At 48.3% G+C, this 205037-nt stretch carries 185 protein-coding genes, 11 tRNA genes, 4 pseudogenes and 3 riboswitches; of the genes and pseudogenes, 33 read left to right on the top strand and 167 right to left on the bottom strand.

Annotation, left to right across the window (positions count from 1 at the left end):
- A partial coding sequence (locus tag I2G42_RS16965; RefSeq protein ID WP_243277154.1) for a hypothetical protein occupies positions 1–240 on the top strand: 240 nt, incomplete at its 5' end.
- Between the two features lie 284 nt (positions 241–524).
- Here I2G42_RS16965 and rpsI read toward each other — a convergent pair.
- The 12 genes from rpsI to I2G42_RS06290 all read right to left on the bottom strand — a co-directional run bounded on the left by rpsI (position 525) and on the right by I2G42_RS06290 (position 11854).
- Positions 525–917 carry a 30S ribosomal protein S9 gene (rpsI, locus tag I2G42_RS06345; RefSeq protein ID WP_055219853.1) on the bottom strand — a complete coding sequence of 131 codons (393 nt, stop codon included), beginning with the start codon at positions 915–917 and terminating at the stop codon, positions 525–527.
- 17 nt (positions 918–934) lie between these two features.
- A complete protein-coding gene (gene rplM, locus I2G42_RS06340) occupies positions 935–1363 on the bottom strand; it encodes a 50S ribosomal protein L13 (RefSeq protein WP_055219851.1) in 429 nt (142 codons plus the stop codon).
- Positions 1364–1576: 213 nt separating this feature from the next.
- A complete protein-coding gene (truA, locus tag I2G42_RS06335; RefSeq protein WP_195530864.1) occupies positions 1577–2329 on the bottom strand; it encodes a tRNA pseudouridine(38-40) synthase TruA in 753 nt (250 codons plus the stop codon).
- 24 nt (positions 2330–2353) lie between these two features.
- Complete coding sequence (locus I2G42_RS06330) at positions 2354–3154, bottom strand: energy-coupling factor transporter transmembrane component T family protein (RefSeq protein WP_173816420.1); 801 nt, start codon at positions 3152–3154, stop codon at positions 2354–2356.
- Positions 3148–4032 carry an energy-coupling factor transporter ATPase gene (locus I2G42_RS06325; RefSeq protein WP_195530863.1) on the bottom strand — a complete coding sequence of 295 codons (885 nt, stop codon included), beginning with the start codon at positions 4030–4032 and terminating at the stop codon, positions 3148–3150. The genes I2G42_RS06330 and I2G42_RS06325 overlap by 7 nt, the downstream gene beginning before the upstream one ends.
- Entirely contained in the window at positions 4023–4868 is an 846-nt protein-coding gene (locus I2G42_RS06320; protein WP_055219895.1) for an energy-coupling factor transporter ATPase, read from the bottom strand. The genes I2G42_RS06325 and I2G42_RS06320 overlap by 10 nt, the downstream gene beginning before the upstream one ends.
- A gap of 4 nt (positions 4869–4872) precedes the next feature.
- The gene (yihA, locus tag I2G42_RS06315; protein WP_055226925.1) at positions 4873–5478 is read right to left on the bottom strand and encodes a ribosome biogenesis GTP-binding protein YihA/YsxC; all 606 of its coding nucleotides are present in this window, start codon (positions 5476–5478) and stop codon (positions 4873–4875) included.
- Positions 5479–5512: 34 nt separating this feature from the next.
- Positions 5513–7840, bottom strand: coding sequence for an endopeptidase La (lon, locus tag I2G42_RS06310; protein WP_195530862.1), 2328 nt, complete (start codon positions 7838–7840; stop codon positions 5513–5515).
- Between the two features lie 21 nt (positions 7841–7861).
- The gene (gene clpX / locus I2G42_RS06305; RefSeq protein WP_117509624.1) at positions 7862–9157 is read right to left on the bottom strand and encodes an ATP-dependent Clp protease ATP-binding subunit ClpX; all 1296 of its coding nucleotides are present in this window, start codon (positions 9155–9157) and stop codon (positions 7862–7864) included.
- A gap of 108 nt (positions 9158–9265) precedes the next feature.
- Positions 9266–9847, bottom strand: a complete 582-nt coding sequence (clpP, locus tag I2G42_RS06300; RefSeq protein ID WP_195530861.1) for an ATP-dependent Clp endopeptidase proteolytic subunit ClpP — start codon at positions 9845–9847, stop codon at positions 9266–9268.
- A gap of 24 nt (positions 9848–9871) precedes the next feature.
- Entirely contained in the window at positions 9872–11158 is a 1287-nt protein-coding gene (gene tig, locus I2G42_RS06295; RefSeq protein ID WP_022461348.1) for a trigger factor, read from the bottom strand.
- A 144-nt stretch (positions 11159–11302) separates the two neighbouring features.
- Positions 11303–11854 carry a DJ-1 family glyoxalase III gene (locus I2G42_RS06290; protein ID WP_055219893.1) on the bottom strand — a complete coding sequence of 184 codons (552 nt, stop codon included), beginning with the start codon at positions 11852–11854 and terminating at the stop codon, positions 11303–11305.
- 235 nt (positions 11855–12089) lie between these two features.
- On the opposite strand from I2G42_RS06290, the gene I2G42_RS06285 reads away from it, so the two are divergent.
- Positions 12090–12545: a CYTH domain-containing protein gene (locus I2G42_RS06285; protein ID WP_022461346.1), complete on the top strand. Its 456-nt coding sequence runs from the start codon at positions 12090–12092 to the stop codon at positions 12543–12545.
- 181 nt (positions 12546–12726) lie between these two features.
- On the opposite strand, the gene proC is transcribed toward I2G42_RS06285, so the two are convergent.
- From proC to I2G42_RS16575, 3 genes are all read right to left on the bottom strand, one after another.
- Positions 12727–13524, bottom strand: coding sequence for a pyrroline-5-carboxylate reductase (proC, locus tag I2G42_RS06280; protein WP_195530860.1), 798 nt, complete (start codon positions 13522–13524; stop codon positions 12727–12729).
- A 211-nt stretch (positions 13525–13735) separates the two neighbouring features.
- Positions 13736–14743: an ABC transporter substrate-binding protein gene (locus I2G42_RS06275; RefSeq protein ID WP_117760473.1), complete on the bottom strand. Its 1008-nt coding sequence runs from the start codon at positions 14741–14743 to the stop codon at positions 13736–13738.
- Between the two features lie 108 nt (positions 14744–14851).
- Complete coding sequence (locus tag I2G42_RS16575) at positions 14852–14977, bottom strand: hypothetical protein (RefSeq protein WP_276511268.1); 126 nt, start codon at positions 14975–14977, stop codon at positions 14852–14854.
- A gap of 167 nt (positions 14978–15144) precedes the next feature.
- Here I2G42_RS16575 and I2G42_RS06270 point away from each other — a divergent pair, with 167 nt between their 5' ends.
- Together I2G42_RS06270 and I2G42_RS06265 are read left to right on the top strand one after the other, a co-directional pair.
- Positions 15145–16101, top strand: a complete 957-nt coding sequence (locus I2G42_RS06270) for a ketopantoate reductase family protein (protein ID WP_195530859.1) — start codon at positions 15145–15147, stop codon at positions 16099–16101.
- A 21-nt stretch (positions 16102–16122) separates the two neighbouring features.
- A complete protein-coding gene (locus tag I2G42_RS06265; RefSeq protein WP_119188959.1) occupies positions 16123–17100 on the top strand; it encodes a Gfo/Idh/MocA family protein in 978 nt (325 codons plus the stop codon).
- A gap of 61 nt (positions 17101–17161) precedes the next feature.
- Here I2G42_RS06265 and I2G42_RS06260 read toward each other — a convergent pair.
- Positions 17162–17317, bottom strand: a pseudogene (locus I2G42_RS06260) (response regulator); the annotation flags it as partial.
- 174 nt (positions 17318–17491) lie between these two features.
- Positions 17492–17603, top strand: a riboswitch (TPP riboswitch).
- Positions 17604–17729: 126 nt separating this feature from the next.
- On the opposite strand from I2G42_RS06260, the gene thiM reads away from it, so the two are divergent.
- From thiM to thiC, 4 genes are all read left to right on the top strand, one after another.
- Positions 17730–18551 carry a hydroxyethylthiazole kinase gene (thiM, locus tag I2G42_RS06255; RefSeq protein WP_055265749.1) on the top strand — a complete coding sequence of 274 codons (822 nt, stop codon included), beginning with the start codon at positions 17730–17732 and terminating at the stop codon, positions 18549–18551.
- The gene (gene thiE / locus I2G42_RS06250; protein ID WP_055226936.1) at positions 18538–19182 is read left to right on the top strand and encodes a thiamine phosphate synthase; all 645 of its coding nucleotides are present in this window, start codon (positions 18538–18540) and stop codon (positions 19180–19182) included. The genes thiM and thiE overlap by 14 nt, the downstream gene beginning before the upstream one ends.
- Before the next feature lie 115 nt (positions 19183–19297).
- Positions 19298–20077: a bifunctional hydroxymethylpyrimidine kinase/phosphomethylpyrimidine kinase gene (gene thiD / locus I2G42_RS06245; protein WP_055219891.1), complete on the top strand. Its 780-nt coding sequence runs from the start codon at positions 19298–19300 to the stop codon at positions 20075–20077.
- Positions 20078–20102: 25 nt separating this feature from the next.
- Positions 20103–21410 carry a phosphomethylpyrimidine synthase ThiC gene (gene thiC / locus I2G42_RS06240; RefSeq protein WP_022461338.1) on the top strand — a complete coding sequence of 436 codons (1308 nt, stop codon included), beginning with the start codon at positions 20103–20105 and terminating at the stop codon, positions 21408–21410.
- A gap of 86 nt (positions 21411–21496) precedes the next feature.
- Here thiC and glpK read toward each other — a convergent pair whose 3' ends face one another.
- The 4 genes from glpK to I2G42_RS06220 all read right to left on the bottom strand — a co-directional run bounded on the left by glpK (position 21497) and on the right by I2G42_RS06220 (position 28454).
- Positions 21497–22987 (bottom strand): glycerol kinase GlpK, encoded by a 1491-nt coding sequence (gene glpK, locus I2G42_RS06235; protein WP_055219824.1) that lies wholly within the window; start codon positions 22985–22987, stop codon positions 21497–21499.
- A gap of 137 nt (positions 22988–23124) precedes the next feature.
- On the bottom strand, positions 23125–25512 hold the full coding sequence (locus tag I2G42_RS06230) for a glycoside hydrolase family 31 protein (protein ID WP_195530858.1): 2388 nt from the start codon (positions 25510–25512) through the stop codon (positions 23125–23127).
- Positions 25513–25612: 100 nt separating this feature from the next.
- Positions 25613–27283 carry a glycoside hydrolase family 13 protein gene (locus I2G42_RS06225; protein ID WP_022462607.1) on the bottom strand — a complete coding sequence of 557 codons (1671 nt, stop codon included), beginning with the start codon at positions 27281–27283 and terminating at the stop codon, positions 25613–25615.
- A 154-nt stretch (positions 27284–27437) separates the two neighbouring features.
- A complete protein-coding gene (locus tag I2G42_RS06220; RefSeq protein WP_055226940.1) occupies positions 27438–28454 on the bottom strand; it encodes a LacI family DNA-binding transcriptional regulator in 1017 nt (338 codons plus the stop codon).
- Positions 28455–28695: 241 nt separating this feature from the next.
- Between I2G42_RS06220 and I2G42_RS06215 the strand changes: the two genes are divergently transcribed.
- Positions 28696–30336: an InlB B-repeat-containing protein gene (locus tag I2G42_RS06215; RefSeq protein ID WP_195530857.1), complete on the top strand. Its 1641-nt coding sequence runs from the start codon at positions 28696–28698 to the stop codon at positions 30334–30336.
- A gap of 25 nt (positions 30337–30361) precedes the next feature.
- A pseudogene (locus I2G42_RS16805) lies at positions 30362–30550 on the top strand (DUF6783 domain-containing protein); the annotation flags it as partial.
- Here I2G42_RS16805 and I2G42_RS16800 read toward each other — a convergent pair.
- The 3 genes and pseudogenes from I2G42_RS16800 to I2G42_RS06205 all read right to left on the bottom strand — a co-directional run.
- Positions 30494–30712: pseudogene (locus tag I2G42_RS16800) on the bottom strand (DUF6783 domain-containing protein); the annotation flags it as partial. The pseudogenes I2G42_RS16805 and I2G42_RS16800 sit on opposite strands and share 57 nt — an antisense overlap.
- Complete coding sequence (locus I2G42_RS06210; RefSeq protein ID WP_022462610.1) at positions 30622–30924, bottom strand: Dabb family protein; 303 nt, start codon at positions 30922–30924, stop codon at positions 30622–30624. The pseudogene I2G42_RS16800 and the gene I2G42_RS06210, both read right to left, overlap by 91 nt.
- Before the next feature lie 69 nt (positions 30925–30993).
- The gene (locus I2G42_RS06205; protein ID WP_195530856.1) at positions 30994–31740 is read right to left on the bottom strand and encodes an RNA polymerase sigma factor region1.1 domain-containing protein; all 747 of its coding nucleotides are present in this window, start codon (positions 31738–31740) and stop codon (positions 30994–30996) included.
- A 140-nt stretch (positions 31741–31880) separates the two neighbouring features.
- Here I2G42_RS06205 and I2G42_RS06200 point away from each other — a divergent pair, with 140 nt between their 5' ends.
- Positions 31881–32510, top strand: a complete 630-nt coding sequence (locus I2G42_RS06200; RefSeq protein ID WP_022462612.1) for an HdeD family acid-resistance protein — start codon at positions 31881–31883, stop codon at positions 32508–32510.
- 110 nt (positions 32511–32620) lie between these two features.
- Here the strand turns inward: I2G42_RS06200 and I2G42_RS06195 are convergent, their stop codons facing one another.
- From I2G42_RS06195 to I2G42_RS06185, 3 genes are all read right to left on the bottom strand, one after another.
- Positions 32621–35422: a glycoside hydrolase family 3 protein gene (locus I2G42_RS06195; RefSeq protein ID WP_173827962.1), complete on the bottom strand. Its 2802-nt coding sequence runs from the start codon at positions 35420–35422 to the stop codon at positions 32621–32623.
- Between the two features lie 175 nt (positions 35423–35597).
- Positions 35598–36956 (bottom strand): sodium-dependent transporter, encoded by a 1359-nt coding sequence (locus I2G42_RS06190; RefSeq protein ID WP_055226948.1) that lies wholly within the window; start codon positions 36954–36956, stop codon positions 35598–35600.
- Positions 36957–37033: 77 nt separating this feature from the next.
- The gene (locus I2G42_RS06185) at positions 37034–37891 is read right to left on the bottom strand and encodes an AraC family transcriptional regulator (protein WP_117509636.1); all 858 of its coding nucleotides are present in this window, start codon (positions 37889–37891) and stop codon (positions 37034–37036) included.
- 111 nt (positions 37892–38002) lie between these two features.
- Between I2G42_RS06185 and I2G42_RS06180 the strand changes: the two genes are divergently transcribed.
- On the top strand, positions 38003–39307 hold the full coding sequence (locus tag I2G42_RS06180; protein WP_117801959.1) for a glycoside hydrolase family 27 protein: 1305 nt from the start codon (positions 38003–38005) through the stop codon (positions 39305–39307).
- Positions 39308–39395: 88 nt separating this feature from the next.
- On the opposite strand, the gene sigE is transcribed toward I2G42_RS06180, so the two are convergent.
- The 27 genes from sigE to I2G42_RS06045 form a co-directional block, all read right to left on the bottom strand.
- Positions 39396–40094 carry an RNA polymerase sporulation sigma factor SigE gene (gene sigE / locus I2G42_RS06175; protein WP_330611279.1) on the bottom strand — a complete coding sequence of 233 codons (699 nt, stop codon included), beginning with the start codon at positions 40092–40094 and terminating at the stop codon, positions 39396–39398.
- A gap of 42 nt (positions 40095–40136) precedes the next feature.
- Positions 40137–41000 (bottom strand): sigma-E processing peptidase SpoIIGA, encoded by an 864-nt coding sequence (locus I2G42_RS06170; RefSeq protein WP_055265761.1) that lies wholly within the window; start codon positions 40998–41000, stop codon positions 40137–40139.
- Positions 41001–41189: 189 nt separating this feature from the next.
- Entirely contained in the window at positions 41190–42371 is a 1182-nt protein-coding gene (gene ftsZ, locus I2G42_RS06165; protein ID WP_055219889.1) for a cell division protein FtsZ, read from the bottom strand.
- Between the two features lie 185 nt (positions 42372–42556).
- Positions 42557–43504, bottom strand: coding sequence for a cell division protein FtsQ/DivIB (locus I2G42_RS06160; RefSeq protein WP_195530854.1), 948 nt, complete (start codon positions 43502–43504; stop codon positions 42557–42559).
- Positions 43501–44766, bottom strand: coding sequence for a UDP-N-acetylglucosamine 1-carboxyvinyltransferase (gene murA / locus I2G42_RS06155; RefSeq protein ID WP_117814330.1), 1266 nt, complete (start codon positions 44764–44766; stop codon positions 43501–43503). Before murA ends, I2G42_RS06160 begins: the two co-directional genes overlap by 4 nt.
- An 84-nt stretch (positions 44767–44850) precedes the next feature.
- Positions 44851–45933 (bottom strand): FtsW/RodA/SpoVE family cell cycle protein, encoded by a 1083-nt coding sequence (locus I2G42_RS06150; RefSeq protein WP_195530853.1) that lies wholly within the window; start codon positions 45931–45933, stop codon positions 44851–44853.
- A gap of 64 nt (positions 45934–45997) precedes the next feature.
- Positions 45998–47365 carry a UDP-N-acetylmuramoyl-L-alanine--D-glutamate ligase gene (gene murD, locus I2G42_RS06145; RefSeq protein WP_055226952.1) on the bottom strand — a complete coding sequence of 456 codons (1368 nt, stop codon included), beginning with the start codon at positions 47363–47365 and terminating at the stop codon, positions 45998–46000.
- 19 nt (positions 47366–47384) lie between these two features.
- Positions 47385–48341: a phospho-N-acetylmuramoyl-pentapeptide-transferase gene (gene mraY / locus I2G42_RS06140; RefSeq protein WP_055226954.1), complete on the bottom strand. Its 957-nt coding sequence runs from the start codon at positions 48339–48341 to the stop codon at positions 47385–47387.
- Positions 48342–48581: 240 nt separating this feature from the next.
- Entirely contained in the window at positions 48582–50315 is a 1734-nt protein-coding gene (locus tag I2G42_RS06135; protein WP_055226956.1) for a peptidoglycan D,D-transpeptidase FtsI family protein, read from the bottom strand.
- 82 nt (positions 50316–50397) lie between these two features.
- On the bottom strand, positions 50398–52452 hold the full coding sequence (locus I2G42_RS06130) for a peptidoglycan D,D-transpeptidase FtsI family protein (protein WP_055226958.1): 2055 nt from the start codon (positions 52450–52452) through the stop codon (positions 50398–50400).
- Positions 52453–52526: 74 nt separating this feature from the next.
- Positions 52527–53036 carry a hypothetical protein gene (locus I2G42_RS06125; protein WP_022461068.1) on the bottom strand — a complete coding sequence of 170 codons (510 nt, stop codon included), beginning with the start codon at positions 53034–53036 and terminating at the stop codon, positions 52527–52529.
- Positions 53037–53065: 29 nt separating this feature from the next.
- Complete coding sequence (gene rsmH / locus I2G42_RS06120; RefSeq protein WP_055226960.1) at positions 53066–54004, bottom strand: 16S rRNA (cytosine(1402)-N(4))-methyltransferase RsmH; 939 nt, start codon at positions 54002–54004, stop codon at positions 53066–53068.
- A 29-nt stretch (positions 54005–54033) separates the two neighbouring features.
- Complete coding sequence (gene mraZ / locus I2G42_RS06115) at positions 54034–54465, bottom strand: division/cell wall cluster transcriptional repressor MraZ (RefSeq protein ID WP_022461070.1); 432 nt, start codon at positions 54463–54465, stop codon at positions 54034–54036.
- Positions 54466–54788: 323 nt separating this feature from the next.
- Positions 54789–55664, bottom strand: coding sequence for a prolipoprotein diacylglyceryl transferase (gene lgt, locus I2G42_RS06110; RefSeq protein ID WP_022461071.1), 876 nt, complete (start codon positions 55662–55664; stop codon positions 54789–54791).
- Between the two features lie 206 nt (positions 55665–55870).
- Positions 55871–56968, bottom strand: coding sequence for a redox-regulated ATPase YchF (ychF, locus tag I2G42_RS06105; RefSeq protein ID WP_022461456.1), 1098 nt, complete (start codon positions 56966–56968; stop codon positions 55871–55873).
- A 124-nt stretch (positions 56969–57092) separates the two neighbouring features.
- Entirely contained in the window at positions 57093–57746 is a 654-nt protein-coding gene (locus I2G42_RS06100) for a thiamine diphosphokinase (protein WP_147342458.1), read from the bottom strand.
- Positions 57747–57780: 34 nt separating this feature from the next.
- The gene (rpe, locus tag I2G42_RS06095) at positions 57781–58464 is read right to left on the bottom strand and encodes a ribulose-phosphate 3-epimerase (RefSeq protein ID WP_022463156.1); all 684 of its coding nucleotides are present in this window, start codon (positions 58462–58464) and stop codon (positions 57781–57783) included.
- Between the two features lies 1 nt (position 58465).
- On the bottom strand, positions 58466–59350 hold the full coding sequence (gene rsgA / locus I2G42_RS06090) for a ribosome small subunit-dependent GTPase A (RefSeq protein ID WP_055219788.1): 885 nt from the start codon (positions 59348–59350) through the stop codon (positions 58466–58468).
- A gap of 2 nt (positions 59351–59352) precedes the next feature.
- Positions 59353–61620, bottom strand: a complete 2268-nt coding sequence (gene pknB / locus I2G42_RS06085) for a Stk1 family PASTA domain-containing Ser/Thr kinase (protein ID WP_195530852.1) — start codon at positions 61618–61620, stop codon at positions 59353–59355.
- The gene (locus I2G42_RS06080; RefSeq protein WP_022463152.1) at positions 61614–62357 is read right to left on the bottom strand and encodes a Stp1/IreP family PP2C-type Ser/Thr phosphatase; all 744 of its coding nucleotides are present in this window, start codon (positions 62355–62357) and stop codon (positions 61614–61616) included. The genes pknB and I2G42_RS06080 overlap by 7 nt, the downstream gene beginning before the upstream one ends.
- A gap of 30 nt (positions 62358–62387) precedes the next feature.
- Positions 62388–63428 carry a dual-specificity RNA methyltransferase RlmN gene (gene rlmN / locus I2G42_RS06075; protein ID WP_055226967.1) on the bottom strand — a complete coding sequence of 347 codons (1041 nt, stop codon included), beginning with the start codon at positions 63426–63428 and terminating at the stop codon, positions 62388–62390.
- A gap of 3 nt (positions 63429–63431) precedes the next feature.
- A complete protein-coding gene (gene rsmB / locus I2G42_RS06070) occupies positions 63432–64796 on the bottom strand; it encodes a 16S rRNA (cytosine(967)-C(5))-methyltransferase RsmB (protein WP_195530865.1) in 1365 nt (454 codons plus the stop codon).
- A complete protein-coding gene (locus tag I2G42_RS06065; RefSeq protein WP_195530851.1) occupies positions 64789–65484 on the bottom strand; it encodes a zinc metallopeptidase in 696 nt (231 codons plus the stop codon). Before I2G42_RS06065 ends, rsmB begins: the two co-directional genes overlap by 8 nt.
- Before the next feature lie 86 nt (positions 65485–65570).
- Positions 65571–66542, bottom strand: a complete 972-nt coding sequence (gene fmt / locus I2G42_RS06060; protein ID WP_055219781.1) for a methionyl-tRNA formyltransferase — start codon at positions 66540–66542, stop codon at positions 65571–65573.
- A 27-nt stretch (positions 66543–66569) separates the two neighbouring features.
- Positions 66570–67061: a peptide deformylase gene (gene def, locus I2G42_RS06055; protein WP_173827250.1), complete on the bottom strand. Its 492-nt coding sequence runs from the start codon at positions 67059–67061 to the stop codon at positions 66570–66572.
- Between the two features lie 63 nt (positions 67062–67124).
- Entirely contained in the window at positions 67125–69353 is a 2229-nt protein-coding gene (priA, locus tag I2G42_RS06050) for a replication restart helicase PriA (protein WP_118742036.1), read from the bottom strand.
- Positions 69350–70825, bottom strand: coding sequence for a UDP-N-acetylmuramoyl-L-alanyl-D-glutamate--2,6-diaminopimelate ligase (locus I2G42_RS06045; RefSeq protein WP_195530850.1), 1476 nt, complete (start codon positions 70823–70825; stop codon positions 69350–69352). Before I2G42_RS06045 ends, priA begins: the two co-directional genes overlap by 4 nt.
- Positions 70826–71022: 197 nt before the next feature.
- Between I2G42_RS06045 and arcC the strand changes: the two genes are divergently transcribed.
- Positions 71023–71952 carry a carbamate kinase gene (gene arcC, locus I2G42_RS06040; RefSeq protein ID WP_022463144.1) on the top strand — a complete coding sequence of 310 codons (930 nt, stop codon included), beginning with the start codon at positions 71023–71025 and terminating at the stop codon, positions 71950–71952.
- A gap of 77 nt (positions 71953–72029) precedes the next feature.
- Here arcC and I2G42_RS06035 read toward each other — a convergent pair whose 3' ends face one another.
- From I2G42_RS06035 to I2G42_RS05990, 10 genes are all read right to left on the bottom strand, one after another.
- Positions 72030–73427, bottom strand: coding sequence for a glycine--tRNA ligase (locus tag I2G42_RS06035; protein WP_195530849.1), 1398 nt, complete (start codon positions 73425–73427; stop codon positions 72030–72032).
- Positions 73428–73454: 27 nt separating this feature from the next.
- Positions 73455–74147 (bottom strand): hypothetical protein, encoded by a 693-nt coding sequence (locus tag I2G42_RS06030; protein ID WP_022463142.1) that lies wholly within the window; start codon positions 74145–74147, stop codon positions 73455–73457.
- A 25-nt stretch (positions 74148–74172) separates the two neighbouring features.
- Positions 74173–75453 (bottom strand): adenylosuccinate synthase, encoded by a 1281-nt coding sequence (locus I2G42_RS06025; RefSeq protein WP_195530848.1) that lies wholly within the window; start codon positions 75451–75453, stop codon positions 74173–74175.
- 141 nt (positions 75454–75594) lie between these two features.
- Complete coding sequence (gene purB, locus I2G42_RS06020; protein ID WP_055226984.1) at positions 75595–77031, bottom strand: adenylosuccinate lyase; 1437 nt, start codon at positions 77029–77031, stop codon at positions 75595–75597.
- A gap of 166 nt (positions 77032–77197) precedes the next feature.
- Positions 77198–77956, bottom strand: a complete 759-nt coding sequence (locus I2G42_RS06015; RefSeq protein WP_195530847.1) for an amino acid ABC transporter ATP-binding protein — start codon at positions 77954–77956, stop codon at positions 77198–77200.
- A 24-nt stretch (positions 77957–77980) separates the two neighbouring features.
- A complete protein-coding gene (locus I2G42_RS06010; protein WP_022463138.1) occupies positions 77981–78628 on the bottom strand; it encodes an amino acid ABC transporter permease in 648 nt (215 codons plus the stop codon).
- Positions 78629–78634: 6 nt separating this feature from the next.
- Positions 78635–79489, bottom strand: a complete 855-nt coding sequence (locus I2G42_RS06005; RefSeq protein ID WP_195530846.1) for an amino acid ABC transporter substrate-binding protein — start codon at positions 79487–79489, stop codon at positions 78635–78637.
- 206 nt (positions 79490–79695) lie between these two features.
- Positions 79696–80820, bottom strand: a complete 1125-nt coding sequence (alr, locus tag I2G42_RS06000; protein WP_022463136.1) for an alanine racemase — start codon at positions 80818–80820, stop codon at positions 79696–79698.
- Positions 80821–80931: 111 nt separating this feature from the next.
- Positions 80932–81387 (bottom strand): Lrp/AsnC family transcriptional regulator, encoded by a 456-nt coding sequence (locus tag I2G42_RS05995; RefSeq protein ID WP_022463135.1) that lies wholly within the window; start codon positions 81385–81387, stop codon positions 80932–80934.
- A 174-nt stretch (positions 81388–81561) separates the two neighbouring features.
- A complete protein-coding gene (locus I2G42_RS05990; protein WP_158554987.1) occupies positions 81562–81828 on the bottom strand; it encodes a 4Fe-4S dicluster domain-containing protein in 267 nt (88 codons plus the stop codon).
- A 252-nt stretch (positions 81829–82080) separates the two neighbouring features.
- Here I2G42_RS05990 and I2G42_RS05985 point away from each other — a divergent pair.
- From I2G42_RS05985 to I2G42_RS05965, 5 genes are all read left to right on the top strand, one after another.
- A tRNA-Gly gene (locus I2G42_RS05985) sits at positions 82081–82151 on the top strand.
- A gap of 20 nt (positions 82152–82171) precedes the next feature.
- A tRNA-Gly gene (locus I2G42_RS05980) sits at positions 82172–82243 on the top strand.
- Positions 82244–82325: 82 nt separating this feature from the next.
- Complete coding sequence (gene nudC / locus I2G42_RS05975; protein WP_195530845.1) at positions 82326–83180, top strand: NAD(+) diphosphatase; 855 nt, start codon at positions 82326–82328, stop codon at positions 83178–83180.
- A gap of 115 nt (positions 83181–83295) precedes the next feature.
- Positions 83296–83613 (top strand): thioredoxin, encoded by a 318-nt coding sequence (gene trxA, locus I2G42_RS05970; RefSeq protein ID WP_195530844.1) that lies wholly within the window; start codon positions 83296–83298, stop codon positions 83611–83613.
- Positions 83614–83765: 152 nt separating this feature from the next.
- Positions 83766–84449 (top strand): Crp/Fnr family transcriptional regulator, encoded by a 684-nt coding sequence (locus I2G42_RS05965; protein WP_055265861.1) that lies wholly within the window; start codon positions 83766–83768, stop codon positions 84447–84449.
- A gap of 72 nt (positions 84450–84521) precedes the next feature.
- On the opposite strand, the gene I2G42_RS05960 is transcribed toward I2G42_RS05965, so the two are convergent.
- Positions 84522–85550, bottom strand: a complete 1029-nt coding sequence (locus I2G42_RS05960; RefSeq protein ID WP_195530843.1) for a S66 family peptidase — start codon at positions 85548–85550, stop codon at positions 84522–84524.
- A gap of 13 nt (positions 85551–85563) precedes the next feature.
- The gene (locus I2G42_RS05955; protein ID WP_195530842.1) at positions 85564–86259 is read right to left on the bottom strand and encodes a YigZ family protein; all 696 of its coding nucleotides are present in this window, start codon (positions 86257–86259) and stop codon (positions 85564–85566) included.
- A 205-nt stretch (positions 86260–86464) separates the two neighbouring features.
- Here I2G42_RS05955 and I2G42_RS05950 point away from each other — a divergent pair, with 205 nt between their 5' ends.
- Complete coding sequence (locus I2G42_RS05950) at positions 86465–89044, top strand: transglycosylase domain-containing protein (RefSeq protein ID WP_022463128.1); 2580 nt, start codon at positions 86465–86467, stop codon at positions 89042–89044.
- A gap of 91 nt (positions 89045–89135) precedes the next feature.
- Here the strand turns inward: I2G42_RS05950 and I2G42_RS05945 are convergent, their stop codons facing one another.
- From I2G42_RS05945 to I2G42_RS05915, 7 genes are all read right to left on the bottom strand, one after another.
- Positions 89136–90080 carry an ROK family glucokinase gene (locus I2G42_RS05945; protein WP_055219753.1) on the bottom strand — a complete coding sequence of 315 codons (945 nt, stop codon included), beginning with the start codon at positions 90078–90080 and terminating at the stop codon, positions 89136–89138.
- Between the two features lie 4 nt (positions 90081–90084).
- Positions 90085–91020 carry an HPr(Ser) kinase/phosphatase gene (hprK, locus tag I2G42_RS05940; protein WP_055219751.1) on the bottom strand — a complete coding sequence of 312 codons (936 nt, stop codon included), beginning with the start codon at positions 91018–91020 and terminating at the stop codon, positions 90085–90087.
- Between the two features lie 94 nt (positions 91021–91114).
- Positions 91115–92974, bottom strand: a complete 1860-nt coding sequence (gene uvrC, locus I2G42_RS05935; RefSeq protein ID WP_055219750.1) for an excinuclease ABC subunit UvrC — start codon at positions 92972–92974, stop codon at positions 91115–91117.
- Between the two features lie 92 nt (positions 92975–93066).
- Positions 93067–95025, bottom strand: a complete 1959-nt coding sequence (ftsH, locus tag I2G42_RS05930) for an ATP-dependent zinc metalloprotease FtsH (protein WP_195530841.1) — start codon at positions 95023–95025, stop codon at positions 93067–93069.
- A 187-nt stretch (positions 95026–95212) separates the two neighbouring features.
- Positions 95213–96229 carry a UDP-glucose 4-epimerase GalE gene (gene galE, locus I2G42_RS05925; protein ID WP_022463123.1) on the bottom strand — a complete coding sequence of 339 codons (1017 nt, stop codon included), beginning with the start codon at positions 96227–96229 and terminating at the stop codon, positions 95213–95215.
- Between the two features lie 73 nt (positions 96230–96302).
- Positions 96303–97796: a UDP-glucose--hexose-1-phosphate uridylyltransferase gene (gene galT, locus I2G42_RS05920; RefSeq protein ID WP_055219747.1), complete on the bottom strand. Its 1494-nt coding sequence runs from the start codon at positions 97794–97796 to the stop codon at positions 96303–96305.
- Positions 97797–97836: 40 nt separating this feature from the next.
- Positions 97837–99006 carry a galactokinase gene (locus I2G42_RS05915; protein WP_173812565.1) on the bottom strand — a complete coding sequence of 390 codons (1170 nt, stop codon included), beginning with the start codon at positions 99004–99006 and terminating at the stop codon, positions 97837–97839.
- A 264-nt stretch (positions 99007–99270) separates the two neighbouring features.
- Here I2G42_RS05915 and I2G42_RS05910 point away from each other — a divergent pair, with 264 nt between their 5' ends.
- Positions 99271–100164 carry an AraC family transcriptional regulator gene (locus I2G42_RS05910; protein ID WP_195530840.1) on the top strand — a complete coding sequence of 298 codons (894 nt, stop codon included), beginning with the start codon at positions 99271–99273 and terminating at the stop codon, positions 100162–100164.
- Here the strand turns inward: I2G42_RS05910 and I2G42_RS05905 are convergent.
- The 40 genes from I2G42_RS05905 to I2G42_RS05710 form a co-directional block, all read right to left on the bottom strand.
- Positions 100155–102647: an ATP-dependent DNA helicase gene (locus I2G42_RS05905; RefSeq protein ID WP_195530839.1), complete on the bottom strand. Its 2493-nt coding sequence runs from the start codon at positions 102645–102647 to the stop codon at positions 100155–100157. The two genes, I2G42_RS05910 and I2G42_RS05905, sit on opposite strands and share 10 nt — an antisense overlap.
- 329 nt (positions 102648–102976) lie before the next feature.
- A complete protein-coding gene (locus tag I2G42_RS05900; protein ID WP_022463118.1) occupies positions 102977–103204 on the bottom strand; it encodes an HPr family phosphocarrier protein in 228 nt (75 codons plus the stop codon).
- Positions 103205–103539: 335 nt separating this feature from the next.
- On the bottom strand, positions 103540–104364 hold the full coding sequence (locus I2G42_RS05895) for an Mrp/NBP35 family ATP-binding protein (RefSeq protein WP_055219741.1): 825 nt from the start codon (positions 104362–104364) through the stop codon (positions 103540–103542).
- A 30-nt stretch (positions 104365–104394) separates the two neighbouring features.
- Positions 104395–104739 (bottom strand): metal-sensing transcriptional repressor, encoded by a 345-nt coding sequence (locus I2G42_RS05890; RefSeq protein WP_022463116.1) that lies wholly within the window; start codon positions 104737–104739, stop codon positions 104395–104397.
- A 38-nt stretch (positions 104740–104777) separates the two neighbouring features.
- The gene (locus tag I2G42_RS05885) at positions 104778–105008 is read right to left on the bottom strand and encodes a hypothetical protein (RefSeq protein WP_022463115.1); all 231 of its coding nucleotides are present in this window, start codon (positions 105006–105008) and stop codon (positions 104778–104780) included.
- Positions 105009–105012: 4 nt separating this feature from the next.
- Positions 105013–105540 carry a DNA-deoxyinosine glycosylase gene (locus tag I2G42_RS05880; RefSeq protein ID WP_195530838.1) on the bottom strand — a complete coding sequence of 176 codons (528 nt, stop codon included), beginning with the start codon at positions 105538–105540 and terminating at the stop codon, positions 105013–105015.
- On the bottom strand, positions 105527–105769 hold the full coding sequence (locus I2G42_RS05875; protein ID WP_022463113.1) for a hypothetical protein: 243 nt from the start codon (positions 105767–105769) through the stop codon (positions 105527–105529). The genes I2G42_RS05880 and I2G42_RS05875 overlap by 14 nt, the downstream gene beginning before the upstream one ends.
- Positions 105750–105935 (bottom strand): hypothetical protein, encoded by a 186-nt coding sequence (locus I2G42_RS05870; RefSeq protein ID WP_118720139.1) that lies wholly within the window; start codon positions 105933–105935, stop codon positions 105750–105752. The genes I2G42_RS05875 and I2G42_RS05870 overlap by 20 nt, the downstream gene beginning before the upstream one ends.
- Before the next feature lie 143 nt (positions 105936–106078).
- Complete coding sequence (locus tag I2G42_RS05865) at positions 106079–107257, bottom strand: phosphoribosylaminoimidazolecarboxamide formyltransferase (RefSeq protein ID WP_022463111.1); 1179 nt, start codon at positions 107255–107257, stop codon at positions 106079–106081.
- A gap of 31 nt (positions 107258–107288) precedes the next feature.
- Positions 107289–108002 (bottom strand): IMP cyclohydrolase, encoded by a 714-nt coding sequence (locus I2G42_RS05860; protein WP_022463110.1) that lies wholly within the window; start codon positions 108000–108002, stop codon positions 107289–107291.
- Positions 108003–108080: 78 nt separating this feature from the next.
- A riboswitch (ZMP/ZTP riboswitch) is annotated at positions 108081–108161 on the bottom strand.
- A 132-nt stretch (positions 108162–108293) separates the two neighbouring features.
- Positions 108294–108776: an acyl-CoA thioesterase gene (locus tag I2G42_RS05855; protein ID WP_022463109.1), complete on the bottom strand. Its 483-nt coding sequence runs from the start codon at positions 108774–108776 to the stop codon at positions 108294–108296.
- Positions 108777–108817: 41 nt separating this feature from the next.
- Positions 108818–110095, bottom strand: a complete 1278-nt coding sequence (locus tag I2G42_RS05850; protein ID WP_055227011.1) for an O-acetylhomoserine aminocarboxypropyltransferase/cysteine synthase family protein — start codon at positions 110093–110095, stop codon at positions 108818–108820.
- 158 nt (positions 110096–110253) lie between these two features.
- Positions 110254–112662 (bottom strand): ribonucleoside triphosphate reductase, encoded by a 2409-nt coding sequence (locus I2G42_RS05845; protein WP_117813196.1) that lies wholly within the window; start codon positions 112660–112662, stop codon positions 110254–110256.
- Between the two features lie 247 nt (positions 112663–112909).
- Positions 112910–114145, bottom strand: coding sequence for a GTPase HflX (gene hflX / locus I2G42_RS05840; protein ID WP_195530837.1), 1236 nt, complete (start codon positions 114143–114145; stop codon positions 112910–112912).
- 18 nt (positions 114146–114163) lie between these two features.
- The gene (locus I2G42_RS05835; protein WP_055219726.1) at positions 114164–115198 is read right to left on the bottom strand and encodes a tetratricopeptide repeat protein; all 1035 of its coding nucleotides are present in this window, start codon (positions 115196–115198) and stop codon (positions 114164–114166) included.
- The gene (gene glmM, locus I2G42_RS05830; protein ID WP_022462134.1) at positions 115195–116541 is read right to left on the bottom strand and encodes a phosphoglucosamine mutase; all 1347 of its coding nucleotides are present in this window, start codon (positions 116539–116541) and stop codon (positions 115195–115197) included. The genes I2G42_RS05835 and glmM overlap by 4 nt, the downstream gene beginning before the upstream one ends.
- Before the next feature lie 104 nt (positions 116542–116645).
- Positions 116646–117566: a nucleotidyltransferase family protein gene (locus I2G42_RS05825; RefSeq protein WP_055219722.1), complete on the bottom strand. Its 921-nt coding sequence runs from the start codon at positions 117564–117566 to the stop codon at positions 116646–116648.
- 92 nt (positions 117567–117658) lie between these two features.
- Positions 117659–118735: a peptide chain release factor 1 gene (gene prfA / locus I2G42_RS05820; RefSeq protein ID WP_022462136.1), complete on the bottom strand. Its 1077-nt coding sequence runs from the start codon at positions 118733–118735 to the stop codon at positions 117659–117661.
- Between the two features lie 75 nt (positions 118736–118810).
- Positions 118811–119668, bottom strand: coding sequence for a peptide chain release factor N(5)-glutamine methyltransferase (gene prmC, locus I2G42_RS05815; protein ID WP_195530836.1), 858 nt, complete (start codon positions 119666–119668; stop codon positions 118811–118813).
- Positions 119669–119671: 3 nt separating this feature from the next.
- Positions 119672–120652, bottom strand: coding sequence for a DUF1385 domain-containing protein (locus I2G42_RS05810; RefSeq protein WP_195530835.1), 981 nt, complete (start codon positions 120650–120652; stop codon positions 119672–119674).
- Between the two features lie 104 nt (positions 120653–120756).
- On the bottom strand, positions 120757–120957 hold the full coding sequence (gene rpmE / locus I2G42_RS05805) for a 50S ribosomal protein L31 (RefSeq protein ID WP_022462139.1): 201 nt from the start codon (positions 120955–120957) through the stop codon (positions 120757–120759).
- A gap of 131 nt (positions 120958–121088) precedes the next feature.
- Complete coding sequence (gene rho, locus I2G42_RS05800; protein ID WP_055227023.1) at positions 121089–122753, bottom strand: transcription termination factor Rho; 1665 nt, start codon at positions 122751–122753, stop codon at positions 121089–121091.
- Between the two features lie 133 nt (positions 122754–122886).
- A tRNA-Leu gene (locus I2G42_RS05795) sits at positions 122887–122968 on the bottom strand.
- 68 nt (positions 122969–123036) lie between these two features.
- Positions 123037–123109, bottom strand: a tRNA-Lys gene (locus tag I2G42_RS05790).
- An 18-nt stretch (positions 123110–123127) separates the two neighbouring features.
- Positions 123128–123199, bottom strand: a tRNA-Gln gene (locus I2G42_RS05785).
- A 20-nt stretch (positions 123200–123219) separates the two neighbouring features.
- Positions 123220–123293: transfer RNA gene (locus I2G42_RS05780), tRNA-His, on the bottom strand.
- 46 nt (positions 123294–123339) lie between these two features.
- Positions 123340–123413, bottom strand: a tRNA-Arg gene (locus tag I2G42_RS05775).
- A 26-nt stretch (positions 123414–123439) separates the two neighbouring features.
- Positions 123440–123510, bottom strand: a tRNA-Gly gene (locus I2G42_RS05770).
- Between the two features lie 6 nt (positions 123511–123516).
- Positions 123517–123591, bottom strand: a tRNA-Pro gene (locus I2G42_RS05765).
- Between the two features lie 320 nt (positions 123592–123911).
- A complete protein-coding gene (locus I2G42_RS05760) occupies positions 123912–124391 on the bottom strand; it encodes a metallophosphoesterase family protein (RefSeq protein WP_055227148.1) in 480 nt (159 codons plus the stop codon).
- Positions 124392–124411: 20 nt separating this feature from the next.
- A complete protein-coding gene (locus I2G42_RS05755; RefSeq protein ID WP_022462628.1) occupies positions 124412–125014 on the bottom strand; it encodes an XTP/dITP diphosphatase in 603 nt (200 codons plus the stop codon).
- Positions 125015–125143: 129 nt separating this feature from the next.
- The gene (locus tag I2G42_RS05750; protein ID WP_055227025.1) at positions 125144–126874 is read right to left on the bottom strand and encodes a carbon starvation CstA family protein; all 1731 of its coding nucleotides are present in this window, start codon (positions 126872–126874) and stop codon (positions 125144–125146) included.
- Between the two features lie 44 nt (positions 126875–126918).
- On the bottom strand, positions 126919–127443 hold the full coding sequence (locus I2G42_RS05745; RefSeq protein ID WP_055219714.1) for a DUF8052 family protein: 525 nt from the start codon (positions 127441–127443) through the stop codon (positions 126919–126921).
- A 161-nt stretch (positions 127444–127604) separates the two neighbouring features.
- A complete protein-coding gene (locus I2G42_RS05740) occupies positions 127605–128762 on the bottom strand; it encodes a THUMP domain-containing class I SAM-dependent RNA methyltransferase (protein ID WP_022462631.1) in 1158 nt (385 codons plus the stop codon).
- 16 nt (positions 128763–128778) lie between these two features.
- Positions 128779–129321 carry a phosphodiesterase gene (yfcE, locus tag I2G42_RS05735; protein WP_022462632.1) on the bottom strand — a complete coding sequence of 181 codons (543 nt, stop codon included), beginning with the start codon at positions 129319–129321 and terminating at the stop codon, positions 128779–128781.
- A gap of 106 nt (positions 129322–129427) precedes the next feature.
- Positions 129428–129745: a rhodanese-like domain-containing protein gene (locus tag I2G42_RS05730; protein ID WP_022462633.1), complete on the bottom strand. Its 318-nt coding sequence runs from the start codon at positions 129743–129745 to the stop codon at positions 129428–129430.
- Between the two features lie 119 nt (positions 129746–129864).
- Positions 129865–130065 (bottom strand): hypothetical protein, encoded by a 201-nt coding sequence (locus tag I2G42_RS05725; RefSeq protein ID WP_055227027.1) that lies wholly within the window; start codon positions 130063–130065, stop codon positions 129865–129867.
- 474 nt (positions 130066–130539) lie between these two features.
- On the bottom strand, positions 130540–131904 hold the full coding sequence (locus I2G42_RS05720; protein ID WP_022462635.1) for an alanine/glycine:cation symporter family protein: 1365 nt from the start codon (positions 131902–131904) through the stop codon (positions 130540–130542).
- Positions 131905–132112: 208 nt separating this feature from the next.
- Positions 132113–132203, bottom strand: a riboswitch (glycine riboswitch).
- A gap of 312 nt (positions 132204–132515) precedes the next feature.
- Positions 132516–134225: an ABC transporter ATP-binding protein gene (locus I2G42_RS05715; protein WP_207741839.1), complete on the bottom strand. Its 1710-nt coding sequence runs from the start codon at positions 134223–134225 to the stop codon at positions 132516–132518.
- A gap of 41 nt (positions 134226–134266) precedes the next feature.
- Positions 134267–136027: an ABC transporter ATP-binding protein gene (locus tag I2G42_RS05710; RefSeq protein ID WP_055265829.1), complete on the bottom strand. Its 1761-nt coding sequence runs from the start codon at positions 136025–136027 to the stop codon at positions 134267–134269.
- Between the two features lie 137 nt (positions 136028–136164).
- On the opposite strand from I2G42_RS05710, the gene I2G42_RS05705 reads away from it, so the two are divergent.
- Positions 136165–137022: a LysR family transcriptional regulator gene (locus tag I2G42_RS05705; protein ID WP_055219702.1), complete on the top strand. Its 858-nt coding sequence runs from the start codon at positions 136165–136167 to the stop codon at positions 137020–137022.
- Positions 137023–137098: 76 nt separating this feature from the next.
- On the opposite strand, the gene I2G42_RS05700 is transcribed toward I2G42_RS05705, so the two are convergent.
- Positions 137099–138340, bottom strand: coding sequence for an Nramp family divalent metal transporter (locus I2G42_RS05700; RefSeq protein WP_195530833.1), 1242 nt, complete (start codon positions 138338–138340; stop codon positions 137099–137101).
- A 216-nt stretch (positions 138341–138556) separates the two neighbouring features.
- Between I2G42_RS05700 and I2G42_RS05695 the strand changes: the two genes are divergently transcribed.
- Positions 138557–139039 (top strand): N-acetyltransferase, encoded by a 483-nt coding sequence (locus tag I2G42_RS05695; protein WP_195530832.1) that lies wholly within the window; start codon positions 138557–138559, stop codon positions 139037–139039.
- Positions 139040–139321: 282 nt separating this feature from the next.
- Here the strand turns inward: I2G42_RS05695 and I2G42_RS05690 are convergent, their stop codons facing one another.
- The 7 genes from I2G42_RS05690 to I2G42_RS05660 all read right to left on the bottom strand — a co-directional run bounded on the left by I2G42_RS05690 (position 139322) and on the right by I2G42_RS05660 (position 145025).
- On the bottom strand, positions 139322–140704 hold the full coding sequence (locus tag I2G42_RS05690) for a uracil-xanthine permease family protein (RefSeq protein ID WP_195530831.1): 1383 nt from the start codon (positions 140702–140704) through the stop codon (positions 139322–139324).
- 80 nt (positions 140705–140784) lie between these two features.
- A complete protein-coding gene (locus I2G42_RS05685; RefSeq protein WP_022462642.1) occupies positions 140785–141444 on the bottom strand; it encodes a TatD family nuclease-associated radical SAM protein in 660 nt (219 codons plus the stop codon).
- The gene (locus I2G42_RS05680) at positions 141444–142280 is read right to left on the bottom strand and encodes a pyridoxamine kinase (RefSeq protein WP_055219693.1); all 837 of its coding nucleotides are present in this window, start codon (positions 142278–142280) and stop codon (positions 141444–141446) included. Before I2G42_RS05680 ends, I2G42_RS05685 begins: the two co-directional genes overlap by 1 nt.
- 188 nt (positions 142281–142468) lie before the next feature.
- Entirely contained in the window at positions 142469–142654 is a 186-nt protein-coding gene (locus I2G42_RS05675) for a hypothetical protein (protein ID WP_195530830.1), read from the bottom strand.
- Positions 142627–143184, bottom strand: coding sequence for a beta-galactosidase trimerization domain-containing protein (locus tag I2G42_RS05670; protein ID WP_195530829.1), 558 nt, complete (start codon positions 143182–143184; stop codon positions 142627–142629). Before I2G42_RS05670 ends, I2G42_RS05675 begins: the two co-directional genes overlap by 28 nt.
- A 186-nt stretch (positions 143185–143370) precedes the next feature.
- Positions 143371–144294: a SufB/SufD family protein gene (locus I2G42_RS05665; protein WP_055219683.1), complete on the bottom strand. Its 924-nt coding sequence runs from the start codon at positions 144292–144294 to the stop codon at positions 143371–143373.
- Positions 144294–145025 (bottom strand): ABC transporter ATP-binding protein, encoded by a 732-nt coding sequence (locus I2G42_RS05660; protein ID WP_055227049.1) that lies wholly within the window; start codon positions 145023–145025, stop codon positions 144294–144296. Before I2G42_RS05660 ends, I2G42_RS05665 begins: the two co-directional genes overlap by 1 nt.
- A gap of 230 nt (positions 145026–145255) precedes the next feature.
- Here I2G42_RS05660 and I2G42_RS05655 point away from each other — a divergent pair, with 230 nt between their 5' ends.
- Positions 145256–145912 carry an SDR family NAD(P)-dependent oxidoreductase gene (locus tag I2G42_RS05655; protein ID WP_055227051.1) on the top strand — a complete coding sequence of 219 codons (657 nt, stop codon included), beginning with the start codon at positions 145256–145258 and terminating at the stop codon, positions 145910–145912.
- Positions 145913–146030: 118 nt separating this feature from the next.
- Here I2G42_RS05655 and I2G42_RS05650 read toward each other — a convergent pair whose 3' ends face one another.
- The 8 genes from I2G42_RS05650 to I2G42_RS05615 all read right to left on the bottom strand — a co-directional run bounded on the left by I2G42_RS05650 (position 146031) and on the right by I2G42_RS05615 (position 158994).
- Positions 146031–146837 (bottom strand): class I SAM-dependent methyltransferase, encoded by an 807-nt coding sequence (locus I2G42_RS05650; protein ID WP_055227053.1) that lies wholly within the window; start codon positions 146835–146837, stop codon positions 146031–146033.
- 68 nt (positions 146838–146905) lie between these two features.
- Positions 146906–147550, bottom strand: a complete 645-nt coding sequence (locus I2G42_RS05645; protein WP_055227055.1) for an L-2-amino-thiazoline-4-carboxylic acid hydrolase — start codon at positions 147548–147550, stop codon at positions 146906–146908.
- Positions 147551–147851: 301 nt separating this feature from the next.
- Positions 147852–148688: a DUF2971 domain-containing protein gene (locus I2G42_RS05640; protein WP_055227057.1), complete on the bottom strand. Its 837-nt coding sequence runs from the start codon at positions 148686–148688 to the stop codon at positions 147852–147854.
- A 19-nt stretch (positions 148689–148707) separates the two neighbouring features.
- Positions 148708–152334 (bottom strand): YobI family P-loop NTPase, encoded by a 3627-nt coding sequence (locus I2G42_RS05635; RefSeq protein WP_055227059.1) that lies wholly within the window; start codon positions 152332–152334, stop codon positions 148708–148710.
- A gap of 101 nt (positions 152335–152435) precedes the next feature.
- Positions 152436–153668, bottom strand: coding sequence for a restriction endonuclease subunit S (locus tag I2G42_RS05630; RefSeq protein WP_055227060.1), 1233 nt, complete (start codon positions 153666–153668; stop codon positions 152436–152438).
- Positions 153669–153839: 171 nt separating this feature from the next.
- Positions 153840–154484 carry a hypothetical protein gene (locus tag I2G42_RS05625; protein WP_055227061.1) on the bottom strand — a complete coding sequence of 215 codons (645 nt, stop codon included), beginning with the start codon at positions 154482–154484 and terminating at the stop codon, positions 153840–153842.
- A 17-nt stretch (positions 154485–154501) separates the two neighbouring features.
- Positions 154502–156079, bottom strand: a complete 1578-nt coding sequence (locus I2G42_RS05620; protein ID WP_055227063.1) for a type I restriction-modification system subunit M — start codon at positions 156077–156079, stop codon at positions 154502–154504.
- A complete protein-coding gene (locus I2G42_RS05615; RefSeq protein WP_055227065.1) occupies positions 156076–158994 on the bottom strand; it encodes a type I restriction endonuclease subunit R in 2919 nt (972 codons plus the stop codon). The genes I2G42_RS05620 and I2G42_RS05615 overlap by 4 nt, the downstream gene beginning before the upstream one ends.
- Before the next feature lie 301 nt (positions 158995–159295).
- Here I2G42_RS05615 and I2G42_RS16960 point away from each other — a divergent pair, with 301 nt between their 5' ends.
- Together I2G42_RS16960 and I2G42_RS05610 are read left to right on the top strand one after the other, a co-directional pair.
- A complete protein-coding gene (locus I2G42_RS16960; RefSeq protein WP_373141176.1) occupies positions 159296–159388 on the top strand; it encodes a putative holin-like toxin in 93 nt (30 codons plus the stop codon).
- Between the two features lie 659 nt (positions 159389–160047).
- Positions 160048–160980 carry an AEC family transporter gene (locus I2G42_RS05610; protein ID WP_055227067.1) on the top strand — a complete coding sequence of 311 codons (933 nt, stop codon included), beginning with the start codon at positions 160048–160050 and terminating at the stop codon, positions 160978–160980.
- 64 nt (positions 160981–161044) lie between these two features.
- On the opposite strand, the gene I2G42_RS05605 is transcribed toward I2G42_RS05610, so the two are convergent.
- The 5 genes from I2G42_RS05605 to I2G42_RS05585 form a co-directional block, all read right to left on the bottom strand.
- A complete protein-coding gene (locus tag I2G42_RS05605; RefSeq protein WP_195530828.1) occupies positions 161045–162727 on the bottom strand; it encodes an AAA family ATPase in 1683 nt (560 codons plus the stop codon).
- Between the two features lie 210 nt (positions 162728–162937).
- The gene (gene rhaD / locus I2G42_RS05600; protein WP_055227071.1) at positions 162938–163759 is read right to left on the bottom strand and encodes a rhamnulose-1-phosphate aldolase; all 822 of its coding nucleotides are present in this window, start codon (positions 163757–163759) and stop codon (positions 162938–162940) included.
- A gap of 46 nt (positions 163760–163805) precedes the next feature.
- A complete protein-coding gene (locus I2G42_RS05595) occupies positions 163806–165227 on the bottom strand; it encodes an arabinose isomerase (RefSeq protein WP_055227074.1) in 1422 nt (473 codons plus the stop codon).
- A gap of 34 nt (positions 165228–165261) precedes the next feature.
- Positions 165262–166662 carry a rhamnulokinase gene (rhaB, locus tag I2G42_RS05590; RefSeq protein WP_055227076.1) on the bottom strand — a complete coding sequence of 467 codons (1401 nt, stop codon included), beginning with the start codon at positions 166660–166662 and terminating at the stop codon, positions 165262–165264.
- Positions 166663–166918: 256 nt separating this feature from the next.
- On the bottom strand, positions 166919–167773 hold the full coding sequence (locus I2G42_RS05585) for a YitT family protein (protein WP_022461234.1): 855 nt from the start codon (positions 167771–167773) through the stop codon (positions 166919–166921).
- 223 nt (positions 167774–167996) lie between these two features.
- Between I2G42_RS05585 and I2G42_RS05580 the strand changes: the two genes are divergently transcribed.
- Positions 167997–168302, top strand: coding sequence for a helix-turn-helix domain-containing protein (locus tag I2G42_RS05580; protein WP_055227078.1), 306 nt, complete (start codon positions 167997–167999; stop codon positions 168300–168302).
- Between the two features lie 32 nt (positions 168303–168334).
- Here I2G42_RS05580 and I2G42_RS05575 read toward each other — a convergent pair whose 3' ends face one another.
- The 16 genes and pseudogenes from I2G42_RS05575 to I2G42_RS05500 form a co-directional block, all read right to left on the bottom strand.
- On the bottom strand, positions 168335–169699 hold the full coding sequence (locus tag I2G42_RS05575; protein WP_055227080.1) for an MFS transporter: 1365 nt from the start codon (positions 169697–169699) through the stop codon (positions 168335–168337).
- An 18-nt stretch (positions 169700–169717) separates the two neighbouring features.
- The gene (locus I2G42_RS05570) at positions 169718–170110 is read right to left on the bottom strand and encodes a VOC family protein (protein WP_055227083.1); all 393 of its coding nucleotides are present in this window, start codon (positions 170108–170110) and stop codon (positions 169718–169720) included.
- A gap of 9 nt (positions 170111–170119) precedes the next feature.
- A complete protein-coding gene (locus tag I2G42_RS05565) occupies positions 170120–171148 on the bottom strand; it encodes a zinc-dependent alcohol dehydrogenase (protein ID WP_055227085.1) in 1029 nt (342 codons plus the stop codon).
- A gap of 397 nt (positions 171149–171545) precedes the next feature.
- Complete coding sequence (locus I2G42_RS05560) at positions 171546–172667, bottom strand: ROK family transcriptional regulator (protein ID WP_055227086.1); 1122 nt, start codon at positions 172665–172667, stop codon at positions 171546–171548.
- A gap of 129 nt (positions 172668–172796) precedes the next feature.
- A pseudogene (locus tag I2G42_RS16675) lies at positions 172797–172895 on the bottom strand (TnpV protein); the annotation flags it as partial.
- Between the two features lie 347 nt (positions 172896–173242).
- The gene (locus I2G42_RS05550; protein WP_055227088.1) at positions 173243–175672 is read right to left on the bottom strand and encodes an ABC transporter permease; all 2430 of its coding nucleotides are present in this window, start codon (positions 175670–175672) and stop codon (positions 173243–173245) included.
- Positions 175669–176343, bottom strand: a complete 675-nt coding sequence (locus tag I2G42_RS05545; protein WP_055227090.1) for an ABC transporter ATP-binding protein — start codon at positions 176341–176343, stop codon at positions 175669–175671. The genes I2G42_RS05550 and I2G42_RS05545 overlap by 4 nt, the downstream gene beginning before the upstream one ends.
- Positions 176344–176520: 177 nt before the next feature.
- Positions 176521–177786 carry a sensor histidine kinase gene (locus I2G42_RS05540; protein ID WP_055227092.1) on the bottom strand — a complete coding sequence of 422 codons (1266 nt, stop codon included), beginning with the start codon at positions 177784–177786 and terminating at the stop codon, positions 176521–176523.
- The gene (locus tag I2G42_RS05535; RefSeq protein ID WP_055227094.1) at positions 177762–178451 is read right to left on the bottom strand and encodes a response regulator transcription factor; all 690 of its coding nucleotides are present in this window, start codon (positions 178449–178451) and stop codon (positions 177762–177764) included. The genes I2G42_RS05540 and I2G42_RS05535 overlap by 25 nt, the downstream gene beginning before the upstream one ends.
- A 235-nt stretch (positions 178452–178686) precedes the next feature.
- Complete coding sequence (locus tag I2G42_RS05530; protein WP_276511270.1) at positions 178687–180384, bottom strand: recombinase family protein; 1698 nt, start codon at positions 180382–180384, stop codon at positions 178687–178689.
- The gene (locus tag I2G42_RS05525; RefSeq protein ID WP_055303625.1) at positions 180365–180595 is read right to left on the bottom strand and encodes a helix-turn-helix domain-containing protein; all 231 of its coding nucleotides are present in this window, start codon (positions 180593–180595) and stop codon (positions 180365–180367) included. The genes I2G42_RS05530 and I2G42_RS05525 overlap by 20 nt, the downstream gene beginning before the upstream one ends.
- Before the next feature lie 90 nt (positions 180596–180685).
- On the bottom strand, positions 180686–180871 hold the full coding sequence (locus tag I2G42_RS05520; RefSeq protein ID WP_195530826.1) for a hypothetical protein: 186 nt from the start codon (positions 180869–180871) through the stop codon (positions 180686–180688).
- 16 nt (positions 180872–180887) lie between these two features.
- Positions 180888–182177 carry a plasmid recombination protein gene (locus I2G42_RS05515; protein ID WP_055303623.1) on the bottom strand — a complete coding sequence of 430 codons (1290 nt, stop codon included), beginning with the start codon at positions 182175–182177 and terminating at the stop codon, positions 180888–180890.
- A gap of 348 nt (positions 182178–182525) precedes the next feature.
- On the bottom strand, positions 182526–182741 hold the full coding sequence (locus I2G42_RS05510) for a hypothetical protein (RefSeq protein ID WP_031473406.1): 216 nt from the start codon (positions 182739–182741) through the stop codon (positions 182526–182528).
- 400 nt (positions 182742–183141) lie between these two features.
- Positions 183142–184515 carry a DNA primase family protein gene (locus I2G42_RS05505; RefSeq protein ID WP_070100996.1) on the bottom strand — a complete coding sequence of 458 codons (1374 nt, stop codon included), beginning with the start codon at positions 184513–184515 and terminating at the stop codon, positions 183142–183144.
- Complete coding sequence (locus I2G42_RS05500) at positions 184490–185110, bottom strand: CHC2 zinc finger domain-containing protein (protein WP_117767770.1); 621 nt, start codon at positions 185108–185110, stop codon at positions 184490–184492. The genes I2G42_RS05505 and I2G42_RS05500 overlap by 26 nt, the downstream gene beginning before the upstream one ends.
- 222 nt (positions 185111–185332) lie before the next feature.
- On the opposite strand from I2G42_RS05500, the gene I2G42_RS05495 reads away from it, so the two are divergent.
- From I2G42_RS05495 to I2G42_RS05465, 7 genes are all read left to right on the top strand, one after another.
- A complete protein-coding gene (locus tag I2G42_RS05495) occupies positions 185333–186436 on the top strand; it encodes a DUF6076 domain-containing protein (protein ID WP_055303620.1) in 1104 nt (367 codons plus the stop codon).
- Between the two features lie 125 nt (positions 186437–186561).
- Positions 186562–187737: a sigma-70 family RNA polymerase sigma factor gene (locus tag I2G42_RS05490; protein WP_117767771.1), complete on the top strand. Its 1176-nt coding sequence runs from the start codon at positions 186562–186564 to the stop codon at positions 187735–187737.
- A 23-nt stretch (positions 187738–187760) separates the two neighbouring features.
- Positions 187761–188444 (top strand): response regulator transcription factor, encoded by a 684-nt coding sequence (locus I2G42_RS05485; protein ID WP_055303618.1) that lies wholly within the window; start codon positions 187761–187763, stop codon positions 188442–188444.
- Between the two features lie 67 nt (positions 188445–188511).
- Positions 188512–189426 (top strand): ABC transporter ATP-binding protein, encoded by a 915-nt coding sequence (locus tag I2G42_RS05480; protein ID WP_055303617.1) that lies wholly within the window; start codon positions 188512–188514, stop codon positions 189424–189426.
- Positions 189419–190255 (top strand): ABC-2 transporter permease, encoded by an 837-nt coding sequence (locus tag I2G42_RS05475; protein WP_158557451.1) that lies wholly within the window; start codon positions 189419–189421, stop codon positions 190253–190255. The genes I2G42_RS05480 and I2G42_RS05475 overlap by 8 nt, the downstream gene beginning before the upstream one ends.
- Before the next feature lie 12 nt (positions 190256–190267).
- Positions 190268–191149 (top strand): sensor histidine kinase, encoded by an 882-nt coding sequence (locus I2G42_RS05470; protein ID WP_055303615.1) that lies wholly within the window; start codon positions 190268–190270, stop codon positions 191147–191149.
- Positions 191150–191187: 38 nt separating this feature from the next.
- Positions 191188–191514, top strand: coding sequence for a hypothetical protein (locus tag I2G42_RS05465; RefSeq protein ID WP_055303614.1), 327 nt, complete (start codon positions 191188–191190; stop codon positions 191512–191514).
- Positions 191515–191671: 157 nt separating this feature from the next.
- Here the strand turns inward: I2G42_RS05465 and I2G42_RS05460 are convergent, their stop codons facing one another.
- From I2G42_RS05460 to pyrE, 18 genes are all read right to left on the bottom strand, one after another.
- Positions 191672–191905 carry a DUF6061 family protein gene (locus I2G42_RS05460; protein ID WP_055303613.1) on the bottom strand — a complete coding sequence of 78 codons (234 nt, stop codon included), beginning with the start codon at positions 191903–191905 and terminating at the stop codon, positions 191672–191674.
- 24 nt (positions 191906–191929) lie between these two features.
- Positions 191930–193600 (bottom strand): 23S rRNA (uracil(1939)-C(5))-methyltransferase RlmD, encoded by a 1671-nt coding sequence (rlmD, locus tag I2G42_RS05455; RefSeq protein ID WP_117813265.1) that lies wholly within the window; start codon positions 193598–193600, stop codon positions 191930–191932.
- A gap of 84 nt (positions 193601–193684) precedes the next feature.
- Positions 193685–193915, bottom strand: coding sequence for a hypothetical protein (locus I2G42_RS05450; RefSeq protein ID WP_055227097.1), 231 nt, complete (start codon positions 193913–193915; stop codon positions 193685–193687).
- Between the two features lie 280 nt (positions 193916–194195).
- Entirely contained in the window at positions 194196–194804 is a 609-nt protein-coding gene (locus I2G42_RS05445; RefSeq protein ID WP_022462019.1) for a YdcF family protein, read from the bottom strand.
- Between the two features lie 6 nt (positions 194805–194810).
- The gene (rffA, locus tag I2G42_RS05440) at positions 194811–195944 is read right to left on the bottom strand and encodes a dTDP-4-amino-4,6-dideoxygalactose transaminase (protein WP_022462018.1); all 1134 of its coding nucleotides are present in this window, start codon (positions 195942–195944) and stop codon (positions 194811–194813) included.
- A 189-nt stretch (positions 195945–196133) separates the two neighbouring features.
- Positions 196134–196207 (bottom strand) — tRNA-Met (locus I2G42_RS05435).
- A gap of 33 nt (positions 196208–196240) precedes the next feature.
- A tRNA-Val gene (locus I2G42_RS05430) sits at positions 196241–196313 on the bottom strand.
- A 91-nt stretch (positions 196314–196404) separates the two neighbouring features.
- On the bottom strand, positions 196405–196566 hold the full coding sequence (locus I2G42_RS05425) for a hypothetical protein (protein WP_022462017.1): 162 nt from the start codon (positions 196564–196566) through the stop codon (positions 196405–196407).
- Between the two features lie 179 nt (positions 196567–196745).
- Positions 196746–198017, bottom strand: a complete 1272-nt coding sequence (gene purD, locus I2G42_RS05420) for a phosphoribosylamine--glycine ligase (RefSeq protein ID WP_118742272.1) — start codon at positions 198015–198017, stop codon at positions 196746–196748.
- 5 nt (positions 198018–198022) lie between these two features.
- The gene (purN, locus tag I2G42_RS05415) at positions 198023–198649 is read right to left on the bottom strand and encodes a phosphoribosylglycinamide formyltransferase (RefSeq protein WP_022462015.1); all 627 of its coding nucleotides are present in this window, start codon (positions 198647–198649) and stop codon (positions 198023–198025) included.
- Complete coding sequence (purM, locus tag I2G42_RS05410; RefSeq protein WP_055221253.1) at positions 198643–199668, bottom strand: phosphoribosylformylglycinamidine cyclo-ligase; 1026 nt, start codon at positions 199666–199668, stop codon at positions 198643–198645. The genes purN and purM overlap by 7 nt, the downstream gene beginning before the upstream one ends.
- 25 nt (positions 199669–199693) lie before the next feature.
- Entirely contained in the window at positions 199694–200200 is a 507-nt protein-coding gene (gene purE / locus I2G42_RS05405) for a 5-(carboxyamino)imidazole ribonucleotide mutase (RefSeq protein WP_022462013.1), read from the bottom strand.
- 122 nt (positions 200201–200322) lie between these two features.
- Positions 200323–202344, bottom strand: coding sequence for an aminopeptidase (locus I2G42_RS05400; protein ID WP_195530825.1), 2022 nt, complete (start codon positions 202342–202344; stop codon positions 200323–200325).
- A 67-nt stretch (positions 202345–202411) separates the two neighbouring features.
- A complete protein-coding gene (locus I2G42_RS05395; RefSeq protein ID WP_022462011.1) occupies positions 202412–203023 on the bottom strand; it encodes an HD domain-containing protein in 612 nt (203 codons plus the stop codon).
- A gap of 66 nt (positions 203024–203089) precedes the next feature.
- Entirely contained in the window at positions 203090–203407 is a 318-nt protein-coding gene (locus I2G42_RS05390; protein ID WP_022462010.1) for a hypothetical protein, read from the bottom strand.
- Complete coding sequence (locus I2G42_RS05385) at positions 203388–203864, bottom strand: VanZ family protein (RefSeq protein WP_055227152.1); 477 nt, start codon at positions 203862–203864, stop codon at positions 203388–203390. Before I2G42_RS05385 ends, I2G42_RS05390 begins: the two co-directional genes overlap by 20 nt.
- Before the next feature lie 84 nt (positions 203865–203948).
- Complete coding sequence (locus I2G42_RS05380; protein WP_055221261.1) at positions 203949–204101, bottom strand: hypothetical protein; 153 nt, start codon at positions 204099–204101, stop codon at positions 203949–203951.
- 34 nt (positions 204102–204135) lie between these two features.
- On the bottom strand, positions 204136–204813 hold the full coding sequence (pyrE, locus tag I2G42_RS05375; RefSeq protein WP_055227102.1) for an orotate phosphoribosyltransferase: 678 nt from the start codon (positions 204811–204813) through the stop codon (positions 204136–204138).
- Positions 204814–205037 lie beyond the last annotated feature (224 nt).

The following is a 205037-nucleotide window of genomic DNA, read 5'->3' as shown; positions in this document are numbered from 1 at the left end:
GGTTGTTGTTTTGCCAACGCCGCCTTTCTGGTTGGCGATGGCGATGATTTGTGTGTTCATGACTTCACCTCATTTCTGATTGTTGCTGTTGTTTCTGGAAATAGAAAAAGCCGCCACTTCAAAATTAACAGTGAAGTGACGGCTCTTTCTATCGCCGGAATACGAGTTTCTGAAATGAAAAAAGCACCCAGCATTTATACTGTGTGCTACATCAAATTCATATTCAATTATTCAAATTAGCTCAAACTATGCCAAACTGCCACAGCCAAAAAACGAGGGGAAGGAGGGCTGAAAAGCACCCCAAAAATCGGCTCTCGGTTAACCACTTTGGGAACCACTTTCCCCTCTTTTTGCCCTCTTTTTAGCCAGTTAACCACTTGCGGACCACTAAAAATTGGATGAAACCGGCTCTCGTTTTGCCAAACTTGGTCAAACCATATCAGCCCGTTTAGATATAGCAAAAGCCCGGAAAACCTTGATTTTCCGGGCTTTTTGAACCATTTTGATATAGTCTGAGCAGTCGATTATCGCTTGCTGAACTGCGGAGCGCGACGAGCTGCTTTGAGACCGTACTTCTTACGCTCTTTCATTCTAGGATCACGAGTCAGGAATCCTGCTTTTTTCAGAACTGGTCTGTAGTCGTTGTCTACAGTCAGAAGGGCACGTGCAACACCATGACGGATTGCTCCTGCCTGTCCTGTGTATCCGCCGCCGTGAACGTTTACGATCACGTCAAATTTATCAGCGGTCTCTGTAGCTGCCAGAGGCTGACGAACGATAACTTTCAGGGTCTCCAGACCAAAATACTCATCGATGTCTCTTTTATTGATGGTAACTTTACCAGTTCCCGGTACAAGATATACTCTTGCGATAGATTTTTTTCTTCTTCCGGTTCCGTAATATTTTGCGCTAGCCAATGTTCTTTACCTCCCTATTAAAATGTTAATACTTCTGGTTTCTGAGCTGCATGAGCGTGCTCTGCACCAGCGTATACGTGAAGTTTTGTGAACATCTGTCTTCCAAGAGGTCCTTTTGGAAGCATGCCTTTCACTGCAAGTTCAACAACCTTCTCCGGTTTCTTAGCCATCATCTCACGAAGAGTAGCTTCTTTCATTCCACCAACATAATCGGAGTGGCTGTAATAGATCTTCTGATCCAGTTTTTTACCGGTTACTGCTACTTTATCAGCGTTGATTACGATTACGTAATCACCAGTATCTACGTGCGGAGTGTACTCCGGTTTGTTTTTTCCACGTAATACTTTTGCTACTTCAGATGCCAGACGTCCTAATGTACATCCTTCTGCATCAACAACATACCATTTTCTTTCAATCTTATCTGGATTTGCCATAAAGGTGTTCATGGATATAACCTCCTGTGAAAAATTCAATTTACTGTTTCATGTATATAGGAAACCGCCTTACCGGGGCTTATGGCATCGGCGTTTTCAAACTACGTCACACATTTAGTAATTATATTATACGGATTTTGGAATGTCAACTGTTTTTTACCCATATTTTGCATTTTTTTGTAAACTGCGAGTCTGTTTTTCGGGAAATACAGACCACTTATGTCTTTACTCGAAATCCCATTCGGGATACCGGATCTGCACCAAGGTCAGCCCCTCCGGCCTGGCCGTTGCTCCCGCCATTTTTCGATCCTTCGCCGCAAGGATTTCTTTTACTTTCTCCGGCGGATAATCACCCTTTCCAACCTCAAGCAGTGTTCCGGTGATAATCCGCACCATATTGTAGAGAAAACCGTTTCCGGTGATCCGGAAGCGGATCAGATCGTCTTCTTTTTCCAAACTCGTTTCATAGATCGTACGGACCGTGTCGGTCACCTCCGGTTTTGCTGTTGCAAAGCTTTTAAAATCATGCGTGCCAACCAGATACGATGCTGCCTGCCGCATCGCATCCACATCCAGCGGGCCGTACCAGAAATAGGAATTCAGTCTCCGCGTCGGATCTGCAAAGGTGCGGTTCAAAATCCGATATTCATACGTTTTAACTGTTGCGGTAAAACGCGGGTGAAAGTCCGGCGGCACTTCGGATGATCCCTGAATACGGATATCTGCCGGAAGCCGTGTGTTGAGTGCAAATGCGATACGGTCCGCCGGCATTCTCGCATCCGTATCAAATACCGCAACATTGCCGAGAGCATGTACCCCGGCATCGGTCCGGCTTGCGCCGATGCAGGCCGTTTTCTTCGTAAAAAGATCGGAAAGAGCCTGATTTAATACTTCCTGTACTGTAATGCCGTTTGGCTGCACCTGCCATCCACAGTAATTTGTGCCGTCATACGCTACAATCAGCTTAATTCTGCGCATTCTTCTCCTCCGTTTTCGTCAAAGTCAGAGTCCGCACACGCGAAGGCCGATACTGCAAACAAGGTATGCCACAAGAACGCCATACGCTGCATAATCGCGCGTCTGATACCGAAGCGGTTTCATCTGTGTTCTTCCCTCTCCTCCATGGTAGCAGCGTGCTTCCATCGCCAGCGCCAGATCATTTGCACGGCGGAATGCTGAAATAAACAGCGGCACCAGAAGCGGCACCATGTTCTTTACTCTCTGGATAATATTTCCGCTCTCAAAATCCGCGCCGCGCGCCATCTGCGCTTTCATAATCTTGTCTGTCTCTTCCAGAAGAATCGGGATAAAACGGAGCGCGATTGACATCATCATGGAAATCTCATGCACCGGCACATGGATTTTTTTCAATGGTCCGAGCAGGCTTTCGAGTGCATCCGTCAGCTGGTTCGGTGTTGTCGTCAGCGTCATCAGCGAAGAGCCGATCATCAGGAAAATCAGACGCACCGACATACGGCATGCCATAGCCACACCCTCACGGGTGATCGTAATTTTCCAGATACGGACGAGCACCTCACCCGGCGTAAATAGGATGTTAAATACCATCGTAATCGCAAGCAGCACAAAAATTGATTTCAGACCCTTCGTGATAAATTTGAACGGTACCTTCGACAGTTTAATCATCACCGCAAGGAATACGGTTCCAAGCAGATAGCCCCAGTTGTGGAACAGAAAAAGGGAAATGACATAAACGAGTGTTCCCACAAATTTTACACGCGGGTCAAGCCGGTGCAGAATAGAATCTGCCGGGTAATACTGTCCCAGAGTAATATCTCTTAACATACTTCTGCTCCTTTTTTCCCGTTTTTCTTCTGACTTCCAAGCGCCGCAAGAATCGTATCGCGCGCCTCTTCAACCGTTGTCGCCGTTACGTCCACGTCCATGCCGTGTTCCTTTAGCGCATGCATAATATACGTCATCTGCGGCGCCGCAAGACCGATTTTCTCCAGCTCTTTATAGTGAGCGAAGACTTTCTTCGGTGTATCGTCAAACGCCACATGACCGTGGTTCATGACAATAATCCGCTCTACATATTTTGCAATATCCTCCATGCTGTGCGATACGAGCACGACCGAAATGCCGCGCGTCTTATGCAGCGATGCAAGCTGATCGAGGATTTCATCGCGTCCCTTCGGATCAAGGCCTGCAGTCGGCTCGTCAAGCACCAGAAAATCCGGGTTCATGGCAAGCACACCGGCAATCGCAACACGACGTTTCTGACCTCCGGAGAGTTCAAACGGCGATTTTTCATACATTTCCTTTGGAAATCCGACATGATCCAACGCCTCTTCCGCCCGTTTTCTGCATTCCTCCGGTGAAAGTCCCTGGTTTTTCGGTCCGAAGCAGACATCTGTGATCACATCCGTCTCAAAAAGCTGATGCTCCGGGTACTGGAAAACCAGTCCTACATGGCTTCGGAGCTCTCTTAGCGGATATCCTTCTTTCCAGATATCCTCTCCGTTATACAGCACCCGTCCCAATGTCGGGCGGATCAGACCGTTCAAATGCTGCACAAGCGTCGATTTTCCGCTTCCCGTATGGCCGATAATCCCAACAAACTGGCCATTCGGAATTTCAAGATTGATATGCTCCAGGGCGTGCATTTCATATGCCGTTCCCGGGCTGTATGTGTACGTTACATCTTCAAGTTTCAATGACATAATGCATTCACCAGTTCTTCAATGGTCAAAATTCCCTCCGGGAGATCTACACCATTTTTTCTCAATTCATAAGCCAACAGTGTCACTTGGGGTACATCAAGACGGAGTTCTTTTAATTTCTCCACTTCGGAAAAAATCTCCCTTGGCGTCCCCTGCATTACCAGCTTACCGTTGTCCATAACGAACACACGGTCCGCAAAAACAACCTCTTCCATGTAATGCGTAATCAGAATAACCGTAACGCCCTTTTCTTCATTCAGCTTACGCACAGCGCGAAGAACCTCTTTTCGTCCGTTCGGATCCAGCATCGCGGTTGGTTCATCAAGAACAATACATTCCGGCTGCATAGCCATCACTCCTGCAATTGCAACCCTCTGTTTCTGACCTCCCGAGAGCTTATTCGGAGAGTGGGCCCGGTATGAAATCATCCCGGTCGCCGTAAGGCTCTCCTCCACCCGTTTCCAGATTTCATCGGTCGGGACACCGAGGTTTTCCGGTCCAAAGCCGACATCCTCTTCCACCACATTTCCGATGATCTGGTTATCCGGGTTCTGGAATACCATACCGGCTTTCTGGCGGATCTTCCAGACATCCTCCTCATCTGTCGTCTTCATATCGTCCACCCACATGGTGCCTTCTGTAGGCACCAGCAGAGCGTTGATATGTTTCGCAAGCGTTGATTTTCCGCTTCCGTTATGCCCGAGCACCGCAATAAACTGTCCCTTCTGGATTTCCAGACTGACATCTTCGATCGCTTTTGTTACTTCCGGCTCCTGTCCTTCCTCCTCGTAACGGAGGTATTCATACCCAAGGCCTGCCGCACGTATCATACCCATGACATTATTCCCCGCTTTCTTCTGCATCCGAGCGGATTTCATCAATCAGATTCCAGATCTCCTCGCGTCCCTGTTTTGTCTCTGCAGAAAACGGAATCACAATCGTATCTTTCTCAACCTCCAGCGTCTCGCGGATCAGCTTGATCTGCTTCTGAAGCTGGCTGCGCTTGATCTTGTCCAGCTTCGTCGCAATGATGATCGGCTGATAGCCGTTTCGAAGAATCCAGTCGTACATGATGCGATCGTTGTTGGACGGTGCATGACGGATATCAATCAGAAGAAATACTGCGTGCAGCATTTTTGACTGATGCAGATAATCCTCGATCAGCTTGCCCCATTTTGCTTTGACCTCCTCGGAGGCTCTTGCAAAACCGTATCCCGGCAGATCCACCAGATACATTTCCTCATTGATGTGGTAGTAGTTGATCGTCTGTGTTTTTCCCGGCTGCGCACTGGTACGCGCCAGTGATTTCCGATTCATCAGGGCATTGATGAGAGAAGATTTTCCAACATTGGATTTTCCCGCAAATGCCACTTCCACCTGACCGGTATCCGGCAGTTTACTGGTGATTCCGCAGACGTGCTGCAGCTCTACCTGTTTAATTACCATACTTTTCTTCTCCTGTTTTTTGCATCTTCTGGCCTTACTTTTTTTCCACAAGTGCCAGTTTTAATACCTGTTCCATGCTGCCGACAAATTCGATCTGCAGTCCGTCTGTGATCTCCGCATCCAGTTCTCTGACATCCGGCTCATTTTTCTCCGGAACGAGAACCATATGGATACCGGCTTTCTTTGCTGCCAGCAGCTTCTCTTTTAAGCCGCCGATCGGAAGCACACGGCCGCGGAGCGTAATCTCTCCGGTCATCGCAACGTCTGCTTTTACCGGAACCTTTGTGATCGCGGAAACCATCGCCGTCGCCATCGTAATACCGGCAGACGGGCCATCTTTTGGAACGGCTCCCTCCGGAATATGAATGTGGATGTCGTGTTTCTCGAAAAATTCTTTCGGAATCTCATACTGCTCTGCCACGGAACGAATAAAGCTGATGCCCGCCTGCGCAGACTCCTTCATCACATCGCCGAGCTGGCCGGTCAGCAGAAACTCTCCTTTTCCCGGCATCACATTGACCTCGATCTGCAGCGTATCGCCGCCGACTGCCGTCCAGGCAAGACCGCGCACAATACCAATCTCCGGTTTTTCGTTGGCCGGCTGGAACTCATACCTCTCTTTTCCGAGGAACTCTTCCAGGTTTTTTTTCGTCACAACAACCTCTTTTACCTGTTCCTCGAGAATCTTTCTCGCGCTCTTTCTGCAGATTCTGCCGATCTGGCGCTCCAGGGAGCGGACACCGGCCTCTCTGGTGTAGCCGCTGATCACTTCCATCAGCGCCTCATCCTCGATCACAAGCTGTGCTTCTTTCAGACCGTTCGCCTTCTTCTGCTTCGGAACGAGATGTTCTTTTGCGATATGGAACTTCTCGTTTTCCGTATAGCTTGAAATTTCAATCACTTCCATACGGTCCAGCAGCGGACGCGGAATGTTCTGAATATCATTTGCGGTTGCAATAAAGAGCACCTCCGAAAGGTCGATCGGAAGCTCTACGTAATGATCGGCAAATTTATTATTCTGCTCGGAATCGAGGACCTCAAGAAGTGCGGAAGAGGTATCTCCCTTGTAATCTGCACTTACTTTGTCGATCTCGTCGAGCAGCATCAGCGGATTTTTCACCTTCGCCTGATGGAGTCCCGCCGCAATGCGTCCCGGCATCGCGCCGATGTAGGTTCTTCTGTGGCCGCGGATCTCCGCCTCATCCCGCACACCGCCGAGACAGATGCGGACGTATTTTTTATTCAGGGCTCTCGCCACGCTTCTCGCAATCGAGGTCTTACCGGTTCCCGGAGGGCCTGCCAGGCAGAGAATCGGGCTCTCGCCTTTCTTCGTCAGGGTGCGTACAGCCAGGAATTCGAGGATTCTCTCTTTTACTTTTGAAAGACCGTAGTGATCTTCCTCCAGAATCTCGCGTGCTCTTGCCAGATCTTGATTGTCACGGGATGCCTTATCCCACGGGAGCCCCAGCAGTGTCTCGATATAGCCGCGGATCACGCCTGCCTCGGACGGATTGTTGGCCGAATTTTCCAGACGGTGGATCTCCTCGGAAATCCGCTCTTTTACCTCTTTGGAGGCTTTGAGCTTCTCGAGCTGCTTCTTATAGTTTTCGATCTCGGTCCGGGAATTGTCCTCGCCGAGCTCCTCGCGGATGACTTTGAGCTGTTCGCGCAGAATATAATCGCGCTGGTTCTTATCGATCCGCTCTTTGATTTTTCCCTGAATCTCCGAACGGATTTCCTGAATCTGAATCTCGTTGGCGATCATGACGCAGAGCGTATCATACCGCTCGGAAAGCTCCACAGCCTCCAGCAGTTTCTGGCGGTTTACGTAGTCGAGGGGCAGATTCATGCAGATCTGGTCCACCAGCTTTCCAACTTCTTCGGTTCCGAGGATCTGGCCTGCCAGTTCCTTGCTGACTTTCTGCGTCTGCTCGCAGTAGACGGCAAACAGCTCTTTTAAGTTGCGCAGCATTGCCTCCTGCTCGATATCGGAAAACTGCATTTCGTCCGAGCCGGTAAACAGCGCCACCTCGGCGCGGAGATACTCGCTCTCCTCTTCCTCGAAGTTCAGCAGTTCTGCGCGTCTTTCTGCTTCTACGAGAATCCGAAGAACATCCTTTGGCATTTTCACAACCTGTTTGATGACCGCAATTGTTCCAATCTTATACACATCAAGCAGACCCGGTACTTCCGTATCCGGGTCTTTCTGTGTAATCAGGAAAATTTTCTGGTCTCCCAGCATCGCCTCCTCGACCGCACGAACCGATTTAGGTCTGCTGATATCAAAATGTACAATCATATCTGGCAAAATCGTTGTTCCACGCAGCGCAATCGCCGGTAATACTTTTGTCACTTCTTCCATTTAAGTTTCCTCCTGCGTTTTTCAGGCGGTTTCCGGTCTTCCGGATCTTCTTCCCATATTCCGCCGTGGAACAGGGGCCGGTTCGCCGTGAATAATCTCCGGCTCCGCCTTCTTTTCTACAGCGTCCTTGGTGATGACGCATTCTTTTGTCGTATTGTCCGACGGGATCTCATACATCAGATCCATCATCGTATCTTCCATGATTGCACGGAGACCTCTGGCGCCTGTTTTCCGCTCCAGGGATTTCTTTGCAATCGCTTCGAGTGCATCTTCTTTGAAGTCAAGCTGTACGCCGTCCAGCTCAAACAGCTTCTTGTACTGTTTGACCAGAGAATTCTTCGGCTCAACCAGAATCTTCATCAGGGCCGTCTCATCCAGAGAATTTAACGTAACGACAATCGGCACACGTCCGACAAACTCCGGAATCAGGCCGAACTTGGTCAGATCCTGCGGCATGACCTGACGGAGCAGATCTCCGACATTCTCATCTTTTGCATGGCCGATCGGATTGTTGAATCCGATGGATTTCGTATCCTGTCTCGTCTCGATGATCTTCTCGAGTCCTTCGAATGCACCGCCGCAGATAAAGAGGATATTCGTCGTATCAATCTGAATAAACTCCTGATGCGGATGCTTTCTTCCGCCCTGCGGCGGAACGGAAGCTACAGTTCCCTCCAGGATTTTCAGCAGTGCCTGCTGTACACCCTCGCCGGAAACATCTCGTGTGATCGAAGCGTTTTCGGATTTTCTTGTGATTTTATCGATCTCATCGATGTAGATGATGCCGTGCTCAGCGCGCTCGATATCATAGTCTGCTGCCTGAATGAGGCGGAGCAGAATGTTTTCTACGTCCTCGCCGACATAACCTGCCTCGGTGAGCGCCGTTGCGTCTGCAATTGCAAACGGAACGTTGATCAGTTTGGCCAGTGTCTGTGCCAGATACGTTTTTCCGGAACCGGTCGGTCCGAGCATCAGAATGTTGCTCTTCTGCAGTTCGATGTCGGAGGATGCACCGGAAAGCACTCGTTTGTAATGGTTGTAAACAGCAACGGAGAGCACTTTTTTCGCCTCATCCTGTCCGATTACGTAGTCATCCAGAAATGCTTTGATTTCCTTTGGTTTGATCAGGTTGATCTCGTCGGTATCCTGCTCGCCGTACAGATCCTCAAATTCTTCCTGAATGATCTCCGAGCAGATTGCCACGCAGTCATCACAGATGTATGCCCCGTCCGGGCCTGCGATCAGCTTGCGTACCTGGTCTTCTGTCTTTCCGCAGAAAGAGCAGCGGATCTTGGTATCATTCCCTTTTATAGCCATCGTTTTCTTCCTTTCAACATATTACAACTAAACCTTATCGCCGGATAAGGCAAAAGGTGCCACAAAAGCCTCATTGCCGGAACTACGCTTTTGGACACCTTTCCTCTCTTATCGGTTCGTAATTACATTATCAATCAGACCGTATGCTTTTGCTTCCTCTGCGGACATGTAGTTGTCACGCTCGGTATCGATCTCAATCTGTTCCAGCGGTTTTCCTGTATTTGCCGCCAGAATTTCATTTAATTTCCGTTTGGTTTTCAGAATCTGTTCTGCAACGATTTTGATCTCGGTTGCCTGACCCTGTGCACCGCCGGATGGCTGATGAATCATGATTTCAGAGTTTGGCAGAGCCATTCTCTTTCCTTTGGTACCGCCGGAGAGCAGGAATGCTCCCATGCTGGCAGCCATACCGATACAGATCGTGGATACATCACATTTGATGTACTGCATCGTATCGTAGATAGCAAGTCCTGCACTTACAGAACCTCCCGGGCTGTTGATATACATGTGGATATCTTTTCCCGGATCTTCAGACTCCAGGAACAGAAGCTGTGCAACGATCAGGTTTGCCGATACGTCAGTGACTTCCTCTCCCAGAAAAATAATACGGTCGTTCAGCAGTCTTGAATAAATATCGTAACTTCTCTCTCCCCTGCTTGTCTGCTCGATGACATAAGGTACAAAACTCATTCAATTGCCTCTCTTTCCGAGGTCTTACGCCTCTTTTGCGCTGTCGGCCATGAGAGTTACTGCTTCCTGAACAGCGAGATCTTTCTTCATCTGCTCTTTCTCATATTCGCCAACGAGCTCTTTGAATTTATCCAGCTCCATTTTGTACATTTCAGCCATTTTAGCCAGCTCTTCGTCCAGCTTCTCATCGCTGATCTGGATGTTCTCTGCTTCTGCAACTTTCTCAAGTACCAGTCTGCTCTCGATTCTCTTAACAGCCTGCGGTTTCATCTGCTCTTTTAAGGAATCAACGGTAGCGCCTGTAAACTGCATGTACTGCTCCATGGACAGACCCTGGGACTGGATTCTTCTTGCGAAATCGTCAACCATGTTCTCTACCTGCGTATCGATCATAGCTTCCGGAATCTCCATTGTTGCGTTCTCTACTGCTTTATCTACGACAGCGTTCTCTTTTTCTGTCTTAGCCTGCTCTTCTTTTTTCTTGGTCAGGTTGTCTTTGATTTCTTTTTTGTACTCATCCAGAGTATCGAACTCGGAAACGTCTTTTGCGAAGTCGTCATCAAGTGCCGGAAGCTCTTTTGCTTCGATTTTGTGGATGGTGCATTTGAATACTGCTGCTTTTCCAGCAAGCTCTTCTGCCTGATAATCCTCTGGGAAAGTAACGTTTACTTCCTTCTCCTCTTCCAGAGCTGCGCCAACGAGCTGCTCTTCGAATCCCGGAATGAAGGAATGGGAGCCAAGGGTCAGCGGATAATCTTTTCCAGCGCCGCCGTCGAACGGAACGCCGTCTACAGAACCTTCGAAGTCAAGTGTAACGGTATCTCCGTCTGCTGCCGGACGATCCTCTACATTGATGGTTCTTGCATTTTTCTCCTGCTCTTTTTTCAGCTCAGCTTCTACTTCTTCATCTGTAACGGTTGTGTCAGCTTTTGCTACTTCCAGACCTTTGTACTCGCCAAGGGTAACTTCCGGTTTTACTGCTACAGTTGCGGTAAAGATGAAAGCTTTGCCTTTTTCGATCTGCTCTACGTTGATCTCCGGACGGGATACGATGTCCAGTTTGCTCTCTTCTGCTGCTTTGGAATACTCTTCCGGAACAAGGCTGTTTACAGCATCCTCATAGAATACTGCCGGGCCATACATTTTTTCTACCATAGCTCTCGGAACTTTTCCTTTACGGAAGCCCGGAACGCTGATGTTCTTTTTCTGTTTCTGGTAAGCTTTCTCCAGTGCTTTCTCTAATTCTTCAGCCGGAACCTCAATGGTAAGTTTGGCCATATTCTTTTCTAAATTTTCGACCTGTACACTCATTTTATCAATTTCCTCCTTGATTTATCTGAAAAGCGGCAGAAAACCTGCACACCTCTCCATTCTACAGTCATTTATCGAGTATAGCATACTCTTTTCAAAAACGCCAGTGATTTTTTTATATTTCTGTGGTTTTTAGGCTTTTTTTTAGCAATGAAATACGATTTTTTCCGCCATTTCTTTTGCTTTGTCCTCTCCCTGCAGAACACGGATCAGCTCCAGTGCGAAGTCAGTGGCTGCTCCCATGCCGCGGCCGGTGGTCACATTTTTGTCGGTGACTGCCGGTACATCGAGTACGTTTGCGCCTGCCAGCTTTTCTTCAAATCCCGGGAAGCAGACAGCGTTTTTATCTTTTAAGATGCCCATCACACCAAGGATGCTCGGCGCTGCGCAGATGGCTGCCAGTTTCTTTCCCTGATCGTCATAGGAACGGATCAGCGCTGCGAGCGTCTCGTTTCCGGCCAGATTTAATGTACCCGGCATTCCGCCCGGAAGTACCAGCATGTCTCCGTCATCAAACTCTCCCTCTTCGATGGTTTCATCTGCAAGAATGGTGATTTTGTGGGATCCTGTTACTTCTTTTCTTCCCATAATAGAAACGGTGCATACGTCTTCTCCGGCTCTGCGCAGCAGATCCACCGGGGTCAGTGCCTCAATCTCTTCACATCCGTCTGCCAGAAATACATAAATCTTTGCCATGGTTTTGTCCTCCTGTGTTGTATGATCAGTCTCGTGTGTTTTGTCACGTGATATTCTCTGCTTTTCTTTGTAACAAACCGCCGCTATTATACCACATTTTTCCGCAGAATGCTTGCATTTCATAAAAATTTCAGGACTTTTTTCGCAAAAAGCCGGATTTCGCTTAACATCACGGGAAAAGCATGGTAAACTCTTGAAAAAAGCAGTGATGCAATCACGAGAAGGAGTCTCTTTTATGGAAATCGAACGCAAATACCTTCTGGATCAGCTTCCGGAAAATCTTACAAGCTATCCATGTAAAAAAATCGAGCAGGGCTATCTTTCCACCGAACCGGTTGTCCGCATCCGCCGCTCTGACGACGAATATTATCTGACCTACAAGTCAAAAGGGCTGATGGTGCGTGAAGAGTATAATCTTCCGCTCACAAAGGAATCCTACCTGCATCTGCGGGAAAAGGCAGACGGCGTTCTCATTTCAAAAACACGCTATCTGCTGCCGCTTACCGGAACGGATCTGACGATCGAGCTCGATGTCTTTGATGCGCCGTATGAAGGCCTTTACCTCGCAGAGGTGGAGTTTCCGGACGAAGCATCCGCAAACGCCTTTGTTCCTCCGGTATGGTTTGGAAAGGATGTAACCTATTCTTCCGATTATCACAACAGTACGCTCAGTAAAGGAAAAAAACTATAAATTACCAGAAAAAATCCCGGTGCCTTTTCCACGGCTGCCGGGATTTTTCCGCTCGTTTGTTTTTTTACTCTTTTTTGTGCTTGCTTTTTGCTTGTTTTGGTTTGTTTTTTTGTGCATACATTCTTTATTTTTGCTGCTTTCACATTAGCGTCATTCTGTCAAAGCGGCGGTGCTGCTCCTTCTAATCCACTCCCTTTGATTTCCGGATGCAGGCTCGTGTTGCATCAATAATAGCACTTCTCAGTTTCTCCCGCTCCAGTACGGCAACCGCTTCGATGGTGGTTCCGCCTGGCGAGCAGACCATGTCTTTTAATTCTCCCGGGTGCATTCCTGTCTCGAGAAGCATTTTGGCGCTTCCAAGGACAGACTGTGCAGCAAATTCATATGCCTGTTTTCTCGGCATTCCTTCGGCTACGGCCGCATCTGCAAGAGCCTCCAGGAAAAGAAATACGTACGCCGGCGAGCTTCCGCTGACACCTGTGACGGTATCCATCAGACACTCCGGAACAACTTCTGCGCGGCCAAAGCTTTTCAGGAGGGTTAAAACGAGCTGCAGCTCTTCCTCCGTCACGAGATCATTGGCACAGACGCCGGTCATTCCTTCTCCGACGAGTGCTGGTGTGTTTGGCATGGTGCGAATTAACTTTGTTGGTTTTCCGATTTCTGTACCCAGCCATTGTAAAGACTTACCGGGAAGAATCGATACGATAATCTTCTCGGGTGAGATGAAGTTTTTGACGAGGTTTATTATATTTTTTATTTGGTTTGGCTTTACTGCCAGGAATACAAGATCGGATCCGGCTACGACCGCTTCGTTCTCCGTAGTCGCCTGGACTCCAAACTGGTTGGTCAAGCGTTCCACACTTTTCTCCGTGCGGACCGATACCAGAATGTCATCTGCAGATACAACTCCTTTTTGAATCATTCCGCCAATCATGGCACTCGCCATGTTGCCGCCGCCGATAAAACCTACTTTCATGTCTGTTCGCCTCCGTATGCCTGTGTTGTAAAAAACATATGCGACATCCATAGTATGCAACAAAATTTACTTTTTTGCAATACTTTTTCTCTATTTTTCTTCTTTTCTTTTGCAATTTTCTTTATTTTTTTCGAATGAAATGTCGCTGTTTGTCGACGAATGTCGAAAAGTGTCTTTTTCTGTCTTTTTTTGCTTTTCTATTCCGCCGGAATCAGCCTTTGGCGGCGGCCTCTTCGGCGTATTTTGTTGTCACGAGTGTCTTGTACGGTGCCTTTTTCTCCAGCTCTCCCGCCTGCTCCAGAATTTCCTGCAGAAGATCAAAACTTTCTTCCTCAAAGATCAGATTTTCTTTCCACGTATCCTGCTCATAGTAGCGGCGCACGATCGCGGTGATGGTTTCCAGCTCGGTTTCTGCAAACTGCGGCGCAATCACTTCTGCAATCTCCTCCGGTGTGTGCGTCTGCACGAAGTCCATTCCCTTCTGCAGTGCCTTCGTGAATTTTTCTACGGTTGCGCCGTGCGTTTTCAGATAACTCTGTTTGACGCTGTACGACGTATACGGCACATACCCGGATTCCGTTCCGACCGATGCCACGACATAGCCGTCGCCCTTCTGCTCGAGCAGTGTCGCGGACGGTTCAAATTCAATCGTATAATCCCCCTGCCCGCCGGAGAACGCGGCAGCTGTGGAACCAAAATCGATGCTCTGGTTAATGTTTACGTCTTTTTTATCAATCCCTTTCTGCGCCAGAACATACTCAAAGACCATTTCCGGCATACCGCCTTTTCTTCCCCCTAATACCTCTTTGTTTTTCAATTTCTCCCAGGTAAACGAATTGTCTTTCTCTCTTCCCACAACAAAGTTTCCCGCCCGCTGCGTCAGCTGCGCGAAGTTCACAACCGGGTCTGCGGTTCCCTCGAGGTACGCGTAGACGGTTGCCTCCGCCCCCATAAACCCGATATCCGCCTCGCCGGAAATCATCGCCGTCAGCACTTTATCTGCACCAAATCCTGTTATCAGCGTCAGATCAATGCCCTCGTCCGCAAAATACCCCTCCTCAATTGCCACGTACTGCGGGGCGTAAAAAATGGAGTGGGCAACCTCATTTAATGTCACCTGCTCCACTTTTTCTTTTGTCTCATCTTTTGCCCCGCATCCCGCCAGCGTCACTGCCGCCATTGCCAGTACAAGCGCACCTGTCAGCCATTTTCCTTTCATCAACAGATTCTCCTGTTTTTTCATTCTAACCTTAGAATATGATTTCCCGGTAAAAATGCGCGCAAAAAACAAAGGAGAAATGTTCGAATTTCGTTTCTCCTTCGTTTCTTATTTCTTCTCTTGTTTTTCTTTTGCCTTCTGTTCTTCTTTCGTCCGGATTTTGTCTTCGTACATTTTCAGATCCAGCATGAAGCAGGCCGTCGGTTTGGAAATGTGGTAATGTGTTTCTGTCATCTCCTCTTGCCGCATCTGCGCGTTTCTTTTATATTTTTCATTCTACAATGTACCTTAACACATTTAGGCTTCCTTTTCCGAAATTTTCTATTTTGAAAAACAAATTGAGGATCTCCGCAAAATTTGTTATAGTAAGGGTAATTCAAACAGTTACAAAGGAGACTATTATGAAAATAAAATCAGTTGCCGTTCTGGGCGCCGGAGCGGTTGGGTCTTATGTGATCTGGGGGCTTTCGGAGAAAAAGGACATCCGGCTCGGCGTTATCGCGTCCGGGGAACGGGCGAAGCGTCTGAAAAACAAAGGATGCAAAATTAACGATACGGTTTATCACCCGGAGGTATGGACACCGGAAGAGGCACACGGCGTGGATTTTCTGATCGTCTCGCTCAAATACGGCGCACTGCCGGGGGCTCTTGACGATATTACTGCCGTTACCGGCGAGAATACTGTGATCATGAGTCTGATGAACGGCGTGGACAGTGAGGAGATCATCGCGGAAAAAGTCGGTGCGGAGCATCTGCTTCATGCTGTTATCAAAGTAGCTTCTCATAAAGAGAATGACGGCTACGTTTTCAACCCTGAGGCGACGCTCGGCATCATTTTCGGCGAAGTTTCGGCGCCGTACGACAGTGAGCGTGTGCAGGCTGTTCTGGATCTGTTCTCCGGCACAGGGCTGCATTGCCGGGCAACCGATTGTATTTTAGAGGAAATATGGAGCAAATTCCGGCTGAATGTCTGCAATAACCTGCCGCAGGCTATTCTCGGTGCCGGGGTCGGCTGCTACCGCGACAGTGTGCATATGAAGGCGATCAGCGACGGACTCCGCGCAGAACTGATGGCGATTGCGGAGGCAAAGGGAATTGATATCAGCAAGGCGGATGTCTCCTCGGAACGCGGAAGTGCGGTTCCGCCGACAGCGCGCTACTCGACGCTCCAGGATCTCGATGCGGGACGCCATACGGAAATTGATATGTTCTCGGGTGCGCTGATCCGCATGGGAAAAGAGCTTGGAATTCCAACGCCTTACAATGAATTTACGTACCATATGATCAAAGCACTGGAAGAGAAAAACGACGGACGGTTTGACTACAGCGGAAGCGAAGAACCGCTCTGGGCGAAATAGATACGATAGGAGAATCTAACGATGAAAGAAATCAAATGGGCTGTACTCGGATGCGGTGTGATTGCAAATGAAATGGCGGTCGCACTGCAGAAAAACGGAAAGAATATTTACGCGGTCGGCAACCGGACCCATGAGAAGGCGGCTGCTTTTGCGGAGAAATATGGAATTGGAAAAGTTTACGATGATTTCCATGAGATGTTTACCGATCCGGAGGTCGGTGTCATTTATATCACGACGCCGCACAACACGCATCTTGGCTTTATGAAAGAGGCGATTGCCAATGGAAAACACATTCTCGTTGAGAAATCGATTACGCTGAACAGCGACGAGCTCGACGAGGCCATAGCGCTTGCAAAAGAAAAAGGTGTCATCATCGGAGAGGCAATGACGATTTACCATATGCCGATCTACAAAGAGCTGAAAAAAATTCTCGACTCCGGCCGTCTCGGCAGAGTCAATCTGATCACGATGAACTTCGGCAGTTTCAAAGAGTACAACATGAAGAACCGCTTCTTCAACCGGAATCTCGCAGGCGGCGCGATGCTTGATATCGGCGTATACGCACTCTCCTTCCTCCGCTGGTTCTTCGACTCCAAGCCGGATCAGCTCCTTTCCCAGGTAAAGCCCGCTCCGACCGGTGTGGACGAGCAGGCCGGCCTCCTTCTCACCAATCAGGAAGGACAGATGGCAAGTGTGATGCTCTCTCTCCACTCCAAACAGCCGAAACGCGGCATGGTTTCCTGTGAGAACGGATTTATCGAGATCATGGAGTACCCGCGTGCCTGGGAAGCAAAAATCACAGACGCTTCCACCGGCGAATCCGAAATCATCAAAGCCGGTGACAACGCCGATGCACTCGCCTATGAGCTCGCCGACATGGAACGCGCCATCAATGGAGATGCATCTGCCATGCACCTCGACTACACGAAGGACGTCATGGATCTGATGACCTCCTTCCGCAGAACCTGGGGCTATACGTACCCGGAGGAAGAAAAATAAAATTCGCACATCAAAAGCCCCTGCCCGGCACACATCAGATGCCGGGCAGGGGCACTTCTTTTCACCTGCAATACTCTGCAATTTTCTTTTTCAGTAATTCCGCATCAATCGGCTTTGCGATATGTACGTCCATGCCGGCCTCTTTTGCGGCCTGCCGGTCTTCAACAAAGGCGTTGGCGCTCATGGCGAAAATCGGAATGGAGGCGGCATCATCACGTCCATGACTTCCACGCATATTTTATACTTCATTTTACGCTGATATTATTTTCTCTTTCAACCCAAATAACATTACATTTCCAATATTTTGCATGTCTTTTTTATTTTTCTGAATTTTTTTAAAATCTTCCGTTTTTCTCTTGCACAATTGTTTTTATGCGTATATAATTGTCTGCAGAAAGCAAAGGGGAGCTCGCGTGCGAAGCGGGCTGAGAGTAGGATGCATCTCCTAGACCCTGAACCTGATTTGGGTAATGCCAACGTAGGGAGATACGATATGCACATTTTCTGCAGATATACCTCCACGTATATCTGCTTTTTTAATCTCTATGAACACATCATCAACAGGTTCTTCCAGTAACACAAGGGAATTTGCTTCTGCAAAAATACTCACACAGGAGGAACAAAAAATTATGTTAGGCACTTGTCTTGACAATGTCAGAAAAACAACCCCTCTCGTACACAACATCACAAATTACGTTACGGTAAACGATGTCGCCAATATTCTGCTGGCATGCGGCGCAAGCCCGATCATGTCCGATGAACCGGAGGATGTCGAGGATATCACCTCCATCTGCGGCGGTCTGAACATCAACATCGGAACGCTGCACAGAACGAGCATCGACGGCATGTACCGTGCCGGTGCAAAAGCAGCTTCGCTCGGCCACAAAATCCTGCTCGATCCAGTCGGCGCAGGCGCAAGCCACTTACGTACTTCGACCGCAGTCGGACTGATGGAAAAAATCCCGTTCACCGTCATCCGCGGAAATATTTCCGAAATCAAAACACTGGCACTCGGAAGCGGAACGACAAAGGGTGTTGACGCAGACGTTGCCGATAAAGTAACAGACGAAAACCTCGACAGCGCCGTTGCTTTTGTAAAAAACTTTGCGAAAGACCACAACTGTGTTGTCGCCATCACAGGAGCGATCGACCTCGTTGCCGATGCTGACACCTGCTACGTGATCCGCAACGGACGCGCCGAGATGGGAAGCATCACCGGAACAGGCTGCCAGCTCTCCGGCATGATGACCGCTTACCTCGTTGCCAACCCGGACGAGCCGTTAAAAGCCGCTGCTGCCGCTGTCTGCGCGATGGGACTTGCCGGCGAGATCGGCTGGAGCCATATGAAACCGGAAGACGGCAACTCCACCTACCGGAACCGCATCATCGACGCCATCTACCACATGGACGGCGAGACGCTGGAGAAAGGTGCAAAGTATGAAGTGCGATAAAAAAGGCCTGCTTTTATATGCTGTGACAGACCGCAGCTGGCTGAACGGCGAGACACTGTACAGCCAGGTGGAAAAGGCTCTGCAGGGCGGCGCAACGTTTATCCAGCTCCGCGAAAAAAATCTTGACCAGGATCACTTTATGGAAGAGGCACTGGAACTGAAAAAACTCTGTGCTGCATACCATGTTCCTTTCGTCATCAACGATAACGTGGAAATCGCAGCTAAGATGGATGCGGACGGCGTTCATGTCGGCCAGAGCGATATGGAGGCCGGCGATGTCCGTGCTAAGCTTGGCCCGGACAAGATCATCGGCGTTTCGGCGCAGACCGTGGAACAGGCCATTCTCGCCGAGCAGCGCGGGGCAGATTACCTCGGCGTCGGCGCGGTCTTCCACACCGGTTCCAAGGCGGATGCGGAGGATGTCAGCCACGAAACGCTGACTGCTATCTGCAATGCCGTTAAAATCCCTGTCATCGCCATCGGCGGCATCACACGCGATAACGTGACGGAGCTTTCCGGCAGCGGCATCTGCGGCATCGCCGTCATCAGTGCCATTTTTGCACAGAAAGACATTGTTTCCGCAACGAAGGATCTGAAAGAACAGACTCTGCGCATGCTGGAAAACAAATAATTTTACGTAACCATTCATCCTCACACCAGGCGGCAGACTGGGGGCACCACTTTCTTTGTCGCCTGTCCAAAAAGAAAAGTAATGCAAAGGAGTAATTCTCATGGACGCGAAAAACATGAAAACAGCATTAACAATCGCGGGAAGTGATTCCAGCGGAGGCGCCGGCATTCAGGCAGACATCAAAACCATGATCACAAACGGAGTTTACGCCATGTCGGCAATTACCGCACTCACCGCCCAGAACACCACCGGAGTTTCCGGTATTTTCGATGTAACACCGGAGTTTCTGGCCGCACAGCTTGACGCCGTCTTTACGGACATCTTCCCGGACGCCGTCAAAATCGGTATGGTATCCTCCCCGGCACTGATCGAAGTCATCTCCGAACGGCTTCGCTTCTACCAGGCCAAACACATCGTTGTGGACCCGGTCCTCGTCGCTACAAGCGGCTCCGCGCTCGCTTCGGGCGGCGTGCCTGACCTGATGAAAAAACTGCTCTTTCCTCTGGCTGAAGTCATCACACCGAATATCCCAGAGGGAGAAGTTCTCTCCGGCATCAAAATCCAGTCGGAAAGCGATATGGAACGCGCCGCAAAAGAGATCGGGGATTCCTGCGGCTGTGCCGTTCTGTTAAAGGGCGGCCACAGTATCAATGATGCCAACGATCTTTTATATCACAACGGCACATTTACCTGGTTCACCGGAAAACGCATCGACAATCCGAACACACACGGCACCGGCTGTACACTCTCCAGCGCCATCGCATCGGGGCTCGCAAAGGGGCTTTCCCTTCCGGATGCCATTTCCGCCGCAAAAGAGTATATTTCGGGCGCACTCGCGAGCATGATGGATCTCGGCCACGGCTCGGGACCGCTGAACCACGCTTACAGGATCTGATTTTGAAAATAAAGGAGAACAACAGATGGAACGCAATTACGCAACACAGATGGACGCCGCACGCCGCGGCATTGTAACACCGGAGCTGAAAAAAGTCGCAGAAAAAGAGTATATGGCCGTGGAAGACCTGATGCCGCTCGTTGCCAGCGGAAAGGTTGCCATTCCGGCCAATAAGCTGCACACCTGCATCGACCCGGAGGGCATCGGCTCGATGCTGCGCACGAAAATCAATGTAAATCTCGGTGTTTCGAAAGACTGTAAAGATTACGATGTGGAGATGCAGAAGGTACTCTCCGCGGTCAATATGGGCGCAGAAGCCATCATGGACCTGTCGAGCCACGGCAATACGCAGCCGTTCCGGCGGAAACTGACCTCCGAATGTCCAGCCATGATCGGCACCGTGCCGGTATATGACAGTGTGATCCATTACCAGAGAGACCTGGATACGCTGACCGCCAAAGATTTTATTGACGTCATCCGCCTCCATGCCGAGGACGGTGTCGATTTCGTCACCCTGCACTGCGGCATCACCAGAAAAACCATCGATCAGATCCGCAAACACAAACGGAAAATGAATATTGTTTCCCGCGGCGGCTCCCTCGTGTTCGCCTGGATGTGCATGACCGGCGAGGAGAATCCGTTCTACGAGTATTACGATGAGATTCTCGATATCTGCCGTGAATACGATGTGACCATTTCTCTCGGCGACGCCTGCCGTCCTGGCTGCCTTGCCGACGCAACGGATGTCTGCCAGATTGAGGAGCTGGTGCGCCTCGGCGAACTCACCAAACGTGCCTGGGAAAAAGACGTTCAGGTTATGGTTGAGGGACCGGGCCACGTTCCGATGGATCAGATTGCGGCCAACATGAAAGTACAGCAGACCATCTGCATGGGTGCTCCGTTCTATGTTCTCGGACCTCTCGTAACCGATATCGCACCGGGCTATGACCACATCACCGCTGCCATCGGAGGCGCAATTGCCGCTATGAACGGCGCTGCTTTCCTCTGCTACGTAACGCCGGCAGAGCATCTGGCTCTTCCGAACCTCGATGACGTAAAGCAGGGCATCATCGCAAGCAAAATCGCCGCACACGCTGCCGACATTGCCAAAGGCGTGCCGCATGCGCGTGATATTGACGACAAGATGGGAGACGCCCGCCGCGTGCTCGACTGGGAAGCACAGTGGGACTGTGCACTGGACCCGGAGACCGCAAAAGCCATCCGCGCCGACCGCTCACCGGAACAGGAAGATACCTGCTCAATGTGCGGTAAATTCTGTGCCGTGCGAAGCATGAACAAAGCTTTAAACGGCGAACATATCGACATTCTTTAACATCAGTAGACAAGAAGTCACAGTACGCGAAAAGGAACGGTTTTCATTACGAAACCGTTCCTTTTCTGCATTTTCAAAATCTTTTTCTATTTCGCCCATCCTTCGGCGTAACGGACTGCTTTGTGCCATCCGTTCATCTTCTCATCGCGCTCCTCTTTCGAGAGCTCCGGCTCAAATGTACGGTCAATGGCTCCGTTCTGTTTTACCGTCTCCTGATCCGGCCAGTAGCCGACGGCGAGTCCCGCAAGATAAGCTGCTCCCATCGCGGTCGTCTCGATGCAGCACGGCCGCTCCACCGGCGCCTGGCTGATGTCCGCCTGGCACTGCATCAGGAAGTTGTTGGCGCTTGCTCCGCCGTCCACACGCAGTGCGGAGAGCTTCATGCCGGAATCTGCCTCCATCGCTTTTAAGACATCATCCACCTGATACGTGATCGACTCCAGCGTTGCGCGGATCACATGGTATTTGTTGACGCCGCGGGTCAGGCCGAGAATGGTTCCTCTCGCATACTGATCCCAGTACGGTGCGCCAAGGCCGGTAAACGCCGGCACGACGTAGCAGCCGTTCGTGTCGTTCACCTTCTGCGCCATGTACTCGGAATCCGCCGAGGACTCGATCAGCTTCATCTCATCGCGCAGCCACTGGATTGCGGCTCCGCCGACGAAAATGGATCCCTCGAGCGCATACGTAATCTTGTCCCCGATGCCCCATGCAATCGTGGTAACAAGACCGTGTGTCGAAGAAACCGGCTTTTCTCCCGTGTTCATCAGCAGGAAGCAGCCTGTTCCGTATGTATTTTTCGCTTCGCCCGGCGCATAGCAGGTCTGGCCGAACAGCGCCGCCTGCTGGTCTCCCGCTGCTCCCGCAATCGGAATCGGGCCGCCGAAATATGTGGATGCCGTCTCCCCGTAGACACAGCTCGACGGGCGGACTTCCGGCAGCATACAGAGCGGAATGTTCAGCTCTTTTAAGATATCCTCATCCCATTTCAGGGTATGGATATTGAACAGCATTGTACGGGACGCGTTGGTGTAATCGGTGACATGTACCTTTCCCTTTGTCATCTTCCAGATCAGCCACGTCTCCACCGTTCCGAAATAGAGATCGCCTCGCTCCGCCCGCTCGCGCACGCCCGGAACTTCATCTAGAATCCATTTCAGCTTCGTGGCTGAAAAATACGCATCGATCACAAGACCTGTTTTCTCCCGGAAACGGTCAACCAGTCCGCGCTCCATCAGGGAATCGCAGTATTCCGATGTTCTGCGGCACTGCCATACAATTGCATTGTAGACCGGCTCTCCCGTCTTTTTGTCCCAGACGATCGTCGTCTCTCTCTGGTTTGTGATGCCGATTGCCGCGATATCCTCGTAGGACGCACCCGCTTTCTGCATTGCCTCCACGGCTACACCGAGCATCGTGGACCAGATTTCATTGGCATCGTGCTCCACCCAGCCCGGTTTCGGGAAACGCTGGGTAAACTCCTTCTGCGCAAGGCTTACGATCTGTCCTTTCTGATCAAACAGAATACAGCGGTTGCTCGTTGTGCCGGCATCAAGTGCCATGATGTATTTTCCCACGTTTAAAAATCCTCCTGTCTCACATTTCAAGAAGAGAGCCTGACAGAATCCACTGCCACGCTCTCTTCCTTTTCTTTGTATGTATCGTATCACAGAATTCTTTTTCTGTAAATCAAATCGTGTTTTTCTGCAGCAATTTATGCCGTAATGATCTCCAGCAGCGCACCGCGCAGATCATTTGAAAGTTCCATGCTCTGCAGCTCTGCAGCCAGAATTGCTACCTTTCCGTCTGCTTTGCGAAGAAGATTTGCGATCTGCTCTTTGGTGATGTAGCTGATTTCGGCGTGCAGCAGCAGATCCATCACACGTGTCATGACATCGTTCTTTGCAATCTCCGTATCTTCCGGCAGACAGATTGTCACGGTATCCTGCGGTTTTACATCTGTTACCGCGATCGTAAGAAGTCCGTCTTTCTCTTTGACTTCTGCATCCGCTTCCACACCGTTTACAAAGGCCTTCGCTTCTTTTGCCGTACTTCCGCCGAATTCTACGCAGTACATTCTGCTTTCCGGAACGAGGCTCTGATTGCCTTCAACCGGTGCAATCGTAAATTTCCGCGCACCCCAGTCGAGCGTCATCGATGTTTTTGCACAGTCATCCTTCTCATATGCCATGGTAGTATTGTCATCCTCGTACAGGACAAATGTATTGTCCGCGCCCGCGTAAACGCGTACCGTCAGCTCATCCGGGTTGGATTCTACATCCAGCGCACTGATCTTCTCTGTCATCGGGATAATCGCACCTGCTTTAGCAAGAACCGGGATCTCCTCGAGCGTACGGTACAGATCCATACTTCTGCCGCCCTCGTAAATCATTCCGTTGAAGAAATCAAACCACGTACCTTCCGGCAGCCACACCTTTGTTTTTGCACGCTTCAGCTCCGGAATGCATTTCGTTGTCACCGGTGTTACCATCAGCTCGCTTCCGAAGAAGTACTGATTCGGTGCCTGATTTTTGCCCCAGAAAACCGTCTCCGGGTAATCATAATACATCGGAACAACGATCGGTGTGTCCTCTTTCCATGCACGGTAGTTCATCGTATACAGATACGGCACCAGTTTATGACGCAGACGGAGGAAATCATCCATTGTGCTGCGCACTTCCATACTGAAGTTCCAAGGCTCTTTTCCACTGAAGGCACTGTTAGAGCTGTGCAGACGGTTGATCGGAGAAAAGACTCCGTACTGATACCATCTTGCTTCAAGCTCATCGTCACGGTAGCCAAGCATATGGCCGCCGATATCATGACTCCACCATCCGTAGCCGATGTTGGAGGCTGTGCTGGTAAAGTATGGCTGGAAATCCAGGGATTCCCAGGTGATGTGGGTGTCTCCGGAAAATCCGACCGGATAGCGGTGGGAGCCCGGTCCTGCATAGCGGGAGAAGGTCATCGGACGTTTTCCGTCTCTTCCACTGTCAAGAAAATGATAGTGATTCAGCATCCACAGCGGATCAAGACCCTCGATCTTGGTACTCTGTCCCTGCTGCCAGTCAATCCACCAGAAATCGACGCCCTCTTTTTCCATCGGATGATGGACTTTTTCGAAATATACATCGACAAATTTCGGATCGGCAATGTCAAAATTGACCGGCTCTTCTTTTTTTGCATCCACTCCCATAGCTTCTGCTACTTCCGGATAGCAGTCCTCATACGCACGAATTCCGTCTGCCGGATGGACATTCAGTGTTGTCTTCATGCCGCGTGCATGGAGTTTTCCAAGAAAACGCTCCGGATCCGGGAAGAGTTTTTTATTCCAGCTATAGCCGGTCCAGCCGCTGCCGTATTTCGGATCCACATCGTCTACACGGTGCCAGTCCATATCGATAACAGCAACCGAGAATGGAACGTTCTCTTTGTCGAAGTCTTCCATCAGTTTCATATAAGATGCTTCACTGTAACGCCAGTAACGGCTCCACCAGTTTCCGAGTGCAAATCTCGGAAGCATCGGAGTTTTGCCGCAAAGGTGATAAAAATCCTTTAATGCCAGGCGGAAATTCCAGCCATAGCCGAAGAAGTACAGATCCTGCACTCCTTTCTTTCTCGGGGTCACCCAACCGTCCTCTGTCATCAGAAGCGACTTCGAATCATCCAGAACAGCGGAACCAAACCAGGACATGATACCAGGTTCCAGTTCGCATGCTCCGTTGACCTGATCAAGCGTACGGGCCGTTCCTCCAAGATCCTGTGTCGGATCTCCGTAATGCCATGCCGGTACAGAACTGATGCCGACTGCCGTTGTTTTGCAGGAAAGTCCGTTTGCAGAGAATGCCTTTTTGTTGTAATTCAGCTGCAGATACTTTGTGCGCAGCTCCAGCTCATCGCCTGTGTCTTTGACGGAAAATTCCACTGCTGGAAAATCACGGTTTACAACCGTCTGGGATGCCGCATCGATAAATTCACCGTCCTCACTGTATTCCAGCCGAAGAAGATGCTCCGTCAGTACCGTGATACGATATTTATCGCCCTTTACTACATTCTTCGGGTCTGCAAGCGGATGTGTCTCCAATTTCAGATATGGTTTCATGTTTTGTTTTCCCCTTTCTTACTCTTACCGGTTTTTGCCGTATTTTGAGAACGGGAACCTGTGGCAAAAGTCCGTTCTGCCACAGGTTCCTCTGCATTTTTTATTTGGTTTCCAGAACAACTGCCTCATACGCACGCAGTTTTCTTGCCCCCGCTGCTGCGCCGCTCTGTGGATAGTTGCTGATCAGTACATCTGCTCCCGCAAAGGTTTCCGGAACCGTGTATTCCTGCTCCTCTTTTGTAAAATTGCACATCACGAGGAGTTTCTGGTCGCCTAAGGTTCTGGTATATACATACAGTGCCTCGTCCTCCGGATCGAGCAGCTCGTACGTTCCGTAAACCATGATATCCTTCTCTTTCCGGAGATGAATCAGTTTCTTGTAATAATTGTATACAGAATCCGGATCCGCCATCTCATTCTTGGCATTGACGGTCTCGTAATCCGGTCCGACCTTGATCCACGGTGTTCCTGTGGTAAATCCTGCCGAAGCGGTATCATCCCACTGCATCGGAGTTCTTGCATTGTCTCTTCCGCGCAGGTTCAGGTAGCGCATCATGTCGTCCGGCGCTACTTTTCCGGCTCCGGTCAGCTCGTGGAACGCGTTGATGCTCTCAATATCGCGGAACTCGGACAGATCGTGGAACGGAACATTCTTCATGCCAAGCTCATCGCCCTGGTATACATACGGGGTACCCTGCATCATATGAAGGCAGGTTGCCAGCATTTTGGCACTTACCACACGGTATTCCGGTGAATCATCGCCGAAACGGGACAGGCAGCGCGGCTGGTCGTGGTTTCCAAGGAATAGGCTGTTCCATGCCTTTCCCTCAAGCTCCGTCTGCCATGCTGTCATGACGCGTTTGAAATCTTTGAGCGGTACGCGTTTGTCCGTCCATTTGCCGTATGTTCCGCTTGCCAGATCTACCAGCTCGAACTGGAATACCATGCTGAGCTCTTTGCCATCTGCGGATGCATATTTTTCTGCCTCCTCGATCGTGACACCGGCACACTCACCAACCGTCATCAGATCGTATTTGGAGAGGACTTCCCTGTTCATCTCCTGCAGATACTCATGAACGTGCGGTCCGTTTACGCAGCCGGAATCACCGTAGAGTCCGCCCTCCGGAATTTTTCCGTCCGGCAGCCCTTCCGGTTTGGAGATCATGCTGATAACGTCCATCCGGAAACCGTCAATGCCTTTTTCACACCACCAGTTCATCATATCGAAAACTTCTTTTCGAACCGCCGGGTTCTCCCAGTTCAGATCAGGCTGTTTTGTTGAGAACAGATGCAGATAATACATCTCTGTCTGCGGATCGTATTTCCATGCGGAACCGGAGAAGCAGCTTCCCCAGTTGTTTGGCTCTTTTCCCTCTTTTGCATCACGCCAGATATAATAATCGCGGTATGGATTGTCTTTCGATTTGCGGCTCTCCACGAACCATTTGTGTTCATCTGAAGTATGATTGACAACAAGGTCCATGACCAGCCTGATGCCTCTTTTATGCATCTCCGAAAGCATGCGGTCAAAATCCTCCATTGTTCCGAACTCCTGCATGATTGCCCGGTAATCGCTGATATCATATCCATTGTCATCGTTTGGTGACTGGTACACCGGAGACAGCCAGATAACATCTACGCCAAGATCCTTCAGATAATCCAGACGGGATGTGATACCATTTAAATCTCCGATACCGTCTCCGTTGCTGTCCATGAAGCTGCGCGGATAAATCTGATACACTACGGCTTCTTTCCACCATTTTTTGTCCATTTTTTTACCTCCTTTATTTCATCCCCAGAACGTGTCTGGTTCTTTGATTCTGTCGTTTGCAAGCACAGTTTACCATACCTCACGGTGATTTTTCAATAGTTTTGCGCAAAACCAGCAGTTTCTACAAGAGTTTTTCTGTAAACTTGGTAACTATTTACTTCGTCAGATCTCTTACCGACTCCCTCTCCACCAGCGTTGTCGGCAATGGCGGAATATCTTTTTGTACCGGCTCATCCTGGATCAAGTGCATCAGGACTTCTACGGCACGGCGTGCTTTTCCATCCACCATCTGATGCACGGTAGTCAGCTTCGGCCGCGCAAGTGTCGCATAGGTAACATCATCAAAGCCCGCAATTGAAATTTCCTCCGGAACCTTTATTCCCCTGTTCTGCAGAAAGTTGGATGCTTCAAGTGCATAGTAATCCGATGAAAAAAAGAGCGCTGTCTGTTTTTTGAAGAACGGAAGCATCTCCTCATATGCCTTCTCCCTCTGCTCTGGATTCCACGGGATCACAATATGGCGACTTTCAATGTCCTCAATTCCCGCCTCCTCCATCGCCTGACGCACACCGAGCCACCGATAGTGGTCAACCCCGAGATCGCAGTCGGATAAAAAGAGAAATTTTTTATGTCCCTTTCCAATCAGGTACTGACTCATCTGGTACGCACCGCCGCAGTCATCCATCGTAATGGAGCGGACTCCAAGTTCCGGCGGGAGATACTGATCAATGGTTACCAGCGGTTTTCCGAGACGTTCCGAGAGCTCTGCAATCTCCTTTTCCTTCAGAGCCATCGCAATCATGCCGTCAAAATTCCAGCCGAGCGCCTGCTGCATAATGTCGTCCTGCTCATGGCGCGCAACCAGCATCATATAATAGCCGTGTTCCCGGATCTGATATTCCAGATTTCCGAGCATTGCCGACACAAAGGGATCCTCAAAGGAAGATGCATTTCCTTTCTTCATGAAACCAAGCGCCACACCAATGAGACCGGAGCTGTTGTTCGCCAGCATGCGCGCGCTGATACTCGGCACGTACTCCATCTCCTTTAAAATCCGGTTGATTTTCTCGACCGTCGCCTTTGAGACGCGCCCTGTCTTTCCGTGTATTACATTCGAAACCGTCGTCGGGCTGACCCCTGCGCGGTCTGCAATATCTTTGATTCTAATCATCGGTTCTCTGCCTTTCCTTTTTCTTCACAATTTTCTGAATTCTGTTATGTTTATTTTACCAAGACGGCAAAATGTTTACAACTACTTTGCATCGGCAAACACTACAAAATTATTACATTTTCTTAAACGATATGTAAGAAAATCTCCATCCCTCCTTCATTTACTTTCCGCCGGTTCCGTGGTAAGATAGGATGACAGAAAAAGTTCACCTTTTTTCTGTAAGAAAGGACCTACACATCATATGCGGCTTGCATTTACAAATTTTTCGTTAAAATCTCCCACCGGCAAGAAATCCGGCCGGTTTTTTCTTGCCCTTTTTCTGGGCATTTTTCTCTTTCTGACTCACCCCATGCTCTGCCAGGCTGGTTTTGCCTCCAGTACGCCGTTTACTGGTGCCTCCTGGGAACTGGTCGGGGAATATCCGATTCTCGGCAGCAACGGCGCGGTGCAGTCCGTCTGTGCGACGGAAGATTATATCATCTGCATCGAAAATTTTAATGATCTGACGACAGAGCCGGACGTAGTCTCTGCCTACTATAAAAATGATACAGACGCAGACGGAAATCCCGTTACGCAGTATTCCCTCGCGCATCAGGTAAGGGACGCAGACTTTGCTCACGCAAACGGTATGGCATACAATCCCGTCACACATGAAATCCTCGTGAGCGGCTACAGCAGCCCGGATGCTTCCAATTACGGATGTATCTTCCGCCTCGACCCGGATACTCTCGAGCAGAAAGAGCGGATCCAGCTCTCGACAAGCTACAATATTCTCGGTATTGATTATCTTCCCTCCACCGGCGGCTATCTGATCCAGACCGATGCGGACGGCGGCTACGGCTTTAAACTCCTCGATGTCTCACTTCAGGTGGTGGATGACTGGGGCACGTATCCCTTCGATTTTTACATGGAAAACTTTCAGGATCTCTGTGTTTCCGGCGATCTCTTTTTTCTTTTTCCGCTGACGATGCATCTCGGAATCGGAAACTTTATCCAGACATACTCGCTCTCGCAGAAAACACTGCTTGCGGACGACACGGTTGATTTTGGCTTTTCCGACGATATCACCATCAATGAACCAGAGGGCCTCTGCGAGACAAATCCTGGGGAATTTATTGCGATTGTAAACGTAACAAAGGCAGATGGTGGACGGTACGTGCAGTTCTACCGCACCCGGGTGCCGTATCTGTTCACGGTTTCCACTTCCGCGGCGGAGCATGGCTCGGTGTCCGAGGGCGGGGAAGTTTCCCGCGGAGAGGAAAAAACCGTTTCCTACACGGCAGACGAAGGCTTCCGGCTCGCGAAACTCTCGGTGGACGGCTTGTATCTGCCGGTGACGGAATATCCGGACAGCTACACATTTTCCGATATCCAGAAGGATCATACCCTTGCCGTAACGTTTGAACCGGTTCCGACGGCGACACCGACGCCGACTGCCACTGCGACGCCGACCGAAACACCGGCCATAACCCAGACACCGGAACCGGCCATTTCCAAAGCACCGGCATCATCCACGGTTTCCTTCTCATCTGTGGCTTCCCATTTCGCAGCGTTCTGGAAAAGCACTGTGCATGCCGCTTCCTGGTTCCGCCATCTTGCCTCGGCCGGTGCATCCCTTTTTGCCCGTATCCGGAAGGCAGATCCTGTTTTTCTGGCGATGCCGTTTGTCCTTCTCGTTCTGATTCTGCTCTTTGTCCTCCGCCTGCGGTATGTCCGACGCATCCGGCGGGAGCGGTCGCGGAAAGCGCTGGAACACAGAAGAAGAACGTACGAAGAACTGGTCAGAGAATTTACGGAAGATCCGAAGGACGAAGAGGTTTCCATCGATGAGCTGCTGCTTACAATTGACGAACTGCAGAAGGAAGAACAGAAAAACACTTAAATGAAACGTATTCACCAGATCAGGAATTGATCTTCTCGGCACAAAAAAAGTATCCCGTTCCTTTTGGGGAAGCGGGATACTTTTTTATTTACGCGGGCAACGAGCTAGAGCGTGTCTGAAAAAGGCTTTTCGTGAGCTGCGAGTCCCAGTTTGTGGGAGATTTTATCCGAATGAGGGCGGCGTAGCGGGCTACGGCAACCGAATGAGGGTAAAATCTCCCGCAAAGTGGGGCTTGCAGATTGCGGAAATGGTTTTTCAGACACGCTCTAAAGTCCGTATTTGTTTTTACTCTTCGTAATCGAGTGCCGCACGCTCCGTTGTGTACGGACGTACATAGGTGTCTGCTACTTTTACGTGCTCCGGATGTTTTGCATATACAGCTACATCCTCTGCTTTTTCCAGGGTTGTGACAAGTGCCATATCATGGGTGGAAGATGCAAGCGGTGCTTCTACAAAGTCAACCGTCAACAATCCCGGCACTTTGCCGACCAGGCTTTTCAGGTTCTCTGCCATCGCTTTTTTCAGCTCCGGTTTCTTTGCATCCTCTACTTCCGGTTTGAATTTCCACATAACAATATGATGTACCATTGTATTTTTCTCCTTTGCTTTTGTTTTATTGCCAATTCACACAGTTTCTGTGCAAATACCAGCCTTTTGTTACGGCTCTTCGCCTGCAATCCGCAGAATATCCTCAATCTCTTCCACGGACATGTCAAGATACGCGGAAAGCTCTGCCACACTGAAATCCATGTCATCGCCGTCGGAGAGTTCCTCGATGGCGTCTTTTAAGCGGTTTACTTTATTGACTACAGTATTGTCCTTGTGTTTCTGAACTCTGTGTTCTTCCATGAAATCGCTGATCGTCTCACGCACAGCCGCATCAATCGCCTGCTCCGCCGTCTCAGCTTTTACAACGGACTCCAGCGCTACTAAAAGTCCGACATTTCCCTCCTGCACCAGATCCATCAGGAAGAAATCGCGGGTGTGCATTTCTTTTGCGGTCTCAATAACTTTCGGAAGCCAGAGCTGCACGAGCATGCTCTTTGCAAGGGAATCGCCCTCTGCCGCTTTCCGGTAAAGCTCTGCCGTTTCTTCCTCCGACGGTGTTTCTGTCTCCGGCAGTTCGTCAAGATACTGCTGTAAGGCACGCAGCTCCTCCTCGGAAAACTCCGGTTTTTTCTTTTCTTTTTCGGTCTCCTCCAGCACGACGCCCGGCTCATAATCTGCCACATCGACCTGCTCCATCGTCAGATATTCGCAGACAAAGGTGACTTTCTGCTCATCCAGTGCAAAGTCTTCAAAAAAGTCTCTGACTTCTTTCATCGTTACTTTATTTTCATGGTCTCTGGCGTATGACAGCAATTCGGAGAGCTTCTCCTGGAACTTTTTCTGTTCGTCCTGCATCTTTTTTACCCTCTCTTTCTTCCGTTTCACGATTCCATTTCTTCGTACATTTTTTTCAATTTGTCCATTGCTTTTTCTGCTTTGAAAAGCTACTATAAAAGCAAACGAAAAACCACATTCAAGTGGAAAGGAGAATCCTTATGAAACAATTTTTTCAGGATGTGAAAAACAGTTTCCTGCTTTCAGCCGCTGTCTCTATTATACTAGGTATCGTGCTGATCGTCTACCCCGTAAAAACGAGTTTGCTGATCTGTTATATCGCCGGAGCACTGCTCCTGTTTGGCGGCGTTGTTGCGTTGATCCGCTACATTGCAAGCCGCGGCGAGCCGTTTTTCTTCCGCTACGATCTGTTCGTTGCCCTGGTACTGATTCTGTTCGGCTGCTTCGTTATCTTTGAAAGTGACCTTGTAATCGCATTCATCCCGGTTGTCATCGGTATCATCCTTCTGGCAAACGGACTGCTCAGCATTCAGAAGGCGTTCAACCTCAAAAAAACAGGGCTGGAAAAATGGTGGCTTGAGTTCCTGCTGGCTCTTTTAACCAGCGTTCTCGGCATCATCATCTGTACCAATCCGTTTGATGCCGTTGCAACCACAAACATTTTCATCGGTATCTGCCTTGTCTACAGCGGCATTTCCGATCTTGTCACCACCTACTACATGGGCCGCGCAAAACGCCGGATCAAAAACGTCATCCAGACAGAGATCAACCAGCAGAAAATCCTGCACGATGACAATGTGATTGATGTGGATGAGGACGAGCTTCACTAAAAAACAGCTTCTTCCATAAAAATCTTCTTTCATACGAAAAACCGGAACCCGGCACCGCTTTCAAACAGCGGCTCCCGGGTTCCGGTTTTTCTCTGTATTTCTTTTTTTATTTATTCCTCGTGTTTGCTCAGTACTTCCATGCCTTCTCTTAACTTCAGGCGGATCTTTCCAAGCTCCAGACCATTTGCGCCGAAGTACAGCTTCAGGTAGTGGTTCGGGCCGAAGAAGAAGCCAAGGTCTCTCGTCTCTTTGATCCACTCACCTTTTGTTCCGCGGATGCTGATCATAGTTTTTACGATATTGTCGATGTACACGGTTACCGGCAGCTGTGCGAGGTCTTCCAGATCGGATTTCATCTCGATTTCGATATCGTACGTTCCCATCTTGTCAGCCAGAATCGTAACACCGCATACTTCACTGTTTCCTTTTTTCGTGTTCCATGCGGATGCGTCAATCACAACATCTCCCGTTGCCGGATCTGCCTCGTATGTTACAAGATCTGCTGCAACGAAATCGTTGTCGCCCATCTGCTCCTGTGCTTCTTTCTCTTCCTCGCTGATGCGGTCCAGGAACCGTAAGATGCTTGGAGTTCCAAGGATGAAATGCAGGACATTCATCGCATTTCTCTGCAGGTCGCCTCTTGTGATCTCGCCGTTTTCCAGTGCCTCTTTCACATCGTCCTGTCCCATATCGGAGCAGTCGGTGCATACCATGAAGACATCGTTTCCGGCAGATACCATCGGTGCATGGGTTGTTTTGGTTGCTTCATATCCCTCACGGTTTGACATTGCCCACCAGTCAGTCATAACGAAGCCGTCGTAGTTCCACTCGCCGCGCAGAATCGTGGTCAGAAGATCGTAATTTCCTGCAGTCCAGATGCCGTTGACCGGTCCGTAAGTGCTCATGATGGATCTTGCGCCGCCTTCTTTGACTGCGATTTCATATCCCTTCAGATAGATTTCACGCAGGGCACGCTCGGAAACAACGGCGTCCACATGATGTCGGTTGGACTCCTGGTTATTTGCACAGAAATGTTTGATGGTTCCGGTTACATCGGATTTTTCCATACCAAGAATCTGTACGGCACTGATCCATCCGGTCAGGTACGGATCCTCGGAGATATACTCAAAGTTACGGCCGTTCAGCGGGTTTCTGTGAATATTCATACCAGGTCCGAGCAAGGCATCGACACGGTTCTGTCTCATCTCGCGTCCTGCCATCTCGTACAGATCTTCTACCAGCGGAAGGTCAAACGTACAGCCAAGCAGGGTTCCGTTCGGCATGGAGAAGGCTCTCGTTCCGCAGTCAAAGCGGAGTCCGGACGGGCCGTCGGTACAGCAGGCTGCCGGAATACCGAATTCCTGCAGTTCCGGTGTCAGGCCGCCGAATGCTGCTGCGGTTCCCGGAGTAACCTTCGGGCTGCACATGCCCTCGCCGCGGAAGATGCAGATCAGATCTTCATCGGAAAGCTGTGCCACGAACTCTTCCATCGTTACTTTCTTATCCAGGACATCACCGAGCTTGTAGCCTTTGTCACCGGTATAGGTGATCGGCTCCATGCGGTTTTCTTTCATGCGCTCGATCGGATCTACGGTGCGTAGAGGAGCTGCCTCATATCCCGGTTTTAACGTTCCGTCTTCGCCCGGAACAGCTTTCATGCGCTCAAATGCTTCTACCGGAGCCATAGCCTCGGTCAGGATCTCAACCACTTTGAACGGCTGCTCGTATGCACCGGCAAAGGCTGCGCTTCTGACATCGCTTCCGACGTAGAACTCATAACTGCCCTCTTCGAGTACGTAGCAGGATTTGTGGCCGGTTGCACCGCTGTCATCGTAGGATGCAAAGCTCTCTTTGGTCACATCGATCGTCAGCGTCTCTTTTGCGCCTGGTGCAAGAACACCGGTCTTTGCAAAACCGACGAGTGCGCGGGATGGTTTTCCAAGAACACCCTGCGGAGCTTTTACATAAACCTGAACAACCTCTTTACCATCCGTTTTGCCGGTATTTTCAACGGTTGCCGTCACGGTTACATTGTCAACATCTTTCTCTTTGGCCTCTGCGGTCACGGCAAATGTCGTATAGGAAAGACCAAAACCGAACGGATACAATACTTTCTCTTTTGCAAAGGTCTCAAAGTAGCGGTATCCGACGTAGATATCCTCTTTGTACTCATTGCGGGTCAGATCGCCGAAGCAGCTTTGGGACGGATAGTCCTCGATATTCTCTGCAATCGTGTCGGTCAGCTTACCGCACGGATTGACTCTTCCCATCAGTACATCGGCAACACCGTTTCCGCCTTCCTGACCACCCTGCCATACATAGAGAACAGCTGCCGGATTGCACTCTTTCACCCATTTCATGTCGATAATGTTTCCGACGTTCAGCACAACGATTGTTCTTGCAAATGCTTTGCTGACTTTTTCTACCATCTCTTTTTCAGTATCGGTTAAGAGATAGCTGCCTGCCTCATTTTTGTTGTCCTGATCCTCACCTGCGGTACGGCCTACAACAACGATGGCTGCATCGGCGCCTTTTGCACTCTCCACGATCTCGTCGGTCAGCTCCATCTCTTTTTGGGACCACGGCACCTTGCCCCAGCCCTGTCCTTCGTCGTACGGATTTTTCTCGATCCATTTTTCGTATGTTCCAAGAAGATTCTCGTCGAGTGTAATGTCTTTTTCTTCTTTTAAGGCATCCAGAATACCGACAACGTATTTCGTATTGACAAGACCGCCGGAGCCAAGTCCGCTCTTATAATAGTGGAATGCAATTCTTCCGAAAACAGCCACTTTGTCTCCTTTTCGAAGCGGGAGTGCCTCATTTTCGTTTTTCAGAAGTACACAGCCTTCTGCCGCTGCCTGACGGGCCAGTGCTGCATATTTGTTGAAATCCAGTGGTGTAAATTTTCCCATTTTGTTCCCCTTTCTCCTGTATCCTTTCTGATCCGACAAGTGCCGGGACACCTGATACTTCCGGGTCCCGGCACCTGTTCTGGTCTCTTGTCTTTTATTATCTCGTATTCCTGGCTTTTTTTCCAGTTCTTTTCTTATCTTTTTTTCGTCTGATATTGACCTTTTTGTTCCTGTCTTATCCGATCAGTCCCTGGACAATTAATACCAGAAGCAGCAACGGCAGAATATAAGAAAGATAAACCCGTACCCAGTCCGGCACTTTCAGGCCCCCGCCCTTATTTGCCTCTGCCTGGTAGTTTTTGAAGCCCCAGCCCCATTTTGAAGTACAGAACAGAAGGTAAATCAGAGAGCCGACCGGCAGCAGAAGGTTGCTGACGATAAAGTCCTCAAGATCAAGAACGGTGCTTCCTGCGCCGAGCGGCTGGAATCCGGACCACACATTGTAGCCGAGTGCACACGGCAGGGATCCTAAGATCACCAGAATGCAGTTGATGATGGCTGACTGTTTTCTGGAAACGCCGAAAATCTCAGAAAAACAGCACATGATATTCTCAAATACAGCGATGATGGTAGACAGCGCCGCAAAGAACAGGAACAGGAAGAAGAAGCTTCCGAAAATCCGTCCGCCCTTCATCGAGGTGAAAATGTGCGGCAGCGTCATAAAGATCAGCTTCGGGCCGCTGTCCGGCTGTACGTTGTAGGAGAAGCACGCCGGGAAAATGATGAGGCCTGCGGTAATCGCTACAAACGTATCGAGCGCTGCAATGCTGACTGCCTCGCCGAGCAGGGATTTTCCGCCGTTTAAGTAGCTGCCGAAAATCAGCATCGCGCCGATACCAAGGCTCAGCGTAAAAAATGCCTGGCTCATCGCGTTTGTGATAATGTGGAACAGTCCCACCTGTTCGATCTGCTGCATATCCGGCACCAGATAGAATTTCAGTCCCTCTTTGGCACCCGGCATCGTAAAGCTGTAAACCGCAAGGAAAATCATGATGACCATCAACACGATCATCATCACCTTTGTAACACGCTCCACGCCGTTCTGCAGACCCACCGAACAGATCAGAAAGCCTGCAATTGTAATAATCAGCATGGTAATGACAAGAATCGACGGAGATGAAAGCATCTCGTTGAATTTTCCGGTTACGGCGTCGCCTGTCAGGCCGCTGAATTTTCCGATTAAAAAGCTGTAGAAATAGTACAGCATCCAGCCTGCAACGACGGTGTAGAACATCATCAGCAGATAGTTTCCGATGAGGGCAACGTATCCGTGGATATGCCACTTCTGCCCTTTCTTTTCCAGTTCCCCATACGCGCGCACGGTACTCTTTTTGCTTCCTCTTCCGATGGCAAGCTCCATCGACAGAATCGGAACTCCCATGATGGCAAGGAACAGCAGGTAAAACAGCACGAAAATGCCGCCTCCGTTGTTTCCTACCATATACGGAAATTTCCATACATTTCCGATGCCGATGGCACATCCTGCCGAAAGCAGAAGAAAGCCAAGGCGCGATTGGAATGTTTCTCGTTCCATTTCTTTTTGTTCCTCCCTTTTTTCTTCCATACTCCCGGAATTTCTCCGCAAGTACATCTTCGTACAAAACCAAAACTTCAGACAGCACCGTTCTGCCGTTCTTTCCGGTATGCCGACGGCGAGATTCCCATATGGTGACGGAATACTTTTCCAAAATAGTTTCCACTGGAAAATCCGGTTTCTGCTGCAATCTCTTCCACACTCTTTCCGGTATTCAAGAGCAGCGTCATCGCTTTGCGAATTCTCGCTTCCTGAAGATACTGCATGGGAGAAACGCCTGTTTCCTCCCGGAAGCATCTCGTAAAATGGGCAAAGGAAACCCGGCTCTGTTCTGCCAGCTGTTCAATCCCCTGCACAGATGCGCAGTCGGTATCCATCTGCCGTATCGCTTCCCGAACAAAAAAATGTGTCTGCTTCCGCTCCGGACGCTGTACCTCCCGCAGAAGAGAACAAAAAAACTGATACAAAAACACACCGCATTCATACGGTTCCGACCGGTAACCGTTTTTCAGTTTTCGATGCATCTGCAGTGCAGTCCGAATTGGCTCGCTATCTGCATCCGCATAAAAAACATCTCCTGTTTTTTCAAACAGTCGTTCTGCCGCATAGGACACTGCACTTCCACGAAAATGAAAATACAGAAAAATCCATGGTTCTTCGGATTCCGGATGCAGATAATATCTGCTATTCTCCGGAATCTGACACAAAAATCCTCTCCCGGGACGCATTTCATACGTTTTTCCGTTTTTTTCAAACCATCCTGTTCCCGAAAGCGTATACTGCATCAGCCATCCGGAATATGTTCCGCGGTCTGTATTATGAAATGCATACGGTTCCTTCCATCTCTTTTCCACCCCGCCGTCCAGCAGCAAAAACGGAGCGTTCGGCCAGTGATCCAGATCCAGGATTCCATATACTCCGATCAGATCTTCCATCAAAAAATTACCTCTTTTATCCGGTTTGTCTTCTTGTTTTGCACTATGTCCTTTATTATACTTTTCTTATCAGAAAAAAACAAGCATTGCTTTAGAAAGGAGTTTTTTCTTATGCATCTGACAAACAAAAATACATGTGCACCAACCCCACCGATGGGCTGGAACAGCTACGATTACTATGATACAACCGTGGACGAGGCTGCGGTAAAGGCAAATGCCGACTATATGGCAAAGCACTTAAAAGCATATGGCTGGGAGTATATTGTAGTGGATATCCAGTGGTATGCAAAAAAGGCCGGTTCCATGCGCGACCGGTATCAGTATATTCCATTCTCTGAACTGGAAATGGACGAATACTCCCGTCTGCTGCCGGATCCCGAACGTTTTCCATCTTCTGCAGACGGTTCCGGCTTTAAACCACTTGCCGACTATGTACACAGTCTGGGGCTGAAATTCGGAATTCACATCATGCGCGGTATTCCGCGAATCGCTGCACATCATCACGGAAAGATCAAGAACAGTTCTCTTGGTGCTGAACACGTTGCCGATCCTACGGTCATCTGCGGCTGGAATCCGGATATGTACGGTGTACGCGATCTTCCGGAAGGACAGCTTTACTATGATTCCCTGCTGGAGCTCTACGCTTCCTGGGGTGTTGATTACATTAAATGCGATGATATCTGTAATACCAACATGCACAAAAATCCGTTTGCAGCTGCGCATGAGATCGAGATGCTCTCGAATGCCATCCAAAAATGCGGACGGCCGATCGTCCTCTCTCTGTCTCCGGGACCTGCGCTCATAGAGAAAGCATGGTTCTATGAAAAGCACGCGAATCTCTGGCGCATCACCGATGATTTCTGGGACAACTGGGCACAGTTAAAGGATATGTTCCAGCGTTGCGAGCTCTGGCAGAGCCACGTCTCTGCCGGCTGTTATCCGGACTGTGATATGCTGCCGCTTGGCGAACTCGGAAAAGGTTTTGCTACAGAACATCATACGTATTTTACCCCGGATGAGCAGAAAACGATGATGACACTCTGGTGTCTCTTCGGCTCTCCACTGATGCTCGGTGCCGAAATGACGCTTCTCGATGACGATACACTGGCACTTCTTACGAACACGGATATTCTCGCGATGCTGCCTCCGTCCGTTCGTCCGCATCAGATCACGCGTACAGACAATGAAGCTGTGTGGTATGCAAAGGATGACACAACCGGAACAACCTACGTTGCACTTTTTAATCTTTCGGATGCACCGCAGACGGTTTCTTCCACACTTGCCGATGCAGACTGCCCACTGGAGTCTGTTGCGGCGAAAGAACTCTGGAGCGGTAAAGCACTTTCTTTAAACGGCGGTTTTTCTGCTTCTCTTGCTCCGCACGCCTGCAGCGTATGCCGTTTTGAAACACGATAAAACGATCATTTCTTAAAACAAGCAGCAAATCATGTCCTGCCCGGGACCAAAACAATGGTTTTTCCTCCGGGCAGGGCATTTTTATGCTCTATTCATACCGCGCAATCTCTTTCCGCAGCCGTTTCATAATCCGTTTTTCCAGACGCGAAATATACGACTGTGAAATTCCAAGAAGATCCGCGACTTCTTTCTGCGTTTTCTCCCGCCCCTCCGGCATATTGATGCCAAACCGGAGTTTCACGATCACCTGCTCCCGCTCAGAGAGCTTGCTGATTGCGCTTCCCAGCACGCGATGTTCCGCCTCCTGCTCGAGCCCCTGATAGATCACATCCTCCTCCGTTCCGAGGATATCCGACAAAAGAAGCTCATTTCCATCCCAGTCTACATTGAGCGGCTCATCGATCGAGACCTCCATCCGTGTCTTGTTATTTCTCCGCAGATACATCAGAATCTCGTTCTCAATGCACCGGGACGCGTACGTGGCAAGCTTGATCTTTTTTTCCGGATTGAACGTGTTAATTGCCTTGATGAGGCCGATGGTTCCAATCGAAATCAGATCCTCCACACCAACTCCTGTATTATCAAATTTCTGTGCAATGTAGACGACGAGACGCAGGTTGTGTTCGATCAGCTCGCTCCTTGCCGTCTCGTTTTCCGGATCGGAAAGCCCCGCAATCGCATCGGCCTCCTCCTGTCCTTCCAAAGGTGCCGGGAGAACATCTGCGCCTCCGATATAGAAAATTTCCCCTGTCTGACGAAATACAGCCGGCACGGACCGCGGCAGCATACGAAGCCGGAATCCGTTTGGCAGTGCAGCCTGCAGCATACTTCATTCCTCCTGTCCTTCCATGAGATCTGGATGCAAAATTATTTCATAGCCCCTGGGAGATGAACTATTTTCTCCGCCAAGCGCAATCAGCGGTCCGCTTATGTGCCTGGCTGTATGTTCTGTCACAAGAATCATTTCCGAGATCCGGATCACCGGCAGAAAGCCCCGGCCTTCCAGTCCGCGAAACGGTATGTAACGGGGCTGCAGCGCAAGAAGCCGTTCCGGCTCCGGCACCGTCTCGTGCCTTGCAAGCGCCGCAATCCCTGTCCGCATTTCGTCCGGGAACAATTCGAGTATCACAGTGTACGGTACGACCGAGACCGGCTTTTTGGTTGTGGCATCCCGCAAAGTATTGCCCGTGTCGTACAGTCCTTTTACTTTTTTCCATTTCCCATTCTGCACAAGCTGTACCGTAACCTGCCTGGCGTGTTCCAGGAGTATCTCCTTTCGGATCTTCAGCAGGAGGAGTGTTCCCGCATATGCGGCACTCCCGGAAAGAAGAAAAAGAAAAATTCCCCTTCCCGGCATCAGCTCCCGGAACAGGCGGTATGCACTGCCGATCAGAAAACCGGACAGTATATAGCCTGCCATTCCCACCACAAGATCCCGTACTGTCGTGATTCTGCAGCCAGATTTCACCATCCCTGTTGTAATTCCGATTCCGACCAGGGCGAGCAGCGCACCCGGCAGATACCGTGCAAACACGGCATACAGCACCGCATAACCGGCGCCGAGCGCGGCTGCCGCAAAACTCCTTCTTCGCGTGGCAGATCGTTTCAGAAGAAAGGAGGAAAGACGCAGAATAGTATAATTCAGCAGAAGATTCTCTGCAAAGAGAAGATCCAGAAAGATCTCATAGTGCAAAAAAACACCCCCTGCGCCTTTTGCATGGTCTGAATTTCTAACAGACCCTATTATAGACGGAAGGGGGTGAATTTTTTGTCGTTTTCGGAAGAATGACCTTCTTTTTTGATCAACAAACTTCGACACGCCGCAACATTTTCGGTCTGCGGCGTGTCGAGGTAAATTCGTTATTTGCTTATTATTCTTTGCTTATCTGCGGTTTCTTAAGAAATCCGGGATCTGGATGTCCTTTTTCGGAACATTGCTTGTCATGGTCTGCTGAGCCTGTACCTGCGGCTGCACCTGAACCTGTGGCTGCGGCTGTACCGGAGCGGAAGCTTTCGGAGCAGTGTGTACCGGAGCGGCTGCCTGTGCAGAGAAGCTGCTGCTGGAAAATGCGCTCTTTCTTGCATCTGCAGGCTCTTTGCGGGATACGCTTGCCTGTTTCGCCGTTGCATCGTTGAGACCTGTTGCGATAACGGTGATCTTCGCTGTATCGGTAACAGAATCATCATACATAGCACCGAAGATGATGTTTGCATCCTCTCCAGCCAGATTCTGTACGTAACTTGCAGCATCGTTTGCATCCATAAGGGAGATATCTCCGGAAATGTTGATGATAACGTGGCTTGCACCCTCGATGGTGGTCTCAAGCAGCGGACTGGAAACAGCCTGCTGTACAGCCTCGAGCGCTTTGTCGTCGCCCTTTGCCTCGCCGATACCGATGTGGGCGATACCCTTGTCGGTCATAACGGTCTGAACATCTGCGAAGTCGAGGTTGATGAGTGCCGGCAGGTTGATCAGGTCTGTGATGCCCTGTACGGCCTGCTGCAGAACCTCGTCTGCTTTCTTTAATGCCTCCGGCATGGTTGTCCGGCGGTCTACGATTTCAAGAAGTTTGTCGTTCGGGATCACGATCAGGGTATCTACGTTTTCCTCGAGTTTTTCGATTCCCATCAGCGCATTGCTCATACGGGTTCTTGCCTCGAATTTGAACGGTTTTGTTACAACGCCGACAGTCAGAATGCCCATTTCTTTTGCAACGCCTGCTACAACCGGTGCTGCACCTGTTCCGGTTCCGCCGCCCATACCGCAGGTGACGAATACCATATCAGCGCCTTCCATGATCTGTTTGAGCTCTTCGATGCTCTCCTCGGCTGCTTTCTCTCCAACCTCAGGTTTTGCTCCTGCGCCCAGTCCCTTGGTCAGCTTCTCGCCGATCTGGAGAATGGTAGGTGCCTTACAGAGGGTCAGCGCCTGTTTATCGGTGTTGATTCCAACGAATTCAACGCCGCCGATGGATTCCTCCACCATTCTATTTACAGCATTATTTCCTGCACCACCTACACCGATTACGATAATCTTTGCAGATGATTCTGCCTCATTTGTCATGATCTCTAACAATTTCAACTTCCTCCTTTTGATTATGAACTGCTGTCTATCTCAAAATAGTCTGATATTCTGATGGTCATACATAAAGATATAATATAATTTCTTCGGAAAATAATCAACTGTTTTTTTCGTATTTCATAAAAAATTCAGGATTATTGCGTTTTTTTGACGGCTTTCCTTTCCTCTTATACATCTTTCGAGAAGACAAAGCTGCTGTCGCCGTCCTTGTAATCCTCCATATGGAGTTCTCCGGAAAGACCGGAAAGGCTCGGCAGGATTGCTGCTACGCGCGTCATCTTTTCTTCTAACGCCGTATCGGTTCCAAGCAGAATCCGCACGGTATCATAGTAATGCAGAATAATTTCGCTGTTCTCATTAAATTCCACACTGTCCGGCGTGATATTGTATTTCTCCGTCATTCTCGTAAGTGCGAGCATGGTGCGGAAAACTGCCGGTTTTTCAACCGGGAGCTGCTTGTTCACGGTCACATAGTCAAACGTAAGTCCTGTTACAAGCGGAACATCGGAAAGGGTCGGCTGAAAGTCTGTCGTTGTCACACGTGCACTTTTAATCGTATCCGCCGAGAGCGCACCGTCGGACGTACTGCTTTCGGATGCTGTGCCATCGGATGATACGCTTTCGGATGCAAGCGGCTCACTCGTAAGGGATCCATCCGCACTCGTTCCATCGGAGGCGGTTCCGTCGGAAGGCTCACCCTCCGCAGGTGTTTCCTGCTCCTCGTCCACGCACTCCAGCACGATGCCGTTCTTGTCAAAATAGACCTTCTGGCCTTCGTACTCGACATAACCGACCACTTTTTTCTCATTTACCTGGATGCAGATGGTGTCATAGCTTACAAACGTAAACTCCACGGAGTTCATAAAAGGAATATCGCTCATATCAACCTTCGAATGAAACGTCGTAAGAAGCACCGTGTTTTTCATCCACTTGTCGTCCGCGACCATCTCTTTGATTTCATCTTTTGTATACCGGGTGTTCCCCGCCACCTGGATATTGCGGATTTTGAACACATTAAAAAACAAGGCACCTGCAAGGCCGACGCCAAGCACCACCCCGGTCAGAATCCGTATTTTTCTGTTTTTCTTCTTTTTTCTGTTTTTTTTCTGTCTCATATTTCTTTTTCTACGATAATCTTGGCTCCGAGTTCCCGGAGCGTTTCTGGAAACCGTTCATACCCCCGCTCAATCAGTTCTGTCTGCCGGATTGTGGAAAATCCTTCTGCGGCAAGCGCCGCCGATACGAGTGCCGCGCCGCCCCGAAGATCCTGGGAAACAACTTCTGCACCGTGCAGACGGCTTTTTTCGGCCGTCAGCCATTTTCCGCAGATCTGCAGCGTACCGCCCATTTTCTGCAGCTCCTCTGCCGTCCGGAGGCGGTCCTCAAATACATTTTCACAGATACAGCTCTTTCCTTCCAGCGTCATCGCTGCCGCCAGATACAGCGACTGCAGATCCGTCGGAAAACCGGGATATTCCTCTGTCTCCACGTACGGAACAGCATGCTGCACGTTTTTGCTGTCTGCTACCAGTGTACCACTCTTCCTTGTATATTGTCCACCTATTTTCTGATAGAGGGACAGAACCGCCCCCATTTCGTCCAGCGGCGCGCCGGAAAGCGTCAGGTGCCCCCGCGTCGCCGCGCCCATCAGAAGATACGTCCCTGCCGCGATCCGGTCACCCGGAACACGATACCGGCAGCCGGACAGCAGTCTCTTTCCCTGCCTTCCGTAAACGGTAATCTGCTCCGTCCCCTCGCCGGTAATCTCCGCTCCCATGGCCTTAAGAAACCGGCAGAGATGAACCACTTCCGGCTCCCGCGCACAGTGCTCCAGCCTTGTTGCACCTTCCGCTCCGACAGCAAAAAGAACCGCATTTTCCGTCGCCCCGACACTCTTTTTCGGAAAGCAGAGCACGGCTCCTTTCGGATGATCTGCCTTTGCCCGAATGGTGCCGTCCTCCTCGAAGACCTCGGCTCCCAGAAGCTCCATTGCCCTCTGATGCAGGTCCGTCGGCCGCTTTCCGATCCGGCAGCCGCCGGCCCCTGCAAGGTATGCCTCCCCTGTCCTTGCAAGAAGACTTCCCAGAAACAAAAGAGAGGCGCGCAGTCTCTTCGAAAGCGCTCCCTCCACACGGCTTTTTTCGATCTTTTCACAGTTCATGTGGAGCGCATTCCTCTCCCACCAGACTGTTCCGCCAAGGCTTCTTACAATCTCCGCCATATCCTCCACATCGGAAATCTTCGGGCAGCCTTCCAGCACGACCTCCTCTTTTGTCAGAACCGCCGCCGCGATCATGGGAAGAACGGCATTTTTGGAACCCTGGACTGTTACCGTTCCGCAAAGCCGCCTTCCGCCGAGAATCTGATATACTCCCACCTGTTCTCTCCCATCCGGCCTCTCTTTTTACGGTATGCATTACACTCCCGTTTTGTTCCCGTTCTGCAGCGCTTTTCCGCCTTTTTAATCGGTGTCCCTCGAGACCGACAGGGCAAGCCCCATCTCGCCGAGCAGAAACAACACGGAGGTGCCGCCGTAACTGATAAAAGGCAGCGTAATGCCGGTATTCGGAATCGTATTTGTCACAACCGCGATGTTCAGGATCACCTGAAGCGCAATATGCCCCATAATTCCGCCCGCAATCAGTGCTCCGCCAAGATCCCGCGCATGGATCGAAATAACCATCAAGCGCCAGATCAGCACCGCAAACACGGCGATCACCAGGCAGGCGCCGAACAGTCCGCCCTCCTCACAGATAATCGAAAAGATCATATCATTCTGCGCTTCCGGCACAAAGCCAAGCTTCTGCAGGCCTTTTCCAAGCCCGCAGCCAAAGATTCTCCCGCTGCCGATCGCATAGAGTCCCTGAATGGTCTGGAACCCCTTCTCGTACGCCTCCGGGTTGCGCCAGATGGCAAGGCGTTCGAGGCGGTAGCTCTCCATCATCAGAAAAACGGCAATAAACCCGATGCCGGCGCCTCCGATTCCGAGAAACGGCAGGTAGCCCGGATGTGAAATAAAAATCAGAAATGCACAGATTCCGAGCAAAATAATCGCCGTACTTAAGTTATTGCTTCCGACAAGCGCTGCAATCGGCAGGGTGCACAGCACCGCCTTTGTCATAAACCAGAGACTGTCGGGCCGGCCTTTCGTGTGCTCCATCACCCAGGGCAGGAAGAGAATCACCGCCATCTTGGCAAATTCCGAGGGCTGGAACGATAAGGGGCCAAGCTTTAACCACCGCTTCGAGCCGTTGTACTCACTTCCGAAAAAGAGCACCGCCGTCGAGAGCGCAAGGGAAGCCGCATAAAACCACGGTGCCAGTGCAAACAGCCGCCGGTAATCTATTTTTGCAACCGCATACATACCGATCACACCGAGCGCACTTGCAAAGAGCTGCTTCTTGAAATAATAAGCCGGGTCATGGAATCTGACCCGGCCGTTATACGCGCTGGCGCTGTACAGAATCACAAGGCCAAGGCCAAGCAGAATCCATACCGTCACCAGCAGCGTCCCATCTATTTTTTTCTCTTTTTCCTTCCGCATCCGCGCCACACCCGCCGTTCGCTCTTTTTCAGCTTATGCGGGATAGTTTCCTGATATGACGTTTTTACAGTGCTCTTACGTACTCCTTAAACAGCTCACCGCGCTGCTCATAGCTCTTAAACTGATCCCAGCTTGCGCAGGCCGGGGAAAGAAGAACCGCATCCCCTGCATTTGCCTTGTCGTGGCAGATCTGTACGGCTTCTTTTAAGTTGTCTGCCATGATAATGTCGTTGAATCCGACGTTTCTTGCCGCTTTTGCGATCTTCTCTTTCGTATCTCCGATCAAAACCAGGAAACGTACCTTTCCATCGAATGCCTGAATCCACTCTTCGTAGGTGGACTGCTTGTCGTAGCCGCCGCCGATCAGCAGAGTCGGGCGGTTCATCGCCTGGATGCCTTTGATGGCCGCATCCGGATTCGTTCCCTTGGAATCGTTGTAATATGCCACGCCGTCCTTCTCGCAGACATACTCGATGCGGTGCTCTACCCCTGCAAACTCCTGAATGACTTTGCGGACAGTTTCCATCGGCACGCCTGCATGAAGTGCCATCGCAGAAGCAACCATGACGTTTTCAAAATTATGTAGGCCGAGCAGTTTTAAGTCGTCGGTTCTGGTCAGAAGCTCCGTCTCGCCGTTCTTTGCAATGCGGATTTCGCCGTCCTGATAATAGATGCCGTCCTTTAACGCACGCAGACTCGAGAAGTACATCACCTGTACTTTCTTCTCTGCCATCAGTTTCTCGCCGAACGGGCGCAGGATTTCGTCCTCATAATTCAGCACACAGAGATCATCCATCGTCTGATTTTCGGTGATACACTCTTTCACGCGGATATACTCTTCCATCGTGTGATGGCGGTTCAGATGATCCTCGGTAATGTTTGTGATCGCACTTGCCGCCGGATGGAACTCTTTGATGGTTTCCAGCTGGAAGCTGCTGATCTCGGCAACCGTTACGGTATCATCTGTCGTGTCGAGTGCCGCGGATGTGTACGGGGTTCCGATGTTTCCGACCACTTTTACTTCCGGCTGATATGCTTTCATGATCTCGCCGAGCAGCGATGTTGTGGTGGTCTTTCCGTTAGTACCGGTAATCGCAAGCACTTTTCCGCGGCTTACCTGATACGCCAGCTCCACTTCACCGATGACCGGGATCTCTTTTTCTTTCATTTTAAGGACAACCGGCAGATCCGTCGGAACGCCCGGGCTTAAAACGACAAGATCAAGGCTGTCGAGCATCTCCTCCGGGAGCTCGCCTAAGACAACTTCCACGCTGTCACGGCTCTCTAATTTTTTTAAGATTTCTTCTTTTTCGAGTTTGTCATTTCCATCGTAAAGAACGACAGAAGCACCTTTCTTGTGCAGCAGCTCCTCCGCTGCAATTCCACTCTTTCCGGTTCCGAAAACCAGTACTTTTTTTCCTGCGAAAATCATGTTTGATTACCTCCATATTTTAAAGCCCCATCAATGCGATCAGGCATAGTATCGCTGTGATTGTAGCAAACACCGTCACAATCTGTGTCTCCGACCAGCCCATCAGCTCGAAATGGTGATGGATCGGCGTCATCTTGAAGATCCGTTTTCCCTTCGTCAGTTTGAAGAATGACACCTGCAGGATCACAGAGAGAATCTCCATCATATAAATGAATCCCACAAGCGGCAGAAATAAGGGGAGACGTAAGAAACACGCCATTCCCGAGACGAAACCGCCGAGTGCCAGACTTCCGGTATCGCCCATAAAGACGCGGGCAGGAAATACATTGAATACCAGAAACCCCAGCAGACTCCCGATAACCGCAAGCGGGGACGGGGAAACACCGTTTCCGAGGCCGATCGATGCCACGGAAAAGAAAACAGCATTTAAAATCGTCACACTCGCCGCCAGTCCGTCAAGGCCGTCGGTAAAGTTGACACCGTTGACCGTTCCAAGAATCACAAAGGCGAGAAACGGAATCGTAAAAATCCCTGCGTCCAGCTCTTTGCCTGGAAGGAACGGAATGCGCATCCGGAGGGAAATTCCGGAAAAACGCGCCAAATACCACAGAAAGACTGCTGTAATCACTGCCTGCAGTGCCATTTTCTGCTTCGGGTACAGCCCGTCGCTGCGGTGCAGCACGACTTTCAGATAGTCATCGAGAAAGCCGATCAGGCCAAAACCAAGCGTCAGAAACAGCACCGGAACCACTTCCGCTCCCTCTTTCCGGAAAAGGAGGGAAACTGCGGTAAACGCCGCCAGAAACATCACGCCGCCCATCGTCGGGGTTCCCGCTTTTTTCTGGTGGCTCGGCACACCCTCTTCCCGCTCCTTCTGCCCCGCTTTGACTTTTCGCAGAAACGGGATCAGAACCGGCCCCAGCGCCAGGCTGATGCCAAAGGAAAGAAGAACCGGCAGGATCATTTCTCTTTTCATAGACGCACCTCTTCCTTTTTGTACGGATTGTGTACGGAACAGGCATGTCAAAATATTTTCTCCAGCCTATTCAGTATATAGCTTTTTGTTCTGTTTCGCAACCTTCTTTTATAATCCAAGTTACGGTTCGCTCAGCAGTGAAACACTTGCTGTTTCGCTGCGTAAGAAAGTGATTCAGGTGTGAGCAGCCCTCCTTTTGCGAAGCAAAACTTTAAATGAGGGCTGCGAAGGACACAATTCTCAGGTTTCCTGAGAATTGTGTCCAATACCGAGATACGGAAGTACATTGGAAAAGATATCGCGGATCACCGGCGCGCAGATCGTTCCGCCGTAGTAGACGCCCTGCGGATTGCGGATAATGCAAAGCCCCAGCACCGTCGGATGCTCCGCCGGGGTGAAGCCGAGGAATGAGGAAATATAGCGGTTGGCGCTCCGCGGAAGTGTCTGCGAAGTTGCCGTCTTTCCGCCGATGGAATATCCCTCGAGGTACGCATTCTTTCCAGACCCTTCTGAAACGACGCTTTCCAGAATTTCGCGCACCGTCCTGGAAGTTTCTTCCGAAAGAACCCCTTCTTTTTCCGGAAAATTCAGATGCTTTACAACATTTCCTTCTTCATCGAGCACATCCGTTGCGACATGCGGCGTCACCATTTTTCCGCCGTTGACGAGCGCAGAGACCGTCGCCGCCAGGCGGATCGGCGTGATCTGGAAGGACTGGCCGAATGCCATCGTCGCAAGCTCAACCTCTCCGATGTTTTCCTCCTTGTGCATAATCGTCGATGCCTCGCCCGGCAGATCGATCCCCGTCTTTTCCATCAGGCCGAAATTCCGGAAGTAATCACAGAACTTTTCCACACCGAGCCGCAGCCCCACTTCAATGAACACCGGGTTGCACGAGTTCTGCGCGCCCTGCACGAAGTTTTCGGCTCCGTGTCCCGTCCGCTTGTGGCAGTGGATCCGGCGGTCCTCCACGATTTTGTAGCCGGGACAGAAAAACGAATCGTTCGGCGACACAACGCCCTCCGAAAGTCCCGCCGACATCGTGATGATCTTAAAGGTAGATCCCGGCTCGTACGTATCGTTGATGCAGGCATTCCGCCACATCTGGTTCAGCAGATCCTGAATTTCTTTTTCCGAAAGTCCCGTTGTATCCTGCTGCAGCGTGAACGGATCGTTGAGGTCGAACTCCGGCACATTGACACAGGCATAGATTTCTCCGTTCTGCGGATTCATAAGAAGAATCGAGACGCTGTCCGCCTGTTTTTCTGCCATCGCCTTTTCCGCTGCCTGCTGGCAGTACGCCTGGATATTGACATCCAGGCTGACCTTTAAGTCCCTTCCCGCCACCGGCTCCTGGCGGCTCTCCCCGATGCCGTTCTGCTCAATCCCGCGCGCATCCGTTGTCGTCAGGATTTTTCCGTTGATTCCTTTTAAAATTTCCTCATATTCCACCTCCAGCCCGATGATGCCCTGATTATCGCCTCCGGTGAAGCCGATAACGCGCGACGCCAGCTTCCCTTTGGGGTAATACCGCTTGAAATCCTCATCCACTTTTACCCCCGCGTATCCGTACGACCGGATGGTATCACCCGTCTTCTTGTCCACATTCGTCTTGACACGCTCGATTGAAGACCGCTTCTCCACGCGTTTCCGCGCCGTCTCCTCCGAAATTCCAAGCTCTTTTACCAGCATCGCAATCACCGCCTCCGGCTCCTCGATCTGGCTGTGGATCACGGAAATCGTACAGACCGTGCGGTTTGCCGCGAGAACTTCCCCGTTTGCATCAAGAATCCGGCCGCGCGCCGCCTTGATCCCGCGCTCCCGCTCGTGCAGATCATCCGCCTTCTCGGAATAATAGACGGACCGGAACACACACAGATACACCAGCCGCCCGGCAAGTCCGACCATCATTCCCATGCAGAGTACCCACAGAAGAACCGTCTTTTTCCGGTGATACGTTTTGTTTTTACGCATAGAATACCCCATAGCCGAATCCATTATGATAACACTATATGGAAACTGCTATGGGGTTATGTCTTTTGTTTTTTATGTTTTTTTACTCTTCATTGATGAGATCCAGCTCGGCGTTTGTCAGACCGCCGTTCTCGATATTGCTGTTTTCAGCACTGTTTTCCGTATCGTCTTCCTGTACCGGTGCCGCTACGTTTGGATCATCCGTTCCGGTCTCGGAGCCTTCGCCCGTCACACCGTCCGTATCATCCGGGAATACGTTCAAATACGGCAGCAGTTCTGTGTAGATCTCTTTTACGATCTCCTGTGCCAGCACACTGTTCGCCTGATTTTCTACATCCGGCTCGTCCACAATCGCGTAAACAACAGCTTTCGGGTTTTCTACCGGTGCAAATCCGATAAAGGAAACGAGATATTTTCCATTGCCTCGCGGATACTTCTGTGCAGTACCTGTTTTTCCTCCCATCGTGTAACCGGCAACCTTTGCACTCTGGCCGCTTCCATCGGTCACGACTCCCTGGAGGAAACTTCTCATTTTATCGCTGATTTCCGCGGAAACCGTCTGACGCACCAGATTCGGCTCATTGCTCTCAACAACAGCTCCTGTGCTGTCCGTGATCGTCTTCATCACATGCGGCTGGTAATAATTGCCTCCGTTGATCAGAGAGGAAAACGCAGCTGCCTGCTGTACCATCGTCACGGTATAGCCCTGTCCGAATGTACTCGTTGCAAGCTCGGTCGGTCCCATGGTATCCTCCGTGTGAACCAGGCCGTACGCCTCACCCGGCAGGTCAATTCCTGTCAGACTGCCGAAACCGAAAATATCCTGATAGCGGAGAAATTCCGCTGCTCCCATCTTCTGTCCGATCTGCATCATACCAGCGTTGCAGGAGTTTTTCAGTACATCGGCCGGTGTCTGTACGCCATGTGTTCCCGGATAAGCTCCGCAGCGGATCATCTGCCCTGCAATCGTCTCAAACCCCTCACAGTCAAACAGGGTATCATCATCGATTACATCGAGGGAATATGCCGCCGCCACGTTCATCGGTTTTGCCGTGGAACCTGGCTCATATGCATCGGAAATACAGTAGTTTTTCCAGATGGCACTCAAAGCCTCCATTGTCTCGTTATCGTTCATCGCATCAATTTCTTCCTGCGAATAGAACGGTGTCAGATCTCTTGGATTGTTCAGGTCATACCAGTCGGAAGAATCCATACCAAGAATCTCTCCATTGTTCGGATCCATCACGACAACGCCGATATTCTTTGCCGCTTTTGTCTGACGGTTCGTCTCAGTGTCCGATTCGTCCGCGCCGTTCTGGACATGAATCCGCTCATTGTAATTCTCGATCGCCGTGCGGATGATCTTCTGAATATTTACATCAATCGTCGTAACCACGTTTTTGCCCGGCTGCGCCTCGATGATCGTCTGTTCCATATCCGCATCTTCGTTGTAATAGCCGAACTGGCGGCCATTCACGCCATTTAAGATACTGGAATAATACCCTTCGATTCCCCAGTCTGCCGTGTCTCCTGAATACGTAAAGCCGATCAGATCGCAGGCAAGTGAATTTAACGGATACGTTCTGTGGTAGGATTCCTCGAACCAGACGCCGCGGATGTTGGCACGGTATGCTTTTTCCGCCTGCTCGTTCTCATCGAGCTCCTTGTTCTTTTTGTCCGCGTACTCGTCCACATAGGCCTCAAACGCTTTTTTCGCGTCCATCGAGACCTCTCTGGCGAGAACCTGGTACTGGCTTTCTTTTGTCGTTTCGCCGGTCAGACGATCCCGGATATCCGTCTCGTCGAGTCCGAAGTATTCAACCAGTGCTGCTACGGTCGGATCGACGTACGGATGGGTATCGTTCTTTTCTTCATCTTTTACCGTCGTATTGGCAAGTTTACAGTCGAGAATAACGTTGTAAACCTTCTCACTCGTTGCCAGAATCGTTCCGTTCCGGTCGGTGATACTTCCCCGCTGGAATGGAATTGTCCTGCTGTCGTAGGACTGCTGCGTCTGGCTTAAAACCTGTCTTTCGTATTTTTCTCCCTTTGTGGCATTCACATACGTAATGTCAATCGCTAAAGCAACAAAAACCAGCATCACTCCCAAAAAGAGTGCTACCAGTTTTCTGCTCATACGCCCACTTGTCTTCCGTCTCCGGAATGCCCCGCTTCGTTTTTTATTTTTTTTCTGTTTACTCACGTTTTCACCTATTTCGCATCCGGAACATCCTGATACTGTCTCACATAGCTGTTTTCTGAATCATCGAAATAAATTACCTGGGACTCATCTGCATATTTCATGCCGAGCCGGTTCTGTGCTGCTTCTTTGACTGCCTCAAGATCTTCGGAGGCAACCGTTGTATTGTAATAGGCGTCATTGTCCGCCTTCAGATCGCTCAATTCTTTTTCTTTGCTGGTAATGTCTTCCGCCTGCGTGGTAACCACGGTCTGCAACTTGACATACGCAACACACGCCGCGATACACAGTGTGCAGACAATGGCAAGAAAAACAGCGTAGCCCGCGCTGATCTGTGTCGCCCGTGCCCGGTTTCTTCTTGTCTGGCTGCTCACACCCGATTTCAGAGGCCGTGCTTCTTTTGGTGCTTCCTGCGGCTGTGCTGCAAGACGCCGTACCGCACTTCCGTCCTCAAACGTATCTGGCGTATAACGTTTCGTTCTATCTGTCGAATTTACCCTTCCATCTGCCCGTCTGGCCATAACTTCTCTGTCTCCTTCGTGCCGAGCCGTCACACTTTTCGTTCAAAGACGCGCAGTTTTGCGCTCTTGGAACGGGGATTTGTTTCCATTTCCTCTTCTCCCGGCAAGATCGGTTTCCGAGTTACTACGGTTCCCTTGGACTTCTTTCCGCATACACAGACCGGAAATTCCGGCGGACACGTACATGGATGCTCGTTTTTTCTGAAAATGTTTTTTACGATACGGTCTTCCAGAGAATGAAAGGTGATGACACAAAGTCTTCCACCGTCATTTAAGAGATCAATCATGCCGTCCAGTGACTCCGACAGAACGGTAAGTTCCTGGTTCACTTCGATACGGATTGCCTGAAAGGTTCTCTTGGCCGGATGCCCGCCCGTCGCCCTTATTTTTGCCGGAATCGAGCGCTTGATGATTTCGATTAACTCCCCAGTTGTTCGAATCGGCGCCTGCTGCCGGCTTACGCATATATTGTGTGCAATTTTTCTTGCAAAACGCTCTTCTCCATATTCATGGAGAATACGCGAAAGATTCTCTTCACTGTAATCGTTCACGACTTCGTACGCGGAAAGAGCATTTCTCTGATCCATCCGCATATCCAGCGGAACATCCTCACGGTATGTGAATCCACGCTCTGCATTATCCAGCTGATAGGATGAAACTCCAAGATCCAGCAGGATTCCGTCTACCCCGGTGACTCCGATTTCGGCAAGACGCGGAACCATATCGCAATAATTGCTGCGGATAATCGTGACCTGGTTCTGAAATGGTTCCAGGCGTTTACCCGCAGCAGCTATCGCAGCTTCGTCCTGATCTATGCCTATTAATCTCCCCGTGGCAGATAAGCGCTCACATATATGACTGGAATGTCCAGCGCCTCCCAACGTCCCGTCCACGTAGACTCCGTCCGGTTTTATCTTAAGGTTTTCAATGGTTTCCTTCAGTAATACTGATGTATGCGAAAATTCCATGGTCATCTCCTGTATCCCAACGAAACAGATCAGATCACAATGCCCATCTCTTCCATTGATTCGGCGATGGCATCCATATCATCATAATTGCTGTTTTCGTTCCATTTTTCCTTGCTCCAGATTTCAATCCGGTTGATATTTCCGGTAAGGACTACATCTTTTTCCAGACCAGCAAATTCCCGCAGCGTTGCCGGTACGAGAATCCTCCCCTGCTTGTCCAGTTCACATGACGTAGCACCTGCTACAAAGAAACGGGAAAAAGTTCTGGCGTTTTTGTTTGTAAGTGGTAAGGCTCTCAGCTTCTCTTCAAAGGCAGCCCATTCGTCGTTTGGGTAAATGGAAAGGCATCCGTCCAATCCCTTCGTCAGTACAAACTCTTCTCCCAGCTGTTCTCTGAACTTGGACGGTATGATCAATCTTCCCTTCGCGTCAATCGTATGACTGTACTCTCCCATGAACATAATGAAAACCCTCTTATCACCTGAAATGGCGGTCTCCCCACGCACCACTTCATGTATCGCGCCGCAGCCAGACTGCCACATCCGCTCCACAACGCACCACTTTTCACCACTTTCTACCACTTATATTTTTATTCTATATCAACTCAGGGAAAATAGCAAGGTCTTTTTTCTATTTCATTTTTAAGATTTTCCCCAAAATGCAACATTTTTATGCGCATTTTCCGCCTTTTTTATACCAATTTTGTATCAAAAAAGAGAAAACCTTTTTTGCCGGTTTTCCCTTTTTCTGTATTTTTATTCTGTTTTTTTCACTGGTTTTATCCTTAAGAATGGGCTGTCTCCCCACCGGATGATAATTTTTTTCGTTTCCATACCACCAAGATGGTACATCCCACCACAAGGCACCCCGAAAGGAGCTGGGAAACCGGAAGTCCCACCACCGGAAGCAGAAGCTGGTCGGTGCGGAGTCCCTCGATCCAGATTCTTCCAAGGCCGTATCCTATCAGATACATCAGGAACACTTCGCCGTTAAATTTTTTTCTTTTCCGAAACCAGAAAAGAAAAAGCAGGACACCCACATTCCATAAACTTTCATATAAAAAGGTGGGATGCACCTGAATATACTCGACGCCGTTTACCGTCACCACATGATCCCACATTTTCTGTGTGATTTCATTGGCACGGACCGCGGAAACCGGAAGCTGCATTGCAAACAGGTTGTTAGTGTAGTCACCGAATGCCTCACGGTTAAAGAAGTTTCCCCACCGTCCCATAATCTGACCGAACACGATGCTCATGCTCGCGGTATCCATCAGAAGGCTGAAGTTCTGTTTCTTCTTTCTGCTGTAAATCACCACCGCAATGCAGGCACCGATGATGCCGCCGTAGATGGCAAGTCCGCCTTGGCGGATGTTGAAAATACTCAAAAGATCATCCTTATAATAGTCCCAGGCAAATATAACGTAGTAAATCCGCGCCCCGAGAATACCGGCTGCGATGCCGATCATCGCAAGATCGAGGTACTGCTCCGGGTTCTGCCCTGTCCGCTTTGCCTCTCTTTGGGCAATCCAGATCGCAATCATCATACCGGTTACGATCACGATGCCGTAATAGGCAATGGAAAATCCGAAAATGCTGATGTTTTTTCCCACATGATCGAGATAAATCCCGAGATTGGGGAAATTAATTTCCATATCCATAGATTTTATTCTCTCTGATTTTCAGTTCATTGTTTCAACTCACAGTCGGTATTTTCACGGAGTCTGACATGTCGAAAATAGTTCGACTGTGACCTGCCTCATGTCAGTGGAGGATACCGATTTCTCTCCGCCCGCCACTGCCGTTATGTTTCTTTTAACAATTCATCCCACCGCTTTAGAAGCGGGGGACTTCTTGTCTACTGGTGTTAAACGTTGAAACGGAACAGGATGACATCGCCGTCGCGGACAATGTAATCTTTTCCTTCCATACGCACAAGGCCTTTCTCTCTTGCTCCTGCGTAGGAACCGCAGTCGAGCAGATCCTGATAATTGACAACCTCGGCTTTGATGAATCCGCGCTCGAAATCGGTGTGGATTTTTCCGGCTGCCTGCGGTGCTTTTGTTCCGACTTTGATGGTCCATGCACGGGTCTCATCCTCTCCTGCTGTAAGGAAGCTCATGAGGCCGAGCAGACGGTAGCTTGCTGCGATCAGTTTTTCCAAGCCGGACTCGGTAAGACCAAGATCCTCGAGGAACATTTTTTTCTCATCCTCTTCGAGTTCGGAGATTTCTGCCTCGATCTCGGCGCAGATGACGAATACTTCGCTGTTGTGCTCTTTTGCATATTCGCGGACGGACTGTACATAGGAGTTGTTTGCGCCATCGTCAGCGAGATCATCCTCTGCTACGTTTGCTGCGTAGATGACCGGTTTGCTGGTCAGCAGGTTGTACTCTGCGATCCATTTCTCCTCGTCCTCGTTCTGCAGCTCCATCAGGATGGCATCTTTTCCGTCCTCGAGCAGTTTTTTCAGACGCTCCTGGAATTCGAGCTCTTTTGCTGCCTCTTTGTCCATTCTTGCAGATTTTGCAGTCTTGGAAATACGGCGCTCGAGTACCTCAAGGTCGGCGAAGATCAGCTCAAGGTCGATGGTCTCGATATCACGGAGCGGATCAATGCTGCCGTCTACGTGGATAACGTTCGGATCCTCGAAGCATCTGACAACGTGAACGATAGCGTCTACCTCACGGATATTGGCAAGGAACTGGTTTCCAAGTCCCTCTCCTTTGGATGCACCTTTTACAAGACCTGCGATGTCAACGAACTCGATGACAGCCGGTGTTACTTTCTTGGACTGATAGAAATCTCCGAGCTGCTGCAGACGCTTGTCCGGAACCGGCACGATGCCGACATTCGGGTCAATGGTACAGAACGGATAGTTTGCGCTCTCTGCTCCTGCTTTGGTCAGGGAATTGAAAAGTGTACTTTTTCCGACGTTCGGAAGGCCCACGATACCTAATTTCATAGTAATCTATATCTCCTTTGTTTTTATTTTTCGCTTCTTTTTCTGTTCGGGTTCTTTTTATGCACAAAAAGAGCCCAATGCAACTATAAATTATAGCACACGGGCTCTTTGATTTCAATGGATTTTAATCTCTTGACTGTACCATCAGAAGAATGCCGCCCTCGTACGATACATGCGCGGTCTCCTCGACGATCTCATTGCTCACGCACAGACCACCCGAAGTATTCGGCAGATAGTGATGGTCGAGCGGGTAGGCGAAGCCCTCCAGGGTGATGGATGCGACTTCCTTTTCCAGCGGGAAGAACGAAACGTACTTTCCGAACTGCTCTTCTTTCCGGATTTCAAACGAAGTTTCCACCGGAATCGTAATCAGATTGCGGCTGTCCACGATGTAAGCCGGAATTTTCTTCTCCCATGCCGTTTTCAGGTTCTGCACAATACTTAAGAAATGGTCGAGTCTTCCCCCTGTTGCTCCGAGGATCGTGATTTCACTGCTTCCCAGAACAATCGCCTGCTGAAATGCGATGTCCGTGTCCGTATTGTCCTTCATGGGATTAAATTCCCGGATCGGTGCGACATGGTTCTCCTTGTAATAATTTAAAATCTCCGGAGATAAACTGTCAAAATCTCCCAGAATATACGTCGGCATAATCTGGTAATGGTAGCAGAACTCCAGTCCCCGGTCTGCTGCCAGGATAATATCAAACTGCTGTTTCTGAAGATATGGGAAGGCAAAATCCGGTTCGATCATCCCTCCCGAAATAATACATGTTCTCACGTTTCCCTGCCTCTTTTTTCTGTCTTTTTGTATCTTATTCTGCCTTTTTGCTGTATGAAGAAATTTTTTCCTGCAGCTCGCGCACGTTCTGCTCGATGTTGCTGCCAAATACAGCAGAGCCTGCCACGATGATGTTGGCACCTGCCGCAAGGACTTCATCGATGGTCGCGCGGTTGATGCCGCCATCGACCTGAATGTGCACATGCTCCAGTCCCTTTTCATCCAGCATTCTGCGGAGCGTACGGATTCTCTCCGTCGACTCCGGGATATACTTCTGGCCGCCGAAGCCAGGATAAACGCTCATAATCAGAATCATTTCTACCTGATCCATCACGTCCGTAACCGCAGAAAGCGGCGTATCCGGATTTACGGCAACTCCGGCATCTGCGCCTGTTTCATGAATCTTTTTCACGGTTTCTGCCAGATCGCGGCATGCCTCCGCGTGAACCGTGATCATATCCGCCCCGCAGCTTTGAAATTCTTCTACGTACCGCTCCGGGTCCTTTACCATCATATGAACATCAAAATACAGACTGCTTTCTTTTCGGATCGACTTTACCACCGGCATTCCAAACGAAATGGATGGTACAAACATTCCATCCATAATATCGATATGAAGCCACCGGCACTCTGCTTTCTCTACCCTTTGGATCTGTTCTCCGAGACGGTTGAAGTCTGCGGATAAAATAGAAGGTGCCAACTGATATACTCGGCTCATGCTAGTATCTCCTCTTTTCCTGTTCTTTCAGTTCTTCATAGAACATGGTATAGTTTTCAAATCTTTCTTTGCTGATATTTCCCTGTTCCAGTGCCTCTTTGACGGCACAGCCCGGCTCTTTTCCGTGGATGCAGCCGAGGAAACGGCATTTTCCTTCGTACGGATGAAATTCCGGGAAAAAGTTTTTCAGCTCCTCTTTTTCCATATCGGTTGTATAAAGCGAGCTGAACCCCGGCGTATCGCACAGATACGTCTCATGGTCGATCGGGATCATCTGGGAATGGCGCGTCGTGTGTTTTCCTTTTTTCAGCTTTTTGCTGATCTCTCCGGTCTCCATCTGAATTTCTTTCTGCATCCGGTTTGTGATCGAAGATTTTCCGACGCCGGACGGACCGGCTACCACCGTTGTTTTCCCTTTCAGGTATGCTTCCACTTCCTGCATGCCCTGCTCTTTCGCTGCACTCACCGTAAAGACACGGTAACCGCAGTTCTCATAGACGCTTCGCAGATGGTCTGTGTAATCTTCCCCCGCAAGATCTCTTTTATTGAAACAGATTGCCGTCGGAACGTTCTGCTGTTCCATCATCACAAGAAAACGGTCCAGAAGCGTCAGGTTCGGGGTCGGATTTTCCAGCGCAAAAATCACAAGCGCCTGATCGATATTGGCCACTGCCGGACGGATCAGTTCATTTTTTCGCGGCAGAATCCGGGTCATATTTCCTGTTTTTTCCGCTTCATCCAGAATCTCGATTTCCACAAGATCTCCGACGAGCGGTTTCTGGCCTTCCTTTCGGAAAATTCCTTTTGCTTTGCACTCATAAATGCCGGATTCTTCTACGTCTACGTAGTAGAATCCGGCAATTCCTTTCATAATCTTTCCTGTCATACTCACCCTTCACTCAACGGAACCGATGGGTACTGTGCAATTGCCTGATAACTTCCGCTCGAATCCATCTCATAGAAGACGATTCTTCCGGTAGAAGAAGCAGACGATGAAGCACTCCAGTTGGTGTTGACAGAATACGGCCAGCTCGTAATGGCCTGTCCATCCATGATGGTGATGGAGGTCTCGTTTCCGTTTCCATCATCCTGGATCAGCTCAATTTTTGCAATACCACCCTGATACTGATCCGGCGCACTTAAGGTCTGGCTGCAGGACCAGGTAACATCCGTAGCGGTATTTGCGCCCGGCTCGGCCGGTGTCGGGGTCGGTGTATTCTCATCCGGCGTTGTTGGCTGTGCACTTGGGCTGTTGACATAAATCGTAACGTCCGAACCTTTCTTCACTTTGGTTCCGATTGCCGGGTCAACCTCCATGACTTCACCCTCGGCCACCTTGCTGCTGGTTCCTGTTTTTACAATAATATTGAAATCGCTCAGGATTGATTTTGCTGTCTCCTCATCCAGGCCGATTACATCACGGATTGCAATTTCTTCCGCGTCCTTGGATCCCTTGCTGATCACCAGCGTAACGGTAGATTCCGGCGCAACCTGACTTCCCTCTGACGGGTCAACGGAAATAACCAAGCCTTCTGCAACGGTATCGCTGAAATCCTCTGTTGTGGAAACCTGCAGTCCCAGCTGAGTCAGTGCAGCACTTGCAGCGTCTTTCTGTGTTCCAACAATGCCGGTCGGAATGGTTACGGTTTCTTTTCCAGAGCTTACATAATACGTAATCGTTGCATTTTTATCGACTTTCGTTCCCGGTGTCAGATCCTGGTGGCAGATCTTTCCTGCCTCAATGACATCCGATGCCTCGGTTCCGCCGTTGACCACACCAAGGTTCAGGCTGTTTGCCAGATCGACGGCATCTGCCTCGGTTTTATTGGTCAGATCCGGAACGGTTACTTTTTCCTCTTCTTTGCTGCTGGAAGAAACAACTTCCGTGCTGCTCGAAGATGATGCGGAACTGGAAGAAGCTGCGGTCGGTCCTTTTCCGCCGACAATGCCGGCTGCCTGTGCAATAAAGTAGATCAGCATGCAGATGATGATGGCTGCAATCGCAAAACCGCCGATTGTGATGATCTTTTCGAGTTTGTTTCCGGCTTTGTCATCGTCGTCGTCATCGTCGTAGTAGGAATCGTCGTCATCCTCATCGTAGGAATCGCGGTCATCCTCTTCTTCGTCCTCATCCTCGTCTTCTTCGTCCTCGTAGCTGTAATCTTCGTCCTCTTCCTCATCCTCGATCTTGCTGTAGCGCTTGCGGGCCGGCTCCTCTGCCGTCTGCGCATTTGCCTTTGCTGCTGCGCCGGAACGGATCTGGCTTAACTCCTCTGCGGATACCATAACAGTCTCGGCGTGAGAACTTAACGGAGTTACTTTTACGAAATTGCCCTGCGGCTCCATCAGCGAATGCTTCAAGTCGTCGATCAGCTCCGCCATGTTATTGTAACGGCGGTCCGGGCTCTTCTGGGTACATTTTAAGATGATCTGCTCCAGTGCGAACGGAAGGTTCGGGGTATATTTGGATGGAGATTCAATCTCCTCCTGCAGATGCTTGATTGCGATGGCAACGGTGGTATCGCCGTCAAACGGCACTCTTCCGGTTACCATCTCGTACATGGTGATGCCAAGGGAATAGATATCACTCTTATAGTCCGAATATCCGCCGCGCACCTGCTCCGGAGAGCTGTAATGTACGCTTCCCATAACGTTCGAACTGATCGTATTGGAAGAAGTTGCCTTTGCAATACCAAAGTCGGAAAGTTTTACTTTTCCGTCTGTGGAAATGATGATGTTCTGCGGTTTGACATCGCGGTGTACAATATTGCGGTTGTGTGCTGCTTCAAGACCAAGGGAAACCTGAATGGCGATGCTGGTTGCCTCTTTTACGCTCAGTTTCCCTTTGCGGTCAATGTAATCCTTCAGAGTAATTCCCTCGACAAGCTCCATGACGATATAGTAAACGCCGCGGTCCTCCCCGACATCGTACACGTTTACAATATTCGGATGGGACAGTCCTGCTGCGGCCTGTGCCTCCGTGCGGAACTTGCGGATAAAGGTTTTATCCTCCCGGAATTCCGGTTTTAAAACCTTGACGGCCACCATGCGGTTCAGCTTGTGGTCTTTTGCTTTGTAGACATCAGCCATACCGCCGGAACCGATCCGGCTTATGATCTCATATCGTTCTCCTAAAATAACGCCCTCTTTTAACATTCTTTCACCTCGTTTGTAAATGGTTCAACGACAATGACTGCGATATTGTCTCTGCCGCCATTTGCATTTGCTTTATCAATTAAACGTTTCGCCTTGTCCTCACCGTCTTCTCGGCAGATGAGTTCGAAAATCTCCTCATCCGTTACCATGTTGGAAAGGCCGTCCGAGCACATCACCAATTGATTGCCCTCTTCAAGCTGAATGTCAAAGAAATCAATCTTTACGGTATCCTGTGTGCCTACTGCTCTGGTAATAATGTTTTTGTCCGGGTGATTCCGCGCCTGCTCGGGAGTGAGTTCTCCAAGGCGCACCATCTCTGCAATCAGGGAATGGTCCTGCGTCACCTGGTCAAACGTGCCATCTGCTGCCAGATACAGCCTGCTGTCTCCTACGTTTGCAACGTAGGCATAGTTGCCGACAACCGTAGCTACTACCATCGTCGTACCCATGCCTTCCATGGATATATCTCGTTTTGCCTGCTCAAAAATCTGGCTGTTTGCTGCTTCAATTCCATGCCGAATAATCCGCACCGGGTTGAAATTCGTATCCCTTTTTACAGATTCCACCAGTACAGAAACACCGTAACGCGAAGCAAAATCGCCCGCGTTATGGCCTCCCATGCCGTCTGCAACGACAAAGAGGTTCGGAAGGTTTCCGACCGGAGAGGCGGAGGCAAACACAAAATCCTGGTTCATCGTCCGTTTCTGTCCGATATCGGTTGCAGAAAATACCTTCATGCTTTTTTCTCCTGTATTGACAGCCGCTTTTTACGGCTGTTCGTTTGATTTATCGATAAAACTTTTTCTTAACTGTCCACAGGCTCCGTCAATATCGGCGCCCATTTCCCTTCTAATAGTAACATTAATTCCGTATTTTTCAAGTTTATTTTTGAAATTCTCTACGACTTTTTTCGTTGATTTCACGTAATCGCGCTCTTTGATCGGGTTGACCGGGATCAGATTTACATGACAGTTGATATCCGAAATCCGCGCGGAAAGCTCTTTTGCATCGGCTTCGCTGTCATTTTTCCCGCCAACGAGAGAGTACTCAAATGTAATCCGACGGCCTGTTTTTGCAAAGTAATTGCGGCATGCATCGAGAATTTCATCAATGGAATATTTATTGGCAATCGGCATCAGCTCGCGGCGCTTTTCATCGTTCGGCGCATGAAGGGAAAGTGCCAGGGTGATCTGGAGTCCCTCATCTGCCAATTTGTACATATTCGGCACGATTCCGCAGGTGGAAACGGTGATGTTTCTCTGGCTGATGTTGAGTCCTTCCTGGCTCGAAAGCAGCCGCACGAAGCGCACCAGATTGTCGTAGTTGTCCATCGGCTCACCCGTTCCCATGACAACCAGATTGGAGACCCGCTCCCCGGTGTCCTCCCAAATCCGGTAAATCTGGTCGAGCATCTCCGACGGAGTCAGGCACCGCACGAGTCCGCCGATTGTGGACGCGCAGAAGCGGCAGCCCATCCGGCAGCCGACCTGGGATGAGATGCAGACGGAATTTCCGTGGTGGTACTTCATCCAGACGCTCTCGATCACGTTGCCGTCGCTAAGGCGGAACAGGTATTTTCTCGTTCCGTCGATTTTGGACTCCTGCACCTGCACTTTTTCGAGACAGGTAAGCGGATACTGTTCCTTTAATTTTTCCCGGAAGGCAAGCGAGAGATTCGTCATCTCATCGTAGCTGCCCGCCAGACGATGATGCATCCAGTCGTATAACTGTTTGGCACGGAACGGCTTTTCTCCCATCTGCTGGCAGGCGTCCTTTAATTCGTCTAAGGTCATTGATTTAATATCCATCTGTTACGCCCGTCCTTCCTCTGTTTTCCGGAATTTTGCAAGGAAAAATCCGTCTGTCTTGTGTACCCCCGGGATCAGCTGCAACTGTCCTTTGGCCGTTTCTCCGCTTTTCAGCTCATCCGGCAGCAGTTCATCCAGACTGACTGCTTCAAACGGGAACTGTTCCAGAAACCATGCGGCATTCTCGCCGTTTTCTTTTCTGTTGACGGTACATGTGCTGTACAGCAGTGTGCCGCCCGGCTTTACGTACGATGCGGCATTTGCAAGGATTGCCCGCTGAATCCGTACCAGCTCCTCTTCTTTTTCTTTTGAAGCGTAATATTTGATATCCGGCTTTCTGCCGATGACGCCGTATCCGGTGCACGGCAGGTCCGCAATCACAACGTCCGCTTTTCCGATCCATTCCGCATCGAGCTGTTCCGCATCTTTTACCTTCGGCACGACGCAGGAAACACCTGCTCTCTGCACATTTTCCCGGATCAGATCGACCTTGTATTCGGTGAGATCACGCGCTTCCACGCATCCCTGATTTCTCATTTTATCTGCTGCATGGAGGCTCTTTCCGCCCGGTGCCGCGCAGAGATCCAATACCTGGTCACCCGGCGCGGGATCCGCCAGATGCGCCGCCATCATGGAGCTCACATCCTGAATCTGGAACCGGCCTTCCTGGAAGGCATTCAGTGATGCGATCGTCTCAAAGTTTTTCAGATAGAACGCCTCTCCAAGATACGGCGCTTTTTCCAGCTCTGCCCCCTGGCTTTCCAGGCTTTTCTTCGTCTCCTCAACCGTATTGTTCCAGCGGTTGATACGGATCGTCACCTGTTTTTCTTTCAGGAACTCCGCCATCATCGTTTCTGCCGTTTCTTTTCCGTACTGGGATACGAACTCCTCAACCAGAAATTCCGGCATGGAGTATTTCACGGAAAGATACTGCGTAGTATTGTTCTCCTTCGGCATCGGCAGATGATCTTTCTCCCGCACGATCGTGCGCAGAACGCCGTTGACAAAGCCCTTTAAGTTGTAAAAATGCTTCTTTTCCGCCAGTTTCACCGCCTCATTGACGACTGCCGAATCCGGTACTGCGTCAAGAAAACGGATCTGGTACACCGACATCCGTAAGATCGCACGAATCACCGGCTTGCATTTGTTGATCTTAATTTTGGAATACTGATTGATGATGTAGTCATTCTGGATGCCGTATTCCACGGTTCCCTCGCAGACCCGCTTGATAAACGCACGGTCCTGCCGCGGCAGGAACTGGTATTTATCGAGGGCGTCCCTTACAGCAAGATGGCAGGGCGTTTTCTCCCTGTCCATCTCAAGCAGAATGTTCATAATCAGCTCTCTTGTATTGATTGTATCAGTCATCATTTCTCCTAAATGCTCCGGATAAAATCAGCAGCCGGAGCAGCTGTAGCAGGGAACCGATTACCGCTGCCACGTATGTCATGGCTGCAGCCCAGAGTACTTTCTTAACTCCGTCGTGTTCCGTCTCTGTCACCATACCGCCCTCACTGAGCATTTTTAATGCTCTTCTCGACGCATCGAACTCGACCGGAAGTGTTACCACCTGGAATGCCAGTGCCAGCACAAACAGCCAGATACCGGCTTTCACCAGCATCGGAAGGCTGAAAATCAGTCCGATCAGGAACAGCGGCCAGAAAAGCTGGGATCCTAAGTTCGCTGCCGGAACAATGGCGCTTCTTACTTTCAGCGGCACGTAATCCGTATTGTGCTGTACGGCATGGCCGCACTCATGCGCTGCGACGCCGATCGCCGCAACTGAGGTCGAATCGTAAACCGCATCGGATAAATTCACGGTTTTTGTCCGCGGATCATAGTGGTCGGTCAGTTTACCGGATATGTGGCGGACGGTCACATCGTAGATGCCGGCCTGATGCAGAATGCGCATCGCCGCCTCGCGTCCCGTCATGCCGCTGTACGAGCGGACGGTCTGATATTTGCCAAAAATCGTGTTCATGCGGGCGGATACCGCCATGGAAATCAGTGCGGCAAGAATCACCAGCAGATACGTACTGTCATAAAAAAGTCCCATATCGTTTTTCTCCTTTTTTCTCAGGCACAGCAGCCATCACACCGCTGTGCAGTTCCCCGCCTTAACTTCAGGTTGCTTTTTCTCTTTTATTCGCCAAGTCTGGTACCCGGCTCGATCGCATAGCCGCGCAGGAAATCGGCGGTTTTCATCCGTTTCTTTCCTTCGAGCTGCAGCTCCTCGATCACCAGAATGCCATCTCCCGTCTTTACATGGAGACCTGTCTCATCTGCCACCCAGACTTTTCCGGCACTCTTCGTCGGATTCTGTCCCGGAATTTTCGAGAACAGATCGCCGCCGAACATGGCAATGACTTTGGCATCCCAGATTTTCAGGTTCTTTCCGTTTACTTTTGTAAAAGCACTCGGCCACGGGCTCATCGCACGGATCTGACGTTCGATCTCAACGGCACTCTTCGTCCAGTCGATCTTTCCGTCTTCTTTTTTGATCATCCGCGCATACTCTGTAGTGCTTATCTCCGGCTGTTTTTCCGGTGTCACTTCGCCTTTTTCAAGTTTTGGAAGTGTCTCCACCAGAAGTTTTGCTCCGGCTGCGGCGAGCTTGTCAAAGAGACTGCCGCCGGTCTCATCTGCTGCAAGCGGAACTTCCACTTTCGTCAGCATATCGCCTGTGTCGAGGCCTTCATCCATCTTCATAATGGTTACGCCGCTCACTTCATCGCCGTTCATGACAGCCCACTGGATCGGCGCTGCTCCGCGGTAAGCCGGAAGCAGGGAGGCATGAACGTTGATGCATCCGTATTTCGGCATGTCCAGAATCTCTTTCGGGATAATCTGGCCGAAAGCAACGACAACGATCACATCCGGCTCCATTTTCCGGATCTCCTCGATCGCCTCTGCATCCCGCACGCGGCGCGGCTGATAGACCGGAAGGCCGTGTTTTTCGGCTGCCTCTTTCACCGGTGTCGGCATCATCTGTTTTCCGCGGCCCTTCGGTTTGTCCGGCTGGGTCACAACGCCTGTGATCTCATAACCGGCCTCCACGAGTGCCTCAAGTGTTCCCACGGAGAAATCCGGGGTTCCCATAAATACCACTTTCATCTGAAGTCATCTCCTTTATTTTAAGACTTACTCTTCGTCCTCGTACTCATCATACTCATCGTACGTGTTGTCCCAAAGCTCGCCTTCTACTTTTTCTGTATACATATGTCCGTCGAGGTGATCACACTCGTGGCAGATGCAGCGGGCAAGAAGTTCGGTTCCCTCGAGTTCAAACGGCTGCATGTCGCGGTCCAGCGCTCTTACCTTTACATAATTCGGACGGGTTACGGTACCGGATTTTCCCGGAAGGCTTAAGCAGCCTTCTGCTCCTGTCTGGCTTCCGGAAGTCTCCAGGATTTCCGGATTAATCAGAAGATGCGGGGTTCCGTCCACATCCATGACTACGATTCTCTTTAAGATGCCTACCTGCGGTGCGGCAAGGCCGACACCGTTTGCCTCATACATGGTGTCAAACATGTCGTCGATCAGCTCGCTGATTCTTGGTGTCATCTTCTCCACCGGTCTGCATTTTTTCGTTAATACGCGGTCGCCTACGACTCTGATTTCTCTGATTGCCATAATTCTTTTCCTTTCTTTTGCTCTTCTATTATAAATAATCTATGTGTAAATAGTATGAAAAAACTAATACTTTCTGCTGAAGTCAAACTGTAAATAAACGGTACGGAAGCCTTTGTTAATCTCGATATACCGCTCCAGTTTTTCCCGCAGCTCTGCCAGCACCTCTTCCTGCGGCGCGCGTACATACACGGCCATGCGGTACAGGTCATTGATTTTCGACACTGCCTCACTTGCCGGGCCGATGATCTGGACTTCGCGGTTTCCCCGGATGCGGATGAGATATCTGCGAATGTATTCCATCGCCTGCGTCAGATGCGCTTCATCCTCCCCGGCTCCGTGGATCGCCAGAAGCTCCGCCGCCGGTGGATATCCCATCAGACGGCGGTAGTCCATTTCTTTCTCGTAAAATGTCCCGTAATCCTGCTCTGCCGCCGTCTGAATGCTGTAATGTTCGGGATGGTACGTCTGAATGACTGCCATTCCCGGCTTTTCGCCTCTTCCGGCGCGGCCGACTGCCTGCGTCAGCAGCTGGAACGTACGCTCCCCGGCACGGTAATCGACTGCATTCAGGGAGAGATCCGCCGCCAGCGCTCCCACCAGCGTGACATTCGGGAAATCGTGGCCTTTTACGATCATCTGGGTTCCAATCAGGATATCGGCCTCCCCCGCCGCAAATGAGGACAGGATTTCTTCATAACTGTTTTTCGTTTTTGTCGTGTCGCCGTCCATCCTAAGAACGCGTGCCTTTGGAAACAGCTTTTTCACGTTCTGCTCGATCTGCTGTGTGCCGGCACGGAAGCCGCCGATGTACGGGGAACCGCACGACGGGCACGCATGTACCTGCGGTGTTTCATAACCGCAGTAATGGCAGACGAGCTTTCCGTTATTGTGTGCTGTCAGTGATACATCGCAGTGCGGGCATTTCATCACATGGCCGCATGCACGGCATGAGACGAAGCCCGCATAGCCTCTGCGGTTCAGAAACAGTACAACCTGTTCCTTTTTTTCAAGCCGTTTTTCGATCTCTTCCCGCAGTTTTCCGGACAGAATCGAACGGTTTCCCATCTGTAATTCTTCCCGCATATCCGCGATCCATACGGACGGAAGTGCTGCATTTCCGTACCGCGCATCCATCCGGAACAGCGCGTACGCTCCCGTCTCGCAGGCGTAAGAAGCATCCACCGACGGCGTTGCCGAACCCATCACCACATGGGCATGCTCCAGCCCGGCGCGGCGCACGGCGGTCTCCCTTGCATGGTAGCGCGGCGTCACTTCACTTTTATAGGAGGTTTCATGCTCCTCATCGATTACGATCAGCCCCAGATCCGGAAACGGTGCAAAGAGTGCGGAACGCGGACCGATCATAATACTGACCTCCCCGCGCCGCGCGCGCTCCATCTGGTCGGCGCGCTCGGACGGTGTCATCCGCGAGTTGACCACCGTGACCCTTGTTCCAAACCGTGCGCAGAACCGCTCCACGTTCTGATACGTCAGCGCAATCTCCGGGATCAGCACGATCACCTGTTTTCCTTCCTTCAGCACTCGCTCCATCAGCTCCATATAGACGAGCGTTTTGCCGCTTCCCGTCACACCGCGGATCAGGCAGGGGCGGTTCTGCCCTTCCCATTCCTTTCGAATGCCGTCCACCACGGCCTGCTGCTGTTCGTTTGGTTTTCCCGCAGTTGTTCTTCCTGCCGCATCAGATACCGGATTTCTCCAGGTGCTCGTACGGCGGATTTCCAACACGCCCTGCTCTTCCATCACGTGCAGCGTATCTGCCGTGATTTTCAGTTCCTTGCTCACAACCGGCCCTGGAAGAACCGGCTGGGCCAGCAGCGCGTTTAAGAGACGGATTCTCGCTTTATAATTTTTCTTTCTGTAGTTTTCCAGCAGCTCCTCACACTCTGCGGGATCTGCAAGAAGCGCAATTTCGCGGGTTTCTTTCCCGCGCGCCTTTACTTTGACCGGAAGCACCGTCTTTAACGCCTGGATCATCGTCGATCCGTACGTATGACGCATCCACGCGGCGAGCGCGATGAGCTTCGTCTCTACAGTCGCCGCATCCTTTTGTACCGCAAGGATGGCCTTCATCCGGTCCTGCGGATATTTCGGCTCGTTTCCGACGGAAAGCACATAGCCGGTGATCGTGCGGTTTCCGTTTCCAAACGGAATCTGTACCGCCGTTCCCGGACCGATCTCCCCTGTCAGTTCCGGCGGAACCTTGTACTGAAAGGTCCGGTCCAGTTTTTCATTTGTGATATCTACGATTACATCAGCGTAAACGCTGCTCATACATTCCCCTTACTTTCTTCCAGTATTTCCCGGATCAGCACGCGCTCATCCATTTCGTACCGTTTTCCCTTCCGGATCTGATACGTTTCGTGGCCTTTTCCCGCGAGCACCACGAGATCGCCCGGCTGCCGGTTTTCGATCACATACCGGATCGCCTCCTTACGGTCTGCAATCTCAACGAAAGCGCCTTCTGTTTTCCCGATTCCCGTCCGGATATCGTCCAGAATCGCCTGTGGTTCCTCATCCCGCGGATTGTCCGAGGTGATGACGGTCAGATCCGCCAGACGCCCCGACACCTCTCCCATCTGGAATCTCCGGTCCCGCGCGCGGTTTCCGCCGCAGCCGAAGAGACAGATCAGGCGCTTCGGATGGTATTTCCGCAGTGTCTTTAACAGGCTTTCGAGGCTCATCGCATTGTGTGCGTAGTCAATGAGAAGCGTCATTTCCGGATACACCGGAACTGCCTCACACCGCCCACGGACGCGGACTGCGGAAAGTGCCTCCTGCATCGCCTTTTCCGGGATTCCCATCTGCGCGCAGACCGCAATGGCGGCAAGCGAGTTGGAAACGGAAAACAGACCCGGCAGATCTACCCGTACTGGAAAATCCGCTGCGCCCTGCACCCGGTATGAGACACCGAGCACGCCGGGCGCCTGATCGAGTGCTGCATCTGCTGCCATAAAATCAGCTTTTTCCCTGCATCCGAATGTCACCAGACGGCAGGTGCTCTGCCTTATGATCTCCGGAAACCTTTTGTCATCCCGGTTTACAATTCCGGTTCTGCAGGTGCGAAACAGCTTCTTTTTGCAGGACAGATATTCTGCAAACGATGCATGCTCCCCGGCGCCGATGTGGTCGTTTCCAATGTTGGTGAACACACCGTAATCAAACGTAAATCCATCACACCGGTGCTGTTTTTCCGCCTGCGAGGAAACCTCCATCACAACATGGGTGCAGCCCTCCCGCATCATTTCAGAAAACAGCTTCTGCAGCACAACAGGCTCCGGCGTTGTATTTTCTGACGGAATGCTTTTTTCCCCGATCCTCGTCTCGATCGTTCCGATGAGTCCTGCGCGGATCCCTGCTTTTCGCAGGATTTCGTAAATCATATATGCAGTCGTCGTCTTTCCCTTCGTGCCGGTCACTCCGATTGTCACAAGGTGCTGCGCCGGATCGTCCTCCCAGGCACAGGAAAGCTGTGCGAGTGCTTCTCTGCTGTCCTTTACTACGAGTACGGTTACCTTTTCCGGAATCCCTTCCAGTTCCCGCTCCGCAACCAGAACAGCAGCGCCCCTCTCGACTGCTTCTTCTGCATATACGTGCCCGTCCATCCTGTTTCCGCGGATGCAGACAAACACGTTCTGCGGCTGTACTTTTCTGCTGTCGCATGTGATTCCTGTAACTTCCGCATCCAGACTGCCCTGCTGGAGCTGATATGCGATCCGCTTTTGTAACGTGCGCATGTTTTTCATGCCGGGACCTCCCTTTCACGTTTCAAATCCCTACGACTCAGATACTTTTATAGAATACCATAGTCCGAAAAACATTTCAATGTGCGCAATGTCGGTTTCTTCTTGATTTTTGCTCCCATAAACTTTATAATAGTCCTATATTGATGCCTGGTTTTTTCGTATCAAAATCTATGAACTGCAAAGAGAGGTATCTTCCAATGAAAAGAAAAAAAATAGTTGTTGCACTGGGACACAAAGCTCTTGGAACGACGCTGCCGGAACAGAAAGCAGCCGTAAAACGTTCCGCAAAAGTAATCGCAGATCTCGTTGCTGCCGGCGCTGATGTTGTCATCACCCACAGCAATGCGCCGCAGGTCGGCATGATCCACATGGCGATGAATGAATTCGGCAAAATGCACACCGACTACAGCGCAGCCCCGATGTCTGTCTGCTCCGCTATGAGCGAAGGCTACATCGGCTACGACCTGCAGAACGCCATCCGTGCTGAGCTTCTCCGCAGAGGAATCTTCAAAACCACATCCACGATTCTTACACAGGTTGAAGTAGATCCGTACGACGATGCCTTCAACAATCCGGTCAAACTGATCGGCCGTACACTTACCAAGGAGGAGGCTGACGCAGAGGAAGAAAAAGGAAACTACGTAACGAAAACCGAGGACGGCTACCGCCGAATCGTTGCTGCTCCGAAGCCGCAGGATATCGTAGAGATCGACTCCATCCGTCTTCTTCTCGATGCCGGACAGGTTGTCATCGCAGCAGGCGGCGGCGGAATCCCGGTTCTCCCGCAGAATGAAGAGTTAAAGGGTGCATCCGCAGTCATCGAAAAAGACCTCACCAGCGGCCTGATGGCAGAAATGCTGAACGCAGACATGCTGATGATCCTGACCAGCGTGGAAAACGTTTCCATCAACTACGGTACCCCGGACGAAAAACCGCTGGAGCACATCACCGTTGCTGACGCGAAGAAATACATCGCAGAAGGCCAGTTCGGGGAAAACTCCATGCTGCCGAAGATGGAAGCAGCTGTTTCTTTCCTCGAGAAAGGCATCGGCCGTACCGCAGTCATCACTTCCATTGATTCCGCACTCGCCGGATTCCAGGGAAAAACAGGTACGATTATCGAGTAATACAAAGTATACAAAAAAAGGATTCCCGCGAGTGGGAATCCTTTTTTTCTACTCTTTTTCCGGACTAAAAAGCCAGATTAGAAAGTAAATTTATCTGCAAAGTAAGCATCGAGATCCTCAATTTTAATTCTCTCCTGCTCCATGGTGTCACGGTCACGGACGGTAACAGCACCATCGGTCTCGGAATCAAAATCGTAGGTGATGCAGTACGGAGTACCGATCTCATCCTGACGGCGATACCGTTTTCCGATATTTCCACGGTCATCAAACTCGCAGTTGTATTTCTTGGACAGCTCTGCAAAGACTTTCTCAGCGCCCTCGTTCAGCTTCTTGGAAAGCGGAAGCACACCGATTTTTACCGGTGCCAGTGCCGGATGGAAATGCATCACAGTACGAACATCATTCTTTTCTGCGTCGAGAACTTCCTCGTCATAAGCGCTGCACAGGAATGCCAGAACGACACGGTCAGCACCAAGAGACGGCTCGATAACATACGGGATGTATTTCTCGTTCTTCTCTGGATCGAAATAGGTCATATCCTGTCCGGATACATTCTGATGCTGGGTCAGGTCGTAATCGGTACGGTCTGCGATTCCCCACAGCTCGCCCCATCCGAACGGGAACAGGAACTCGATATCGGTTGTTCCCTTGCTGTAGAAGCACAGCGCTTCCGGAGAATGGTCTCTTGCACGCATCTCTTCGTCTTTCATGCCGAGGCTCTTCAGCCAGTTGATGCAGAAGCCTCTCCAGTACTGGAACCATTCAAGGTCGGTGCCAGGCTCGCAGAAGAACTCCAGCTCCATCTGCTCGAACTCACGGGTACGGAAGGTGAAGTTACCCGGTGTAATCTCGTTACGGAAAGATTTACCGATCTGGCCGATTCCGAACGGAATTTTCTTTCTGGAAGTACGCTGTACGTTTTTGAAGTTTACGAAGATACCCTGTGCAGTCTCAGGACGAAGATATACGGTGTTCTTCGCATCCTCTGTAACACCCTGGAAGGTTTTGAACATCAGGTTGAACTGACGGATATCGGTAAAGTTATGTTTTCCGCAGGACGGACACGGAATCTGATGCTCCTCGATGAAGTTCTTCATCTCTTCCTGGGACCATGCGTCTACGCTGCCGCCTTCGATTTCAATGCCTTTTTCCTCACAGAAGTCTTCGATCAGCTTGTCTGCACGGAAACGCTCGTGGCACTCTTTACAGTCCATCAGAGGATCGGAAAATCCGCCGAGATGACCGGAAGCTACCCATGTCTGCGGGTTCATCAGGATCGCGCAGTCAACACCTACGTTGTGCGGGCTCTCCATGACGAATTTCTGCCACCATGCTTTTTTCACGTTGTTTTTCAGCTCAACACCGAGCGGGCCGTAATCCCAGGTATTTGCCAGGCCGCCGTAGATTTCGGAACCCGGATATACAAAACCTCTGGATTTTGCTACTGCCACAATTTTGTCCATTGTCTTTTCCATAGTTAGTTACTCCTCTATTTTATTTGTTTACTTACCATAAACAACAATAACAGGACTGGCAAGAAGAACGTCCTGCTCATATTCCTGCTCTGTTTCTTCTGTCTTAGTCTGCTCTGATGATGACGCAGAAGCACTCTCTGTGGACTTTGTGGTCCACTCGCCGGCCGTATCCACCGTGTTTTTTCCTTTGATCACGGCTGTACCGGAAACGCAGAGCACCGGATCTTCCGTTACGATTTCCAGCGGCTCCTCGCAGACAATCACGCGTACATGCTTAACGCCTTTGACCGCATCTTCGACTGAAACCTCATTGCCTTTAGAATCGACAAAGGAAGCGGAAAAATCATATCCCGCTTCTTCTGCCTCATCCAGCGTGCCTGCGAAAAATTCTGCTCCGTGATAATCCGCGTAGGACTGGTAATCTCCGTATTCCATCCGGATCTCCACCTTGTCCTCTTTGATCTGGCATTTTTCCAGCTTCACGGAATCCGCATCGCCGCGCTCCTCTGTGAATTTTTTGATGTCATCCTCCACAAAGACTTTCAGTTCGTCTTCCGTGTAATCATCGTCTTTGCTGTAATCTTCCACAATAGCTTCTGTCACAACACCATTTTTGCTCACATAGACAGATGTCGTTGTCACATCTTTTAACTTCTCACAGCCCGACAGCAGCACGGAAGCCGCTGTCAGAACTGCGAGAAGCTGTCCTGCTTTTTTCATAAAAATCCTCTAAAAACCGCCTAAATTATTTATTGCGGTAAATGATATCGTCTCTTCCCGGTCCGTTGGAGATCATGGTGATCGGGAATCCGATTTCTTTCTCTACAAACTCGATGTAGTTTCTGCAGTTCTCCGGCAGCTCCTCGTATTTCTTGATGCCGCGGATATCGCATTTCCATCCCGGAAGGGTTTTCAGAACCGGTTTTGCTTTCTCAAGAATGCTGGTGTTCGGGAAATCGTGGATTTCTTTTCCGTCTACTTCGTATGCTACGCAAACCGGAATCTCGTCCAGATATCCGAGAACGTCAAGTACGGTAAATGCTACATCGGTGGTACCCTGCATTCTGCAGCCGTAACGGGAAGCAACACAGTCGAACCATCCCATACGTCTCGGGCGGCCTGTGGTTGCACCGAACTCTCCGCCGTCTCCGCCGCGTCTTCTGAGCTCATCTGCCTCATCGCCGAAGATCTCGGAAACGAAAGCACCTGCTCCTACTGCGCTGGAGTAAGCTTTGCATACGGTTACGATTTTCTTGATTTCATATGGCGGAACACCTGCTCCTACTGCGCCGTAGCCGGCCAGTGTGGAAGAAGAAGTTACCATCGGGTAAATTCCGTGATCCGGGTCTTTTAAGGAACCAAGCTGACCCTCAAGCAGGATCTCCTTGCCTTCCTGAATCGCGTTCCACAGGAATGCGGAAGTATCGCATACGTATGGCTCAACCATTTTTTTGTATTCCATCAGCTCTGCATAGATCTCATCCGGATTTAACTGCGGTTTGTGATACAGATGCTCGAGCAGAATGTTCTTGGTCTCGCATACGGATTTCAGTTTCTCTTTCAGGTGCTCATCGTCGAACAGCTCGTTTACCTGGAAACCGATTTTTGCATATTTATCTGAGTAGAATGGAGCGATACCGGATTTGGTGGAACCAAAGGATTTTCCGCCCAGACGCTCTTCCTCATACTGATCGAACAGGATGTGGTACGGCATTACCATCTGTGCACGGTCGGAAATTTTGATCTTCGGTGCCGGCACTCCCTTCGAAATGATCTCCTTTAACTCTTTGATCAGAACCGGAATGTTGAGTGCAACACCGTTTCCGATTACGCTTGTTGTGTGGCTGTAAAATACGCCGGATGGAAGGGTATGAAGTGCAAACTTTCCATAGTTGTTTACAATGGTATGGCCTGCATTTGCACCACCCTGGAAACGGACAACAATGTCTGCCTCTTTTGCGAGCATATCGGTAATTTTACCTTTTCCCTCGTCTCCCCAGTTTGCTCCTACTACTGCCTTAATCATATGACATCCTCCTAATTCAACGTATACTTGCGGCCTTTTTGTTCCGGCCGTTTATCTTTAGTATACCATGTTTTTCTCATAAGCGAAACTTATGATTACTTATAAAATCTGTTTTTTTATTATTTCTGTTTATCAAACGGATCAGACGTTGATTTCCGCTGTCATGCCAAGTGCGTCTTTGTTTGCCTCAAGCACCGGATTGACTACGTTTTTCAGGAATGCGTCAACCTGTACAGATGCGCGGCCTGTGTATTTGGACGGATCCATCGTCTTTTCCAGTTCTTCCTTGGTCAGATGGAACATCTCATCTGCTGCGATCAGATCGAGAAGATCATTATCGCGTCCTTCCTCTTTGACATGTTTTCCGGCGATCATGGACAGCTCGCGGATTCTCTCATGCAGCTCCTGACGGTCGCCGCCTGCTTTCACCGCATCCATCATGATATTCTCGGTTGCCATAAACGGAAGCTCTGCCATCATGTGTTTTAAGATAACCTTTGGATAAACCACAAGTCCGTCTACGACGTTCATGCACAGATCCAGGATACCGTCGATGGCAAGGAAGCCTTCCGGAATGGAAAGTCTCTTGTTTGCAGAGTCATCGAGGGTTCTCTCAAACCACTGTACAGAAGAGGTGATTGCCGGATTTAATGCATCGGTGATCACATAACGGGACAGGGATGCGATACGCTCGCTTCTCATCGGATTTCTCTTGTATGCCATGGCGGAAGATCCGATCTGTCCTTTCTCGAACGGCTCCTCAACTTCTTTTAAGTGCTGCAGAAGACGGATGTCGTTGGAGAATTTTGTTGCGCTTGCCGCAATGCCTGCCAGAACGTTTAATACTCTCGTATCGACTTTTCTGGAATACGTCTGTCCGGAAACAGGATAGCAGTTCTTGAAGCCCATTTTCTCAGCGATCATCGGATCGATCTTGTCGATGGTCTCCTGATCTCCGTCGAACAGCTCTAAAAAGCTTGCCTGTGTGCCTGTTGTTCCTTTGGAGCCGAGCAGCTTTAAGGTGCTCTGTACGTACTCGAGATCTTCAAGGTCCATTAAGAACTCCTGCATCCACAGGGTTGCACGTTTTCCGACGGTGGTCGGCTGTGCCGGCTGGAAGTGGGTGAAGGCAAGGGTCGGCTGGTCTTTGTAGGTATCCGCAAATTTTGCCAGCTCAGCGATAACGTTCACCAGTTTTTTCTTCACCAGCTTTAAGGCTTCGTTCATGACAATGATATCGGTATTGTCGCCTACGTAGCAGCTGGTTGCTCCCAGATGGATGATTCCTTTTGCTTTCGGACACTGTACGCCGTAGGCATACACATGGGACATTACGTCATGACGGCAGACTTTCTCTCTTTCTTTTGCCACATCGTAGTTGATGTTCTCGGCATTTGCTTTCAGTTCTTCGATCTGCTCATCTGTAATAGAAAGTCCCAGTTCTTTTTCTGTCTCAGCCAGCGCAATCCATAACTTTCTCCAGGTACGGAATTTCATATCCGGAGAGAAGATGTACTGCATCTCCTTGCTTGCATAACGTTCGGAAAGAGGGCTTACATATCTGTCAGTTCCGCTCATAGACACGATTCTCCTTTTCTTGTCAAAATGTGTATTCGGTTTCTCTTTTATCCCCGCTCTTTTTCATCCCAAAAACAGAACGGGACGTATAAAGAGCGTGTTTGAAATACGTTTCAACCACGCTCTAGTATAACGCATGTTGTTTTTTTAGGCAAGTGCAACGTCGTTACTTCTCACGAAATTTTCCCAAAAAGCCCTGCATTCTGGCATTTTCGGAATCGAAGACTTCGTCCGGCGTTCCTTCCACGGCGATCACGCCCTGGTCCATAAAGATGACGCGGTTGGAAATCTCCCGGGCAAAATTCATCTCGTGGGTAACGATCACCATGGTCATATTCATCTCCGCAAGGGATTTGATGACCTTCAGCACCTCGCCTGTCAGCTCCGGGTCGAGCGCCGAAGTCGGCTCATCAAAAAAGAGCACCTTCGGGTTCAGCATCAGCGCACGCGCAATCGCAACCCTCTGACACTGACCGCCGGAAAGCTGACACGGATACGCCTTTTCTTTTCCTGTGAGTCCCATTTTCTGCAGCAGCTCTTCTGCCTGTGCTTCCACCTCCGCACGGTTGCGTTTCTGCACATGAATCGGCGCATCGCAGAGGTTTTTCATCACATCATAATGCGGAAACAGGTGGAAGCTCTGGAATACCATTCCAAAGTTTTCCTGAATTTTCCGCAGCACGGCCGGCTTTGCATAAACGGATTTTCCATTTTGTATGGTGACTGCCTGCTCGCCAAGATACGTCAGGTCACCGCCATCCATCGTCTCCAGCATCGCCGCACACCGCAGCAGCGTCGATTTTCCCGATCCCGACGGGCCGATGATCGAGAGTACCTCGCCCTCTTCTACTTTGAGGGAAATATCTTTTAACACTTCGAGATCCCCAAAGCTCTTTCTTACATGGTTCATTTCCAGATAAATCATATCGTTTTCCGCTCTCTTCTATAGTTAATGATAATAAGAAAATTTCTTTTCCAAAAGTTCCATCACCCACGCCACGACAAAATTGAAGATGTAGTAGAAAATACCAGCGGCAACGAACGGAACCATCGTGGTCTTGGCCGCCGCGATCTGTTTTGCGATCGTGAACATTTCCACATAGGAAATGGAAAAGGCCAGCGACGTATCCTTGACCAGCGTAATCACCTCATTGGTGATCGCCGGCAGAATCCGTTTCACAACCTGCGGCAGAATAATGCGGACAAACGTCTGTCCCTTCGAATAACCAAGAAGCTTTGCTGCCTCGTACTGTCCACGATCCATCGAAACGATGCCGGAGCGGTAGATTTCTGCAAAATAGGCGCCGTAGTTTAAGGCAAATCCGGTGATAATCGCCGGAAAGCGCCATTTTCCGATGTTCATACCGAACAGATAGAACGGTCCGAAGTAAACCACCATGAGCTGCAGCATCAGAGGCGTGCCGCGCATCAGGGAGATATAGAGCCGAAAAATTCCGCTCACAATCCGGTTTTTCGACATACGCCCGAAGGCGATCAGCAGACCGAGCGGCAGGGAAAATACGAGCGTCAGAACAAATATCGAGATCGTTCCCGCCATTCCGGTACTAAGCTGTGATAGAATCATGGACAACTTCATGCTGCTTTACTCTCCTTTTTTCTCCAGACACACCATGTCTGCGATTCCGTATTTTTCTGCGAGCTTGCCGAATGTTCCGTCGGCCAGAACCTGCTGCAGGCCTTCGTTTACTTTATCGCAGAGCTCGGTATTTCCTTTTTTGAATCCGATCGCATATTTCTCAGAGTTCAGGTGCTCGTCGAGGATTTTGTATCCTTCTCCGCGGCTTTCCAGCTGATATTTGGCAACGCCGATATCCATGGCAACCGCATCGATGGAACCTGCCTGAAGCTCTACAAACGCATTGTTGTAATCCGGGAACTGCTGCAGAGCGGCGAAAGTATCGGCGAGTTCTTTCTGACCGCCATCTTCCTCACTCTGTAAAAGATCGAGTGCTGCGGATGCTGCCTGCACACCAACCGTCTTTCCTGCCAGATCGGACAGGCTGTTGATGCCGGAATTCTCAGATACGACCATCACCTGGCTGTTGTCCACGTACGGATCGGACCAGGTGTAATCGTCCTCTCTGCCGTTCATGGTAAAGCCGTTCCAGATGCAGTCAATCGCACCAGAATTCAGCTCGGTATCTTTCGCATCCCAGTTGATCGGGGTTTTTACCAGCTTCCAGCCGTAAATCTCGCAGACTGCCTCGGCGAGCTCCAGGTCAAATCCGGTGTAATCGCCGGTCTCATCGTCCATGTAGCCGTACGGCGGGTATTCTGCATCGAAGCCTACGGTAAAGGTTGTCGTTCCGTCTGCGGAAGAGGATGCTGCTCCTGCTGATGAGGCAGATGTTTTTGCTGTGTCTGCAGAGCCGCAGCCAGCCAGCAGGGCAGATGCACAAAAGGCTGCTGTCAAAATGCTAACCATTTTCTTTTTCATAATAATCTTCTCCTTTTCTACGTGATCATGTTATCACTGTACTACGCTAAACTAATTGGTATCCTACCATACTCCGGCACCTCCTGTCAACCCGCACCGGTTAAATAATTCAGAAAACCTGTTCCAACACAAAAAAGTCTCCGAAACGGTCAGCAGATTCTGCTTTTTTCCGTCTTCGGAGACTTTGATTTTTCTATTTTGGATAACTATTTATAAACCCTTGTTACACGGCTGCTGATATCGCAGAGCATCTCGTAATCGAAACGTGCCGCCGGGTTGGCGATCTCTTCGATCGTGATGGTCTCATCCCCGTCGGTTCCGACAAGCGTTACAACGTCCTCCACCTGCACATCCGGGATGTCGGTCACGTCCACCATCATCTGATCCATACAGATTCTTCCGATGATCGGTGCTTTTTTCCCGTGGATCAGCACACAGCCCTGGTTCGAGAGAGCTCTCGGATAGCCGTCTGCATAGCCGGCTGAAACAGTTGCGATCCGTGTCATCGGTTTCTCGGTCACATACGTGGCACCGTAGCTGACGCCGATGCCCGGGCCGACTTCCTTCACATGGATGACATGACTCTTCCAGGAAAGCGCCGGGATCAGATCGAGGCGCTCTTTTTTTACCTCCTCGGATGGGTAAATGCCGTAGGTGATGATACCGGAACGCACCATCTCAAAGCGGTGATCGTCAAATTCCATGATTCCGGCGGAGTTGCAGATATGGCGAAGCGGAATCGTCACGCCGCGCTCTGCTAAAAGTGCCGTCATCTTATCATATTTTTCCATCTGCATCGAACAGTACGTCTTGTCTTCCTGATCGGCGCAGGAGAAATGCGTAAACATACCTTCCAGCTCGATGTGCGGAAGATCCGCGATTTTTGCCGCCTCATCCGCATCGTGCTCCGTCACCTGGAAGCCGATCCGCGTCATGCCGGTATCGACCGCAAGGTGTGCTTTTGCTTTCCGGTTCTGGCGTGCTGCCTCTTTTTCGAGGGCAAGCGCCTGTGCGTAGCTGTCGATCGTCTGAGTGATGTCGTATTCCACAAGGTCGCCGTACTGGGACGGGGACACGTAGCCGAGAATCAGGATCGGCGCGGAAATGCCGTTTTCTCTGAGCTCGACAGCCTCCTCGATGGTTGCGGTTGCAAAATAATCAACCTGGTTTTCCAGATAGGATGCTACCGGAACGGCACCGTGGCCGTAGGCGTTCGCTTTTACAACGCCAAGGAGTTTCACGCCCTCCGGTAGTCTTTTTTTCACTTCTCTGATGTTATGCCCGATCGCTTCGAGTGAAATCTCTGCATAACAGCGTAAGTATCTGTTCACTTTTTTCCTTCTTTCTTTCCGTACTTTTTCTGAGACGCCAAAACGTGCCTGAAAACTCTTTCGGATTATTTTCAGACACGCTCTCGTATCAGATTCCGGCTGTGCCGGTTTTTATTTGTCCGGTCTGCGGATGGCGGAATAGATATTTTTTACATTTTTCAGCACTACATGCGTTCTTGTCGCATCGACGCCCGGAAGGCTCATCACCTGGCGGTGGATTTCTTCGAGTTCGTCGGATGAGTGACAGGAAATGCGGATAATCAAATCAAAATCTCCGGTCTGATAATAGCAGGATACGATGTACTCCAGTTTCTGGATCGCATCTGCAAAACTGTCAAAGAACTTCGGATGCTCCAGGCTGACTTCCATCAGCGCGGTCATCTCATTTCCCGTTTTCTTTTCGTCTACAATAATGGTGTATTCTTTAATCACTCCGGTTTCTTCCATTTTACGGATTCTCTCGATGACTGCAGAAACCGATAAATGAATCTCTTTGCTGATATTGGAAGCCGTCTCGCGGGCATTTTTCTGCAATATCTTCAGAATCTTATAATCAATGGCATCCATGTATTTTTCCTCCCATAAGAATTGACAGGGCTCTTCTTTCCAGATTTTAGCATAAAATTTCCCTGTCACTACCTTTCTATTATATCAAATTTTTCAGATAAGTCCAGTTTTTCCCAAAATATTTTATAGAAAGATTAGAATGCTTCTTTAAATTGCACAGATGCTCCTTTTTTCCTATTCTCCGAAGGTTTCCGCGATATCCTGCATCAGAATGCCGATCCCGAGGTGCTGCGGGCACTGCTTTTCACAGCGATAACAGTTGATGCAGTCATCGGCACGTTTGTCCTGACGCTCATACTCTGCACGAACCGCTTCGACGCCTTCCGTCGCTGTCCGGTTGTAAAGCGCAAACAAACCCGGGATGTTGATTTTTACCATGCACGGCATACAGCTCTGACAACCGGTGCAGCAAACCAGAAGTTCTGTTCCATTTTCCTGCATAGGGAAATTCCCCCTTTTTTGCTTTTCCGTTTTTCTATTATAGTACATTTCCCGTTCTGGAACAAGGCTGATCTTTGCGGACATTTTCACGCCCCTTTCACCCTGAATTTTCTCCTTTTTCAGTGTTTTGAAAATTTTTTAATTTTTTTTCAAAAAAGGGGTTGACTTTTTCTCAGCTTTCCTGTAGAATACGTTTTGTCAGTGAGGCACGGCAGTCAACAAGACAGAGAAAAAAATCAGTGCCCATCATCTGCGGGTGTAGTTCAATGGTAGAACACCAGCCTTCCAAGCTGGATACGTGGGTTCGATTCCCATCACCCGCTTCATCCAAAAGGATGTATATGCGCGAGTGGCTCAGGGGTGGAGTACAACCTTGCCAAGGTTGGGGTCGCGGGTTCGAATCCCGTCTCGCGCTCTTTTTATTACCGAAATTTCTTCACAGGAATTTCGGTTTTTTGTTTTATCAAAAACTTTTTTTACCAAGGAAAGGAGTTCTTATGATTCAGGATATCGCTCCGCATAAATATTATGTAGATTACCACCCTTCCACACCGAACGATACCGATCTCGTTTTCATCTACGGTCATCACACAATTCTGTGCAATTTTGAAGATCCGCAGATCCGCTATCCTTCGATTGCAGAAATTGCACCTGTTTTCCCGGAAATCCGGGAAAAAGCAAAATTTCTGTTCCGTATCGACGAAACCAATTACTATGAACTGCGCCGCCCGCAGCTTTCGGAATTTGATATCTGGAAATATGAAAACACACTGATTCTGCGCCGCGCCGTTCCGGGATGGCTCGGATTCGCCGGCATCACCGGCTACCAGATCCACACCTGGTACACAGACCACACCTACTGCGGCCGCTGCGGAACCAAGATGCACGCGCCCGGAAATGAACGTGCGATGCAGTGCCCATCCTGCGGCGCACTCTCCTATCCGGTGATCTGCCCAAGCGTCATTGTCGCCATCACTGATGGCGACCGCCTGCTGCTCACGAAGTATGCGCCATCCCACAGCAGCCACCGTTCCTATGCCCTCGTCGCAGGTTATACAGAAGTCGGCGAGACACTGGAACAGACGGTGCACCGCGAGGTTATGGAGGAAGTCGGATTGAAAGTCAAAAATCTGAGATACTATAAGAGTCAGCCATGGTCCTTCAGCGGTTCGCTGCTTGCCGGCTTCTATTGCGATGTAGACGGCGATCCATCCATCACCCTCGACCGCGACGAGCTCTCCACTGCCGAATGGTTTGACCGCGGTTCCCTGCCCGAAACGCCAAATCTCATCAGCCTGACCGGCGAGATGATCGAATGCTTCCGCCAGGGGAAAGAACCGAAGCAGCACTGAGAAATCACTTTGTGACTTAGTCACAGAACTTCCCGTTCTGCTGTGATATTCTACAGTCACAACAGAAAAACAGTTACCGGGAATTACCCGTACAATAAAAAGGAGGACTTCTATTATGTCATTAATTCATGTTACATCCAAAAACTTCGAAAAAGCTCTGCAGGCAGCACCTGGCGTTGCCGTTGTTGATTTCTTTGCTACCTGGTGCGGACCGTGCAAAATGCTCGCCCCGGTCATCAAAGAGGCAGCTGAGGATATGCCGGAGATCCAGTTCTACAAAGTAGACGTTGACGAAGCACCGGAGCTGGCAAGCTCCTTTAAAGTCATGAGCGTTCCGACCCTCGCTTTCTTCAAAAACGGCGAGCTCGTAAAGAAAAACGTCGGCGCCGTTTCCTATGAGGAGCTGGAAGAGCTGATTAACTCTGTAAAATAAGCAGCGTAATATTGGAAATGCAGAAAAAACGTATCGGCACAAAAACCGATACGTTTTTTCTTGCATTTCTTTCTGTTCTTTTCTATCATGGAAGAAACGGCTGCTGCCGTAGTTTACAAAAGAACGTTCTTCTTCCGAAAGGAGTTTTATTTATGTCATCTTTTCTGGAATCCTGTTTTCAGGAGCATTATCCATTTTATTCAAAGCTTACCGCCGATGAACAGCAGACACTCGTGCTCTCTTCCGTCCTGACGACATATCAGCGCGGCGATTTTCTCTACAGCTGTGACGATGACTGTCTCGGCGTTCTGCTTGTCCTCTCCGGCAAGCTCCGCATCTTTATCCAGTCCGGCGAGCAGCGGGAAATCACCCTGTTTACCACCGGTCCCGGCGAAGTCTGCACGCTGTCTGCCTCCTGTGCGATGCAGGAAATCAGCTTTGATATTCTGATTGAGGCCGAGGAGGAGACGAAAGTTCTCATCACTCCGGCCAGCACGTTCCGCAGACTGATGAATCAGAATATTTACGTTGAAAACTACATTTACCGGGAAACAACGGAGCATTTTTCCGAAGTCATGTGGGCGATGGGCCAGCTTCTCTTTACGCGGCTTGACCAGCGCCTTGCCGGATATCTCGAGGATGAACGCATCCGCACCGGTTCCCCGGTGCTCTCCACCACGCACGAGCAGATCGCGCGGAACCTCGGCAGTGCCAGAGAGGTCGTTTCCCGCACCTTAAAGTCGTTCGAGAAAGACGGCATCGTCGCACTCTCCCGCGGCACGGTCACGATTCTCGATGTCAAAAAGCTCCGCGGCATCTGCCGGATGCGCCGATAGTTCTTCTACGCGCGCAAACATTTTCCCACAGGCTCTGCCCTGCCGCTCGAGAAAATATTTTTCAAAAGCGTTCTAACGGCACTCCATCTTAATTTCAATCTCATTTCCTTCCACGGCCACCTTCGCATAACTTCCGACGATCAGCGGCATCGCCGGATGAAGGTGTCCGATGTCGAGATCCATCACGATCGGCACGTTGTATTTTCCAAGCAGATCCGTCACGGCGCGGTACTGGTCGAGTTCCCCGAATTTCTGTCCGAACTGCAGCGGGCGGCCAATCAGAAAGCCTTTCACATATTGGAACCAGCCGGCGTGCTCCATCTGCCAGATTGCGCGGCGGATCGCAAAGACGTTCAGATCGCACGCTTCCAGAAACCAGACAAAACCGTCCTCTTTATATTTTTCCACAAAATCAACCGTTCCGTCGTACTTCGTTCCAAGAATATTGACGAGACAGTCGAGACAGCCGCCGATGAGCCGTCCCTCAAATGCACTGTCCGCATCCGGGAAGCGGCGCAGAACGCGCGGTTCTGTAATCTGGTACGGCAGATACGGATTTTCCTCGCTTCTGCCCTTCACATCGTCTCTTTCCCATCCCTCATAGCCGCGGACGGTACGCACTTCTCCCGTCAGTACGCCAAACGCATCCGCTACGGATTTATGCCACGGCTCCATGCCGAAATCACTCGCACACGGACCGTAAACAGCCGCCGTATCGCAGAGGGTCGGCAGAAGATACGTAAAATGCGTATTGTCAGAATAGCCGAGATACCATTTCGCCGGTGCCTTTCTGATCTTTTCAAAATCCACGTAATCGAGATCCTCGCACATCAGCTCTCCGCCGCCGCAGGATATCAGACAGTCATTCTTCTCACTGACATAATATTCCGTCAGTTCTTTTCCGCACTCCTCCGGCGCCGCACTGATGCCGATGCCGTGGTCCGCATAGCAGTTTGGCCCAAGATCCAGCTGATATCCCATCTCTTTCCATTTTTTCTGCGCATTTGCAAACGCGGACTTGTATGGCTCTGTTGTGCATCCAAACGATGGTGCCACAAAGCCGATCGTTCCGCCCTTTTTCAGATTTTCCGGAAACCTCATGTCGTATCCTCCTTTATCCTAATTCTTCTGCCTCCAGATTCTTATACTGCGTCAGCGCATCCCCGAAGATCAGCTCTCCGTCGTTCTGCGCAAAGTACAGCTCCTCTTCTTTTTCCAGTTTTGCCTTTCCGTTCGTCCCCTCGGTAATCTCCGCGCAGAGACGGTCCACCTCCGTTTTCGGAACGAGAACGCGGATTTTCACCTGATCGGTGTACTCGGATTCCAGAATCGGAATCCCCCGCTGCCCGAGCAGATACTGGATTTTACCGATGCCGTTGTAATCCGTCTCAATCAACAGCCGCACGCCGCAGATCTCGTCAATCAGAACACTGTTTGCCAGCCCCTCCTGCACCGCCTGCGAGTACGCGCGCACCAGGCCGCCCGTTCCCAGCAGCGTACCGCCGAAATACCGCGTCACCACAACAAGCACATTGCGGAGGCCTGCTCCCTGTACCACATCGAGCATCGGCCGCCCTGCCGTGCCGGAAGGCTCCCCGTCGTCGCTGCAGCGCACCGTCTCCTGATTTTCTCCAATAATATACACAAAACAGTTATGCCGCGCATCCCAGTATTTTTTCCGCAGAGCTTCCAGGCAGGAAAGTGCCTCCTCCTCAGATTCCACCAGACGCACCGTCGAAATAAAACGTGATTTCTTCTCCACGATTTCCCCGGTTCCACCCCGGTAAACCGTCCGAAACTGATCGATCATATGTCCTTACTCCTTCATCCAAATATGTACCTATCTTACCATATCATTTCTGAAAAATCAGCATTCTTTTCAGAAATACTTTTATTCCAGCCCTTTGTTTGGTATAATAAAAATAAGTATACCCTGCTTTTTGCAGGGCAGGAACACCATTAATTACTGAACTGAATCAGTTTTGCAGGAACATGACATAAGGAGGATTTTCTATATGCACTTTGGAAAAAGTCATCTGGAAGACAAACGTGAAGATCTGCGGTCCCATTACGGAAAGATTGAAAAGACGGCCGGCGTGACGGCGCTGCGCATCGCGTTCTGTCTTCTTCTTGTCGTTCTCGTCTGCGGTGCCGGGCTTGTGATCGGCGCTGTCCGCGGCGTGATCGACAGTGCCCCTGATATCTCGGAGGCAAATATCATGCCGCTCGGCAACGCGTCGTTTATCTACGATGCTGACGGCAACCAGGTACAGAAGCTGACCGGGGCTCAGGGAAACCGTGTCTCGATTTCGATTGAGGAAATTCCGCTCGATATGCAGCACGCGATCGTCGCGGTTGAGGATGCCCGTTTTTATGAGCACAACGGCATCGATCCAAGCGGTATCATCCGTGCTTTCGTTGTCGGCGTCAGCCACGGCTTTCATTTTACCGAGGGCGCCAGCACGATCACACAGCAGCTCTTAAAAAACAATGTTTTCACCGACTGGATGGAAGAGACGCGGATGCAGAGCTTCAAGCGGAAGATCCAGGAACAGTACCTGGCGCTGAAGCTGGAAAAAACACTGACCGCAGAGGGTGAAAACGCCAAAGACGTTATTCTGGAAAATTATCTGAATACGATCAACTTAGGTTCCGGCTGCTACGGTGTCCAGACGGCAGCGCAGACGTATTTCGGAAAGGATGCAAAAGATCTGACGCTCTCTGAATGCGCCGTTCTTGCCGCAATTCCAAAGGCGCCGACGGCATATAATCCGAAAAACCACCCGGAGAAAAACCAGCAGCGCCGCGACAAGATCCTGAACAACATGAAAGAGCAGGGCTACATCACCGAAGAAGAATACACCATTGCCATGAACGACAATGTTTACGACCGCATCGCCATGCACACGCAGTCCCAGGCGGAGAGCGCGCCGTACTCCTACTTTATCGATGAAGTCATCACCAACCTGATCAACGATCTGATGGTACAGAAAGGCTACACCGAAGTGCAGGCAAAGAACGTTGTCTACAGCGGCGGCCTCAAAATCTATACCACACAGGATTCCTACATGCAGTCGATTCTCGATACGGAATTCCAGAATCCGGAGAACTTCCCGGCGAACACGCAGATCGGTCTCGACTGGGCGCTCACCGTAGAGCAGGCAGACGGCGAGGTACAGAACTACAGCAAAGAGATGCTGCAGCTCTACTTCCGCAACAGCGATCCGAATTTCGATCTGCTCTTTGACTCCCAGGAGGAGGCACAGAGCTATATCGACCAGTACAAAGCCGCTATCATGCAGGAGGGCGATACGATTGTTGCCGAGCGCAGCAGCTTCACCCCGCAGCCGCAGGCGTGCATGACCGTTATGGATCAGCGCACCGGCTACGTGAAAGCCATCGTCGGCGGACGCGGCGAAAAAACAGCAAGTCTTACCTTCAACCGCGCAACCGATAATTATTCCCAGCCGGGTTCCACGTTTAAGATTCTTTCCGCGTACGGACCGGCGCTCGACCTTGGAAAGATTACACTCGCTACGGTAATTAAGGATGAGCCGTTCAACTACAGCGACGGCACACCGCTGCAGAACTCGGATCTTACCTACCATGGTGATGTTACCGTCCGCCAGGCGATCATCAATTCCATCAATATCCCGGCCGTCAAGGTACTGACCGAGCTTACGCCGAAGGTCGGCTTTGATTATCTGAAGAAGCTTGGTTTTTCCAAACTCTCCGAGGAATACGATGTGATCCAGCCGCTGGCTCTCGGCGGTATCACCTACGGTGTCAGTGATCTCGAACTGACGGCAGCCTACGCGGCAATCGCAGACGGCGGCCAGTACCGCAAGCCGGTGTTCTACACAAAGGTTACCGACAGCAAGGGAAATGTTTTAATTGACAACACAGAAAACAAGGCAACGCAGGTCTTCAAGGCAAGCACTGCCTCCCTCCTCACCAATGCCATGGAGGATGTTCTGGAAAAAGGTACCGGTGTTGCCGCCCGCCTCGACAATATGCACGCAGCCGGAAAAACCGGTACGACGAACGAGGCCAAGGATCTCGTCTTTGCAGGCTTTACACCATATTATACCGCTGCCATCTGGGCAACGTATGATACACACGCGGAGTTTCCGGAGAGCGACCGTGAATTCCACAAACGTCTCTGGGCAAAGGTCATGAATGAAATCCACGAAGGCCTTGCCGATATGGATTTCGAAACTTCCGCAACAGTACAGGAGGCAACGATCTGTACGAAGACCGGCCTGCTCGCCCGCTCAAGCTGCCCGTCCATCACCGAATACTTTGCGGTATCCGATCTGCCGACCGAGCGTTGCAAGGGCCACTACACCGCGCCGACCTCAACACCGACGCCGACCAGAACCCCTTCTGCAGCATCAACTCCGCAGGCAACCCCGACACCGACGGAGGCACCGCAGGAAACTCCGGCTCCGCCCGAAACACCTGCCGATCCGCCTTCTAATACACCAGAAACTCCCGACACACCGGATACCCCTGATGCACCGTCAGAACCGGATACCCCGGCGGAGACATCGGAAGTACAGCCGCAGTCCGAAGAGAGCGGCTCTTCCGAATAGCTTTTTCAGTCAGTCTATGCACAAAAAACCGGCCCTCTGGCATATGCCAGCAGGACCGGTTTTTCTATACTTCTTTTTCCATCTGAATCAATTAGTCAATCAGCATTTTTGCTGCGCCGTAGATACCAGCATCGTTTCCAAGGGAAGCGAGTACGATCGGGGTATCTTTGCATGCGATGAATGCTGCTTCACGGTAGTATTTAGCTACGCCGTCGATCAGGATCTGGCCTGCTTTGGATACACCGCCGCCGACTACGATAACTTCCGGGTCAACAACGCATGCGAATACTGCAAGTGCTCTTCCGAGGTACGCGGAGAACTCCTGAACGATTGCTTCTGCTGCTGCATCGCCTTCTTTTAATGCATCAAAGACAGCTTTTGCACTGATGGACTCTCCTCTTTCTCTTAAAGAAGACGGAGTATCATGGGATGCCAGATATTTCTTTGCCAGACGAACGATACCGGTTGCAGATGTCATCTGCTCGAGGCATCCGTGGTTTCCGCAGTTGCAGACCGCTTCTTCTTCCGGATCAACACATGCATGACCAACCTCGCCGCCTGCGCCGTGAGCACCTGCTACGATCTTGCCGTCCACGATGATTCCGCCGCCGACACCGGTTCCAAGGGTAACCATAACCAGGTTCTTGCTTCCCTTTCCGCCGCCTGCCCACATCTCACCGAGAGCTGCTGCGTTTGCGTCGTTTGCTGCTTTTACTGCCATTCCGCCGAGTTCGTCGGAAAGCTCTTTTACGATATTTTTATATCCCCAGTTCAGGTTGACTGCGATGGAAAGCTCACCTTTGTCATTAACCGGGCCAGGTACGTCGATGCCGACACCGGCAACATCATCTGCTGCGATGCCCTTCTCACCCATTTTTGCTTTTACGCTTTTTGCGATATCCGGCAGAATTTCGCTTCCGCCGTTTTCGGTGCGGGTCGGGATTTCCCATTTTTCCAACAGAGTTCCGTCTGTCTGGAACAGTCCGCATTTTACTGAAGTACCCCCAACATCGATTCCAAATACATAGTTTGCCATTTTCTTACTTCTCCTCTCTTTTTTTCACTAAGTTAGCCTGTACACGGCGGTACAGCTCCTGTGCGGCATTGTAGCCCATCTTCTTCTGTCTGTGGTTGACAGCAGCAGTTTCTACGATGATCGCCAGGTTACGGCCCGGACGGATCGGAAGGGAATGGCAGACAACCTTGTTTCCAAGGAACTCAATATACTCTTCTTCCAGGCCCAGACGGTCGTATTCTTTCTCTTTGTCCCACTCTTCAAGCTTGATAACAAGGTCGATAGACTGGGTATCCTTTACGCTCTCGACACCAAACAGCGTCTTGACGTCGATGATACCGATACCACGCAGCTCGATAAAGTGACGCGTGATATCCGGTGCCGTTCCGACCAGCGTAATGTCGCTGACACGGCTGATTTCAACCACATCATCGCTGACGAGACGATGGCCTCGTTTGATCAGCTCCAGTGCAGCCTCGCTCTTTCCGATTCCGCTCTCGCCCATGATCAGAACGCCCTCGCCGAATACATCGACCAGCACGCCGTGGATGGAGATCATCGGGGCAAGCTGGACATTCAGCCAGCGGATGATTTCAGCCATGAAAACGGAAGTCGATTTGTCTACCGCAAAGGCCGGTACCTGATAACGATTGCACAGCTCCAGAATTTCCGGTCCCGGAATCATCTTCGTGGTGAAAATGACACATGGGATCTTGCGGCTTACAAACTCTTCAAACGCGCGGACGCGCTCGCCCTCTTCAAGATGCTGCAGATACGTGAACTCTACATAACCGATGATCTGCACACGCTCATTGGCAAAATGCTCATAGTAACCGGTCAGCTGCAGTGCAGGACGGTTGATATCCGGTGTGGCAATGACAAGATCTGTCATATCAACCTCTGGTGTCAGGTTGCGGAGATCCATTTCCTCCACCATTTTGGTCATTTCAATTTCTTTCATTTTCCTGTCCTCCGACTTCATTCGACGTCTTTTTAAATCCGTCTCTTCTATGATTTTAGCACAATAAAGCATCACGGGCAACCTAGAAATTTAACTATTTTGACGAATCCTCATTTTCCTCCTGTGCAGGTGCGTGAAAGAATGTGTAAACCTGCTCCGCCGCCTTTTTATTCATGCCCGGAAGTCCGGAAAGTTCTTCCACGGTTGCCGCCTTGATATCATCAATTCCCTGAAAATGACGCATCAGCTCTTTCCGTCTTGTCGGCCCGATGCCCGGGATGTCGTCGAGAATCGAGTGGACCTGGCCCTTGCTTCGCAGCAGGCGGTGGTATTCGATTGCAAAGCGGTGCGCCTCGTCCTGCACGCGTGTGATCAGTTTGAAGCCCTCGCTGTTCCGGTCGATCGGGATTTCCACGTTTCGGAAATACAGACCCCTCGTGCGGTGCTTGTCGTCCTTTACCATACCGCAGACCGGAATCGCAAGATCCATTTCTTCAAGCACCTCAAGCGCAATGTTGACCTGGCCGCGTCCGCCGTCCATCATGATCAGGTCCGGCAGCCGCTCGAAACCGCTGTCCTCCTGGATGCCGCGCAGAAAACGGCGGCTTAAGACCTCTTTCATACTGGCGTAATCGTTCGGTCCCTCGACGGATTTGATCTTGAATTTTCGGTAATCGGCGCGCTTTGGCTTTCCTTTCTCGTAGACGATCATCGAGCCGACCGACTGGAAACCGCTGATATTGGAGATATCGTACGCCTCGATACGGTCGATCGACGGCAGGTTCAGCCATCTGGCGATCTCTTTTACGGCACCGACCGTCCGACCCTCTTCCCGCTTGATCCGCTCGCGGTCCTGGTCGAGAACAATCTGTGCGTTCCGCTCTGCCAGTTCCACCATTTTTTCCTTGCTGCCCTTTTTCGGCACGCGGATGCGGACCTTCTGGCCCCGTTTGCTGCTTAAATACTCTTCCATCAGCTCCTGCTCGGCAATCTCCTCGGAAATCATGATTTCCCGCGGAATGAACGGCGTGCCGGAATAGAACTGTTTCATAAACGTGAGCAGCACCTCGCTTTTCTGCTCCTCCTCGCCGATCCGCAGATAATAATGCTCCCGCCCGATCAGCTTTCCGTTCCGGATAAAGAAGACCTGCGCCACTGCATCCTCTTTGTCCATCGCAAGCGCAATGACATCCTTGTCCTCGCCGTCACTGTTCGTAATCTTCTGCCGCTCGCCGATCCTGCGCACGCTGTCGATCAGATCACGGTACTCCGCCGCCTGCTCGAACCGCATCTCCTCAGCCGCCTCCGTCATTTTTCCAGTCAGCTCTTTGATAATGTCATTGTAATTTCCATTCAAAAAACTGATCGCCTTTTTGATCTGCTCGCCGTACTCTTCTTTGGAAATGTATCCCTGGCACGGCGCCTTACACTGGTGGATGTGATAGTAAAGACACGGGCGGTCCTTGCCGATCTCCTTTGGCAGGCTCTTATTGCAGGAACGGATATCGTACAGCTTCCGCAACAGTTCGATCGTATCTTTCACAGCTCCGGCGCTCGTGTACGGGCCGAAATATTTCGCCTTGTCCTTCTTCATCTGATGGGAAAACAGAATGCGTGGAAAATCCTCGTTCACGGTCACCTTAATGTACGGGTACGCCTTGTCATCTTTCAGCATCGTATTGTATTTCGGACGGTGCTCTTTGATAAGGTTGCACTCCAGCACGAGCGCCTCCAGTTCGGAATCCGTCACAATATACTCAAAGCGGGCGATATGCGTGACCATCCGCTCAATCTTCGGCCCTTTGTTGCGGCTCGTCTGGAAATACTGGCGGACACGGTTTTTCAGCGAAATCGCCTTTCCTACGTAGATAATTGTATCGTCCGCGTCGTGCATCAGATAGACGCCGGGTTTCCCCGGCAGTTTTTTCAGTTCTTCCTGGATATCAAACGCCATATGACCCTCCTCTTTTTGGGACTGTAATGTTGAAAATGCCCAGCGTGCAGAGATCGTTTTCTCTGCTCCCGCCGGGCCTTTTCGCTTTCTTTTTATACTTCTGGATTTACGGTAAAATCCGCCTCCGGAAGTGCTGTATTTTCTGTTTCTGTATTTTCTGGATTTTCAACCGCTTCTTCCACGTTTCCATTCCGTTTTGCAATCACCTGATGAAAAATCTCCATAAATTCTTTTCCGGTGATCGTCTCTTTCTGGATCAGGTAAGCTGCGATTTCATCCATCGCATCGCGGTTAGCTGCCAGAAGTTCTTTTGCCTGCTCATACGACTCTTTCAAGATCTTCATGACCTCGTGGTCGATTTCGGTTGCTGTGGCATCGCCGCAGTTTAAGACCATTCTTCCGTCGAGGTACTGATTCTGCTGGGTCGCAAGACCGATCAGACCGAATTTCTCCGACATACCGTACTGCGTGATCATCGCGCGGACAATCTTCGTCGCTTTCTCGATATCATTCGAAGCTCCCGTTGTCACGTTGCCGAATACGATCTCCTCTGCCGCTCTTCCACCGAGGCACTCGACGATCATCGCCTCGAGTTCGCTCTTCGTGTTAAGGTATTTCTCCTCCTCCGGCACCTGCATGACGTAGCCGAGCGCACCCATCGTACGCGGCACAATCGTGATTTTCTGTACCGGCTCGGAATCCTTCCGCAATGCAGTAACAAGTGCGTGGCCTACCTCGTGGTAGGAAACGATCTTTCGCTCTTCCTGGCTTAAGATGCGGTCCTTCTTCTCTTTTCCGACGAGGACAACCTCGACTGCCTCGAGAAGATCCTTCTGGGAAACAGCTTTTCTTCCGTTCTTGACCGCAAGAATCGCTGCCTCGTTGATCATATTTGCAAGATCAGAACCAACGGCTCCCGATGTCGCAAGTGCGATGCCGTCGAGATCAACCGTCTCATCGAGCGATACGTTCTTGGCGTGTACTTTCAGGATTTCCACACGGCCTTTCAGGTCCGGTCTTTCTACGATAATCCGGCGGTCAAAACGGCCTGGACGCAGCAGCGCCGGATCAAGAACCTCCGGGCGGTTTGTGGCCGCAAGGATCAGAATACCCTTGGAGCTGTCGAATCCGTCCATCTCGGCGAGGAGCTGGTTTAACGTCTGCTCCCGCTCGTCGTTGCTGTTGTAGCTGTTGTCACGGCTCTTTCCGATCGCATCGATCTCATCGATAAAGATGATGCACGGTGCGTTTTTCTTTGCTTCCTCAAACAGGTCACGCACACGCGATGCACCGACACCGACGAACATCTCGACAAATTCCGAAGCGGACATCGAGAAAAACGGTACGTGCGCCTCACCGGCTACGGCTTTGGCAAGCAGTGTTTTTCCGGTTCCAGGAGGGCCTACAAGAAGCGCTCCTTTCGGAAGTTTTGCACCGATTGTCGTGTATTTTCCAGGGTTATGCAGGAAATCCACAACCTCCTGGAGCGATTCTTTTGCCTCGTCCTGTCCCGCAACATCGCGGAATGTCACGCCGGTTTCTTTCTGTACGTAGGCCTTTGCTCTGCTCTTTCCTACGCCCATGACTCCGCCGCCTTTGTTCATGCTGCGCATCACCCATACCATGACAGCGACAAGCATCACAACCGGCAGAATGACGGTCAGCAATGTGTAAATGATCGTTCCGGTAGAATCCGGCGGATCTTTGTGGTACGTAATGCCTTTCTCCTGTAACAGATCGACCAGCTCCTGCTCATCTCCCATCATCGTTACCTGATAGGTGATTCCCTCCGATTTCTGGTCTTTCGGCGTTACGGTCAGTGTTCCCGATTTCAAGACAACTTCCTGCACTTCATCGTTGTTTACCATGTCCAGGAATTTGCTATAGTCAAGATCCTCGGAAGTAATTCCCCCAAGGGCATTGTTCAGAAGTCCCATCACCATCAGGCTGACGAGGAGGCAGATCAGGATAATGAGTATCGTCTGTCTGTTTTTCGGTCCTCCCCCGGAGCCGTTTTCTGGTTCCCGGTTCTGATTTTTTCTATCGTCCATGCTTTTCCTCCTTGTATGTCAAACCGCCCCTCTTTTTTTACGGACACTTTAACTCTTACATTATATCGGATTCCCTCTTAATTAGCAAGCCGGACTTTGTGAAAAAAGACTGAATTTATCTATACAAAAACGGCCCGCCGACACTCTTTCAAGTATCGGCGGACCGCCAGATAACACTCACATTACATTAGTCGTTATATCCGTTCGGATTCTTCTGCTGCCAGTTCCAGGAATCGGCACACATCTCCTCGATGCCGTACTCAGCCTCCCAGCCAAGCTCCTCTTTTGCTTTGTCGCATTTGGAGTAGCAGGTTGCGATATCACCGTCACGGCGCGGTTTGATTTCGTATTTCAGCGGATGGCCGCATGCTTTCTCGAATGCGTGGATCACATCGAGTACGCTGTAGCCTTTGCCGGTTCCGAGGTTGTAAATGGAAACGCCCTCGTTGTCAGCCAGTTTCTGGATGGCTTTTACATGGCCGCGTGCCAGGTCAACAACATGGATGTAATCGCGGACACCAGTTCCATCCGGAGTATCGTAATCATCACCGAAAACGCCGATGCACTCGAGTTTTCCGATGGCAACCTGTGCGACATACGGAAGCAGGTTGTTCGGGATGCCCTTCGGATCCTCTCCGATAAGGCCGCTCTTATGCGCTCCGATCGGGTTGAAGTAACGAAGCAGGATAACATTCCATTCCGGATCTGCGGTGTGGATGTCGGTCAGAACCTGCTCGAGCATGCTTTTTGTCCAGCCGTATGGGTTGGTCGGGGTTCCCTTCGGGCACTCCTCGGTGATCGGAATCTGTGCCGGATTGCCGTATACGGTTGCAGAAGAACTGAAGATGATGTTCTTTACGCCGTGGTTTCTCATCTCATCGCAGAGAATCAGGGTTCCGGTCATGTTGTTGTGATAATATTCAATCGGTTTATGTACGGACTCGCCGACTGCTTTTAAGCCTGCGAAATGGATGACAGCGTCAATTTTCTCGTTGTCGAAAATTTTCTTTACGCCTTCGCGGTCCAGCATATCGGTTTTGTAGAAGGTTACTTTCTTTCCGGTAATCTGTTCTACACGCTCGATGGCTTTCTCGCTTGCATTGTAAAGGTTGTCCATGACAACAACGTCATAGCCTGCGTTCAGCAGTTCCACACAGGTGTGGCTTCCAATATAGCCTGCACCGCCAGTAACTAAGATTTTCATTTTTGTATCCTCCATGTTTTCCTTCGCTGCTGCTTTTTTGCCGCAGCGGGTTAATTGAAGCATTTAGTTTATTCTACAACGTTTCCATGAATTTTGCAAATGCACTTCTGCCTTCCTCGGTGCACTTGTAAACGCCGGCATCCTCGAGTACGCCGACAAAGACTTTTCCGACTTCCTCTTTCAGGATATCCATCACATTTTCGCTGTTCAGCTCCGGATGGCGCGGCAGGAATTCGTCTACCCAGTCGGCATGTTTCTCCAGCTCTGCGACAGCGCGGACATCTTTTCCCTCTACGAGGCATTTGGAAAGCTCTTCCAGCTCATCTTTTAAGCGCGCCGGCAGAATCGCAAGTCCCATAACCTCAATAAGGCCGATGTTCTCTTTTTTGATGTGATGATACTGTGCATGCGGATGGTAAACACCGAGCGGGCATTCGTCCGTCGTGATGTTGTTGCGCAGTGCCAGATCGAGTTCGAACGTATCGCCCACTTTTCTTGCGATCGGCGTGATCGTGTTGTGCGGCTCTCCGTCAGTCTCGGCGAATACAAACGCATCCTCATCCGTGTAACCTCTCCAGCAGTTCAGGATATGCTCTGCCAGATCGATCAGCCGTTTCTCATCTTTGTGGCGGATCCGGATGACGGACAGCGGCCATTTGACGATGCCGGTTTCCACATCCTCGTATCCTTTGATGGTAAAATGGCGCTCGATCGGCGCTTTCGCCATTGCGAAAGTATAGTGGCCGCCCTGATAATGATCGTGGCTTAAAATGGAGCCTCCCACAATCGGCAGATCCGCATTGGAACCGATGAAGTAGTGAGGAAACAGCTTGATAAAGTCAAACAGCTTCACAAAGGTCGCGCGCTCGATCTTCATCGGGTTATGCTGGAAATTGAACACGATGCAGTGCTCATTGTAATACACATATGGCGAGTACTGGAATCCCCACTCCGTCTGATTGATCGTCAGCGGAATGATGCGGTGGTTCTGGCGCGCCGGGTGGTTGACGCGTCCCGCATAGCCCACATTCTCCTTGCAGAGCAGGCATTTCGGATAACCGCTCTGTTTTGCCAGTTTTGCAGCCGCGATCGCCTTCGGGTCCTTCTCCGGTTTGGAGAGGTTGATCGAGATATCGATATCGCCGTAGGCACTCGGTACGCTCCAGCGGATATCCTTTGCGATGCGATATCTGCGGATGTAGTTGGAATCCTGGCTCAGTTTGTAGAAGTAATCGGTTGCCTCCTGCGGGCTCTTCGCATAGAGTTCCTCAAACTTCTTTACCACCTCTCCCGGGCGCGGCATCAGGCAGTCCATCAGTTTCGTATCGAACAGATCGCGGTAAACGACGCTGTTGTGTTCGAGAAGACCGCGCTTAGCTGCATCATCAAGCAGTTCATTTAAAGTCTCTTCCAGATCCGGGGTCTCCGGAATCTGCTCCGGCTCTTCGTAATCGGAAATCTGCATGACTTCCAGAATCCGGTTTGTCGCATAGATTTTATCCAGTCCCGAAACAAGACCGGCATTTTCTCCATATTTTACCAGTTTTGCAATACTCTCGTTAATCACTGTAGCTTCCTCCCTGCTGCCGATCCAGCTTTTTTATTTCTTATTTTAATACGCCTGCGCCGTCTCCGATGTCTACGACGTAGAAGTCTGCGGCATAGCCGATTTTTTCTTTGTAAGCTGCGCCTACTTTTGCGATGAAGTTGTCAATATCTTCTGTTTTTACGATGCTGACGGTGCATCCGCCGAAGCCTGCGCCTGTCATACGGGATCCGATGACACCCGGGCAGTTCCATGCTTCTTCCACAAGAGTATCCAGCTCGATGCCGGTTACCTCATAGTCATCACGCAGGGAAACGTGGGATGCGTTCATCAGCTCGCCGAATTTTGCGATGTCGTTTGCCTTTAAAGCTGCAACGGCCTGAACGGTTCTCTGGTTCTCGTAAACAGCATGTTTTGCACGTTTCTGGCGGACCGGATCTTTGATGGCATCTTTCACTGCCTCAAACTCTTCCTCGGTCAGCTCGCCAAGGCTCTTGATGTCTTTGACTTTCTGAATCTCAGCCAGAGCAGTCTCGCACTCGCTGCGGCGCTCGTTGTATTTGGAGTCGCCAAGGCCGCGTTTCTTGTTGCTGCAGGAGATGACAATTCTTGCGCCTTCCAGTTTAACCGGTGCGTACTCATATTTCAGATCGCTGGTGTCAAGGAAGATCGCACAGTCCTTTTTGCCCATGGCGATGGCGAACTGATCCATGATACCGCAGTTGACGCCGTTGTAATTGTTCTCGGAGAACTGGCCGTACAGAGCAATGTCGATCATGGAGATGGTGTCGTAGCCGAACATGTCACGCAGCATTACGCCGGTTACGGTCTCAACGGATGCGGAAGAGGAAAGGCCGGAGCCGTTCGGAATGTTTCCGTAGAGCACGATATCGAAGCCCTGCTCTACCGGGAAGCCCTTCTGGCAAAATGCCCACATCATTCCCTTCGGATATGCGGTCCAGTTGCCTTCTTTGCCCATCTGAAACTCATCGAGCGAAGATTCCACCACGCCGAGTTTTTCAAAGTTCATAGAGTAAAAACGAAGCTTTCTGTCGTCACGTTTTCTTGCTGCCATGTAGGTTCCGATGGTCAGTGCGCATGGAAATACGTGGCCTCCGTTGTAATCGGTGTGCTCACCGATCAGGTTCACACGTCCAGGTGCGAAGTAGGTGCGGATGTCGCCCTCTCCCCCGAACAGTTTTGCAAAACAATCCAGTACCTGCTGTTTCATTTTGTTGTCTCCTTTTCTTTTTGGTGTGTTGTTTTCGTGGTTTCGTTTTGTGTGTTGTGTGTGTATTGTGTGTTTGTGTGTTTTTTCTTATCTTCTTAAGTATCATTATAGTGAGCCGTACGCCCCTCTGCAACAACAATATTGGGGCAAACGATAATTATATTGAGGTGATCTTCGATTTTTTCTTGTTTTTTTTCCCTTTTTGCCGCATACTTTACTTATCGTATGATTTTTAACGGATTTTATGGATTGGAGGTACGTTTCATGCAGATCCGCATGGATAAAGAAAACCGTGAGCTGAAGGCCCACGGCAGCTATGAATTTCCTGTCAACATCAGTTACGAACAGCTCTCCCGCTACGAGCGCGGCTCCTTTTCCTGGCACTGGCACCCGGAAATTGAGCTGACGTTTGTCCTCTCGGGGCAGATCGGATATCAGGTCAACGGCAAATCGTATGTCTTAAAAGAAGGGGACGGCATTTTCTGCAACACGAATGCGCTTCACAGCGGCCACATGATCAACGGGATGGACTGCGTCTATATTTCAACCACGTTCGCCCCGCGCTTTCTCTATGGTTTTTCAAACAGTGTGATCCAGACGCGCTACGTCGAACCGGTGCTGACGGATATGCAGCTCGCCTCCATCGTCTTTTCGCCGGAGATCGACTGGCAGAACCAGGTACTTGCCTGTATGCACCGCATCTACGACCTCTCGCTTTCGCAGCCGTCCGCGTTTGAGATGGAAATCCAGGAGCTTCTGCTGTCGATCTGGATTGAGATTTACCGCCACGCATCGTTTTCCGGTGAATCCCAGAACACGGCGGCAGCGCGTGATGTTGAGCGGCTCCGCATTCTGCTCGACTACATCCACCGCCATTATATGGAGCATCTGACGCTCGAGGATCTCGCCGCACAGATCCACATCTGCCGCAGTGAATGCTGCCGTTTTTTCAAAAAATGCATGAACGAATCCCTGTTTGACTATCTTCTCGATTACCGTATTGAAAAAAGCCTGCCGCTCCTTCTCGAGCGCCAGGCCAGTATCACTTCCGTAGCGGAACAGACCGGATTTTCCAGTCCTGCCTATTTTTCTAAAATTTTCCGGCAGCAGATGGGCTGCTCGCCGAGTGAATACCGGAACCGCGCGGATCACACGTAACGTTCAGCGCTGTACCGAGATTTCATTTCCTGCTGCCCGGCTTTTGATCCGCTCTCACAATCCACCCTCTCCCAAAACGAATGGATTACCTCCGGGAGGCTGCTGCGCTGCACAATCCGGCAGTCCTCCCACTCTCTTGGGAACAGCTCGCGGTACTCCCGGTTTCGGAACCGCTCGTCGAGCAACAGAATCACACCCGTGTCCTCCGTCGTACGGATCACGCGCCCTGCCGCCTGCAATACTTTATTCATGCCGGGATAGCGGTACGCGTAGTCGAAACCGTTCTCTCCGCTGCGGTCAAAATATTGCTTTAAAAGTTCTCTCTCCGGCCCCACCTGCGGGATTCCGGCTCCCACAACGGCCGCGCCGATCAGCTTTTCCCCGTCCAGATCAATTCCCTCCGAGAAAATGCCTCCCATGATACAGAATCCCACCAGCGTTTTCTCGTTGTCTTTCGCAAACGCTTCCAGAAACTCTTCTCTCTCCTGCTCCCGCATCGCCGACTCCTGGATCAGGCAGGTCACGTTTTCATCTGCATACAGTTCCTCATAGACCGCATAGACATCCTGCATCAGGCGGTATGACGGGAAGAACGCCATATAGTTGCCCTTCCGGCTCTGGATCATCTCGTTCAGATAGGCGGCGATCTTCTCAAACTCTGCGCGGTTTCTCCGCTGATACTTCGTGCTGACCTCGCTTCCGATCGCCAGACACCGCTTCGTGGGATCAAACGGGGACTCCACGTAAATCGCGTAATCGTCCGTATTCGTGCTGAACATCTTCTTATAATACTGCACCGGCAGCAGCGTCGCGGAAAAGAAGACGGCCGACCGCCCCTGGTTGATACACTGCTGCAGATTCTCCGCCGGGTTGACGCAGAACAGGCGCAGTGCAAAATCGCCGTTATCGAGATAACTCGTGTAGATCAGATAATTTTCATCCACTAAATTGTAAATCTCGGAAAAATTTCGCAAGTTAAAGTAAAATTCCAGAACCTGCTTCCGGATTTCGCTTGTCTTATGCGCTTCCAGCCAGCCCGCCAGTTCTTCCAGCAGCTGATTGACCATCATAAGAAACGTCGATACGCTTTCCAGCTCCGTGCAGGAATCGCACTCTCTTTTGTAGACGAGCATCTGGTGATTGCAGCGGTTCAGCGCCCTCTCGAGCTTTTTGCCCGGTGCATACGGGCGGAGGAGCTGGCGGACCTTTAAAATCTCCTCTTTGACGAGCGTGGCACTGAACATATCGCGGCCCCGCTCGACCAGGTTGTGCGCCTCATCGATCAGAAAGATGTAGTCACCCTTCGTTCCTTCTGCGAAAAAGCGTTTTAATTTCGAGGTCGGATCAAACGCATAGTTGTAATCGCAGATCACGCCGTCCACCCACGAAGCCACATCAAACTGGAGCTCGTGCGGGCAGACGTTCCATTTTTCCGCCTGGCGCAGGACTTCCTCTCTTGTGTAGGAATCGCATTCCGTCAGCATCTCGTACACCGCCGCGTTGATCCGGTCAAAATGACCTTTCGCGCGCGGGCAGTGGATCGGATCGCACTCGGGCTCATCGAGGATGCACATTTTTTCTTTTGCGGTCAGCGTGATTGCTTTGAACTGCAGTCCCTTCTCTTTTAGAATGGAGACCGCCTCCTCTGCCACGGTACGGGTGATGGTTTTCGCAGTCAGATAAAAAAGACGGTCGCCGCAGCCCTCTCCGATCGCGCGGATGGCCGGAAAGACCGTGGACATTGTTTTTCCGATGCCGGTCGGCGCCTGGACGAAGAGTTCTTTTTTCCGCAGAATGGTACGGTAGACGCCGCTCACCAGTTCCCGCTGGCCTTTCCGGTACGGGAAGGGGAATTCGAGGTGCTGCATTGAGGCATCTCGCGCTTTCTGCCACTGGTACTGGAATTCCGCCCAGATAAACCAGGCGTCGAGTAGCTCATCGAACCACTGCTCCAGTTCCGGGAGCTTGTACGTCTGCAGAAAATGGCGGATGCGCCAGTTGGAGTGCTCCGGCTTTACCTCTTCTTTGGTGAGCGGGCGCAGAAGGCCTTCCTCCTCGGAGGAGAGCAGGGTGTACGTCATCAGCACGCCCATCTCCTCTTTGCGGTTCTGAAGGCCGTAGATGTAAGCGTAGCACTTCGCCTGTGCCAGATGCACCGGAACCGGCTCTTCCATCGCTTCGAGGTCACGGTACGTTCCCTTGATCTCCTCGATCACGGTCGTGGTTCCGTCCTTGTACATGCCGTCCGCTCTTCCCTCGACGCGCAGGATGAAATGCTCATATTCTTTTTCGTGAACCAGCGGAACCTCCGCACGGTAATCGGCGCCCCGTTTTTTCTGAATCTGCTGATGCACCCGCGTTCCCGCCTGCATGGCATCGCGCTCGCCAAAACCTCCCGACGAGTTGTCCAGATCCCCGCTGCGCAGAATAAACTCCACCAGATTCCGCACGGAAATCCGGATCTCTTTCTTCTTCTCTTCCACTAGCCCGCTCCTTTTCTAACCAGACTATTCAGAGCCCCATCTCGATTCCGCTGCGCTGCATCTCGATGTGGCTTCTCGCCATATGAAATTCCAGAAAAGAACGCTCATTCATGCAAGCATGATTCGTGTCCTTTTCTGGAATTTCGCATGGCTCTGAATAGTTATCATTATACAGAAAAAAGGAGACTGCCGCAACAGTCTCCTTTTTTTCTCTCTGAAGTTATGTGTCTCGTGTGATTAGTTTTTCTTCAGAAAGTCCCCTGCGCAAATTCTGTCTCTACTCTCGCTGGCGGCGCAGGCTGAATTTTTTTCGTTTCCCTTAATAAAATTTATGCTACAGCAAATTTCTGCAGGGTTTTATTGAATGCCGGGCTGTCACCATAGCAGTGTACGGTGAGATCACGGTTCAGATCCATGCTGAGGATGCCAAGAATGGATTTTGCATCAATAATAACGCGGTTGTAAAAAATGTCAATATCAAAATCACATTTGGAAGCTGCTTTTACAAACTCCTCTACTTCCTCAGTTCCATTGAGTCTTACTACGCAGTGTGACATACGATTCACCTCTTTCTTAATCAATAGCTGTTTGTTTTCCTATCGTTGAGGTAGATTATGCACTTTTTCTCTTTAAATGTCAATATTGAATTTATTTCCTTGTTTTTGCCATATTATGCATGTTTTTTATGCAAGTTTTTCTCATTAACCCTTCATATTTGTCGCTTTTTGTCTCATTTGCGCAGTCGTGTGTAACCGGTTACACAAAATCCGTTTAAAATAAAATAGTTTTTGCCAAAAGAAACGTAAAAATCTTGTCAAAAAAACCCGCTTTTCCTTGTAAAATCAAGGAAAAACGAGTTTTTCATGCCATTACTTGCTTCTATATTTAATGATTAGATGTTGATCTTTGCAATATCGGTGTTATCCACTTCTGCAAATCTTCCTTCGTCCACCAGCTCGGCAAACTCCGGATGAATCGGCATTTTGCCGAGAACCGGCACGCCGATCTCGGCTGCGATCTCGTCGATGTGGCTTTCGCCGAAAATGGACAGCTTTTTGCCGCAGTCCGGACATACGAGGTAGCTGTAGTTCTCTACGATACCGAGCACCGGAACACTCATCATCTGTGCCATCTTGTAGGCTTTCATGACAATCATGCGCACCAGATCCTGCGGGGAAGATACGATCACTACGCCGTCTACCGGAAGAGACTGGAAAACGGTTAGTGGAACATCACCGGTTCCTGGCGGCATATCGACGAAGAGATAGTCCAGGTCGCCCCAGATGACGTCGGTCCAGAACTGTTTTACGGTTCCTGCGATGACAGGTCCTCTCCAGATGACCGGCTCTTCCTCGCCCGGAAGCAGGAGGTTGATGGACATTACCTTTACGCCGTTTGCTGCAACTGCCGGGTAAACGCCCTTGTCATCTACGTTTGCAGGTCCTTTCAGGCCATACATTTTCGGGATGGACGGTCCTGTGATATCGGCATCGAGGATACCAACCTTGTAGCCCTCTTTTGCTTTCTGGTTTGCCAGAGATGCGGTTACCATGGATTTACCAACACCGCCCTTGCCGCTGACAACGCCAATGACATGTTTGATCGAAGAATCGGCATTCAGATCAATATGAAAATCCGGTTTGCCCTGTCCTGCTTTGCTTGGACATCCTTCGCAGCTTTCTTTGGAACAGCTCGAATTGCTGCATTCTTTTGCCATGTTTCTTTCCTCTTTTCTTGTTTTTCTTGCTTATTTGACAAAGCGGTCGATCGCCTTATTCAGCTCCTGAATCGCTTTTATGTCCCCATGCTCGACTGCATCGACGATGCAATGTTCAATGTGATCCTCCAGGATAATTTTTCCTGTATTGTTAATGGCCGCCTTCACGGCAGACAGCTGGATCAGAACCTCAGTGCAGTCCCGGCCTTCCTCTACCATCCGCTTGATCGACTCCATGTGTCCGATCGCGCGGGAGAGGCGGTTTAAGACTGCTTTTGTATTTGTATGATGGTGCCCGTGGGCGTGATCGTGGGAATGCTCGATCACGGTGCCGTCTTCCAGCACATGCACATGCGTGTGTTTTTCTTCACTCATCGTTTTTTTCTCCGCTTTTCTGGTATTTTCTGCGCGATTCAGATTTCTGTAAACGTAAACCGCTGGCGGATGCCGGAGGTCTCAATGTCAAAGACCAGAGATCCGTCCGCTTCCACCGTTTTTTCATATTTTAAGTTTTTGTCCGGAAATTTCTGACGGATATACGCCTCCGGGTCATCCGTCTCGATCTCGTCGAAAAAGACGTCCCGCATCTGATTATTGGCACACTCATTAAAAATCTCCCAGACGGTCTCGTACTCTTTTTTCATCCTGTCACTCTCCGTTTCGTAAGACTTCTCCGCACTGGCTCCACTCGCCAAGCAGCCGCTCCACAGACCATGCGGCGTTCGCGGGACTCGTCGACGGAAGACGAACCGCTTCCCGTCCCAGCTGCTTCTCCTGGTACTTCCGGTAATACTTCCACGCGGTCGCCCCGTTGCAGTAAATCTGCCGGATATCGGCGCATTCCAGAATGTCCTGCAGCGGATTCGGCACAACATCGCGGATGCTCGCATCGCTCGAGCCTGTGATGACGCAGGACGCGATCACATCCCAGACAGCGATATGATTCCGGAGCAGAAACGCCTTCTTCTCTTCCACGGTCTGCGGCACCTCTTCCCCGTACACGGCTGCCGTCACTTTCCAGAAACGGTTCTGCGGATGGCCGTAAAAAAATCCGGTCTCCCTGGATTTTACGGACGGAAAACTGCCGAGAATCAGAATCCGGGAATCGGCGCGGTAAACCGGCGGAATCGGATGCACCACCGGGTGCTCATTTTTGTTCTCGTCAGGTCGGCTCATCTTCATCAAACTCCACTACCGTATAGAATCCTCTCGGTGTCTCTTTTACTTCTTTTACGATTCCCTTCCGGGACTGCAGCCTCTCATACGCCTGATAATTCCTGCTCATGGCCACTGCCGGGGTAATCGTATAATAATAGGAGGTAGGCAGTGCGCTTTCTGTCACGTTGACTTCCTGGCCTTCCTCGAGAAGTCCCTGTCGCTCCATTTTAAATTCCATCTGCCGCATATTCCTCATCCTCCTTTTTGCAGCGGGCAAAAGATACGCCCATGGGGTATTTTATCACACTTTTCCGAAAAAGAACAGGGGTTTTCGACAGAAAAAGGCGGTACCGGACCCTCGCCCCCAGAATTTTTGTTTTGATCATTTTCCAGATCTTTTCTCTTGCTTTCATTCACAAATCCTCCGTGTCCAGTATAGCGCAAAAACCCGGATTCCGACTATGCATATTTTGCCGCATGTGCGAAAAAAAGAAAGAATCCGGCCGCCCAGAGACCGGATTCTTTCTTCTTATATAAATATAAAACGCATTTCTTTTTAGTGATGGAACAAACGGATTCCTGTAAATGCCATCGCCATGTTGTACTTGTTGCAGCACTCGATGACAGCGTCGTCACGAACCGATCCGCCCGGCTCTGCGATGTACTCGACGCCGCTCTTGTGTGCGCGCTCGATGTTGTCGCTGAACGGGAAGAAGGCATCGGAACCTAAGGTTACGCCCTTCATCTGGTCGAGCCATGCACGTTTCTCTTCTCTTGTGAAGACTTCCGGTTTTACTTTGAAGATCTTCTCCCATGCGCCGTCTGCGAGAACATCCATGTACTCCTCGCCGATGTAAACGTCGATCGCATTGTCACGGTCTGCACGGCGGATGCCGTCTACGAACTGCAGATCCAGCACCTTCGGGCACTGACGCAGGAACCAGTTGTCGGCTTTCTGTCCGGCAAGACGGGTGCAGTGCACACGGGACTGCTGGCCTGCGCCGACACCGATGGCCTGACCGTCTTTGACGAAGCATACGGAGTTGGACTGGGTATATTTTAAGGTAATCAGTGCAATCTTCAGATCGCGTTTTGCTGCTTCCGGAATCTCTTTGTTCTCGGTTACCACGTTGGAGAGCAGCTCATCGTCGATCGGCAGCTCCTGGCGGCCCTGCTCAAAGGTAATGCCGAAGACCTGTTTGTGCTCGAGCGGAGCCGGACGGTAATTCTCGTCGATTTTGATGACGCAGTAGTTACCTTTTTTCTTTGCTTTCAGGATTTCCAGTGCTTCATCGGTAAATCCCGGAGCGATGACACCGTCAGAAACCTCACGTTTGATCAGAGATGCGGTGTCTTTGTCGCAGACATCAGAAAGTGCGATAAAGTCGCCGAAAGAAGACATACGGTCTGCGCCTCTGGCTCTTGCATAAGCGCATGCTAACGGAGAAAGCTCTCCCATATCGTCTACCCAGTAAATTTTACGCAGGGTCTCGTCCAGCGGAAGACCTACGGCTGCACCTGCCGGGGAAACGTGCTTGAAGGAAGTTGCTGCCGGAAGACCGGTGGCTGCTTTCAGCTCACGTACCAGCTGCCAGCCATTGAAGGCGTCCAGAAAATTGATATAGCCCGGACGGCCGCTTAATACTTCGATCGGAAGATCTCTGTCATCATCCATGTAAATTCTGGAAGGTTTCTGGTTCGGGTTGCATCCGTATTTTAACGCTAATTCTTTCATGATTTTCTCCTTTCGCAAAACACTCGATTTCTTATTTATTTTTATTCACGATTCTTGTCTCATACTTGCCGGTTGCAATGTCGATATAGCGTGTGAAGAGGGACACCTTGTTGTCCTCGTTTAAGCTGCTCCAGAGCAGTTCGGTGAAGGCATCGATGTCATCCGGAATCTCGACCAGTTTTGGCTCACCTTCAAAGCTTGGCAGCGGATTGCCGTCGTGCATGTAGGTGTGGATGAAATGGCCTTCCCCTGCTACACAGTTATCATAGGAGAAGGTGTAGCGGTTGCACTGGGACGGATCGCCGTTGTTGCTCTTTAAGATCGACATCTGGTAGCCGTACGTTCCGTTCTCTACGTGCATCACACCGGAAATACGAGGAGTGTAGTTCGGTGCATCCGGCTCAAACTCTCTGCTTCGAAGGGATACCTCAAACGTTTTTCCCTGCTCCAGTCCTTCGTATACGGTATCGGTCTGGTCTCCGTTTGTTACGATCGTATCATTTCCCAGAACGCGTACCGGTGCGTAGATGATCAGGCTCGGATCTTCCAGCTTCGACGGATCAAACGCCTGTGTGCGGATTCCCTCACCCTCCTCAACAAAGACACGGTTGCGGCTGTTCTGGCTTCTGCCCATAATAAAGTATCCGGCAACGGCTTTTGTGCCGTCTTTGGATCTGCCGATCACAATTCCTCTTCCTGGATATGCATTTCCTTTTAATTCCTGTTCCAGTGATACTTTTTTCATCTTCTGTTCTCCTTTTCAAGGTGGCTGGAATGGGATTTTCTGTTTTTGGATAAAAAAACAGACCCACTCCCCCAAGCATTCTTCTGCCCAGACGGTCGGCCTCTTCTCACGCTATACTCCCTGTGGTCATTTCCACTTCCGTCAGTCGTATAACTGCCTTTACCTTAACATGGAAAATCCCGCCTGTCAAGGGACACGGCGGGATTTTTTTAAATGAAATTTTCAGAATGCACGAAGACAGCTCCGGTAAACGCCCCGGTGGATTCTGCAAATGTGTGGGTGAACGTCAACTTAGAACCCCTCTCTGTGACGCTCTTTTCGCAGTTCATAGCGGCGTTTTCCGCCCTCCCACTCGGCCTCCTGCTCCGGGGATTCCAGAATCAGGCCCGGGACGGGAAGTGCGCGGCCGTTCTCGTCGATGGCCACCATCACCACGTAGGCACGGTTGATCATTTTCCGAATGCCGGTCGCAAGCTCTTCCACGTACGTGTCGACGCGCACCTCCATTGAGGTGCGTCCGACATACGTCACTCTTCCGACCAGTACGACGGTGTCGTTCAGAAAAGCAGGATGCTTGAAGTTCAGATTGTCGATGCACGCGGTGGTGATTTCGTGGCCGCAGTGGCGGCGTCCCACCAGACCGGCAAGCTCATCGATCCACGCGACCAGCTGGCCGCCGAACAGACGGCCATAGCCGTTGATATGGCGGTGCATCAGAAGATACGACTGCTCTGTCTCAGAATCTTTTACGCGTTTCTTTGCCATTTCTTCCATTTTACCAATACGCTCCTTTTCACATCCTGTTTTTTGTATCTTTATACGTTCGCAAGCGCCTGATCAAGGTCTGCAATGATATCGTTCACATCCTCAATGCCGACCGACAGACGGATCAGATCCGGCAGAACACCGGCTTCGATGAGCTGCTGATCGTTCAGCTGGCGGTGGGTATGGCTTGCCGGGTGCAGAACGCAGCTTCTTGCATCGGCAACGTGTGTTACAATTGCTACCATTTTCAGGCCGTTCGTAAAACGCATCGCACCGTCTCTTCCGCCCTTCGGTCCGAAGCAGAGAACGCCGCAGGTTCCGTTCGGCATGTATTTTTCTGCCAGCGCATGGTATTTGCTGTCTGCAAGGCCTGCGTACTCAACCCATGCTACCTTCGGGTGGTTTTTCAGGAACTCTGCCACTTTCTCGGCATTTCTGCAGTGACGCTCCACGCGCAGGTGCAGGGTCTCCAGACCGACATTCGTCAGGAATGCATTCTGCGGGGACTGGCACGCTCCCATATCACGCATCAGCTGTGCGGTTGCTTTTGTGATATACGCTTTTTTACCGAATTTCTGCGTATAAATCACGCCGTGGTACGATTCGTCCGGTGTAGTAAGGCCCGGGAATTTGTCTGCATGCGCATCCCAGTCGAAGTTTCCGGAATCGACAATCGCTCCGCCGAGCGCCATTGCATGGCCGTCCATGTATTTTGTGGTGGAATGGGTGACAATATCTACACCGAACTCGAACGGACGGCAGTTGATCGGGGTTGCAAAGGTGTTGTCGCAGATCATCGGAACGCCGTGCTCATGTGCAAGTTTAACAAACTTGTCAATGTCAAGTACAACACCTGCCGGGTTGGAAATCGTCTCGGCAAAGACAGCTTTGGTGTTCGGCTGGAATGCTTTTTCCAGCTCATCTGCCGGCGCATCCTGGTCCACGAGGGTAGTCTCGATGCCGAATCGTTTTAAGGTAACGGCGAGCAGGTTGGAGGTTCCTCCATAAACCTTTGCCGCGCAGACAACGTGGTCGCCTGCCTCACAGATGTTGGTAACAGCAAGCATCGTTGCCGCCTGGCCGGAAGATGTGAGCATGGCTGCCACGCCGCCCTCCAGATCGCAGATTTTCTGTGCTACGACGTCGTTCGTCGGGTTCTGCAGACGGGAATAGAAATATCCCTCTTCCTCCAGATCGAACAGTTTTCCCATTTCCTCGCTGGTTGCATATTTGAATGTTGTGCTCTGGTAAATCGGAAGTACACGCGGCTCACCGTTTTTCGGCTGCCATCCTCCCTGTACACAGATTGTGTCCTGGCTGTATCCCATAATTTTTCTCCCTTCTGTAAGTGAAACCAGTCCACCGGGCCGATTTCTGCTGTGCTCAGCGCCATAATAATACCCCCACCCGGGATGCCCGGGCGAGGGTATCACTTTTTCCTATTATAACTCTGTTTGTTCTTTCCTGCAACTATATGCGCACAGATTTAGGAGAGATATTCATCCACATATTTCTGGATATTGGAAGCATTCACAATCTTCTGCGCCTGGCCGTCCTCCACAACGAGAAGAGTCGGTGCCTGCATGATGCCGTACTGTGCGGCAAGATCCGGGTGACGCTCTGCGTCGATCACCTCATACTGCTCCTCGGCGAGCATTTCTTTTGCCATTTTGCAGTTCGGGCAGGTGCTTGTCGTGAACAGGTACATGCCGTCTTCCTCGATTTTATCTGCTGCAGCGGCTTTCGGCTCTTCTTTTCCAGCGGCCTGCTCTGCCAGTTTCTCTGCTGCGCCGTACGATTTCATTTTCTGCTCCGGCGATTTGGAGTGGATGATATCATATACAGTTCTGTTCTTGTACTCCTGGCGTTTTCCGTCGTTCCAGTTCTTGACCGGACGGTAATATCCCGTGATACGGCTGTAAACCTCTGCCTCTTTTCCACAGATCGGACATGTAAAATGCTCGCCGGCGAGATAGCCGTCGTTCGCACAGACAGAATACGTCGGGGACAGCGTGTAGTACGGCAGTTTGTAGTTCTCTGCAATCTTCCGCACAAGGGAAGCTGCTGCTTTCCAGTCCGGCAGTTTTTCGCCAAGGAACGCATGGAATACAGTTCCCGAGGTGTACAGCGTCTGCAGATCATCCTGAATATCAAGCGCAGAGAAAATATCCTCGGTATAGTCCACCGGCAGATGGGAGCTGTTGGTGTAGTACGGGGTATCTCCCTCATGGCCTGCGGTCTTGATATCCGGCCATTTTGCACGGTCGTGTTTTGCCAGACGGTATGCGGTCGACTCCGCCGGAGTTGCCTCAAGGTTGTACAGATCGCCGTACTCCTCCTGGTAATCAGAAAGACGCTCTCTCATATGGTTCAGAACTTCTTTCGTAAACTGCTGTGTCTTCGGATCCTCCAGACCCTTTCCGAGCCATGCGGCATTTAAGCCGGCCTCGTTCATACCGATCAGACCGATGGTTGAGAAGTGGTTCTCAAACGTTCCAAGGTACCGTTTCGTATATGGATACAGTCCCTCGTCCAGGAGGCGGGTAATGACCTCACGTTTCGTCTTTAACGAACGTGCGGCAATATCCATCATATGATCGAGACGGCGGTAGAACTCTTTCTCATCTTTGGACTGATATGCGATACGCGGCATATTGATGGTGACAACGCCGACCGATCCGGTGCTCTCGCCGGAACCGAAGAATCCGCCGGTTTTCTTTCGAAGCTCACGCAGATCCAGGCGGAGACGGCAGCACATGGAGCGCACGTCGCTTGGTTTCATATCGCTGTTGATGTAGTTGGAGAAGTACGGGGTACCGTATTTTGCAGTCATTTCGAACAGCAGACGGTTATTCTCCGTATCGGACCAGTCAAAATCGGATGTGATGGAGTAGGTCGGGATCGGGTACTGGAAGCCTCTTCCGTTGGCATCTCCCTCGATCATCGTCTCGATGAACGCTTTGTTGACCATATCCATCTCTTTTTTACAGTCTTTGTACTTGAAGTCCATCTCCTTACCGCCGACGATCGCCGGAAGCTCCGCGAGGTCATCCGGTACGGTCCAGTCGAGTGTGATGTTGGAGAACGGTGCCTGGCTTCCCCAGCGGCTCGGTGTGTTGACGCCGTAGATAAACGCCTCGATGCACTTCTTCACTTCGCCGTAGCTTAAGTTGTCCACTTTGACGAACGGCGCCAGATACGTATCAAATGAAGAAAATGCCTGCGCACCTGCCCACTCGTTCTGCATAATGCCGAGGAAGTTGACCATCTGGTTGCACAGAACCGAAAGATGTCTTGCCGGAGAAGAAGTAATCTTTCCGTTGATGCCGCCAAGTCCTTCTTTGATGAGCTGTTTTAACGACCATCCTGCACAGTAGCCGGTCAGCATCGACAGGTCGTGGATGTGAATATCCGCGTTGCGGTGTGCCTCGGCGATCTCGTCATCATAAATCTCTGATAACCAGTAGTTGGCTGTGATCGCGCCGGAATTGCTTAAGATCAGACCGCCGACAGAATACGTTACGGTCGAGTTCTCTTTGACACGCCAGTCCTCTACTTTTACGTAGCTGTCCACGATCTCTTTGTAGTCTACGATCGTCGATTTCATGTTGCGGATTTTTTCCCTCTGCTTGCGGTACAGAATGTAAGCTTTTGCCACTTCTGCGTAGCCGCACTGGATCAGCACGTTCTCCACGCTGTCCTGAATTGCCTCCACTGAAATTTTTCCGTCTTTGATCTTGGACTGAAAGTCCGCTGTTACGCGCAGTGCCAGCATCTGAAGCATGTCATCGCTGAACTGCATATCTTTTGCGCCGAATGCTTTTCCAATCGCATCGGTAATCTTTTTCATCTGGAACTCTGCAATCGTTCCGTCTCTCTTTTCTACCTGAAACATGGAATCCCTCCTGTTAATTCAACCGTTTCTGCAAGGCCTTTTTAAGGTTCCACTCTTTGCAGTGTCTGAACCATATGATAGCAGAGCATGTTTCTCCCGTCAATAGTAAAAAGTACCATATCTAGTGTGAAATTTTCTAACATCACTAGATATGGTACTTTTACTTATGTTCTGTCCCTTCCATTTTTCGGCGCTGTACGGCGCTTAAAGGGATGTACTGCCGTTTTTAAGCCCGCTTGCCATACCTCTATACCCTCGGATAGATATCCTTCGGTACATAGGCTTTTACGCGGATGCCTTCCGGCAGATATTCTTCTTCGAGCAGAATTCCGTATCCGCGGATCAGTGAAATCGTTCCCGCCTTATCGTACGGATAGAGGCGCTCGATATAGATTTTTCCCTCCATCATCCACGAGGAGAGTAAATTTTTGAGGTCTTCGAGTCCCTGTCCTGTTTTGGCAGAGACCGCAAGGCTCGCGTCTGCCCGGAAATCTTTTACAACCACCGGGTCGAGAAGCTTATCCTGCTTGTTCAGCAGGGTGACGATCTTTTTGTCCTCAACTTTCAGTTCCCGCAGCGTATCGTACACGACCTGCATCTGCAGCTCCATCTGCGGATTTGACGTATCCACAACGTGGAGAATATAGTCGGCATACCGTGCTTCCTCCAGCGTACTGCGGAATGCATCGATCAGATGATGTGGCAGCTTATTGATAAATCCAACCGTATCGGTCAGCAGGATTTCCTGTCCATCCGGAAGGGTCAGTGACCGCGTCGTCGTATCCAGCGTGGAAAACAGCATTGCATCTGCCAGAATTTCCGATCCTGTCAGTGCATTTAAAAGACTGCTCTTTCCCGCTGACGTATAGCCTACGAGCGCCGCTACCGGGATTTTGGAACGTTTTCTGCCTTCACGAAGGAGCTCTCTGTGCTGGCGTACTTCCTCAAGCTCACGTTTTAACTGCGTAATACGCGTGCGAATCAGGCGCCGGTCGGTTTCCAGCTTTTTCTCTCCCGGTCCTCTCGTACCGATTCCGCCGCCAAGACGGGAAAGCGATGTGCCAAGGCCGGAAAGTCGGGACGCACGGTACTTTAACTGGGCCAGCTCAACCTGGATTTTACCCTCGCTGCTCACGGCGCGCGCCGCAAAGATATCCAGGATCAAAAGCGTACGGTCCATGATCTTGCATTCCAGTGCTTCCTCCAGCCCTTTTAACTGGATCGAGGAGAGCTCATCGTCGCAGATGATGCCCGTCGCATCGCAGGCGCGCACCAGAATTTTCAATTCCTCTAATTTTCCTTTTCCGATGTACGTTCCCGGATGAATGGCCTCTCGCACCTGCACCAGGCGGCCCTCCACCTTCGCACCGGCGGTGCTGGCCAGTTCCGCCAGCTCGTCGAGCGATTCTTCTGCTTTTGCGCCGCCGTTTTCCTGTACGCCGACCAGAATCACGCGCTCCTGTTCTTCTCTTAAATCAAACAATCCAACTTCCTCCGTCTGTTATCGGTTCTGGAGAAACGTATTTTCCCGCTGCGCCGCGGTGTTTTCCGGGTATGCTGCCAGAAAATCCGCCATCAGCGACTTCGCGGTATCAAAATCCGCCCGTTTTTCATAGGATACAATCTGGTTGAACAGCAGATTTTCCCGGTCGGAATCCTCTGCCGTTTTGAGTCCTTCCTCGATATACGAGAGTGCACTGTCCGTGTCGTTTTCCGCAAGTGCGCAGAGCGCCAGCCCGTTGTTGGCTGCCGCCGCAAAGCCATCTGTCGAAAGATACGAAGAAAACAGTGCTTTCGCCTCGTCGTTCTGACCATTGGAAAGGTAAACCTCGCCGAGCATTTCCATCGCCGCGCTGCTGCCGTCCTTCATTGCCTTCGAGAACGCTTTGACCGCCTCGTCCTGCTCCTCCAGATAGTAGTATGCGCAGCCGATGTTATAATAATCCTCGGTCGTTTTCGGCTCAATCTTCACTGCCGCTTCGAGGTAACGGTCTCCGTCCGCCTTCATGCTGCTCTCCTGATACAGCTCGTAAATGTCAAGGCAGAGCTGATAGCTCTCCTTCGTCTCCACTGCCGCATCAAAATCCACCTTCGCCTGCTCGTAATTCTTCTGCAGGAAGTACGCGCGTCCCCTAAGGAACAGCGCATCGGCATCGGCCTTTTCTTCCTGAATATTGGTGCAGATCTCAATGGCTCCATCCAGATCTCCGGCCTGTACGCAGGTTTCCGCCTCGTAATACATGACATCGCGCGAAAACTCCGCGTCTTTGTGCTTCATGCTCGAAAGACTGCTCTTGAAAGCCTCTTTTGCCTTGTCATACTCCTGGCTTTTCAGATAAGCGATGCCGAGCGACCGGTAGCTCTCCGCCAGTCGGTCGCCTGCCTTTACGGCTCCCTCCAGCATCGCAATCGACGTTACGTAGTCCTTCTGTTCGAGCGCCTCGATGCCCTTTTTATAAAGCTTTGAATTTTTATTTTCACAGCCGCCAAGCACCATTGCCGCCGCCAGAAAAAAGATTACCAGTCTTTTTTTCATTCTGTCACAAGTCCTTCTTTATGCATCACAGAAACAACCTGGTCTACGTATTTTGCACACGTTGCGTCGTCCGGTGCTTCCACCATGACACGGATCACCGGCTCGGTGCCGCTCTCTCTTACGAGGATGCGTCCGTCATCGCCCAGGGCCTCTGCTACGTCTTCTACTGCTTTCTGTACTGCCGGGTTGGCCTTTGCAGCTGCTTTGTTTGCCACGCGGACATTCTTTAAGAGCTGCGGGTAAATCACTACCTCGGCTGTCAGGGTGCTGAGCGGGAGTTTCTTATCTATCAGCACTTCCATCACCATCAGGGAGGTCAGGATTCCGTCACCGGTCGTCGCGTGCTTGCTGAAAATGATGTGGCCGGACTGCTCTCCGCCGAGAGAATAGCCGTTTGCCATCATGTTCTCGCACACGTATTTGTCGCCGACTGCCGTCTTCTCATACCGGATACCGGCGCGGTCACACGCTTTGTAAAGACCGAGGTTTGACATGATCGTGGTCACGATCGTATCTCCGTTTAACTGGCCTTTTTCTTTTAAGTATTTACCGCAGACATACATGATCAGGTCTCCGTCTACCACATTTCCCAGCTCATCGACAGCGATGCAGCGGTCTGCGTCTCCGTCGTAGGCAAATCCGACATCGAGGTGTTTCTCTCTTACATATTTCTGAAGCTCTTCGATGTGGGTGGAACCACAGCCGCAGTTGATGTTTGTTCCGTCCGGCTCGTTGTGGATCACATATGTCTTGGCGCCGATGGCATCAAACACGCTCTTGGCTACGGAAGAGGCACTTCCGTTGGAGCAGTCGAGTCCGACTCTCATGTTTTTAAAGGATTTTGTCGGAATCGAGATCAGGTGTCCAATGTAGCGGTTCCTTCCGGCTGCAAAATCCACGGTGCGTCCGATGTCTTCTCTCGTTGCGAACGGGATCTTCGGTGTTCCGTCGTCGATGTAGGCTTCGATCTGCGCTTCGATGTCGGCTTCCAGTTTCTGTCCCAGGCCGTTGATGACTTTGATTCCGTTGTCATAGAACGGGTTGTGGCTGGCGGAGATCATAATTCCGCAGTCAAAGTTTTCGGTACGGACAACATAGGAAACGCTCGGGGTGGTCGTTACGTGCAGCAGATAAGCGTCTGCTCCCGATGCGGTCAGTCCTGCTACCAGCGAATATTCGAACATGTAGCTGGAGCGTCTGGTGTCTTTTCCAATGACGATCTGTGCTTTGTGGTCTTTTCCGAAATACCATCCGAGGAATCTTCCCACTTTATATGCATGCTCAACCGTCAGATCAATGTTTGCTTCTCCGCGAAATCCATCTGTTCCAAAATATTTACCCATGGTATGCTCCTTTCCCCTTTCGGGCAGAAAGCGTGTCTGAAATTTTTTGCAATCATTCAAACACGCTTTTTCTGGTTATTCACTCAAATAACAAAATATCGTAATTAGTCGTACAGCTTCTCGCTGTATACGCCGTCCGCAATCAGTTTGCGGAATGCTTCTGTTACGGAAGCTTTGTCTTCCTGATACGTTACGCCGAACCACTCTGCGTCGGTCGGAAGAACTTTTACTTCTGCTTTTCCTGCGTGCAGCAGCTCGTCGATGTAGATCGGAAGGAGGTACTCGCCTTTTACATCTCCCTCTTTCTGTGCAGAAAGGAATTCAACAAAGCCTTTCTCCAGAAGATCAATGAACTCCGGCTGCAGTCCCCACATGTTCATGGAAACAAGGGAGTTTTTGTCGATCGGATCAACCGTTCCGTCTTCTTTTTCAACGCCTGCGCCCTCTGCGGTCTTTACGATGTTTTTCGTCTCGTTGACACCGGTCAGATTTCCGTTTTCATCAACGACGCAGACACCTCTTGTAACACCGCCGTTGTCACTTAAGGTGTTTCCAAGCACGAATCCTGCCATGGAGATCGGCATAACTTCATCCACATCATGCTCCTGTACGAGGTAGTCGTGCAGTTTTACGAACGGATCTTTCCCGTAATAGTCATCAGCATTGATAACAGCAAACGGCTCTTTTACAAGACCTTTGCAGGCAAGAACGGCCTGGCCGGTTCCCCACGGTTTGGTACGGCCTTCCGGTTTTGCAAAGCCTGCCGGCAGATCATCGAGCTCCTGGAATGCATATTCCACCTCTGTGATTTTGCTGATGCGGTTGCCGATGACTTCCTTGAAATCTTTCTCCAGATCCTTGCGGATGATGAAGACTACTTTGTTGAAGCCGGCTTCCAGTGCATCGTGGATGGAATAATCCATGATGATCTCCCCGTTTGGTCCTACTGGCTCAAGCTGCTTGATTCCCTTTCCAAATCTGCTGCCGATTCCGGCTGCCATGATCACAAGTGCTGTTTTCTTCATAGCGTTTTTCCTTTCTCTTTTCCCCTTTTTTCTCTTGTTTATTCTATCAACAATCGATCCTGTAGACCAATCGTGATTCGCAGCGTTTATTATTATGCTTCTTCCTGCATGCTGCTCAGCTTTGCGGCCTGATCGGCTGCAATCAGACTGTCAATGATTTCATCCAGATCGCCGTTCATGATGGCGTCCAGTTTGTATAAGGTCAGTTTGATTCTGTGATCCGTCACACGTCCCTGCGGGAAGTTGTACGTACGGATCTTCTCAGAGCGGTCTCCCGTTCCGACCTGGCTCTTTCGAAGCTCGGCCATCTCATCGTGCTGTTTCTGCTGCTCTAAGTCGTACAGACGGGCACGCAGAATCTTCAGTGCCTTGTCCTTATTCTTTAACTGTGATTTCTCATCCTGGCAGGAAATGACGATGCCGCTCGGGAAGTGGGTCAGACGGACTGCTGAGTCGGTCGTATTGACACACTGGCCGCCGTTTCCGGAAGCACGGAATACATCGAATTTGTAATCTTTCGGGTCGATCTGTACTTCGACGTCATCCACCTCCGGCATGATCGCTACGGTCATGGTTGAGGTATGGATTCTTCCGCCGGACTCGGTTTCCGGCACACGCTGTACGCGGTGCGTGCCGCTCTCGTACTTCATCCGGGAGTACGCGCCTGCTCCGTTGATCAGAAGTGTTGCGTCTTTAAAGCCGCCGATTCCGTTTTCATCGGCGCTGGTCAGCTCTGTTTTCCAGCCGCGGCTCTCTGCGTATTTGATGTACATACGGCAGATTTCTGCGGTAAAGAGTGCCGCCTCGTCTCCGCCGGCACCTGCGCGGAACTCTACGATAACGTTCTTGTCATCGTTCGGGTCTTTCGGCAGAAGCAGGACTTTGAGCTCCTGCTCCAGCTCCTCTACGCGTTTTTTCGCATCGGAGAGCTCTTCTTTCAGCATTTCGCGCATTTCTTCGTCGGATTCCTCCTCGAGAAGCATCAGGCTCTCTTCGATGGTCTGTTTCTGTGTTTTATAGTCCTTATATGCGTCTGCGATCGGCTGGAGTTCTGCCTGCTCCTTCATCAGCTTCTGGAACTTCGCCGCATCGGCAGCGACGTCCGGCTCGCTTAACTGATTCAGTACCTCCTCGAGACGCATGAGGATATCATCAAGTTTATCAAACATAAAATGACTGCTCCTTTTTGCTGTTTTCGTCTGTTTATGATGTCATTATGGTGTCAAAATTAAAATTCATTTCTGTCAGGGTTTTTTGTGCCAGATACCGGTCACCACGCGGTCCAGGCCTGCCAGATCTTTCAGAACCTGTACATCGGCAAAGCCGTGGGTTTCCATCAGCTCCCGCACTTCATCTCCCTGATCGTATCCAATTTCAAAACAGAGCTTTCCGCCCTCTTTTAAATAGCTTCCTGCCTGCTCTGTAATCTTCCGGTAAAAGACAAGACCGTCCGCACTGCCGTCGAGTGCCATCCGCGGCTCATGGTCGCGCACCTCCGGCATCAGCGTTTCAATCACATCCGTGCGGATATACGGCGGATTGCTTGCGATCACATCGAAGGTTCCCTCGATGTTTTCAAATAAGTTGCTCTTTACGAACGATGCCCGTCCGCCCGCCTGTGCGCCGTTCTTTTCCGCAACCTGTAAGGCTTTCTCGGAGAGATCCGCGCCGATTCCCGTGCAGTCCTCTCTCGTCACAAGAAGCGATATGAGGATGCATCCCGAACCGGTGCAGAGATCGAGAATCCGTGCATCTTTGGGAAGGCCGCGGAGCGCTTCCTCCACAAGAATCTCGGTGTCCTGCCGCGGAATCAGTACATGCTCATTCACAAAAAACGGGATTCCGTAGAACCACGCCTCTCCGGTCAGCTGCTGCAGCGGAATGTGTTCGCCGCGCTTTTTGACCAGCGCTTCGTACTGCTCCTGCTGTTCTTTTGGCATTTCATCTTCACTGTGTACAAAGTAGGTGCTGTGGCTGATCCCGCAGACATGCTCCAGTAAAAGCCATGCGTCCTGCCGGGCTTCCTCCACCCCCTGCTTTTGTAAGTACAGAATAGCGGATTCCAGTGCAGATTTCAAGTTTTTTCTATCGTGCACACTCATCGGTCACGGCTCCTCATGTTCTTTCTTTTCGGTTTTGGCCGGGTACGTATAACCAAAGTTTTCGTTCAGGTATGCTCTCCAGTCAAACACAGCCTCCACAGCGGCGATCGCAACCTCTGCCATCTCGGCATCCGGCTCGCGCGTCGTCAGGTGCTGCAGCATCAGGCCCGGTTTACTGATCAGGTTGACCAGTTTATTGTCACTTTTTCCCGCCAGGCGGATAATTTCATACGAAACGCCCGCGATCACCGGAATGAGAAGCAGGCGGATCACGATTTTCAGCACCGGGGAATCGACCCGGATGAACATGAAAAAGATGATGCTGATGACGATGACGTACATCAGAAAGCTCGTTCCGCAGCGCTTGTGCTCCCGGGAACTCTTTAAGACGTTTTCCACGTTCAGTTCCAGACCGTGCTCAACGCAGTTAATGCATTTATGCTCGGCGCCGTGGTACATGAACACGCGCTGAATGTCTTCCATACGGGAAATGGCTGCCAGATAGCCGAGGAACAGTGCCACACGCACAAAGGCCTCTGCCACCGCGGTCAGTGTCGTTCCGGCTCCCGCTTTGTGCAGCAGTTCGGACAGAAAGTACGGCACCATCAGAAAGAGAACGACGGCGATGACAACGGAAAATGTGACGGTTCCGTACATCATCAGCCTGTCTGTCTTTTCTTTTTTCGCTTTCTGCTGCTCCTCTTCCTCTTTCGTCGCCGGCTTTTTCTTTTCCTCCTCGTCCTCATAGAACGAAGCGGAGTACATAAGGGAACTCATGCCGACGATCATCGAATCGGCAAAGCTGAAGACACCGCGCAGAATCGGAACTTTTAAAAGCCCCTTGTGCTTTGTCAGCGGCTTGTGCTGCTCTACTTTAACCTCAATCTCCCCGTCCGGCCGGCGTACTGCGACGGAATAGCGGTCCTTGTTCATCATCATGACGCCTTCCATCACGGCCTGGCCGCCAATATTGGATGATTTCATAATTTACGTTTACCTCCTCAAAGGGGATTTTCTGCATCCGTAACGCAAGAACGGGCTGAGATCTTCCAACCTCAGCCCGTTTTTCATCTTGCTTGATTCAATTCTTATTTCATGCCGTATTTCTTGTTGAACTTCTCGATACGTCCACGAGCTGCAGCAGCTTTCTGCTGGCCAGTGTAGAACGGATGGCATTTAGAACAGATCTCAACGTGGATCTCTTTCTTGGTAGAACCTGTTACGAAAGTATTTCCGCAGTTGCAGGTAACAGTTGCCTGATGGTATTCTGGATGGATTCCTTCTCTCATTTTATTCACCTCTTCTTAATATTGTTATCTTCTCAGATTTACTCTGATGATTTCGTATTTCAGGCTGACAAAATCTCATCAACCTTGCACAGCTTTCTCATTGTATCACACAATTTTGAAAATTGCAAGCCTTATACTATTTTTTGTTTCTTTAAAATTTGAATCAGTTCGCCGTTGTTTCTGGTGCGGGCAAACATATTCAGAATATTTTCCACGGCCTCCTCGGATTTCATGCCGTTTAATGCCTTCCGCATATTGTAAACGGCCTCCTGCTCATCCGGTGTCAGAAGCAGATCTTCTCTTCTTGTTCCCGATTTGGCTATGTCGATGGCCGGGAAGACGCGGCGTTCCTGCAGTTTCCGGTCGAGCACGAGTTCCATGTTTCCGGTGCCTTTGAATTCCTCGTAAACGACATCGTCCATCTTGCTTCCGGTGTCCACAAGCGCCGTTGCAAGAATCGTCAGGCTTCCGCCCTCGCGCATGTTTCTGGCCGCGCCGAAAAACCGTTTCGGCATGTAGAGTGCTGCCGGATCGAGACCGCCGGAAAGGGTACGGCCGCTCGGCGGAACGGTCAGGTTGTAAGCTCTGGCAAGACGTGTGATGCTGTCGATGAAGATCGTAACGTCTTTTTTACTCTCCACAAGACGTTTCGCGCGCTCAATGACCATCTCGGACACGCGTTTGTGGTGCTCCGGCTGCTCATCAAACGTGGAATAAATAACCTCCACATTGGAGCCCTGGATCGCTTCTTTGATGTCGGTGACCTCCTCCGGCCGCTCGTCGATCAGAAGGATGATCAGATACATCTCCGGGTTGTTCCGCAGGATGGATTTTGCCGCATCCTTCAAAAGCGTCGTTTTTCCGGCTTTCGGCGGGGAGACGATCATGCCTCGCTGGCCCTTTCCGATCGGACTTACAAGATCCACGATCCGCATCGCCATGCTTCCGCCCGGGCGCTCAAGGCGCAGCCGCTCATCCGGGAAGACCGGTGTCATATCTTCGAAATTGCCGCGTCGCATGATCTGGTCGAGCGGCAGATTGTTGACGCTCTTTAAGTATAAAAGGGCGCTGAATTTTTCGGTTGCGGACTTTACTCTCGTGTTTCCGCGGATGATATCTCCCGTTTTCAGTCCGAAACGGCGGATTTGGGACGGAGAAACGTAGACATCGCTGTCGCCCGGCATATAGTTGTCGGAGCGGATAAATCCAAATCCGTCCGGCATGACCTCGAGGATGCCGCAGGCCTCCTGGCCGCTGTCGAGCGTGCTGGTTTCCTGACGCGGTTCCTGTCTCGTCTCTGGTCTTGCTTCCTGACGCAGCGGCTCCTGTCTCATTTCCTGCCCTGCTTCCTGACGCGGCTCCTGTCTTTGCTCTTCCTCACGGTTATTCTGATTATAATTCCGTGGTTCCTGAAATCTACGCTCATTGAAACGCGGCGCTCTTGGACGGTACTCCTGTCGCTCTCCGTTTTCACTGCGCTCTTCCCGGCGGACATACCGCGGTCTCTGGTACGGGCGCGCGGTGCCGTTTTCCGAGGTTTCCCGATTCTGGCGCTCCATACCGTCCTCCCGCTTTTCCTGCGGTTCCTGATTCTGATCCTGTACAGTTTCCGTCTTTTTTTCCTCTTTTAGAACCGCCGGCTCTTCCATATTTTTCTGGTTTTCTTTCTGATCTTCTTCCAGCATCCGCTCAATCAGCGCTTCTTTCCGCAGGGTGGAAATCCCCTTCATGTTTCTGGATTTTGCCAGCGCTTTCAGCATGCTCAAAGGCAATGACTCATACTTTTCTCTTGTCATACCATTTTTCCTCTATCTATTCTCTATTTGATTTTCGGTTCTGTTTGGAGTTTTTAAGATATTTGATGCGCGAATATTTTTGCTGCAATTATTTAGAATCTGATTTTTGTCATTTTACTGCTGTGGATTTTTCTGCGGTTAGTGGGACTCGAACCCACACGCCGAAAGGCACAGGAACCTAAATCCTGCACGTCTGCCAATTCCGTCATAACCGCATATTATTTTTTCAAAAAAGAAAAACCCCATAGAAAACCTCCATGGGCGTTTTCTATGGGTTATTTAGTGAAGCATCGGGGATTCGAACCCCGGACAACTTGATTAAAAGTCAAGTGCTCTACCGACTGAGCTAATGCTCCGTATACTTTTGCATCCAACTGGGCTAGCTGGATTCGAACCAGCGAATGCAGCAGTCAAAGTGCTGTGCCTTACCGCTTGGCGATAGCCCAATGTTTCGCCTTGCTGGCAGGGTGGATAAAGGGATTCGAACCCTTGGCCTCCAGAGCCACAATCTGGCGCGCTAACCAACTGCGCTATACCCACCATAATTACGACTTACAGTCTTTTTCACTATTTAATTTTAGTGAAGCGTGCTTGGAGGGATTCGAACCCCCGACCCACGGCTTAGAAGGCCGTTGCTCTATCCAACTGAGCTACAAGCACACAGCTTCTACAAAATTGTAGTAGCAAGCGGGTGATGGGAATCGAACCCACGTATCCAGCTTGGAAGGCTGGTGTTCTACCATTGAACTACACCCGCACGACATCGGGGTGACAGGATTCGAACCTGCGACCTCCTGGTCCCAAACCAGGCGCTCTAGCCAAGCTGAGCCACACCCCGTAAACAAGGTTTCCCGATTTGCGTTTAACCCTTTCGCGCTCGACGCAAGATTTATTATATTACATTGTTTTCGGTTTGTCAACACTTTTTTTCATTTTTTTCAAAATGTTTTTTGTGTTGTTTTGTTCTCACCGGACAACAAAGAGATCTTATCATATCTTTTCTCATCTGTCAACACCTAAATTGTATTTTTTTGACAAACTTTTTAAGGATTAGTCAGAACCTGCTCCGGTACTACCCTGTTTTCTTTGGAATAGTCATGTTAGTTGCGATAATTCATTCGATTTTGGGCTGTTTTCCGCCCTTTTTCGACCCGTTTTTTAATCCAGATACTTGATTTCCACCGAAAGCTCATGCTCTTCATTGATCGTCAGCATGGCATAGCTTGGTTTTCTTCCCATCTGACGCGGATACGTGAGGCTGCCCGGATTGACAATCCAGAGATTTCCACGCTTTTCTGCGACCGGCCGGTGCGTATGGCCGAACAGTACGATATCCACACCCCTGGAAAGTGCCTCCGCATAGATTCCCTCCAGGCCGAGCGATACGCCGTAGTTATGACCGTGTGTGATAAAGGCACGGTAATCATCAATGTTCACCTGAATCTCCACCGGGAGGTTTGAAAACCAGTCATTATTTCCCATGACCATATAGCACGGGCCGTTTACCTTGGATTTGATCAGGTCATCCATCCCTTCCACGTCACCGCAGTGGATCATGCCGTCGAACTCCTCACGTTCCATGGCCTCCTCAAGGTTATACATCCGTCCATGGGTATCGCTCACTATCAGAAATTTCATACTCATTCTCTTCCCTCTTCTTATTTCAAATATGATGCAATCTGTTCTTTCATCGCCGCCAGTGCTTTTCCTCTGTGGCTGACTGCGTTTTTCTCTTCCGGAGAAAGTTCTGCGGTCGTGCGGCTCATATCCGGCAGATAGAAAATCGGGTCATAGCCAAAACCGTTCTCCCCGCGTTCCTCGTAACCGATTTTTCCCTCGATCGTTCCTTTGGTGGTACAGACTGTTCCATCCGGGAAGGCAGCTGCAATCACACAGACGAATCGTGCCGTTCTTTTTTCCACCGGCACGCCCTCCAGGCGGTCAACGAGGCTCTGATTTTTGATGCGGTAGGACGTATCCTCTCCCATATATCTTGCCGAATAGACACCAGGCTCGCCGTTTAAGGCATCTACTTCCAGACCGGAGTCATCCGCCAGCACGATCGTGTCGCCGTCTGTGCATCCGGCAACGGTCTGTGCTTTGATTTTTGCATTCTCCTCAAAGGTTTTGCCGTTCTCATCGATCTCAACCGAAATGCCGGCTTCTTTCATCGAATAAATTTCCACCGGCAGATCCGCAAGGATTTCACGGATTTCTTTCATTTTGCCGGCGTTTCCTGTTGCAAATACAATTTTTTTCATAACCGTTTTCCTTCTTTCACGCTGAAATAACTTGCGATCATTATACCGTATGTGTGACGCAAACACAAGAACCCTGTCACAAAAAAAGACCCCCGTTTTTATCCGGGAGCCTTTTTTTGTAATCACACATTATTTTGCTTTTTTCTGATTTGCCAGAGTCTTGAATCCATCGACAGCCAGGATCAGCGCCAGGATGACAAGCAGGCCTGCCAGCACGATACGTGCTACGCACCAGCCGATGCCAACGCCTGCGCCAAGGCCCTTGAAGTTTGCGATCAGGGTCTGTACAAGGGATGTGATGGTTACGATCAGCATGAATACCATCGGGAACAGGAACATTTTGTTGTTTTTGCCGACTTTTCCAAGCCAGGTAGCAACAGCAAGAAGTCCGATGGCTGCCAGCAGCTGGTTGGATGCACCGAACAGCGGCCAGATTTTGGAATAACCGGTCAGGCCAAGGCCGATGCCGAGTACTACGGTGATAACGGTTGATACAACCGGATTGGTCAGAACGGCTTTGTAGCCGGTTGCCTCTTTGTAAGTCTGTCCCGGCTCAAGCCAGAACTCCTGGAACATGTATCTTGCCAGACGGGTTGCAGTATCCAGAGAAGTCAGGCAGAATACCGATACAGTCAGAACCAGCAGAGAGTACAGTACGTGGGTCGATCCGCCAAGTCCCGGAATGGTTGCTACCATCTCGGAGATACCGGTTGCAAATACAGCGGTCGGAACAACGGTGGTTCCGTCTGTGTATCTGGACCAGATGTAGCCGACTGCACACAGAGATACGATTGCAAGTGCACACTCAATCAGCATACCGCCGTATGCGATCGGGCGGGCATTTTTCTCATTGTCAAGCTGTTTCGATGTAGTTCCTGAACCAACGAGTGAATGGAATCCGGAAATTGCTCCGCAGGCGATGGTTACGAACAGGGCCGGGAACATAAATCCAAGAGAACTTCCGGTCGGAGCCAGCGTATCTTTGAATCCGGTGAATGCCGGGATATCCAGGGATGCATGGCCCATCAGAGCACTTCCGATGACACCGACAGCGGCTACGATCATCATGAAGTACAGAAGGAAGGAGCTTAAGTAGTCACGCGGCTGAAGCAGAATCCAGACCGGTGCAACAGAAGCTACGGTGATATAGATACCAACGATTACCATCCATGCTGTCTCAGAGAGATAGATCGGATGGAAGTTTAATCCAACAACAACGCAGACAACGATAGCTGCAACGCCTGCGATGGTGGAAATGCCAAGAGATACATTTCTTCTGTATACCATGAAACCGAACACAACGGCGAGTACAATGAACAGAATGGAAATCATAGCGGTTGTTGCATTTGCAGAACTTGCTGCCACATCGACAGCGCCGCTCTCGGTGTAGGCTGCCTTGAAGGTATTGGCAACGATGGAACCGAAGGCTGCAACAACAAGAATCAGGGTCAGGTAAGCGAAGACGATAAAGAGTTTTTTCGCTTTACTTCCCATAGTGTCTGCGATAACCTCGCCGATGGACTGTCCTTTGTGGCGCAGGGATGCAAACAGTGCGCCGTAATCATGAACGCCTCCAAAGAAGATACCGCCGATGAGTACCCATAAAAGAACCGGAACCCATCCAAAGACAGCGGCCTGAATCGGTCCGTTGATCGGGCCTGCGCCTGCGATGGATGAGAAGTGATGTCCCATTAAGACAGGAGCTTTGGCAGGAACGTAGTCCACACCGTCCTCCTCGGTGAATGCAGGGGTTTTCCGTTTCGGATCAACGCCCCACTGCCCGGCAAGCCATTTTCCGTAGAATACGTATCCGGCGATCAGAATGCCGATTCCGACAACCAGTACAAGAATACTATTCATTTGTTTTTTCCTCCCTCTTTTTGGTAGAATAAATTTATAGATAACTAAGATCGGAACATCTTAGCATATCCCTTTACCAATTCCCAAGCCGCCCGGTTTCCAAACACTTTCTGTTCTGCCGTATCAAAGACGAGCAGCCGCACCTGACAGTAGCCTCTCAAAGAAAACCGGTAATTTTTATAATACTTATATTTTCGGATTTTCTTCTTTACGCTGTCCGCAACCGGTTTGTCCGCAAAAAAAATACCGGTGACCAGCGTGTACATGTGGTCGGTATCCGGTACTTCCTTCCCCTCGCGAACCACCTTTGGCTCTATCCATTCTGTCAGGTCCGTCAGAAATGTTTCGACGTCCTGGTCGTTCAGTTCTTCCACCGCTTTAAAATACGCATGCTCATGACAGCTGATCCTCCACAACTCTGCTTTCTTTGAGAGCACGTATTTTGCGCCGCTCTCGTGGTAGCTTGCACAGGCATCGTATGTATGGCCGTTTACTTCGGACGGCTTTACGATATCGTAGCTCCTCTCGTAGGAATGCAGCAGCCTGTCTCTGATCTCCTGTCCGTTCATGGTTTCCTCCGCTTGATGAAAAAATTTCGCATGAGGACAGTTTAGCACAGTAGTGCAGTGATTTCAAGGAAATATTAACCTTTTCTAAAATTTTTCTTTTAATTTTTGTTATCAAAAAGGAGCAACACCAAAAATCATTCGGCATTGCTCCTCCATTTGTATTATTTCTGTTCTTTTTCCCGGCGCGGCGGCTTCGGTCCCGCGTACTGGTAAAAGTAGGTTTTCAGCATTCCATTGTAAATTTTACGGTTTTTATCCGCCTTTTTGCCGAGATACCGCTCGGCATCCTCGTAGCTCGTGATCAGATACATCGACCAGGAATCGAGAGCGCGGTACCGCTCTCCTAATGTCTGATACAGGGCTGGAAGATCTTTTTTGTCCTCCAGGCGCTCACCGTACGGCGGGTTGGTAATCAGAAAACCGTATTTTTTCGGGTGCGACAACTCAGCAACCGGACGCTGTTGGAAATGGATCAGGTGATCCACACCGGCCAGCTTTGCGTTCTCTCTGGCACTCTTGATGACATCTCCGTCGATATCAAAGCCCTGAATATCTGTCTCAATATCGTTCCGGATCCGGTAGCGTGCATCCTCCGCCGCATCCATCCAGCATTTTTTCGGCACGAGGTGCGTCCACTGCTCCGCAAGGAAAGAACGGTTGAGACCCGGTGCAATATCGGCCGCCATCATGGCCGCCTCGATCGGGAACGTACCGCTTCCGCAGAACGGATCGACAAGAATCCGGTCACCCTTCCACGGAGTCAGCATGATAAGTGCTGCGGCAAGGGTCTCGGTGATCGGCGCTTTCGCGGTCAGCTTGCGGTAGCCTCTCTTATGAAGGGAAACGCCGGAGGTATCGAGTCCGATCGTAACCTCGTCTTTTAAAATCGAAACACGGATCGGGTACTGTGCACCGTCCTCCGGGAACCACTCCATGTGGTAGACCTGTTTCAATCGCTCGACAATCGCTTTTTTCATGATCGACTGGATATCGGACGGGCTGAAGAGCTTACTCTTGATGGAGTTTGCCTTCGTTACCCAGAACTTTCCGTTTTTCGGGATAAATTTCTCCCACGGGAGCGCTTTTGTCGCTTCAAAGAGTTCATCGTACGTTTCGGCGTGGACCTGTCCTACTTTGAGCAGGATACGCTCGGTCGTGCGAAGGAACAGGTTGGCGTAGGCGATTCCCTCTGCATCTGCAAGAAACGTTACTTTTCCATCCTCCACGCGCTCGATTTCGTAGCCGAGGTCGAGAATTTCACGTTTCATCACCGCCTCCAGGCCGAAGTGGCACGGGGCGATCAATTCATATAATTCCATACTCTCCCGTCCCCTCTTATAATGTGAGCTGTTTTACGACGGTGCCGTCAAAGCCTTTGATCGTAAATACGCCGTCCTCGAGGATTGCATAGGTCGGGATATTGCCCTCTTTCGGCAGAGATACAGAACCCGGGTTCAGAAAGGTGTGTGCGCCTTTTTTCTCGGCACGCAGGACGTGGGTATGGCCGTACAGGAAGATATCTCCATCCATCAGCGGCGGCAGATTCTGCTCATTGTAGATGTGGCCATGGCTCATATAGAAGGTATGGCCTCCCTCGATCAGGATGCCGTAATCTGCCAGCACCGGGAACTCCAGTACCATCTGATCTACTTCTGCGTCGCAGTTTCCGCGCACGTTGGTGAGGTACTGTTTTTTCTCATTCAGCATGGCGATGACCTGTTTCGGTGCGTATTCTTTTGGAAGATCGTTTCTCGGGCCGTGATAGAGAAGGTCGCCTAATAGAAACAGGCGGCTTGCGCCCTCTGCCTCGAAGGCTTCCAGCATTTTTCTGCAGTAATAGGCAGAACCGTGAATATCAGATGCAAACATGTATTTCATATCGTGATCTCTCTTTCGTTTTGTGGTTTGGTTTTGTATTGTTTTCTGTTTCATCTTACCGTATCTTTTCCCGCTTGACAAGAAGAAATGTTGGATTGCCGCCCCCTTACAGTTCTTCTCCCGCCACCAGATATCGTCCGCGGTATGCATGCATTCCGCCGATGACCGTTTTGACCTCGTATCCGTTCTCCGCCAGCCGCTTTCCCTCCGCCATGCTCGCGGCACCCCGCTCACAGCAGATCACAAGAATTTTGTCCCGCGGCAGACAGACCCGTTCGAGCAGATGGTCATAGGGAAGATTCACCGCTCCTTTCACATGCCCTTTTTCGTATTCCCGCCGGTTCCGCACATCGATGATCATCGCCCACGGTTTTCCCACGTACCAGTCCAGCTGGTCTGCCGCCAGCAGTGTCATGCCTGCCATATCCTGGTCCCCCTCTCCGGATCTGACTTTCTCTCCTGTTTTATATGTATGCAGAAACCGGCGGCAGAGTCCGTATGGGACCCTCCGCCGGCTTTTTCTGCCGGAATCCCAAGGTTTACTTAGTATTTTTCATACTCATCCTTCTCGTCCTGCTCCCGGTTCTGCTGACCGTAGGATGACATCTCACGGTCTTTCACATGATTGCAGTCTCTGCTGTTCTTCTGGTTTTTGCTGTATTCGCTTTTCTCGTATCCGTTTTTGCTGTACTCGTTTTTGCTGTATTCATTTTTGCTGTATTCATTTTTGCTGTTTCTGGTCATAATCTTGTTTCCTCCTGAATGTTTTTTTGTCCTGCGACATCCTTTAGTATCGCTTTTTCCGCGCAGATTATGCATCCAGAACCCTGTTTTTCCACGGTATCTGTTCCAAAGTGGGGAATGCAAGCCCAAAAATACAGTGTTTTTCCTGCTTTCGGACCACTGCTTTCCAAATTGTGGTAATTTTTTCCAACTTTTGAATTTCGATGTTGCTTTTTCCCGTTATCTGTATTATAATCAATTTTGTAAAAGAATTTACCCTTCATAAATTTTTTTACAATTAATAACCCCTTATTAATTATTTATACTCCCCTTGAAAGACCGGTAGCTCCCCTGCCGGTCTTTCTTTTTGCAATTATTCAGAGGCCATATCGAGATGCAGCGCAGCGGAATCGAGATGTGGCTCTGAATAATTGCAAAAAGGAGAAAAGTCTGCATCAGCAGACTTTCCTCCTTTTTCCCGTTCTGTATATATGATTAGAATTCTACTTTTTCACCTTTTGCCGCTTTTGCTACGGTTCCTGCGAGGACGATCAACGCCATGAGGTTTGGAATTACCATCAGGCCGTTAAAGAGGTCTGACAGGTTCCATACGAGGTCTACTTTCAGCAGAGAGCCGAGGAAAACGAACACAACGACGATCAGCGAGAACGGAACGACTGCTTTCTTTCCGAACAGATACTGTACGTTCTGTCTTGCGAAAAAGTACCATCCGACGATGGTCGAGAATGCAAAGAACAGAAGACAGATCGCTACGAACGCCGGTCCGAAGCCTTTGAGGCCGGTTCGGAATGCCGCCTGTGCGACCGGGGTTCCTTTAACACCGGTACTCATCATCTCTTCCAGAACGCCGGAAGAAAGAATAACGAGAGCGGTCATGGTCAGGACAACGAAGGTATCAATAAAGACACCGATCATCGCTACTTCACCCTGATCCTCCGGGTTCTCGACATCGGCAATCGCATGGGCATGCGGGGTGGAACCCATACCGGCTTCATTAGAGAAGAGGCCTCGGGCAACACCGTAACGCATGGCTTTCCGCACGGTAATACCGGCTGCTGCACCAAATACGGCGTCCGGACGGAATGCACAGATAAAGATCGAAGCAATCGCTGACGGCACATGCTGGATGTTGATCAGAATAACAACAAGGGCTCCGACAAGATACAGTGCTGCCATCACCGGAACAACTTTTTCGGTGAAGGATGCGATACGGGAGATACCTCCGATGAAAATGAATGCGGCGAGAACGGCTACAATCACACCCATCACCCATTTCGGTACGGAAAATGCGGTGTAGAACGCATCACTGATGGAGTTCGACTGTACCATATTTCCCATAAAGCCAAGTGCCAGAATAACGGCTACGGCAAAGAAGCCTGCCAGTGCTTTTCCAAACGTTCCCTTGAATGCGTGGGTAATGTAGTAAACCGGTCCTCCGATGACTTCTCCGTTCTCATCGCGGCGTTTGGAGATCTGCGCGAGATACGCCTCGCCGTAGATCGTTGCCATGCCGAAGAACGCAGCAAGCCACATCCAGAAGATGGCTCCCGGACCGCCGGATACGAGTGCGGTCGCACATCCTGCGATGTTTCCGGTTCCGACCTGTGCGGCGATCGCTGTTGCAAGCGCCTGGAAGGAAGTCATGCCGTCTTTTCCGGCCTTCTTACCCTTTAACGAGAAACCGCCGAAGACGCGGTTCCACGCGGTCTTAAACTTTCTTACCTGTACAAAGCGGGTCCGAACAGAGAAATAAACTCCCGTACCTACCAGCAGAAACAGCAGTACGCTGTTCCAGAGCACATCACTGATCTGCGCAATTGCCTGATTCAATGCATCCATTTTCTTTTCTCCCTTTCCATTCGACGTATGGTCTGAACGATGTGGATCACACATCCGCACCGTTTTGAGAAAAAAAATACCATCTCCTGCGGGACTTTTCCTGCAGAACATGGCTCTGATTGAAAAATACAGCAAAAAACCGCGCTTCCGGAATTTTTTCGTTTCTGCGCACCGCTTTTTTGTTCCGCGGCTGTTTTTCTTCTGTATCTTTTTTGACTCTGTCCTTTTGCCTGAGAGATTCTGCATCGCTGCATTGCACCTTCGGCACTCTTTTCAAGAGCTTCTCCAGAGACCACTCCGTTTTTAGTCCTCGCCGTCTCCCGTCCGTTCTTGTTTTAAGAAGAGAACCAGCACCTGAAAGTTTTACTTCTTCGGTCGTGCACCTTTCGAAAATTAAATTTCCAAAGGCTCTCCGCACATTTTCTAAAAACTTCTACGTCTTTTTTTATTTTTGTAAAACTATAGCACCTGTGATAGGATTCGTCAATACCCCATGCCGTATTTTTTTTCAGAATATTGCAAAAACATATAAAAAATCAGCAGATCTGCGCGCGCACGCCTCAAAATCGCATGCGCGGCACAGATCTGCTGTTCTCTTTTCCAAATATCTTTTATGACGCCTGGAACTGGCTGTTGTACAGATTGTAGTAGAAACCTTTCTTCTCAAGAAGCTCCTCATGGCGTCCCTGCTCGATAATCTTTCCGTCTTTCATGACGAGGATCAGCGAAGCGTTGCGGATCGTGGACAGACGGTGGGCAACGACGAAACTCGTTCTGCCCTGCATCAGCTTGTCAAACGCCTCCTGAACCTGCAGTTCGGTACGGGTATCGATGCTGGAGGTCGCCTCGTCGAGGATCAGCATCGGCGGCAGGCAGAGCATGACACGGGTGATACAAAGAAGCTGTTTCTGCCCCTGGCTGATGCTGTCTTCGCTGAGAACCGTGTCAAGCCCCTTCGGCAGACGCTTGATAAACTCCCAGCTGTGTGCCTCTTTGGCCGCATTGATGATCTCCTCTTCCGTCGCATCCGGCTTTCCGAAGCTGATGTTGTCGCGCACGGTTCCCTGTTTGATCCAGGTATCCTGCAGCACCATACCAAAGCAGCTGCGGAGCGCATGGCGGGACAGTTTGTCGATCGGCTTTCCGTCGATGCAGACCTTTCCGGCATCGACATCATAGAAGCGCATCAGCAGGTTGATAAACGTCGTCTTTCCGCATCCGGTCGGGCCGACAATGGCAACACGCATGCCCGGCTGTACGTCAAGATTAAAGTTCTCGATCAGTTTTTTCTCTTTGTCATAACTAAATGCTACATCATCGATCGTCACATTTCCCGTCACGGTATCGATCGTTCCGGCCGGGTCTGCACTCTCCTCTTTCTCTTCCAGAAGAGCAAAGATACGGCCTGCGCAGGCAAGCGCGTTCTGCATCTCGGTGATAACGGAACTGATATCATTGAACGGTTTCATATACTGGTTTGCGTACGACAGCAGAACGGAAAGTCCGCCGACGGTCAGCGCGCCGCCCGGGATCATGAAAGCTCCCACAAGGGCAACACCGGCATAGATCACGTTGTTGACAAAACGGGTGGACGGGTTCGTTAAGGAACTGTAGAACACGGCCTGCTGGCTGTATTTCTGCAGATCTTTGTTGATCTCTGCAAAACGCTCGGAAGCTTTTTCCTCATAGCCGAACGCTTTGACTACTTTCTGGTTTCCGATCATCTCATCGATGAGTGCGGTCTGTTTTCCTCTCGTCTCACTCTGTTTCTGGAACATTTTGAACGAGCGGCCGGAAATAAATTTTGCCACGAAGAAGCTGAGAGGTGTCAGGCAGATCACAAGAAGGGTGATCCATACGTTCTTCGAGAACATGAAAAACAGTGTCACAATAATGGTTACGATGCCGGAGAACAGCTGCGTAAAGCCAAGCAGAAGACCGTCCGATAAGATATCGGTATCTGCGATAACACGGCTTACGATGTCTCCGGAGCTGTGCTGATCCAGATAGGACAGCGGCAGCACCTGGATATGACGGATCGCCTGGGAACGAAGGTCGCGCACGATGCGGTACGTCATACGGTTGTTGATCAGGTTCATGATCCATGCGGAAAGTGCGGAAACGAGGGTAAAGAATACGATTCGTTTCAGATAGAACCACATCTCCGGGAAATTGACCTGGTGGGCTGCAACGACCTCATCGATCGCATCGCCGAACAGGATCGGAATATAAAGCTGTAAAATAACGGTAACCGCAGCCAGAACAATACTAAGGCCTAAGAAAATTTTATAATTTCCGATAAACGCCATCAGCTTTTTCATGACCTGCATGCCGCTTTTTCCAGACTTGTTTTCTGTCTTTTTCATGCGATCACCCCGCTTTCGTTGTTATAAGCTGCACGCTCTTCCGGGAACTGGGAGAAGTAAATCTCGCGGTAAACCTCGCAGGTTTTCATCAGCTCGTCGTGTGTGCCGTTTCCTTCGAGCGTACCATTTCCAAGAACGAGGATCTGGTCTGCCTGACGGATGCCGGCGATTCGCTGGGATACGAGGAAGGTTGTCGTGTTTCCTTCGAGATTGTGGACGGCTTTGCGGAGTTTTGCATCCGTTGCAAAGTCAAGCGCACTCGAGCTGTCGTCCAGAATCAGGATTTCCGGTTTTTTTACCAGCGCACGCGCAATAGAAAGACGCTGTTTCTGTCCGCCGGAGAGGTTTTTTCCGTTCTGCTCCAGCATAAAATCGAGCTGATCCTGTTTGCCTTCTACGACTTCTTTCGCCTGGGCTGTGGTGAGCGCCTCCCAGATTTCTGCATCGGTGGCGTCCTCTTTGCCCCACTTCATATTGTCACGGATGCTGCCTTTAAAGAGCACTGCTCTCTGCTGAACAACACCGACTTTATTGCAGAGCTCTTCTTTCGTGTAATTCTTTACATTCTCGCCGTCTACCATGACGTCACCGCTGGTCGCATCGTAGAAACGGGAAATCAGGCTGACCAGCGTCGATTTTCCGCTTCCGGTACCGCCGATGATTCCGATGGTCTGGCCGCGTTTTGCGGTAAAGCTGATATCCGATAAGCTCTCTGCGCCGGCTCCTGCATAGGTGAAGCTGACATTTTTAAATGTAACAGCTGCATCGCCAGTTACTTTCTTTGCAGCGCCGCCTTTTGCCGGGTAGTTCATGGTTGTCGGAACCGTCAGTACGCCGGAGACACGCTCTGCACAGGCAACGGATTTGTTTAAGGTGATGATGAGCGATGCCAGTTTGATCAGCTCCACGATGATCTGCAGCATGTAGTTGTAAAGTGCGACAACCTGTCCCTGCTGCATACTGCCGATGTTGACCTGAAGGCCTGCCTGCCAGATCAGGACAACGGCTGCGATGTTGATGAGGACATAGGTCAGCGGATTTAACAGTGCGGAAATTTTTCCGACAAACTCGTTCAGACGAGTCAGCTCATCGTTGCTCTTTTCGAAATCGGCAACAGACTGCTCCTCACGGCAGAACGCACGGATGACACGGACACCGTTCAGATTTTCTCTTGTCATTCCGGTGACGCGGTCGAGTGCCGCCTGTACCTTTTTGAACAGCGGGATGCTGACCAGCATAATGCCGAATACGGCAACGAACAGGATCGGAACAGTAACCAGGAATACGATGGCACATTTTACGTTGACGGTAAATGCCATCACAACGGAACCGAATACGATAAACGGACTCCGCAGCAGCAGACGCAGACCCATGTTGATTCCGTTCTGCACCTGGTTGATATCGTTGATCAGACGGGTGATCAGCGTATCGGTTCCAATGGTATCCAGCTCCGTAAAGGACAGAGCCTGGATGTGGTCAAAGACCGCCTGGCGAAGCTCGGTTGCACAGCCGACGCTCGCTTTTGCCGCGAAATACTGCGCGGTGAAGCTGCAGCAAAGTCCGACTGCCGCCATCAGAACGAGGATTCCAAAACGGCTGACGATGTACGGACGGTTATTGCCTGCGATACCCACATCGATGATCTGGGCAACAACCATCGGCACCAGAAGGTCGAAGACAACTTCCAGAAGCTTGAACAAAGGAGCGATGATGCTCTCTTTTTTGTAGTGCTTCAAGTAGACTCCAAGACTTTTCATCTTCTTTTTCACTCTCCATTTCTTTGTTTCTTGACATTGACAGTATAATCTCATATGATTAATACGAATAGTATTGTTTTTATAGCTTAGTGATACAATTTTAATATCATAGATAATTTCACGAAAGGAAGTCTCTTATGGAACTGCGCCAGCTTGAATATTTCCGCGTCATCGCCGAAACTGAAAGCATTCACGAGGCCGCCCGCCGCCTCAATATGTCCCAGCCGCCGCTCAGTTATCAGTTAAAGCAGCTGGAAGCCGAACTGAATGTCACTTTATTTGAACGTACCCGCCAGGGCGTCCGCCTGACCGAAGCCGGAAAACTGCTGTATGACCGCTCCGCCAACCTGCTCGAGTACGTGAAATCGACGGAGCTTGAGGTCGCAAAGGTCGGCAAAAAGCGGGTTCTGCGCCTCGGCATCACACCGACCACCGTTGCGACGATCATGCCGTGCGTCTCGCTTTTTTCCCGCCGCAATCCCGATGTCAACTTCGAGGTGCACGACGGCATCACCTACACGCTGTACCGCTATCTGATGGACGGCATCATCGACATTTCCATCGCCCGCACGCCGCTGCGGCTCGACGATGTCGACTATAAAATTTTAAGCTCTGAACCTATGATTGCCGTTTCTTCAAAAGATATGCTTCCCGAGAAGAACGGATCGCTAAAGCTCTCGGATCTTTTGAATATTCCGCTCATCATCTACCGCCGGTATGAGGCGCTCATCATGGATGCGTTCCACTCGCGCGGCATGGAGCCCGATCTTTTCTGCGTCTGCGACGATCCCCGCGGCGCGATGCTCTGGGCAAAGGAAGGCCTTGCCACTGCCATTTTCCCGCAGTCCATGAGCTCTCTCTGCCAGGGACTCCGCATCCAGCCACTCGCAGAAAGCGACCTGGAAACGCAGATCGCCGTGATCTGGAAAAAGGGGCGAAAACTCTCTCCGCTTCTACAGGACTTTGTCGATGCCTGCATGGAGAGCATATTATAATAGAAGAAGTCCGCTGCGCCGGCCTCTTTTTCAGGGATCAGCGCAGCGGACTTCCTTTTTTTATTTCTCATTCTTTTTACTGCACAAACAGCAGCGCGATATTCAGCAGTGTCACAATCACCGCAATCGCAAACAGGGCAATTTTCAGCCGCAGACTGTTCGCGTATTTTCCCATGACTTTTTTCGAGGACGTCAGATAAATCTGCGTAAATACCGTAATCGGGAGCTGCATTCCAAGGAACATCTGTGAATAGAGAAGGCCCTGGAACGGGGAATCAATCAGAAGAATGACCGCTGCGGCCGGGATCATGGTAAGAAGGATTCCCCAGCGTGTCTCCTTACTCTTGATCTCATACGGCTTGTTAAAAATTCCCGAAAAAATCGTTCCGCCCGCCATTCCCGCGGTGATGCTCGATGAAATTCCGGCGAGCAGAAGCGCTGCTGCAAAAATCACCGATGCGGCATTTCCAAGGAGCGGTGTCAGCATCTTTCCCGCCGTTGCGAGATCATCCACCTGCTTTGCATTCTGCGGCTGGAAAAACGTTGCGGCCGCCATCAGGATCATTGCACTGTTGATGGCCCATCCGATGATCATGGAAAACAGGGTGTCTTTGAACTCATACTTTAACTGGCGCGCAATCACCTCATCATCCTCAAGATTCCACTGGCGGCTCTGAATAATTTCCGAGTGGAGAAACAGGTTGTGCGGCATGACGACCGCACCGAGGACGCTTAAGATGACCGGCATTGAGTGCTCTGGAAACGACGGTTTTACCCAGCCGACAGCCGCCTGCGCCCAGTCGATATCGGCGATCCAGACCTCAAAGAGGAACGAAAATCCGATCAGCGAGACAAACACAATGATCAGTTTTTCAATCCGTTTGTAAGCACTTGTAAACTCACAGATCAGAACCAGCATGAGAATCATCATGCTGCCGAGCTTGATCGGAATGCCGAACAGCATCTGGAACGCAATCGCACCGCCTAGGATCTCCGCCATTGCGGTCGCCACCGCTGCCATCATCGCCGTCGCAAGAATCGTGTTTTTCAGCCACGCAGGCAGATAGAGGCTCGCCGCCTCCGAGAGGCACTTTCCCGTGACAATGCCGAGATGCGCCGCATTGTGCTGCAGAAAAATCAGCATGATCGTGGACAGGGTGACCATCCACAGAAGCTCGTAGCCGTAACCCGATCCGGCGGCAATGTTGGATGCCCAGTTTCCCGGGTCGATAAAACCGACCGTGACAAAAAGTCCCGGGCCGAGATAGCGGAGAAAATTCATGCCCGCCGTCTCTTTTCGTTTTCGATTTTGTTTCATATTCTTTCCTTTCTGACAATTTGATACGGAACCGGCCCATCCAGGACCGGCAGAAATCGTTTTTTGGTGGTTTTGGTTGCTTTAGTTAGTTGTAACTAACTGCATTGTACATGGGATTTTTCAAAAAGTCAAATCCTGTTTTCTCTTTCTTGTGCTTCATCGTCCGCTGTGCTACAATAAAACTGCTTATTTTGAACTAAAAGGAGAATTTTTATCATGATACGACTTGCCGTCCCGGAGGATTTTACTTCGATCATGTCAATCTATGCGTACGCCCGCTCTTTTATGCAGGAAACCGGAAATCCGAATCAGTGGGGAAACCATTTTCCGCCGGAGGAGCTGATTCACAACAGAATCCGTGACAAACAGCTTTTTGTCCTGGAAGAAAACGGCACGCTGCACGGCGCGTTTGCCTTCATCATCGGTGAGGATCCGACGTATCTGCAGATCGACGACGGCTCCTGGCTCTCCGATGTGCCGTATGGCACGATCCACCAGGTTGCCTCAGACGGAACAATCCACGGATTTTTCTCCCAGATCGTCGATTATTGCTGGGCACAGATCCCGCACCTGCGCGTCGATACGCATGCGGACAATCAAATCATGCAGCATCTGATCCTGAAAAACGGATTTGAACGGCGCGGCATCATCTACGTGCTGAACCACTCTCCGCGGATTGCGTTTGAGCGCGTAAAATAAAACACCAAACGAAAACACCGGATCGTCACCGCTTCGCAGACTTTTCAGCCGCGGAATCACCGTTAGATCCAGGTAATATAAGGATCCGACGACCTGTCCCATCATCCCCTTTTTCGATCTTTCGTGTGTCATTTTTTTACCAACCTTACATCTTCTTACTCTCCTGTATACACTTGCCCGTACCGAAATGCAAAGAAAATCCGCTTTTTCCCCTCTGTTTCTGCACATTCCTTTGTGCAGAATACAGATGCAGAAAAAACGGATTTTCTTTTGCATTTTTCTTTATGCGTGGATTCCTCTGTTCTCGTCCCCGGACTCGTTTACGCCGAATTCGTAATCATTGCCCGGCAGAATCATGTTCAGCAGGATTCCTGCGATGGCTGCAATGGCAAGTGCAGTCAGGGTGACGGTCGTTCCGCCGATCGTAAAGGAGAGACCGTTGCTGAAGCCCAGTCCGCAGACAAAGATGACGCCCGCGATGATCAGGTTTCTCGATTTGGTCAGGTCTACTTTATTCTCTACCACGTTGCGCACACCGATGGCAGAAATCATACCGTACAGCATGAAGCTGACGCCTCCGATGATAGAGGACGGCATGGTGCTGATGAGTGCCGATACCTTCGGAATGAAGCTGACGATAATCGCAAAGACTGCGGCAATACGGATGACTCTCGGGTCATATACGCGGCTCAATTCCAGAACGCCGGTGTTCTCGCCGTACGTCGTGTTGGCTGGTCCGCCGATGAAACCTGCCATTGCGGTTGCAAGACCATCGCCGAGCAGGGTTCTATGCAGGCCCGGATCAGAAAGGAAGTTCTCTCCTACGGTTGCAGAGATCGCCGACATATCGCCGACATGCTCCATCATGGTCGCGATCGCGATCGGTGCCATGATCATAATGCTGGTCAGATCGAATTTGCAGAGCTGCAGCGGCGGAAGTCCGACGATGCCTGCCTGTGCAACCGGCACAAAGTTGATGATCACGGATCCGTCCGGATTTTTGATGCCGAGTGCATTCAGGACAACTGCCACAGCGTAGGCAATCACAACGCCCATCAGAATCGGAATGATTTTGAACATTCCTTTTCCCCAGATGTTGAAAATGATGATGACTGCCAGCGCAACCAGTGCCAGGAACCAGTTCGTCGAAGCATTATTAATGGCGGAACCAGCAAGGCTGAGGCCAATACAGATGATAACCGGACCTGTGACAACCGGCGGCAGGTAGCGCATCACGCGTTTGACGCCGACCATGCGGATGATCAGGGCAAAAATCAGGTACAGAAGACCTGCTACCACAATACCTCCGCAGGCATAGGCTGCCTTGTCGTTGACACTCATGCTGGCATATTTTCCGGTATTCAGGTTTGCAACAGCGGCGAAACCGCTTAAGAATGCAAACGAAGAACCAAGAAATGCCGGTACTTTAAATTTCGCGCACAGATGGAACAGCAGGGTTCCAAAGCCGGCGCAGAACAGTGTGACGGATACGGTAAGACCGCGGGACGGCCCCTCGCCGCATGCGTCTACAAAGTAGCTGTTTACCAGAATCGGCACCAGAATGGTTGCACCGAACATGGCAAACATGTGCTGCAATCCGAGAATCAGCATTTTAGGAATGCCGAGCTTTCTCGCATCGCGGAGGACTCCATTAGACTCGTTCATACGTCTCTCCCTCTCATTTGTTTTTCCTTCCCATTATAGGCGTTATGTCGTTCAAATACAAGCGAAAGATTGCGGGCCTCTCAATTTTCAAACGGGCGGACACGTAAAGTAACTCCTAAGGTATCGCAGATCTCCTGGCACTTCTGAATTTTCTCCTCTGGCATGACTTTCTCGACAACCGTCATCACAACATTCGGCACATACTGTTTGGAAAGAACCGCAAACTCCTTGATCGCCTCGTACGACTGGATGCCGAATTTCGACCGCGTGAGCTCCAGAAATTCCTTTTCATCCGGCGCGTTTAAGGAAATCGAGACGGTATCGAATCTTCCCTTTAATTCCGGGGTGACATCTCTTCCATAGATCAGGTTGGCAAGACCGATCGTATTCAGACGCACTTTCAGGTTCGGATACGTTTCTTTTAAGGAATCGATCACCCGACAGACATCCTCAAGCCGCTCAAGCGGTTCTCCGAAGCCGCAGAAGACCAGTTCATTGATCACGTTCAGATCGTACTGTGCGAACAGCTCCAGCATCGTCTCAACGGATGGCTCGCCCTCTTTTAACCACAGTGTATTTCCCTCCTGCTGCTGTTTCGTCTGGCGCAGACAGAACACACAGCTGCACGGGCATTTGTTTGTCATGTTGACATAGACATTTTTTCCGGTAAGATCGCCGCTCTTTGCAAGGTCGAGATACCCTTCCTCGCCGACGGCTCCGGTTACAGTATATAAATACATTACGCTTCCTCCGTTAAGTCCTTCATAAACATTTCAAAGCAGAGTCCCCAGTAGCTCGGCACTTCGTTTTCTTCGCAGTAGCGGATGCATTTCGATACGTAATCCGCCGCCTTTTTCACCGACTCGTACAGGCTGTGGCCGTTCAGATACATGCCTGCGATAATTGCCGCAATGACATCTCCCGTACCGCTCCGGTCGCCGCCGATGCGGTCTACCATGACGATCTGGAAATCCTCGCCTTTGTTATAGATAAAGTTGGCAATCTGTGTCTGGTTAAAGTGGATACCCGTCACAACAATATGTTTCGGTCCCCGTTCCGCCAGTTTTCCGCACATTTCTTTCAGCTCCTCAATCGAAGCCCCGTTCTCCGGATACGGCGCATCGAGCAGTGTACAGAGTTCTGTCAGGTTCGGCGTGATGATATCCGCGTAGTGAACCAGCTCTTTCATCTTGTCGCACATCTCTTTCGTGTACGTCCGATACAGCTTTCCATAGTCTCCCATGACCGGATCGACGATGACAAAGTTGCGGTCCGTCTTGAAATGGCGGATAAAATCAAGCACAATATCCACCTGCTGTTCCGATCCTAAAAAGCCGGTCGAGATCGCATCGAAATCGAGCTTCAGATCCTTATAGGTCTGAATGTACTCCTTCATCCGGTCGGTATAATCATCAAAGTAATACGTCGGAAACTGCGTATGTGCCGAGAGAATTGCGGTCGGAACTGCCACCGCCTGAATCTTCATCGCCGACACGATCGGCGCCATCACAGCCGTCGAGCACCGGCCAAAGCCTGTCAGATCGTTAATCAGCGCTATTTTTTTCTGTTTTTCCATGTTGTTCTCCTCTTTTTTTCAGGATGCCTCCGCATCTGTTTCATGTCTATTTTTGCACACTCGCGTCTTATTTACAAGTTTTTTTCCGGACAAAAAGAAAAGGGGCTGTCGGGAAATAGACCGCCCCGTATGTAAAATGATCGGATAACTAAATTTTGTCTTTTTTCTGATTCATTTCTGCTCTCTCTTTAAAGTTTTTCCGTCTCCTCGCGCAGCGCTGCCGTCAGCTTTCTTGTCATCTCAAGATAGCTGTTCAGCTCTTCTGCCGAGAGTTTTCCATATGCACGTATCTCCGCCCCGCGCAGCCGGTCCGTCGTATTTATCTCCAGTTCCCGTCCGGCATCCGTCAGCAGAATCCTCTTTTTGTTCCGCATTCCCGGGATGAGCTCGAGCTCCACAAGGCCTTTCTGTGCCAGTCCCGCATCACCTGCTCCATCAGAAGCTTCGTGATCTTCTCTTCCAGACCGCAGCCCACGTAATACAAAGTTCCCCTGCCGGTCTGTTTTCTCGTCACGGCTGCGAATTCCAGATAGAACGCATCCGCGTAATGGAACAGCACTTCCGCATCCTGCACCTGAATCATATCACGGAAAATTCTGCCTGTGCCTTCCACGCCCTCGAACACGCCGCTTCCCACAACCGGGAATACATCATAGTCCTGCAGGCTCTCCGTCTCTTCTACGGTCAGACCCGCAAGCGCATTATAGTGCACCGGCAGTGTCTCGCCGAACGGAACGTTGTTGTCCGCATCTTTCACGGCGTGGCGGTACGTCACGATTACGGTTCCGCCGTTTTTCACAAACGCTTCCACCTTTTCTTCCATCTCCGGCTTCGTAATGATCATCTGCGGCAGGAAAATATTTTCGGAATGATTGATCACAATACCCATTTTCGCTTTCCTCATTTCTCTATCTTGTATCTTTCCTTTTTTCAACAGTACAAATTTATCATATGTTAAAAGTCAAAATATTTTACTTTTTATTTTAGTAAAATTTACTACCTGCTTTTGTGAAAAATGCACAAAAAGAGGCATCTCCATCTATGCAGACTGGAAATGCCTCTTTTTTGTTCTCTTGTTTCCTTTTTTTCTTCAGCTCAGGAAGTTTTCAATAATGACGTTTTCCGCCTCCGCTTCCGTCATGCCGAGCGTTCTGAGTTTCAACAGCTGCTCGTCATTGATCCGTCCGATCGCCGCCTCGTGGATGATTGCCGCATCCACATGCTTTGCCTGGATCTCCGGAATAGATCCGACCTGGGCGTGATCCATGATGATAGAATCGCACTGGATATGGGCGTGGCATTTGTTTTTGCCGACTGCCTTCGGATGGAAGACCTGGGAGGAATTGCCCTTTCCGACAGAACGTGAAATAATCTGTGCGGAAGAACCGCTTCCGTTCATACATACTTCAATATCCGACTCTGCCTTCTGGTCACCGTCTGTCATCAGACGTTCGAGCACGAACAGTTTGGAGTTCGCATCCATCACAACATTCGTCGTACGAATTGTTGAGTCAACGCCCTTAATCTGTACGGTATCCAGCGTAAAAACGGAATTTTCTCCGATTTCAATATTTGTCACCGGGTTCAGAATCCGCTGTCCCGTTCCGTTTCCCTCTCCGTAATGCTTTTCCTCGTAGCGCACGTTGGCATTTTTTCCTACATGGAACGTATGGATACCGTCGTGCCGGCTGTCGTTGCAGCCGCCGTTGTGGATACCGCAGCCCGCTACAATCGTAACATCGGCGCCGTCCGCAACGTAGAAATCATTGTAAACAAGATCCGTCATACCGGAAACGCTGACGACAACCGGGATAAATACTTTTTCGCCTTTTGTCTCGCCGTCAATCAAAATATCAATGCCCGGCTTATCCTCTTTTTTGCGGATTTTGATATGTTCACTGTCACCATGGCAGAGCGGAATGCCGTTCTGGCGGAGATTGTATGCCCCTTTCTGCTCAAATCCCTCGCTGATCTGATTTAATACGCCCTGGGTTGTCTCATCTACCTGTACCATCAGCATGTGCCTCCTTCCTGGCCGCACATCCGGCCTGTTTTCTGCTGGAACAGGGTCGGCAGTACGTCTTCCTTTGTACCGTATTCTTTCACCTGGCCGTCCTCGATCACCATGATCTTGTCTGCCATCTGGATAATGCGTTCCTGATGGGAAATGAGAATCAGACATTCTTTCTTCTCTTTGTGGATTTCTTCAAACCGTTTGATCAGCATGGAAAAGCTCCACAGGTCAATGCCGGCCTCCGGCTCATCGAAAATGCTGACCTTATGCGGTTTTGCAAGAACCGTTGCGATCTCCAGACGCTTCATCTCTCCTCCCGAGAGCGTACCGTCCATCTGGCGGTTCAGGTAATCGGCAGAGCAGAGTCCGACAGCGGAGAGGAGTTTACAGCTCTCGGCTTCCGTCAGTTCTTTTCCGGCTGCCAGCGACAGCATTTTTTTCACCGTCATTCCTTTAAAACGCGGCGGCTGCTGGAATGCATAGCCGATGCCGGCGTTTGCACGGTGGTCAATATCATAACCGGTAATATTTTCCTCATCCAGGAAGATTTCTCCGCCATTGGCGTCCTCAATTCCTGCAAGCACTTTGGCCAGCGTTGATTTTCCGCCACCGTTCGGTCCGGTAATCACCAGCATTTCCCCGTCCTTTACCTCAAAACTGATGTGGTTGACGAGGCAGCGTTTTCTTCCCTCTTCGTTTACTTCAAAGGTAAGATTGTCTACTTTCAGCATATTTGCACCTCTTTTGTTTTCACTCTTTGCAGGGATAATCCCCCTTTCAAAAACTCTACTCCTTCTCCTAAAATCTGTCAATTATTTGTTGTGGTTTTGAGAGACTCTTTTGTTTTATGCAGTGATTTTTCCCGTAACATTTTCTTTTCCTGCATTCTTTTTCGTTTCTTCTGGATCGCATGCTGTGTTTGCGGTATAATGAGGGTAATATTTCATCGGGAGGTTATCGTATGCGTGTACTTATTACAGGAACCAGCTCCGGAATCGGAAAGGCGATTGCGGAGAAATTTTTAAAAGAAGGCTTTGATGTTACCGGATTTGACCGGAAGGAGGCTTCGATCAGCCAGGATTCGTATACTCATTTCTGCCTTGATATCCGCGCCAAAGAACAGTATCCGGCACTTGCGCCTTTTGATATTGTCATCAACAACGCCGGTGTGCAGAACGAGGATGATATTGATATCAATTTAAAGGGAACCATCGCAATCACGGAGGCGTACGGAATTCATGACACCATCCGCGCCATCCTCATGATCGGCTCGGCCAGCGGCCATACCGGAGCTGAATTTCCGGAATACACCGCAAGCAAGGGCGGTGTGCTCGCCTACACGAAAAACGTGGCACTCCGCATTGCACCGTATGGCGGAACGTGCAACAGCCTTGATTTCGGCGGCGTACTGACCGAGTTGAATCTGCCTGTCACAGAAGACCAAAAGCTCTGGGATCAGATCATGGAGCTGACGCCGCTGAAACGGTGGATGACCGTCGAGGAAGCAGCGGACTGGGCGTATTTTATGACCGTGACGAACCGGTTCTGCACGGGACAGAATATTCTGATTGACGGCCTTGAGGCGGGGAATGCACATTTTGTGTGGCCGGATGAATGATTTGTTAATTTCCTGCACAAACAAAAAACAGGTTCCCTGCACGGAAGCTTTTTGAGCTTTTCCGCTGCCGGGCTGCCTGTTTCTTTTCATTTCTTTTCATTTCTTTTCATTTCTTTTCTTACGCTTTTTCAAACACCAGAATTTTCTCTGCGAATTTGTGGATGATCGGCATCCACATCACCAGCTTGTAAATGGGATTCAGCGTTTCCATACCGCGGGCGATGTTGTCGTCTTTTACTTTTCGGAAACCGGCGGCAATGTCGCCCAGGTCTGCAAAGCTGTTCGCACCCCAGGTAAACGTCGCGCCCGTCGCCTGAATAGATTTTTCGATGTTTTCTTTCTTTACAAAGTACGGGCACAGCGTTTCCATGCAGACGTAGGCATTGTCGAAATGATCGCGGATGATGGCGAGCATCATTCTGACCTCATCCGCTTTCATGTACATGGTCAGACCTTCGATAATGAAAAGCATTTTGCCCCGCACTTTTACCTGATCGGCCCATGCCGGGTCGAGCACGGAACACGCAATCGTGGAAACACGGCCGGATTCCTGATAGATGGAATCGCGCACCTCAATCGTCTCCGGCAGATCGAGATTGTACCAGGTAATTTTTCCATTATCCATGCGGTAAAACCGTGTGTCCAGACCACAGGCGATGTTGACGACGGTACAATCCGGGTTCTTTCGGATAAAGTCGCTGACCAGCTCATCAAACACAACACTCCGCGCTACGATTCCGCCGCTCATTGCTGTGTCCTTTTTCGCATTGCTGAAATCATAGTCGATGCGGTCAATCAGCTCTTCTGCTTTGGTGTCGCGGAACTTGTTTTTCGGATTTCTGCTGTGCATGGCACGGGCGTAGAAGCACTGCAGCATCGTCTCGGCAGTTCCATTCAGTTTTGGTTTTATTTTTTCATTGCTCATTCTGGGTGATCTCCCTTCTGTGTTTTATATTCTTCGATCCATTTCACCGGTTCCGTCCCGGTCTTATTTTATTTCGGATTTTCCACCTTGTCCCCCACGAACCAGTAATCACAGACCTCACCGCCGCCTGCCAGCGTATGGTCACGGTAGAGCTTCGCGTGCATCAGGGCTGCTGTCTTGTAATCAATGTCGCACATAATCGGCAGCACTTCCAGATAGCCCTCTTTTCGGGCGAAGGTGTTCAGGGGACATTGGGTGAAGTGGTAATAAAAACCGTCCTGATGCTTCGTCTCATCAAAATGAAAATCCCACGAATACGCCTTATACTGCGGATGTGCTTCCAGCCAGGCGGCATCCTTATGCATCATCTTCGCAATCCGCGCCATGCCGCTCTTCTTATTCGCATTAATCATCAGGCCCATGGCTTTCAGAAACGGGAAGGACATCATCTCCTCTGAGATTGTACGCAGTTCATCCACAGAAATCTGTCTGTCCGACGCATCCCAGAGCGCAAGAAAAATGAGGCCTTCATAGAGATTCGACGCCATCGGGTTGTCCTTTCCGATATCATCGGCGCGGCGAAGCATGTCGCGGTAGATCTGGTTGGTCTTGCGGAGAAGCTCTGCGGTCTCCTCTTTTCCGTAGCGTTTTAGCAGACTTTTCTTTATTAAAGGAGTCAGCATGTTCCAATATTTGCTGGTGTATTCCATCATGGGCGGGTACCTCCATCTTACTTTTATTAGGATTCACTAACTGGCAGGTGTAAAATTGCCGCCTACAATGTTGAAAAATAGGCGGAATTTTACTTTTCATTATGAGGTTATTATATCACACTTTTTATTACTTTGTTTTAAAATCGCAAAAATTTCTTGACTATAATTCAGCCTTCCTTTATTATAGAAATTAAGAAATGGGTTTTTTGTCGTGTACAGCCTTAGGGCTCAATCGGGTTGCTCGTTTCTTTTTTTATTCTTTTTCCATCTATACCCGCTTCAAACTATTCTTTCACCGCTATTACACATTATCAATTCGTTCAGCTCTTAATTCATATGTATTAGCAGACAAAATCATCTGATAAACAATTCTATTATTTTTCTTTGCAAATTGTATTATTTCCGATTTTTCTTTTTCATTAATCTTTGCTCCCAAGTAGAATGCTTTAATATTCTCCTTCAAATCCAAAACATATCTCGTCTTCGGATCTACTTCTAAGGATCTTGTTCTGCTATAATTTTCAGTCACAATACGCCATTCCTTCTCATACGACCAAGCTTCTGCTTTTCTGCATGTAATTTTATAAATCATGTCGCTTTTTCCGTCTATAATATCGTTTTTCGAAATAGTATACCGATCTTTCGTATATTCAACCGGATGCAAATTTGAATAACATATATCATCTTTCTCAAATTCATATTCTATGCAATATCCTGTATGATTCATTGCATAATGACCCCACATAAGCATAGAATCATACGTTTCTGAAAGGCAAACAACTCTCACTGCATCTCTTAATTCATTTGTCATTTCACTCATATCATTTCTTAAAAACGCCTTGACTGAGCCTTGAATACTTTTGCCATGCGCCCAAAATACCATCCGCAGTGCACGTTCAAGATCATCTGCATGAAGAATTCTGTCTTGTTCCTCTTTTCTCAAAGGAATATATTTTTTTACCATTTCAACGTAATCTTTTCTTTCATGAATTTCGTCTGAAATATCTTCTTGAAAACAAAAATCGCAATCATACGGATCATTAAAATAGAGTGGAGACGAAGGTTCTACTATTCCATCAAAGGCTTCTTCCTTCCAGTTCTTTTTAAACGTCCTATATCTGTACAATTTTATTCCCATCTACATTACTTCCTCTTCTCTATCTTTTTTGTTTAATTCTACATCCAATGATTATCACCTGTCCATTCGAATCTGTTTTTTCTTCCCAAGAACTTGTTATATAGCCAATTTTCTCCAAATAATTTACCAGCTTTCTATTGTTCTCTGTGTTATCTAATTTGACTTTGCATCGTTTTGTTCGCTCGCTTAATACTGAATATTGACCACTCAGTTCTCCAAAACATTTTTCCATATCATCTACATTCAGCAGTTCAAGATTAGCAATCATTAATCTTTCCTTCTGATTTTCCGATAAAATTTCCCAAGCAATATCAAATAATGTTTTTGTAACTTTGAACCCTTCAGCATTCATATTCAGAGCAATTTTTTCCGTCATATACGTCTTAGCATATTTTTCAAATAGTTCTTCCCTGTTATCCATCGGAATTTTTTGTTCAAAAAGCAATCTTTCCAATACGTTCTTTGTCATTGGAAAATCCTCTAAGCTGTTATAAAATTCTGCCTGATTTTTAACAATATACTCTACAGCAATATCCTCATTCCGTTCTGCAATACTTTGATAATATTCTATTGTATATCCAAAATAATTACACTCTACCATTATCGCAAGAATATTTTCCGGAAGCTGTTCGACATCAAGATCAAAAGTTTTCATAGGCAATACAGGCAAAAGTTTCTTTAATACACTATCTTCAAATTTAGCATTTATAATATCCTTTGCAAAATTATCCGTAACATAATTATTTTTTTCCACGCTTAGCTTGTCAACATTTACCTCAATAAACTTTTTAAGATAATTGCTGATACTATAATATTTCCAGTATAGCATCGTATTTTCCCAGCTAATACCTATCTTATTTTGCTCTAAGAGTGTATTCCAAACCACTTTCACTTTATCTCTTTTGTTCTGTATCTCTTGTTCCAGACAATCCGCTAATTTTTCTATTTCAAAATTTTCCAAACAAATTACGCTAGCACACAAATCACTCTCTTCTAAAATTCTTCGAAGCAGATCTATAATATCCTCGTTCTCATCTTCAATTATTGTTTTTTTCAAAACTACCGCTTCAATATACTCCTTCATGTTTTCATGCACATACTCAATTAAGGGTTTATATTCCAATTTGATAATCGTACTATATGGCTGATTTTCAAACATATTTAATAGATTCTTCTTTTTGTACGAGATAACATTTCGGACCATACAATCATTCAATTTAAAACAGCAATTATCAAATATGTATTCGACAATATCATCTGAGACATTAGCAATATTCAGCTTTTCAAAACATACATCACAATTACTTATCGCTGCAATTATTTTATTACTGCCCACATCATTCAATTGCTGCAATATATCTTCATGCTTCTCGAAATAGCTTGTAATACAATTTTCCACATTAAGAAGTGACAGTTCCTTTTCATCTACATATTCTATAATCAGTTTTAAATAGTACACTTGCCGTCCATATGTCATAGTATTTTGCCGCGAAATATATTCCCACATTGAATTCCATTTCGCGGAAAGTATCTGTATAAACTTTGCCTGATATTTTGTCTTATCAACAAACTCACCAATAAACTGCCAGCTTGTTTCCTCTCCATCTGCTAATTGCTGCACAAAGACTTCCAGCTTTTTAGAAATCTTCTCTTCTCCTAAAAGTTCTTCTATGATTTGAAAATTATAAATTGCTTTTTGTTCAAACTCATAATCTTGCAATCTTTGAATAACTTGTTCTATTTTTGTCAACTGGTAATCAAATGGCTGTGGCTCTTGATTTTTTACAGCAAGAATAAAATTCATGTCATTAGTCGTAATGCTGTTTCCCTTGAAATAATTAATATAGTTCGCATATTTTTCATCCAAATATCCTCGACGAAAAAGAAATACAAGAAATTTGTTATCTTTTACTTCTTTCGATAATACATTTTCAGATGAATCATTTTCTATTAACCATTGAAGAGAACGACTTGAAAGTTTTTTCTGCTCATATTTTATTTGTTCAATCTCTTCCTGCAAACCTTCTAAACTTTTTTCATTGTATTCTTTTAGTTTTTCCCATCGTTCAATATATTTTTCCAATTCTTTTTCATCGGTTTCCATATCATTTATACTCCCAGAAAAAGAAATATATACTGTACATTGGCACTCTTTCTCCTGCAACTGTCGTAAATCAAAATCATCCGAAAGTATATTAACTGCAAATATTCCACTATCTCTTCTTAAGTATGAACTATCGGTAAAATTCCTAGTAACTCCTTTCCCCTCTGTAATTGCTATAAGCATAGCATATTTTAGTTCTTTTATGGATTTCAACGTATCCTCTGATACTTTTTCTATCAGTTCTTTGTTATATTCTATTTTTTCTTTCCATTTTTCCCGTTTTTCTATAATATAGGAATTTTTATCTTGAAATGCTTTCTTAATTATTCCATCTTCCCCTTGGATATCTGCAAAATCTCTTGGATATAAATTTTTAAACATAATAATTGCCATCATTTGTTCATCAGACAAATTCAAGTGTTGTTCTGTCTGCAATGTTTTCTTATATACAACGAATTCATTGTATATATTTTGTAACACTCTCATATCAGAAATAAACGGTGCCACATCCAATACAAACCCCTGCGAAATATCATGATAAATCCCATGCCGCTTTGCATCATCTAATTTTTCCAGCAATATCTCACCAGAATTCGTCGCATTCACAACAGGAATGACCGGGATAATAAAATCAAAAAATTTTGTTCGATCTTCTCTAGTAAAAATGTCATCTCTCACAGCATACACAAACACTATCGGTTTATGCTTGATTGCATCGTCATTATTTAAGAGATTATTTAATTCTCTCAGATGGACAAAAATCTTTCTATTTTCTAACCGATCTAAATCCTCAAAAAAGATTAACTGATACTGTGTCTCCTCGAAAAAATACATGATTTCGTCTAAATTTTTATTAAAAACAGATTCTTCTGCATCCTCTGACGATTGTAACGTTGTATCTGCTGGCAGTTTTAATTCTTTTACATGAAACCTAGACATTATTATTTTCGCCAGATAGCTTGTAATTCCTATTCCAACAATTCCCAAACTGATGGCAACGCCCACGGTTTTACCAGACAACCAACTATATTTCATTGCAAATGCATCTATTTTGTCCCAAATATTTTTACAAATATCTGGAACAAAAATTCCGCCAAACATAATCAAAATCACTGAAAATGCAATAACTCCCAACAATACATTTATAGAATGAATTGGCTGAAGTTTTCTATATCGACTTTGTGGGATTTTTTTATGCTCCACTTTATAAAATAGCTGTTTCAAAATCCCCTCTTCAACTTCATCTGCATCTATCTCTATTTTCGTTTCATTTCCCTCATTATTATGCGCTTCAATAAATGTAGCCATAGAAATTTTTAAATACTTTTTTGCAAATTTATGCTGTTCATATATATTCTTCTTATCTTTTTCCCTATTCAAATATGTTTCGATAATACTGCTTTTACCCGCTCCATACGGACCCGCAAGCGCAATATTCTTTACCTTTGGATTGTTCAGCGCCCACTCCAAGGCATTTAAATATTCTTCCCCGTTGCTTATATTATTTATTGGTGTTAAATCTTTATATTCTGAATACCCCATCCTATCACCTCATAAATACTTTTTATCTCTATAGCATAATGAACAGATGCCTATATAATCTATATAACATCTGCTCATTTAAATTTTTAATCCATTCTTTATTATACAAACATCTGCTGCAACAACCCTTTTTTTAACTCTTTCCATTTATCTACTGTTACTTTGTAATTATCAATAACATCATCCAACGCGCTCAGACAATTTGCAATTTTTTGTTGCTCCGTAAGACAAGGGACTTCCACTTTACCAGAAAGCCATTCTTCATTCGAAATATTCATGGTGTGCTTAGCCCCAATTCTAACTAGCGGTTTCAAATAATTGTTTGTTCGTTCAGGAGTATCAAAATTATAATACCAAAACAACGAACAATTATCTTTATTTACATCATTTACAATATACAATGGTGACACAATCCCTATTTCTTCATCTACTATTTTGATAATCCCAAACGGTTTTATTGCAATCGGGCTTCTCGTATAAATAATCTGCCCAGTTTTTACAACTTTATAGTTTGAAATATCATTTCCAGCAAAGCTCCGACCCAAAAGTTCAATTTGATTAACAACACCGTATTCCTCTGACACAGATAAAACATTCTGTTTTCTGTATCTATTTTCATTAGTTTCTGTTGAAATCTTAAACACATCTCCCAATTTTTTTTTCTTCCAATCAGGAAAGTCACTTCCATCATCCGCTTTAAATCTTACTTTCTGACTGAACAGTTTCTGCATTATACCCTTTTTACGTTTTTCCCATACTTTTATTGTATTGTTATAGTTGTCGATTATCGCATCAATACTTGATAAAAAATCCGCTATCTTCTGTTGTTCTGGACAACGCGGAAAATACCCTGCACAGCTTGCAATATCATCCTGTCCAATAGTTGTAAAAGCTGTAGTCTTAGCTTTTATAATAAATTGCTTTCTAAATCTTGATGATGCCAAATAATAATTTACAAACCTAGGCACATGCTTATTCTCATCTACTTTAATTCGTATTAAATGGTCATCATATACATAAATTCCATCATCTAATAAAATATTAGCTTTGGCAATTCCATCCGCTTTTACAGAACTACGCGTTAAAAATATATCGCCAACTTCAACATTACATTTTCTCACAGCTCCTTCATCATACGCACTAAAATTTAGCTCATCTATATCAATTTTATTATCTGAATACATGTTAATCACATTTATATGCTTAACATCTGTAATCTTATCTGATTGCTTATTTATTATACCATTTGACATTTTTTCTATAACAATATCTCTCAACTTATAATACAACAATTCTTCATTAAATGCTTCAAACCTCAATTTAGGTTTAACCATTATGTTTCCTCCCTGTAATTTCTTATAATTCTCCTCTATGCTCTTTGACAGATCTTAGTAACCTATTCGTCATATCCAAATGTCCAAATTATTTATTTCTACTATATATCCATCATTCAAATAAGCATTTTTTTCTTTTATAATATAAAATATATTATCAGCTTGCTTTCATCAATCCAGTATTCTTACCAAATTGCTAAGTAGTCCACCTACTCGCGGCACAATAGTTGGAATAGTCCCTGCAATAGACGCTATATTTCCTAGATCCGAAATATATTCACTAAATCTTTTCGGCTCAGATTTAATATCTTGTAAAATATTGATTAATTTATCGTATCTTTCTATTGATTCATCTGTATTTCGTTCTAACTCATCAATAATTTGCTGGATTTTCTCATTAACATCTGGCTTTATTTCTACATATTCCTCTAACTTTTCCATTCCTGAAAATGTAAATTGTAAACAACCATAATTGCCCGTAATATAACCTCTATGTTCGAAATCATCAAATCTGTTTTGAGCGCGTTTCAAAATTTGACTCTTGTCCTGCCTATATCTGCCATCTTTTGTTTCTGTCCATTCTTCTGTCATAAACAATAACGGAAGAGTTTGCTGTGTCATCCGAATATCAACACCATCTAAACCATCACATAACTCTTTCATTTTATTTAAAATAAAAATTTCTTTTTGATGAAAATTTTGAGGATACCAGTTCTTAACAATATCCATCGAAACCTTTTCATTAATAAGACTATCATTCACATGATAATTGTAAATAGCCCTTTTTCCAATATCTTTACTACTTGGTTTACCCATAAAACTCACCCTATCTTTTACAAACCTAATTCCTTCAACATGCTATTGGCCTTTTCGATCATAACTTTCCTAGCAGCATCCAGTTTCTGAATATGACTTTTCACCTCATTCAAATCCACCGGCTCTTCTTCCTCAAAAGTATCAACATACCTCGGAATATTCAAGTTATATCCATTCTCCGCAATCTCACTCATCTTTGCCACATGAGCAAACTTATCAACATCTACACGCTTCTCATACGTCTCAACAATTTTATCAATATTTTTCTGCTCCAGCACATTCTGGTTCTTCCCAGCCTTAAACTCTTTTGATGCGTCAATAAATAAGATATTTCCCGCATTCCCATTTCTCTTACTCTTCAACACCAGCACACAAACCGGAATTCCTGTTCCATGAAACAAGTTTGCCGGAAGTCCGATGACTGCATCCAGTCGGTTCAGATCTTTGATGATATATTTTCGAATGGTTTCTTCCGCGCCTCCACGGAACAGTACGCCGTGCGGCAGCAACACAGCAACGCGTCCATCATCTTCGTCCATATGATAAATCATGTGTTCCACAAATGCGAGATCCGCCTGTCCTTTCGGTGCCAGTTTTCCTGCTCCGGAATAGCGCGGGTCATCTTCAAACTGTTTATCCGCAGACCATTTCAGCGAGTACGGCGGATTGCAAACCTGTACTGTCATTTTGATATCGCCGTATTTGTCATCTTTCAGTGTATCGCCTTTGTAAATATCAAAATTCTGCCAGTCGATGCCGTGCATGATCATGTTCATACGGCTCAGGTTGTACGTTGTCGCATTCAGCTCCTGTCCATAGAAATGTCCAACTTTTCCTGTTGTCAGATGTTTCTGTACTTCCAGAAGCATAGATGCAGAACCACAGGTACAGTCACCAACCGTCTTTGCTTCATCCAGCCCCAATGCCGCAAGTGTTGCACAGAGCTTCGACGGGCCTGCCGGCGTAAAGAATTCGCCGCCTTTCTTTCCTGCATCCGATGCGAATAAACCAATCAGAATCATATACGCTGTACCGAGTACGTCAAACTGGGAATCCTGTAAATCGAAATCAATATCCGATACACGTACCATAACTCGCCCGATCATTTCCGTACGGTCTGACACAGTCTCTCCAAGACGGGAATCCTGCAGACGCATATCGTTAAACAGCCCGTCAAATGCCTTGTTGGATTCGTGTCCCATCGTAGAACCTACCAGATCATTGATCGCTTTTTCGAAATCTTCCACGCTGAATTTATCCGCATCATTTTCAAACTTTGTAATCTTGCGGATCAGATTTCGAAACAGATTTTCCGGCTTAATTACATAACCCAGTTTTGACAGTGACCATTCTTCTACAACCGGTCTGTATTCATCATCCGCAAAGGCTTCTTCATATGTGATTCCATCATCATTTTTGAGAAGATCGGTCATATACATTTCTGTTCGCTCAGAAAGATAACGATAGAAAATTACTCCTAAGATATAATTTTTGAACTCACTTGCATCCATCTGACCGCGCAGATCGTTCGCGATTGCCCATAATTTCTGCGAAAGCTCGTTCGCCTGTGCCTGGTATGTATTTGTATCTGTCATTCTGTTTCTCCTTCAGCCTTGTATTTTTTATAAGTATCCTGTATAAATCTTTTCACATTCTTTGTCAGTTTTGTCACTTTCAGCAGTCCCAGCGGATATGCCATCAATCTTTCGCGAATATTATCCTCCGATACATTTCCACTGAATGTATATGCTGAAACCAGATCTGATACTATCTTGAAATCAATCTGATTGTCAAATGCAAATTCTTCCATATCTGCCTGCATCTGTTCTTTTTCAAACTGATTGAACGCCTCCATTACATCTGCATTTTCCGGCAGATCATAAAATCGTGTTAAGATAAACTGCCGCATCACTTCTTTTTTCAAACGCAGGGATTCATTATCAGAACGCTCGATTTCACGCAGAATCAAATCGACATCCTGCTGCTTTTCTTCCTCTGTCTTGGTATGTGTTTTTGCATTTTTTAACAAGTTCAAAATATACACAACGTTGATTCTGTCTGTTCTGACAAGCTCAATGTCAAAATCCACATCCACTGGAACCGGAACTTTCGGATTTGGATTGACGGTTTGATCTTTATAGTACAAATACCAGCTTTTGAATCCTTCGTATTCATTTTCATCCATGACTGCTCCAAGATCTGCCCAGTCAAACTTCGAAAAAGTTTTCAATGTAGCAAGCGTCTTTGCCAGCGCACGGAATGCCATAATAAACATGCGGATTTCATCTTCTGATTGTAACTGTCCCGCAGCTTCTACGTCGGGTGTGATTTTTCTTAAAATCACATTCTGATTCATCCATTGATTTAAATAATACGCATAATCTTCCAGCAGATATTCGTTCGGATCTCCATCGCCTGAAAACAGGGTCAGCGCTTCATCCTGCCACTTCTTGATATTTCGATATGTCACAATCTGTCCAAACTGTTTTGTCACTTTGTCGATACGGTTGGTACGACTGTATGCCTGTACCAGTGAATGCCAGACCAAATTTTTGTCCAGATACAGCGTATTCAATGGTTTTGCATCGAATCCGGTTAAGAACATATTGACCACGATCAGGATATCCACCTGTGGAAGCACTTTCTGTTTTAACCTCTTCGCAATATCTTTTCTGTACGGATCAAACGTATCAATACCAAACGCTGTACCATACATGGCATTATAGTCCTGTATGCAACGCTCCAGCAGTTCCTGCGAATGTTCATCTGCTCCATCATCCATATCTTCATTTGCCTGATAAGAAAAAATAGCTGCAATTTTCTGCTGTTTTTCTGCCGGAACTGTTTCATTCAGTTTCTGAAATGCATCATAATATTTTCCAAGTGTCGGAATGGAATCTACTGCAAAAAGTGCTGTGTACGTATCCTTTCCCTGCGGATGCACATGCTGTTCATGATGTTCCATAATGTGTTTTGCGACTCTGGTGATTCGTTCCTCATCATGATAAAGTGGTGTCATATCAATATTATGGCGTTTGCAGTATTCTGGATCATCTAACTGTTCCGGATCAATTCCTTTTGCTGCAATATTTTTTGCAAAAATTGTCCGCTGATATTCTACAGAAAATCGGAGCACATTGCCGTCTGCAATTGCATCTTTGATCATATATCGGTGCAGACATGCATCCAGTTTATCCCCAGCATGGAACACATCTGCCGTTGTACGTCCGTCAGCACCTTTATTCTTCTCAAAAATAGGCGTTCCTGTAAATCCTATATAATTGGCTTTTTCAAAGTGTTTCTGAATCTGGGCATGCATACTGCCAAACTGGGAACGGTGGCATTCATCAATGATAAATACTACTTTTTTATCTCGGTAACCATCCATAACCTCTTCGTATTTTGGATTTTTAACAGCATTCGCCATTTTCTGAATGGTTGTAACAATCATCTTTTTCTCAGATGATTTCAGCATCTGAATGAGCACACGGGTGCTGTCTGTATTGTCAACGCAGTCTTTTTCGAATGAATTATATTCTTCTACGGTCTGATCATCCAGATCTTTTCGGTCAATCAGAAATACTACAAGATCAACTCTTGCTTCTTCTCGAAGAAGCTGAGCCAATTTAAAAGATGTCAATGTTTTTCCTGAACCAGTGCAGGCAAAGACATAACCATTCTGCTTCACTTCCAGTACCCGCTTCTTTGCTGCTTTTACTGCATAAATCTGATATGGACGCATTACCATCAGCACTGGTTCTGTCGTTTTGATGATCATGTATTTGTCTATCATTTCTGTGATTGTCGGCTTGCAGAAAAATTCACTGGTAAAGGTATTCAGATCGTTGATTCTTGTATTTTTATCATCGGTCCAGAAAAATACGAGTGATTTCAAAATCGGGTTATAGCGACCATCTACCATTTCATTTTCATTACAGAAATATTTTGTCTGCACAGAGTTGCTGACTACAAACAGCTGTAAATATCGGAACAAGCCTTTAAAACTGAACTTTCTATAGCGATTGATCTGATTGATCGCTTCGTTGATTTCCACACCAGGACGCTTTAACTCAATCTGGATCATCGGAAGTCCGTTGATCAGTACGGTTACATCATATCGATTTTTATATACAACATCCTCTTTATGTGCTTTATCCATAGTGACCTGATGCGTTACCTGATAAATGTTTCTGTCTGTATCGTTGGAAAAGAAATCAAGATATACATTCTCTCCATTATCGAGCTGCAGAATATATTTATCTCGCAAAATTTTCGCAGATTCATACACGGAATGGTTATCCATGTGAATCATAATACGATTAAATTCTGTGTCAGAAAAGGATGCCGCATGGCCTTTTTCTTCCAGCTTTTTCGCGTTGAATTCTGCAAGCTGTGCGCGGAAATTGGCAAGGACATCCTCATAGGTATTCAATTTGATAAAGCTGTATCCAATACTCTCTAAGCGGTCGATCAATATGTTTTCGACTTCGTATTCTGAAATATGCGACATAGGCTTCTCCCCTTTCCTGACGTTTCTTCCATTTTTCTTTATTATCTCATATACCTTTGTAAATTTCAAACTTTTGTTCTATTTTGTATTATATTCAAATCCAATACACTGCACATTTACAGGAACTTCAAATTTTCTGACTATTTTTTATTACTTTCTTTTACTTCTCTTTTCTGTTATAATACATTTCAAGAAATGAGTTTTCCTTGTTCGTTTTTTATTGGGAATCTTAGACAATCTAATATATTTAACCGGGCAGCCGGGGGACGTGCTTTCATCTGATCTGAGTCTTGCAGAAAGGATGATTATTATGAGTACATACGAAGAATTGCAGATTATAATCAGCGTTGCTTTACTTATTGTTGCAATTTTGACTTATGCAAATAAGAAATAGCCGTCCTGTTCTCTGGTAAAGGTAGGACGGCTATTTCTTATAGCTATTCAACATTTTCGCCAGATCGGGTGATCGCACTCACCTTCCGGCTGTCTTGTTAAGTATATTATATGGCAATCGTATAATTTTGTCAACACTGGCTTCTTCTCTGAAAATGATTCTTGACTTATTTTTTTTTGTTATAATTAGCATCAAGAAATGGAGCTTATGACGCGCATTTCTTTTTCTTTTTGTCAATTTAATACATTTATCCAGGGAACCGTTGGGGTGTTATGTCAGCCGCCGGACATTTTTTGAAAGGAGGCTGGTGCTGATGGTTACATATAGTGATTTATTTACTTTCATAATTATGCTTTGTGCTGTTATAACTCTTGTTATCAATATTATGCACAAAAAATAGCGCCCCTGCTCTGGTAAAGTTAGGCGCTATTTTTAGTTAAAAGCTTTATCCGGCGGTCAGGTGTACACTGACCAACGGTTCTCTTGTTAAGTGTATTATATTACAAGGGTTTCGCTTTGTCAACGCTCGCTTTTTAGCTGATCAGATCTCTTTCCCTCCCCTTCCGAAACTTCGTCCAAAATTTCTCAAAAAGAAATTGAAATCCACTCCCGACCGACTTATAATATTTTTCATAAGACACACATATTGGGAGATTTTTATGACAATCAGTATTCTTCTTGCGCAGCAGATCGCGCAGCTTTTTCTTATGATTTTTATGGGCTTTTTAATCGTAAAAGCCGGACTTTTAAAGGATGAGGACAGCAAAGTTCTGTCGAAAATTGTGCTGTACCTGATCATTCCCTGCGTGATTCTGAATGCGTTTCAGGTCGATTACACGCCGGAAACAGTGCGGGGGCTGCTGGTTGCGTTTGCGGCTTCGCTTCTGATGCAGGTTGTGCTTCTTTTTGCGATTTTGGCTCTTGGACGGGTGTTTCATTTGGATGCGGTTGAGATAACTTCTGTTTACTACTCCAATTCCGGCAATCTGATTGTGCCGCTTGTGACGGCTGTTTTAGGAGCGGAATGGGTGCTTTACAGCTGTGTTTATATGAGCGTACAGCTTGTCTTTTTCTGGACGCACTGCAAAAAGGTGATCAGCCGTGAGGCTTCCTATGACTGGAAGAAGATTGTTCTGAACCTCAATATTATTTCTATTTTCGTCGGAATTCTTCTTTTTTTCACGGGCATCCGGCTTCCTGCGCTGGTCAACAATACGCTTCATTCTGTCGGAAGCATGGTTGGCCCTGCCAGTATGATTGTTACGGGTATGCTTTTTGCCGGCATGGACTTCCGGCAGATTTTTGCGAATAAACGGATTTACTTCGTGACCTTTCTCCGCCTGATCGCCGTTCCGCTGATGGCGCTTGTTCTCTTAAAACTCAGCCATCTCGCCGACCTTTCCGCTGACGGACCGACACTGATTCTGATCGTTTTTCTCGCCATCATCACGCCATCTGCTTCCACGGTTACCCAGATGTGCCAGGTATACGGCAACGATTCGCGCTATGCCAGTGCCATCAATGTTGTTACTACGCTGGCTTCTATTGTGACGATGCCGCTTATGGTAATGCTGCTTCAGATGGTAATCTAATCACAATTAACAGAAAAACGCTGTCCCGCTTCCCCTTCCAGAGAAGCATTGACAGCGTTTTCTATTACCCAATTAATACCTTTTTCCCTTCAAACGCAAATCCATAATGCCGGATTCTTTCTTTTGGGATTCCCCGTTCTTTCAGTTCCGCGTCGTATTTCTTTATTTCAATCTGCGCCAGTGCTTTTTGTACCGTTTCCTGCAGCGTTTTTTCTTCCGTTTCTTTTACTTTAAATTCCAGAATCATAGCATCTCGATCCAAATTTCTGGGAATTAGAATCACATCGTATCTTCCATACCCACTTTCCCGATTGGAACGCACCTCATAAAGATCTCGCACTTCCACCAGCAGCCCAAGTACAAATCCATGATAAAACCGCTCTGGCTGGCTCCGCTCGGACGCATGTTTTCCAGCATCAAAATTACTGAATGTAGCAAGTGCAATATCATTCATATAGAGGTTCATCGCTTTTACATCACCATTCAGCAATGCTTTGATAAATTCATTATAATTGGCAGATGCCGCTGCAAACCAGCTTTTGAACATATTCGAAAACATGCTCACAGTCTCCAGATTTGTGATGGAAAGAGAATACCACGGCTCCAGCGTCAGTCCTCTGTATTCAATCTCCTCCACTTTCAGATAACCGCTTGCCACCAACAGACTCCATACCGCACTTTCATCCTGTTCTAATTGTCCAAATATAATCTGCTCATCAAAATTAACTACAATTTGTTGTCTGTTGATCAGTTTTTCCAGTTCTTCCTTCATATTTACCGATGCCGACTGCAGGAGTTTGCTGATCAATCCATTGGAACTTGTAGCTGCCCAGTAGGGCCGCAGTTTTTTCTCTTTCAGATAATTTGTAATAGACCACGGATTGTAAATATCACGATGCGTGCCAAAGCAAAATCCGTCATACCATTGCTTTACCAGATCTTTCTTTTCCGGCATTCCAAATTGATCTAATGATTGAAATACCTCTTCTTCTGTAAAACCAAAACAGTCTGCATAGGCATCCGATGTTGTTGTAATAACCGTCAGATTATTAAGGTCCGAAAAAACAGATTCTTTGGAAATACGGGTAATTCCAGTCATCACAGCGCGTTCCAGATATGGATTTGTTTTGAATGTCGCATTGAAAAGGCTTCTCATAAATCCTACAAATTCATCCCAGTATCCATGAATATAGGCTTCCTGCATGGGCGTGTCATATTCATCCAGAAAGATCAAAACTTTTTTTCCATATAAAAGATTCAAATAGCTGGAAAGATTTTTTAATGCATCCTGTGCTGTCACATTGCTCATTTTTTCTGTAATTTCCAGCATCTGCTGTTTTTCATTTTGCGTAAAACATTCTTCCTGCTCCAAATACCGATGTTGGCGATAAGCGTCTACAATAATATTTTTTATCTTCTGCACTGCATCTTGATAGTTATTCTGTTTTACGTCCGCAAAGCTCAGAAAAATCACCGGATAAGTTCCCTGCAGTCTGCGGTATTTTTCCTGTTTCCAGATGGAAAGTCCTTCAAAGATGGTACCTTTTTCTGCATACTGTCTGGAAAAGAAACAATTCAGCATGCTCATATTCAATGTTTTGCCAAATCTTCTCGGACGTGTGATCAGCGTAATGTCATCTCCACTTTCCCACCATTGTCTGATAAAATCGGTTTTATCAACATAAAAATAATGATTTTCTCGAAGGGAAGCAAAATCCTGCTTTCCTATACTAATCGCTGAAGTCATATTTCATCTTTCCTTTCTGAGCGCAGACACACCAGCATTTTCTGTCTGATAATGAAATGTTCCACTGTTTTCTAATCGATAATCTTATCTTATAGTTTATCAAATTCCGAAAGAAATTAATAGACTTTTTCTTCTGCACAGCCAAAAAATGGCCGTCCCATTCCTCAGTGCAAGGATCAGACGGCCATTTTTCACTATCAGTTTCCAGTTTTATTTCTCATACAAAAACTCTTCCGGCAGTATTACACCGAAGTCTTTTGCCAGATGGCGGAATTCATCCGGTGTGATCGTCTGACGTTTCGTTGGCTGCATGGAAAGTGTTTTTACCAGAATTTCTGCAGATTTTTCTGCGGTATGCATCAGTCCAAAGGTCAGGTCAAAATCAAAGCCGGCGGCGAACATGCCGTGGTGTGCCCAGATAGCAAGATCATATTTCTTCATCAGCTCGCTCGTGGCAACGGCGATCTCTCTGCCTCCCGGAACCATCCACGGAACGACACCGATTCCGGACGGGAATACAACAGGACACTCGGTTGCCATCTCCCAGAGTTCGCGGGTAAATACTTTATCTTCCAGCGGCAGAACGAAGGTAAGCGCGATCACGTTGGTGGTATGTGCATGGTAAACAACGCGGTATCTTTCGTCCTGAAGTTTTTTTACTTCCAGGTTCATCAGATGGCTCGGAAGCTCTGATGTCGGGCGACCTCCGTTGACGAGACCCCAGACGATGCGGTAATTTTCACCTTTTTCATCCAGCTCAATCATACAGATGCTGTCTTCCGGTTTGATTGTGACATTTCGGAAATATTTTCCGCTTCCGGTTACCAGGAAATACTCTCCCGCAAGATTTGGAACGGCGGTTCCGATCGGATTCCACTCTCTGGCCTCAAAGTTTTCTTTTACCTCTTCAACCTCTTCTGGTTTCACACGGTAAGAAAGGTTTCCGCCGTTTCTCTCATGCCATCCCTGCTCCCAGCCGTCATTTGCCATGCGGATAAAGCCCTTTACAAATTCTGCATCTAAAAATTTCATGTTTTTTCCCTCTTCTTTCTCTCTTTTCCTCTTCTTTTATCGGTATTTACCGGCACACAACCTCTACCGGCACATCCAGGATTTTTGCCACTTTCAGAATCGTATCAATATGATGTCCGACAGCAACTGCCATATGATGTGTTGGTCCCGCCTCACTCCATCTGTTGCAGAATTCTCTTGCCCCAATGGAGAAACGTGTTCTCATATTCGTATCGCCAAAGGTAAAGATCGGGCCATCCTCATTGACACCCTCTGCAGCAACAAATTTAAAATGACCGTCTTTATCCTGCGTAATTCCAAGATATGTAACATCTCCGACTGGCGGATAAAACTGCGTCAGATATCCGCCGCCCGTCTTGCCATGAAAAACATCAACGATTTTCATGGACGGTTTTTTCGCCTGCGAAATATCAGCATCTCCCGATCCGGAGTGGCCGATAATACAGATATCCTCATTAAAATCGATCGAATACATCTCAGAAAGCTGACCGGTTCCGGCGATTGTTTTCAGAATGCTCATTGCCATTGCAACTTTCATATCACCCTCTACGGCACAGGCTGTACCCTGTTTGATCAGCATGGAAAATGCCGGAATCAGCATGCTGTCCAGTTTTCCGGCAACCCCTTTGGCAAAACCGTCATAATGGGATGCCACCATACCAAGCTCTTCTTTCTTCACCCACTCTTCAAATGCAACGACATATTTTGCCATATCCCATACGGTCTCTACCGTTGCACCGCCCTCGATGTCAAAGGTATCCAGAATCTCCTCTGCCTTGGCGCGGATTGCGGCCTCATCTGTAACAGGATCCGCGATTGCCCACATTTTCTCCCAGTCGAACTGTTTCGTATAAAGTCCCATCCGGTTGTAAAGATTGGTTTCATCGATATACAGGTCCATCATTCCCGGATATGGTCTTCCGATCTGGGCAATATTGGTGTAGCGGAATCTTCTGCGTACCTGGGCTGCCCGGCACCACTCATCGATTTCCTTAGCTACGTAATCATCTCCGCCTTCTACAACACCGGTGATGACGGCATGACGTTTGCCCGCACGCTCCAGATCGGCTACCATCTCACCGACTGCTCCACAGGCATACAGCTCACCGAGCCATTTTTGTGTATCGGTATTGGCATAATCCGGTGCTTTCCGTTTCTGTACATTCACAAGCACAACCGGCACATTCAGGTCACGGACTGCCGGGAGCATATTGTAGCTGGTCGCGTAGGTCAGAAGCTGTAAAATAACAAGATCTACATCCGCTGCACGAAACTTATCTCCTGCTTCCATCGATAATTCTTTCGTTGTAACGATTCCACCATCGATCATTTCAACGGTATCCGGAATCGTCTTTTTGAACGCATCATACTGTGCCTCAAATTCCGGAACCAGCGTCGGGAACTGCGGCAGATATGCACCCAGTGCGATTGCAAATACACCTACTTTTGCTTTTGTTTCAACTAACATATTCTTTGCCCCTTTTAACCTTTCGTCTCATTTTTTATGGCTCATATTGTTTGATTTCGAAGGAATGGAAAATACAGTTTCTCGCATCTTTCAGATCATTGCATTCTTTTCCGGTGATCATCTGTACCGCCAGATTTCCGATGGCAGTTGCCTCGGTCGGTCCCGCCAGCACGGTTCTTCCGGTCCTTTCTGCCGTCAGCCGGTTCAGATCGTCGGCATTGGAGCCGCCGCCTACGATATGAATCGTTCGGTACCGGCAGCCTGTTTGTTCTTCCAGTTCTTTTAATGTCTTTGCATAGCATACTGCCAGGCTGTTATAGATCACTGCTGCAACCTCTGCAATTCCCTGCGGTATCTGCTGGCCACTTTCTTCACATGCCTTCTGTACCTCGGCTGTCATATTTTCCGGTGCAAGAAAACGGTCGTCGTTTGCATCCACAATAGATGGGATGGTGCATTTCGATGCCATTTCGCAGATCGTTCCAAAGCTTAAATCCTCTGCGATTTCTTTTTTCACAGACTGGACCATCCACAGACCCATGATATTTTTCAGGAAACGGTATTTTCTGTTGTAGCCTCCCTCATTGGTAAAATTGTGCTGCATAGCTTCTGTTCCGCAATCGGCCTCTTTTAATTCTGTTCCCATCAGAGACCAGGTTCCGGAGCTGATATAGAGCACGTGCTCCTCATTGCTTGGCACAGCGACTACCGCAGAGCCAGTGTCGTGTGTTGCGGGAAGAACAATTTCACAGTCGAAACCGACCTGCTCACGGATTTCTTTTTTCAGATGGCCGATCACAGTCCCCGGCTCACGGATCGGCAGAAAGATTTTCTCCGGGTATCCCAGTTTTTGAATCATCTCCCTGTTCCAGTCCCCGGTTTCCGGTTTGACGAGCTGGGTCGTTGTTGCATTTGTGTATTCCTGCGCTTTCACGCCGGAAAGCAGGAAATTCAGGTAATCCGGAATCATCAGCAACGTCTCTGCTTTTTCCAGCTGTTCCGGTTTTTTCTTCTTCCACGCCATAAGCTGATAAATACTGTTAAAAATCTGTTTCTGAATGCCGGTCGATGCATAGAGTTCTTCCTCCGGCACCGTACGGTAAACCTCCTCATCCATTCCTTTCGTGCGGTCATCGCGATAAGCAACGGCATTTCCGATCCGCTGATCATCCTTGTCCAGAAGGACAAAATCAACTGCCCATGTATCAATTCCGACACTCACCGGGATCTTTCCAAGTTCTCTGCATTTTTTCATTCCGGCCAACACAGCTTCGAAGAGTACCTCGATATCCCACACCTTCTCACCGTCCCGTTTCTGCATTCCATTCGGGAAACGGTAAATTTCCTCGAGAACCATTTTCCCATCTTCCATATGCCCGAGAATATGTCTTCCGCTGGATGCTCCTATATCAATTGCTAAATAATATCTTTTCATACCCTTCCTCCATTTTCTGTCTCTAATTATAGATAACTTTATGTGGTAAAAAAAGAACACGCTTTGTCTAAAAAAGTGTCCTTATTTGCACTATAACGATGTCATTGATCGTATCCATCTGCATCCGTTCGCTCTTCTTCTCCTTCAGCCGCGCCGGAGTTTTTGCTCCATGGGATCATTCAAGAAACGTTTTCACAGGAAATTATGGTAAAAAAATTCCGCAGCACTTCTGTGATTGAGGTGCTGCGGAACTTTTTTACATTTTAGGCTGATATCTCATGTTGGATACATTATAAACTGTGATAAACGCTTTCGGATCAAGTTTGTTGATAAAATTCATCAATTTCTGGTATTCGGTCTTGTCTACGATTGTGATGATTTCTTTGCGCTTCTGCATGTTGTAGGCACCATAGGCTTCGTAGATCGTAGCACCGCTGTGCAGCTCATGAAGAATAAATTCCCGAAGTTCTTCTTCCTTTGGAGTGATGATACATACCCGGCGTTTGATATTATGATCAAAAATAAAATGATCCAGAACAATTCCGTTAAAATACGTTCCAAGAATACTCAGGACTACCGTTTTTTTGTCGTAAACGAGTGCTGCAGACAGGGCAACGCACATACCGGACAGCGACATAGCTTTTCCAAGCTCCATATGAAGATATTTATTCATGATCTTTGCTACAATATCAAGTCCGCCGGAAGAAGCATTTCTGTTAAAAAGAATACTGAGTCCCACACTGACTACAAGTGTATAGCACAGAACATCCAGCTCCTGACTGTTTGTCATCGAACCAAAATCTGGGAAGATTTTTTCAAAAAGTCCAAGAAAAACAGGAAGCATGATACTGGTGTAGACGGTTTTTACACCAAATTCTCTTCCGCAGGTAAAAAAGCCGATGATCAGAAGTACTACGTTCAGAATCATGGTGATGGCGGAAAGGGGCAACGGTACAAAGTTGGAAAGTACGATACCAAGACCCGAAATACTGCTGACAGAAGTATGGCTTGGTACCAGAAAAAAATAGACTGCCGCTGCAATAATAGCAACAGCTGCTGTCAGGATCAGGATTTCCAACAGAATCTGAGTATCCTTCAGTTGTTTTTTCATGTTAATTCTCCGTATCTTATTTTTTATGGATGGGAAGATCCCTTCCTTATATTAATGGCATTTTGAAGATATGTAAACCCTTTCCGGGAATCATTCCAACATATTTGTGTATCGTTGTTGCTTTTCCGTCAGCTTTCTGTAATACATATCCTTTTTATTGCTTTTTTTCGTTCTATGCTACAATAAACTTAACATTATCTTGCAACGTAATCAGGAGAACAACATGAGCGAAAAGGGATTGACCAACATTAGTCTCAAAAAAATAAATAAATCAAAGGTTTACCAATATATTTACAGAAAGAAAAAGACCTCCAAGCAGCAGATTGTTCAGGAACTGCAGATGGGTTTATCCACAGTCAGCCAGAACCTCAACCTTCTGGAGCAGGAAGGTCTGATAGAAAAAAACGGCTTTTTTGCATCCACCGGCGGAAGAAAAGCAAACGCCATTCAGATTGTATCCGATTTTAAACTTTCTATTGGTATCGGTATTTTAATTTCCTCCCATCCTGGCTGTGTCCTGCTTCCGTAAAATCAATCAGCAATTCTTCCAATGCCACGATATCAACTTTTTCTTCCATTTTTCAGTTCTTCCACAATCTCGTTATAACGTTTTTTATTTAACCGGTAGAAAAATAATACAACCGCAGTCACAATCCACAGTACACCTGGAATCGTCGTAAATGCATGTTTCATAATTGAAAGTACAATTGCATTTTGTGTCTGATTTGCAATATAACCATATTTTCCAAGTAATCCTGCTAAAAGTGCTGTTCCAACTGCCATTCCGATTTTATTTCCAAGTGAAATAAATGCATACTGAAAACCGTCATTTCTAAGTCCGGTTTTCCACTCCCCATATTCCACACAGTCTGGAATAATTGCATAGATTGCGGTATTAAATCCAGAGAAAAAAAACTGTGTGAGACCAGATAATGCATAAAAAATAGCTGATGATTCTTTGGCATTGAAGAAAAACATAGACAACATGGAAATTCCTGTAAACAAAGCAAAGAGAGATGCTGTTCTTCCTTTATTATTCAGCTTGCGGAATAATGGTTGAAAACAGGCTGCCCCGATGATAGAAGGAATAATGATGCACATCGAATAAGTTGTGTAGTAGGAGGCATTTCCTTCCACATATGTAAAGTAGTACAGAATATCTGCGTTTCTACCATACAATGTAAATCCAAATAATATCTGTCCTGCCAATGCAAGAAGATATGGTCTGTTCTGCATAACTGCTTTCAACTGTATCTTTACAGAAATTTTTTCTTTTTCCGGAGTGATCACTGCCTCTTTCGTCTTCGCAAAGCAGAAGCAATGACAGGCTGTAAAAATACATCCATATATGACCGCAACCGTCAGATATCCTGTCTTTGCACTGTGACTGCCGAATTTGCTGAGCAGCGGAACTGTGATAATATTTAACACACCAATTGCAATCATCGCTGCAACCGAACGGGATGTATTTATTTTTGCACGTTCATCAATATCCTGTGTCATAGCACCACACAAGGTTCCATATGGAATATTCACACAGGTATACCCCAAAACCAGCAGACAATATGTAATTACCATATAAATGATCTTTCCATTCTGCGGCCAGTCAGGTCTTGCCCAGAATGTCATGACAAGAAGAATTGCTGTAATTGGTGCCGCTACTAACAGCCATGGACGGTACCGTCCCCATCTCGATTTTGTTTTATCCGTAAGTCCCCCGACGATTGGATCATTGATTGCATCCCAGAATCTTGAAAAAAGCATAAGTGCTGAAACAGCCGCCATACTGATTCCGAACACGTCTGTATAAAATATCATCAGAAAATTACTGACGAACATCCAGCTGAAATTACATCCAACATCACCAAACCCATATGCAATCTTACTGATCAGCGGTACTTTTCCATTTTTGCTTTCGCCTCCCATATGTCCCTCCTATTTTTATCAGAGTTTCTGACAGAACTCTATTTTTTCCTCATTTGGTCCCTTAATCATAAAAAACTTCACACCATTTTCCCAAAATGGCAGTTCTTCGATTCCGTCTGTAATAACTGTGTATTTTTCATTGCAGATTTTCTGATACATACTTTCAATGTCTTCCACATCAAGTGCAACATGTTGGTATGCACCGTCTGACATTTCCGCCTTCCCATTTTCAAAAGTCTCTATGCAGTAATTTTTTATCTGTAAAAATGCCACTTTTTCCCTTGCTTTTTCATTATAAGACTGCATAATTACTTCAAATCCAAGACTCTTATAAAACTCAACTGTTTTCTGTAAATCGTTTGTCGGAAGCCCGACATGGGCAATTCCGACAATTCCACATTTATTTTCCATACGAACTCCTTACTTTTCACTGACGTTGATAATTACTTTCATCGTTGTCTCGCGGTTATCATCAATATACTGGTATGCCTTCAGATAATCTTTAAAAGCAAATGTCTTTGAGATGAGCGGTTTCAAATGAACTTTGCCCTCATTTACCAGTCTGATTCCATCTATGTAATCATCATGGCGGTACATCATCGTGCTCTTAATGTCAAGTTCGTGGTCATTTGCCACCGCAAGATCTACTTCTGCCATTCCTGCAAAAACAGCCACCAGTACGATCGTGCTTCCTTTTCTTGCATATTTAATTGCCTGTCCCATTGTGATATTGTTTCCGGCACAGTCGTAGATCACATCTGCCTTATCCGGTCCAAATGCTTCGATCATCGCCTCACCGAAGTCTTTATTTTTGGTATTCACACACACATCAATTCCACATTCTTTTGCCTTCGCCAGTCTAAGATCACTGATATCTGTGATCATCACTTTCGCTGCTCCCATTCCTTTTGCTGTCTGTGCCACGAGATTTCCGATCGGTCCTGCTCCAAGGACTGCAATATTCATGCCAGCCACATCGCCCATCTGTTTTACACCATGAACTGCCACAGCAAGAGGTTCGATCATAGCTCCTTCTTCATAGGACATATCTTCTGGAATAGGTGTTACTTTAGATGCATCCACTGCAAAATACTCAGATGCTGTTCCTGTCGTCTGAAATCCCATTACTTTTAATTCCTCACAGAGATTATACTTTCCATGACGACATGGATAGCAATGTCCACAATATACCTGCGGCTCTATCGTCACCTTCTGTCCCACATGAAACTCGGTGATATTTTTTCCAAGTTCTTTAATCTCACCAGAAACCTCATGTCCCTGTGTTACCGGATATTTTGTAAACGGATGTTTTCCATGATAAACATGAATATCTGATCCACAAACACCAATATTCATAATCTTTACCAACACCTGATTTTCCTTTACCTCCGGAACCGGAACCTCTCTGAAAATAATTTCTCCTGGATTTGTCATTACCTGCTGTAACATAGTTGTTTCCTCCTTTTTTATATTATTATACGTTTTATAAAACGTTTTATTAAAGTAATTATATTATTGTCCTATAAACACAATTTGTCAATATGTTTTTTCATATTTTTATATATTTCATAATTTAAAAATGTATTTTTTGTATATTTTTCACAATTAACACGCAAAAAAAACGGAAAGGAAACCGTAGTTACTGTTTTCTTTCCGTTTTTTACTATAATATCTTTTTCTAATTTTACACAACTTCTCGTTTTTCACACATATAAATCGGACATCGCATTCGCTTTGCAACCTGTCAGTGGGAGTTTTTAACTCCAACAGACTAAACATCCCCTTACCCAACGCTTAATTCCCTACGCACCAGATGCGGTGGACTGCTTATCTGCGTTCAAAAAAATTACAATTCTACCATATGTTTTGTAAAAAAGTATTTCGCGGCTCCAACAGCCGACGCTTCTTTCTTATACGAACAATTTTTCAAGTATGAAACATCATGCTCAAAGCCATTATATGCCATCACTTTTTCTCCCAGTGGTATCATATAATCTGACAATACGCCTCCCACATCACCTCCTAGTATGATGTCCATATCATATGCCATCCGCAGATTTGATATCAAAACAGCAAGATGATCCAAATACTCATTCCATGTCTGCAAATTTTTTTCATCACCACTTTCAATTTTTTCCATAAATGCATCCAGTGACTGCCTGTTATCTTGTGTCAGTACACTTGCTGCACAATATGCATCTGCACATCCTGATTTACCACAATAACACTTTCTTCCACCGGGAACGAGTATCATGTGACCAAACTCCCCTGCTTTCTGGTTCTGCCCTCGAAACAGCTTTCCATCTATGCAGAATGCACCTCCTAAGGTGTGGTTCAAAGACAGATATATCGCATTTGGATACTTTTGCTTTTTTTCTGCAAGCATTGCAGCATTAGCATCGTTTTCAAAATATACTGGAATTTCCAAAGCCTGCTCTAAAAAGCGCAGACTATAATTCTCTATACCTAAAGCATGGGATTTTAAAACGATCCGTTCTTTCTGATCAATAATTCCTGGAATCGCCACTCCAATCCCAAGTAGCGTGTCCTTCGCTACTTCGCCTTCAAGAAAAGTTTTGACTTTTTGTGCCACCTCTGTACAATAGAATAATTCTGCTGTAAATTTTAAACGGATGCGATCTTTTTTTATAATCTCATCTCCAAGATTTACTAATACCATTTCTATATGATTCGCTGTAATCAAAATTCCCATTGCATGACAGTATGACTTATTAATCCCTATACTTTTTGCCTTTCGTCCACCAGTCGAAGCATATTCCCCAGTTTCTTCCAACACCATTTTTTCTAATAAGTCATTCACATTTGCTAACACAGTCGGCATACTCAAGTTTAACTCTTTTGCGATTTCCGCCTTGGATGTAACATGCTTGTTTAGAACATAATTAATTATTTTTTTTCTTGTTGTATTTTTTTTATCTTTATTTTCCGTTTTCTTACCCTCTTTTATTAAATATATTATAAAAGAATTATATGCTTTTTTATTCTTCTTGTAAAGTAATGTTTTATAATAAATCTCCGACAGAATTTATCTTATAAACAGCCAAAAGCTCCCAAAGGAGTTTTCCACGCTTTAGATCTACACCAATTCTTTTAACACAAGTTCTTCTGCCATATTACGAATACCATTTACCAATCTGACCCATTCCATCTGATCACGAGCTTTCAACTCAGCACTGGTTGCATCCAACTTCTAAATCTAAGTCGATCTCTATCGTGTCATCTGGCTTTTGTTTGGACAAAAGAACTACCGTCTCACAGAACATATTTTATCGCAAGGCTTTTAAAAATGGAATAGATTTTACCAAACGACAGTTTTCAAAAAACTTATAAGGGATTTTTCTCTTGAACCCATCATTTATGATATATGGTGGTGCTTTTCGCCCCCAAATCGTGAAAGTGGGGGCACTTTCTGTCCCCACTCAGGAAATGTTGCTAAAATACTGTTTAGATTTATCATACATACAAAATGGAAGTTATCTATTTCTCCTCTTCGTTAAGACCTAGTTCATTACATATTACTTGCTATCCCTGATACCTTATTCTTTCTACCAGCGTTTCCTTTTTCAGATTACTGCTTAAAACACAGGAAAGCACAATTTGTAGAATACCAACCAGAAGAATCATAACAAGAATCGGGATAAGAGGAACGTGATAAACGTTCATTCCAAAAATCCCATTATGCTTCGCATAGGAAAACAGTGCATAGCCAAGGGGCAGACCGGCAGCAAGTGCGACGCAGATGGTGCCAACCGTAAAAATCAAGCCCTGTATTTGTAAGCTCAGATTCAACTGCTTATTGGTCATGCCTACCGCTTGCAGCACACCGTATTCCTGCTTCTTCGTGATGATATTGATGATCATGGTGTTTGCCAGATTCATAAACCCAATGAGACCGACAATTGCCATGAACAGATAGCAGCCAATCTTCATCATACGGCTTGCGTATTCTGCAGATTGTAACTGTGCATGATAGGTATCCATTTTTATATGCGAAGTATTAGAAATCAAAGTATTCAGACTCTGTTCCACAGATGCAACATCTTTTTTATCACAGTCCACCCACAGATAGCCATAGGCTGTTCCCCTCGGATTCATGGAACGGTATACACCTTCCGGAATGACAAGATAAGTGTCCGCACTTACAAAGGATCCTGCAATCTTTCCCTGATAGGTATAGGTTTCACTTCCATTCTCAAAGTCAAATACAATAGATTCACCCGGAGCATATCCATCTTGTTCCATCCACGCCGACCAGCCAAAGAAAATTTCACCATTCTTTACCGCCTGATCATAGTCCATAGAGCCAATATCCCCGTCTTGGCGCATAAAATCAAAATCATTTTTACTCACAATATCAGCCGGAAATCTTGTTCCGTTCAGATTTACAGAGACAATCTCTCTCGTCATGACATCTGTCACTCCTGGAATGCTTTTGATTTCTTCAATCATTGAATCATTCAGTGGGTTGTTCTGTAGGATTGTGTCCAGATTATTCTCCGAATAGGCTTCATCATAATTCTGGGAATAATCCAGCTGCAACTCAAATTGTCCATGGTTGATTGCAATCCGCGCCTCGTGCTCCGTGTCAATATTTCCAACATAATTAGAGATAATTACAAACAATACACAGGAAAGCCCCATGGTAAGAATCGTAGCAATGGTTCTTTTCGGATTGCCTGTCACATTTGCCATTGCCATGGAGAAAACGGTGACATCTTTTCTGCCTTTTCGTCTGCCCTGTTTTTGCGTTTTGGAGCCGTCAAGATACCGTGTCGCTTCGATGGGTGAAATCCGGGAAACAATTTTCATGGGTTTGCGCAGAGCCAAAACGACCGTAAGAAACGATACAAAAATGCAGATGAGCATAATTGTCAGTGAAAACAGAGGCACCTGATGGTTCTTGATTCCGGACGATACCAGATTTCCCTGCTCCACCAGCCAGTTGAAGCTGACTTTTGCAATCAGGAAACCAAACAGCAGCCCCAGCGGTATCGAAGGAACCGCCAGAAGAATGCCCTCACGAAAAATCAACTGCTTCATCTGCTTTCTGGTTGCACCCAGCGCCTTGATTTTTCCGTACTCCTGAACCTTCTGGGCGATCCCAACCTGGAAGATATTATAAATGACCACAACGGAAAACAGCACGATTCCGAGGATCAGGGTTCCACAAACCACAATCATTTCATAGCTCGGCTGCAATACCCACTGCAGGTAGAGGTCATTGATGATCACGTTTTTCTGGTCAATGCCGCAGGAATCCGCGATTTCTTTTATAACAGGCGCAACATTATTCATAGATACATTTGCAGAATCGCTCAAGGTAAAATAGATATTATATTGCCTGTCACCCTCCGCAACACGCTCATTATAAAAATCCTGCGAACCGAATACAATATAGGAAGCCTCGATGGTATATTCATCCCGGTCATATAAAATCCCGCTGACAGTAAATTCCACCGGTGCGTATTCCGACTGCATGCCGGAACGGTACTCCAATGTTACGGTGTCTCCGACCTTTACATCATGGTATCCCACTGCATCAAAGAAAGCGCGTCCTGCGGCAATTTCCTGCGCCTTTTCCGGATAGGTACCTTCCTTCAACACATATTCCTGATTATAGGGAAGCATTTTCCTGACCGTTTCATCCGCACTGACAAAGCCGCCATTTTCATTTCCTTTCAGGATGCCCTCCGTACACATGATGCCGATATCAGATATCTCAGCTCTGCGTTCCACTTCTTTTAATTGCGTACCATCTGCTGCGACAAACAGACCATAATTGCTTCCATATGAGCCTGCCGCCTGACTTTTCTGCAAACGTATCATTCCATTTCCCACAGTACTGATAATCACAAGCAGCATCGTAGTCAGACATATGGACATCATAATCAGTATACTTCTTGTCTTGTTCTTTTTGTCATTGCTATATGCAATCCTGCTTATTGTCTTCATCTGAAATCCACCACCTGTCCGTCCTCAATCACCAGAATACGGTCAGCGACCTGTGCAATTTCGTCATCATGGGTAATCATTACAATTGTCTGTCCATATTTTTTTGCTGTCATCTTAAGCAGGGCGATTACCTCATCACTGGTCTTAGAATCAAGATTGCCTGTCGGCTCATCTGCAAATATAATTTCCGGACGATTCACCAGCGCTCTTGCAATTGCTACTCGCTGCTGCTGTCCTCCGGATAACTGATTTGGCAAATTGTAAATCCTCTTTTCAATCCCCAGAGTTGCAATAATATCATTTACATACGCTTCATCCACTTTTCTTCCATCCAGCCCCAGTGGCAGTACAATATTTTCCCAGACATTAACAGATGAAACCAGATTAAATGCCTGAAAAACAAATCCGATTTTTCTTCTGCGGAAAACAGCAAGGGCATCTTCCTTCATCCTGTATAAATCTTTCCCTGCTAAAGTAACACTGCCTTTTGTCGGGGTGTCTAGCCCTCCAAGCATATGAAGTAATGTACTTTTACCGGAACCTGACTTTCCAACAATTGCGACAAATTCTCCCTGCTTAATCTGAATGTCCACCTGATTGACCGCTTTGACCTGATTCTCACCTGCGCCATAAAACTTACAAAGCTGCTTGGTTTCTAATATCACACTCAATGTGCTACCTCCTTTTCAATTCTGTAAAACGTACCTTTTCAACACGCTTTCTTTGCCTGTTTATATATTTGGTCATTTTTCAACCTACATCCAAATTGTATCAGGATAATCTTTCATTTCACTTTCAAAAACGAGCAGAAGTCTTACAGAATTGTAAGATTTCTGCTCACTTAAAATTTAACCAACATATGGTAATTGAATCACAAACGTGCTTCCTTTTTTCTTTTTGCCGGAGGTTACCGTAATCGTACCTGCGTGTTTTTCGATAATTTCTCTCGATAGAAAAAGTCCGATTCCTGTACCACTCTTTTCCATGACCTCCCTGGAACTTCCTCTGTAAAATCGTTGAAAAATTTTGTGATACTCATTCTGCGGAATACCAATTCCCTGATCCTCAATTTCCATTCTTACAAGATCGTTTCTTTTTTGTAACCGGATAAATATTTTTGAACCACACGGACTGTACTTGACTGCATTATCCAGAACGTTGATCACAGCTTCACCAAGCCACCTTTTATCCTGCATAATCGTGCATGTTTCCAGCTCTTTTTCATAGTCAAAAACGAATTCAATTTCTTTCTCATCCGCTTTAGGATAAGTGCGGTTCACAGCAGATATGACAGTATCCATAAGCGGAAGTTTTTTCTTATTAATCTGAATCAGTCCAGTTTCCATCTTGGATATTTCAAGAAGCGACTGCAATAATGTCTCCAGTCCATCCAGAGCACTCCGACAACGGATACGAAACTCCTCCTGTTCTGTGGCACTTAAGTCATTCTGCATCAGCACACTAAAACATGTATCCAAAGCTGCAACCGGTGTCTTTAACTGATGAGAAATATCAGAAACCATTTCTTTCGTGTTCTCCTTTTCTGCCCTTGCTTCTTCCTTTATCAACTGAATATGATGTCCGATTGCTTCAAGCTGGTCATTCAATTTTTCCAGTTCTGCATGATTTTCCGTTTTCAGTAAATCATCAAATTTATTTTCACGGAATCTGATCAGAATTTCTTCCAACTGGTCTAAAATTTTCTGATGACACGCATCTTCTTTTTTCTTCCAATAAAGTAAAAAAGTCAAAAGAAGCACGCATATCACAGTGCTTACAACACCGGTCACCATAACCTGATGCCGGAATTGCGAATAAAATGCATTCCCTTTATTCCCCCAGTATCCATATTGCTCCAATAATCGCCTTCCCTGTTCGTTAGTTTCAATATCCTTATCCTTAAGCAACTCCGAAACAGCATCCAGCCCGGAAAATTCTTCCTTTGCAGCAATCTCTGTCATAAGATTCATTTTATATTTATAATCTTCATAAAACACATACGTGGTAAAGCAATTTAATATTGCAAACAATAATATGACAGGTAATCCCAAGGAGAGCACTACTGTAATCTTCTTGCGATATCTCTTTGTCACTGCCTTACCTCCTGATTCCATATATACCCAAGACCTCTGATATTCTTTATATAGACCGGTGCAGCCGGATTGTCTTCGATTTTCTCACGGAGTCTTCTGATATTGACAGCGATTGTATTTTCATCCACAAAATCCCCTTCCAGATCAAACACATTTTCCAATATTTGTGTTTTTGAAAGAATCTGTTTCGGATTCTGAAGAAAAAAAGTCAGCATTTTCAACTCCGTTTTTGTCAGACCGATTTCACAACCCTTTATCAGGACTTTCATTTCTCCTGCGATAAATACGATATCTCCCGAAATCATCTTTCCGGCTTCCGTTTTCTCTTGTCTGCGGCGGAAATGCGCTTCTATTTTCAAAAGAAGTACCGAAAGACTAAACGGCTTTGTAATATAATCATCTGCCCCTGCTTCATATCCCATGACCTGATCCATCTCCTGATCTAGTGCTGTAAGACAAATAATGTATGTATTATAATTGCATCTCATCCACCTTACAAATTCCAGTCCATTCCCATCCGGAAGATTCACATCACAAATGGTAACATCCACATTATGATCACTTGCAATTCTTTTCGCTTTTTTCACTGATTCTGCTGAAAAAACCTCATATCCGGATTTTTTCAGTGAGAATGTAATTCCACGATTTAAATTTTCATCATCTTCAACCACGAGTATACCTGGCATAGCATCTGCACCTCTCTTTATTAACTATTCATCTTAAAATGCTTCAATGCCTCCACAATTGCACTCTCTTTATCTTCTGGACACTGCGGTTGCCTGCTATCTTCATTTTTAGGTAAATTAGGACTTGGAACAAGTTCCAAGTCTGTCGCGGCAGTCGTCGAATTGCCCTGCAAGCAGTCCATTCTCCTCGTTGCAACGCGCAAATTCTTTCCAACCTCAATTCCGCATTTTCTCTTTACCTGTGAGATACATCCGGCTTTTGTTTCAGTTGGGACAAAAGAACAACCGTCTCGACAGTTGTTTCAGTTTCCAAGGGAAGTTCTTTCACTTCCTCGCCATCAACAGGCACAGGGAAGTTGAACACAATCTTTCTTATCCAGCTTCCGTCTTTCCTTTTCTCCGGGAACATCTCAATTCGCTCGATAAAGGCTTTCATAAACTCTTTCTGTTCCGCTTCTGTTGCGGAATGGTAGACTTCATCAAATGCCAGTAAGAGCCGATAGATATTGTTACCGGAGATTTTCTCCTGCTGAATGCTGCGGATTTGACCTTGCAATTCGCCAATCTGAACTTCGATATCCTCTATTGTATCATACTGCTCATCATAGCGGCGCTGCAAGTCCAAAATCTTTCTGTCATAGTGGGCATCGTTGATGTCCAAGGTGTCCATCTGACGCTCCAAGCGGCTTTTCGTTCCAAAGGCTTGCTTCAACTGTCCTTGCAGGACGGCGATCTGCTTTTCCATATCCTCTGTATCAACAGCCGAGCCGATTTTCGCCTGAATCGCTTCTACAAACCGGGGATTGTTGACCATAGCGGATATAATCTTAGCCACAAACTTGTTGATCTCCGTCTGCTCGATATTCAGTCGGAAGCTGCACTCATGTCCGGTAGGTGTTACCGTGTTTTTGCAGTAGTAATAATACCTCGTTTTCTTGTCCTTGCTGTGAGCCCTGGCGATATTGCCGTACATACTCTTTCCGCAGCATGGGCATTTCAGAATGCCGGACAGGATGTGTGCATGATCTGGATTGTTGACCTTTTCCCGCTTAAAGGAATTGATCTTACGCTTTTCCTGTGCCAGATACCAATCTTCTTCCGAAATGATGGCTTCGTGCTGTCCCTCATAAATCGGGAACTCCGACTGCTCAACTACGTGCATCTCATTTCTTGTGCCTTGCTTCTTTTCCGTCCTGCGTCTGCCATAGGCGATCTTTCCCATGTAAACGGGATTGTCCAATACATCCTGCACGAAGTTCCTTGAAAATCCGGGAATGGTATTGTTCTGCCGCAGTTTCTTGATAAAGCCGTTGCGGTTCAGATATTTAGCAACCCCGGCAACGCCCTCGTTGGTGTGAATGTAGCGGTCATAAATGACACGGATTACTTCCACTTCATCCTCCGCAATGACCAAATCTCCGTTTTCCAGTTTGTAGCCATAAGGAGCGAAACCACCGTTCCACTTGCCCTCACGAGCCTTTTGCTCACGTCCTGCCATTGTCTGGGTGCGGATATTCTCTCGCTCTATTTCTGCCACCGCAGACAGCACGGAAATCATCAGCTTTCCGGCATCCTTTGAACTGTCGATGCCATCCTCCACGCAGATCAGATTGACACCGAAATCCTGCATGAGCTGCAAAGAGTTCAGAACATCCGCCGCATTTCTGCCGAATCGGGACAGCTTAAAGACCAGCACATAGGAAACGCCGTCCTTGCAGTCCTGGATGTCATTCAGCATCCGTTGGAAGTCCTGCCGCCCTTGGATATTCTTTCCGGAAAATCCCTCGTCAGAATACTCCCCGGCAATAACCATATCTTCGTATGCCGCATACTTCCTCAGCTTGTCACGCTGGGCATCCAAGCTGTACCCGTCAACCTGCATAGAGGTGGACACTCTTGTATAAATATAGCATTTAAGTTGTTTCTTTTTCAGAATCTCCACCTCCCTCATTCATTTCCTTTACCATAAGTCCCTCGTTGCGGATATAATACTCCAAAAGCCACAGCACATAATCCGGTGCATGGCGGTTGTCCAATTCCCACTCGGTCATAGTCCGGTAAGGGATATGGACGAGCTTGCAAAAATCTTTCCGGTTCAGTCCTGTGCTTTCCCGCAACTTGATAATTCTGTTCTTACAATCCATCTGTCTTTTCTCCATAAAAAACAAAAATACACGTTGCGTAATCATTATAGCATAGCCGCAGTGAATACGCAACGTGTAAATTGTAAATTTTTACGCAGCCTTATTCGTCAAAGGCTGTGCTTGATTACTTTCCTTGGAATGCTCCACTTTCTGAGGGGCATCCTGTTCCAATTTATCCAAAACCTGATGTCCATATTTCTTGAGCATCTGGCTCATAACATCCACACAGCGGACAAATGCCGCATTATATTTTGCATCCTCATAATATTTCTTCAATAGGCAGTTACCTCCATCAAATTTCCATGTCCTGTCCACGCTTACGGGCAGGTGCTTTGTGTTCCTGTGTTTCCTTTCCTCTGGCGAGGATGGAATTGATAAAAGCCCGAACCTTTTCGGATGCAATTTCCAGTGCATCCAGGAAAGGCTGGGCTTTTTGCTTCAACTCTTGATATTTTTTATTCGCTTCTTCACATCGCTGCTTCCAAATGGATGCAGACTTTTGAGCAGATTCCAGTTTCCCTTTCAATCGCTCATTCTCTGCATGAAAGAGAATGCCGTTGGTGGCATAGCGTTTCAACGTGTCGCATTCATCCGGTGTCAGCGTGATATTGTTTCCGAACGTGGCTTTCTTGCCCATCGCTTCAATATCCTGCACCGTAAGTGCAATGGCCTTTGCTGCCTTGGTTTCCTTTTGCAGAGCTTCCAGTTTCTTTTTCTGCTTTTCCGTAGCAGCTTTAGCATCCTCCAAACTCTGTTCTGCCTGTGCCACCTGTCCTGTCACAGCTTCCAAACGCTGCTGTTCCGCCTGCACCTTAAACTGTGTCACCGTCAGATGTTCCTCGGTGCTGCCACGCTCTCCACGCTCCACATCGGTATATCCGGCAGCACGCATGAAATTAAAAAAGTCATCCTGCAACACGCTGTAGGATGACCTTAAAATCTTTTTTCCTTTTTCATTGAGCTTGGGATTTCCGTCCTCGTCAAGCACCGGTTTGGAGTCCCATTTCTTACTTCGGCTGACTTGTGTGATCGTTTCCTTTACCGTTCCCCGGAGAGCTTCATCCTTACATCGCTTCGACCAAAGGATCTGCTTTTCCACTACCGGAATATAAACCACATGGAGGTGATAGTGGTACACATCCTCGCCAAGAGCTTCGGACATTGCCCGGTTGTGCTCATCGGCGTGCATCACAGCAGAGAGGATATACTGCTCACCGCCTACGATCTCCACGGCGGCTTTATAGGCATCAGCATAAAACTGTTTTGCAAATTCATAGCCGCCGTGGTTGTAGAAATAAGCGGAGTTCACATCAAAAACCAACTCGCCGTATTTGATGGCATCCGGTTTCAGACCTCTGGTGGAGATCACGCCATCCTGTTCCATTTGCTCAAACATTTTCACATAATCATCGGTGGGAGTCTTGAAGTGAACATTCAGCGGAGTGCGTTCCGGCACAATGTCTTGATTGCTGTAACTGTCCTTTTCTCGCTCATTGTGTTCCTGTATTTTTGCCACATCGTCCGGTGTCGGTAAGTCCTGATTCCGGGCTACGGTGCGGTCTATTCCATCATTTCTTGCCATAGATTTTTTGTCCTTTCCTTAAAATTTGCAGACAGCGGGGAGCTGCGGAGAGGCACTTTTTCAAAGTGTAATAACCCACTATAACACTTTCATCCATACTGGCTGCAAAGTGCCGTGGGCTCTCCGAGGGCTCTCCCGAGGGGGAGTGCGGTTGCTGCGGCAACCTCTGCTGACCAATGCGAAAATGTCTGCAACTTTTCCCATGGTCAGCCCGTCTGCATGAAGCTGTTCCGGTGAACTTCTCTTTGCAGACGGCGGCAGCGAAAAGCGTATCTTTCACTGCCATCCATAGACAGCACTGCGGTGTGCCTATGGGGACGGGAACTACGAGGGGATGTTGCCGGGGCATCACTTCTCCCGTCTTTGCTGCCATACGATGTCGTATCCCAGCACATCGGCAAGCTCCAATACTTCCTTGTATCGGATGCTTTCCCGCTGTAATTTTGCGGACAGGTTGGAAACGCTGTCGCTCCAACCGTACTCGTCCGAGAGCAGGTCAACTACTTCCTGCATAGTCATTCCGGCACGGATGATCTGTGCCTTGATTTCGTTGCGTACATTCATATTGTAAATTCCTCCATATTTTTGATTTACAATTCGGTGCAAAGGCTACTCCCCAAAGCGGAGCAGATGCACCGAACAGTGAAAAATCTGCTTTCTCCAAAATCGCTTTCATTTTGTGAGTGCGATACTCTGTCCATACAGGCATATATCCCACTTTGCTGTTCCGTGGGATTTTGTCTGAAACAGTGAAAACACCCATTGTTTCGTAAACTGGGTGCATGGTTTGGAGAAGCACGATTTGGTGAAATGGTTTCGTCCTGCGGTCAAGAACTTTGCTGTTTCCATTACCATTGATTTTCAATGCCCGAAAACAGGTCAGTTCTGACAGCTGATTATTCCTATAAAAAAGGAAAACAGGTAAAACGCTGTGTACATACATACAGAAAACGAAAGACAGGAATCAGTCCTGCCATTCCTCCGGTACGTACGTACATGGCGAAACGTCGTAAAACCCGTTTATATTAGGTCGTGCCACAGCTTCCACACCCATAAATCCCCATACCCGCCGTCCGGCTGAGTTGGTGATGTTGTTGCAATGCTCCAAATTAAATTTCTTTGCATTGGCAACCATGGCATCGCTGAAGCTGCGGGATTTCAGAGGGGCAAGGGAGTTTTCCTCACACCACAGGCGATAGATAGCGTAAAAGTCCTTGGAACTGATGGACGCATCCGCCTTGCGCCGGATATATCCCTCGGAATCCATGAAGTCAAAAATGTTGTTATTGTCACGCTTGACCGCTTCCCGGTTTTCACGGATGCGGTCGCTCTCCGTAAACTTAAAGTTGTTGGCAACAAGCCGCTGCAAGCCTTCAAATGCCCAGAGGAAAATCCCCTCGGCTTCGGCTTTCATCTTCTCTGCAAGATCGGGATCGTCGGCTCTGTCCACGGGCTTTTCCTTGGTAGTCAGCACAAGCTGTCTACGGTAAAAACCATCGCTACGGTCATACAGGGCTTGCAGATCGCCATTGCTGAATGCCATCAACCGGGCGAACATCCAGCCCTGATAGCTCTGTTTACCTTTGCGTTCCAAATCCATCTTGCCCTGTGCGGTTACAATGGATTTTACATAGTTGGTCTGGCGCAGAGCTTCCATCCGCATATCATCATCCACGCACAGCAGGATGTGTTCCAGATCGGCACGGGCGAAGCGGTTTTCGGAAATTTTACCGATACTGCCGTCTTTCATATTCGTGCCGAATATGGTGGACAGCACTGCACCGATTTGAGATTTGCCCTCGCCGCCGTTGCCCTTAATCACCATCATGCGCTGCCCCTTGTTGGAGGGAATCAGGCAGTAGCCGATAAACTCCTGCAAGGTGGGAATATCTTCTTCATAGAGCAAACCGTCCAAAAAGTTCAGCCACAGAGCAGGTGCAGCAGCGTTTGGATTGTAGGAAACAGGCAAGCGGCTCTGTACGATTTCCTTTTTCCCCTCGATAAATCTTCCATCCAGCATGAGCGTTCCGTTGGCAACATGGATGCGGTCAGGCTGGGGAGGAAGATCCTCAACCATGGCTTCCAGTTTCAGCAATTCCATGATGTTTTTGATCTTCTGCGGTACGCTGCTGATGGTGTAGCTTTTCAGCTTTTCGTAGACCTCGCCCCGCAGGACAATATCATCCGTTACCCGTCCATTGGGCGTAAAGAAAGCCCTGTTTGCAAAGATGATTCTGCTCTCTTGCAGAAATTCTTCACAAAACAGAGCTTCATTGATATTCTGCCCATCAAACCAGACAGGCAAATTCATATCAGGCGTTTTCCGGTTCTTCGCCATGGTGTGCCACCTCCTTTTTCTTTCGTGCAGTGTACTCTTTCAGAAAGTCGATATACCCGTCCTTCATCAGTTTGTCCACAACAGCTACACGCTGTTCCAATTCGCCCACGGTCAGCACATCTGCCATATATTCGATATGGCAGTGCATCTGGCAGGCTTCCACAAAACGGTCATCATAAGGCTCGTCCGGTGTCTTTGGTGCATAGCGCACTTTCCAATCCTCCAACAGATGCAGATAATCCGTCAGCACCCGGAAACACAGCATTTCATCCTCCCGGAACTGACGGATATAGGGACGCTTTGGCTTGACCATAGCTGCGGCAGTGGGCGGTTTCGGGTCAAGCCCAAAGTCCGCAGCCAGCTTTTGCACTGCTTCATGGTTACTCAGATTGAACAGCTTTGCCACAAGGTCGATCACGTCTCCCTTGGCTCCGCAACCGAAGCAGAAGAAATAATCTTCATTCAGCTTCAAGCTCGGATGCCGGTCATTGTGGAATGGGCAGCAAGTCATACCGCTGCGGTTGACTTTCAGCCCATAGTGCTCGGCAGCTTGCTTCACGCTGATCGCCGCCTTGATGTTTTCATAGATTGTCATAGAAAAACCTCCGTTCATAATAGTCTGGAAAGCACGAAGCACCCGCCGTGATTGGCAGGTGCTTCGCCCTTTCTACTATGGTTATGACGGATTTGAAAAAAAGCAGGCTAAAAGCAGGACAACCTCATTTCAAAAAACAGGACAACTTATCTGATGATGTAGATTTCTTCACATTTGCATGGTATAATTAGAAAAGTGAAAAAACAGGACAGGAGGGCAAGCATGAATCAAGAACTGATGACATTGGATTTTTGGCAGGATACGGTCATATATGAGGGCAAAATATTTCCTATCGGTACTCTTGCCTGTGATGCGCTGAATGTTCCTGCGGATACCCTCGCAAGAATGAACGAGCAATGCGAGAAAATCAATCTACTGCTTGGAATGTTAAACGCCGGACAGGATGCTTCCGCACTCTTTCCTATGGCAAAGGAAGCTGTGCTGACAATGGTGGATATTCTCAGCGAAACGCCGCCGTTCTCCAATATGAATATTCCAAAACATAGAGAACGGATTGAAAAAGTCTTTACTGCGGACAATGCGCTGAAATATATGGAGTTTGCCATAAAAGCCGCAACTAATTCCTTGCAGTTTGAAGAAATCCCGAACTATGCCGATGCAATGATGCTCCAACGATATACTGCTGTATTCGGGCATCTGGCATACTCCCTTGGGGAATACCAAACCGCAATGCTTGATTTTGCGGAAAAATCAGACGGAAATGAAGCAGACCGTACCGCAGAGGGCTTCGCCAGAATGTTCGGCAGCTATTTCCCGCCGGAGTTCTCTATCACGGAGGGCAATGCCTGGATGTCTACCCTGAACAATTCCGTTCAGTATGTATCGGTCATCCGTCCCGGCGAAAAAGTTGCAAAGCTCGTCAAGCGAATCCATTATGTATCCTTTGTGGGGATGTTCCGGTCTGATCTCTTTGAGGGCTTGTGTGTCGGTCATGCACCGAAGAAATGTAAAATTTGCGGCAAATGGTTTCTGACAACCAACGCAAGGCACACCAAATACTGCGGCGGCTATGCGCCGGGGGACAAGCTACACCGCACCTGCCGACAGATCGGCAATCTGAAAGGCAGAGAACAACGGGAGCTTGCAGACGATCATCCTGTTATCCAGATATACGAAAAGCGGCTGAATACCATAAACCGCTATATCAAGCGTGGCAAACTGGATGAGGATTTAGCAGAGGTTATGAAGAAACTGGCGAAAGATAAGATGCTCCGGGCAAAAAGTAATGTCGCTTATGCCAAGGGAACTTATGAGAAAGAAATGGAACAGGTTGCTTTGAAGAAAGAAGCCCAAAAGTGCATTTGAATTTGTTAGGAGGAACAGTCAATGAAAATAGGATTTTTGTTTTTCTTGGTTTTCTGTATAATTGCAATTTTTGCGAGTAAGAAAAAGAAATAAATTTGAAATTGGACGTTGAAAGGAGGTGCGCTATGCTAAGTGATTTTACATGGAATATGACCGGATACATACCAAAATACGCTGTCAATCCGCACGGTGATGGTATCATTCCCTATATGGCAGAGCGCATCTTCCAACTGGAACCGGAGCCGCCAGCGGTGGGCAGTCTGAATGAATATATCCTGTCTGCCTTGCGGGAAAAGAATTTGATATATTTCTCGTTCTTCCTCCACCATTATGAGCCACAGCTCAATAAGCGCATCAAAGGCTTTTGGGGTGTGGATGGCGGCGATCTGTACGATACAGACCGTTTTATAGATATAAAGCTCTCCTGCAGGGAACAAATGCTCCAAAAGCTGATGGACTATGATCCTGCCAAGGGTGCGGAGTATGCTACATACATTTTCCCGTTCATCCGGGATGCTATGCTCCGCTTCCGCATGGGCGAAGAAAAATGGTCGGTATCCTCTCTGACCAATTATAAAATGGTGCGGTCAATGGCTTGGCTGTACCATAACACCAAGGATGCGGTCAGCGAGTTTTCCAAAAAGTATAACTGTGACTTTGCCCTTGCGGAAGAATATCTGAGAGTTGTTCGAGGTATCCGCAATCAGCAACCATTCTATGTGACAGATGAGGACGGCGAGGAAACGGGCGAAGATGTTGCTCTTGATGATACTTGGAACTACTCCGACATCCTCTGGAACGGCATACAGGCAGAAAAGGTGCAGCGAGCTTTTGATAAGCTGAACTACCGGGAACAGACCTTGCTTGAAAAGCGGCTGGCAATCTGCATGACCTGCGGGCATGTCGGCTCATGGAAAGGCCGTCCCACCTTTGAGGAACTGGCTGTAATGTTTGAGGGCAGCACTGCCAGCGGTGCGGAGCGAGCCTATCGCAGAGCAGTGGACAAACTGACAGAATTGTTGGTTGCCGAGGGCGCAATCCATGCTGTCCGCTTGAAACAGAAATCCAAGACCAAACGAAAAAAGAAAATCGCCACCGCAATCTACGAATACCAAGCAGACTGCGACGGCGAATGGGGCCAGATTTCATTTGATTTTGAGAACGGCACATCAGAAATAGTCCGACTTGCCGATTGGGATACAATGAAAACAAACCGCTTTGCGAACAAGGCAATAGCCTACCTTCTAAACTGCGAAAACGAGAAGTTGCCAAAGGAAACGATAGTAGCGTTTGAACTATAAAAGGAAATTGACGAGGAACGAGAATGAAAACAATCGCAATCATAGATGATGATATTCATATTGGAGATATGCTGAGAGAAGTGCTGGTGCAAGAGGGCTATTCTGTTCTTCGTGCATACTCCGGCACAGAAGCGTTATATCTTCTTTCACAAAACAAGCCCGATTTGGTGCTGCTGGATCTGATGTTGCCGGGATTGTCTGGCGAGGAAGTTCTGCCCCACATTGAGAACATTCCTGTTATCGTTCTCAGCGCAAAAGTAGATGTGCAAGACAAGGTAAATCTTCTGCTGGGCGGTGCGGCAGATTACATGACCAAGCCTTTTGATACAAAGGAGCTTCTTGCCCGTATCACTGTTCAGCTCCGCAAGGCAGAACAACATGGCGAAACCAAATCTCTTTCCGTTGGCGATTTGGTTTTGGATATGGTTTCCCTTTCTCTGACAGTACAGGAGCAGCCTGTGAAGCTGACCCGAACGGAGTATGCCATCTTAAAACTGCTGATGGAAAATCCCAAACAGGTAATTTCAAAGAGTGTCCTGCTTGACAGAATCAGTCTGGACACACCCGACTGCACCGAGCGTTCTTTGAAGCAGCACATCAGCAATCTTCGTAAAAAGATGCAGGATGTCAGCGGTGTAGACTATATCGAAACAGTCTGGGGAATTGGTTTCAAATTGGCAGAACAAAAAATCTTGACCAAATCTTGACGTTTTTCTTGACCACTTTCTTGACTTTTGTTTTGTAAACTTAGGTCAGCAAAGGAGGTAATACAATATGAACTATATTTTGCAAACAAACAGCCTGACAAAAAAGTATAAAAACTTTCAGGCATTGAATGGTCTTACTATGAATGTTCCCAAAGGTTCCATCTATGGCTTTGTGGGAAAGAACGGCGCTGGTAAGACAACCCTGATCCGCTTGATCTGCGGATTGCAGGAACCGACTTCCGGTAGCTTTTCTCTGTACGGCATCCGCAATGACAGCAAGGATATTATCAAATCCCGCCGTCGCATGGGTGCTGTGGTGGAAACACCGTCCATCTACATGGATATGACTGCGGAGGAAAATCTGAAGCACCAGTATCTCATTCTTGGTCTGCCATCATTTGATTGTATTCAGGAATTGTTGAAGCTGGTAGGTCTCGACAACACGGGAGAGAAAAAAGCGAAGAACTTCTCCCTCGGTATGAAGCAGCGTCTGGGCATCGCTATCGCATTAGCCGGTGATCCCGACTTTCTTGTTCTTGATGAGCCTGTAAATGGTCTCGACCCTCAGGGTATTGTGGAAATGCGAGAACTGATTTTGAAGTTGAACCGAGAAAAACAGATTACAGTTCTTATTTCCAGTCACATTCTGGATGAACTTTCCCGTCTGGCTACTCATTACGGTATCATTGATAATGGTCGCATGGTGAAGGAACTGAGTGCAGAAGAACTGGACACAGTTTGCCGCAAGTGTGTCCGCATGGAAGTGACCGATACTTCTACTCTGGCTCGTGTGCTGGATTCCATGAATCTGGAATATAAAATTATCTCCGCAACAACAGCCGATGTGTTCGCAAAGATCAATGTGACACAGCTGACCGTTGTACTGGCAAAGGAAAACTGCGAAGTGCTGTCTATGCAGGAAAAAGATGAAAGTTTGGAGAGTTATTACATCTCTCTGGTTGGAGGTGATAATAATGCGTAAACTTTTTCGAGCAGCCTTTTACCGTACAGAGAATAAAAAAATGATTCGAATAGAATTAGTGATTGCTGTATTGCTTTCCGCATTCATCATCCTCAACGGTTACTTCCAGACGAATTTGACTAATGCATACATCTATAAGCTGGTCGCCCGTTTTTTTGGATATTCACCCCTGATGGGACCATTTATCGCCGTATTTGCCGCATATTTGTGGGGAACAGACTATGAATATGGAACTCTGCGCAATAAACTAATCTGCGGACACACTCGTGAAGAAGTTTATTTTTCCAATCTTCTCCTGACCATATGTGCTGGACTGAGTACTGCACTAATCTGGTTGATAGTTAATGGGATGCTGGGTATTCCGCTACTGGGTACGGCAAGCCTGAACCTCTCTTTGGGAGAGATGGCATTTTATATTTTTTCAAGCCTTTTGATGGTCGTTGCACTCTCCAGCGTATGTTGTCTGTTGGCAAGTCTGGCGGAGAACAAAAACTCAGCGACACTTCTTTGTCTGGGAGCTGTAGCTGCAATGGTCATAATCGGGATGCTCCTTTATGATCGTTTTGCAGAACCAGAGTTATTGGATGGATGGATGTGGAGTGATACAGACCCAACTGTGCGATGGCATCCCCAAAATATCAAATTCATCGGTGGAACATTTCGTATCCTGCTGGAATTTCTTATCTGTCTGACACCTGGAGGACAAGGTGTAATTCTTTGCGAAGAAGGGGTGGAACACCTGATTTTTCTTCCATTGTGCTCTGCGTTTGTAATTTTTTCAACATCTCTTATAGGAAGTCGTTCCTTTAAGAAAAAGAACCTAAAGTAAGGAGGTAGAAAGATGTTCCCTTGGATTTTGTGTTGTATTTTGCTAATTGTTGTATTTTTTCTAATCACAAAGATTATTTTTATAGAAAAAAGTATTGATGAAATTCATACAGAATTCCAGGAACGTCTTTCCTCCGACACAAACACTCTGATTGATATTTCTTCCAGCGACCCTCATCTGAGAAAACTGGCTTCGGAGATTAATATCCAGCTTCGATTGCTCCGCAAGGAACGCCATCGTTACCAACAGGGCGATCTGGAACTGAAAGAAGCTATCACCAATATTTCCCATGACCTGAGAACTCCGCTTACGGCGATAAACGGTTATCTTGACCTATTGGAACGAGAGGAAAAAAGCGAAACGGTACACTGCTATCTTTCTCAAATCCAAAACAGAACAGATGTTTTAAAAAATCTAACCGAAGAACTATTCAGATATAGTGTGGTTACTTCTTTTCAGGAACTGAAACCAGAACGTATGGATGTTGTCCGGGCATTGGAGGAAAGTCTGCTGTCTTTCTATGCGGTCATGCAGGAAAAAGGCATCCAACCGGAAATCGAATTGCCGGAGGAACCGGTTTTCCGTGAACTGGATGCAGGTGCGGTCAACCGTATCTTTTCCAACATTATCAGCAATGCGCTGAAATACTCTGACGGCGATCTGTCCGTAGTCATGGATAAGAACGGCTGTGTTACATTCAGCAACACGGCGCACAATCTGAATTATGTGACGGTCGGCAGATTGTTTGACCGTTTCTATACAGTAGAAGCCAGTCGCAATTCAACCGGTTTGGGATTGTCCATCGCCAAGCTGCTGATTGAGCGTATGGGCGGAAGTATTGGAGCAATCTACAACAATGACAAACTGCAAATCAAGATAATCTTTGCAAAATGAAATAAAAAAGAGTTTATATGAACGGAGGTGTTTTGATTATGAAGAAATACTTGAAGGAGATACTAATACTCTTAATTCAATTATTTATGTTTTATGTATTTCCATTATTTGCAGGACCAACAGACGTTATGGGAATGATAGTTTTGCTTATTTTAGCAACATTATTGCTTTCAATTCTAATTGGCAGCATTTCAAATCTGAAAGTAAAGTACTTGTATCCAATAATCATAGCAATTACATTTGTGCCATCTGTGTTTATATACTATAACGAGACAGCATTGATACATTCGCTTTGGTATTTGGCAGTATCATCCTTTGGTTTGATAATCGGCATGGTCATTCATAAATTGATTCTTAAAAAGTAGAAAGAGCAAAACTTTCAAAGGCTACCCAGTCAAAAAGATTGGATAGCCTTTATTTATGTTTTCTAAAATTAAAGTTGAATATCTGCCTTAGCCAATAACTATGGGCTTAGAGGTTTAGTGAGCCAGGCAAATCGCTCCAATCGCCGTATCCACAGATTTATACTCTGTAACAGTTTTTCAAATAGGTTTTGGAATCTCCGTTCAATATCAAATCAGCATATCCAATCGGGTCATTGTAAATCAGATAATCCAGTTCCGACCTCTGATACATATTGTCGGCAACCTCGTTCTCAACCGCAATCGTATCAATCGCAATCATACTACCATCAAAGAATTTCAGTTCCACACAAGCGGTATCCATGTTAAACTTACAAGAAATCAATCTATCCATAAGAAACCTCCATTTTACGGGATGTTATATCATCCCAAAATATTTGAATGCTTCTCGGATTGCTTTCTCTTTTTCCGGTGGACACAGAGGCTGTCTGGAATCTTCGGACTTCGGCAGATTGTAGTTCTTACCAACCTCAATCCCACATTTCCGCTTAATCTGTGAGATATACAGGTTTGATACCTTTAATCCGCTATGTTCCAGTACATAGTCCTTGATCTGCGTGTAGGTTGCCCCATCTTGAAATTCGGACATATCCATATCTTCTAAAGAGAACTCAACCCGAATCTTTTTCGAGTCGACCTCACCCTTGGAAAGCAAAACAACCGTCTCACAGTGCACCGTTCCCGGAAACATATCAACACAGCAGACTTTTTCTACACGGTATCCATATTTTGCAAACTCTACCAGATCCCGCGCAAGAGAAGTCGGCTTGCAGGAGATGTAAAGCATTTTTTCACACCTATATAAATCAACTATCTTCGGCAGAGCCTTCGGATGGATTCCTTCGCGCGGTGGATCAAGAACGATGAAGTCCGGTTTTTCTTCGATTTCATCGATCACCTTCAGCACGTCTCCGGCGAGGAAACTGCAGTTGGTAAGGCCGTTTGCCTCTGCGTTCTCTTTTGCAGCTGTAACAGCTTCTTCCACGATTTCCACGCCGATCACTTCTTTTGCGACCGGTGCAAGGATCTGGGCGATGGTTCCGGTTCCGCTGTAGAGGTCGAAGATCGTGCGGTCTTTCGTCTCGCCGACGAACTCGCGGGCGGTGCTGTAGAGAACTTCCGCGCCAAGGGAATTGGTCTGGAAGAAGGAGAACGGGGTGATCTTGAATTTCAGTCCGAGGAGTTCTTCATAGAAGTAGTCCTGTCCGTAGAGCACTTTTGTCTCATCGCTCTTTACAACATCTGCCAGGGAATCATTTATAATATGGAGGAATCCGACAACCTTTCCTTCCAGCGGCAGACCAAGCACTTCCTGCACGAGCGGCATCAGATCCCACTCTTCCTGGCTTGTGGTGACGAGGTTTACCAGGATTTCTCCGGTATTCTCGGCTCTTCGCACCAGCAGGTGGCGCAGGTAACCCTCGTGGCTTATCTTGTGGTAGTAACTTGCGTTCCGCTCTTTAAAGTACGCCAGCACGCAGGTCAGAATCTTTGTGAAATCCTCATGCACGATTTTGCAGTCGCACGCGGTCAGGACATCGTATGTGCTTCCCTTTTTATGAAGTCCGAGAGACAACGGGCCGTCCTTGTATTCATCGCCGAAGGAAAACTCCATTTTATTCCGGTATGCAAACTCCTTCGGACTTCCCTTGATTCCAAGGAACGGATAATCGGCCTCCCCCGCCTCATTGACCTGGCCGGCCTCCACGAGGGCATCGTCGAGCAGTTTTTTCACCTGACCGGCCTTCATTGCAAGCTGATCCTCATAACTCATCGTCTGGTACATGCATCCGCCGCAGGACGGGAAAATACTGCAGACCGGATCGCGCTTTTCCATCGGGGATTTTTCTGTTACTTCGAGCAGGCGGCCCTCCATGCGGTTCTTTCTTTTTTTGTTGATCTGAAAGCGGATCTTCTGTCCCGGAATTGCATTTTTCACGGTAACCGTCTCGCCCTCCACATGTACACGTCCTTTATTCGGGAAATCGATTCTTTCCACGACTCCCTCGTAAATTTCTCCTTTTTTCATTCTCTTCTCCTTCTATGTCAAACTGATTTCCGGACAGAAAAACTCCGGTACCACGTTCCGGCACCGGAGTTTCTTTTTTCCATCCTACTTATCTTCGTCTTCATCCTCGAAGTAATCGTCGAAATCGTCATCGAAATCATCTTCGAAGTCTTCCAGATAATCCGGAGTTACAAACCGGTATACTGCGTATGCGATTCCTGCAACTGCCGCTACCGCTCCGACAATGGCAAGGACCCATAAAATCACGTTTTTCGGTTTTTCGCTCTCACGTTCTCTCTGTTTTAAAAGCTCTAATACTTCATCAATCTTATTCATACTGTCCACCAACCTTTGCTTTAGATTAGAAACTTAACTTAACGATAGTATACCATACGAGCCGCAATTTTACCACAATTTCCGCTCTTTTTTATAAATCTTTTCGTTTCAACTTACAGTCGGTATTTTCACGGAGTCTGACATGTCGAGAATAGTTCGACTGTGACTTTCCTCATGTCAGTGGAGGATACCGATTTCTCTCCGCCTACCACTGCCGTTATGTTTCTTTTAACAATTCATCCCACCGCTTTAGAAGCGGGGGACTTCTTGTCTACTGGTGTTAAAATTCAGAATCCGCCGGCAGTTCCCGCAGAATCTTGTGGAACTGACCGCCGCAGCGCTCCATTTCTCCTAACACCTGGTCGATCCATTCACCCTTTGTATGCCAGTTTTCTCTGGTGAACTCAATATCCGAAGGACAGACAAAAAACTCTGTCTCCGGGTAGACAAGCTGGTAATACAGAATACACCGTCTCGCATGGAGATTCCGGCAGCAGAGGATCGCTTTTTTTACCTCGATGCCCGCCGCATCTGTCACTTCCCGTGACCGCAGTGCATTTTCATACGTATACGTCGCCTTGTCTTCGCGCAGAATCGCTTTCTCCGGCACGCCGTTTTTCTGCAGTACCGTCCGCAGAAACTCCCACTCGGTTTCATAGTTCCCGCCGTACTGCTCCGCAAGATCCTGTACACCGGCGAAATGCCCGAGCACAGTACTGTATCTTCCCGACGGAAGCACATACGGCGCAAATCCTTCTTTCCAGAGTTCTGCCGCGTGCGCCGCCATCTGCGGATATCCGTTTCCCGGCACAAAAATCACATCGGCTTTCTGCGGCTCATCCTTCACGAAAATATAGTCCGTAAAGTAGTTTAAAAACTTCTCATACATGAAATGTTACCACTCTTTAAAGTCCATGAGGCACTCTACGACATATGCCATATCCTGTTCAGACAGGCCGTAGAACATCGGCAGACGCATCAGGCGCTCGCTCTCTTTTGTTGTGTATTTGTCCTCTCCGTGGAAAACACCGAACTTCTGTCCAGCCGGGGAGGTATGGAGCGGAACGTAATGGAAGACACACATCACACCGCGCTCTTTCATATACTTGATCAGTTTTGTACGCACTTCCAGATTTCTTGCCTTGATGAAGTACATATGTGCATTATGTACACAGCCTTCCGGCACAACCGGCTGCTCGATCTTTCCGGCCTCAGCCAGCGGACGGAGCTGCTCATGGTAATAGTTGTAGATGGCCATCCGCTTTCTGTCGATTTTCTCATGTTCCTCGAGTTCTGCAAGCAGGTAAGCCGCATTCATATCGCTCGGCAGATAAGAGGAACCGTAGTCGATCCAGGTATATTTGTCGATCTGTCCGCGGAAAAACTTGCTGCGGTTCGTTCCCTTTTCACGAAGGATCTCTGCTTTTTCCAGATAATTCTCATCCTGGAACAGCAGCGCGCCGCCCTCTCCCATCGTATAGTTTTTCGTCTCATGGAAGCTGTAGCAGCCAAAATCGCCGATCGTTCCAAGGGCTTTTCCCTTGTAGTACGCGCTCACGCCCTGTGCCGCATCCTCTACAACCTTCAGGTTATGGCGTTTTGCAATATCCATGATGGTATCCATTTCACAGGCAACGCCCGCATAGTGAACCGGAACAATCGCTTTTGTTTTTTCGGTGATGGCATCCTCAATCTTGGTCTCGTCGATGTTCATTGTATCCGGACGGATATCCACGTAGACGATTTTTGCTCCGCGCAGAACGAAGGCATCTGCAGTGGAAACAAACGTGTAGGACGGCATGATCACTTCGTCGCCCGGCTGAATCTCAGACAGGTAAGCTGCCATTTCCAGTGCATGGGTGCAGGATGTCGTAAGAATCGCATGTTTTACGTTGAAATTGTCCTGCATCCAGGCAGAACATTTCTTCGTAAAAGGACCGTCGCCGCACAGCTTGTTGTTTTCCTCTGCCGCCTGGCGGATGTATTCCAGTTCTGTTCCAATAAAAGGTGGTTTATTAAACTCTATCATTGTTTTTTCCTTATCTTTCTTCTATCCATTACTGTTTTATTTACTTTCAGAGCCCAAAACAAGCTCTTAGGTAATCTCATTTTCTCACAAATCTCTGTGGATTTCAAGACACGATTTTGACATAACAGCCATATCATCATACTGTCCATAAAGCCAAAAGAACCCTTGATTTCTCAAGGGTTCCACAAGTAGCGAGAGGGGGATTCGAACCCTCGACACCGCGGGTATGAACCGCGTGCTCTAGCCAACTGAGCTATCTCGCCATATTCATTTTCAACACCGTTTTTCATAAAATATGGGGCCTATAGGGCTCGAACCTATGACCCTCTGCTTGTAAGGCAGATGCTCTCCCAGCTGAGCTAAGACCCCACATCGGTGTTTTGTCTGTTGGCTTTTTATCTGTATCACCAACCGACTTCGTTAGTATAGCATTCCACCCGCCAAATGTCAACACTAATTTTCAAATTTTTTCGATTTTTTTCAACTTTTTCTCCCGCCACTCTTTCAGGTACTGCTCCTGTTCCAGATCTTCCCGTTCTTTCTCCCATCCTGCCGCCCGGCAGAGCGTCCATGCAAGCAGAAGAAATACGGCAAAAATCCCCGCCAGACAAACGATTCCCATCTTTTCCGACCGCCTTTCCTGTTCTGATTCTACTAAAAAGCAAAGGATCTCCTTACTATTGTATCTGGAACGGCAGCGCTTTATTCCCTTTTCAGAATAAAAAGACAAAGTCGCCAGATTTCCCTTTCACCGGGATTCTGGCGGCTCCATTTTACTCAAAATTAAAATTCACATTCACGTTACGCTTCGTCAATCGCTTTTCCAATATCATGGCGGTAATATTTATTGTCAAAGTCAACCCAGTCAACAGCCTTATATGCATTCGCACGTGCCTCTTTCAGGGTATCGCCAAGTGCTGTCACGCCGAGGACACGGCCTCCGTTTGTCACGATCTCGCCGTCTTTGAACTTCGTTCCTGCATGGAAGCAGTAATAGCCCTCATGCTCTTTGAACGTCTCGAGTCCGCGGATCGGGAATCCTTTTTCGTAGGAAACCGGATAACCGTTCGAAGCCAGTACGATGCAGACACACGCATTATCTGCAAACTGCAGGTCGATCTGGTCGAGAGTTCCGTCGATGCAGGCTTCAAATACATCAATAATGTCTGTCTTCATACGAGGAAGCACAACCTGTGCCTCCGGATCGCCGAAGCGGGCATTGTACTCGAGCACCTTCGGTCCGTCCGGTGTCAGCATCAGTCCGAAGAAGATAACTCCCTTAAACGGTCTTCCCTCGGCTGCCATCGCATCTACGGTCGGCTGATAGATATATTTTTTACAGAACTTATCCACTTCTTCGGTATAGAACGGACTCGGGGAGAAGTTGCCCATACCGCCGGTGTTCAGGCCGGTGTCGCCGTCTCCTGCTCTCTTGTGGTCCTGTGCGGAACTCATCGTCTTGATCGTCTTTCCATCCACAAAGGAGAGAACGGAAACCTCACGTCCCGTCATAAACTCCTCGATAACCATCTCGTTTCCGGCACTGCCGAATTTCTTGTCGAGCATGATCGTCTTGACGCCCTCTTTTGCTTCCTCTAAGGTATTGCAGATCAGAACGCCTTTTCCAAGAGCCAGACCGTCGGCTTTCAGCACGATCGGGAATTTTGCAGTCTCGAGATATTTCTCTGCCGCTTCCGGATCGGAGAATGTCTCGTATGCCGCCGTCGGGATATGGTATTTTTTCATCAGGTCTTTGGAGAACGCTTTCGATCCTTCCAGGATTGCCGCATTCTTTCTTGGTCCGAATACGCGCAGTCCCTCTGCCTCAAACGCATCGACAACACCGCCGACCAGCGGATCATCCATGCCGATGACGGTCAGGTCAATCTCTTTTTCTTTCGCAAAAGCAACGAGCTTGTCAAACTCCATCGCTGTAATATTGACACACTCTGCGTACTCCGCAATTCCTGCGTTTCCAGGAGCGCAGTAAATCTTGTCTACCTTCGGGCTCTGTGCCACCTTCCAGGCAATCGCATGCTCTCTTCCGCCGCTTCCTACAATCAGTACTTTCATCGCTCTTACTCCTTTATCTTTACGTGTCCGTCTTCTACCGTTACTTTTCCGTTTGCAATCAGATCAATCGCACGCGGCATGATGACCCACTCGGCCTCTTCCATGACGCGCTGCTGCAGTGCCTTCGGTGTATCGCCCTCGTGCACTTCGACTGCCTTCTGCAGAATAATCGGGCCGGTGTCTGTTCCGCCGTCCACAAAATGAACCGTTGCTCCCGTCACTTTGACGCCGCGGGATAATACGCCCTCGTGCACTTTCAGTCCGTAATAGCCCGTTCCGCAGAACGACGGAATGAGGGACGGATGAATGTTGATGATCTTATTCGGATAAGCATCCACAATGCTCTGCGGGATCACAACCAGGCATCCTGCGAGCACAACGAGATCGACGTTGTACGACTGCAGTTTCGCCAGCAGTGCCTCGTTGAATGCTTCTCTCGATGCAAAGGTCTTCGGGGAAAGGCATACCGCATCAATCTCCTTCTTTTTCGCACGCTCCAGCGCATACGCTCCTGCATTGTTGCTGATGACAACGGAAACCTCCGCGTTTGTGATGGTTCCCTCGTCAATCGCATCCAGAATCGCCTGCAGGTTCGTGCCGCCGCCGGAGACGAGAACTGCTAATCTTAGCATAACTGTACTCCTTTTTCTCCGTTTTCAATGTGGCCGATCACATATGGCGTATCTCCTGTGGAACGGATGGCTTTCATCGCTGCGTCTACATCTTCCGGATCAACAGCCAGTACCATACCGATACCCATGTTGAAGGTGTTGTACATCATCTGCTCATCGATATTGCCTTTCTTTGCCATCAGATCAAAGATCGGCGGTACGGTGTAGCTGTCTTTCTGTACAACGGCTACGGTGTTGTCTTTGAGCATACGCGGAATGTTCTCGTAGAAGCCGCCTCCGGTGATGTGGCTGCATGCTTTTACGGTTACACCGGCATCTTTGATGGCGCGGAGTGCTTTTACGTAGATACGGGTCGGTGCAAGCAGGGTCTCGCCGAGGGTTGCGCCGAGCTCATCATAGTATGTATTTAAAGAATCTTTTGTCATATCGAAAACTTTGCGGACAAGAGAAAATCCGTTGCTGTGAACGCCGGTGGAAGCCATGCCGATCAGTACGTCTCCGGCTGCCAGATTTTCACCGGTAATCATGTCTTTCTTGTCACATACGCCGACAGCAAAACCTGCCAGATCGTACTCATCCTCCGGCATCAGGCCCGGATGCTCTGCGGTCTCACCGCCGATCAGTGCCGCATCGGACTGCAGACAGCCTTCTGCAACGCCTTTTACGATCGAAGCGATCTTCTCCGGATAGTTCTTTCCGCATGCGATGTAGTCGAGGAAGAACAGCGGTTCTCCGCCGGCGCATGCGATATCGTTCACACACATGGCAACGGCATCAATGCCGATGGTGTCGTGTTTATCAAGAATCATGGCGAGCTTCACCTTGGTTCCGCATCCGTCTGTACCGGAAAGCAGCACCGGCTCTTCCATTTCTTTGATTTTTGCCAGGGAAAAAGCGCCGGAAAAACCGCCAAGGCCGCCTAATACCTCCGGGCGCATGGTTTTCTTTACATGCTCTTTCATTAATTCTACTGATTTGTATCCAGCTTCAATATCTACTCCTGCGTTCTTGTAATCCATGGTGAACCTCCCTTGTCCTTTGTTTTTATTTACTGTAGTTACGGTATCCTGTTTCCTGCAGTTTTGCGTCTTTTGCCTCAACCTGCTCTTTCATTTCCTGTGTATATGCTTTCAGTTTTGCAAGCAGTTCCGGATCGGAAGTTGCAAGAATCTTTGCTGCCAGGATTCCGGCATTGGCACCGCCATTGATGGCAACGGTTGCTACCGGAATGCCGCTCGGCATCTGTACGATGGAGTACAGGGAATCACGACCTCCAAGCGATGTGGTATGCATCGGAATTCCGATGACCGGCATTGGGAAAATAGCTGCGCACATACCCGGCAGATGAGCTGCCATACCTGCGCCTGCAATGATAACCTTGAAGCCTTTCTCCTCTGCGGTTTTTGCATATTCGAAAAATACATCCGGCTCGCGGTGTGCGGAGATGATTTTCATCTCGTACTCAATTCCAAATTTTTCCAGCATGTCGGCTGCTTTGCTCATTACCGGCATATCAGAGTCGCTGCCCATCACAATTCCTACTTTAGCCATGTTGTTCTCCTTTTCTGATTAACTGTTCTAAGCGTTATTCATTAGTTATGCTTATATTTATGTTTTAATCATTCAGTTCTGCTTATAATATACTAAGCAGGCGCAGAAATGTCAACCCATAATCAGCCAAAAGGTTCATTTAATTCTTCCGTTCCCGGCAGGACGAAGCGTCCGTCCTCAATGAGAGGGATCGTCGTTCCGTCTGCTTTTTCGACCGCAACCGACTGCAGTTCGCGGTACGGAATCGTGATGTCCGTGTGGCATCCGAAGTATGCTTTCGACGGATCTTCTTTCCGTTTTGCCGAAACCTCGTTCTCACGCGCGATTACTTCTTTTCCGTCCGGATTGTACATCGGGCTGTCCTCCGCCCAGGCGTAGCAGGTGTCGCCCATCGCAAAATGCGGGCCCATCTTCTCTGCGATCAGGATCGGCAGTTTTCCGGCAATGCCGTACTGCTCTGCCATCACGTACGCCGTCGTGTTCGTTCCGATGGCAAACTCACCAATCGGCAGCGTCCTGTGGTGATACAGCAGGTTTTCTTCTATATAAGTACGATTGTCCTCTTCTTTTTCGAAGTTTGCGCAGTCATACGCGGTGATCATGCCGTCGGTCAGCGTCAGGCAGAGATCGCGGTAATACAGCTCGTTCAGGTAGACTCCCGTCACATGGAGTACGCCTGTCGTGCCGGTAAGACTCGGGGAAGTAAAGACCTCTCCGACCGGAATATTGCAGTCGGCAACACAGTTCTCAAAATTCGTCTCTTTCGCAGGATCGTTCAGATGATGCAGCATCACGCGCAGATCCGTTCTGTTCTCTCCTTTTCCAAGCACATGCACGGAAACGCCCTCGTCGAGCGCATCGATCAGGTACTGCTGGATGCGCTGGTATTTTTCGTAATCGAGCGTGTTGATCTTTACGATCTCACGGAAAATTTTTTCGTAGCGCGGATCGATCTCCGGCATCGGGTAGGCGATGATCGTGTAGCCGTACTCGTCATCCTTGATATAGCGGTTTACAATCTGGCCCGCCTCGTTCTGGAAACCGACACGGAGCTTTTGCTGGCGCTCATTTAAGTGCAGTGCCTGTTTTTTATTTACTGGCTCAAACGGAACTTCGCCGAAGGTTTCCACCACTGCAGGGCCGGCATAGCCATCCGCCAGTTCTTTGTACTCGTCGTATTTCACCTGCATCGCGCGGAGCCGTCTCTTCACGAGATCCTCGTTGAGATACAGCGCCTCATCGTTCCGGTGATCGTAGTCATACTGCTTATTCGCAGACGCACCGGCAACCCACGTTCTCCGCGCGCCGCGGGAAATCACCGGCTCGAGTCCCATCTCGCGGAACTGTAATATTGCCGCACGGATCATGCGCTCAAAACCGATGTGGAAGCGGATGCTGACTGTCTTCTTTTTCGACAGATCTTTTCGCGCCACGAGAAAGCACTTGCGGAAGCCTTCTGTGTAGGTGCGTGCCATCGCGTCGATTTCTTCCTGGCTGAACGTATTTAAAAAGCGGGCTGTACCCTTCTCATTTTCGGTGATATATTCGCCGTACTGGTACAGATACCGCAGATCCGTCAGATCAGATTCCATCACAATATCCTTCACAAAGTGCAGCGACGGGTCGACGATTTCGCGCACCTGGCATTCCTGGCGCTCCTCGGCGTAATCGCTCACATACCAGTAAATGCTCTCTTTTACATACTGCGCGGACGGCAGCGTCTCCTCCTCGAACATCGCATACAACTCGAGATACAGCTCCATCGCCGCAGTCAGCTCCAGCAGGCGGTCCTCATAGACCCAGACAACAGCATTTCCCAGCTCCCGGTACAGGCAGCAGAGGCTCCTTCCATGCGTTTCACCAAGTGCCCGCACGGCAAACGCCGGGTTTCCGTAGGAGGTCTCATACCACTCCCCGATCACATCTTCATACGGCTCACGGTTAAAAACAGCCAGCTCTTCCTCGGATGCTGTTTTTAGATATCCTTCTGCGATTCTGCTCCGGATCTGGTCCATTTTGCAGAGGTACTGTGCCATCTGTGCAAAAAAATCGCGGTACGGCTGCGGAACGCTTTTTTCCGCCGGAATCTGGCGGATCCGCTCAATTGCAAGCGCATACCGCTCGTTTAATAATTCATCCGTCATAAAAAAATCCCTTTCTGTTTCTCTTTAACTGTTACGAGGGGCAGATCTGCCCCTCATTCTTCTTAACTTATTCCTGTTTTTCTTCCCGGTCGTCAATAATTTTTCCATCCCGGATACTCTGTTCGAGAATCTCTTCCATATAACTCCAGATCTCCTCGGAGCCGGTCGTCGTCTTCTCGTTTCGTTTTAACGGCTGGGAAATCCGCACATTGTGGCGGGTCCAGTCTTTTCCATCGTTCTCATGATTTAAAAGCAGCGGCTGGAAATTGTCCATCACATGGGCAAAGCGCGCTTCCGGTGTCTCATACGCTTCGAACTCGAGCCAGAGATCCATCAGCATTTTTCCCTGATCCTCCGGCAGCAGGCCGTAGATGCGCTCGGCCGCTTTGTGTTCTCTCTCGTCTTTTGTTTTGTTTGCCTCCGCGTCGTACGCATACGTGTCGCCTGCATCAATCTCCACGAGGTCATGGATCAGCAGCATGAGCATCGTTCTGCCGATGTCGATTTTCTCATTCGAATATTCCTGCAGCAGAAATGCCATCACCGCCATGTGCCATGCGTGCTCCGCGTCGTCCTCCTGGCGCGAATAGCCGCGGATGTGCGTCTGGCGCAGGATCTGTTTTTCTTTATCAATCTCCAGAATAAAATTCAGCTGTTTTTCAAAACGTTCGCGATCCATCTTTTTCCCCTTTTCTTTTATATGTACTCCCGGAGTCTTTCTGCGCTTGATTTTACGAGAGTACATTTATCTCACACCGATCAGAAACAGTGCCAGCCATGCGACCAGCATGCCGCCGCTCGTAATCGAGCCGAGAACCGACATTCTGTGGCTGACCTGTTCTTCTTTAAAGCTCTTCATTCCCACATAGAAGCCGTATCCCGACAGAAGGAATGAGAACAGTCCCGCTGCTCCGAGAAAAATGCCTCCGTTTCCGCGGAACGCAAACGATACGACCGAAGCCAGCAGAAACAGAAAGACCGAAGCACCTGCCATATAGAGAGCTTCCTTTCCGCCTTCCGACGGCTTCCGGACAAAATTGTAATTATACTTCTTCCTCGCCATATTTCCATCTCCTGAATTTATTGCAGATCAGGAATGCGCCGCAGCCGATCATGGCTCCAAGCGTATTCAGGATCAGATCATCTACATCAAAGCAGCCCACCTTCGTGATGAGCTGAATCGTCTCCACGCAGAGGCTGAACATAAAACCAAGAAGCGATACTTTCCAGAAACTCTCCATTTTTTTGTGCATCACCGGAACGATAAAGCCGAACGGCAGAAAACCGATCACATTGCCCGCCAGATTTAAAAATGCGGCAAGGAATCCCACCTTTTCGCGGTAAATCCAGAACCGTCTGATTTCCTGAAACGGCACCAGATTGTAACGGTAATCCAGTTCAAAAAAGTTTCTTCTCCCGTATTCTTCTGCAAAAAACAGAAAATAAACGAGCGCAAGAAGATACACCAGAAATAAAATCCGTCCCACAACGCGGATTCTGGCTTTCGTCTCCTGCTTCATCTTTGTTTCCCCTTTCTGCGTGGTATCAGAAACGCCGGAATACCTCTTCGGCGCATGCGCTTCCAAAATATTCCGGCATTTTTCTTAAAACATAATTTCCCCGCGTCGTTTCAGCAGACCTGCTCCGCTTACGATCATCAGGACACCGGTTGCTACCCCTACCACAACCAGTACTGCGCCCATGGCGATATTTCCGCCGCCGACACGTCCCATGGTTTTATAGATTTTTTCATTCATCGTGCAAAACTCCTTTTTTCAAGTGTACCACGTCTTATTTGACACCGTACTCCTCATAATAAGCATCAATGGCAGCCTTCATCTTGTCATCGATCTGGATTTTGCCCTGGCATGGACGGTTGTACAGATAGGTGATGACATCCTCCATGGTTACAATGGCATTTGCCGGGAAGCCATAGGTTTCCTGGATTTCCTCAAGTGCGCTCTTGTCGCCTTTTCCGCGCTCCATACGGTTTAAGGATACCATCAGACCTTTGATCTCCACATTGCCCTGTGCCTGGATGATCGGGAAGGTCTCCTCGATGGATTTTCCGGAGGTGGTAACATCCTCGATGATGACAACGCGGTCGCCGTCTTTAATTTTGCTTCCAAGCAGCATTCCTGCATCTCCGCCGTGGTCTTTTGCTTCTTTCCGGTTGGAGCAGTAACGTACTTCCACACCGTAGAGATCATGAATCGCAATAGCGGTTACAACGCTGAGCGGGATTCCTTTGTAGGCCGGTCCAAACAGAACGTCGAAATCCAGTCCATAATTGTCATGGATTGCTTTTGCATAATACTCGCCGAGACGTTTTAACTGGCTCCCGGTTACGTAAGCGCCCGCATTCATGAAGAACGGGGATTTTCTTCCGCTTTTCAGAGTGAACTCTCCAAATTTTAATACCTGGCTCTCGACCATAAACTCGATAAACTCCTGCTTGTACTGTTCCATCTTTTTTCCTCCATATTTTCAGGGGAAGGCATCTTTTTTCGCAATGCCGCCCGTTTTTACTTCTATTCTTTTCTATACTACCATAAACGCCTCTGTTTTTCCAGTCCAGACACAGGATTTCGCATAAAAAACGTGACATCCTCCCCTACCTGTAGAGGTGGGGGCTTCCCTAACCTCGGTAGGTTTGGTTCTCGTTCGATAGCACCAATGTGCTAAGCATAGGC

This window comes from Fusicatenibacter saccharivorans (genome assembly GCF_015557635.1).
GTDB lineage: Bacteria > Bacillota > Clostridia > Lachnospirales > Lachnospiraceae > Fusicatenibacter > Fusicatenibacter saccharivorans.
This window is presented reverse-complemented; position numbering and strand designations above follow the sequence as displayed.

What these genes read in the sequence shown, in the direction of transcription:
- I2G42_RS05635 (WP_055227059.1), bottom strand. Translation starts at nt 152,334, where the DNA reads ATGGGGTATTCAGAATATAAAGATTTAACACCAATAAATAATATAAGC.
- I2G42_RS05825 (WP_055219722.1), bottom strand. Translation starts at nt 117,566, where the DNA reads ATGAAGAAAACAGCACTTGTGATCATGGCAGCCGGAATCGGCAGCAGA.
- I2G42_RS05480 (WP_055303617.1), top strand. Translation starts at nt 188,512, where the DNA reads ATGAACTATATTTTGCAAACAAACAGCCTGACAAAAAAGTATAAAAAC.
- I2G42_RS05625 (WP_055227061.1), bottom strand. Translation starts at nt 154,484, where the DNA reads ATGGGTAAACCAAGTAGTAAAGATATTGGAAAAAGGGCTATTTACAAT.
- I2G42_RS06200 (WP_022462612.1), top strand. Translation starts at nt 31,881, where the DNA reads ATGAAACAATTTTTTCAGGATGTGAAAAACAGTTTCCTGCTTTCAGCC.
- ftsZ (WP_055219889.1), bottom strand. Translation starts at nt 42,371, where the DNA reads ATGACAAATGAGGCAGAATCATCTGCAAAGATTATCGTAATCGGTGTA.
- murD (WP_055226952.1), bottom strand. Translation starts at nt 47,365, where the DNA reads ATGATTTTCGCAGGAAAAAAAGTACTGGTTTTCGGAACCGGAAAGAGT.
- I2G42_RS06205 (WP_195530856.1), bottom strand. Translation starts at nt 31,740, where the DNA reads ATGCAGGACGAACAGAAAAAGTTCCAGGAGAAGCTCTCCGAATTGCTG.
- hprK (WP_055219751.1), bottom strand. Translation starts at nt 91,020, where the DNA reads ATGAAAGAAATTGAAATGACCAAAATGGTGGAGGAAATGGATCTCCGC.
- I2G42_RS06265 (WP_119188959.1), top strand. Translation starts at nt 16,123, where the DNA reads ATGAAAGAAATCAAATGGGCTGTACTCGGATGCGGTGTGATTGCAAAT.
- ftsH (WP_195530841.1), bottom strand. Translation starts at nt 95,025, where the DNA reads ATGGACGATAGAAAAAATCAGAACCGGGAACCAGAAAACGGCTCCGGG.
- I2G42_RS05445 (WP_022462019.1), bottom strand. Translation starts at nt 194,804, where the DNA reads ATGTATGAGAAGTTTTTAAACTACTTTACGGACTATATTTTCGTGAAG.
- I2G42_RS05485 (WP_055303618.1), top strand. Translation starts at nt 187,761, where the DNA reads ATGAAAACAATCGCAATCATAGATGATGATATTCATATTGGAGATATG.
- I2G42_RS05745 (WP_055219714.1), bottom strand. Translation starts at nt 127,443, where the DNA reads ATGAACGGACAGGAGATCAGAGACAGGCTGCTGCATTCCTACGAGAGG.
- I2G42_RS06270 (WP_195530859.1), top strand. Translation starts at nt 15,145, where the DNA reads ATGAAAATAAAATCAGTTGCCGTTCTGGGCGCCGGAGCGGTTGGGTCT.
- I2G42_RS06180 (WP_117801959.1), top strand. Translation starts at nt 38,003, where the DNA reads ATGCATCTGACAAACAAAAATACATGTGCACCAACCCCACCGATGGGC.
- I2G42_RS16960 (WP_373141176.1), top strand. Translation starts at nt 159,296, where the DNA reads ATGATTATTATGAGTACATACGAAGAATTGCAGATTATAATCAGCGTT.
- tig (WP_022461348.1), bottom strand. Translation starts at nt 11,158, where the DNA reads ATGAGTGTACAGGTCGAAAATTTAGAAAAGAATATGGCCAAACTTACC.
- I2G42_RS05885 (WP_022463115.1), bottom strand. Translation starts at nt 105,008, where the DNA reads ATGAAAAAAGAGTACGAGACCGTCTGGGAGATTTTTAATGAGTGTGCC.
- I2G42_RS05580 (WP_055227078.1), top strand. Translation starts at nt 167,997, where the DNA reads ATGAGCGAAAAGGGATTGACCAACATTAGTCTCAAAAAAATAAATAAA.
- mraY (WP_055226954.1), bottom strand. Translation starts at nt 48,341, where the DNA reads ATGAAAAGAGAAATGATCCTGCCGGTTCTTCTTTCCTTTGGCATCAGC.
- I2G42_RS06150 (WP_195530853.1), bottom strand. Translation starts at nt 45,933, where the DNA reads ATGCGGAAGGAAAAAGAGAAAAAAATAGATGGGACGCTGCTGGTGACG.
- rhaD (WP_055227071.1), bottom strand. Translation starts at nt 163,759, where the DNA reads ATGAAATTTTTAGATGCAGAATTTGTAAAGGGCTTTATCCGCATGGCA.
- purB (WP_055226984.1), bottom strand. Translation starts at nt 77,031, where the DNA reads ATGAGCGGAACTGACAGATATGTAAGCCCTCTTTCCGAACGTTATGCA.
- I2G42_RS05870 (WP_118720139.1), bottom strand. Translation starts at nt 105,935, where the DNA reads ATGAAAGCAAGAGAAAAGATCTGGAAAATGATCAAAACAAAAATTCTG.
- thiD (WP_055219891.1), top strand. Translation starts at nt 19,298, where the DNA reads ATGAAAACAGCATTAACAATCGCGGGAAGTGATTCCAGCGGAGGCGCC.
- I2G42_RS05750 (WP_055227025.1), bottom strand. Translation starts at nt 126,874, where the DNA reads ATGAATAGTATTCTTGTACTGGTTGTCGGAATCGGCATTCTGATCGCC.
- I2G42_RS05465 (WP_055303614.1), top strand. Translation starts at nt 191,188, where the DNA reads ATGAAGAAATACTTGAAGGAGATACTAATACTCTTAATTCAATTATTT.
- I2G42_RS06290 (WP_055219893.1), bottom strand. Translation starts at nt 11,854, where the DNA reads ATGGCAAAGATTTATGTATTTCTGGCAGACGGATGTGAAGAGATTGAG.
- I2G42_RS05730 (WP_022462633.1), bottom strand. Translation starts at nt 129,745, where the DNA reads ATGGCAGGCATGACACTGCTGGCGGCAGACCAGCTGGACTGGTACGTG.
- I2G42_RS05500 (WP_117767770.1), bottom strand. Translation starts at nt 185,110, where the DNA reads ATGACAATCTATGAAAACATCAAGGCGGCGATCAGCGTGAAGCAAGCT.
- I2G42_RS06320 (WP_055219895.1), bottom strand. Translation starts at nt 4,868, where the DNA reads ATGGGTATGATACGTGCGGCAGGCCTTGGGTATGAATACCTCCGTTAC.
- I2G42_RS05900 (WP_022463118.1), bottom strand. Translation starts at nt 103,204, where the DNA reads ATGTCACACTGCGTAGTAAGACTCAATGGAACTGAGGAAGTAGAGGAG.
- glmM (WP_022462134.1), bottom strand. Translation starts at nt 116,541, where the DNA reads ATGGGTAAATATTTTGGAACAGATGGATTTCGCGGAGAAGCAAACATT.
- I2G42_RS05610 (WP_055227067.1), top strand. Translation starts at nt 160,048, where the DNA reads ATGACAATCAGTATTCTTCTTGCGCAGCAGATCGCGCAGCTTTTTCTT.
- I2G42_RS05685 (WP_022462642.1), bottom strand. Translation starts at nt 141,444, where the DNA reads ATGTATTTATATACTGTAACCGGAGCCGTCGGCGAGGAAGGGTATCTC.
- I2G42_RS05705 (WP_055219702.1), top strand. Translation starts at nt 136,165, where the DNA reads ATGGAACTGCGCCAGCTTGAATATTTCCGCGTCATCGCCGAAACTGAA.
- fmt (WP_055219781.1), bottom strand. Translation starts at nt 66,542, where the DNA reads ATGAAAGTGGTATTTATGGGAACCCCGGATTTCTCCGTGGGAACACTT.
- I2G42_RS05585 (WP_022461234.1), bottom strand. Translation starts at nt 167,773, where the DNA reads ATGAAAAAACAACTGAAGGATACTCAGATTCTGTTGGAAATCCTGATC.
- I2G42_RS05510 (WP_031473406.1), bottom strand. Translation starts at nt 182,741, where the DNA reads ATGAATGTACGCAACGAAATCAAGGCACAGATCATCCGTGCCGGAATG.
- I2G42_RS06080 (WP_022463152.1), bottom strand. Translation starts at nt 62,357, where the DNA reads ATGAAGGTATTTTCTGCAACCGATATCGGACAGAAACGGACGATGAAC.
- pyrE (WP_055227102.1), bottom strand. Translation starts at nt 204,813, where the DNA reads ATGGAACAGTACAAGCAGGAGTTTATCGAGTTTATGGTCGAGAGCCAG.
- I2G42_RS06045 (WP_195530850.1), bottom strand. Translation starts at nt 70,825, where the DNA reads ATGAAAAACATGCGCACGTTACAAAAGCGGATCGCATATCAGCTCCAG.
- I2G42_RS05535 (WP_055227094.1), bottom strand. Translation starts at nt 178,451, where the DNA reads ATGCCAGGTATACTCGTGGTTGAAGATGATGAAAATTTAAATCGTGGA.
- I2G42_RS06035 (WP_195530849.1), bottom strand. Translation starts at nt 73,427, where the DNA reads ATGGAAAAGACAATGGACAAAATTGTGGCAGTAGCAAAATCCAGAGGT.
- I2G42_RS06330 (WP_173816420.1), bottom strand. Translation starts at nt 3,154, where the DNA reads ATGTTAAGAGATATTACTCTGGGACAGTATTACCCGGCAGATTCTATT.
- I2G42_RS05760 (WP_055227148.1), bottom strand. Translation starts at nt 124,391, where the DNA reads ATGAAATTTCTGATAGTGAGCGATACCCATGGACGGATGTATAACCTT.
- prmC (WP_195530836.1), bottom strand. Translation starts at nt 119,668, where the DNA reads ATGAGTGTGCACGATAGAAAAAACTTGAAATCTGCACTGGAATCCGCT.
- I2G42_RS05880 (WP_195530838.1), bottom strand. Translation starts at nt 105,540, where the DNA reads ATGAGCCGACCTGACGAGAACAAAAATGAGCACCCGGTGGTGCATCCG.
- I2G42_RS06125 (WP_022461068.1), bottom strand. Translation starts at nt 53,036, where the DNA reads ATGGCCAGACGGGCAGATGGAAGGGTAAATTCGACAGATAGAACGAAA.
- I2G42_RS05740 (WP_022462631.1), bottom strand. Translation starts at nt 128,762, where the DNA reads ATGGAATTATATGAATTGATCGCCCCGTGCCACTTCGGCCTGGAGGCG.
- I2G42_RS05810 (WP_195530835.1), bottom strand. Translation starts at nt 120,652, where the DNA reads ATGAAATCATCCAATATTGGCGGCCAGGCCGTGATGGAAGGCGTCATG.
- I2G42_RS05475 (WP_158557451.1), top strand. Translation starts at nt 189,419, where the DNA reads ATGCGTAAACTTTTTCGAGCAGCCTTTTACCGTACAGAGAATAAAAAA.
- I2G42_RS05895 (WP_055219741.1), bottom strand. Translation starts at nt 104,364, where the DNA reads ATGGCAAAAGAATGCAGCAATTCGAGCTGTTCCAAAGAAAGCTGCGAA.
- I2G42_RS06190 (WP_055226948.1), bottom strand. Translation starts at nt 36,956, where the DNA reads ATGGAACGAGAAACATTCCAATCGCGCCTTGGCTTTCTTCTGCTTTCG.
- I2G42_RS05630 (WP_055227060.1), bottom strand. Translation starts at nt 153,668, where the DNA reads ATGGTTAAACCTAAATTGAGGTTTGAAGCATTTAATGAAGAATTGTTG.
- I2G42_RS05620 (WP_055227063.1), bottom strand. Translation starts at nt 156,079, where the DNA reads ATGACAGATACAAATACATACCAGGCACAGGCGAACGAGCTTTCGCAG.
- pknB (WP_195530852.1), bottom strand. Translation starts at nt 61,620, where the DNA reads ATGTTAAAAGAGGGCGTTATTTTAGGAGAACGATATGAGATCATAAGC.
- I2G42_RS05450 (WP_055227097.1), bottom strand. Translation starts at nt 193,915, where the DNA reads ATGAATAAGATTGATGAAGTATTAGAGCTTTTAAAACAGAGAGAACGT.
- prfA (WP_022462136.1), bottom strand. Translation starts at nt 118,735, where the DNA reads ATGTTTGATAAACTTGATGATATCCTCATGCGTCTCGAGGAGGTACTG.
- I2G42_RS05860 (WP_022463110.1), bottom strand. Translation starts at nt 108,002, where the DNA reads ATGAAAAAAGTATCACTGGAACAGGAATTAAAAGGAAATGCATATCCA.
- I2G42_RS06130 (WP_055226958.1), bottom strand. Translation starts at nt 52,452, where the DNA reads ATGAGCAGAAAACTGGTAGCACTCTTTTTGGGAGTGATGCTGGTTTTT.
- I2G42_RS05680 (WP_055219693.1), bottom strand. Translation starts at nt 142,280, where the DNA reads ATGGAAAAACAGAAAAAAATAGCGCTGATTAACGATCTGACAGGCTTT.
- I2G42_RS05960 (WP_195530843.1), bottom strand. Translation starts at nt 85,550, where the DNA reads ATGAGGTTTCCGGAAAATCTGAAAAAGGGCGGAACGATCGGCTTTGTG.
- galE (WP_022463123.1), bottom strand. Translation starts at nt 96,229, where the DNA reads ATGAAAATCTTAGTTACTGGCGGTGCAGGCTATATTGGAAGCCACACC.
- I2G42_RS06015 (WP_195530847.1), bottom strand. Translation starts at nt 77,956, where the DNA reads ATGATTTATCTGGAAATGAACCATGTAAGAAAGAGCTTTGGGGATCTC.
- I2G42_RS05725 (WP_055227027.1), bottom strand. Translation starts at nt 130,065, where the DNA reads ATGACCAGAAACAGCAAAAATGAATACAGCAAAAATGAATACAGCAAA.
- rlmN (WP_055226967.1), bottom strand. Translation starts at nt 63,428, where the DNA reads ATGGATATTAAATCAATGACCTTAGACGAATTAAAGGACGCCTGCCAG.
- I2G42_RS05565 (WP_055227085.1), bottom strand. Translation starts at nt 171,148, where the DNA reads ATGTTACAGCAGGTAATGACAAATCCAGGAGAAATTATTTTCAGAGAG.
- I2G42_RS05670 (WP_195530829.1), bottom strand. Translation starts at nt 143,184, where the DNA reads ATGAGGAAAGCGAAAATGGGTATTGTGATCAATCATTCCGAAAATATT.
- I2G42_RS05400 (WP_195530825.1), bottom strand. Translation starts at nt 202,344, where the DNA reads ATGACGGATGAATTATTAAACGAGCGGTATGCGCTTGCAATTGAGCGG.
- ychF (WP_022461456.1), bottom strand. Translation starts at nt 56,968, where the DNA reads ATGAAATTAGGTATCGTGGGCCTTCCGAACGTCGGAAAAAGTACACTT.
- rffA (WP_022462018.1), bottom strand. Translation starts at nt 195,944, where the DNA reads ATGATAGAGTTTAATAAACCACCTTTTATTGGAACAGAACTGGAATAC.
- I2G42_RS05615 (WP_055227065.1), bottom strand. Translation starts at nt 158,994, where the DNA reads ATGTCGCATATTTCAGAATACGAAGTCGAAAACATATTGATCGACCGC.
- I2G42_RS05425 (WP_022462017.1), bottom strand. Translation starts at nt 196,566, where the DNA reads ATGGGAATCGTTTGTCTGGCGGGGATTTTTGCCGTATTTCTTCTGCTT.
- I2G42_RS05495 (WP_055303620.1), top strand. Translation starts at nt 185,333, where the DNA reads ATGAATCAAGAACTGATGACATTGGATTTTTGGCAGGATACGGTCATA.
- I2G42_RS06010 (WP_022463138.1), bottom strand. Translation starts at nt 78,628, where the DNA reads ATGAAGTTGTCCATGATTCTATCACAGCTTAGTACCGGAATGGCGGGA.
- trxA (WP_195530844.1), top strand. Translation starts at nt 83,296, where the DNA reads ATGTCATTAATTCATGTTACATCCAAAAACTTCGAAAAAGCTCTGCAG.
- rlmD (WP_117813265.1), bottom strand. Translation starts at nt 193,600, where the DNA reads ATGAAAAAAGGAGAAATTTACGAGGGAGTCGTGGAAAGAATCGATTTC.
- I2G42_RS05955 (WP_195530842.1), bottom strand. Translation starts at nt 86,259, where the DNA reads ATGATCGATCAGTTTCGGACGGTTTACCGGGGTGGAACCGGGGAAATC.
- I2G42_RS05490 (WP_117767771.1), top strand. Translation starts at nt 186,562, where the DNA reads ATGCTAAGTGATTTTACATGGAATATGACCGGATACATACCAAAATAC.
- I2G42_RS05915 (WP_173812565.1), bottom strand. Translation starts at nt 99,006, where the DNA reads ATGAAACAGCAGGTACTGGATTGTTTTGCAAAACTGTTCGGGGGAGAG.
- I2G42_RS05910 (WP_195530840.1), top strand. Translation starts at nt 99,271, where the DNA reads ATGCAGATCCGCATGGATAAAGAAAACCGTGAGCTGAAGGCCCACGGC.
- lon (WP_195530862.1), bottom strand. Translation starts at nt 7,840, where the DNA reads ATGGAAGAAGTGACAAAAGTATTACCGGCGATTGCGCTGCGTGGAACA.
- I2G42_RS06220 (WP_055226940.1), bottom strand. Translation starts at nt 28,454, where the DNA reads ATGATTAGAATCAAAGATATTGCAGACCGCGCAGGGGTCAGCCCGACG.
- nudC (WP_195530845.1), top strand. Translation starts at nt 82,326, where the DNA reads ATGATTCAGGATATCGCTCCGCATAAATATTATGTAGATTACCACCCT.
- rsmH (WP_055226960.1), bottom strand. Translation starts at nt 54,004, where the DNA reads ATGGAATTTTCGCATACATCAGTATTACTGAAGGAAACCATTGAAAAC.
- proC (WP_195530860.1), bottom strand. Translation starts at nt 13,524, where the DNA reads ATGAAAGTAGGTTTTATCGGCGGCGGCAACATGGCGAGTGCCATGATT.
- purN (WP_022462015.1), bottom strand. Translation starts at nt 198,649, where the DNA reads ATGCTAAGATTAGCAGTTCTCGTCTCCGGCGGCGGCACGAACCTGCAG.
- I2G42_RS05720 (WP_022462635.1), bottom strand. Translation starts at nt 131,904, where the DNA reads ATGGATGCATTGAATCAGGCAATTGCGCAGATCAGTGATGTGCTCTGG.
- I2G42_RS05675 (WP_195530830.1), bottom strand. Translation starts at nt 142,654, where the DNA reads ATGCGGAACAAAAAGAGGATTCTGCTGACGGATGCCGGACGGGAACTG.
- I2G42_RS05710 (WP_055265829.1), bottom strand. Translation starts at nt 136,027, where the DNA reads ATGAAAAGTCTTGGAGTCTACTTGAAGCACTACAAAAAAGAGAGCATC.
- I2G42_RS06065 (WP_195530851.1), bottom strand. Translation starts at nt 65,484, where the DNA reads ATGGGACTTTTTTATGACAGTACGTATCTGCTGGTGATTCTTGCCGCA.
- clpX (WP_117509624.1), bottom strand. Translation starts at nt 9,157, where the DNA reads ATGGCTATAAAAGGGAATGATACCAAGATCCGCTGCTCTTTCTGCGGA.
- uvrC (WP_055219750.1), bottom strand. Translation starts at nt 92,974, where the DNA reads ATGGCGTTTGATATCCAGGAAGAACTGAAAAAACTGCCGGGGAAACCC.
- I2G42_RS05595 (WP_055227074.1), bottom strand. Translation starts at nt 165,227, where the DNA reads ATGTTAGTTGAAACAAAAGCAAAAGTAGGTGTATTTGCAATCGCACTG.
- I2G42_RS06030 (WP_022463142.1), bottom strand. Translation starts at nt 74,147, where the DNA reads ATGAAAAAAGCAGGACAGCTTCTCGCAGTTCTGACAGCGGCTTCCGTG.
- yihA (WP_055226925.1), bottom strand. Translation starts at nt 5,478, where the DNA reads ATGGTAATTAAACAGGTAGAGCTGCAGCACGTCTGCGGAATCACCAGT.
- truA (WP_195530864.1), bottom strand. Translation starts at nt 2,329, where the DNA reads ATGCGCAGAATTAAGCTGATTGTAGCGTATGACGGCACAAATTACTGT.
- I2G42_RS05945 (WP_055219753.1), bottom strand. Translation starts at nt 90,080, where the DNA reads ATGGCAAACTATGTATTTGGAATCGATGTTGGGGGTACTTCAGTAAAA.
- thiM (WP_055265749.1), top strand. Translation starts at nt 17,730, where the DNA reads ATGTTAGGCACTTGTCTTGACAATGTCAGAAAAACAACCCCTCTCGTA.
- I2G42_RS06275 (WP_117760473.1), bottom strand. Translation starts at nt 14,743, where the DNA reads ATGAAAGGAAAATGGCTGACAGGTGCGCTTGTACTGGCAATGGCGGCA.
- I2G42_RS05470 (WP_055303615.1), top strand. Translation starts at nt 190,268, where the DNA reads ATGTTCCCTTGGATTTTGTGTTGTATTTTGCTAATTGTTGTATTTTTT.
- I2G42_RS05550 (WP_055227088.1), bottom strand. Translation starts at nt 175,672, where the DNA reads ATGAAGACAATAAGCAGGATTGCATATAGCAATGACAAAAAGAACAAG.
- I2G42_RS05460 (WP_055303613.1), bottom strand. Translation starts at nt 191,905, where the DNA reads ATGGATAGATTGATTTCTTGTAAGTTTAACATGGATACCGCTTGTGTG.
- I2G42_RS05890 (WP_022463116.1), bottom strand. Translation starts at nt 104,739, where the DNA reads ATGAGTGAAGAAAAACACACGCATGTGCATGTGCTGGAAGACGGCACC.
- I2G42_RS05715 (WP_207741839.1), bottom strand. Translation starts at nt 134,225, where the DNA reads ATGAAAAAGCTGATGGCGTTTATCGGAAATTATAAAATTTTCTTAGGC.
- I2G42_RS05640 (WP_055227057.1), bottom strand. Translation starts at nt 148,688, where the DNA reads ATGGGAATAAAATTGTACAGATATAGGACGTTTAAAAAGAACTGGAAG.
- rplM (WP_055219851.1), bottom strand. Translation starts at nt 1,363, where the DNA reads ATGAACACCTTTATGGCAAATCCAGATAAGATTGAAAGAAAATGGTAT.
- I2G42_RS05875 (WP_022463113.1), bottom strand. Translation starts at nt 105,769, where the DNA reads ATGCGGCAGATGGAATTTAAAATGGAGCGACAGGGACTTCTCGAGGAA.
- I2G42_RS05515 (WP_055303623.1), bottom strand. Translation starts at nt 182,177, where the DNA reads ATGGCAAGAAATGATGGAATAGACCGCACCGTAGCCCGGAATCAGGAC.
- I2G42_RS05950 (WP_022463128.1), top strand. Translation starts at nt 86,465, where the DNA reads ATGCACTTTGGAAAAAGTCATCTGGAAGACAAACGTGAAGATCTGCGG.
- I2G42_RS05525 (WP_055303625.1), bottom strand. Translation starts at nt 180,595, where the DNA reads ATGGATTGTAAGAACAGAATTATCAAGTTGCGGGAAAGCACAGGACTG.
- I2G42_RS05645 (WP_055227055.1), bottom strand. Translation starts at nt 147,550, where the DNA reads ATGATGGAATACACCAGCAAATATTGGAACATGCTGACTCCTTTAATA.
- I2G42_RS05505 (WP_070100996.1), bottom strand. Translation starts at nt 184,515, where the DNA reads ATGGCGAAGAACCGGAAAACGCCTGATATGAATTTGCCTGTCTGGTTT.
- I2G42_RS06230 (WP_195530858.1), bottom strand. Translation starts at nt 25,512, where the DNA reads ATGAAACCATATCTGAAATTGGAGACACATCCGCTTGCAGACCCGAAG.
- I2G42_RS05995 (WP_022463135.1), bottom strand. Translation starts at nt 81,387, where the DNA reads ATGGATGCCATTGATTATAAGATTCTGAAGATATTGCAGAAAAATGCC.
- I2G42_RS05385 (WP_055227152.1), bottom strand. Translation starts at nt 203,864, where the DNA reads ATGAAGCAGGAGACGAAAGCCAGAATCCGCGTTGTGGGACGGATTTTA.
- clpP (WP_195530861.1), bottom strand. Translation starts at nt 9,847, where the DNA reads ATGAGTTTTGTACCTTATGTCATCGAGCAGACAAGCAGGGGAGAGAGA.
- I2G42_RS05865 (WP_022463111.1), bottom strand. Translation starts at nt 107,257, where the DNA reads ATGAAAGAATTAGCGTTAAAATACGGATGCAACCCGAACCAGAAACCT.
- I2G42_RS06025 (WP_195530848.1), bottom strand. Translation starts at nt 75,453, where the DNA reads ATGATTAAGGCAGTAGTAGGAGCAAACTGGGGAGACGAGGGAAAAGGT.
- I2G42_RS16575 (WP_276511268.1), bottom strand. Translation starts at nt 14,977, where the DNA reads ATGACAGAAACACATTACCACATTTCCAAACCGACGGCCTGCTTCATG.
- I2G42_RS05855 (WP_022463109.1), bottom strand. Translation starts at nt 108,776, where the DNA reads ATGGAAGAAATGGCAAAGAAACGCGTAAAAGATTCTGAGACAGAGCAG.
- I2G42_RS05650 (WP_055227053.1), bottom strand. Translation starts at nt 146,837, where the DNA reads ATGAGCAATGAAAAAATAAAACCAAAACTGAATGGAACTGCCGAGACG.
- I2G42_RS05540 (WP_055227092.1), bottom strand. Translation starts at nt 177,786, where the DNA reads ATGGAATCAGGAGGTAAGGCAGTGACAAAGAGATATCGCAAGAAGATT.
- I2G42_RS05700 (WP_195530833.1), bottom strand. Translation starts at nt 138,340, where the DNA reads ATGAAACAAAATCGAAAACGAAAAGAGACGGCGGGCATGAATTTTCTC.
- I2G42_RS06160 (WP_195530854.1), bottom strand. Translation starts at nt 43,504, where the DNA reads ATGAGACAGAAAAAAAACAGAAAAAAGAAGAAAAACAGAAAAATACGG.
- yfcE (WP_022462632.1), bottom strand. Translation starts at nt 129,321, where the DNA reads ATGAAATACATGTTTGCATCTGATATTCACGGTTCTGCCTATTACTGC.
- I2G42_RS06285 (WP_022461346.1), top strand. Translation starts at nt 12,090, where the DNA reads ATGGAAATCGAACGCAAATACCTTCTGGATCAGCTTCCGGAAAATCTT.
- rpe (WP_022463156.1), bottom strand. Translation starts at nt 58,464, where the DNA reads ATGAGCCGAGTATATCAGTTGGCACCTTCTATTTTATCCGCAGACTTC.
- I2G42_RS05570 (WP_055227083.1), bottom strand. Translation starts at nt 170,110, where the DNA reads ATGGAAAATAAATGTGGAATTGTCGGAATTGCCCATGTCGGGCTTCCG.
- purM (WP_055221253.1), bottom strand. Translation starts at nt 199,668, where the DNA reads ATGGATTACAAGAACGCAGGAGTAGATATTGAAGCTGGATACAAATCA.
- I2G42_RS06325 (WP_195530863.1), bottom strand. Translation starts at nt 4,032, where the DNA reads ATGTCATTGAAACTTGAAGATGTAACGTACACATACAGCCCGGGAACG.
- I2G42_RS05665 (WP_055219683.1), bottom strand. Translation starts at nt 144,294, where the DNA reads ATGGTACAGGTAGATGAGACAACCCAGGGCGTATTAAATCAGATCAGC.
- I2G42_RS06185 (WP_117509636.1), bottom strand. Translation starts at nt 37,891, where the DNA reads ATGGAAGATCTGATCGGAGTATATGGAATCCTGGATCTGGATCACTGG.
- lgt (WP_022461071.1), bottom strand. Translation starts at nt 55,664, where the DNA reads ATGGATATGGAAATTAATTTCCCCAATCTCGGGATTTATCTCGATCAT.
- I2G42_RS05990 (WP_158554987.1), bottom strand. Translation starts at nt 81,828, where the DNA reads ATGCAGGAAAATGGAACAGAACTTCTGGTTTGCTGCACCGGTTGTCAG.
- I2G42_RS05695 (WP_195530832.1), top strand. Translation starts at nt 138,557, where the DNA reads ATGATACGACTTGCCGTCCCGGAGGATTTTACTTCGATCATGTCAATC.
- def (WP_173827250.1), bottom strand. Translation starts at nt 67,061, where the DNA reads ATGGCAATCAGAGAAATCAGAGTCGTAGGCGACCGCGTATTAACGAAA.
- I2G42_RS05655 (WP_055227051.1), top strand. Translation starts at nt 145,256, where the DNA reads ATGCGTGTACTTATTACAGGAACCAGCTCCGGAATCGGAAAGGCGATT.
- rpmE (WP_022462139.1), bottom strand. Translation starts at nt 120,957, where the DNA reads ATGAGAGAAGGAATCCATCCAGAATACCATCAGGCAACTGTTACCTGC.
- I2G42_RS05845 (WP_117813196.1), bottom strand. Translation starts at nt 112,662, where the DNA reads ATGTTTCAGGTAGAAAAGAGAGACGGAACGATTGCAGAGTTCCAGATG.
- rsgA (WP_055219788.1), bottom strand. Translation starts at nt 59,350, where the DNA reads ATGACAGGAAAGATTATGAAAGGAATTGCCGGATTCTACTACGTAGAC.
- I2G42_RS06005 (WP_195530846.1), bottom strand. Translation starts at nt 79,489, where the DNA reads ATGAAAAAGAAAATGGTTAGCATTTTGACAGCAGCCTTTTGTGCATCT.
- I2G42_RS05395 (WP_022462011.1), bottom strand. Translation starts at nt 203,023, where the DNA reads ATGGATCGCGAACGTTTTGAAAAACAGCTGAATTTTATTCTGGAGATT.
- mraZ (WP_022461070.1), bottom strand. Translation starts at nt 54,465, where the DNA reads ATGTTCATGGGAGAGTACAGTCATACGATTGACGCGAAGGGAAGATTG.
- arcC (WP_022463144.1), top strand. Translation starts at nt 71,023, where the DNA reads ATGAAAAGAAAAAAAATAGTTGTTGCACTGGGACACAAAGCTCTTGGA.
- I2G42_RS06195 (WP_173827962.1), bottom strand. Translation starts at nt 35,422, where the DNA reads ATGGGAAAATTTACACCACTGGATTTCAACAAATATGCAGCACTGGCC.
- rhaB (WP_055227076.1), bottom strand. Translation starts at nt 166,662, where the DNA reads ATGAAAAGATATTATTTAGCAATTGATATAGGAGCATCCAGCGGAAGA.
- thiC (WP_022461338.1), top strand. Translation starts at nt 20,103, where the DNA reads ATGGAACGCAATTACGCAACACAGATGGACGCCGCACGCCGCGGCATT.
- I2G42_RS05390 (WP_022462010.1), bottom strand. Translation starts at nt 203,407, where the DNA reads ATGGCGAGGAAGAAGTATAATTACAATTTTGTCCGGAAGCCGTCGGAA.
- I2G42_RS05965 (WP_055265861.1), top strand. Translation starts at nt 83,766, where the DNA reads ATGTCATCTTTTCTGGAATCCTGTTTTCAGGAGCATTATCCATTTTAT.
- I2G42_RS05660 (WP_055227049.1), bottom strand. Translation starts at nt 145,025, where the DNA reads ATGCTGAAAGTAGACAATCTTACCTTTGAAGTAAACGAAGAGGGAAGA.
- I2G42_RS05690 (WP_195530831.1), bottom strand. Translation starts at nt 140,704, where the DNA reads ATGAACGAGTCTAATGGAGTCCTCCGCGATGCGAGAAAGCTCGGCATT.
- I2G42_RS05575 (WP_055227080.1), bottom strand. Translation starts at nt 169,699, where the DNA reads ATGGGAGGCGAAAGCAAAAATGGAAAAGTACCGCTGATCAGTAAGATT.
- I2G42_RS05835 (WP_055219726.1), bottom strand. Translation starts at nt 115,198, where the DNA reads ATGAAAAAAAGACTGGTAATCTTTTTTCTGGCGGCGGCAATGGTGCTT.
- I2G42_RS06225 (WP_022462607.1), bottom strand. Translation starts at nt 27,283, where the DNA reads ATGGACAAAAAATGGTGGAAAGAAGCCGTAGTGTATCAGATTTATCCG.
- priA (WP_118742036.1), bottom strand. Translation starts at nt 69,353, where the DNA reads ATGAGCAGCGTTTACGCTGATGTAATCGTAGATATCACAAATGAAAAA.
- I2G42_RS05755 (WP_022462628.1), bottom strand. Translation starts at nt 125,014, where the DNA reads ATGAAAAAAATTGTATTTGCAACAGGAAACGCCGGCAAAATGAAAGAA.
- I2G42_RS06210 (WP_022462610.1), bottom strand. Translation starts at nt 30,924, where the DNA reads ATGGTACATCATATTGTTATGTGGAAATTCAAACCGGAAGTAGAGGAT.
- I2G42_RS06135 (WP_055226956.1), bottom strand. Translation starts at nt 50,315, where the DNA reads ATGCGTAAAAACAAAACGTATCACCGGAAAAAGACGGTTCTTCTGTGG.
- I2G42_RS06215 (WP_195530857.1), top strand. Translation starts at nt 28,696, where the DNA reads ATGCGGCTTGCATTTACAAATTTTTCGTTAAAATCTCCCACCGGCAAG.
- I2G42_RS05605 (WP_195530828.1), bottom strand. Translation starts at nt 162,727, where the DNA reads ATGACTTCAGCGATTAGTATAGGAAAGCAGGATTTTGCTTCCCTTCGA.
- I2G42_RS05380 (WP_055221261.1), bottom strand. Translation starts at nt 204,101, where the DNA reads ATGAATGAAAAAATCTATAAAACCATGGGACGTGTCGGCGGCGGAAAT.
- rho (WP_055227023.1), bottom strand. Translation starts at nt 122,753, where the DNA reads ATGACAAGAGAAAAGTATGAGTCATTGCCTTTGAGCATGCTGAAAGCG.
- I2G42_RS05850 (WP_055227011.1), bottom strand. Translation starts at nt 110,095, where the DNA reads ATGGGATACAGCCAGGACACAATCTGTGTACAGGGAGGATGGCAGCCG.
- rsmB (WP_195530865.1), bottom strand. Translation starts at nt 64,796, where the DNA reads ATGACTGATACAATCAATACAAGAGAGCTGATTATGAACATTCTGCTT.
- sigE (WP_330611279.1), bottom strand. Translation starts at nt 40,094, where the DNA reads ATGCTGCCGCGGTCCGTGCCGGCTGTATTTCGTCAGACAGGGGAAATT.
- purD (WP_118742272.1), bottom strand. Translation starts at nt 198,017, where the DNA reads ATGAAAGTACTGATTGTAGGAAGCGGCGGAAGAGAGCATGCGATTGCC.
- thiE (WP_055226936.1), top strand. Translation starts at nt 18,538, where the DNA reads ATGAAGTGCGATAAAAAAGGCCTGCTTTTATATGCTGTGACAGACCGC.
- purE (WP_022462013.1), bottom strand. Translation starts at nt 200,200, where the DNA reads ATGGCTAAAGTAGGAATTGTGATGGGCAGCGACTCTGATATGCCGGTA.